Origin of the sequence: Candidatus Uabimicrobium helgolandensis, from assembly GCF_041508025.1 — a bacterium.
GTDB lineage: Bacteria > Planctomycetota > Uabimicrobiia > Uabimicrobiales > Uabimicrobiaceae > Uabimicrobium > Uabimicrobium helgolandensis.
On record NZ_CP165719.1, the window covers coordinates 1,032,916 to 1,263,601 of the forward strand.

The 230,686-nt window shown below is 35.2% G+C and carries 152 protein-coding genes and 2 pseudogenes (1 of these 154 cut by a window edge); 83 read left to right on the plus strand and 71 right to left on the minus strand.

From position 1 onward, the window contains the following. The 6 genes from UABHE_RS03800 to UABHE_RS03825 all read left to right on the plus strand — a co-directional run. A protein-coding gene (locus UABHE_RS03800) for a hypothetical protein (protein WP_372368898.1) crosses the window boundary here: on the plus strand, positions 1–1,569 show its 3' portion. Its footprint begins 1,269 nt before the window's first position; 1,569 of the gene's 2,838 nt are visible here — the last part of the coding sequence; its start codon lies off the left edge, out of view; it ends in the stop codon at positions 1,567–1,569. A gap of 132 nt (positions 1,570–1,701) precedes the next feature. Further along, entirely contained in the window at positions 1,702–3,267 is a 1,566-nt protein-coding gene (locus UABHE_RS03805; RefSeq protein WP_372368899.1) for a serine/threonine-protein kinase, read from the plus strand. A gap of 11 nt (positions 3,268–3,278) precedes the next feature. Next, complete coding sequence (locus UABHE_RS03810) at positions 3,279–4,070, plus strand: serine/threonine-protein kinase (protein WP_372368900.1); 792 nt, start codon at positions 3,279–3,281, stop codon at positions 4,068–4,070. 9 nt (positions 4,071–4,079) lie between these two features. Continuing rightward, on the plus strand, positions 4,080–5,168 hold the full coding sequence (locus UABHE_RS03815) for a 12-oxophytodienoate reductase (RefSeq protein ID WP_372368901.1): 1,089 nt from the start codon (positions 4,080–4,082) through the stop codon (positions 5,166–5,168). 10 nt (positions 5,169–5,178) lie between these two features. Continuing rightward, the gene (locus UABHE_RS03820) at positions 5,179–6,219 is read left to right on the plus strand and encodes a trans-acting enoyl reductase family protein (RefSeq protein WP_372368902.1); all 1,041 of its coding nucleotides are present in this window, start codon (positions 5,179–5,181) and stop codon (positions 6,217–6,219) included. Further along, entirely contained in the window at positions 6,219–7,463 is a 1,245-nt protein-coding gene (locus UABHE_RS03825; RefSeq protein WP_372368903.1) for a hypothetical protein, read from the plus strand. Before UABHE_RS03820 ends, UABHE_RS03825 begins: the two co-directional genes overlap by 1 nt. Here UABHE_RS03825 and UABHE_RS03830 read toward each other — a convergent pair. From UABHE_RS03830 to UABHE_RS03840, 3 genes are all read right to left on the minus strand, one after another. Next, positions 7,460–7,843 carry a hypothetical protein gene (locus UABHE_RS03830; protein WP_372368904.1) on the minus strand — a complete coding sequence of 128 codons (384 nt, stop codon included), beginning with the start codon at positions 7,841–7,843 and terminating at the stop codon, positions 7,460–7,462. The two genes, UABHE_RS03825 and UABHE_RS03830, sit on opposite strands and share 4 nt — an antisense overlap. A 20-nt stretch (positions 7,844–7,863) precedes the next feature. Next, positions 7,864–8,826, minus strand: a complete 963-nt coding sequence (locus UABHE_RS03835; RefSeq protein ID WP_372368905.1) for a PEGA domain-containing protein — start codon at positions 8,824–8,826, stop codon at positions 7,864–7,866. 143 nt (positions 8,827–8,969) lie between these two features. Continuing rightward, entirely contained in the window at positions 8,970–9,380 is a 411-nt protein-coding gene (locus UABHE_RS03840) for a hypothetical protein (RefSeq protein ID WP_372368906.1), read from the minus strand. 518 nt (positions 9,381–9,898) lie between these two features. Between UABHE_RS03840 and UABHE_RS03845 the strand changes: the two genes are divergently transcribed. Together UABHE_RS03845 and UABHE_RS03850 are read left to right on the plus strand one after the other, a co-directional pair. After that, complete coding sequence (locus tag UABHE_RS03845) at positions 9,899–10,750, plus strand: hypothetical protein (protein ID WP_372368908.1); 852 nt, start codon at positions 9,899–9,901, stop codon at positions 10,748–10,750. 68 nt (positions 10,751–10,818) lie between these two features. After that, complete coding sequence (locus UABHE_RS03850) at positions 10,819–12,276, plus strand: FG-GAP repeat domain-containing protein (protein ID WP_372368909.1); 1,458 nt, start codon at positions 10,819–10,821, stop codon at positions 12,274–12,276. A 57-nt stretch (positions 12,277–12,333) separates the two neighbouring features. Here UABHE_RS03850 and UABHE_RS03855 read toward each other — a convergent pair whose 3' ends face one another. Next, positions 12,334–12,945: a metallophosphatase domain-containing protein gene (locus UABHE_RS03855; RefSeq protein ID WP_372371565.1), complete on the minus strand. Its 612-nt coding sequence runs from the start codon at positions 12,943–12,945 to the stop codon at positions 12,334–12,336. Between the two features lie 355 nt (positions 12,946–13,300). Here UABHE_RS03855 and UABHE_RS03860 point away from each other — a divergent pair, with 355 nt between their 5' ends. Both UABHE_RS03860 and UABHE_RS03865 read left to right on the plus strand, forming a co-directional pair. Continuing rightward, positions 13,301–15,574, plus strand: coding sequence for a protein kinase (locus UABHE_RS03860; RefSeq protein ID WP_372368910.1), 2,274 nt, complete (start codon positions 13,301–13,303; stop codon positions 15,572–15,574). A 214-nt stretch (positions 15,575–15,788) separates the two neighbouring features. Beyond that, positions 15,789–17,126, plus strand: coding sequence for a sodium:solute symporter family protein (locus UABHE_RS03865; protein WP_372368911.1), 1,338 nt, complete (start codon positions 15,789–15,791; stop codon positions 17,124–17,126). Positions 17,127–17,227: 101 nt separating this feature from the next. Here UABHE_RS03865 and UABHE_RS03870 read toward each other — a convergent pair whose 3' ends face one another. Beyond that, positions 17,228–17,635, minus strand: coding sequence for a VOC family protein (locus tag UABHE_RS03870; protein ID WP_372368912.1), 408 nt, complete (start codon positions 17,633–17,635; stop codon positions 17,228–17,230). A 254-nt stretch (positions 17,636–17,889) separates the two neighbouring features. Between UABHE_RS03870 and UABHE_RS03875 the strand changes: the two genes are divergently transcribed. Next, positions 17,890–19,659: a sigma 54-interacting transcriptional regulator gene (locus tag UABHE_RS03875; protein ID WP_372368913.1), complete on the plus strand. Its 1,770-nt coding sequence runs from the start codon at positions 17,890–17,892 to the stop codon at positions 19,657–19,659. Between the two features lie 85 nt (positions 19,660–19,744). Here UABHE_RS03875 and UABHE_RS03880 read toward each other — a convergent pair whose 3' ends face one another. Beyond that, on the minus strand, positions 19,745–26,707 hold the full coding sequence (locus UABHE_RS03880) for an SDR family NAD(P)-dependent oxidoreductase (protein ID WP_372368914.1): 6,963 nt from the start codon (positions 26,705–26,707) through the stop codon (positions 19,745–19,747). A gap of 142 nt (positions 26,708–26,849) precedes the next feature. Between UABHE_RS03880 and UABHE_RS03885 the strand changes: the two genes are divergently transcribed. The 4 genes from UABHE_RS03885 to UABHE_RS03900 are packed head-to-tail and all read left to right on the plus strand — an operon-like array spanning position 26,850 to position 32,290. Further along, positions 26,850–28,196: a coproporphyrinogen-III oxidase family protein gene (locus tag UABHE_RS03885; RefSeq protein WP_372368915.1), complete on the plus strand. Its 1,347-nt coding sequence runs from the start codon at positions 26,850–26,852 to the stop codon at positions 28,194–28,196. 23 nt (positions 28,197–28,219) lie between these two features. Further along, positions 28,220–29,221, plus strand: coding sequence for a hypothetical protein (locus UABHE_RS03890; RefSeq protein ID WP_372368916.1), 1,002 nt, complete (start codon positions 28,220–28,222; stop codon positions 29,219–29,221). Positions 29,222–29,231: 10 nt separating this feature from the next. Continuing rightward, on the plus strand, positions 29,232–30,338 hold the full coding sequence (locus UABHE_RS03895) for an isocitrate/isopropylmalate family dehydrogenase (protein ID WP_372368917.1): 1,107 nt from the start codon (positions 29,232–29,234) through the stop codon (positions 30,336–30,338). Next, complete coding sequence (locus tag UABHE_RS03900) at positions 30,335–32,290, plus strand: aldehyde dehydrogenase family protein (protein WP_372368918.1); 1,956 nt, start codon at positions 30,335–30,337, stop codon at positions 32,288–32,290. The genes UABHE_RS03895 and UABHE_RS03900 overlap by 4 nt, the downstream gene beginning before the upstream one ends. A gap of 27 nt (positions 32,291–32,317) precedes the next feature. Here UABHE_RS03900 and UABHE_RS03905 read toward each other — a convergent pair whose 3' ends face one another. From UABHE_RS03905 to UABHE_RS03920, 4 genes are all read right to left on the minus strand, one after another. Next, positions 32,318–32,623, minus strand: coding sequence for a hypothetical protein (locus tag UABHE_RS03905; RefSeq protein WP_372368919.1), 306 nt, complete (start codon positions 32,621–32,623; stop codon positions 32,318–32,320). 54 nt (positions 32,624–32,677) lie between these two features. After that, positions 32,678–34,039, minus strand: a complete 1,362-nt coding sequence (locus UABHE_RS03910; protein WP_372368920.1) for an ELWxxDGT repeat protein — start codon at positions 34,037–34,039, stop codon at positions 32,678–32,680. Between the two features lie 76 nt (positions 34,040–34,115). Beyond that, positions 34,116–37,421, minus strand: a complete 3,306-nt coding sequence (locus UABHE_RS03915; RefSeq protein WP_372368921.1) for an MFS transporter — start codon at positions 37,419–37,421, stop codon at positions 34,116–34,118. A 214-nt stretch (positions 37,422–37,635) separates the two neighbouring features. Beyond that, positions 37,636–38,064, minus strand: a complete 429-nt coding sequence (locus UABHE_RS03920) for a hypothetical protein (protein ID WP_372368922.1) — start codon at positions 38,062–38,064, stop codon at positions 37,636–37,638. 234 nt (positions 38,065–38,298) lie between these two features. Between UABHE_RS03920 and UABHE_RS03925 the strand changes: the two genes are divergently transcribed. The 3 genes from UABHE_RS03925 (at position 38,299) to UABHE_RS03935 (ending at position 41,487) form a co-directional block, all read left to right on the plus strand. Next, on the plus strand, positions 38,299–38,922 hold the full coding sequence (locus tag UABHE_RS03925) for an OmpH family outer membrane protein (RefSeq protein ID WP_372368923.1): 624 nt from the start codon (positions 38,299–38,301) through the stop codon (positions 38,920–38,922). A 371-nt stretch (positions 38,923–39,293) separates the two neighbouring features. Continuing rightward, positions 39,294–39,926 (plus strand): IS607 family transposase, encoded by a 633-nt coding sequence (locus UABHE_RS03930; RefSeq protein WP_372367410.1) that lies wholly within the window; start codon positions 39,294–39,296, stop codon positions 39,924–39,926. Next, positions 39,856–41,487 carry a zinc ribbon domain-containing protein gene (locus tag UABHE_RS03935; RefSeq protein ID WP_372368924.1) on the plus strand — a complete coding sequence of 544 codons (1,632 nt, stop codon included), beginning with the start codon at positions 39,856–39,858 and terminating at the stop codon, positions 41,485–41,487. Before UABHE_RS03930 ends, UABHE_RS03935 begins: the two co-directional genes overlap by 71 nt. Positions 41,488–41,769: 282 nt before the next feature. Here the strand turns inward: UABHE_RS03935 and UABHE_RS03940 are convergent, their stop codons facing one another. Continuing rightward, positions 41,770–42,777: a hypothetical protein gene (locus tag UABHE_RS03940; protein WP_372368925.1), complete on the minus strand. Its 1,008-nt coding sequence runs from the start codon at positions 42,775–42,777 to the stop codon at positions 41,770–41,772. Positions 42,778–43,076: 299 nt separating this feature from the next. Beyond that, complete coding sequence (locus UABHE_RS03945) at positions 43,077–44,084, minus strand: transglutaminase-like domain-containing protein (RefSeq protein WP_372368926.1); 1,008 nt, start codon at positions 44,082–44,084, stop codon at positions 43,077–43,079. Positions 44,085–44,400: 316 nt separating this feature from the next. Between UABHE_RS03945 and UABHE_RS03950 the strand changes: the two genes are divergently transcribed. Both UABHE_RS03950 and UABHE_RS03955 read left to right on the plus strand, forming a co-directional pair. Then, positions 44,401–45,576 (plus strand): hypothetical protein, encoded by a 1,176-nt coding sequence (locus UABHE_RS03950; RefSeq protein ID WP_372368927.1) that lies wholly within the window; start codon positions 44,401–44,403, stop codon positions 45,574–45,576. Beyond that, positions 45,573–45,842: a hypothetical protein gene (locus UABHE_RS03955; RefSeq protein ID WP_372368928.1), complete on the plus strand. Its 270-nt coding sequence runs from the start codon at positions 45,573–45,575 to the stop codon at positions 45,840–45,842. Before UABHE_RS03950 ends, UABHE_RS03955 begins: the two co-directional genes overlap by 4 nt. Positions 45,843–46,054: 212 nt before the next feature. Here UABHE_RS03955 and UABHE_RS03960 read toward each other — a convergent pair whose 3' ends face one another. From UABHE_RS03960 to UABHE_RS03990, 7 genes are read right to left on the minus strand one after another with little or no spacing between them, the layout of a single operon-like run. Next, entirely contained in the window at positions 46,055–47,116 is a 1,062-nt protein-coding gene (locus UABHE_RS03960; RefSeq protein WP_372368929.1) for an XdhC family protein, read from the minus strand. Then, positions 47,113–48,210, minus strand: coding sequence for a VWA domain-containing protein (locus UABHE_RS03965; protein ID WP_372368930.1), 1,098 nt, complete (start codon positions 48,208–48,210; stop codon positions 47,113–47,115). The genes UABHE_RS03960 and UABHE_RS03965 overlap by 4 nt, the downstream gene beginning before the upstream one ends. A 27-nt stretch (positions 48,211–48,237) precedes the next feature. Then, a complete protein-coding gene (locus UABHE_RS03970; RefSeq protein WP_372368931.1) occupies positions 48,238–49,161 on the minus strand; it encodes an AAA family ATPase in 924 nt (307 codons plus the stop codon). After that, positions 49,158–49,895, minus strand: coding sequence for a metallophosphoesterase (locus UABHE_RS03975; RefSeq protein WP_372368932.1), 738 nt, complete (start codon positions 49,893–49,895; stop codon positions 49,158–49,160). Before UABHE_RS03975 ends, UABHE_RS03970 begins: the two co-directional genes overlap by 4 nt. Next, positions 49,861–52,866 (minus strand): serine/threonine-protein kinase, encoded by a 3,006-nt coding sequence (locus tag UABHE_RS03980; RefSeq protein WP_372368933.1) that lies wholly within the window; start codon positions 52,864–52,866, stop codon positions 49,861–49,863. The genes UABHE_RS03975 and UABHE_RS03980 overlap by 35 nt, the downstream gene beginning before the upstream one ends. A gap of 9 nt (positions 52,867–52,875) precedes the next feature. Next, positions 52,876–55,905 (minus strand): serine/threonine-protein kinase, encoded by a 3,030-nt coding sequence (locus UABHE_RS03985; RefSeq protein WP_372368934.1) that lies wholly within the window; start codon positions 55,903–55,905, stop codon positions 52,876–52,878. Between the two features lie 42 nt (positions 55,906–55,947). Continuing rightward, positions 55,948–59,403, minus strand: a complete 3,456-nt coding sequence (locus UABHE_RS03990) for a PQQ-binding-like beta-propeller repeat protein (RefSeq protein ID WP_372368935.1) — start codon at positions 59,401–59,403, stop codon at positions 55,948–55,950. 407 nt (positions 59,404–59,810) lie between these two features. Here UABHE_RS03990 and UABHE_RS03995 point away from each other — a divergent pair, with 407 nt between their 5' ends. The 3 genes and pseudogenes from UABHE_RS03995 to UABHE_RS04005 form a co-directional block, all read left to right on the plus strand. After that, entirely contained in the window at positions 59,811–62,744 is a 2,934-nt protein-coding gene (locus UABHE_RS03995) for a HEAT repeat domain-containing protein (RefSeq protein ID WP_372368936.1), read from the plus strand. A gap of 2 nt (positions 62,745–62,746) precedes the next feature. Beyond that, positions 62,747–63,409 (plus strand): CoA pyrophosphatase, encoded by a 663-nt coding sequence (locus tag UABHE_RS04000; RefSeq protein WP_372368937.1) that lies wholly within the window; start codon positions 62,747–62,749, stop codon positions 63,407–63,409. A 177-nt stretch (positions 63,410–63,586) separates the two neighbouring features. Next, a pseudogene (locus UABHE_RS04005) lies at positions 63,587–64,165 on the plus strand (IS5 family transposase); the annotation flags it as partial. 34 nt (positions 64,166–64,199) lie between these two features. Here UABHE_RS04005 and UABHE_RS04010 read toward each other — a convergent pair. The 17 genes from UABHE_RS04010 to ggt form a co-directional block, all read right to left on the minus strand. Then, positions 64,200–64,883: a hypothetical protein gene (locus tag UABHE_RS04010; RefSeq protein WP_372368938.1), complete on the minus strand. Its 684-nt coding sequence runs from the start codon at positions 64,881–64,883 to the stop codon at positions 64,200–64,202. A gap of 2 nt (positions 64,884–64,885) precedes the next feature. Beyond that, complete coding sequence (locus tag UABHE_RS04015) at positions 64,886–66,115, minus strand: hypothetical protein (protein ID WP_372368939.1); 1,230 nt, start codon at positions 66,113–66,115, stop codon at positions 64,886–64,888. A gap of 65 nt (positions 66,116–66,180) precedes the next feature. Then, positions 66,181–69,228: a WD40 repeat domain-containing serine/threonine protein kinase gene (locus tag UABHE_RS04020; protein WP_372368940.1), complete on the minus strand. Its 3,048-nt coding sequence runs from the start codon at positions 69,226–69,228 to the stop codon at positions 66,181–66,183. A 139-nt stretch (positions 69,229–69,367) separates the two neighbouring features. Then, complete coding sequence (locus UABHE_RS04025) at positions 69,368–70,261, minus strand: alpha/beta hydrolase fold domain-containing protein (RefSeq protein ID WP_372368941.1); 894 nt, start codon at positions 70,259–70,261, stop codon at positions 69,368–69,370. A gap of 12 nt (positions 70,262–70,273) precedes the next feature. After that, on the minus strand, positions 70,274–70,912 hold the full coding sequence (locus UABHE_RS04030) for a hypothetical protein (protein ID WP_372368942.1): 639 nt from the start codon (positions 70,910–70,912) through the stop codon (positions 70,274–70,276). Positions 70,913–71,147: 235 nt separating this feature from the next. Beyond that, positions 71,148–72,791 (minus strand): radical SAM protein, encoded by a 1,644-nt coding sequence (locus tag UABHE_RS04035; RefSeq protein ID WP_372368943.1) that lies wholly within the window; start codon positions 72,789–72,791, stop codon positions 71,148–71,150. Continuing rightward, positions 72,788–73,174, minus strand: coding sequence for a rhodanese-like domain-containing protein (locus UABHE_RS04040; RefSeq protein WP_372368944.1), 387 nt, complete (start codon positions 73,172–73,174; stop codon positions 72,788–72,790). The genes UABHE_RS04035 and UABHE_RS04040 overlap by 4 nt, the downstream gene beginning before the upstream one ends. A 36-nt stretch (positions 73,175–73,210) precedes the next feature. Continuing rightward, entirely contained in the window at positions 73,211–75,268 is a 2,058-nt protein-coding gene (locus UABHE_RS04045) for a GumC family protein (protein WP_372368945.1), read from the minus strand. A gap of 68 nt (positions 75,269–75,336) precedes the next feature. Next, positions 75,337–76,644 (minus strand): SLBB domain-containing protein, encoded by a 1,308-nt coding sequence (locus UABHE_RS04050; RefSeq protein ID WP_372368946.1) that lies wholly within the window; start codon positions 76,642–76,644, stop codon positions 75,337–75,339. Continuing rightward, on the minus strand, positions 76,631–77,842 hold the full coding sequence (locus UABHE_RS04055) for a hypothetical protein (RefSeq protein WP_372368947.1): 1,212 nt from the start codon (positions 77,840–77,842) through the stop codon (positions 76,631–76,633). The genes UABHE_RS04050 and UABHE_RS04055 overlap by 14 nt, the downstream gene beginning before the upstream one ends. Positions 77,843–77,919: 77 nt before the next feature. Continuing rightward, complete coding sequence (locus UABHE_RS04060) at positions 77,920–80,700, minus strand: O-antigen ligase family protein (RefSeq protein WP_372368948.1); 2,781 nt, start codon at positions 80,698–80,700, stop codon at positions 77,920–77,922. An 18-nt stretch (positions 80,701–80,718) separates the two neighbouring features. Continuing rightward, on the minus strand, positions 80,719–83,157 hold the full coding sequence (locus UABHE_RS04065; RefSeq protein ID WP_372368949.1) for a FecR domain-containing protein: 2,439 nt from the start codon (positions 83,155–83,157) through the stop codon (positions 80,719–80,721). A 197-nt stretch (positions 83,158–83,354) separates the two neighbouring features. After that, complete coding sequence (locus tag UABHE_RS04070) at positions 83,355–86,405, minus strand: CHASE2 domain-containing protein (protein ID WP_372368950.1); 3,051 nt, start codon at positions 86,403–86,405, stop codon at positions 83,355–83,357. A 302-nt stretch (positions 86,406–86,707) separates the two neighbouring features. Next, positions 86,708–87,310: a hypothetical protein gene (locus tag UABHE_RS04075; protein ID WP_372368951.1), complete on the minus strand. Its 603-nt coding sequence runs from the start codon at positions 87,308–87,310 to the stop codon at positions 86,708–86,710. Between the two features lie 57 nt (positions 87,311–87,367). Further along, positions 87,368–87,586: a hypothetical protein gene (locus UABHE_RS04080; protein ID WP_372368952.1), complete on the minus strand. Its 219-nt coding sequence runs from the start codon at positions 87,584–87,586 to the stop codon at positions 87,368–87,370. A gap of 45 nt (positions 87,587–87,631) precedes the next feature. Beyond that, the gene (locus UABHE_RS04085) at positions 87,632–89,167 is read right to left on the minus strand and encodes an FHA domain-containing protein (RefSeq protein ID WP_372368953.1); all 1,536 of its coding nucleotides are present in this window, start codon (positions 89,165–89,167) and stop codon (positions 87,632–87,634) included. 275 nt (positions 89,168–89,442) lie between these two features. Next, positions 89,443–91,167 carry a gamma-glutamyltransferase gene (gene ggt / locus UABHE_RS04090; protein WP_372368954.1) on the minus strand — a complete coding sequence of 575 codons (1,725 nt, stop codon included), beginning with the start codon at positions 91,165–91,167 and terminating at the stop codon, positions 89,443–89,445. A gap of 290 nt (positions 91,168–91,457) precedes the next feature. Between ggt and UABHE_RS04095 the strand changes: the two genes are divergently transcribed. From UABHE_RS04095 to UABHE_RS04135, 9 genes are all read left to right on the plus strand, one after another. Further along, positions 91,458–92,078 carry an ATP cone domain-containing protein gene (locus tag UABHE_RS04095; RefSeq protein ID WP_372368955.1) on the plus strand — a complete coding sequence of 207 codons (621 nt, stop codon included), beginning with the start codon at positions 91,458–91,460 and terminating at the stop codon, positions 92,076–92,078. A gap of 457 nt (positions 92,079–92,535) precedes the next feature. Then, positions 92,536–93,729 (plus strand): serine/threonine-protein kinase, encoded by a 1,194-nt coding sequence (locus tag UABHE_RS04100; protein WP_372368956.1) that lies wholly within the window; start codon positions 92,536–92,538, stop codon positions 93,727–93,729. A 173-nt stretch (positions 93,730–93,902) separates the two neighbouring features. Further along, entirely contained in the window at positions 93,903–94,703 is an 801-nt protein-coding gene (locus UABHE_RS04105) for a hypothetical protein (RefSeq protein WP_372368957.1), read from the plus strand. 2 nt (positions 94,704–94,705) lie between these two features. Continuing rightward, positions 94,706–97,186, plus strand: coding sequence for a tetratricopeptide repeat protein (locus UABHE_RS04110; RefSeq protein WP_372368958.1), 2,481 nt, complete (start codon positions 94,706–94,708; stop codon positions 97,184–97,186). Further along, positions 97,183–99,477 (plus strand): VWA domain-containing protein, encoded by a 2,295-nt coding sequence (locus UABHE_RS04115; protein WP_372368959.1) that lies wholly within the window; start codon positions 97,183–97,185, stop codon positions 99,475–99,477. Before UABHE_RS04110 ends, UABHE_RS04115 begins: the two co-directional genes overlap by 4 nt. Before the next feature lies 1 nt (position 99,478). Further along, complete coding sequence (locus UABHE_RS04120) at positions 99,479–100,108, plus strand: hypothetical protein (RefSeq protein WP_372368960.1); 630 nt, start codon at positions 99,479–99,481, stop codon at positions 100,106–100,108. A 426-nt stretch (positions 100,109–100,534) separates the two neighbouring features. After that, a complete protein-coding gene (locus UABHE_RS04125) occupies positions 100,535–101,518 on the plus strand; it encodes a calcium/sodium antiporter (RefSeq protein ID WP_372368961.1) in 984 nt (327 codons plus the stop codon). Positions 101,519–101,529: 11 nt separating this feature from the next. Continuing rightward, positions 101,530–103,602, plus strand: a complete 2,073-nt coding sequence (locus tag UABHE_RS04130; RefSeq protein WP_372368962.1) for a methyl-accepting chemotaxis protein — start codon at positions 101,530–101,532, stop codon at positions 103,600–103,602. 83 nt (positions 103,603–103,685) lie between these two features. Then, a complete protein-coding gene (locus UABHE_RS04135; protein ID WP_372368963.1) occupies positions 103,686–104,144 on the plus strand; it encodes a CBS domain-containing protein in 459 nt (152 codons plus the stop codon). Positions 104,145–104,351: 207 nt separating this feature from the next. On the opposite strand, the gene UABHE_RS04140 is transcribed toward UABHE_RS04135, so the two are convergent. Together UABHE_RS04140 and murJ are read right to left on the minus strand one after the other, a co-directional pair. Continuing rightward, positions 104,352–106,259 carry a TM2 domain-containing protein gene (locus UABHE_RS04140; protein WP_372368964.1) on the minus strand — a complete coding sequence of 636 codons (1,908 nt, stop codon included), beginning with the start codon at positions 106,257–106,259 and terminating at the stop codon, positions 104,352–104,354. Between the two features lies 1 nt (position 106,260). Then, complete coding sequence (gene murJ / locus UABHE_RS04145; RefSeq protein ID WP_372368966.1) at positions 106,261–107,814, minus strand: murein biosynthesis integral membrane protein MurJ; 1,554 nt, start codon at positions 107,812–107,814, stop codon at positions 106,261–106,263. A gap of 632 nt (positions 107,815–108,446) precedes the next feature. Between murJ and UABHE_RS04150 the strand changes: the two genes are divergently transcribed. The 8 genes from UABHE_RS04150 to UABHE_RS04185 all read left to right on the plus strand — a co-directional run bounded on the left by UABHE_RS04150 (position 108,447) and on the right by UABHE_RS04185 (position 121,368). After that, positions 108,447–109,367: a hypothetical protein gene (locus tag UABHE_RS04150; protein WP_372368967.1), complete on the plus strand. Its 921-nt coding sequence runs from the start codon at positions 108,447–108,449 to the stop codon at positions 109,365–109,367. Positions 109,368–109,731: 364 nt separating this feature from the next. Continuing rightward, on the plus strand, positions 109,732–111,477 hold the full coding sequence (locus tag UABHE_RS04155; RefSeq protein ID WP_372368968.1) for a hypothetical protein: 1,746 nt from the start codon (positions 109,732–109,734) through the stop codon (positions 111,475–111,477). Between the two features lie 145 nt (positions 111,478–111,622). Next, positions 111,623–114,325 (plus strand): hypothetical protein, encoded by a 2,703-nt coding sequence (locus UABHE_RS04160; protein WP_372368969.1) that lies wholly within the window; start codon positions 111,623–111,625, stop codon positions 114,323–114,325. Between the two features lie 71 nt (positions 114,326–114,396). Next, positions 114,397–117,792, plus strand: a complete 3,396-nt coding sequence (locus UABHE_RS04165) for a hypothetical protein (RefSeq protein ID WP_372368970.1) — start codon at positions 114,397–114,399, stop codon at positions 117,790–117,792. A gap of 84 nt (positions 117,793–117,876) precedes the next feature. After that, a complete protein-coding gene (locus tag UABHE_RS04170) occupies positions 117,877–119,181 on the plus strand; it encodes a hypothetical protein (protein ID WP_372368971.1) in 1,305 nt (434 codons plus the stop codon). 33 nt (positions 119,182–119,214) lie between these two features. Continuing rightward, the gene (locus UABHE_RS04175) at positions 119,215–120,255 is read left to right on the plus strand and encodes a Gfo/Idh/MocA family oxidoreductase (protein ID WP_372368972.1); all 1,041 of its coding nucleotides are present in this window, start codon (positions 119,215–119,217) and stop codon (positions 120,253–120,255) included. Between the two features lie 107 nt (positions 120,256–120,362). After that, positions 120,363–120,881 carry a bifunctional pyr operon transcriptional regulator/uracil phosphoribosyltransferase PyrR gene (gene pyrR, locus UABHE_RS04180; RefSeq protein WP_372368973.1) on the plus strand — a complete coding sequence of 173 codons (519 nt, stop codon included), beginning with the start codon at positions 120,363–120,365 and terminating at the stop codon, positions 120,879–120,881. After that, positions 120,835–121,368, plus strand: coding sequence for a hypothetical protein (locus UABHE_RS04185; protein ID WP_372368974.1), 534 nt, complete (start codon positions 120,835–120,837; stop codon positions 121,366–121,368). Before pyrR ends, UABHE_RS04185 begins: the two co-directional genes overlap by 47 nt. A gap of 287 nt (positions 121,369–121,655) precedes the next feature. On the opposite strand, the gene UABHE_RS04190 is transcribed toward UABHE_RS04185, so the two are convergent. Both UABHE_RS04190 and UABHE_RS04195 read right to left on the minus strand, forming a co-directional pair. Further along, the gene (locus UABHE_RS04190) at positions 121,656–122,597 is read right to left on the minus strand and encodes a S8 family peptidase (protein ID WP_372368975.1); all 942 of its coding nucleotides are present in this window, start codon (positions 122,595–122,597) and stop codon (positions 121,656–121,658) included. Between the two features lie 249 nt (positions 122,598–122,846). Then, the gene (locus UABHE_RS04195; RefSeq protein ID WP_372368976.1) at positions 122,847–123,518 is read right to left on the minus strand and encodes a hypothetical protein; all 672 of its coding nucleotides are present in this window, start codon (positions 123,516–123,518) and stop codon (positions 122,847–122,849) included. A gap of 246 nt (positions 123,519–123,764) precedes the next feature. Between UABHE_RS04195 and uvrA the strand changes: the two genes are divergently transcribed. From uvrA to UABHE_RS04210, 3 genes are all read left to right on the plus strand, one after another. Next, entirely contained in the window at positions 123,765–129,083 is a 5,319-nt protein-coding gene (gene uvrA / locus UABHE_RS04200; RefSeq protein ID WP_372368977.1) for an excinuclease ABC subunit UvrA, read from the plus strand. 157 nt (positions 129,084–129,240) lie between these two features. Then, positions 129,241–130,248: a serine/threonine protein kinase gene (locus tag UABHE_RS04205; RefSeq protein WP_372368978.1), complete on the plus strand. Its 1,008-nt coding sequence runs from the start codon at positions 129,241–129,243 to the stop codon at positions 130,246–130,248. Between the two features lie 68 nt (positions 130,249–130,316). Continuing rightward, a complete protein-coding gene (locus UABHE_RS04210; protein WP_372368979.1) occupies positions 130,317–131,189 on the plus strand; it encodes an alpha/beta fold hydrolase in 873 nt (290 codons plus the stop codon). Between the two features lie 44 nt (positions 131,190–131,233). Here UABHE_RS04210 and hutF read toward each other — a convergent pair whose 3' ends face one another. From hutF to dprA, 3 genes are all read right to left on the minus strand, one after another. Then, the gene (hutF, locus tag UABHE_RS04215) at positions 131,234–132,595 is read right to left on the minus strand and encodes a formimidoylglutamate deiminase (RefSeq protein WP_372368980.1); all 1,362 of its coding nucleotides are present in this window, start codon (positions 132,593–132,595) and stop codon (positions 131,234–131,236) included. Then, complete coding sequence (locus UABHE_RS04220; protein ID WP_372368981.1) at positions 132,592–133,389, minus strand: N-formylglutamate amidohydrolase; 798 nt, start codon at positions 133,387–133,389, stop codon at positions 132,592–132,594. Before UABHE_RS04220 ends, hutF begins: the two co-directional genes overlap by 4 nt. 123 nt (positions 133,390–133,512) lie before the next feature. Then, a complete protein-coding gene (gene dprA, locus UABHE_RS04225) occupies positions 133,513–134,589 on the minus strand; it encodes a DNA-processing protein DprA (protein ID WP_372368982.1) in 1,077 nt (358 codons plus the stop codon). Between the two features lie 164 nt (positions 134,590–134,753). Here dprA and UABHE_RS04230 point away from each other — a divergent pair, with 164 nt between their 5' ends. The 6 genes from UABHE_RS04230 to UABHE_RS04255 all read left to right on the plus strand — a co-directional run bounded on the left by UABHE_RS04230 (position 134,754) and on the right by UABHE_RS04255 (position 142,800). Beyond that, positions 134,754–136,988: a neutral/alkaline ceramidase gene (locus UABHE_RS04230; protein WP_372368983.1), complete on the plus strand. Its 2,235-nt coding sequence runs from the start codon at positions 134,754–134,756 to the stop codon at positions 136,986–136,988. Positions 136,989–136,993: 5 nt separating this feature from the next. Then, positions 136,994–138,172, plus strand: coding sequence for a M20 family metallopeptidase (locus UABHE_RS04235; RefSeq protein WP_372368984.1), 1,179 nt, complete (start codon positions 136,994–136,996; stop codon positions 138,170–138,172). 8 nt (positions 138,173–138,180) lie between these two features. Next, a complete protein-coding gene (locus UABHE_RS04240) occupies positions 138,181–140,268 on the plus strand; it encodes a DUF547 domain-containing protein (RefSeq protein WP_372368985.1) in 2,088 nt (695 codons plus the stop codon). A 163-nt stretch (positions 140,269–140,431) separates the two neighbouring features. Continuing rightward, a complete protein-coding gene (locus tag UABHE_RS04245) occupies positions 140,432–141,337 on the plus strand; it encodes a leucine-rich repeat domain-containing protein (RefSeq protein WP_372368986.1) in 906 nt (301 codons plus the stop codon). Between the two features lie 456 nt (positions 141,338–141,793). Continuing rightward, on the plus strand, positions 141,794–142,246 hold the full coding sequence (locus tag UABHE_RS04250) for a GNAT family N-acetyltransferase (RefSeq protein ID WP_372368987.1): 453 nt from the start codon (positions 141,794–141,796) through the stop codon (positions 142,244–142,246). 38 nt (positions 142,247–142,284) lie between these two features. Beyond that, positions 142,285–142,800, plus strand: a complete 516-nt coding sequence (locus UABHE_RS04255; protein ID WP_372368988.1) for a hypothetical protein — start codon at positions 142,285–142,287, stop codon at positions 142,798–142,800. 116 nt (positions 142,801–142,916) lie between these two features. Here the strand turns inward: UABHE_RS04255 and UABHE_RS04260 are convergent, their stop codons facing one another. The 5 genes from UABHE_RS04260 to UABHE_RS04280 form a co-directional block, all read right to left on the minus strand. Further along, positions 142,917–143,954 carry a methyltransferase domain-containing protein gene (locus UABHE_RS04260; protein ID WP_372368989.1) on the minus strand — a complete coding sequence of 346 codons (1,038 nt, stop codon included), beginning with the start codon at positions 143,952–143,954 and terminating at the stop codon, positions 142,917–142,919. A gap of 12 nt (positions 143,955–143,966) precedes the next feature. Beyond that, complete coding sequence (gene arsS, locus UABHE_RS04265) at positions 143,967–144,938, minus strand: arsenosugar biosynthesis radical SAM (seleno)protein ArsS (RefSeq protein ID WP_372368990.1); 972 nt, start codon at positions 144,936–144,938, stop codon at positions 143,967–143,969. A gap of 348 nt (positions 144,939–145,286) precedes the next feature. Further along, positions 145,287–146,381, minus strand: coding sequence for a YncE family protein (locus tag UABHE_RS04270; protein ID WP_372368991.1), 1,095 nt, complete (start codon positions 146,379–146,381; stop codon positions 145,287–145,289). Positions 146,382–146,443: 62 nt separating this feature from the next. Continuing rightward, positions 146,444–148,732, minus strand: a complete 2,289-nt coding sequence (locus UABHE_RS04275) for an FdhF/YdeP family oxidoreductase (RefSeq protein ID WP_372368992.1) — start codon at positions 148,730–148,732, stop codon at positions 146,444–146,446. Between the two features lie 244 nt (positions 148,733–148,976). Continuing rightward, positions 148,977–149,231, minus strand: a complete 255-nt coding sequence (locus tag UABHE_RS04280) for a hypothetical protein (protein WP_372368993.1) — start codon at positions 149,229–149,231, stop codon at positions 148,977–148,979. 292 nt (positions 149,232–149,523) lie between these two features. Here UABHE_RS04280 and UABHE_RS04285 point away from each other — a divergent pair, with 292 nt between their 5' ends. Continuing rightward, positions 149,524–150,258 carry a hypothetical protein gene (locus UABHE_RS04285; protein WP_372368994.1) on the plus strand — a complete coding sequence of 245 codons (735 nt, stop codon included), beginning with the start codon at positions 149,524–149,526 and terminating at the stop codon, positions 150,256–150,258. Positions 150,259–150,304: 46 nt separating this feature from the next. Then, positions 150,305–151,801: a c-type cytochrome gene (locus UABHE_RS04290; protein ID WP_372368995.1), complete on the plus strand. Its 1,497-nt coding sequence runs from the start codon at positions 150,305–150,307 to the stop codon at positions 151,799–151,801. Between the two features lie 94 nt (positions 151,802–151,895). Here the strand turns inward: UABHE_RS04290 and UABHE_RS04295 are convergent, their stop codons facing one another. From UABHE_RS04295 to UABHE_RS04310, 4 genes are all read right to left on the minus strand, one after another. After that, positions 151,896–153,524, minus strand: coding sequence for a Na/Pi cotransporter family protein (locus UABHE_RS04295; RefSeq protein WP_372368996.1), 1,629 nt, complete (start codon positions 153,522–153,524; stop codon positions 151,896–151,898). Then, positions 153,514–155,181 (minus strand): hypothetical protein, encoded by a 1,668-nt coding sequence (locus tag UABHE_RS04300; RefSeq protein ID WP_372368997.1) that lies wholly within the window; start codon positions 155,179–155,181, stop codon positions 153,514–153,516. Before UABHE_RS04300 ends, UABHE_RS04295 begins: the two co-directional genes overlap by 11 nt. A 293-nt stretch (positions 155,182–155,474) precedes the next feature. After that, positions 155,475–155,993, minus strand: a complete 519-nt coding sequence (locus UABHE_RS04305) for a DUF6702 family protein (RefSeq protein WP_372368998.1) — start codon at positions 155,991–155,993, stop codon at positions 155,475–155,477. Continuing rightward, entirely contained in the window at positions 155,990–158,338 is a 2,349-nt protein-coding gene (locus UABHE_RS04310) for a M1 family metallopeptidase (RefSeq protein WP_372368999.1), read from the minus strand. The genes UABHE_RS04305 and UABHE_RS04310 overlap by 4 nt, the downstream gene beginning before the upstream one ends. Before the next feature lie 279 nt (positions 158,339–158,617). Here UABHE_RS04310 and UABHE_RS04315 point away from each other — a divergent pair, with 279 nt between their 5' ends. The 6 genes from UABHE_RS04315 (at position 158,618) to tatC (ending at position 166,567) form a co-directional block, all read left to right on the plus strand. After that, positions 158,618–160,363, plus strand: a complete 1,746-nt coding sequence (locus UABHE_RS04315; protein WP_372369000.1) for a hypothetical protein — start codon at positions 158,618–158,620, stop codon at positions 160,361–160,363. A 48-nt stretch (positions 160,364–160,411) separates the two neighbouring features. After that, complete coding sequence (locus UABHE_RS04320) at positions 160,412–162,385, plus strand: response regulator (RefSeq protein WP_372369001.1); 1,974 nt, start codon at positions 160,412–160,414, stop codon at positions 162,383–162,385. Between the two features lie 517 nt (positions 162,386–162,902). Continuing rightward, on the plus strand, positions 162,903–163,943 hold the full coding sequence (locus UABHE_RS04325; protein WP_372369002.1) for a PIN/TRAM domain-containing protein: 1,041 nt from the start codon (positions 162,903–162,905) through the stop codon (positions 163,941–163,943). Between the two features lie 2 nt (positions 163,944–163,945). Then, positions 163,946–164,749: a lysostaphin resistance A-like protein gene (locus UABHE_RS04330; RefSeq protein ID WP_372369003.1), complete on the plus strand. Its 804-nt coding sequence runs from the start codon at positions 163,946–163,948 to the stop codon at positions 164,747–164,749. A gap of 3 nt (positions 164,750–164,752) precedes the next feature. Continuing rightward, positions 164,753–165,769 (plus strand): HEAT repeat domain-containing protein, encoded by a 1,017-nt coding sequence (locus UABHE_RS04335; RefSeq protein ID WP_372369004.1) that lies wholly within the window; start codon positions 164,753–164,755, stop codon positions 165,767–165,769. 24 nt (positions 165,770–165,793) lie between these two features. Beyond that, on the plus strand, positions 165,794–166,567 hold the full coding sequence (gene tatC, locus UABHE_RS04340) for a twin-arginine translocase subunit TatC (protein WP_372369005.1): 774 nt from the start codon (positions 165,794–165,796) through the stop codon (positions 166,565–166,567). A gap of 469 nt (positions 166,568–167,036) precedes the next feature. Here tatC and UABHE_RS04345 read toward each other — a convergent pair whose 3' ends face one another. Then, complete coding sequence (locus UABHE_RS04345; protein WP_372369006.1) at positions 167,037–167,747, minus strand: SDR family oxidoreductase; 711 nt, start codon at positions 167,745–167,747, stop codon at positions 167,037–167,039. A gap of 190 nt (positions 167,748–167,937) precedes the next feature. Here UABHE_RS04345 and UABHE_RS04350 point away from each other — a divergent pair, with 190 nt between their 5' ends. The 6 genes from UABHE_RS04350 to UABHE_RS04375 all read left to right on the plus strand — a co-directional run bounded on the left by UABHE_RS04350 (position 167,938) and on the right by UABHE_RS04375 (position 176,884). Beyond that, the gene (locus tag UABHE_RS04350; RefSeq protein WP_372369007.1) at positions 167,938–169,575 is read left to right on the plus strand and encodes a sigma 54-interacting transcriptional regulator; all 1,638 of its coding nucleotides are present in this window, start codon (positions 167,938–167,940) and stop codon (positions 169,573–169,575) included. Between the two features lie 10 nt (positions 169,576–169,585). Beyond that, positions 169,586–170,554: a hypothetical protein gene (locus UABHE_RS04355; protein WP_372369008.1), complete on the plus strand. Its 969-nt coding sequence runs from the start codon at positions 169,586–169,588 to the stop codon at positions 170,552–170,554. A gap of 77 nt (positions 170,555–170,631) precedes the next feature. Further along, a complete protein-coding gene (locus tag UABHE_RS04360) occupies positions 170,632–172,608 on the plus strand; it encodes a S8 family serine peptidase (protein ID WP_372369009.1) in 1,977 nt (658 codons plus the stop codon). Positions 172,609–172,812: 204 nt separating this feature from the next. Beyond that, positions 172,813–173,406, plus strand: coding sequence for an IS607 family transposase (locus tag UABHE_RS04365; protein WP_372365194.1), 594 nt, complete (start codon positions 172,813–172,815; stop codon positions 173,404–173,406). An 18-nt stretch (positions 173,407–173,424) separates the two neighbouring features. Next, positions 173,425–174,969, plus strand: a complete 1,545-nt coding sequence (locus UABHE_RS04370) for an RNA-guided endonuclease InsQ/TnpB family protein (RefSeq protein ID WP_372369010.1) — start codon at positions 173,425–173,427, stop codon at positions 174,967–174,969. Positions 174,970–176,155: 1,186 nt separating this feature from the next. Continuing rightward, positions 176,156–176,884 (plus strand): transposase, encoded by a 729-nt coding sequence (locus UABHE_RS04375; RefSeq protein WP_372369011.1) that lies wholly within the window; start codon positions 176,156–176,158, stop codon positions 176,882–176,884. A gap of 239 nt (positions 176,885–177,123) precedes the next feature. Here the strand turns inward: UABHE_RS04375 and UABHE_RS04380 are convergent, their stop codons facing one another. After that, positions 177,124–177,351 carry a hypothetical protein gene (locus UABHE_RS04380; RefSeq protein WP_372369012.1) on the minus strand — a complete coding sequence of 76 codons (228 nt, stop codon included), beginning with the start codon at positions 177,349–177,351 and terminating at the stop codon, positions 177,124–177,126. Between the two features lie 323 nt (positions 177,352–177,674). Between UABHE_RS04380 and UABHE_RS04385 the strand changes: the two genes are divergently transcribed. Further along, positions 177,675–178,037 (plus strand): hypothetical protein, encoded by a 363-nt coding sequence (locus tag UABHE_RS04385; protein WP_372369013.1) that lies wholly within the window; start codon positions 177,675–177,677, stop codon positions 178,035–178,037. Between the two features lie 245 nt (positions 178,038–178,282). Here UABHE_RS04385 and UABHE_RS04390 read toward each other — a convergent pair whose 3' ends face one another. The 4 genes from UABHE_RS04390 to UABHE_RS04405 form a co-directional block, all read right to left on the minus strand. Then, positions 178,283–179,140, minus strand: a complete 858-nt coding sequence (locus UABHE_RS04390) for a hypothetical protein (RefSeq protein ID WP_372369014.1) — start codon at positions 179,138–179,140, stop codon at positions 178,283–178,285. A gap of 487 nt (positions 179,141–179,627) precedes the next feature. Then, a complete protein-coding gene (locus UABHE_RS04395) occupies positions 179,628–187,412 on the minus strand; it encodes an RHS repeat-associated core domain-containing protein (RefSeq protein ID WP_372369015.1) in 7,785 nt (2,594 codons plus the stop codon). 22 nt (positions 187,413–187,434) lie between these two features. Next, a complete protein-coding gene (locus UABHE_RS04400) occupies positions 187,435–187,953 on the minus strand; it encodes a hypothetical protein (RefSeq protein WP_372369016.1) in 519 nt (172 codons plus the stop codon). A 10-nt stretch (positions 187,954–187,963) separates the two neighbouring features. Further along, positions 187,964–188,089 (minus strand): hypothetical protein, encoded by a 126-nt coding sequence (locus tag UABHE_RS04405; protein ID WP_372369017.1) that lies wholly within the window; start codon positions 188,087–188,089, stop codon positions 187,964–187,966. A gap of 631 nt (positions 188,090–188,720) precedes the next feature. Between UABHE_RS04405 and UABHE_RS04410 the strand changes: the two are divergent. Beyond that, positions 188,721–189,201 (plus strand): annotated as a pseudogene (locus UABHE_RS04410) (Tn3 family transposase). 336 nt (positions 189,202–189,537) lie between these two features. Here the strand turns inward: UABHE_RS04410 and UABHE_RS04415 are convergent. The 4 genes from UABHE_RS04415 to UABHE_RS04430 all read right to left on the minus strand — a co-directional run bounded on the left by UABHE_RS04415 (position 189,538) and on the right by UABHE_RS04430 (position 194,343). Beyond that, positions 189,538–190,599, minus strand: a complete 1,062-nt coding sequence (locus tag UABHE_RS04415; protein ID WP_372369018.1) for a tetratricopeptide repeat protein — start codon at positions 190,597–190,599, stop codon at positions 189,538–189,540. Positions 190,600–190,683: 84 nt separating this feature from the next. Then, the gene (locus UABHE_RS04420) at positions 190,684–191,193 is read right to left on the minus strand and encodes a hypothetical protein (protein WP_372369019.1); all 510 of its coding nucleotides are present in this window, start codon (positions 191,191–191,193) and stop codon (positions 190,684–190,686) included. Positions 191,194–191,302: 109 nt separating this feature from the next. Beyond that, entirely contained in the window at positions 191,303–192,322 is a 1,020-nt protein-coding gene (locus UABHE_RS04425; RefSeq protein ID WP_372369020.1) for a metal ABC transporter substrate-binding protein, read from the minus strand. Positions 192,323–192,435: 113 nt separating this feature from the next. After that, on the minus strand, positions 192,436–194,343 hold the full coding sequence (locus tag UABHE_RS04430; protein WP_372369021.1) for an AAA domain-containing protein: 1,908 nt from the start codon (positions 194,341–194,343) through the stop codon (positions 192,436–192,438). 322 nt (positions 194,344–194,665) lie between these two features. On the opposite strand from UABHE_RS04430, the gene UABHE_RS04435 reads away from it, so the two are divergent. Further along, entirely contained in the window at positions 194,666–195,118 is a 453-nt protein-coding gene (locus UABHE_RS04435) for a GFA family protein (RefSeq protein ID WP_372369022.1), read from the plus strand. Between the two features lie 870 nt (positions 195,119–195,988). Here the strand turns inward: UABHE_RS04435 and leuS are convergent. From leuS to tal, 4 genes are all read right to left on the minus strand, one after another. Beyond that, a complete protein-coding gene (leuS, locus tag UABHE_RS04440; RefSeq protein WP_372369023.1) occupies positions 195,989–198,565 on the minus strand; it encodes a leucine--tRNA ligase in 2,577 nt (858 codons plus the stop codon). A 140-nt stretch (positions 198,566–198,705) separates the two neighbouring features. After that, positions 198,706–200,712, minus strand: coding sequence for a TIGR04283 family arsenosugar biosynthesis glycosyltransferase (locus UABHE_RS04445; protein WP_372369024.1), 2,007 nt, complete (start codon positions 200,710–200,712; stop codon positions 198,706–198,708). Further along, positions 200,705–202,258 carry a hypothetical protein gene (locus UABHE_RS04450; RefSeq protein WP_372369025.1) on the minus strand — a complete coding sequence of 518 codons (1,554 nt, stop codon included), beginning with the start codon at positions 202,256–202,258 and terminating at the stop codon, positions 200,705–200,707. The genes UABHE_RS04445 and UABHE_RS04450 overlap by 8 nt, the downstream gene beginning before the upstream one ends. Positions 202,259–202,266: 8 nt before the next feature. Next, positions 202,267–203,367, minus strand: a complete 1,101-nt coding sequence (gene tal / locus UABHE_RS04455; protein ID WP_372369026.1) for a transaldolase — start codon at positions 203,365–203,367, stop codon at positions 202,267–202,269. Between the two features lie 251 nt (positions 203,368–203,618). Here tal and UABHE_RS04460 point away from each other — a divergent pair, with 251 nt between their 5' ends. Next, positions 203,619–204,260, plus strand: coding sequence for a hypothetical protein (locus tag UABHE_RS04460; RefSeq protein WP_372369027.1), 642 nt, complete (start codon positions 203,619–203,621; stop codon positions 204,258–204,260). A 136-nt stretch (positions 204,261–204,396) separates the two neighbouring features. Here the strand turns inward: UABHE_RS04460 and UABHE_RS04465 are convergent, their stop codons facing one another. Next, positions 204,397–206,526 carry a thioredoxin domain-containing protein gene (locus UABHE_RS04465; protein ID WP_372369028.1) on the minus strand — a complete coding sequence of 710 codons (2,130 nt, stop codon included), beginning with the start codon at positions 206,524–206,526 and terminating at the stop codon, positions 204,397–204,399. A 404-nt stretch (positions 206,527–206,930) separates the two neighbouring features. On the opposite strand from UABHE_RS04465, the gene UABHE_RS04470 reads away from it, so the two are divergent. The 9 genes from UABHE_RS04470 (at position 206,931) to UABHE_RS04510 (ending at position 214,823) form a co-directional block, all read left to right on the plus strand. Then, positions 206,931–208,595, plus strand: a complete 1,665-nt coding sequence (locus UABHE_RS04470) for a tetratricopeptide repeat protein (protein ID WP_372369029.1) — start codon at positions 206,931–206,933, stop codon at positions 208,593–208,595. Between the two features lie 237 nt (positions 208,596–208,832). Next, positions 208,833–209,699, plus strand: coding sequence for a hypothetical protein (locus tag UABHE_RS04475; protein WP_372369030.1), 867 nt, complete (start codon positions 208,833–208,835; stop codon positions 209,697–209,699). After that, a complete protein-coding gene (locus UABHE_RS04480) occupies positions 209,700–209,933 on the plus strand; it encodes a hypothetical protein (protein WP_372369031.1) in 234 nt (77 codons plus the stop codon). A gap of 357 nt (positions 209,934–210,290) precedes the next feature. Next, a complete protein-coding gene (locus tag UABHE_RS04485) occupies positions 210,291–211,334 on the plus strand; it encodes a rod shape-determining protein (protein WP_372369032.1) in 1,044 nt (347 codons plus the stop codon). A gap of 52 nt (positions 211,335–211,386) precedes the next feature. Continuing rightward, on the plus strand, positions 211,387–212,157 hold the full coding sequence (mreC, locus tag UABHE_RS04490) for a rod shape-determining protein MreC (protein ID WP_372369033.1): 771 nt from the start codon (positions 211,387–211,389) through the stop codon (positions 212,155–212,157). Then, on the plus strand, positions 212,154–212,645 hold the full coding sequence (gene mreD, locus UABHE_RS04495) for a rod shape-determining protein MreD (protein WP_372369034.1): 492 nt from the start codon (positions 212,154–212,156) through the stop codon (positions 212,643–212,645). Before mreC ends, mreD begins: the two co-directional genes overlap by 4 nt. 1 nt (position 212,646) lies before the next feature. Next, positions 212,647–213,240: a hypothetical protein gene (locus UABHE_RS04500; RefSeq protein WP_372369036.1), complete on the plus strand. Its 594-nt coding sequence runs from the start codon at positions 212,647–212,649 to the stop codon at positions 213,238–213,240. After that, entirely contained in the window at positions 213,240–214,358 is a 1,119-nt protein-coding gene (rodA, locus tag UABHE_RS04505; protein WP_372369037.1) for a rod shape-determining protein RodA, read from the plus strand. The genes UABHE_RS04500 and rodA overlap by 1 nt, the downstream gene beginning before the upstream one ends. Before the next feature lie 123 nt (positions 214,359–214,481). Continuing rightward, positions 214,482–214,823 carry a hypothetical protein gene (locus UABHE_RS04510; protein ID WP_372369038.1) on the plus strand — a complete coding sequence of 114 codons (342 nt, stop codon included), beginning with the start codon at positions 214,482–214,484 and terminating at the stop codon, positions 214,821–214,823. 141 nt (positions 214,824–214,964) lie between these two features. Here the strand turns inward: UABHE_RS04510 and UABHE_RS04515 are convergent, their stop codons facing one another. From UABHE_RS04515 to UABHE_RS04525, 3 genes are all read right to left on the minus strand, one after another. Continuing rightward, positions 214,965–217,292, minus strand: a complete 2,328-nt coding sequence (locus UABHE_RS04515) for a tetratricopeptide repeat protein (RefSeq protein WP_372369039.1) — start codon at positions 217,290–217,292, stop codon at positions 214,965–214,967. Positions 217,293–217,469: 177 nt separating this feature from the next. Then, complete coding sequence (gene rpiA / locus UABHE_RS04520) at positions 217,470–218,153, minus strand: ribose-5-phosphate isomerase RpiA (protein ID WP_372369040.1); 684 nt, start codon at positions 218,151–218,153, stop codon at positions 217,470–217,472. 2 nt (positions 218,154–218,155) lie between these two features. Then, the gene (locus tag UABHE_RS04525; protein WP_372369041.1) at positions 218,156–219,541 is read right to left on the minus strand and encodes a sigma-54-dependent transcriptional regulator; all 1,386 of its coding nucleotides are present in this window, start codon (positions 219,539–219,541) and stop codon (positions 218,156–218,158) included. Between the two features lie 226 nt (positions 219,542–219,767). Here UABHE_RS04525 and UABHE_RS04530 point away from each other — a divergent pair, with 226 nt between their 5' ends. Beyond that, complete coding sequence (locus UABHE_RS04530; protein ID WP_372369043.1) at positions 219,768–220,607, plus strand: EboA domain-containing protein; 840 nt, start codon at positions 219,768–219,770, stop codon at positions 220,605–220,607. Continuing rightward, positions 220,604–221,485 (plus strand): TatD family hydrolase, encoded by an 882-nt coding sequence (locus UABHE_RS04535; RefSeq protein ID WP_372369044.1) that lies wholly within the window; start codon positions 220,604–220,606, stop codon positions 221,483–221,485. The genes UABHE_RS04530 and UABHE_RS04535 overlap by 4 nt, the downstream gene beginning before the upstream one ends. A 68-nt stretch (positions 221,486–221,553) precedes the next feature. Here the strand turns inward: UABHE_RS04535 and UABHE_RS04540 are convergent, their stop codons facing one another. Then, positions 221,554–222,483: a hypothetical protein gene (locus UABHE_RS04540; protein ID WP_372369046.1), complete on the minus strand. Its 930-nt coding sequence runs from the start codon at positions 222,481–222,483 to the stop codon at positions 221,554–221,556. Between the two features lie 185 nt (positions 222,484–222,668). Here UABHE_RS04540 and UABHE_RS04545 point away from each other — a divergent pair, with 185 nt between their 5' ends. The 5 genes from UABHE_RS04545 (at position 222,669) to UABHE_RS04565 (ending at position 230,518) form a co-directional block, all read left to right on the plus strand. After that, positions 222,669–223,823, plus strand: coding sequence for a class I SAM-dependent RNA methyltransferase (locus tag UABHE_RS04545; protein ID WP_372369047.1), 1,155 nt, complete (start codon positions 222,669–222,671; stop codon positions 223,821–223,823). A gap of 40 nt (positions 223,824–223,863) precedes the next feature. Beyond that, positions 223,864–224,760 carry an esterase-like activity of phytase family protein gene (locus UABHE_RS04550; protein ID WP_372369048.1) on the plus strand — a complete coding sequence of 299 codons (897 nt, stop codon included), beginning with the start codon at positions 223,864–223,866 and terminating at the stop codon, positions 224,758–224,760. Between the two features lie 818 nt (positions 224,761–225,578). Continuing rightward, positions 225,579–226,103 carry a single-stranded DNA-binding protein gene (locus UABHE_RS04555; protein WP_372369050.1) on the plus strand — a complete coding sequence of 175 codons (525 nt, stop codon included), beginning with the start codon at positions 225,579–225,581 and terminating at the stop codon, positions 226,101–226,103. A gap of 202 nt (positions 226,104–226,305) precedes the next feature. Further along, positions 226,306–227,025, plus strand: a complete 720-nt coding sequence (locus UABHE_RS04560; RefSeq protein ID WP_372369051.1) for an NTP transferase domain-containing protein — start codon at positions 226,306–226,308, stop codon at positions 227,023–227,025. Between the two features lie 16 nt (positions 227,026–227,041). Then, entirely contained in the window at positions 227,042–230,518 is a 3,477-nt protein-coding gene (locus UABHE_RS04565) for a WD40 repeat domain-containing serine/threonine-protein kinase (RefSeq protein WP_372369052.1), read from the plus strand. Positions 230,519–230,686: the final 168 nt, after the last annotated feature.

Genomic DNA, 230,686 nt, shown 5'->3' on the forward strand with positions numbered 1-230,686 from the left:
GAAGATTTAAACAGTGGCATTTCCCTCGACAATAATGATTTTGCAGATTTAAGTGAAAACAACCCAGAAAGTGGTTTGTCTGATTTAAATAGCGATTCTGCTGATAGCCTAGAGGGGGACTTTGCAAATTTAAGTGATAGCATTCCAGTTAATCGCGATTCAGAAAGTAATTTGGCCGAGGCTTCCAGCGAACTAAACAATTTTGGCGATGGTTCTGAAAATTTAGGTGAAGGTTTTTCTATTGATTCTGAGGATTCGGACGCAGATATAGAAGATTCTTCTAGTTCTAATGTCGTTGATGAAAATAACATTTCAAATTCCGATTCAGACAACGAATTTTCGATTGATAGCTTTGATACTAACAACGAAGCGGAAGCAGAAGCAGAGGCAGAAGCAGAGGCAGAAGCAGAAGCAGAAGCAGAAGTGGAAGTGGAAACAGCTTTAGAGAATGAAAACGAGAGTGGAGATGATTCCGATACAGAGCAACCTTCGGCAGAAGAAAACGAAGGTGATAACCTAAGTATAGGGGAAGAAATACCTCTTTATGGAGGAATCAATCCTGAAGAACTAGAGCAAGATTCAAAAGAAGAAATCGCTATCAAATCAGAAGCTAATATCGAAGTAACTGAAGCAGAAGCAGAGACAGAGACTCCAGCAAAACCTGAAGACCCAGAAATGAATCTAACTCACGAGGAAGAAGAATTAGAACAAAGCATACGCAGTGAGTTTTTAGAATCAAGACAAGCGGAAAGCGTTGAAGATGAAGATCGCTCAGCTTTGGAAGCAGATGAACCTGTTCAGGAACAACAAAACGAACAGCATGTAATTCATAGTGAAGATTCTGGACTTCCAAAGGCACAGACAATAGAACCACAGGAAATCGAAGCCGCACCATCACAACCAGTAATGAAAAAAGTATCTGCGCCGAAGAAAACAACAACGATTAAGCGCAATATACATATAAGTCATTACAAAAAAGTTTCTCTTATGAATACGTATCCAATTAATGTTGTATTTTCAAAAGAGAAAATCACGAAAGAGATTGCTAAAAATGTTCAGCAATTACAAGGTAAAATTAGTATTTCAGCAAACAATCCTATCGTAAAGATTGTCCCTCATATTCCAGGATGTATTGTTTCAGCACAAGAGATATACGTTGATTTAAGTGGTAAAGTAAAAGCGCAAGTATGGATTACTCCAATATCTGTAGGAAAAATCCAAGATGCGTATGTACAGTTTTGGCATGAAAATAAGTGTATATCACAAATGAATCTTGACTTTAAAGTCGTAAAGCAATCAACGGCAAAATTTTCTGTAGCTTGTGCCTTTATCTTTCCTGTTTTATCTTTTATTTATTCCATTTTCGGTCAACAAATATTAGAAAAATCTCCGGGAGTGATGCGTTTTGCTTTACAAAAAATAGATGAATTTGCACAACAAACAAACGGCATCTTTAACCTCGGATTGATTGTGGGACTGTCGTTTCTTGGTCTCTCCAGCTTGTTTTATCTGATTAATAGACATAAGCGAGCTCTACCAGTAAACGAAAAACTTGAGCTGACTTACTAAGATAGAAAGAAATAATTTACCTAGTGGAAAGTTGGGTAAATTATTTTTTCCGTCCAAGTTTATAAACAAAAAGGAACACAAAAAATATCGTAAGAAAGATTGTCCATCAAATTAAAATCTAGGAATTTGCTGATGAATCACGAATTAATTGGTTCATATCTCGGAAAATACAAAATTATTTCAATCTCTGAAACCAATAATTCCAGCATTACTTTTCATGCTTTTGATACCGAATCAGATGTTAAGAAATTGGTAGTTATTTTTAAAGAGAGTTATGCACAAACAGAAAAGCAAAAGCAAAAACTGTATAAAATACTCTTAGATACTACAAAATGGTCACACCCTAATATTATAACGCCTGAAGAGATTAGCTATGAAAAAAATACTTTCTACGCTGGTTTTCCATTTTACGAACAATCTTTAGCGGATATTTGTCAAAAATCTGGTGTAATTACCACGATGAGAGCTTTAGGAATTGCAAAACAAATTGGGCAAGCTCTTTCTTATGCTCATGAGAAAAATGTTCTCCATACAAATATAAATCCTTTTTCTATATTTGCAGCTCCAAATGGTAGTGTCAAAATATTAGGTTTTGGCTTTATTCCCGAAATAGATTTCTGGATCCACAGTGATATTATCGACTGCCCTTTCTATAGCGCACCTGAATTAGTTATTGAAAATAAGATATCGCCAGCTAGTGATTTGTATTCGTTAGGAACAACTCTTTTTCATCTACTTAGCGGTCTTATGCCTTTTGAAGGTGAAACAACGGAAGCTATTTTTCAGCAAATAGCTTTTTCTTCAACACCTTCTATACAAAAACACCGTCCAAATATTTCATCTTCTATTAATAATTTGATACTTCGGTTAATGGCTAAAAAACCAAAAGATCGTTTTTCTTCTGTAAATGAATTTTTAAGAGCTTTGCATGATGTATCGACAGAAAATAAAAAAACAGGTAATAAAAAAGTTGAAGATGTATTTCTTTCGATGATAAAAAAAAGTAAAGTTCCTATAGAACAAGTTGTCAATATTCTAGAAACAATATCAAATCAAAGAAATGTTAAGTCTCAGGCTAAATCGCTAATGGAAAGAATTGCGATTCAAGAATTATCAGAAAAACTAAATTGCAATCCAAAAATTATAGAAGCGATAAAAAATAATAAAACAATAATCGATAATCCAAAAGAGTGGTTGCAAAGTAATATAGGTGAAGAGCAGGCACTACAAGAAACAGTAAATAATAAAGCACCTTCAAAGCCAGCTCAAGAAAAACGTATTATAAAATCAGGGAGAAGCAGTGAGTATTTGAATTTATTTACAAATACCAGTAAATCTTCTACACCAATTAACACTCATCGTAATAAAATGAAAGCTACAAGTACGCGAGTTATGGATTTTGAAGCATTTAAAGAGGCAAGACAAACTCCCATAAGAAACACACAACCTCTTATAAGAAACACGCAGCCTCCGAAAACACCTATTTCACAAAATATCAATAGAAAATCTATGCAGCAAAAACCTTCTACGGAAACACATAAAGTTCCAGAAGTTAAAAAACGCTCACTAACAGAAATATTAATGCAAATTTTAAAACTAGGTTCCTTAGCACTTTTTGGCATAATAATTGTGGCAGGCATTTATATATTTCTATCTCCTTACTTACAACAAGAATTAAAAAATTGGTTTTTAAAATAATTGGGTAAGCTATGCAAAACGTAAAAGGGTTTCAAATATTAGGGAAAATAGGACAAGGTGCTACAAGCATTGTCTTTAAGGCTGTACAGACGAGTATGCAAAGAAATGTAGCCGTGAAAATACTTCGTCCTGAGTTAGCAAAAAACGTTGATATACAACAGCGTTTTATTTCGGAAGCTAAATCTGTAGCAAAGCTATCACATCGCAACATAATAAAAGGCATTAATGTTGGACGTACTCAAAATAATTTGATTTATTTTGTGATGGAGTATGTGGATGGTCTTACAGGTTTGCAGATGATTCAAAAAAATAAAAAACTGTCGGAACAAGAAGTTATCTCTATTACAAGACAAATGGGATTAGCTTTAGAGCATGCTCACAAACACCAAATGATACATAAAGATATAAAACCAGAAAATATAATGGTTACTAAAACAGGTTGCGCTAAACTCTGCGATTTAGGGTTGGCAACAGCACAATTAAATAGCTCTCAAATTACAGGAACTCCTTATTATATATCGCCAGAACAAGCTCGCGGCGAACAAAATATTGATATTAGAAGTGATATTTACTCTCTAGGGATTACTGCCTACCATTTTGCCACGGGTAAGGTACCTTTTGGAGGTACACCCACTGTTGTAATGTCAAAGCATCTAACGCAGCCCGTTCGCCACCCCAAGCAAATTATACCGGAATTATCAGATGCTTTTTGTAATGTTATTATGAAAATGATACAAAAAGATCCTGATGAGCGTTACGAGTCTCCCACGCAACTTGTTACAGCATTAACTAAATTACAGTAAGGAACTCTCATGCAACAAATATTTACTCCTATTTCTTTTGGTCGTTTACAACTTCGTAATCGCATTGTTATGGCTCCTATGACAAGACGTAAAGCAAAAAAAGATGGTATTCCAACTCCTGAAATTGTCGAGTATTACAAACGTCGTGCTCAAGGAGAAGTAGGTCTTATTATAAGTGAGGGAACGGGTATTGATAGTTTTCATGCTTATGATACGCTTACTGTTCCGCGTTTTGAAAATGACGACCAGTTAGCTGGTTGGGAACAAGTTGTAAATGCTATTCACGCAGAAGGTAGTGCTTTTGCACCGCAACTATGGCATACTGGTCGATTTGCCGATAATCCTATCGGACCAAGTGCGTGTAAAATGCCTGAGAGAGGTGATGGTACGCTGCGGCCAGAAGTACAAGAAATGAGCGAGCATCATTTTGCACAAGTTTTAGAAGCATATATAAATGCAGCAAAAAATGCGGAGGATATTGGTTGTGATGCTATCGAGATACACGGTGCGCATGGTTATTTACTTGATTCCTTTCTTAGTCCTGTAACTAATCAACGTCAAGATCAATATGGTGGTTCTTTAGAAAATCGTTTGCGCTTTCCCATCGAAGTAGTAAAAGCAATTCGTAGTGCAGTGGCAAAAGATTTTCCTATAATCTACCGTTTTAGTCAATGGCAACTAGATGATTACAATCAGCTTAAGTTTCAAAACCCACAAGAATTACAAGTATGGACCGATGCTTTGAAGAATGCAGGTGTTGATATATTACATGTTAGTACATATGATGCAACTGCTCCTGGTTTTCCAAGTGTTAATGACAAAACTCTATGCGGCTGGACAAAAGAATTATCGGGACTGTCTTGTATTGCTGTAGGGAAAGTTGCTGTTAGTTTAACTTTTAATAATGCTTACGGCGAAGAACAAGATGAAATTTCTTCTCCACAGCCGGCTTTTGATTTAGTGAAAAATGGTGAAGCCGATCTCATTGCTGTAGGACGTTCTCTTATTGCGAATCCCGATTGGGTAAAGATAGTAAAGCGTGGTGACTGGAAACAATTGCGTTCTTTTAATAAAGACTTACTCAAAGATTTAATATAAGGAATTTTCTATGTGGATGATTTATGGTGCAAATGGATATTCAGGGCATTTAATTGTGCGTATGGCAGTAGACCAAGGAATGAAACCTATTATAGCTGGACGTAATCAAGAACAAATAAGTGAGATAGCAAGTAATTTTTCTTTAGAAAAACGCATTTTTTCACTAGACAATCCAGATGATATAAGTAAAAACTTAGAAGACATTGATGTTGTTCTTCATTGTGCTGGCCCTTTTTCTCGTACGGCTTTACCTATGGTAAATGCCTGTCTTAAAAGTAAAACTCACTACCTAGATATTACTGGTGAAATGGGTGTATTCGCAAGTATACAAAAGTTGGATTCTTCTGCGAAAGATAAGGAAGTTATGCTTATGCCAGGTGTTGGTTTTGATGTTGTCCCTACTGATTGTTTGGCTGCGCACTTAAAAAGTCGTTTGCCAAGTGCCACACAACTATCTCTTGCTTTCCAAGGAGCAGGAGGTATCTCGCATGGAACAGCAACAACGATGGTTGAAAATGCTGGCGGTGGTGGATGTATTCGCCGCGATGGTAATCTCGTTAAAGTAAAATCAGCGTGGAGAACTCGAAGTATTGATTTTGGTTACGGTAAAACCAAAGCTATTACTATTCCGTGGGGAGATGTTTTTACAGCTTATTATAGTACAAATATTCCGAACATAGAAGTATATATGGCTGCCCCTTTTGCAATGCGCTTTGGTGCAAAAGTAACAAGACGTTTGGGCTTTCTTCTCGGTAGTTCTCCTGTACAAAATTATCTTAAAAAACGCATCAAGTCGAAACCAGCAGGGCCTAGTGATGAACAACGTATGCGTGGAAAGAGCTTAGTGTGGGGTGAAGTCAAAGATGGAAATGAAATAAGAACTTCTATTTTGGAAGGGCCAGAAGGATACACCTTCACTGCAATCGCGTCACTCAAAATAGTTGAAAAAGTTTTAAATAACGACATAAAAGTCGGTTTTCAGACACCTTCACTTACTTATGGCAGCGATTTGGTAAAAAGTTGCGAAGGCGTTTCCATAAAGGACCTCTAATGGTTGACTACACTCAGAATTTCAAAAATCAAAATAACAATCTCGAAAAAGAACAGCAAAGTTCAATCAAAGAAAAAAATCTAGTAAATGAAAACACAAATGAAGAATATGAACAAATTATAAGAGAACATGAGATTGAGTGGAAAATCAAAAGTAAAATTTGGTTTTATTTTGAACTACTTCTGTTTCGCATTCCTTATCTAGCAGCGTATCTTTGTATTGTCGTTTTCATGGGAGCTTTTCTTGACTGTTATGAACTTATTTTTATTATAGCACTGACCCTTGTTGTTACTGCAAATATGCGATTACTAACCTACATGATGAATAATCACACAATTTTAGATTCTATACCTTTGATTGGACATTCATTAAAAATTCTACGCAAACTTTATATTTTTTATTACGCTCATAAACCTCCGGTATTCTTATACTACATGTTTTTTATTCCCTTTGGTTTTATTGCCACTATTTTTTCATTTCGCGCTCGAGAAGAATTCAAATTATATTGCCAAATGGTATACAGTTTCGCGGTATTATTTATTTTAAAAGTTGTTATTTTCTATTTTGCTATTTTCCCTCCTTATTTATCGGGAGAGGATGCTTTTACTTTTGTTTTTGTACAAATTTTTATGACAACGTTGGTAATTTTTGCTTTTGCTTCTCCGGTGATATCCACCGCCTTTGTTCTACACTTTACAAAGCACCGTGGTATTTTAAAATTCATTAATGGTGGACTTCTTATTCTTCTCATAATACTTACTATGGCAGCTCTTGATTTGGCAGATGAAGAATATAGCGCTTCCTTTTTGGCAGAACAAACGCTTAAAATGCGTTTAGAAAAATCTCAATTTTGCAAAGATTTAACTCAAAAAACCCAAGGCTTTTTTCGCAGCGATTTACCAAAAACAGATGCAATAGGTCTAATGTTCACTGATTTGAAGTTGACAAAATTATATAGAGAAGCGATTAAAGGAATGTTAGCCACTAACGAGGACCGCGCTTTTTCTACTATCTTGATAGGCGAAGAAGAAAACATATGGATTTTGATATGTTGCAGATTGGAAAGTAAAGCATACTTGTTGTATGCATGTAACAATGAAAGAAATATATATACTTCTTGGAAGTTACTCCCTGAAAATATTCGAAAAAAATTCTCTCTTAATAGAATAAATAATTCCCCATCATTTCCATCGGAAATATCCCATTTTTCATTGATGGCGGAGTCGCCTTTGCGAAAAGACTAAAAATTAATAATAAACTCCTTGCGAGCTTTTTCTAAAATTTTTATTAATCTTTGGCGTTTTCTCCAAGGCTTTATTTTTCCTGGGAGTCGACTAAGCCAGTGTTTATTAGGTCCATAAGATGCTCCTCTAATCTTGGAAAGTTGCATAGATGTTGGCATATTCTTTTGAGAAATAACTTCTAAAAAATGATCAACTTCATTAACAGAAGAAAAAAATAGCTCTATTTCTGCTATTTCGACAATAAGAACTGCAAATCCTTTTCCTGCTACAGGCTTTGGCAGTGGTGGTTCATATTTTGAATTGCCAATAGCTTTATGTACCCAATAAGTTAGAGGACTTCCAGTATATTTTTCCTGAAACTGTATAGACCACTTTTTCACAAAACCCTCCCCTTAAGATATCACTGCAATTGAAGTTTTTGCTTTAAAACAAGAGTCTTCTCGCTAGCGAAAATTGCGATTTGTTTGTGGATAGTTAAATAGCCTTCTTTTTTAATAATAAGAGAATAGTTTCCTGGCTTAACTTTGAAGTTTCCATGTACGAACTCGTCGTTTAAAGTTATTTTAGCTGTAGTAAAATTGTCAAACTCATCCGTAACATTTATGATAACATTGCGCTGTAACGAAATCAAGCAATGTTTAACCACATAAGGACGTTCACGTGGCATCACGAGCATGCGATCTGCGATTATTTTATAACCGAGACTTTCAATAGTGTATAAATAGCTTTCTGGTACAATCTTGTATCCACTTCTCAAACAAAGAGTCATTATTGACATTTCGCTTTTTAATCTAAAGATGTAATGAAAATCGTCTTCTGGTGGTACATCGTAGGATAATTTTAATTGCAACTCTATGAGCTTAGGATATAAAGTACAAGTTATTTCATAAGGTTCATGTGAAGGTGCTATTTCAATAGTTTTATTAATTGGTACATAACCACTACGTTGTATTCTTAGTTTGTATTTTCCTGGTTTAAAACTCTGTCCATTGACCTTTTCTCCATCAAGAGTACACAAGTCTGGATGAATACGCATTTTCGGAAAAGAAGCGCGAATTTTAGTTAAAACCTTTCTTCGCGAAGAAGTCAGAGTTCTTCTATAAACATAAGGTTTACTAGAAATAGGAATTGCAATATACTCAAACATTGGTTTATATCCGCGTTTTTTAACAACAACGCGGTATTCTCCCGCTCGTATTTTTTCACCATTTTTCACAGGATTACTATTGAGTAAAAGCTCATCAAGAGCGATTGTTTTTTGGGAATTATAATCGCTAGTAAAATACAGTTCGATTTTACGTAGTTGACCATCAGCAAAAACGCAAATATACAAAAAGATAAAACACAAATAGTTTTTTACCATAGCATACTCCTATCTTATCTACAAAGCTTGTAATGCAAACCATTTTTATTGTAGACAAAATAAAATGCTTGTTATTCATATTGAGATATAACGTAGTTACTTTGAAGTGGCTAAATTCGTTTAATAAAAACAATGAAAAGCTGTTAAACAAATAATTTATTTTTTGCGAGGCGCGCGCTAGTAACGAGAATTATGTACAAAACAAAAAATAGTGATAAGCCAACTCCTCCTATTCTCAAAGAGAGTTCGATATAATCATTATTAGTAAACATTTGACCAAAATAATCGCAAAGGAAAGCGATTGTTACAAGGAATGTTACTGTAAAAACTCCGAAAAGAAAATTGCCTTGTTTAGAAAGAGGGAGGTTGGCGATAAAAAGAGTAATAGCATTTAATTTTTGTGGCCCTAATATAGAACCAATGCTGAAAATTCCTCCGATTGTTAATACTAATACGCAAATATCAATAGCACGCGGAGAATTTTCGATGAAAATCAAAGAAATCGTTGCACTAACCATTAATAAAACACTAGCATAAAAAATATGAATACGCATAATGATTTCCTTTTAAAAGTAAGTTTTTGCTGCTAAAAATTTATTTTGTAAATTTATTCTAAGTGACCCGCCAAAAGTATTTACCCATTGGCATTTTGTTCTTTTATTTACTAGTTTTGTTGCTCCTTGTTTACGCAGCTACAGCTGCGCGCTCTCGTCGCGCCGCGCTAGAAAATAAAAGCCCTGCATTCAATGGGGAACTATTTTTGTCAGGTCACTTACATTAGCAAAGTTGATATAAAACTCAAGAAATAAATAAGTTGTTGGCAGTTCTGTCTTTCCAGATTGGGTACCCGTATTTTTTATTTAGGTAATTTTAGAATGAAACTTCGGGTTATTACTTTTTAAGAAAGACAAATAGGTTGAAAATTTCTCGGTCAGAAGTTTGTATGCCATCAGAAATACCTTGCGATTACTTATAGGTGACTGTCTATCTTTGGTTCAGTTATATTGACATAGAGAGAATATCTCTGTATAATTATAGCAATTATTATTGTCAGTTTGTATAGGGGAGAAATATGAAAAAAATTTTATTTTTTATTGTGATTTTAGGTGTGTTAGCTGCGGATTATTCAACAAAACAACTGAAACAAAAGCATGAACAGATGATACATTTTTTTGGTGATAGTCTATTACTTGAAGGAACGCATTCTTTTTTAATGCAGACCAATAAGAAAGCGCAAAAATATTCTGTTTATCGTAAAGGGAATGTTCTTTCGCGTTTTTGGAAGGAAAGTGATTGGGAGCTTTATCACAGTGTTTCTGTTATGGTCGAAAATAACAGTACAACAGTTCAAAACACCTACAAACTTACTCAAAATTTCCAAACACAAACGCTACAGTATTATACTTTTTTTGAAAAGCAGAAAAATGCCATTGTTTCAAAAGTCGTTATTGATCACAATGCTTCTACTTTTGAAAAAAAGCACTACGATACGATTTTAAAATGTACTACTCGGCAGGGACTAGCACTTGTACCAAAAATTATGGAATGTCCAGCGACAAATAAGATTAATTGCATTCTCGATGTTGTCCAAGGACAAGCTTCAGATCAAGTTGTTTCATGTATATTAAAAACTAACAGTACGGCACAAACAAGTGGAGTATATTGGCGTATTTTTTTAAAACCCCAAGGTATGGGATTTATGTCAGCGAAGCCTTTTGGAGCAAAAGATGAATGTACTACTAAAACAGGGTGCGTGCAATTTGTTATTCCTAGTGGATATAAAATTACTATAAAAGCAGCTGCTGCTCCTGGACATAAATTTGAATATTGGCAATATAAAGGAAATTTATTGAGTTTAGATGCAGAGTATTCTTTTGTTCCAAGCGCTGGAGGTGATTTAGTTGCTCATTTTAACAAAGAATAGATATTTACTAAATAATCGAAGTTAAATGGTCGGAGTCTGAGTAGAACAATTCCATAAAGGGGAGCAGTATGTTTCAAAAATTTGTATTGTTTATCGTTGTAATTAATTTTGTTGTTTCTCAAGTAAATATTTCTCCTTCTATTGATGTAATGGGCGTAGAAAACAAAAAGCATTTGTCTAAGGAAGAGCAACCAGTAATTAAGTCGTTCAATATGCCTGTTTTTGAGGGTTACCCCAAAAAAGCGGTAGGTGTCTCGGTCGAAGGCGGAATTGTTTGCAATATGGATGAAGATAGTTCATTAGAAATTATATACAATGTCGGAAACGGTATTTATGTTTGGAATTCAGACGGATCAGAAGTTAGTGGTTGGCCTCATATTTTTGATGATCCGATTGAGATTGCTCATGCAGCACCGGCTTTAGGAGATATAGATGGTGATGGAGAAGATGAAATTGTCGTTGCAACTATCTATGGCAAACTTGGCTCTCAAAACTCTAACATCTATGCTTTCGAAAAAGATGGTACTGTAATAGATAATTTTCCCATCGACAACCGCGGTCTTTCAATGCGTACGCCTGTACTTGGCGATGTAGATAATGATGGTGCGCTTGATATTATTGTCAATAAGAGATTGCGTTCCGTAGGAGAAATATGGGTATACAAAGGAAATGGTTCTGTGTGCAGCGGATGGCCGCAAGCCATGGGAAGTGTACCAGCTTCTAGTGCAACATGTGGTGATATTGACGGGGATGGCAAAAACGAAGTGGTTGTAGAGTCTTATCGTTCTTTATATGTATGGAAAGGAACAGGGAAATTGCTACCTAATTTTCCGTTTCGTTTGCGGGCAGGGATTACTAATTCATATTCTTCAGCGGTTTTGGCTGATTTAGATAATGATGGTAAGAAAGAGATTATTTTTGGTACTCATGAAACTGTTGGCGAACATGCTGGCTATGTCTATGTTGTAAGAAGCAACGGCTCTTTGTTTCCTAACTGGCCACAAAAAACTGCAATGTGGATTTTTAGTGCGCCTGCGATTGCAGATATCGATGGAGATGGACAGCTGGATATTGCGGTGGGTGATTTGGTTATGAGTTCTACTCCTGTGAATCAAGTATATGCCTGGGGAACAAACGGTAAAATGTTATCTGGTTTTCCTGTAGGTCCAACGAATGCCGTCCACAGTCAAATAATGATTGGAGATATTGATAACGACCAAAAAATGGAACTAGTTATTGATGATAATAGCACAGGTCTATATCACGCCTATAATCATGATGGATCTCCTGTAAAAGGTTGGCCAATCACTGCAGGAACAGGTCAAACATTTTTTCATACCCCAAGTCTTGTCGATATAGACCAGAATGGTACTTTGGATATTGTTGGGGCCGCAACAAACCACACGATCAATCCTCCGATAACAGAGATTTATATTTGGGATACACAAGTTCCTGTAGGGAAAACCGCAGTGTCGATGTTTCAATATAACACCAAACACAACGGAGTTATTCCTGACGCACCATAATGAAAAGCTTACAAGGTTATTATGGCGTATATAAAGTATGAGGCATTTAAAATTTGCCTAAATAGAAAAACAAATAGGCAAATTTTTTGCGCTATAATTTTCATCGCAAATACACGCATTTATAAATGTAGTGTTGCGATCTGTTTTTTGTCCAGCTTGATGGACATGTCCAAATATATGATATTTTGGACGAATTAACTGAACCCTTTTTAATAAATCTTTACATCCATCGTTTTTTTGGCTATTTTTGTCAAAATCTAAAATACCATAAGGCGGCATGTGAGTAATAAGAACATCTGTGTCCGTAGGAATTTTCATCCATTTTTCAACCAACAAATTTTTGTGTGTATGATAAGCCCAGTGGCAAGGGGTCCAAGGAGTACCATAAAATTTTATTCCTTCAATTGTAATGCTTTCGTCTAGTAAATAGACCGAGTTGTTGAAGAAGTCACCTAGTTGGTTGTGGTATTTTTCATAGCAAGGGTCATGGTTGCCAGCAATAACAATTTTATACTTGTGGGGAGCAGCATTCATGAATACGCTAAATTTTTCTAATTCATGTAGTCGACCAATACCTGTTGCGTCTCCTGCATGAATAAGCATATCCCCTTCAGGTAGTGTTATCTCATCGTGTTTGTTGTGAGTGTCAGACAAAGCTATAATTTTCATCACAATCCTATCTTTGTTTGATGGTCAATAAATAAAAGATAACCTGTAATCTGCAAAATTAGGTTTTTATCTTAAATGGCTCAATAGGCATGTAAATCCCCAGGTATTACCTTGAATATTCGCATACTAGAGAAGACCTTAAATTTCTATAAGTTGAGCTAAATACATTCAGTGGTCCACTAAATGTTCTTGAATAGGGCTTTACTTTACTAGTTGTATGACAATTGCGAAAGATTGCTGGTTATTTTTTTACGAAAGCCTAAATGTCGATATGAAAGTATAAGTTTTGAAAAGATGTTTTCGCAAGTGCGAAAACCGAGTATTTTTTACTGGACTTTAAAGCATCGAGAAATAAATGAATTACCGTGAACAATGTTTGCAAAACTGCGCACAGGCTTTAGGTTACATTGACAATAGCGAAATATTAAACATATCTTCTTCTAATGCCAATATTCAAGAGTATTTTCGAAACCAAAAACTTCTTTCACAGTCGCAGTTAAATTATCTGAAGTTATTTTTTATAAAATATGTTTTTTTGTCGGAAGCAAAAAATTTATGCGCTTTTCAACAATTTCAAATTGATACGATTTTAAGTAATGACATTCAAAATATAAGAAATAATCAACACCCGCAATTTGGATCCTTTGAAAAAAAAATCACGCAGCATCCTTCTTTTTCTCAAGTAATTCCCAAATTACAACAAACTCTAACCACTGAGGAAGTGAAAATTTTGAAGTTCATGCTTGGGAAACTTCAAGGTGCACCTCAGCAATCAGTTTCTTCTAGTGACACACAGAAGGGAAGATCTACAAGTAGTGAACCGGCGTCGCAAAAAATAGAAGGTATTCCTGCGATCTTAGGAGATTACAGAATACTAGAGACTATTGGTGTTGGAGGAATGGGAAAGGTCTTTAAAGCGTATCATCAAAATTTGGAAAGAGCTGTTGCTATCAAGGTTATGTTGAACCAAACTGAAACGGCCCGCAAGCGCTTCTTAGTAGAAGCAAAACTCACTGCGAAAATGCAACACCCAAATATTATTCCTATTCACGATATTAAAAGTGAAGGGCAGCTTGATTACATTGTAATGGATTTTATACAGGGGAAAACTTTGTCCGCTGTATTGGAACAAGAAAATTTATCGTTTGCAAAAACAATTGAAATTATAAAACCTATTATTTCTGCTGTAGCTTATGCTCATCGCTATCAAGTAATTCATCGCGATTTAAAACCAGCAAATATACTTTTAGAAGAAGAAACGTTTCGCCCAATTGTCATGGATTTTGGTTTAGCAAAACAACTAGAAGAAAAAGTAGACGATCAACTTACAACAGCAGGACAGATTCTCGGAAGTCCGCGCTATATGGCTCCTGAGCAAGCAGAAGCAGAAGAAGTAGATCACCGCGCAGATATTTATGCTTTGGGAACCATTTTTTATGAGATGCTAACAGGCAAAAGTGCTATTGAAGGTGGTAGTTTAGCCCAAGTTATATATAAAATTACTCAGAAAAAATATTTGCCACCAAGAAAAATCAATCCCGAAATTTCGATAGAAATAGAGAAAATATGCCTAAAATCGATGGCTTTGGATCGAGAAAAACGTTATCAAAGCGCAGATGAATTTTTAAAAGCAGTAGAGTTATTTGTGGATCACGGAAAGTCAACAATTCCATCTTCAGTTGACAATGAAAATAAAAAATTAGCAAAAAGAAAGAGACGCCCTTTACAAAGTACTGTTAGCAGATCTCGCGAAAGCGTTATTTCCAATCGAAAAACAGCTTCTACGCGCATAACACAGCATCAGAAAAAAACACAGAAAAACAGCGCAATGATTGTAATTTTAACATGCACGACAATACTTTTACTCACCACCTTATTTTTCTCTCAAAGTAGACAATCGACAGGTGAATCTAAATTACAAATAGAAAAAGAGCTAGCCCAAAAGAGACTCAAAGAAGAAAAACAAAAGTTTGAACAAGAATTACAAAAACAAAAAGAAAAAGCAGAAAAAGAAAAGCAAAAACTGAAGGAAGAATTGACAAAAAAAGAACAGCGACAACGCAAACCTGAAAGCCTTGAAGATCTAGTAGAATACAACGATAAAGGAGATTATCTAAAAGTAATAGTAAAAAAAATCTCACCTGCTTTACAAAATCTTCGCGGAAAAAAAAGACTAATTTTTTTAAGTTTCCGCAATACACGTGTTCGAGATGAAGACTTGCGTTATATACAGAACATTTCGCAAATAATAGCACTAGACTTACAAGAGACTAGCGTTGGAAATACGGCAATAAAATATGCTGCTACTCTAAAAAGGTTACAACATCTAGATTTAGAAGGCACTAATATAACAGGACAGTGTTTGAAGTATCTAACTAACTTCCAACTAAGAACAATAGATTTAGACGAGACCGAAATAGGTGACGATGGTATTTCTCATTTCAAAAATATCAAAAGTAAATTAAAGCAAATTAGTTTAGAAGGAACCAATATTTCTGATAGAAGTATACCTGTATTATCGTCTTTGACATCTTTAGCAAAATTAAAAATTGGACGGACGAAAATTACGCGATCAGGTTTTTTAAAATTGAAACGTTTGATGCCAAGATGCCAGGTGGTATATCGGTAACTTATGTGATTGTGAAATATTGTAGTATATCATCATCCCACAATCACAAATCCAGTGCGCTCCTTTGTCGATTTCTTTAAATAGCAGAAGGAACTCAGATTCGCAAGTAAAATCTGGCTTGAAACAATAGGTAGTGCTTTGAATGATGGCAGGCCCTAGTTAAAAAAATACACTTTCACTTTTATTCTATATCTAAAATTGGAGAGGCAGTTACTTGACAACAATTATTGTTATTTATTTAGTATTTTTGTTTGTTATCGTTTCATATACAAAAAAATACACAAAAACAAGCGAAGACTTTTTTCTGGCAGGAAGAAATTTAAATTGGTTGGTTGCAGGTGGTAGTATTGTTGCTACAGGTATTGGTGGCACTGCAATATTAGGATATGCTGGAGCGTATTACCACTATGGTATAGTATGGCATACTATGTTCAGTACGGCATTTATCAGTGCTTTATTCTTCGCTTTTTTCGTAGCGGAAAGAGTTAGGTCGATTGGAGCACAAACTCTTCCTGAAATATTAGGCAAATTCTATGGTGGGAAAACTTCATTGATTGGAGCGATTATGATTATCGCTTCTGATACTATCATTATAGCTCTTCAAATTAAAGCTATGTCTCATCTATTTGTCGCATTTTTAGATATACCAGAAGTATGGTCAACAATATTGTGCGCCATATTATTCACTTCTATATCTCTTATTGGTGGATTTTTAGGGGTCGCCATTACTGATGCGATAGGTACGTTATTTATTACAATAGGTATATTATGGGTTGCGGTAGTAAGTATGAATCTTGCAGGAGGTTTTCAAGTAGAAAAATACTTACAAAATTTCTCTGCTATATCATGGCAAAAAATGCTAGGTAATAATCTCTCTCTTTTCGGTTTACTCTTTGCTAGTCAGTCTATCATTTTTCAACGTTTGCATTCTGTAAGTACACCAAAAGACGCCAAGAAATCTTTATTTGTTTGGGCAGTTGGTCTTGTTTTAATAATGGGAATTTCTGTACCTCTTATCGGTTTTTCAGCTAGAGAAATTCTAGGAGAAAATCTAAAACCAGATCAAGTGATTCCAACTATGATTAAACAAGTGTTATCTCCACAATCAGGTGCTATTTTAGTTGCGGTGTTAATTGGAGCAATCATGACTTCCGCAAATTCCATGCTTTTAAGCGTATCTATGAATATAACTAAGGATATAGCAGAAACTGGATTTAATAAAAAATATGATGATAAGACTGTACTAAAAATGGGGAGAGTTTTTACTGTGATTCTCGGTTTTATTACTTATATTATCGCAACTTATATTACAAGTTTAATTGGAACTATTATTTTTGTATATACTGCAATTTCTGCCTTAGTTATTCCTCTTTATTCTGGAATTTTTGGGTTATCAAAACCATTGGGAGGATTCTTAAGTCTTCTATTTGGAATTGTCAGTGGTATTGGATGGTATTTGATTGGTCAACCGTGGGAAATTCACCCTGTAGTAGCATGTTACGTGTGCGGGTTGATTGGATTAATTATCGGAAATACTTTTGATTCAAAATAGCTAAACCATTGTTTTTGGGAGCCCCCGTGAAATAGTTAATTTAGTTGACATGGGGGCATCGCAAACCATAGAATTTCTAAATTGCACAGCGCTGAATGCATTTATTGATCTTTATAGAAATTTCTTTTTTGAGGATCTTCAGAGAGATATTCTACAAATTCATATTCGTTACCTGATGGATCATTATAATATATTCGCGTACGATACTTTTCTTCTGTTCTTGGATAACTAGATTGGTAGCCTTTTCCTTCCAACCTTTCTTGTACACTGTTCACATCTTGTACCACAAAGCCAATGTGATTAATACCTATTCCATTATAAGCATTACTAGTAGCTTTGCCATATGCTGCATTTAAGGCAATATAAGTTTTGTCGGTACCAATATGCAGCCATCTTTCATTTCCTGTTCCTCCTCCACCCCGCACTTGAAAATTAGGAAATGCTGTTTGCAAAAAAATAATTGCTTGGTCAATGTCTTCCACTGTTATATTTGCGTGTTCTAAATACATTTTTTTCTCTTTAAAAAGGATTATTGTGAGCACTTAAATTAGCGTAATAAGTTGTCTTTTCTTTAATCAAAAAATGTGCCAAATGTGTAAAAGAATCTCTTTGACTTGTAAAATAAGGAGTTTATTTATTTCTCTTAATTTAATTGTTACAATATGAATTGTTGCAAATTTGCAACAGAATGTCGTTGTTTTGTCTTGGTTATTGATTTTATTAACTATTTTATTGTTGCATAAAAGAAACAGGTGTTACAAGTATGAAACAGCAGCTTATTGAAAGTATACAAACTAAGAATAGTCTTGAAGATATTTTTGAGTGTATCTACGAAAGATTACAATCCGTAGTTCCTCATAGCCGTTTAGGTTTGGCTTTGTTTGATGATAAAACAGGAAAATTGGTACAAGTAAAAACGCGCTCTCGTTGTGGTATTTACCTTGACGACGGTTACGCTGCCGATATTTCTGGCTCTACGTTAGAAAAAATATTATATTCAGGTGAAGTACGCATTATTGGTGATTTAGAAAAGCATTTTGTTAAGCGTCCAAGTCACTGGACAGGGCTAATTCTAAAAGAAAGTTTAAATTCAAGTTTGACATTACCTTTAAAGCTAAATGACAGACCTATTGGAATTATTTTTTTTACCCACAAACGCAAAAATGCGTTTACTGAAAAACACATTGAATTTTTGACCGAGATTGTCGGGCAACTTGCTATTGCTATTGAAAAAGGAAAATGGATTAGTGATTTAGCTGAAAGCCAAGAACGCTATCGTCTTTTATTTGAAATGTCACACGATGGTATTTTTATCTGCGCTAGCATTGATAATGAATTTTTATCGTTTAATAATAATTTTCGTCAATGGCTCGGTTATGAATACGAAGAATTATTTTCGATGAGTTTACAGAGTCTTACTGATTGCAATTTACAAAAAGTACTATTCAATTCAACGTCTAATTTAGAGTTAAAAAACAAAAGCAGTGGTATTATCTATTTGGAAGTATACTTCACCAAAATAAAATATAAAGGTAGAGATTTAATTCAAGGTGTGGCTAAAAACGTCACCGAAGTTATTACCCTACAAAAACAGCTACAACAAAGAGATAATTTTTTCAATATTATCGGCAAAAACTACCAAATGCAGCAAATTTTTCAAACAATCGATCAGCTGCGGAATATGTCAACAACTGTACTTATAGGTGGAGAAAATGGGACAGGAAAAGAATTGGTCGCAAAGGCAATTCATGCCAGCAGTGGGCGTAATAAAAGCGCTTTTGTCGCAATAAACTGTGGTGCTATCTCAGAAAATTTAATAGAAAGTGAACTGTTTGGTCATGTAAAAGGAGCGTTTACTGGAGCAACACACCTACGCCAGGGACGATTTGAAATTGCTGATGGAGGGACTTTGTTTCTAGATGAAGTAGGTGAATTAGCACTAAATTTGCAAGTCAAATTACTAAGAGTTTTACAAGAAGGCGAGTTTCAAAAGTTGGGTAGTTCACAAACCCAAAAAGTAGATGTGCGTTTAATCGCTGCTACGAATCAAAACTTAGAAGAGTTGATTTCTGTAGGAAAGTTTCGCCAAGACTTGTATTATCGTCTAAATGTTATCGGCGTTTATGTTCCTCCTTTGCGCGAAAGAAGAGATGATATCCCTCTATTAGTTAAACACTTTATTAACAAATATCGCCAAAAAACGGGTAAAGATATTATATCGATAACAACAGAAGCTTTAAATATGCTTTTAGATTACCATTTTCCGGGAAATATTCGCGAGCTAGAAAATATTATAGAACATGCATTTGTAAAATGCAGCGCTGATAGTATTGAGCGCCATCACCTACCTAGTTACTTATTGAGTGTAGAAATGGATATTATTACTACTGCACTTCGAGATGATGCGCCACTTCAAAGGCTAGAAAAAGAACTTATTCAACATCTCATGGCAAAATACAATGGCAAAACATCTATAGTTGCAAAAAAGCTAGGAGTGAGTCGTACGACTTTGTGGCGAAAACTCAATAAATAAAACATTTTTTGAAACGAAATTTGCAAAGTCTATTTAGCTAGTTCTACTTTTAAAGATATGGAACTCGAGCGTGATCACTTAGCTATTATCTTTTATCCAAATATTTTTGGACAATCTGACTTGTCTTTTGCGCAAAGTGGGGACGACTTACATCACTATGTATTGTTCCTGTTAGTTTGTAACACTTTACTTTTTGTGCAAGTTCTCGAAATCGTTTTTCGGCATCATTTCCTTTTTCTTTTTCGGAACGAATATAAATAATCTCCCCTTCGTAGTTTTGTGGATCGTACTTGTCGCGAATAATGCGCATTTGATTGCGCATTTTTTTACGTAAAACCCTATTTGGATCTATTAACTTTTTAATTTTACGTTTAAGACTCATCGAGTGTTGCATTTTTTTGAGTTTGCGTATCACAAATACAGTATCTAAAGAAATCAAACGTTTTAAGAAGACAATACTCTTTTGTATTCGTTTTTTAGGAGTACGTTTTTTAGCTTCGTGCTGCTGGCGTGATTTGTAATTTTTCATACCTGGAATATTAATAGAATCCATAATAAAAACTAGCTGTACTTGTTCTCCATTTTGCTTAATTTGTCTTGCGAGTTCATATGCGACAAGGCCTCCCATACACATACCCCCTATAATATATGGACCATTTGCCTGGACACTTTTAATCTTGCTGTAGTGATAATAAGCTGTTTGTTCGATACTTGTCTCTGAAGATAATTCATCTGTACGAATAGTGTACACAGTTCTCTTGCCTTCAAAATACTTGGCCAAATAATTATAACAAATAGGATCGGCCTTCGCAGCGTGAACCATAAAAATTGGATTCCCCGAAACCTCAGTGTTCATAGGAATGACTTGCTGTTGTAAAGAAAAATCGACAGATATTATCGCTTTAGTAAGCTGCGCAATTGTTGGATGTGTTAGTAAAACGGAAAGTGGTAAATCTTGATGGCTTTTATTCCTTACACGTTCAAGATTACGAATTTTTTCCATCAGAGTAATAGCTAATAACGAATGACCACCAATATTGAAAAAATTATCATTTACAGACACGCTTTTTAGTTGTAAAACTTCGCACCAGATTGTTGCCAATTGTTTTTCTAGTAATGAAGACGGCGCGACAAACTGTGAATTGGTCATTAACTCTTTTATATAATACCCAGTGATGTCAGGTCTCTTTGATACAATTACTTGCGGATGATTGAGCTGAGGCAGCGTGAATATAGCTTTGATACCTTGCTCATTAGAAATTCCATTCTTCGCGTCGCGACAAATAAGCTCGACAATGTCTTGCGTTATATTATTTGCAATAGGAGTAGGTAATTCTCGCCAGACATCCCAGTTAATCGAGGTTACACACAAATTATTTGTAGAGTATTTGCAAGAAACTGTGTCAAGGTAGGCATTTGTGGCAGCATAACCAGCTTGACAATAACGACCTAAAATAGAACTTAGTGAAGAAAACAAGAAAACGAAAGAAGGTGTTCTTGTCTGAAAAATATCAATAAGAAGTTGAGAACTTTCCGTTTTAAAGATACTGATGTCTTCGATAATATTTTTCGAATTTAGTAAATTAAAACGTTGTCTAGTCCCCGCACAGTGCATAACACCGTGAATATCACCTAATTGACGTTCGATTTTTTCTATAGTTTCTTGTACTTGCTCCGGTTCGCTGAGAGAAGTTTCAAAAATAGCAACTTGGGCTCCGAGTTGTTTTATTTTGTCAAATGTTTGCTGAGTTTGTTCGGAGATATTATTTTTAGATCTTGTGGTGATGGCAATTTTGACTTTAGCTTTTTTGGCTAGAGAAAGTGCAAGATGAGAACCAATGTTACCAGAACCACCAGTGATGAGATAAACTTGATCATCTTTTATGGAAATCTCATTAGCTGGTAGATGTTGATACACACAAATGTAACGCTGATTATCAATATAGGTAACATTTGTCTCTGGTAAATTATGCTGCAGCTCGCGCAAAATATTTTCACAAAATGCTTTGTCTTGGAGATCAATACAAGCATAGCGTACTCCTGGATATTCGTGTGGTAAAACGCGAGAAGCTCCCACAATAAGTGCATTTTCGGGTACTAAATTTTTTCTGTCATTTGCAGGAAAAACGTTGCGACAAAGAATGGCTATTTGCATTGTTGGTAAGTACGTTTCAAAGGCTTTAACAAATTTTGCAAAAAATTCAAAACTTTGATGTCCATAGATAATGTTCTTAAAATCAAATTGTTCTTTTTCAAGATAACTAATCAGTTTTTGATAGTGGTCGTGAGAGTCAAAGTCTATAGAAATATTATTTTTATTGATAGAAAAATCTGTAGCTTCGCGAACTATAATAATCGAAGGTTTTTTTAAAACCGTGTTATTGTCAGCAAAAAGTAAGTATGTGCTATTATTATTTAGTGGAGCTAGTTTTTCAGAGACTTTCCATTTTGGTATATAAAGAAAACGCTGGTCTTTGTCTAGCTCTTCAAGAGCAAGGTAATCTATTTTTCCGCTATTTGTCGTTGGCAGTTTCGAGATGGTGAATGTTTTTTGAGGAATCATATATTCAGGCAACAAAGGCTGCAAATGTTCTAGAATATTTTCGTGCTCAAGATTAGTATCACTAACAAGATATGCTTTGAGCATATCATCTAAAAAGATAACCGCAGCATCGCAAACTTGTGGATGCTTGCGCAAAGCAGTTTCGATTTCGAGTGTATCGACGCGATAACCGCGAATTTTAACAACTGCATCTGCCCGCGAAACTATTTCAAGTTGTTGTTCACTATTATAGCGCCCGCGATCTCCTGCTTTGTATAAATTTCCTCTGTTAAATGGATTCGGAACAAACTTTAAAGCCGTATTTATTGGGTCCATATAGTAGTTACGAGCGATTTCTGGGCTTTCAATATATATGTCACCAACAACTCCCTGAGGAACAGGTTGCAAATAAACATCAAGAACATATATTTTACTTGCTCCTACCGCGCGTCCCACAGGAATGCTTTGAGGATAACCATCAATTTGTGGAGGCACTTCATATAATGTAACTCCAGCAGTGGTTTCCGTTTGGCCATAAATATTCAAAAACCGTACTCGCGGTATCAATTCTCGCCAAGTTTTGACCGTGTCTAAGGAAAGTTTTTCTCCGGAAGTAGCAATTTGACGAATATTGCGAAAGTTATATTTACTAGTAGATGAAAGTAAAACTTGTGCACATGTTTTACAATACGAAGGTACAAGATCTACTACGGATACTTTGTGCTTGGCAATTTCGTCGAATAAAACCAAAGGATCACCCATTGTGCTTGTCTCAACAACTAATAGTTTTGCACCTTGAATTAGAGGTGTAAATATTTGCCGCAAAGCAGCAATAAATGAAAAAGAAGCTGTTAGTATACAAACATCTTTACTCGTAATGCAGAGTGATGCTGCTGTCGTTTGCACTTTCGATGCAATATTACGGTGAGTAATAACAACGCCATTCGCCGCGCCTGTTGAACCAGAGGTGTAAATGATAAATGCTGCTTGAGTATTTTGTATTTGCCGCTTCTGCATTTTAGTTTCTTGATAATTGATACAATCTTGAATTGCTATAGTTTGTTTATGATTAAATTGTTGCCGAATTTTTTTATTGCAAAGAATAACTTGGGCTTGTTCAATAACTTTTTGGGCTTTTTCTGTAAGAAAATCTGGATTGAGGGGTATACATGTTCCGCCACTTCTCAATATACCATACATCGCAACAATCGTATCAACAGAGTAGTCATTTAGAATAACTACAAGACTTTCACTCTCTACTCCTATATTTTGTAGCGCTGAGCATACATTACTAGATAATACATCTAGCTGCGAGTAGGTGTATTGTTTGTTTTTACTTGAAAGTGCTATTTTTTTGGGTACTTTTGACACGACTTTTTGTAACAAGGTATTGATATTTTCCTGCTTGTATTGCAAATTTTTAAAAATGTTAGGAGAAATAAGTTCATTTTCTTCTAACATTTTTAGCCGCCGCACTTTTTGACGAGGGTTAACTATAATTGTTTTTAACAACTGTATAAAGTGTTTGGTCATACGCTCAATAGTTGCTTTACTAAATAAATCTGTACTGTAATCAAAGCGAAAATGCATTTTTTCTTGTAAGTGTACGTACAGACTTATGTCAAATTTAGTGGTGTCTTCATTTTGTGGTAGTCTTGTGGTGACTAAATCGCAAAATTGCTCTTCATTGTTGGTGGTATTATGATTTTCAACTAAGTTAAACATAGTTTGGAAAATTGGGTGACGACTCATATCGCGCATAGGGTTCACTTCTTCGACTAGCTTTTCAAAAGGATAATCTTGGTGGGCGTATGCTTCAAGACACTTTTGTTTTACTTCTTGTAGAAATTCAATCCATGACATAGATGATACTTGAATACGTACAGGCAAAATATTAACAAAAAAACCAATGAGGTTTTCTGTTTGCAACTGCGAACGATTTGATATGGGAATACCAATTACTATATGTTGTTGATTACTATAACGATGGAGTAAAATGCTATATGCTGCGAATAGCAACATAAAAAGCGTAGTGTTTTGCTCTAGAGCTAAGGACTTTAGTTGACTAGTTATCTGCGTAGTAACAGTGACTTTATAACTAGCTCCGCAGTGGTTTTGGTATTTGGGGCGTCTGTAGTCTGTAGTTAACTGCAAAGGCGGAGGGCATGTAGAAAACTGGCGGCTCCAATATTCTTTCTGAGGTTGCATATCTTGTTGCCGTTGCCACAAACAAAAGTCTCCATACTGGATCTTTAACGGTAAAAGGCCGTGCGGCTTCTGATGTTTATAACTGTTGTATAGTTTAGCCAATTCTTGCCATAGAACAATCTTTGACCAGTGGTCACTAATAATGTGGTGCATAGCTAAACAAAATATAAATTTTTCTTGAGCGATGCGTATTAACTTGATGCGTACTAAAGGAAACTCGGTGAGGATGAAAGGCGTTTTTAAAGTTTTATTCATTTCCTGAGCTAGCTGCGCTTTATTCTCTGCATTAATCTCAACAAATACCAAAGGAATAGTTTTGTCTTTTATCTTTTGATAAATATTTCCGCTAATGTCTTTATCCAAATAGATGCGCAGCGCCGACTGCCTCTTAATCAGTGAGGCCACTGCTTTCTCAAAACAGTGAATATCTAAATTGCCGCATATGTCGATAACAAAAGATGTATTGTAAAATAAACTTTGCGGCTCTAAACAGTGTAAAAACCATAAGCGTTGTTGAGAACATGATAGAGGATATATTGTTTTGTTTGCTGCAATGATGGGTGACAAACGCGTGTGGTGTTCGTTAATATATCCAGCAAAACCTTTTAAGGTTGGTGCTTCAAAAATACTGCGTACAGAAATATCAAGACCCAGTATTTCTTTTATTTGGCTGATGATGCGTAACGCGAGTAACGAATTTCCCCCTAATAAAAAGAAATCATCTTCCCTCATTACATTTTCGATAACTAGAACTTTTTGCCAAATATCAGCAATAATTTCTTCTAATTTTCCTAATGGTTTTGTTGTATCTTGAGGAGAGTTTTTGACTTCAGGGAGTGCGCGGCGATTTATTTTCCCATTCGATGCTAAAGGAATTTCAACTAACTTAACAAAAAAATTGGGAATCATCACTATTGGAATTTTGTCACTGAGATAATCGCGAATTGCTTGCATGGTTCCTTCAAAAACAACATAGGCAACTAAATACGTTTTGAGTTGTTGCTTTTTAGCAATAACAACACAATCTTTTACTTTGGGATACAAGCGAATAGCATTCGCGACATATGTCGTCGATACTTTTTGCCCAAGAATTTTAACAATGCTATCTTTGCGTCCTATTGAATAGAGACAACCATCTTTATCAAAATAACCGTGGTCTCCTGTATAATAGATTCTCTGGTTTCCCTTAACAACAAAACATTTGTCTGTTAATTTTGAATTTTGCCAATATCCCATCGACATAGATTTATTGACAACGGCAATTTCTCCCTCAACACCTGGCGCAACAGGCTGGCGATTTTCATCGACGATTTGTATGGAAACCCCTCGTAATGGAAATCCTAAAGGCTGTTGATAATTGTGAAAAGAACTTTCTTCTTTAGCAAAGAAAAATGCCATTCCTGGCGTTTCTGTAGCGCTATATGAAATAATAAACTGACTTTGCGGTGTAAAATGTTTTTTGTATGCGGTAAAGTGGTGAAAGTGTACACCTTCTCCACCAAGACGCACCAAACGAATTTTGTTAAAAATCTTATTTGTTGTTAGCGACTGCGTAAAATGCAAAAATACCGTAGGAACACAGTGTAAAATAGTAATCTGTTGTTGCTCTAGCCAACCATTGAGTTCTTCTAAGCTACGATTTGCAATATCAAAAAGATGAACGCTAGCACCATTGAGTAGAAAAACCAAACTATTAGTTATTCCCGACGCATATGAAAAGTGCGAAAAAACTGTTCCGCGATCCTGTCCTGTTATCTTCATGGTGTCGCCGTATTTTTTTATGTGGTATAGAATATTGGCGTGGCTGTCAACAACACCTTTGGCATTCCCTGTTGAACCAGATGTGTATGTGATATAACAACAATCGGCTTCTTTTATTTTTACTTTAAGAACTTCAGAACAATTTGTATTCGCCAATTCTACGTCAATAAAGTCAATATTTTTTTCTAAAAAGTAGTTGTTGTATTTACTTTGCGTCAAGATGATTTTTATGTTTGTAGAATGTAAAATTTTTCGATGTTTTTGTTCTTTATCACTAGGATTTAAAACAACGCATGCTTTGCCACTTTTAAAAATAGCGATGACAGCAACAAGGCTATAAACGCAGTGATCAAGATAAGTGGCAACAAACGAACCACTTGTTTTACATAGTTCGTGAGCAATACTATTTGCTAAACTATTTACTTGGGTATAAGTCAAGTTGAGTTTCGCATCTTGAACAGCTATTTTTTGCGGATATTTTTGAACTTGCTCTTCAAAAAGTGCGACAAGATTCTTGGATTCTTTAACAAAATTCATATTTTCGTTCGTTTCTTGCAGTATCAATATATCTCAAAGTTGAGTAGGGCTCCATCAATATTCGTTCCATGTGAATTATTTTATTTAATAAAAAAAAATTTGCTATATAATATTTTTTTTATAGCTTGTAAAGGAGTCAAAATTGCAATTACACACATCTAAAAAAACGGTAGACCTTAATTTTCCACTACTAGTAAAAACATTACAACCAGCAGCACACGCACCATACGCACCACCACACGTGTTTCCAATGTCTGCTCCTACATTTTCCAAAGCAGTACAAGCACCAAGGCCAAAAATATTGGGTTTAACAGGTGTCTATATCCACATACCTTTTTGTCGGTATGCCTGCAATTTTTGTTTTTACGTGAAGCAAATTGGTGCCACTCGTGCAAAGATGGAAAACTATGTTCAGGCTCTAAAACGAGAAATCGAAGATCACCTGCCAATAGACACTCTACTAAACCAAGTTTTTATTGGAGGAGGAACACCAACAGCTCTCCCTCCTGATTTACTAGATGAAGTTTTAACTGCTATTTTTTCGCGCACCGATCGCAGCCAAGAGTCTTCTCACACTGTAGAGTGTTCTCCTGAAACTCTTACTGATGAACATATCAATATTTTCAAAAAACATGGCATTCATCGCGTCAGTATGGGAATTCAAACTTTTCAAGACAAAGTTCTTGATAATGTTCATCGTCGCCACAGTGGTGAACAAGCATTGTTAGCATGTAAAAAATTAACAAGTAGTGGCCTTATGGTTAACATAGACTTGATTTATGGTTTACCAGGACAAACTCATGAAGATTTTCGTAATGACTTTGAGTTACTTGCACAATTAAAAGTGAATTGTGTAAATGCATATAGCTTAAGAGTCAACGAATCGACACCTGTATTGGCAGTTTTAGAACAACAAGAACGACTAGAATTAGAGCAACTTCTCAAATGGCGCGCATTTGTAGAACGCACGGCGGTAGAGCTTGGCTATGAACAGCGCCATTGGCAACGCTTTATGTTACCATCTACAAATTTTGAGCTTAACCTTACTAGTAACAATTTAATTGGTTTTGGAGCTAGTGCTCGTTCTTTTATTGATAATACTGTATACCGTAATCATCCACAAATAAAAGAGTACATGTCTCGCGCTGAGAATCATATTAGTGCCGTAGAAGAAATTTTTGAGTTAGGTGTTGAACATCAAAAAACATATTTTATTACACGTAGCCTTGGAGCAGGTAAACCTCTAAACTATAAAGAATACCACCAGAGTTTTGACAGAATATTCAAAGAAGACTACGAAGATGTTTGTCAGAGGCTCCTAAAAGCAGACTTAATTTTCGAAAATAACAATACACTTGAAATGACAGATGCAGGAAAATTAGTTTATGATCTCGTCACTTTGGCATTTTATCCACCGCAATTGCAAAAGTGGTTGGAACAAAAACACGCAGAAGCACTTGTTCGCCGCCAGCCTATTAATAAAAAATAATACTAAATAGTAAAGGATCTATAGTGATAAGAAGAACAATTGATCGATTATTTACTCCTATTGCTAGACAACTAGAGCACGAACCTAAGAAACCTGGAAAAATGTCAAAACTAGGTATTAACAACACCATGCGTTTGGCAAAATGGTACAACACTAGATTATATGGAAAATACCTAAAGCATCGTCGAAAACAATATCAACACAACTTCATGGAACTTCTAAATGAAAATGGAAAAATAAAAGAGCCTGCTCTAAAAATGAACGATGGATGGGTTATTGACACATCGTTATCTCTACCTTATTTGCAAGATCTACTAGACGAAGCAGATAAAATTATTAAAGAGCGTGGACGTAAAATAGAACGCAATAATAGTTACCGTGCTTTTTTTCGTAATATTATTAGTGTCGAGGATCTATCAACATACCCTTCATTTTTAAATTTTATTCTGTCGTCGCAAGTGTTAGCTACGGCGTGTAATTATCTAGGTTTTATTCCATGTATGCCAAAAGATCGCCCTATTGGCGTCCGTTTTGCCGCTTCGAGCACATCGTTCGACGAATCGGCACATCTTCCTCCACGTGATAGTCAATTATTTCACATCGATCCTTATTGCACGCGAGAAGTCTATGTTATCGTACTTTTACACGATATTCGCGCAGACCAAGGACCATTTTGCTTTTTTCCCGAAAGCTTATCGCAAAAAGCAGCGAAAAAATTAGGTTACTGGACACGAAGACTTCCTTACCGTTTGAGCGATGAATTAGTATATTCTATTCTTGATAAAAAAGATCGCCAGGATTTTGTATATCCTAAGGGAAGTGTATTGTTCATTGATCCAAGTAAGTGTTTTCACTACGGTAGTCGCAATACTCAAGAGACTCGTTACCAACTTATGTATGCTTTGGCAAATCCTTGCCGCACTGATTTTAGCGAAACAGTAGGCCCCAAAGATTTTGATTTTCCAATAAAAGATAGCGATTCGCGTCTGAGAAAAATGGTTTTAGATAAAAATTTTATGATCTAGGAGTATTATTTTGCAACCACAGCGTTTTTCACAAAGTATCTACACCGATAATAAATCTCCTGAAAATTATTCAATAGGTGTTTTAAAAGGCGAAGGTGTCGGTTCTCATATTATCGATTGTTCATTAAAGTTGCTTTTGTATTTACCGCAAAATTTTGATATTAGTTATGGTGGAGCAATTGGCAAACTTTCTGAAAAAGAATGTGGAGAATCACTAACCAAAGAGGTTATTGATTTTTGCCAGAATGTATTCTCCAAGGAAGGTGCAATTCTCGCAGGTCCAGGAGGAAGTCGATTTGTTTATGAACTGCGACGCGAATTTGATTTATTTTGTAAAGTCGTTCCGCTAAAGTTTTACCCTGAAATATACCATGCCAATCGCTTAAAAGAAAATTTTGCAGCAGGAACATCAATTACTTTATTGCGCGAAAATGCTTCGGGAATCTATCAAGGACAAGAAAGCTTAGATCGATCTAAAAAAGACGAAGTCTGGCAAATGACTTTTTCTTACAAAAAAAGCGAAGTGGAGAAAATTTTAACCGTTGCAGCTAAAATTGCCCAGAATTCACGCAAAAAAATGCTAGTTATTGTTAAAGATGGTGGACTATGCGAGTTTAGCAAATTTTGGCGAAAAATAGCACAACAAACTGCGGAAGAATACCACGTCGAATGCGAATTTGCCAATATAGACTATGCCACATACTACATGATTCACTATGCTCAAAGCTTAGATGTGATTGTTGCTTCCAATTTATTTGGAGATATTCTTGCTGATTTAGGCAGTGTAATTATGGGCGGACGAGGAATTTCATTTTCGGGAAACTTTTCGCAACACAAAGCAGCTGTTTATCAAACAAATCATGGGTCTGCATATGACTTACAAGGGCAAAATAAAGCCAACCCTGTAGGACAGTTTTATTCACTTGCAATGTTACTACGCGAAAGTTTTCATTTAGATAAAGAAGCTTTCTTTATAGAGGAAGCAGTTCGTCGTTCTTGGGAACAAGGTACTTGGACTTTTGATGTTGCCCCGCATGATAGTTCTTTTGTTACCACAGATAAAATGACTGAAAGTGTATCTAGGAATCTACAAAAAATTGTAGAGGAACATAAATGAATGTAGCGCTATGTATTATTGATATGCAGCACGATTTTTTGCATAACACTTTCCCTCACAAACAACAAATAGTCGATAATATAGAAAACCTATTAAAATTATTTCGTGACACTTCGCATCCAATTATTCACGTAAGAACATCTGTTTCGCGAGATAAAGATCAACGCATGCCACATTGGAAAGAACAACAAAAATGGATGTGCGAAATAGAAACCCCAGGACACACATTCGCTATTTCTACAAGGCCGCAAGAACAGGTTGTCGACAAAGTTTTTTTTAGCGCTTTTAGTGCGCCATTGTTTTGCGATAAACTAAAAATTTATGACACAGTTGTCATCGCTGGTGTTCACACGCACAGCTGCATTCGCGCAACAGCTATCGAAGCCTATGAACGTGGCTATAATACTTATATTGCCGAAGAGGCCATCGCGAGCTACGACCCTGTCCATGCCGCAATTACTCATGAATATTTAAATACGAGATCCATGCGTTTTGTTTCGCACCAAGAAATAGCAAGTATTTTGCAAAAAAATTCCAATGTAAACCACAATACAGATCATGTGCCTGTCGCTTACATTGGACAACAAAAAATAGAGTGCGAAACACATACCAAGTACATTCATTACTCTCCTACAGAAAGCGATCAAAAACTTTACGCTGTACCTATTGCGATTAATGAGGTCAAACTTGCAACTCAACAATGCAAAGATGCACAATATTCATGGAGAACTAATCGTTTGAGGGTAGAAGCTTTGCGCAACTTTGTCGATTTATATACTAAAGAGATCGATACTCTAACGCGAATGATGGTTGACGATGTAGGCAAGCCTATTTCTTCGGCAAAAGTTGAGGCGAAGCGAAGTGTAGACCTGATGCTTGCTGCTCTAGAAAACGACACATCATATAAAGAGTGTAGTAATAGAACCAAGATCCGCTATTGCCCACTTGGAACAGTGGCAATTATCACTCCGTGGAATAATCCGGTGGGAATTCCTCTAGGCAAAATTATACCTGCTCTTTTCTACGGAAATACTGTCGTGTGGAAACCATCTCCTCAAGGAACACGTATTGCTTATCACATTATGGATATTTTTCGCCGTAGTAAGATTCCTAACAATGTTATTAATATAATCTCAGGTGACCACACAACTTCGCGCGAAATTATATTAGATGAAAATATTGATGCACTAACGATTTCAGGATCTGTTGCTACAGGTCATACAGTACGTGCACTTTGCGCAATGCGTGGTATTCCTCTGCAAGCAGAACTCGGGGGCAATAACGCTACAATTGTATGGCAAGACTCATGCAACGAAGAAATTGCGGCGAAAATCGTCGCCGCAGCTTTTGATTTTGCTGGGCAACGATGTACTGCAACAAGTCGCGTTATTGTTTTGGAAAACAACTATGAGCACTTTTATTCTTTATTGAAATCGCAAACGAAAAAATTAAATTTCGGTTTACCACATCAACAAAATACACAAATCGGACCAATGATTTCGCAAAAAGCGCAAAAAGCAATTGAGAGTGTTATTAAAAGAGCAGAAACTAAGGAAATATGGCAACTACCTTACAACAAACAACAACTAAAAAGTGGTGCCTACTTCCCACCAACAATCGTATGTTGCGAAAATTCTCAATGTGAAATTGTACAACAAGAAAATTTTGCTCCAGTACTTGTTGTACAAAAAGCCCAAGATTGGAAACATGCGATTCAGTTGTGTAACGAGGTACCACAAGGGCTTGCCGCCGCTCTATTTTGTTCGCAACAAAACTTGCAACAACAATTTTTAGAATCTGTTCAAGCAGGCATGCTAAAAATAAATTGTCCGACGACAGATGTTGAGTGCCATACACCATTCGCTGGTTGGAAAAGCTCGGCAATTGGTCCTCCTGAACATGGAGAAGGCAATCGCGAGTTTTATACTAAACGCCAATCCATTTATTATTGAATAGTTTTCTGGAAAGATTCAACTTATTTAAAATTGAGTTGAATCTTTCCTTCTTGTGTTATCAAATAAATTTTCTTCTCTTTCTTCAATAACATCGTCTTCAATGAAAGTGCGTTTTTTTGTTGACGTTTTTTCGGTACTTATTTCGCTAAAAAAATATCCAACTGATACCAATGTAAAAACAATCATGTAAGGCAAACTATAACCAATCGAAATTTTTCCGAGAAGAAGTAATAACGAGAGAGCCATAACAATAACAATATATTTTTTTTGGTCTTTTTGCGATTTTTCTTTGTAATTTGCAATAGCACTTTTTCTTCTACTATTTTTCACTTTGTTTCTTTCTTAAAATAAATTGTTTGCCACACCCTTGTTCATTTCACCTTCCTAAGAAGGCCCAGCTCCAGGGCAAATATCTTTCACTAATACCGTTCCTTCGGCAGTACCATCACTTTTGTACAATTCCCAACCTAGTTTTTTTGTCCAAGCTTTAAATAAAAGCGTTCCGCCAACATTAAACATATTTTTTGGATTTGAATTATTGAATTGTCCTTCAAATATATCTTTGAGAAAAATAGTCCCTTGTTTTGTTCCTGAGCTTTTATGAATTTCTGATCCGTGTATGCCGTCATTTGCGCGAAAAAACACATCGCCATTTACATTTGTAAGTGAATAAGGTCGTGCGCTTTCTATGCCTGGATAGATATCTTTGACCATCCTTGTTCCTTTGGCTGTTCCATCTGTGCGATACAATTCCGTACCATGAACACCGTCGCGCGCGGTAAAATACAATGTATTTCCAATTAGTTTAAAATAATTAGGATAGGAATTTTTACTTCCAGGATAAATATCAACAACAGTATATGTGCCTTGCGCTGTTCCATCGCTAGTATAGAGCTCTGCACCGCTAATGAGATCATTGGCGCGAAAGAATAGTTTACCGTTCATATTCGTCAATTGATCAGGATATACATCCCAGTTATTCCCAGGAGTAATATCTTTGACCATCACTGTTCCTTCAGCAGTGCCATCACTTTTATACAATTCTCTTCCACGAATACCATCTCGCGCTGTAAAATAAAGCGTACCATTCACATTAGTAAGTGATCTCGGTTCCGCGTGATCTTGTCCAGTAAAAATATCTTTCACCAAAACCGTTCCTTCCGCAGTTCCATCACTTTTAAAAAGTTCTGTACCGTGTAAACCATCTTGGGCGCGAAAAAACAGCGTACCATTGACATTTGTTAGCATAGAAGGAGAAGCATGTCCACTGTGAAAGATATCTTTCACTATATAAGTGCCTTCTGTTGTTCCATCGCTACGGTATAATTCAGTGCCATATTCACCATCAGCCGAAAAATACAAAAGGCCATTAACGCTGGCAAAAGAACGTGGAAGAGATCTCTTTTCACCAGGGAAAATATCTTTCACCATATAAGTGCCTTCTGTTGTTCCGTCGCTACGATATAATTCATAGCCATGAATTCCATCGTCGGCTCGAAAAAACAAAATGTCCTTTATGTTGATAAAAAGTTCTGGTTTTGAGCTAGTGCCTTCGCCAATATTTTTTACAAGTACAGTTCCTTCTGTGGTTCCGTCACTTTTATACAGCTCATAACCATGAACTCCATCGTTCGCTGAAAAATACAATGTACTGCCAATAGTCGCTCCATAAAATTGTTCGTAACCGCGCTCATTTTCTTGAGATGTAGCAAAAGAAAGAATGAGTAAAAAAAAACATAGTCTCATAGTAGCCTCAAATCGTTTGGTATTTACAATTGTTATAGAACCTGTTCATCTTTCCGATAATTCAGTGCTTTTAAAACTATACTTTTTGCGATGAAAAATCAAGTGGTTTTGTTGGATAAATCTTCCACAGCGGAATCAAAGTCAGTGACACAAGAAGCATCACAACTGCAAACACTGAAAGCATTTCTTGTGGTTTAAAATACAACAAGAAAAATGACCCTGCGGCATAACCCATATAACCAAATCCATCGAGGACACCTGCTGTTGTAGCCGGAGCTTTGTTTCCTGCAATGTCAATAGCGGCAACTCCACCGAGTATGGAATACGCGGCGTACATCAAAAATCCGCTGATAATGAGGAAGCCTTGTAACAGCATCAACGAATTCAGGAAAAAACTACTTGCAAATAATACAAATGCTAAAATAAGTGACGGCACCACTAAAACAGGCCCGCGGTTCCCGTTCATCTTGTCGGAAGCCCAACCAGCGATAAATGTACCGACCATTCCAGCAATAGGAAAAAGTGTTGAAAGATATCCCGCTTCTTCTTTGGCTAATCCTTGGTCAGAAAGAAGTTGTGGGCCATAACTTTGGAAAAATCCACGCACCATCGTTAAAGCAAATCCTCCGCACAACATTAATAAAAATGCTTTGCTGGAAAAAAGAGTACGCAAAATGGCTTTTGTTGTAGGAGCTTCTTGGGTTGTCGAGCGATTTGCTGGTTGTTCTTTTAGAAAAACAAATACAATTAGTGCAGCAACAGCTAGTAATGCCGCTGGCACAAAAAAGAGTCCTTCCCAAATAAGAAGAGAAAATGAAGCGAGGAGTGTTGTAATTGTTTTTGCAACAGCATCTCCCATTTGGTAACTAAAAGACATAATTCCCATAATGGTCCCGCGTTGATTATGCCCTCCGTACCAATGCGAACAAATTTTAATTAAGCCACTCCATCCCATAGATAGAAAATAAAAGTTGCAACACCACCACCCTAAAAACCACGCATAGGTCTCTCCTGTGGCAAACATACAAGTTGAGAATGTCGAACCAATCATTCCAAGGACAAAAATGCTTTTGCCGCCTATTTTATCAGCAATAATACCGTTAACAAATTTTCCTACAGCATAAAATACAATTCCCCAGCTAGTGATTGCAGCAAGGTTTTTTGCAGTTAATACCGTAGCATCCATGCTAAGACTAGCAATAGACATGTTTCCGCGCGTTAAGTAGTAAGCGCAGTAACCGAAAAATAGTAAGAAAAATGTCAAAAAACCACCAGAAACTTTTTGTTCTGAATTGTTGAGATCAACTATTCCCTCATCTTCGGCAACGTTAAAACTTCTTACTTTGAAGTATATTCCGATAGACATCAGGCTTGTTAGCCATAAAAATCCGAAGATTTCAAGGCCGTAGTTGTAAGCTGCGGCCATGGCAATTCCACCGATAAAAAACAATCCCGCCGGAATAAATAGCCAGCGTTTTATATCGAGAGCCATATTGGCAATACCAATACCAATGAGAAGAGAAGCAACACCAATCATACGAAATGGTGGCAAACCTAATAAGTGATTTATAACACCTGCTAAAAGGCAAGCAATACCAACAACTATCCACATACCAATGATGTCTTCAGATACCAAACTACGAATGGAAACATCACGTGATTGATAGTAGGTAATAATTGCAAGAACCATTGGAATCATGGTCCAAATAGGAAGAACCATCCAGTAAGAAAAGTCGGGTTTGCGTAGAATTGATCCTGTTAAAAAGAATCCCAGGGCACCAAGAATAGCGGCAAATAAAAAAACCGTTCCTAAAGGCGCTGCAACTTCTTCCCAATCGTGAGAACGCACTGTTTCGCGCAAGTGAACAAGCTCTTCTTTTTGGTCTTTTAAATATTTTTGTAATGTGGCAATTTTTTGGTGATACTCGGGTATTTCGCGCCGCGACATCAAATATTGTGCAAATTTCAAATCTTCTGCTTCTAGAGCATACTGCAACATCAAGCGATTTTCTTCGATTAGTCCTGAATATGCTTCTTCTGCATCTGGCCAAATTTTAAGCGCTTGTTCTAAAGCAAATACAATTTCGCCATCAAAGTGGTGTATTTCTCGTTCAAGAACATCTTTTTCCACTTTACCAGCGCGCGCAAATCGTTCAACATTTTTTTTGAGTTTACGGAGCTTTAGTAATCCTTCTTTTATAAGAATCCCTGCTTGTTCATGTTCAAGGTATTCTTCTATGAGATGTTGAAATTTTTGTACAGAATCTAAGCGATATTGTGGATCACGCGCCATAGAACGGTTACATATAGTTGCCAATGCTCGCGGAGCGCTATTAGGATAAAAATACGGTTGCGAAGAGATAGCACTTTCTAAAGCTTTACGTATATTTTCTGCGTGGTGACGTGGTTTTTTTAATAGAATGTGATGTAGGCATGCTCCAAGTAAATATACATCCGTCCATGGGCCTTGCTTTTCACCTTCACCGTTCGCTAATTCGGGGGCCATGTATACGGGAGTTCCTGCTGGCGATTGCACTTGCGATGTGTGCATTATGTGATCGTGTTTATTTTCGCCAAAGTTAACTGCAAGCCCCCAATCCATAACAAAGATTTCCCCAAACTCTCCGATCATGATATTTTCAAGTTTCAAATCTCGGTGAATAATTTTGTTTTTATGTGCATACGCTACAGCATTACAAACAGCAAGTAATATGCGTAGGTGTTCTTTTAAAGAACGGTTTTCTTGTTCGAGAATTTCTAACCACGATTTTCCCTTGACTAGCCTCATTGCTAGATGAGGTACTCCATTTTCAGTACAACCAAAATGATGTATAGGAACAATATTACTGTGCTGTAATCCTCCAGTAATACGCGCTTCGGAAGAAAAAAGTCCCATTTGATTAGCACCACCGTGGAGAATCTTAATAGCAACATCACGACCAAGGCAACGCTGTTCACCTTTAAAAATACTACCCATTCCTCCTTCGCCGATAACTTCACCAAGGATAAAGTCGTTATTTAGACGATTTTCCAATTTGCGAAATCGTCCAGTAACAGATTTTTTATGTAAATCATCATCTGGCTTATGGTTAGTATGCAAATTGATGGTTTCATCTGCTGGAAGAACATTATTTTCTATATCGGTGTTTGCCTTACCAACAACAGTAAAGTCTTTAAGATCTTTACCTCCGACACTGCTAACAGGTAAATCAATGTCACTGGTAAATTGAAATGAATCTGATGATCGAAAACTGTAATTTAGAGCTTTATTTCCCATTTTTCCTTCGTTTTCAAAAAGCTCTTTCCAAATTTTATCACGCTCCATATCATTTCCTAAAAAAGCTATCGTTTTTTGGTTACCAACAACATGCACTGTATCCATACTAAAATTTATATATATATAAAGTAAAAAATATTTTAAAATAGTGCAAGATTTTTACTAGCGAGATCTTATGGCCTGCTATAAGGTATTCTGTTGTCTACCCACTTATCAATACCGTTTAGAAATTACTTCAACTTTAAAAAATAAATTACATTTTATTTTTTAGAGTTGTCTTTTTTGAGCTTCGCTTCCTTAGACAGAAAAATGAAATGCCTTATGTTCTTTCTCCTCGTGTATCTTCTTTCTCTTCATGTGCATCATCATCTTCTTCTCCCTCATGTGCATTGATATATATATGTGAAGCATCCATTTGTATTGCATCGAAAATAATACGAAGTAAAAGTCGTGCAATTCCCCCGTCTATATCCTGTATGTCTTCCATGTCTTCTACATTTTTTATGTTGAAATTCTTACACACTTCTATAATTGCATTTTCTTGTTGTTGACTTGATATAACAAGTTTTAGTTTTATTGATAGATTCTTGGATAAGGATGCTTCTCCTTCTAGAGGTGCTTTTTTCCAATAGTATATATTTGCCTTAGTTTTTAGAAGCGATATTATCGGGTTATGAAGGTCATGAGGAATATCATTATATACAATGGTATCTTTCTTAACTTTAAATAAAATACGTGTTTCTTTCATTTGTACCTCGGAAAGTAGCAAGTTATAATGTAACTGTTGAAGAGTATTTTACTAAATACTTGCTGGCGAATGTTTCGAATAATTACTTTTTTTCTATTTTATAACAGCTTTTAAAAGAACATCGAAAATTGGAAAAAAGAAAAATACGATTTATAACTTTATTACGAAACTTGTTGATAAGTTATCGATCAATATAAAAGTTTTTCTACTGTGCATTCAATAGGAGAGAGTTCGATGAAATTACTGGTTCTTACATTGCTAAGCTTGGTTATTGTTATAGCACAACAAAATCAACAGGACGCCCTACAAGAACTTAGGCGCGCAAAAAAAGAAATCGCAAGATTAAAAATACAAAATCAGCTGCTTAAGCAAAATCGTTTTAAAATTGGATTTGTAAATATTACAAAGGTTTTTAAAAAATACACGAAAGCGCAACAGCAAATAAGTAAGATTAAAACTCTATACCAAGAAAAAACGCTAAAAATTAAAGAACTAATAGATAGAGCAAACGAAATAAAAACAAGAGTTTTATTACGCCCTAGAGGAAGAAGAATAAGGCAAGAGCAGGAGCTTGCTCAAGTTGCTTATGAATCAAAAATACAGTATGAAAAAGCCAAACACTTTTTGAAATTGGAACTATTTGAAGTAATGAAGAGTGTACATAGAGATATTTCAAAAGTGACAAACAAATATGGAAAAGATAATGATTTTTCTGCAATTTTTAAGAGAGAGTCCGTTGATTTTTCTAAAATAGACAGCTTCGATCAATTACAAGAAAAAATGGCAAGTGTTCTTTTTTGGGAAAATTCACTTGATATAACAGATGCTATAGTAGAACTACTAAACAGTAATGAATAATATAAGTCCATTGTTTTACTGTTGCAAGTTGAAATGGGCTTCGTTGTTACTACTGTTGAATTAATAAATTAAAATCTGCCCTGAAGTTATTGTGGAATAAGGGCACACTGCAGTAACGATTTAACTTGTAAAAATCTAAAGTAAGCAGCCATGCAAAAGTTTTCGGATATCATCCGAAAAAGTAATAGAATAGGTAGAGACGGTATTCTTTATCATAAGTTTTATTTTTATACCCGAAAATTTATACTGAGTACTTAGTAATGCTGAAAACCTGACTTACGGAAAACATACTTTTTTTTATTTGAACTTTGTTTTATTATACGTTATAATAGTGTAAAACAAATAAAATTACTGTGTCAGGAAGAAATAAAATGACATGGATAAGTATTGGGAAAGTAGCAGAGTTTTTTGGTGTAACAACACAGTCAATTCGCGATTGGACAAAACAGGGGAGATTAGAAGCAATACGGACATTAGGTGGACATAGAAGATACAACCTGGAAGGCATAGAAAAAAAGCTTGGTTTTGAAAACGAAAATAAAAAAACAATACTATATTCAAGAGTAAGTGCGCATGATCAAAAAGAAGACTTAGTGAGGCAAAAACAAGAGCTAAAGAATTATAGTGAAAAACACAAAACATCAAATGTAGTAGAAATATCAGAAATAGGATCTGGATTAAATTATGAAAAACGAGGTCTAAAAAAGTTACTAAGTTTAATACTAAATGATAATGTAAAGCAAGTGGTGGTATCTTATAAAGATAGGTTAATGCGCTTTGCAACACAAATATTAGAACAAGTTTGTACAGCGAAAAATGTAGAACTAGTAGTGCTAAATGAAAGACCAGAGAAAAAATTTGAAGAAGTAGTTGTAGAAGATGTTTTGTCAGTGTTAACGGTATATTGCGCAAAAATCTATGGACGGCGTTCGCATGAGCGAAGAAAAAAAAGACAAAATAAAAAACGGACAAGTACTGGCGTTTCCAATTCCAATAAAGAATAAGGAAGTAGCCGAAAAATTACGCGAAACATTGGCTTATGTACAAGAAAAAGCGAATGAGTACTTGGAGTTTGCGCACAAAAACAAGTTGTATAGTGTATTTGATGGAAATAACAGCAAGTATTCATACAAGGTGTTAGAGCCGATATTTGTAAAGTTATACAAAAAAAGTAAAATGCCAAGTCGAATCAATCGTGGGGTGCTGGAGATTGTTGGTCGAACGATGCGCCAAGTACGAGATCGCATGCGAGTATTTAATCTGCTGATGAAGGAAACAAATGATCCGAAGAAGTGGACAAACAAACTACTCATTAAAAACGAAATATTCGAAAAAGCACATTATGTCAAAAACATCAGAGAGCAAGTAATCAATTATAAACGTAAACATCGAAATATTCCTGAAGATTTTTACGCTTTACAGAAACCGCCGAAAGTAAAGAAGAAAATACTGACTTATGCGCCTGATGATGGACAAGCGATAAAACTAACTAAAAACGAAGACAAAATAAAACTCAGTTTCAAAGTGATAGATCGCTGTGGTAAACAAATAAAATGGCGTTGGTTAGAAACAAATATAAAACTTCCCTCTTTTCTCGAAGACAAACAAATAACATCTCCCGATCTTCGCTTTGATTGTGTTCATGGTGATTATTTGCCAATTCTTGACTTTAAAATCACTGTCGAAAAACCTAAAAAACAAAAAAGCGAAAATTTTATTACCATTGATTGGGGAGTACGTAAACTTCTTACTCTTTGTGTTTTTAATAACAAAGGCGAACAACTTTCGCAGCCATATTTTGCTAATTTTTGTGGGATACAAAGTAAATTACAACGAATTTACAAAGATATTGATCACTGGAAAAGCAAGCGCGATAAGCTTCTCCACAAAGATTCGTTATTCAAAAAATGTAATAGAGAAATTGCCAAAAGATGGAATAAAATTTCATTGATTAACAAAGAAATCTCACACACAGCCGCGAACATCATTGTCTTTTTTGCCAAACACTACAATTGCTCAAAAATCTATTATGAAAACCTAAAATCACTTAAATCTCGTGGTTACTCTCGTAATAAAAATCATCAAATAAACACCACTGTCCGCCAAAAAATTATTGCTCTGACTGATTATAAAGTCAGTCTGTGTGGTTATTCTTTACAAAAGCCTATTCATCCAGCAGGTACCAGCTCCATTTGCCCAAAATGTTCGCACAAAGGGCAACACTTTTCATCTTCTGATAACCACAAAAAACAACACAAATCTCTTCCTTGGTTTTATTGTCCAAATTGCACATTCTCCGCTGATCGTGATTATGTCGCGTGCTTGAATATTACTCGGAAAGCCATTTTTAAAAAGAATCTCAAAAAATGTACAAAAACAGTCGTCTATAAGAAGACTCGTTTGCCTGATTCACTGTTCCGTCAGGACGCCTTTGCTACAACCCATTGCAAAGGTCACATTTATTGTTTGTTGGGCTGGATACATTCTGTTTCCCTCTCTTCCAAAGTCGTACAAAAGAGTTTTAATTCTTTTAAAGGTACTATCTTTGGAATCCTTCGCGTATGAATGTTATCCACTACTTTGGATTTTTTAGTTTAAAGAGGAACGGTTGTGAGGGAATTAAAGTAATATGAATTTTGCGGAAAATATTTTTATGAACGGCTTTAGTAGGTCAGCAGTTGTACGTTTAACAACCGTAGGTGTTAACCTACGGTTATTGATGTTAACTCTCTTTGGAGTTAGGTCTTTAGAATAGACCAATCTTCATAAATTGAAAATTTAATATTTGCTTCGATCGAAATTCATCGATAAAATTTCGCGATAATGAATGATGCTGTAGGAAAGGTATTATTTTTCTTGAAATACCCTGATTTCATTTTGCTTATCGTCTAGATAAATAATTGCTGCAGAGTAAGACATTTTCTTTTTTGTGGGAAATTTATCTTGAGAATATTTTTTTTCTTTTGCAGTTACTTTTTGTTGGTGAATTACTTTGAGTAGTTTCCAGCCGGGACTAAAGTCTATCCTTTTTTGTTGCATATAGAGATTTTTGGCTTCAATTTGCGTTCCTTGACGGATATTACACACCGTTTCGATGTATTTTCCGTTATGATATTTCTTGAGCTTAATCATTGCAAAATCGTCAGAAACACCTATAAGTTCTAGTTTGTATGGAGAAATAATGCGTATAGGTCGGCTGCTTGCAAAAGGACTAACCATAACTCTTTTAGACTTGATCACACTTTCTACACCACCAGTAACATTAAGATCGTAACTAAATGCTCTTACTTTGTAAGAATAGTAAATATTTTTTTGGATTTTATTGTCAACAAACTTTTTTTGATATTTTCCAATATATATTGTTTTTTGTTGTTTTTTGCCGCTTTTATTTTTCCATTGTTTAACGAGCTCATATCCACTTACATAGCTTTCGCCCATCTTTTTCAATGTTCTCCAACTTACAACAACACCTTGGTCAGTTTTTTTTGCAACACATTTGCGGGTTTGTTTAATTGATACACGAAAAACTAACTTTTTCATAATTTTTTTAATATCAGATATATACAGAGGATAAATATCTTTGTCAGTTGGGGCTGGAGAAACTTTCGTTGTTGGATTCCAATTTTTTTGGACTTTTAGAGATAGTATATCTTCTGTTTTCTTATCAATTGGAGTTTTACGGCTGAGGATTTTCGTTAAACAACGTTCAACAGAATGTTCTACTTTCTCTACAAAATCGTGTGATACTTCATTGTGATTGTTTAAATACCAAGAAATGTTAAAAATAATACAAAAACTAAACGCTAGAAGATGTCCGTATACAGATAGAATTTGTTTATAGTTATTTTTTTCCATAAATAGCGCTCCCAAAAGAGATTATTAGAATGTTATTACAAATAACGAAAAGATATCTAAGAATACAAATATTTTGAATAAGAAAATTAACCACAGTAGAGATTAAAGAATTAACATAAAACGGTCACTATTTGGTATATACGAAAATTTGTTAAAAAAGTTCTCAAAAAAATATACGACAATGTGGTAAAGAAGTGTTCAGAAGTTCTTTTGTTGCTCTGTCTAACTTGTTTTTAGTTACATTTAGTTCGCGAAGCAGTGGATTGGTAGAGTCAGACATAACGGTTCTCTATAAAGTTTTATTTATCAATGTAAGAAAAAGAAGCGTTTGTAGCAATGACGTTTCCATCGACTTCGCAGTAAGGATAGATAAAATAATTGAGAGCTTTTTGTTGTTGTTTGGGGGATAAATTGAGGTCTCGACCAACAGTGAATTGAATTCTGTTGACACAAAGATTGCCAAAGTAATAATCAGTTAAATGCTCTTTATTTTTTAAATGCTTGCTTTTCCAAGCTTCGCTTATATCAACTGGAAACCATTGTTTTAACTGCGAATTCCATGAAAAAGCCCAACAATGATATCCTACTTTTCCTTGAGGTTTATCCGCGTGGAGCCATGCGCCAATTTCAAATCGCGAAGGAATATTGATAGCGCGTAATAGAGAAATATAGTAAGAATGAAAATCCGTACAATTTCCAAAACACTTGTTCATCGCCCACTTAGTGGAACCATCTCCCCAACCAGTTCCTAAGCCGTTTCCTTTATGTTCTAAAGGTTTTGAATATTTCATTTGGCCAAGAACTTCGTTATACACTGCGTGTAATTTTTGTAAATCACTTTGCTTTTCCATTGTTAACTCAGCGGCTAGTTTTTTTATATTGTTATCAATAACGAGTAAATTTGTAGGTGTAAGAAAACAAGGATTGAGATGAGATACATTATTATCAAAATTATCGCGTGCATTTTGGTAACGAGTGCAATCTAGTTTGACGGTAATTGTAATAGTTTTGCGAGGATCTATTATTTCGAAATAAGCTATTTTATTGCCATAAATTTTGTCATGGTGAAAAGAGAAAGGGAGATTACCGGAGGAGTGAACAACGACATTTGTAACATCTTGATAAGCGTTAGTTTGCGGAATAGGTAACCAAATTTTTTGCACTTCACTTTTATTTTTGGGAGCACTAATGTTAGCAGTGTAGACAAAATGAAAACTACGTTTTTTGCTAGTGTGGTTAAAATTGCTTTCACTGTAGAGTACGGTGAAAAACAAAGTGCATATAATAGTTATTTTAGCTTTTAGCATTTAGAATATCCTTAGTTCTGTAGAAATTTTCTATTCACGAAACTAAGTTATAAAACAATTGTAGTTCGCTAAGTTTTGTGTAAGAAAATTATCTGTCTCTGTTTATAACAAAACCGCCTGGTTTTTGATGGTGGATTTCAATAAAGAAATGAAATGATCATGATAACTCCTAGCCGTTTCTTTTATACATATAAAGCCTGTAAATATCGATTTACAGAGTATAATATACATAAAAGTTGATAATAGTGCAAAAAACATAATTGTATGCATCGGGTTCGGAATCTATTAATTTTTATTACTGTAGGATGTTTTCAAAATGAAAGAAAGAGTACAGGTATTAACAAGTAAACAGAAAATACTACGGTTGTTGCTTTGTATTGTATTATTTACAGTTGTCACTAGTTTTGTTCCTGCTTGGTGGTGTGGTATTGGTGCGCACAACTGGTTTGATGGTAGTAAAGAGATGCAAACTGCTTTCGCACGATCAATAGAAGATCATATTCAAGTTAAATTATCAATGGACGACTTTGGTACAGGTGACGAATTGTTTGACAGGGAGTGGTTATTTTGTACTTATATTTTAAGCGCAAGCGGTTTTGCGCAAATGGCAAAACAACATCCTCAACGACAAGATCACTACATCAAGCAAATGGAAATTTGTATAGAAAAATTATTAAGTGATGAACTGCAAGAATTTGATGAGGAACAATGGAATAGTAAGGCAATGGAAACGCTTGATAGCGATGCTTTACATCATGGGGCATATTTGGCATATTTAAACTTTGTGCTGAGTTTACATCGCACATTAAAGTTAAAATCTCCGTATGCAAAAACTAACGATCTCATCACCAAAGCGTTGGTTCGCCGTATACGAAAAAATAAAATCAAACTCATAGAAACATATCCAAATGAAGTCTATCCTCCTGATAATTGTTTAGCATTTGCTTCTATTGGTTTGCATGCCCAGGCAACGCAAAAAAAACAGCCGCTTCTAAAAGAATTTTTAGTTAATTTTCATCAACGGTATATAGATCCGAAGTCAGGACTTATTTTTCAGGCCGTTGACTCTTCCAGTGGTTTACCTATAGATGAACCGCGCGGCTCGGGAACAACTTTTGGCTTGTATTTTTTAAGTTTTATTGATTTAAAACTTTCAAAACAGCTTTATCAGGCAACGAAAGATAAACTAGCGGAGTCTATTTTGGGATTTGGAGTGGTGCGTGAATATCTAGCTTCTACCTATGAAGCTACAGGCGATGTAGATTCGGGTCCTGTGGTCGTGGGTTATGGTGTTTCTGCTACAGGTTTTATGATGGCAGGAGCTCGAATTCATGGTGACCGAGATTATTTTAACAAAATATATCGCACCTCTGTGCTTTTTGGCACATCTTTATCTTCTGGAGGAAAGTGGCAATATGTTACCGGAGGACCTCTTGGGAATGCGATCATGTTCGCGATGATCACAGCAATTTCAGAGAAAGTAAAAAAATGAATGATCACAAACAAAAGAATAGGTGGTATCTAATACTAGCGGTATTTGTGATAGTTTATACAACACTGCTATATTGGTTGAATGGCAGTAGTGTATTTGCTGTATTGACTGCTTCTGGCCAAAATACTCCTTACTCTATTTTGCTAGTAGCAATCATCTTTATTGGTTTAAGATTGTTTTTATACTTAATTGTTCCTGGTATAGTGGTAGCAAAAATTAGTTATGTTAGTTTCAACTGGTATATAAAAACAAAATACAAAAACTAGCGTGTTGTTCCGTATAAGTAAGTAAAGTGATATTCGGGCCTGTCATCATTCAAAGTATTATTTGTTTTTTCGGGCCCGAACCCGATATCGCTTAGGAGCTTGAATCTTAAGTTTTTACTTGATTTGTAAACGGACATAGCGAGAATTTCTTTGGCAAAGAGTGCCTGATCGATCGGAATCGATTTTAATATTTTCAAGTGTTAGATACGATTTTAATGTATGGAGCCAGCATACAATTTTAAATACCCTCCACCACGCTTATTTTTTACAGCTAGTATCTCTGAAATAATAGCGACGGCAATTTCTTCGGGGGTTTCACTACCAATATCGAGGCCAATAGGGCCAAAAATATTTTTTTCATTTACTTGCTGGTGTGTTTGTTCCTCTATCTCATTGAGAATTCTCTTTGTTCTACTTTTTGGACCTAACATACCAATATATGCTACCATTACTTTTTGTAGCTGTTTAACCACTTCTAGATCGTTGTAGTAGTTATGAGTCATAACTATTACAAAATGATGTGGTTTTAATTCGAAGCTAATTTTCTTGGGGTGGGTAATAATTCGTAAATCTGCTTGTGGAAATCGTTCCTCTGTCAAATAAGTTTCGCGAGGATCGCAAACAATCACTTTCCATCCTAAATTTTTGCAGAAATTAACGACCGGCACGGCATCAAAACCTGCACCGAAAATAACAATGGTTGTCGGAAAGATATTTTCGACGAGAATTTTGCATTCATATTGTTCTATTTCCATTTCAACAACTCGATTTTTGTTATTTTGTAAAACATTTGGATTGGCTCGCGCAATTTGGTCCCAAATATCACCGTTTTTCTCTCCGCAATATTTTTTACCAACGAGCTGTTCATTTTTTGATTCGAATATTGTAGCAATAAAACCGTTCTTTTCTTCGATATAACAATTCTCAGCAAATTGCAATTCTTTTGGAATTTCTCCTGCAATTACAGGCTCTAACAATACTTGGATGATACCATTACATCCTAGACCAAGCCCCCAGACGATATCGTCATCGGACATCATGTCATAAGTGACAAGTCTTTTTTTATTGTGTTGCAAAATAGTTGTTGATTTTTCTCGAACGTCTTCTTCAAGGCAACCGCCGCTGATTGCTCCAACTAATTCCCCTGACTCGGTAATCAACATACGTGCGCCTGGTCTACGATATGTTGATCCCTTAATATGCACAACAGTCGCTAATACCGCACGTTCTTTTGTTTTTCGCATTTTTTCGATAATATCTTGGATTTCTTTCATGTATTTTTTCTTTCAACTAACAAGTGTGCGAATTTTTCAAGGCTAGAAATATCGTGTACTGAGGAAAGTATTTTAATATACGGTTTTGCTATTTTCATACATCGCGAGGTTGGTTCGAAACCCGATGTCGCGCTCCATGGATTTAACCATATAATACCTTTACTGTAATAGTCGATTTGTTGTAATGCATTTTCAATAGTATTGATATTACCTCGATCCCAACCATCACTTACTATAATAACATATGTTGATTTGTTGATTAAATGTAAATATTTTTGTAAAAACTCAGCCAGCGATTCGCCGATGCGTGTTCCGCTCTGGGGAGTTAATCTCGAAAAAGTGTGGTAAGAATTGTCTATTTGCGCATTTATTTGATAGAGCTTGGTGTTGAATAAAAATGGCGTTATATGTGGATAGTACTTTGCGAATGCAAAAATAAACTGTAAAAAAAAGTTGTTATAGTTTTTCATCGAGTAACTAGTGTCACAAAGAATTACTAATTTTAATCGTTGTTTCTTTTTATCACGAAAATATAATCGCAGTATATCAGGATGATATTTACGGTTTTTGTATATGGTGTTTCGCATGTTAATGCGATTCTTCTTGGCGCGTTTATAATTGCGATTTAAACTTTGTGCTAGCTGTCTTGCTATTTCATCAATTGTATCTTTTAATCTTTGACTAATTTTTGAAACAAATTGTTGTTGTTTGTTTTGATGAAGAGGACTATATGTAAACATTGCCTGTAGAGAAGATGATTTATTTCCTTGTGAATTTACGCTTGGGAGGTTTTGCATTTTTTTGCTATTATTTTTTTTATTTTCCTCACAACTATTCGCATCTTGATTAGCTTTTTGTTTAATAACACCTGCATACCAATATTCATAAAAAGCACGATGAAAAATTTGTTGTTGAGAGCGAGTTTTTGCTAAACATGTTTGTAGAGCAAAATAAAAGGATGGGCGGTCGAGAATATCAATGTGCATTATCGCTTGTGTAGCACAAATTTCTTCGGCAATTGAGATAATTAGGCCTTGTGCTTTTATATAGGCGTAGAATTGCGTTAGATGCTCACTGAAACTAGGACTTGTCACTATTTGCCTTCCTTTGTTATATTAAATCTACTCATAAACACCTATTGTAATAAGGTTTTTAAGTCGTTGCAGAGGTTCTTTGTGTTCTCTTGTTTTTGCAATTTCTTCTACGAATTTAGGTAATAGAGTTTTTATTTGCTTTATATCACGTTCATTTTTGAAAACAACTCCCAATAAAATTTCAATGGTATCTATTTTAAGGTGAGCGGCATTAAGTAGGGCTAAAGATAAGGCCCAATCAATTGTTTCTGCGATACCTGGCTTTTTATTTAAAGTTAAATTTCGTGCTAGGTGCACAAATCCGCAAATTTCAGCACTTAGTTGTTGATCTATTTGTGGTACATGAGCTTGTAATATAGTAAGTTCTTTTTCGAAGGAAGGGTAGTCTATCCATAAATACAAGCATCTTCTTCGCAAAGCTTGGGATAGTGGACGTTTACGATTACTAGTTAAGATTGTGTAAGGAATGTTTTTCGCTGCTATTGTTCCTATTTCAGGGACAGAAATTTGCCAATCGGATAAAATTTCAAGTAGAAAGCTTTCAAATTCTTCATCGGCGCGATCAACTTCGTCTATAAGTAAAACAGCTTTTTTAGAACTAGTGATTGCTTCTAAGAGGGGTCTTTTAAGCAGAAATTTTTCACTAAAAATATGGCGCTCTTTGGTATCTAAATTTTCATTTTCATTCGCTTTTAAATACAGAAGCTGTTTTTGATAGTTCCAGTCATAAAGAGCAGAATGGCTATCTAAACCTTCGTAGCATTGTAAACGTATTAGTTCACAACTATGAATTTTAGCGAGTATCTTTGCAATCTCAGTTTTACCTACTCCTGGAGGTCCTTCAATAAGGAGAGGTTTTTCGAGTTTCTGCGCCAAAAATAGAGACATATAGATATTGGAATCACCAATGTATCCATTTTGTTCAAACTGTTGCTGAATTTCTACTTTCATGAATTTCTCATACAAATGACTCTACTATCAACATTGATAAATGTAGTGTTGTTTATGGTGCCGTAAAAATTTTTGAAACTGTGATGTCCAAAAACATGGAAACGCACCCCTGAATTAATCACAAGTTCGCGCAAATCAAAATCACCAGAAGATTTGTTTGTAATCTCTGGTATCTCTGGTATTTCATGTGTAATAAGCCACTGCGGTGAACTAGCAACTACGCGGTGTAAAGTGTCGATGTAGTTTTGTTTTGGTATGCGGTGCAAAAGTTTTTTACGCGATATAATACCATCAACTCCTGCAATCGTACCAAAGGAGTCTATTGACTGTACACGATTGTGTAAATGACAATTGCTTTTATCAGCGTTGCGTTTTCCTTGTAGTATAGAGGATGTCTGGTCGTGATTTCCATTGACAAAAAATACTTTTTTAAAATAGGAGCTAGCTTTTTCTATCGCCATAGTGGGGTCACCATTACTACCAATAATACCTGTCCCTGCCATGTCTCCAGCACTTATAAAAATAAATTCGCGCGGAGTTTGTACTTTTTCAGCAATTAGATCCATCAGTTCGAGAGCGTTGTGGTGTAAATCGCTAGTTAAAATTACCGGAGCAGCTATATCGGTGATAACCTCTACATATTCAATTGAGTCTTTACCTTTTATGGGATCCATTTGTGCATTTAGAACGCAAGGAACTTTAATTTTTTCGCGTTTTTCTATGTGAAACTTCATTTAAACCCTCTAAGTAGTTATTAAGTTTTTTTATTTCTTGTGGCGATGGTCTTTCCAAGGTGGATAAATATTTAATGTAATGTGCTAGTTTTTGTGCTTTTCCAAATTGTTGCTGCTCTATATATTTTCCCAGTAGTATATTTCCTTGGTTAACATACAAAGCATTTACAGGAGATTTTCTTTCAAGCTTGCTTTCTATTTCTTGATGACGAGTTAATCGTTGTGCGTTAGCAATATAGTAAATATTGTTGTTATACGACAATACTTCTCTTGCTTTTTTATACACTTTTTTATTGATAAGGCGCAACACTAAATTATAAACTTCAAGATAAAACAACACTCCGTGTTTTTTACTAGGGTTGTTTTCATTATAAGTTTTTAATAAATCAGCGCAATGTAGTAAATTCTTTTTAGTTGAGAATTCTGTACGGCGTATAAGTAGGATGCACTTGAGTAGAGGAAAATGATTTTTTTCAGTTAGAAGTTGACTACATGTGTCAAATTGTTGGACCATGATCATATGACGAAACACATTTTCTTCTATGTTAGGAACTGCCTGATATTGTCTCAAAATATTTCTGTAATCGCTTTGCGTTGCTTTTTTATTTCTGAGTAATAACTGTAATAGTGCATTGTACTCAGTATTATACAGTCTTTCTCTCTGCAACAATGAAATTAATCTTTGCTGTTGGTTTTGTAACTGATTTAGAAATTTAATATATCTGACACCAGGCTGAGACTTATAAAAATCCAACATATGTATAAACCACTTAAGCTCAAAAACAACACTCAATTTTTCTTGGGTTTTTAGGTATTTCCACAAAAATTCTATTTTGTTGCGCCTGCGAGCGTACACACTATGATCAATTTGTACTCCTCGTAAAAATGACATTATTGAATCAAAAAGACGTTTGTTTTGTTGCTCAGCGTCAGATTTATAAATGTGACTAAAATGCCAATTAGGAATATATGAAACCAAACTATCTGCGCACTTTTGGAATTTTTTTATGTTTTGTTGCTGGGAGTATGCAAGAATACATTGGTAAAGAGTGCCTTTTATTTCGTCTAGGGTTCCGCGATCGCGAGAAATACTTTGAAAATCGTTCGGGGAAAATTCGCCTATTGCTATTTTAGATGGCAAAAAATCTGGATATTTATCTATAAAAGGTTGTAATTTTTCTCTTACACCTGAAAAGTTTTTCTGTAATTCAATTTGTAAAGTGTAAAGTCGGTGATTTATACTGTGCATTTTTTCATAGCCGGGGACAGAAAATGCACTTTTTTGTACACTGGGCCACCTTCTGGGATTTTTTGCATTGTCATAAAAGTCTGTTTTAATGAAGTGAAATAAAGCGGAGAAAAAAGAATTTCTTATTGCCTGTGGAAGTTTATAGTCGCTCCATTTATTTGGGCTGTTTGTTCCTGTATAAAGTTTTAACAGAATGATATCGAGAAAAAATTGGCAACAATGTTTTTCATAAATAAGTTGCGGTGCTGTTTTCCATTCCTGTAATAATTCGAACGCCTCAAAATGTCGGTGAGTAAATATGCATAGCGCTGGATGTTTTGCTGTTTTAAAAAACACTGGATATTTGTTATATAATACGCCGCTATACCATGTTGCTAACGTGTATTCACCCTTTAACACAAATAAACGCACATTAAAGAACAAGCTTAATGCACTGTGATGATCGCGTAAAATTTTTGCTCCCAAATCCAAAGTATCTTGCGTCCGATTTCGCAAGTAAAATTCTTGTATAAATTTTTCTTTGTTATTTTTAGCTTGGTGTGCGTGAAAAAATTCGCCGCGCTTATTATCAAGCTTTGCAATTATATGGTGCATTTGTTTATAGTTTTGTTGTTTATCTAGTTGTTGTAAGTGTGTTAACAAAGAAGAAAACGTTTCCTTTGAGGCTACGCTGTTTGGCAAAAATTTCCATAAACCAATGAATAAAATAAAGGTTGCTATAAGCAAAATAGGATACAGAGTAGAATGTTTACTAACTTTTCTGTTATTCTTATAACGATTTGTGCGGCGAGGAATTTGCTCTATGTTGGGGAATTTTTCTTTTATTTCTTTCAAAGCAACTAACGATTTACTATCTAGTTGGCTGGAGGGTTTCCAAGCGCTTTTTCCACTTCCACGTATTTTCAAATATGCTTTATTTAGAGCTTGCGCTAAATCGCAACAACTTTTTGTTCGTTTTAGTGAATCTTTTTCTACAGCTTGTTTAAGTATTTTATAAATTTCTTTATAAATTCCCATTTCATGGCGTTTTATCTCTTCCTTTGGAAAAGGAGGAAGTTTTTTCTTGGCAACATTATTCATCGTATGTAGGATACCATCGCAAGCAAATACCGACTCTTGTTCCCAACGAAATAGTTGATATAAAGTAATTCCAACAGAAAAGACATCACTGTTATCATACAGTTTGCCGTTCATTTGCTCAGGACTCATATAATCAACAGTCCCAACAACAGCACCCGTTTTTGTTAACTTACGACTTTCTTGAAAATTATCAAGATGTTTGCCCATTCCCAAATCGAGAATTTTTATAATATGATTCTTGTTATCAACCATTATGTTACCTGGTTTGATATCGCGATGGATAATGCCTGTAGAATTTACTACTTCTACAGCTCTGGAAATTTGGATAGCAATAGCTAGTAACGCCTTTGTTGAAAGCTTAGAATTTTGCCTTATAAACTCTCCTAACGAGAGGCCTTCTACATACTCCATCACCATAAACCATTTATCATTCATAGAGAAAAAATCATATGCTTTTACTATGTTTGGGTGATCTATTGCAGATAGCAAATTGTATTCGCGACGAAACCGTAAATTTCCTTCGTCGTTGTACACTTCTTTTATAGCGTAAAGTTTCTGATTTTGTTGATGTTGAGCTAAGAAAACGCGTCCAACTCCACCTTGCCCAATAGTTTTGAGTAGTTTATACTTGCCAAGTAGCATGTGTGACACCTATTTTTGTTTTTCTAGAAACTCTAGTGATTGCTTTATACCATTCTCTTCTTGGGAATGATAGTGAAATAGAGGATATATGAAACGTGCAATTTCAAAATCTCGTTGCATTTTATCGTGTTGATTTATTTGTAAATATTGCGTCGCTCGTTTAAGGTAAGATCTAGTTTTTTCCAAATCGGGTTGTAGTTTTAAATCAAAAGTTGCCTTCTCTCTAAGAACATAGAGATTATGTAAGTGATTATGTACATATGTAAACCACATGTTTTTTAGTATTTGGGCTTTAGGTTGTTGAAATTCAAGGAGATGATTTTTTTTATAGTATGTAATGAGGGGATTTATATATTCAAGTAAAAATAGTCCATGATTGCGCCATTTACTTTTTTGTAGCTGGGTTTTAGAAAATAAGTTCTCTATCGTTTGTAGCTGTACTAAGTTGCTGTGCTCTTTTTTAGCGATTGAATGTTTATAATATAATCGCTCTGTTTGATAAACAGCTTTATAAAAATAATACTCCTCTGCTGAATGTTGTTTTATTTTTTTTAAAACTTTTTCTAAGGCTTTCCAATTTTGAGACAATAACAAGGAGTAAAACATTTTTGTTTTTTCGGTGCTCTTTAATTTTTTAGTCAATATAGACTGTAGTTCCTCTATTTTTTCTATTCTAACAGACAAGCTACTATTTATTATTGATGCTGTACGTTGGTGAATAACTTTTATTCTTTCTAAATTCCAGTATAGAGAACGAATATTTCGGGGTTTTGCTTTTTCTATGTGGTTTATAAAATATTTTTTATGCTGGCTGTGGAAATTACCGAGATTTGAGTTGAGAAATCCATAAAGTATTTTTAGTGATATAGACGAACGTGTAAGTTTCAATGTATAGCCTTGTAGTGCTTCAGGATAGTACTGAATTAGACTATCAATTTTATCATAGTGATTATATTTTATTACAGCGCAACATAACGCTCTTTTAAGCATTTCTGAATTGGCATTTAATTTATATTTATCAGTACTTACATTTTTGATGTTTGTCTTAAGTAGTAAATCTATTGGATAAAAACCTTTGTAATGAGGTATTTTTTTGCGTATAGCGAGTTGATCATTCTGATTATTAGATATTAGTAATAGATTGTAAAAAGGATAGTGTAAGTTAGGTAATTTTTGCGCGATATGCTTTAATTTTTGGTAACGCTCATTGAAAGGAATTTCAAGATGTCTGCTACTATAATATAAAAAATCACATATGTGTTTGAAAGATTCTTCCGTTATTCTTTTTCGTATTTCTTTCCAATCAATTTTTTTTGGTAGAGAGCTTAAAAAAGCTAAAATCATATATTGTTTATAAAGGCTTTTTTCTGGCTTTGGTCCTTCCCATATTTTCCATTTATTGTAAGCTTCAATAGAACTTAAAGAAAGGTCTATTGCTGGATTTTTTATTTCGTTATAAAAATCAGAATAGTTTTCAACGAAAACTCCACTATACCACTTAGCTAAGGACATATCTCCGTTTAAGGCAAATGTCTGGATACTTAAATACAAACCCAATCCATGATAATCGTTTTTTAACGTCTCTCGAGTATGTTTATGAGCTTGTGAATAGTTCTTACTATAAAGTGCTACAATGAGATGTGTAAGAGGGTCAGAAGTTGATGAATCGTATTTTTGTGGAGACTTTTCTTGTATATTTGATAAAAGCTTTAGTACATTTGTGTAACGATGGTCCTTGGTTAAGCTAACAAGTTTTTTTACATCGTCATCTATAAAATAACTTGGATTTTTTTTTACCTTTTCTATTTTCTCAGGGCTATCCACTTTTGTTGAACTTAAGTTGAATCTATAGAAAAAGACTGACGCAGAAATAATTAATCCAACAAATATTAACGAATAAATTATCTTTGCCTGTTGCTTTTCTTTTTGCGAGAGAGCTTTTTGTTTCGCTATTCTTTGGGTAGAGGTTATTTTAGCTGATAAACGTCTATTGGCATTTATTCTTGCTGTATTTGGTCTATGTTGATTTACAGGCACTTTCGGTTTAGTTGTTTGTTTTCTTTTACGTATGCCTTGATCTTCACCATATTTTTCGCGCAGATTTTTTAGTTTTTCTCTTTCCTGATTGCTGAGAGCTTGCCCTGGTTCCCAGGTATGCCCGTGAACTCCTGATGCTAGCATTCTTAGCATGTTATATTTCTCAAGTGCTTCTTGGATTTGCTTAGCAAAATTACTAATGCCTATTCTTTGCTCAGGATCTTTTATTAAACCAAGAGACAGTGTTTCTCCTAAAAGAAGATAGATTTGTCTTTCTTCGTTGTTTGTTGTATGAATAACTTCATTTAGAGGAGGTAATTTTTCGTTGGCAATGGCGTTTAAAGTTGCGAGTAAATTTTTACGTTCAAAAGGTGATTGTTCTGACCATGAAAAAAATTGATAAAGAGTAATTGCACATGAAAATACATCTGTATTTTCATATATCTCCGACTTTATTTGTTCAGGACTCATGTAAGAGGGCGTACCAACAACTGTTCCTGCTTTTGTAACTCTTGCGTTTTCTTCTTCTGAATTGAGCTTTTTTCCTGTTCCTAAGTCTAAGATTTTTACTAAACGATTTACTGAGTCAAGCATTATATTAGGAGGTTTTATATCACGATGAACAATTCCTAAGGTATTAATAACTTCTACTGAACGAGCTAACTGAATGGCAACAACCAATCGATCATAAAATGACAAAGAATGTTTGTACTTTTCAATTAGCTCTTCTAAAGTACATCCTTTAATGTACTCTGTGATCATAAAAAAGCAATCTTTTTCAATAAAGTAGTCATAGGCGCACAATATATTGGGGTGGCGAATTTGAGACAAAAGAGAATATTCTCTTTGTAGTCTCATTAATATGACTTCTTTATTGTCTCTTAAGATTATTTTCTTTATAGCTACAGGTCGCTGAGAAACTGTATCACGTGCTAAGAATACTTCACTAGAAGCTCCTGCTCCTAGCTTCTGAATAATCTCATATCTATCTTTTATTAACATACTTCATTTACGCCCACGAATTGAAAAAGGCAAAACCTTTTCTTATTTAAAGATAAAAATGTGTCCCTTTGCCGATGCGACAAACAAATAGCCATTACTAATAGTAGGCGACGCATAAAGAATTACTTGTGGTTTATTTTTTCGAACATCAAGGTACTTGAATTTTTTTAGATTGTTTGTATTTAAAATTAAAATTTTTCCATCATTTGTAGTGCAGTAGACAATCTTGTTTTTAGTATAAATTGGTGAACTGTAGATTCTGTCTTTTGTACGTATAAAATGTATTCTCTTGCCAGACCTTGTATTTACAATATGTAAACCATTAAAACTACCACAAAATAGTAAGTCATCTACTATTGTTGGCGAAGCAAATAAAATAGGATTCTTACCATCATAAGTCCACTCTGTTATGCCTGTTTTTGTTTGTTTTGCATAGATAGTTCCGCTATTATTTGTAAAATAAACACGGTTGGCTATAACAGTTGGTGTCGACATTATTTTTCCAGAGGCTTTATCTTTCCAAATTTGATGACCAAATTTAGCATCGATAGCATAAAAATAAGATTTTAAGTCTCCAAAATAAATTACTTCATCTTGGTATGCTGGAGAGCAAAAAATAGAACCTTGAGCTACAAAAGACCAAATTAATTCACCGCTAAATCTATTCAAACAATACAGTTTACTATCACTACTACCAAAATAACAAAGATGTTCATTTACAAGAGGTGAAGAACTAATAAAACCTCCGGTTGAAAATTTCCAAATTTCTTCGCCGGTATTTTTATCTAACGCGTAAAAATTGCCATTTTCACTACCAAAATATAAAAATTTACCTGCGATTGTTGGAGAGGAGTAAATATTGAGTTTGTTTTTATTATTTTTAGATACTTTAGTTTTTTCTACTTGAAATGACCATAATTTTGTTCGGTTGATATAATTATAGGCATGCACAGCTCCTTGAGCTGTTGCAATATACAGTACGCCATTTTCTTCGATTGGTGCAGCCCACACCCCATAAGGAATTTTAAATTGAGAATGTACTTTAAATTCGCGGTCATAGGAAATTTCTTTTTTTATGGCACCTGTTCGTTGTAAATCATTACGAAACATTACCACTTGTTTCTTGATAGGAATATCTAAAGGTTTGATAGTAAAAGACAAAACTTTTTCTTTTTGCAATTTACCAATGCTTATCTTTGATACAAGTTGGTACTGCCCTGGTGTTTCTAGTAAAAGTTTTACATTTGTAAGTAGCTCGTTTATAGATTGTTGTTGTGTATAATTTGATTGATAAGATTCGAGTTTTTTACCGTAGAATTCAAGATAAACTTTATTTTTTTGTATTTGTTTTTTTGAATTCCAGTTGATCATCAAATAGATATTTTCTCCGACCGAAAATGTATTTTGTTTTGATTTTTTGCTATTTACAAGAGAAAATTTAATATCTTGTGAGGTAAGGTTTTTTTGCTTACTTCGCAAAACAGAAATAGTCAAAAATATACATATTGTAAATAACGTAATAAAAGAAGCGATATATTTTATTTTTCGACTACGCAAGCTTTTTTTGGTACTGCGAATAATTTTTGGCCAAAAAGGACTTTTGATATTGATTTTTTGGCCACGTGAAAAAGAAGTAAGGTCTGCTGCTAAGTCTTCAGCTGATTGATAACGATCTTCCTTTTCCTTTTCGATTGCTTTTAAACATATTTTTTCAAGGTCTCGAGGAACTCTTTTTGCTACTTTTGAAGGCGGAGGTGGATCTTGATATAAAATTTGATCAATGACTTCAGAGAATGAAGATCCAGTAAAAGGAGTACGGTGAGTAATGAGTTCGTAGAGTATTGCGCCAAGTGCATAAGTATCACTTCGTTCATCGAGCTCTTTTACTAAACCATCTGCTTGCTCAGGTGGCATGTAGTGTACAGTACCTATGATCATACCACTCTTCGAGAGTTTGCTATCTTCATTTACAATTTTTGCCAAACCAAAATCCATGACCATTGGCTCTTTATTTTTGTCAAGTATAATGTTCTCAGGTTTTAAGTCACGGTGTATTATTTTTTTACCATGAGCATGAGCAACAGCTTGGGTAACTTTAATCATTAGTTCGACAAGTTGTCTTCTTGTTAAACTACGCTCTTTGATCAATTGATCAAGAGTTCGTCCTTCGATAAAATCCATAGTAAAGAATATATTGCCGTCTTCGTTGCCAATATCGTGAACAGCGACAATGTTAGGATGATCAAATTTTGAGGAAAGAAAAGCTTCTCTGAGAAAGCGGCCCATTTTTTCAGTTTCTCGTTCTCCTGTAGAAAGGAGAACTTTTAATGCAATGATTTTTTCTGTTGTTGGATCATAAACTTTGTAAACTTTTCCCATTCCACCTCGACCAATTTCGCCAATAATATCATAGCGACCTAATTTTTTTCCCGGTTTTATAGTCGAAGATATTGTTTCTGAAGCAAATTCAGCGTGCACAAGTTCAGCCTGCGCTTCATCAATATTATTGTTGGAGCCAGCTACCTGAGTTGCTGGAACCATATTTTTTGGCAAAGAAAAAGGGTTATCAAAAAAATGGTCATGTTGAACTTTAGGCATACTAGGATCGTTATCATACAATGTTTGTGGAATATTTTGTAAAGGCGCATTTCCTTCAAAAAGTGTCTGTGGAATATTTTCCTGTAAAGGAGAATTGCCTTCAAAAAGTGTCTGTGGAATATTTTGTAAAGGCGCATTTCCTTCAAAAAGTGTCTGTGGAATATTTCCCTTAGATATGCCTTCTCCTGTATTCGGAGCATTTCCTTCAAAAAATGTGTGCGGAATATCTTTTTGTAAAGGAGAATTTCCTTCGAAAAGTGTCTGTGGAATATTTCCCTTAGATATGCCTTCTCCTGTATTCGGAGCATTTCCTTCAAAAAATGTGTGCGGAATATCTTTTTGTAAAGGAGAATTTCCTTCGAAAAGTGTATGCGGAATATTTCCTTTAGATATATTTTCGTTACTGTTAGGAGCGTTACCCTCAAAAAGCGTTTGTGGAATATCTGGTAAATTATTATTTACCTTTGTTTCAGGTATTTTTTGATTTTTTGTATCGGTATTTTCGAATAGTCTTTGCTGTGAAATGCTTTCATCATCGTAAACCGTACTTACCACAGAAGGTATCTCCCCAAAATCTACATCATTTATTACTTGCATTCTATCTTTGCTTGGTGCGTAATATTCTTCATCTTCAAGAGCAGACTTTATTTGTTGATCAAGATCACTTCCAAAATCAGAAGTATCAGACAAGCTCGCTTTATTAATGATTTGATGCTCTATAGTTGCTACTTGAGCCAAGGACAAAAATTTATTTTGAACCAACCATTGTGCAAACGAGAGAGTTTTTTGGTAGTAATTCTGTTTTTCGTATTGTTTCCATAAATTTTGGAGAAGTGGTTGTTTTATAAAACCAAGTGTTATTGTTACCCTTGCAAATTCTTTATCCTTTGCGGTAGCCATAATTTTTCCCACATAATTATTGTTCAAAAGGCAGTAAAAAAATGATTTTGCGAGGCTTGGTCTTCAAAATGGTGGATGGTTATTTTTGAAGTTGCCAATTAAACGACCTGATAAAAAGTAGGCGTGTCCTTCGATTTTTACAAAATTCGAATTACTTTGGACAATAGCGCGGCATTTTGGAGGTGCATAATACTGTTACGTGCCTGAAAAGTAACAAGCTTTTTATTCACTTAGGTCGTTTAAGTGTAAGAATCTTAGATTTTAGCAAATTTTAGTTTTTTTGTAAATGGAAAACCGATTACTGTGCAAAAAATTTATTGCACATTCTCTATTTTATTTCATAATAAGACATGTTCGCACTGGGTTCACTATTTATTTCTACATCTAAGATATAAAGAGGCCAAAAAATGAAAAAGAACTGGTTGCTTTTTTTGATAGTTATAACCAATATATTTTGCCAAAATGAGCTTGATAAACACGTTCGCAAGCTGATATCGCAATTGAAATCACCAGATAGTGCAGTAAAAATATCGGCCTTACATTCACTGAGTCACTTAGGAAAAAAAGCATCTCCTGCAATTCCGATGATGATTAGTTTGCTTAAGGAACCACAAAGTAAAGTAGCCTTAAAAACGTTAGAAGCTTTCATTCAATTGGGCGATGTAGCGCAGCCAACTTGCTACGAGTTGATTAAACTATTGTCTGTAAAAAATAAAAAAACGGTTATACTAACACGCAAAGCTTTTATTGCAATGAAAGACAAGGCTCTTCCTGAACTGTTAAAAAACATAAACCACTTTTCATTTGTTGTACGTAGTCACATTTTGTATATCTTAGGTGAAATAAAGTCACCTGACTCTCGTACTTTTGTAATCGGCAAACTCGATGATGAAAGTTGGCAAGTACGCTATGCTGCTATAGAAGCTCTTGTGAAAATAGGGGTAAAAAGTGCATCATCACAACTTTCCCAAAGGTTGTTTGATAGCAATCTTCAAGTTCAAGTTTTAGCTGTCAAAGCTTGTGGCAAAATTCAACCAGCAAACAGAACATTCTTGGAGCCAATGGCAAAAGTTTTTCGTGAAAAGAACTCATTAGTACTTCGTAGAGCTGTTTTACAGAGTTTGATCAATATGAAAGTAACTTCTCGCGAGATAGATAAACTGTTAGCGAAAAGTTTACGTATAAAAAAATTACAAAAACTAGCAATAACTGCCATTGGTAAAATGGAAGATATGCGAATGGTAAAGAAAACGATTCCATTTTTGCAAAGTGACGATTCTGATTTGAAAATAGCAACTATTGACAGCATTGGCAACTTAGAAGAAAGAGCAACCCCTTTTATTAATAAGTTAATTGTTATGACCACTGATGGAAACAAGAAAGTAAGAATGCATACGGCGAATGCTATAGGAAAAATAGGTCCGCAAATAGCTGCATTTGCAATGCCAAGTTTACTATCTTTACTAGAGGACACTGAAAGTGAAGTGCAAACATATGCAGCTATTGCTCTGGGGAAAATGGGGAAAAATGTCATCGTCATTTTAGAGGACATAGTAGTGAAAAAACCTCGTTTGCGGTCTCATGCTTCTTATGCCTTAGCGCAGATAGGAAAAAATAGTATTCCAGCACTTATTCGTTTGCTTGAGAAACATGACAAGTCTGTAAAGTTTTACGCAGCAGAAGCCCTAGGACGCATTGAAGATAATAGTGTAGAACTTGCGATTCCTGCTTTAATAAAAGCGTTACAACAGCAAAAAAACAAAAAGCAATTTGTAGATGTTTTGGGAAAAATAGGAGGTAATGCCACAAAAGAACTGATTCCTCTTCTTGCGCATAAAAAATGGCAAGTCCGTAAGGCCGCAGCAGATGCACTTGTCTTGATTGGCCCAGCTGTGATTCCTCTTCTGTCTCAAACAATTAATCATTCAAATAAATACATCGCTCTCTATTCCATTTCGATTGTCGGGCGATTAGAAGAAGACGCGAAGTCGTTAGTGCCTGTTTTAGCAAATGCATATGAAAATACTGATATAGAAATAAAAAAAAATGTAGTCATTGCATTAGGACAAATTCAAGACTCTCGCGGAATGATCGTTATTAACGATGCACTTTCGCGGCCAAATTTATGTAAGGAAGCCTTGCTATCTGCAGAGAAAATGGCTGATAAGGCAACAGAAAAAACAATTGATCATTTGAATACGATTGTTAAAACACAGGACTTATACATGCGTAAAATTGCGGCGCGTACTTTAAGCAAAATAGGAAAAAATGCTGTCGAGACACTTATCGAAACATTAAAAACAGGAGATCGAGCAGCTAAGGCATTTGCAGTAATTGCTTTGGGTAATATTGGTCACCATGCAGAGCAAGCAGCGACTCCATTACTAAATGTATTAAATACAACAAAAGATATTGCATTGAAAGAAAATATAATGCATGCCCTTGTAAGTATTAAAGCGCAGATCAAATTAACGATGATGACTTTACAAACGTTTCTAACTGCAAAAGAACCAAGACTCAAACGCACTGCGATAGTTGCGATAGGAAAAATGGGGGAAGTTGGTGCTGTGTATATCCCCAAATTTCTTTACGAAGCAGAGCAATCGCCTAAAGAGTTGCGTAACACGGTAATAATAGCAATAGCGGAAATGGGAGAGAAAGCATTGCCGTATATTATTCCATTTCTAAAAAATAAAAAAATGTTTCATCGCGAAGTTATCGCCGCTGCAATAGGTAATATGGGAGAAGAAGCTTATAAGGCTTTGCCTTTTCTTGTTTCAGCACTTGAAAAAAGTACAGGAGGGGCTCAAAAAGAAATCATTCGTGCTATTAAAAATATTGGCAAAAAAGGAGCTTTTACCATACCGACATTGTCTGTTTTTTTAAGACATAAAGACTGGCAAGTACGTGAACTATCAGCTGAAGCTATAGGAGTAATGGGAAAAAATGCAGAAATAGCAATACCAGTATTGCTACCTCTTCTTGGAGATGTATCCTGGCCAGTAAGAAATATGGTAAGTGAAACCCTGGCTAAAATAGGAGGACAAACAACTGTATTTGGTTTGATAACTACCTTGAAGAAACCTTTTACGGAGATGCGTGTCCACGCTCTTATTACTTTAAAAGATTTAGGAAAAGAAGCTCATAGCGCTGTTGACGAGATACTCGAAGTGTTACAGAATGATACTTCTATACGTGTGCGTAGCAATGCGATATATGCGTTAGGTGAAATAGCGCCTAGAGAAACTAAAGTAAGGCAAGTTTTAGTCAAATTACTTAATGATAAAAACTGGCAAGTTCGTCAAGCGATTTCCTTTGTATTAAAAAAAGAAAGAGATTGATTGTGTTACAAGAATTCTTAGTACAGTTAAAAAAACAGTTAACTTCAGAACTGCCTGGCGTAGAAGCTCATCGTAAAATGGCATCATATTTAAGAATTACAGCCGAACAAGCTTTAAATCGCAAAAAAAATGTTCGCTTAAGTGCAGTACTACTTTTGCTCTATGCGAAAAAAGAAAGTATTCACACTTTGTTAATTCAACGTCCAACATACAAAGGTGTCCACAGCGCCCAAATGGCTTTTCCTGGCGGAAGAAAAGAGCCAGAAGATAAAAATTTACAGCAAACGGCTCTAAGAGAAACAGAAGAAGAGCTAGGAATTTCTCGCAATAAAATAAACATTGTGGGACAAATGACAAAAGTATACATTCCACCAAGTCGTTATATCGTTGCTCCATATATTGGTTATATGGACGAACCACCTACATTAATCCCTGACCCTAAAGAAGTTGCGGAAGTTGTGAGTGTGTCACTAAATGAACTACTAGCCCCTGAAACTATAAAAAAAGCGAAAGTAGCGGTTGGTAAATATAAGATGAAATTAAAAGTTCCTTGTTTTGATGTGCAACAAAGAATTGTATGGGGAGCAACTGCGATGATGATTAGTGAATTTCGCGATATTGTTTATCACAATGATTTAATATATAAAAATTTGGATATATGTTAGGGCCTGTCATCATTCAAAGTATTGTCTATTTTTTCGAGCCCGAGCCCGCTTGCGAGCCCGATCTCGTCTAGCAATTTAAGTCTTACGTTTTTACTTGAACTTTGACCAAACGAGTAAGCATTGCTACAACTCGCAAAAGAAGTTCTCGTCCGTTGGCCAGAAGATTTTGTTTTACTAGATTTTAGAGTAATCCACACCTACCGGTGGGCAAAAAACGGAGTATGGGCAAAAATATTCAAAGCATTATCAGAAGATTCGGATAACGAGCATGCGATGATTGATTCAACTGTAATCAGGGCACATCAACATAGTGCAGGTGCAATAAAAAAAAAGATCAAAGCCAAGCAATAGGAAAAAGTAGCGGAGGATTTAGCACAAAAATACATGCTATATGTGATGCGTTAGGGAACCCTACAGATTTCTCTTTGACGGCAGGGCAAGTACATGATTTAGTGGGAGCAGATATTATTACCTTCTATCAAAGCTAAAGCGCTACTTGCTGACAAAGCTTACTATGTAGAAGAACGCGTTATTCAAAAATTAGAACAAAGAGATATTATTGTTGTGATTCCTCCGAAATCTAATATTAAAAAGCCAAAAGAATGCGATAGCCACCTTTATAAATCTCGCCATCTGATAGAAAATCTATTCTGCAAACTCAAGCAATATCGAGCTATTGCTACGCGGTACGACAAAACTGCTCAGAATTTTTTAGCGGCTGTATACTTAGTTTCTTGCATTATTTGGCTTCATTAGCTTGAATGATGACAGGCCCTAATGTAATTTAAGTTTAAATAGTTGATTTTCGCCAATGAAATATAACAGAAAAAATCCCCCAAAGTAAACATATAATACCTAAAGTAAGAGTTGAGTTGTAATGACTAGCAAGATGTGTCATGCTTTCATAATTCATAAAAGCAGTAAACCACGCTTCATCGCGGTAGTAAATTAATTTACGTAGAGCAAGTGCAGAAGCAAAAGTAATTGTTGTGCCAATGAAAATTGTGACCCAACTGATAAGCTTACTAGTAAAACTTACCTTGAAGACGATTTTCATTTGCGAATTACACTGGCGTATTTCTGTCCATGAACTACGCCAGGTTTTCGCAAAAATGAGAATTGCAAAAAAAGCGATAACAACCGATAGCAATCCACATAAAAAAGCAGCAATGTAATGTATCTTTTGATCGCGCATTAAATGAGCGCTATCCATTTCTTCCACTAGGCGTTCTAGTGAAAATTCTTCCTGAAAGCTATTTATTGTTTTTTGAACCTGCTGTTGAAGTATTTCAAATTCTTGTGGATCAGCGTTTTTAAATTCGTTGTTTGCTAATTTACCCACTTTTGTATAAGCAAGATTAAAACTACTTTGCGCAATTAAAAAAATCCCAAATTGTAGTAAATTAAAAGCTAAAAAAATTCCAAGAATTGTTGGACGTACTACATATTTAGTATTTTTTTTACGTGCAAACATGCTTAGTTGCGTTTCTTGAAAAACCTGCGTGGGTGATGAATTTCATTTAAAGATTCGCGAATTGCTGGAATAATAGAACTGCGAATACTTTGACGTTTAATACGAAATTGGCGTAGATGAAAACCAAAAGCACTACGAAAACGAATAACTCCTCCACCAGCAGCGATTATTGCTGCGCACTTTGTGGCCAAGCGATAAGATAAGTACTGTGGTAACCCTAATCCCGTTCGTTTGTTAAATTTAAAAAATAAAAAGCTATATGCGCTATTAAAGTCGCCGTCAGCTGTACTTCCTCCGCTAGCAACTTTAGTGGCAAATCGCATTGCGAACAAAAACAATTTTTTATTTGTTATGTCTTGAAAGCGATTGGTCGCAGACCTTGGCCTTTTTGGATTTCTATCTCTATCAAGGCGTATAATAGTGAAAAATGTGCGATGAAATACATCAAAAGCACGATCTCCACCTACGGCAGCAATGTTTTTATATTTGTTTGCTAAATCTCGCGCTTGACTTCTAGAAAACCCTGCTTTTTGCGCTTTACGAAAAATAAAACTAAATAGTAAATTGAGGCCACCACGATTAGCAAATTTATTTACCGGAAAAAAATGTTGTTTGTGGTACAGTTCATCGATAAAATCTTCAAATTCGACAAATTTTTTAATGTTATAGCGAATTTCTGCTGGTAGAAGTCCAAATTGAAGGCGTTCTTTTTCTTCTCTTATTTTTCTTTTTTCTTCCAATTGTTTTTGCAGAACTTCTTGTTTTAAACGCTGCTCTTCAGCAAGTTTTTTTTCTTTTTGTTCTCTCTTTTGTCTTTCCTGTTCGCGGATTTTTTCGCGCTCTTCATCAATAGTAAGTAGGTGTAGTATTTCGTTTTTTGCGTCCTCATGTGCAGGATCTGCTTGTACTGATTTATCTAAAATAAGCAGAAGATCTTCACGTGGCAAGCGTTGTTTTTTTGCCCATAGGTATAAATTAAACCATCCTTCTGCATCTTCTTCTGTTAAATTTGATTTTCGTTCTTCAAAAATTTCTAAAACGGTTTTGCTATTTTCAATATCACTGATTTGATCTTTGGGTATTTCTAAATAACCGTTTGGAGTTTCTAGTATAATGCTGTCTGTTTTATTTACCACATTACCTTCAAGTGATCGGCCATTTTTCAAATACACGATATCAGCATAGCAATAATTAACACAAAAAATAATCATTAACAATTTTATTTTATTCATAGTAACTCCCAACAAATAATAAGCGTTGCATGAATTACAAGTATACAGTGTTACTAAAAAAAACGCTACCTAAAAGTAAGCGGAGCAAGAATTACTTGTCCCTTTGTAGAAGGAAGCGCAAGCCATTTCCAATCTTTAGACATAGATGCTAATCCTCCTTTATAATATCCTGGAAGGAGCTCTACGCGAAATAGGTTTTTGAGGTTGTAAATATATAAGCGATTTGTTTCAAATATCGCTAAATCTTTGTTATCGTTTGAAAACTGAGCAAAGCGTATTTTCGTAGCCACCGGTATTTTTTTTTCTAATACATAGCTATCCCTCATCAATAAAAATACAAATGCATATTGTTCATCTTCAACACAAACAAATATTTTTCGATTATCAGACCAAGAAATATATCTAATAGCATTGTTTATTTTTGTATCGATAGTAACTCTTGGTTTCTTGGACAAATTGCCTTGAGAAAAAATATGAATACGCCCCCGCATATCGCCAACAGCAAGATCTCCTTGTGTATTAAATTCAGCGTAATTCGCTTTTCCTTCAAAAGGAGAAATTTGCAACACCTTTTTTTGCGTATTACTATATTTTAGTATACGAAAATCGCGGTCTTGCAATTTGACTAAAAAAAATAAATCCCCATTAGCTGCAAATGTAAGGAAACCATCTTGGTAGAATCTATTTTTTCTTCCTGTTGTTTTTTTGTCGACAAGAACTTCCATATCTTTTGTAGAAAGAATAATCAATCGCCCATTACTGTATAAAATGGCAAGTCTTTTCGAGTCAGAGCTAAATCTATATCTACAAATTTCAGAATGTAACCAGTTTTCGTCCACTAAAAATATGTGATGCGAACTTTGCTCAATATTCCACATTGAAATAGCACTACGGTACACAAACGCAACGTACTTACTATTAGGACTAATAAGCACAGGATTATAAAATAGAGCGCCTGAGTCGACTCCTACAGTCTTTAGTACCGACTGTATCGTTGTTTTGCGATCCCTTAATTGCAAGCTTTTTATTCCTCTTTCCACATTCCAATATTCAGAAGTGGCCTGATCGTTTTTTCTCGATACAACAGCCAAATACTGATTTTTTCCAAAATGCAAGTGTTCAATAGGAGTAGAAATTTTATGCGCTTTGATGGGCTTTTGGGACAATGCATCCCATATTACAAAATAACCATTGTTATCTGCAGATGCGAACAAACGTCCATCTTCATTAAAAACAATATCTGTAATCATCGCGCTATGTTTGCGAAAAACAGAAGTAATCTTTTCTTGCATATCGATCATATGAATATTACCGCTACGATCACCATATACAACTTGATTTCCCGCCGGAGAAACCTCGTATGCTGCTACATGCTTTCCTAAGAAAGAAAAGCTTGCATGAAGCTGCCATTTTTTATTGTTTACAAGCCGCCATACACCAATAGAACTCTCTATTCCAGCGGCAAGGTATTTTCCGTTATTAAAAAATTGCGGAGGTACCTGGATAGAAATACTTCTTTCGCTATTAAATAATTGTTTTTTCTTGTTATTTAAATTAAACAAAATTAGTTGTTCTTTTCTTTGCATTGCAATCCACTCACCAAAATATGCAATAGAAGAGAAATGCGCTTTACTTGCGAAAGAAAATCGTTTTGTTTTTTTTGTACGTAAATCAGTAATAGAAACTTCTTTGCCATTATAGTAAACAAAATTATGGTCTTTTAATGTACAGAGTTGATGTTGAATTTTAAAGATAATATTGTTAGCACTTAGGTTGATGTAGTCCTTTTTTTTCCATACATAAACTCCTCCACTATGAGTCATGCAAATGTAATCTTTCGTGTATTTATAATTAGCAAAAACATTTTTTATTTTTGGGAAGGTATGTGATTTTTCTTTGCTCATTATTAGTGGCTTTATTGAATATTTTGTAAAATATTCAACGTATTTATCTAGTGGTAAAATACTGCTTTTTTGAATAGCTTTAGCTTTTTGTAATTCATTGTACGCGTTTTTCATATTTCGCTGGTAGTATTGGTATTGCGCCATCTTGACATGAGCATTCATTAATTGCTGTTGTGATTTTACTAAAGCGTCTTCTTTGGCTTTTTGTTGCAGTATTAGTTGCGAATTTAGTTTTTGGAGTTGTTTACTGGTGTGCCATTTTTCGTAAGAAAAAAAGCTAATCGTTGCTAACAAAAATACAAAAAAAATTGCCGAAAGACTTAAAATCTTATGGCGATAGCACCATTTTTTAAATCGATATAATCGTTCTGATTTAATTGATATTGGCTTGTGCTGTAGATAGTTCTCTAGGTCTGATAATAAACTTTCGATATTTGGGTAACGTCTAAAAGGCGATTTTTCTAAGCATTTAAGACATATTAGTTCTAGATCAGAAGGGATCTCATTATTTAACAAGCGAGGAGCAATAGGATCATTATTTACGACGTTATAAGCTACTTGCACATACAGCTTGCCCAAAAAAGGAGGACGTGCTGTTAGCATTTCGTACAATGTAGCACCTAAGGAATATATATCTGTGCGTGCATCGGTGTTTGCGCTGAGTGCTTGTTCTGGTGACATATAAAAGGGCGTACCTATAATATCTCCCTGTTGTGATAGACTATTGAAGTCCATCATGTGTTTTGCTAACCCAAAATCCATAAGTTTTGGTTCATTTTCAGCAGTAAGCATTATATTATCAGGTTTAATGTCGCGATGGATAATTTTTCTGTGGTGCATTTGCTGTAGTGCATAACAAATTTTTATAAAAATAAGCGCAAGTTCTTCGAATTGGAATTGCAATGTCTTTATTTTATCTCGTAAAGGTAATCCGTCAATATATTCCATAGTAAAATAGATCTGAGGGCTTGTTCCACTTTCGTAGAGTTGTACAATGTTAGGGTGTTGTAAGGCGGCGACAGTTTTAATTTCACGTAAAAAACGTTTTACAGCATCGTTTTTAATGTTGCTTTCATGAATAACTTTGAGTGCAACAAAACGCTGAAGGTTTTGATCAAAAGCTTTGTATACAACCCCCATACCACCACGACCTAACTCGCTAATGATTTTATACTGCGTGAAAGCATTTACTGTTTTTATAGACGACATAGACTAAGTGACCTGCCAAGTATTTACCATTAAAATTGTTTTTATTTTCTAGCTTTGTTGCCCTCAGTTGCTTAGCTTAGCTGTGCGCTAGAAAATAAAATTTCTGCATTCAACTGGGTAACTACTTTTGTTAGATCAATTAATCTTTACCAAAAACTTCTTTGAAAAAAGAAATAATTGTTTTTTTATTACCAGCGTTTCGATAATAGATGTAATTTTGCAATCCTAAAGCATCCATTTTTTGTTTTAGCAATATACCAAACTGAGGATGGTGAATAGAAGTATCCATTGGTGTGTTTTTTGGCAAAGGAGTTGAGGTTAAATTTCCATGATAATACATAATAACAAGAGGATCATCCATACTTACAAAATTGATAGGTGATGATTCATAGGCTATTTGGCGAATTTCAGGTTTGTACAGTTCATCAAAAGATTTTACATTGTAGAAATGGAAAAGCGATGGATATACTCGTTCGTCTCCTCCAATGTTTTGCAAAATCCAGATGGGGTCCGTAGAAGTTGGTGCTTGCTTTGGCACGACAATCTGCACGCGTGTTGATTCTCGTAAGATAGGATCTTTGCTCATTGGCTCACACATTTCATTTTTTAAACCTAACCACAACCCCATAAGCGCTCCGGCTGAATATCCGAGTAAAGCTACTTTTTGCTTATTGATATTCCATTTTTTTGCATTGTGTCTGACGAATTGTAAAGCTCTTTTTCCATCGAGCATAGGAGCTGGGTAAGGATCTGTTGTTACAAAACGATAATTAATAGAAATAACCGCTATATTGTTCTCTAAACATTTACGTAAAATAGGATCTGTGCGTACATATTTTTTATCCCCCTTAATAAACCCACCACCATGCATATAAATAAGTACAGGTGTTGGTGTTGGAGAATCTACTCGCCATACATCCATTACATTTCTTTGGTGTACCCCGTAAGAAATATTTTCGAGTGTAGGGGGATATTTTTCTGCAATTAGGAAAGATAAACAACAAAGCAGTAGTAAATATTTTTTATTTTTCATTTTTAACCTCATTTATCCATATATGTAGCACCACGGCATTTTATTACGAAGAGATTCAATTCCTTCGGGTGACATTTTCGAAGAATAAACATTTAAAGTTTTCAAATTAAGCATTTGAGTAAAAAAATTAATACTCTCGTCACAAAGATTTGTATGTGGCATTTCTAATTTTTGTAGTTGAGAACATTCTTGTAATTTTTCAACGCCAGAGCTGCTTATTGATGTGTAGCCTAAATATAAATGTGTTAGTTTAGACATATTTGCCGCAAAATCTAAATCGTGATTGTAAATATTTGTATAGCCTAAATTTAGCTCTTGTAAACTATTTAGATCAACTAGGCACTGCCACTCTGATGATAGAAAAGAATTATAACTCAGGTTAAGTTTAGCTAAGTTTTTAATCTTATGCAAAGGATCTATTTTTTTAATTCCTGTTGCACTTAAATTTAAATCATAGAGATTTGGAAACTCTATTAAATCATTAATGTTGCTTAAATTCAAAAGATGTGCGCTCAAATCTAAAATCTGTACGTCTGAAATTTTATCTAAATTTCGCGAGTCAATATCACAAACTGCTAGGCGTAATTTCTTTGCTTGAGTTTTTTTAGTTATGCTGTGTAGGGAGCCTTGGCAAAGAATTAGATTTTCCATACACCCACCTTCGATTTGTAAACCTTGACAGTAATAGAATTCTACGCTATGGAAGTTACATTGTGAAAAAATACAATTGTTACAGCGGATTATTTCTATTTCTCGTTCGCGAAAACTACAATTGTAAAAAGAGCTGTTGTCTACAGAGCTGAACTTGGAAATGTAAACGGCACAGCAATCATATACTGTATTGCTTTTAACGCTTTGAATATTTTGACGTTTTATTCGCTCCATCTTATGAAACAACTTGCTTATGCGAAACAGAAATATTTATTTGGGCGTTATTTTGTGTTGCGATATAACCAAGATTTTGCCATATATCAAAGAACAAGGTTGCCTTGAACTTGGTCAATTCTTTATAACCTTGTTTAGTGTATGCATATAGTTTTTTTTCACTAAATAGTCTATTTAAAATTTCATAGCCTATTTTTTCGCGTCTTCCTATTTGCGATGCTTGGCGGAGAGCTTGTTCAAGCGAACAATTTTTAATAGGTAAACCTTTAAAAAAATTAATAATACGCGTGGTAACAAACAACGTATATATATCTTCTCTTTGAAAATCTTCTGTTTCTATTGCCATTGCTGTCAACCGCGAAGTAAACATTTGCTTTTCAGATAATGGCGGAAAGTTTTTCGCAATTGGAGAGTTGGGAGTGAGATAAAACATTGAAGCCCCCAGTAATATGGGAAGTCTAGCGCCAAAACTCAATGTTTGAATCATGGAGGCTAAGGTTTCAGAAGGTAGTCCAAGTATTTGATAGGAAACAATTTGAAACCCTAACGAGGTCGATTCTTTGACAACTTCAAGATACTTTTCCACTGTGTGGGGTCTTTTTGTAGTTTCGCGAACTGTCTTATCTGAGCTAACAAGTGCTAAATTCAAATGAGAAAAACCTGCTCGCTTCATTAATTGTAATAGTTCAGAATCCAAACTGAGATACGAGATTCCATTCATTGCGAGAAACTGAACATCTTTTTCAGGAAATGCACTAATGAGCTCATTACAGAGTACTTTCATTTCTTTGATGTAAAATGTTAAATTGTCATCTTCAAAATCAAAAACGCGGTACCCTTCGGCGTAACGCTTCTTTATTTCGCTAACAACATTATGAGGACATCTACGGCGATAACGATTACCAAAAGTTAAATGTACGGAACAGAATGTACATTTGTGGGGGCAACTACGGGAAGTAATAACAAAGGATAAAGGTCGCTTTTCAAACAAATACTTGTCGTTTTGTAAATCTTCTAAATCAGGAAGAGGTAAATCATCAATATCATAGTTTGTCCCTACGGAATTTAAGTACATTTTTCCATCTATCTTATACCCTAGTCCGCCCACCTGCTCATAATTCTTGTTCTCTTGCCAGGCTTTCAATAAATCGACAATTCCCTTTTCACCTTCACCACAAATAACAAAATCGACATTGTGGTCCTGTAAAATAGATCGCGGAACAGCAGATACGTGTGATCCACCTACTACTACAGGACAGCCAACTTGTTCTTTTGCGATTTGCGCAACTTTAAGTACTTCGCGATAATAAGGAGTAAACAACGAAGATATACCAACAAAATCAGGAGAGTAGTCTTTTATTTCTTGTGCAATTTGTGCGAAAGAAGCCCCAAAATGGTAGTAATGATAAAATGAGCAAAATGGGCTTTTATCTGGCCAAGGATAGTATTCACGTAGATAGCTGAGCTCTTTTGGAATAGGAAGAGTCTTTCGTCCCCATCCTTGATGGAAATCACGCACTACAACTTCTATATTAGGGAAATGCTTTTTTATCGTTGCTTTAAGATAACAAAGGCCAATAGGTTGTAGGCGAATATCGGTGTCATAAAAATCTTGTATGGGTGGTTGTATGAGTAGTAATTTCATTTTTCGATAGGTAGTTTATTGTTAGCCCATTCGTTCATTCCACCATTCATATGATATATTGTGGAAAAACCAAGTTCTTTCATTTTATTTATTGCAAAAGTACTGCGTCCACCACTTTTACAATGAAGTACGTATGTTGTACTCTTGTCGAGATTTTGAATTTTGTCCATAAAATCTGATGATTGGCAATTTATGTTGATTGCATTTTTAATATGTCCATCTCTAAATTCATTTTCCGTTCTTACATCAAGTACAACTACCGAGCTCTCATCAATTATAGCTTGAGCTTTTTTGGCTGAAACGTTTTCCAAAATATTTTTCCTTCCGTTATCTGCACAAGATAATAAAAAAATACACCCAATCACGTACAATATTTGTTTCATAAAAAAATTCGCCTTTCAGTATATAAGGAAATCTCTTTATTTTCCATAGTAGTACTCATAAATTCCTCCTGCGTCCGTTGCATCTTTTGATTTATGATTAAAAATAACTCCCTGTAGAGACATTTGTAATACTTCAAAGCGTTTGAGAACAGATTGTAGTAGCTTTTTCTTACATTTATTAATTGTTACTACGAGAAATATTTTAACTCCACAATTAGCCAGTAACATTACATCTGAAATAAGTCCAGCAGGTGGCGTATCAAATATTATGTAATCGAACTGATTTTCTAAGCTACTTATCATGTGTTTTAATGGACTATTGTATATAGTTTGATGTGGATCTTGGGGTAGATTTCCAGCAGGCATGCACCATAAATTGTCATTCAGTTTTACAGTTGCACTTTCAAGATCAGCTTTATTTAGAATGAAATCCGAAAAGCCTATTTCATGTGTTATATTCAAGCTGCTGGCGACTCTAGGTTTATAAAGGTCGGCATCTATAAGTAAAACTTTTTTTCCCGATTTTGCAATGGTTTGACACATATTGGTTGCGATCACCGTTTTTCCATCGCCAGCCCACGGACTTGTGATCGCAAATGTCTTTTGCTGATTTTCTAACAAAAGAACGCTTAATGATAATGAACGAAATGCTTCAGCAACGGGAGATTTTGCGTGATTGGTTACCGCAAATTCAATATCTTTTCCATAGTGCCGTTTAGAAATAAAAGGTATTTGGCCAAAAACAGCAACATCAACTAATTCGCGAATATCTTTTTCGTTTTGTATAGTGTCATCTAGACTTTCAAGAGCAAGTACTGACATTATTCCAAAGAAAATACCCAAAAGCCCGCTCATTATGTAATTTAATAGTGGACGTGGCCTGTAAATATCCTGTGAATTGGGAGGCAGTGCTTCATGAACACGCCTGATGTTGTTTACTTGATATTCACTAATAGCTTTTATTTCACCAACTTTATCCATGAAACTATTGTAAGTTTTTAATTGTAGACTATATTCACGTTTTGCGTGTTGGTAATCGATGTATATTTGTCTTTCTTTTAAAATTTTGTTTTTTTCTATTTTAAGTAGCTTTTCTAGTTGCTGTTTCTTAAAAACAAGCCCTAGATACTCTTGTTCTTCGCGATGTATAAATAATTTTGCTTCTTGCTCTATTTTGGAACGCGTATTTTCAATACTTTTTTTCAACCATACCATTTTGCGATGTTCAGGTTGATAGCGAAGACTGTTTTCTTCGTATTGCTGACGCAATTCAAATTCACGTTGACGCAAATCGCTTAGCAAATCACTTTCGCGAAAGAATTCTAAACGAAGAATCGCTTTTACTGTACCTTTTTCCCTGGCAAGGGCGCACTTATCATAATGATTCTTTTTAGTTAGGAGCTGGACATTCACATCTTGAATTTTGTCTACGAGTTTTTCAACTTGTGTTGTATTAAAATTATTATCGCTGTTAGTGAAAAATAGTACGTTTCTATTGCGTTCTTCAAAATCTTTGATACGCTCTTCCGCTTCTGTAAGTTTCTTTTTTCTTTGTGGAAGACCCCTGCTTAAAAAACCTAACAATTGGTTCTGTGATGATTTTTCATTGTGATTGTATTCTTCTATGAATATATCAATAAGAAGATTAGCTACAAGAGCGCAATTTTTAGGTTGTTTACCAATAACCCCGACTTCAAAAATATAGGTATTACGCCTATGAGTTACAGTAATTTGCTTTAGAACGCTTTTAATGGAGACTTGTTCTTTTGATTTACCAAAAAACTCTTTACATACATCATTATCCAAGCGTTTGACAAGTGAACGTGCGGTTCCTTCTCCTTGCAAAATTTGTTTTTGAGTGTTGACAAAATATTGCATATGAGAGCTGATTTTTTCTTGAATCTCTATACCTCCAATACTACGGTCTTGAGGAGGTGTTATAGACAAAACAGCGCTTGTCTTATAAAATTTACTTTGCTTAGATGTATAAAGTACACCACCTATAACAAATAGTACAAAAATAATTGCAATGAACCATTTTCTTCTATAAAAAAGCTCTAGGTAGTAGCGAAGATTAAAATTTAGATTTTCCATTTTTATAAAGTTTATCCTAATTACTAGTCTTATCCCTTGAAAGCAGAAGCTTTCTACTAGCCTCTACTTTACCATAAACCGTAGTCACAATAAACTACATCGCCTGATTCCATCTCTATATCTTGAGTACTATCTCCAGAAGTAATTGCATCAAAATCAATCGAAAACTTTTTAGTTTTGCCATTCTCAAAATAGCGAAATACACGTATAGAATGCGAAGCGTACTGCGTTAAGCCACCAGCATTAGCTATAACAGTTGATAAACGAACAGAGCGACCAACAATTCTTACAGTACCTGGTTTTTCTACTTCTCCATATACAGTCACAATGTTCTCGTTTTGAGATGGTACAACAATTATATCGTCTGGCTCTAATGAAATCATTTCGCTTTGCGTTGAAGAAGAAACGACGATAACCTTATGACCGTTTTCTTCTTGGCGTATGATTTTTATATTGTCGACATCAGCATCTTCAGTGGTTCCTTCAGCTAATGATAGAGCGTACAATAGATTCATTTTTTGATTTTTTTGCAGAGGAAATGATCCCGGAGATCTCACATTTCCTTGTACATGAATTTTCGGCGCTTCTTTTACAAGAATGAGATCGTTAGGCTGTAGTACAACGTCTTTTCTTATGTCGTATTTTTCTAAAAGTTCTTGGAGTGGAATTGCGATTATTTTTTGTTTGCCATTCACTCTTCTTGTTAGTGAGATGCGATTAAAATCAGCTCTCTTAGGAGATACCCCTGCTGAAATGAGAAGTTGACTAGCTGTCATTCCTTTTGTAGGTGTTAACAGAACACTATTTTTGCCTTCATCAACCCCATAAAGGTAGACACGTCTTTCTGCCCAATTCAAAACCGAAATATTTATCACTGGACGTTTATAGTATTTTTTGAGTTTACGAACAAGTTCATCTTCAAGTTCAGAAACAGTTCTATCTACTACTTCTATTTTTTCCACGTATGGATATGAAATAACACCTTTATTCGAAATAGTAAATTCGCGAACCATCTCGTCTTCTTCTGATAACTCAATTTTAATTTTGTCTCCTGGAATGAACCTTGCTTCGACATTTAAATTAAGATCTGGTATGCGCATAGCTCTGATTGGTTCTGAGATCTTATCAGTATTTTCTGTAGGTTCCTGTTGTTTTTTTTTCGCTTTTGCTAGTCTCTCAGCTTCTTGTCTCTCAGCTTCTAGCCTCTCTTTTTCTCGTCTCTCAGCTTCTAGCCTCTTAACTTCTTCTTCTTTCTTTTGTTCTGCAATCTTTTGGAGAGTTGATTTGTCAGCAACAATTGTAGAATTTTCACATCCATTTGTTAAAAAAATTAGCAAACAAAACAACAAACATAGTTTACTGTTAAAAAACAACATTGATACCTCCTCCGGTTTTTAGCCATGTAAAGTCAGCATTACTATCATCTTTCACCGCTAAATTGCAAAAAGCTTCGAATTCTACACCATCAAATAAACGGTATACAAAAATTACTCCTGCATCATAACGAGGACTAGTAGCTCCATTTTCAGGATTTCCGTGTAAAATACTAAAGTTGGTTTTGATAACAATATTTTCGGAAAGTAGATATTCTGATCCCAAACCAAAAACAGTGATCAATTGGAAATCCCCAGCAAAAGTAGGCAGTGTTTGACGTAAGGCTGAAATAGTAAAACGTAGATTTTCAGTCGGTTGCCAAACAAAAAATGCCTTTAATCCTACGTAATTAAAAGAAGTTCTATGGTCAAGACCCGCTTGCAGTAACAAATACAAACTTTTTGTAAAAGCAATTTCTACACCGGGTAATATTTTTACACCTAAAGTATCACTTTGTGGATCTCCAGCAACTATTTGTGCTTCTCGATAGTTGATGAAATCCCAGTCCACCTCAAAAATAAAGGTTACATTTTGGCGAGCCATATACTTCATGGTGTATGCTTGACCATAGTTTTCGTAATCTCCCTCAATATCCTCAAAATCTAAATAAGAGTGGAAAGTTGAAACTTCAAAAGTCAACTGTTTATATTGAAAACCCATTATCATATCTGCGCGATTTTGAAGCCATGGTGAACGATCATTTAAGTCGACGGTATTGGGTGTAGTGTTACGAGAAATACTATCTTTAAAAGAAAAGTAAAACGATTTTCCTTTGTAAGTAAAATCGACAGAGGCCTGAGGCAAAAATTGATCTAGAGAATTTTCATCGTAGTAATCTTCATAACGAAATACGCCAGTTAGACCTAGTTGCCAATTTTCTTGAACATAACGTACATCAGATTGGAGCTGTACTGCCGACACAAAATCGTCTTGGCGATCAGCACCGTCATTTAGAAATATATTACTATCGTAATAAAAGCTGGTAGATACTTTATTTGTCCATTGTAATGCCTGGGTTTTTGGAGTTAGGTCAAAACCGCGGTTTGCATAAAACAAATCAATTCCAGTAGGTCCTTGTGCTTGTTTTTGTTCTTCCTCTGGTACTGATTGCTCCTGCTCTTGTTCAGAGTTATTATTTTCTAATTCTTGCCCTACAATAAAGCTTAAAAAAAAGAATATTAGGCATATGTATTTCATCATTTTATTTTCCATTAAACTTCAGATTCATAACATTGTTCGAAAATATATGTTATTTATTACAAAAAAACATTTGAATGTTATTCGTAGTCTTCCTTTTCCTTTTTGCCTTCCTTTTTAAGGTGAGCAATTAATGAGTTTATTTCAAAATCATTGTTGTTAGTTTGTTGTGCTTTTTTAGCCCAATACAAAGATTTTTTATTTAACTTATAACGATAAAAAGAATAGGAAATGCGCTTGTACAAAGGAAAGGGATTTGCATAGTAAGGAGCATATTTTTTTGCTTTTTCTTCTGCGTCTGTCCACATTTTCCTTTTGTATAAAGATTGCAATAAATACATTAGATAATCAAAATTTTTGCGTTCGTATTCTACAGCTTTTTCAGCATATGTAATATGCTCATTTAACTGTTGCTTTCTTTCTGAAATAACTGCTCGCAAGTAAAAAAAATCGGCATTTTTGCCGTATTTTGTACCACATTGAACTAAAAATTGCTCGATTTTAAGTAATGGTATATTTGTATCTAGGCTTTTCTTTACCATAGCTAAACATAAGGAAAGATTTTCTAATTTGCTTAATTTTGCAATACTAACAGCCTCATTCCAATGTTTTTTCGTTATAAGAATCTGAGTAATTTCTTGAACAGATTGTTCATCTATATCAACTTTAGAATAGTTATCAAGAGCTATTGATAACTGATTTTTATGAACAGCAATGTGCCCTTGGAGTAAAGATTTCGTGGAAAAATCATCTTTTATGTGTTTTACCATTTGTTCGGCTATATTAACTTTATTGTTGTTTAGAAAATATTTAGCTGCGCGGATAGCGAAGTCGTTTTTTTTGGGAAAAATAACGCCATACCAACGCTCTTCTTTACTATAATGCTGTGCTACTTTACTCCAGGCTTTGAGTATACGTTCTAATTTTTCGGGATCTTTTCTTGAAAGTGCTAAAAATCGATCAGCAATTAGATTTATGTACAACTTTTCTTTTGTTTGTTGCCAACGTTTTAGCCAGTATTTGGCTATTTCAGAAGCATATCCTTTGTAGTATGGAGCGAGAAAAACGGCAGTAATCATCGACTTGTCGGCATCTTCATAACGTTTTTGTTCAAAGTAAATTTTTGCTAAATATATATGTACTTTGTAGTTACTAGGCATTGTTTTTCGCGTTTTTTGCAAGTAAATTTCAGCTTGTTTTAAAAGTTCGATTTTTTTTGCAAAATGTAAACGCGAAGCCTCGTAGTATAAAAAACCTATTTTATAGCAAAGATGAGGGTCTTGTTTATTCCACTCGTGGGCTATTTTTAATTGCTCAACTGTGTGGAGCATCCACTTACGTTGTTTAATAACACTAAGCTTTCGGTTTTCGTAGAAAGTATCAAATACTTTTGGAGGTTGTAGATATTCACCGCATACAAAAGTAAAGCATTGTATTGATACGAATACTGTGCATAAAGCAAAGAGTACCAGTATTAGGTAAGAGCTTTTGGTCGCTGCTTCAAAAACAACTTTTTTTCGAGTGATTAGTAAACCCATAACGGCAGCAAGTAGCAAACGATGACTATTTATTTGAAAGCTAAAGTCGACTACCGCGTGACAAAAAAGCACAACGCAACTAGCCATAGCACCTGCCCATAGGCTACGGGATAAAACACATTCGTCGCGAATAGCCCATGCATACTTTAACCACACCATTACAATTATTAAAAACAATAACACTCCTACAAAACCATACTCCACAAGAAATTGTAAGTAATCATTATGTGGATAATGATAATGATTCAAGTAGGGTTTACTATAGACAGGGAGTATATAATAAAAATTATTTCCACCTACTCCCAAAGGATAGTCCAAAGAAATATTAGCACTTACTTCCCACAACTGAGAACGAACGTCTCCTTTTTCTGCAAACAGTGAAAAACGTTCGTATATGTTATGAAAAGTTGACAGATACAAATATAAAAGAAATATTAAAATTAAAGGAATAAATATCTTTGCACTGTATATTATCTGTTTTCGAGTTATTTTTTGTAGATGAAGATAAAGTAAAAAAAAGCAAAGACTTGCGACCAGAAAGCTGAGAACTACTCCTTTTGACACACTAAGAAATATAGAAAGTGTGATAGTCATTGTTGATATAAAAAGTATTGAAATTTTGTGGAAATTTCGACTTTGCCAAATACAAATAACTATATTTTTTTTATTTGATTTTTTTACAGTTTGGACTACTAGTTTTGTTAACCACGCAGTAGAAATTACTCCAATCATGGAAATAAAGCAGGCATATGTATTGCGATTAATAAATGTTCCGTGTACACGTCCTTCAATACTAGGAAGGTATGTTATAGGATCTATCCCTAAAAATTGTACAATTCCTAAACAAGCCTGAATAAATCCTATCGCTATAATCGCAGCTAAAAAAAAGTGAGTTTGTTTTTTTGTATAAGTAATTTGTGGTATTAAAAAAAACATAAGTATTGGCAAAAGCCAATTGTAGATAGCAAGATGCATTTCATATTGATTTGTTGTTGTACTTGAAATATCCCATGGTAAAGGTATGTCTTGCATAACAAAAGGTATTTTTAAAACTTGTTCTTGTAATAAAAATGATTGCAAAATCATATAAGAAAACATCATTAGTACAACAATGAGTAGCCACTTAGGTATTTGCAATATATTTTGTTTTGTATTTTTAAATAATACAAAAAACCAACATATTACAATCGTAGCTAACAAACTATTCCACACTACAATATCCACACCGCCATAGAATAGCGATGCTACAAATAAAATGCTTACTACAATAAACAATAAAAATCTATCAACTACCTGACTTATGTTTTTTAGAATCACTTTCACTTACTTTCTATCTTGAATTTAATTTCCAGATTCCTTAGAATCACCCACTTGACCATTCGTATCGTTTTCACTTGCTCCATCGCCTATATCATCGAAAACATCAGAAGGGCTACTACCACCGCCTCCAGCATCGCCACCGCCATCGCCTCCAGCATCGCCACCGCCATCGCCTCCAGCATCGCCACCGCCATCGCCACCAGCATCACCATCGCCTCCAGCATCGCCATCGCCTCCAGCATCGCCATCGCCACCAGCATCGCCATCGCCTCCAGCATCGCCATCGCCTTCACCGTCGCCTCCAGCATCGCCATCACCTTCACCGTCGCCTCCAGTATCGCCGTCACCTTCGCCTTCAGCATCACCTTCGCCGTCGCCTTCAGAATCACCTTCACCGTCGCCTTCGGAATCACCTTCGCCGTCGTCTTCAGAGTCGCCTTCGCCGTCGTCTTCAGAGTCGCCTTCGTCGTCACCTTCGTCGTCGCCTTCGTCGTCACCTTCGTCGTCACCTTCGTCGTCACCTTCGTCGTCACCTTCACCATCGTCCTCAGAATCGCCACCATCATCGTCACCACCGTCATCGTCACCACCCGAAGATTCTTCAGCTAAACTATCTTGGTTGGTGCTATCGCTAGCAGTTTGATCGATCATATCGCCCATAGCATCAGCAAATTCTGGGTTTTCATCAGCAAGGTTAATCATTGTACCTACTCCACTTTGTTCTAAATTCTCAGGAGTTGATTCTGGTACGCTTGCTACAACTTCAAAACTACCTTCAGAATCGACGTTTCCTTCAGTAATAGCAACACTACCTTTGTTTACAATGTTTTGTGGTTCTTGCCCAATTTCCTGCCCAGCAACAGCACTTACTTCAGAATTTGGATTATCTTCCATAACGGCAGCATCCGACTGGAAACTATTGGTAGCGCCGCTTTCTCCTGATGTAGCAAGACTATTATCACTTGATTGTTCTATGACACTGTCTGGTGCGGTACCTTCAAGGGGTTTTCCATCTAATTCGTCATAAGTACCTTCTTCAAAAGCCATGTAAGACTCGTGTTTTTGGGAGCTTACATTAGTTAATTCTGTCACAGAGCTTGAGGCCTCAGAACTTGGATTTAAAGCCAAAGAATCTACAGAAGAATTGATAGCTCCTTGAATGTTGTTAAAACTTTGTTGTTGAAAAGCAGAACTATAACTACCATAAACGCTACTAGACATTGCAGAAGCTTCGCCAGGATTCATTACTTGAGCATTTGAATAACTTCCTGCTATATCGGTATTTCCTTGAAGAGTTGTTACTCCTGACTGGTTACTTTGCGCATCAAAAGCGGTTTCTACTACTGTACCGCGAAGTCCACATACCATATTTGGGGTTTGTAGAAAGTTTTTAACTTTCGATTTCTTACCACTTTTAAACCAAAGTTTTCCAGTAAAGCAAGTGATACGACGCTCTTTGCCTTTTCCTGAAGATTTTTTCTTTTGTTGAACAAGTGTACTGGTAAAAGGACGTACTTTTAAAAGTCCACCATCAGCAAATTTAATTTGCGCTTTGCCGCGTTTGGTTTGTACATGGTCTCCAGCATAAAGTATTCTTCCTGGTCTTTTCACGCGTTGAATCTTGCGCCCAGAACGAACAATCACAAAACCCTTTACTTTTGTTATACGACCAAGTTGTGGTTTTGTCGGTACTGCGGCAATTTCAACAACTGTTCCACGAAGTCCACATACCATATTTGGTGTTTGTACATAGTTTTTGATTTTTTTGTTAAAACCACTCTTCATCCACAGTTTACCAGAAAAACAAGTAACGCGACGTTTGGTTTTGCCTTGCTTTTTTTTCTGTTGTATACGAATGCGCGAAAATGGTCTAACTTTGATGACAGCACCGTCATTTAGGGTGATAACTGCCTTACCGCGTCTTGTTTGAACACGGTCATCAGCGTAAACCAAAACACCTTTTTTACGTATCCGTAGTATTTTTTTCCCCGATTGTAGTATTACTCTACCTTTTACGGCAGTAATTCTACCAATTTCTTTTTTCTTTGGGAAAGCACCTATTTCAACTTCTGTACCGCGAAGTCCACATACCATGTTTGGTGTTTGTAGGAAGTTTTTAATTTTTGATTTTTTACCACTTTTAAACCATAACTTTCCTGCGAAACACGTAACTCTGCGTGTCTTTTTTCCGTTTTCCATTTTACTACCAATACGCGTACTGGAAAATGGACGAACAGTCATACGAGCACCATCGTTAAATAAAATTTTAGCGTGTCCTCTTTTTGCTTGTATGAAGTCTCCATTTTTTAATGGATACCCCTTTTTTTTAACTCGCAAGATCTTTCTACCACTTTTTATGATCACATATCCCTTATAATACTCGACTTTAGCTATGGATTCAGCAAAACTAAATGGAATTATTAAGGTAATAGAGAAAAGTATAATGAGGTTGCGTAACATATTTTCTCCTATCTAGATTTCATATTAATTTAGGGCGTTAATGTGTATCGATGCCCTACAAAAAAACTGAAAGTTTTAATTTTAATACATAGTATTTCAGTAAAACGGCATGAATAAATTTAATATTGAGAATAAATATTTGAGATGTAGTGATGTTACAACTATATTACTAACACCACTACATTTCAAATGGAAATTTATTTAGATGCTAAGCGGAACACTCCATCCCATTCTTCGCCTTCGGCTACAGGAGGGTTTTCCTTGTAAATTTTACAACGTTCGATAAAAACTTCAGAAGGAGTTGTTTTTCCATCAGGAACACGTTCTTGTTCGAGAGCTTCCTCAAACTTTGCAAGAGCTTTATCCCATTTCATGTCTTGGTAAAGTTTCATCGCTTCATCGAATAAAGGCAGCAGCAATTTTTCGCGAGGTGATAAATCTCCTTTTAAAGAAATTACTTCGTAAACTTTTATTGGTTCCGATTTACCAACTACGGTAATTTTATCGATAAAACGCAATTCAATCATCTCATCCATGCGTACTTTGCGTTGTAAGGACTCGCTTTCATATTCATGTTCAGCAGTAAAGTGGCTAACTAAAGTGTATACGCCGTACTGTTTTGCACCAGACTCTAATCGCGCTGCCAAGTTAACTGGGTCACCCATCATTGTATAGTTCATACGAGTTTTTGATCCCATATTTCCAACAACAATTTCACCAACGTTAATTCCAATACGCATGCGCATTTCGTGAACAATTATAGGCCACTTGTCTCCTGGTACCCACTCTCCATCAGGAAGACCTTTTACATTACGATTTTCTTCGGTACGCTCTTGTCGCCACTTTGCTTTTAAATCTTCGAGTTTGTCTTGCATACGTATAGACGCTCTACAAGCATAAAATACGTGTTCTGCTGTTTTTAGAGGTGCGCCAAAGAAAGCAATAATCGCATCACCTTCATACTTGTCTAAAGTACCTTGTTCTTCTAGAAGTATGTCGGTCATTGCGGTTAAGTACTCGTTGAGAAGCTCTACTACCTGGGTTGCAGTTAGCTTTTCGGAAAATGTTGAGAAGCCTTGAATATCAGTGAAGTAAGCTGTAAATATACCACTTTCTCCTCCCAACTGCGGCTGGACTTTTGAATCGTACATGATCTCTATGAGCTCAGGAGAAATATATTGAGAAAATGTGTTTTGCAAAAATTTACGATTTCTCTCCTCTGTCAACAATCGTAGTGATACAATCCCTGAAAACAATAGAGTGTTTACCGTAATGAGAGGCATAACGTTTATGCATAGATTGTCGTTGGAAAAAATATGATAACCCACATACGCAGAACCCAAAGAAGCAATAACAAACAATCCCAAACAGTAACTTATGTTTGACCATCTATAAACCAGAGCCAAAACAAATGCGAAAATGAAAAATACAATGCTCTGTCTTGTTTGCGAAACATTTATAAGTTGGTTACCAGTCGCAATAGTATTAAAAGCATTCGCCATAATACCTATTCCAAACATATCACCAAAAGGCGTTGTCTTCACATCATCGGCCATTCCTGTAGAATATGCACCTACAAATAGATATTTTCCGTAATAATTGAATGTTCCTTCAGCATATATATCATAAAGGGCGTCAACTAACTGTCTTTTTGACATGAGAGGGATTTGTTCTTTTGGTAATCCCATTTGCTCAGCCCAGTTTCTGTAGTACTGTGAATATTCGCGAAAACTTAAACTTTCATTTGCTTCTGTTTGTTCTGCCATTTGTTCGAAAAACAAACCATAAAAAAAGTAGTATCCGAATGCTTGATTCTCTTCAAAGATGTATGTTTGAAACTCCTCTTCTCCACCTTCAGGGTATGATTCTGTAAATTCTGTCATAACTTCTTGGCGTTTTTGGTGACAGTGATTAATGAACCAATCGGTTGTTTCTTGAGGAATTTTTTGTCCTTTACCTGGAAAATCAGGAACAAAGCCTATCTTATAACCATCTAAAAAACTCTTCGTCGGAATTGTCTTGTATTTTATCCCTTCTCCGGTATCTTCATCGATGAAAGATTTTTCGAGCTTAGCAGGATAATTGATTGGCGATAAATAGTTCTGAAATTCTGTTGATGGCGTATGAATAACTAAATCTTGTTTTTTGTAAAAAACGCAGAAAATTTTCTTAGATTTTGCTGCAATAGCAGCATCGTAAACCTCTCTGCCATCTATCAAGTGATAATTTTCACCTTCTTGCAGCAAGTGCACAGGATATGTAGGAGCTCCATCTTCGTCTATTTGCTTGACTTTCGTTTCATAGAATAAGTAGTTGAAAACATTTTTATTGTATGATTTTTTTTCTTCAGAAAGCTTTATTTTTTCTTTTAGCTCAGCAAAATCGCGTTTTTCTGGTTCTGTAGTGTTACTAATTGCAATATGTGCGTCTTTTAGTGTAACTTTCTCTTCGCTAACAACAACATTCTCTCGTGCCACGCGATAACGAGTAAGAAGCATGTTTAAAACACTAGAGTAAAAATAAAATTTTTCACCTTTGTCATTTTCGTATACGTGGACAATTGGAAATCGTCGCACAATTTGATCTCTGTCGGGTACCGTATTGACAGAAGAAAGCATCGAAGTGGTTGCAAATTTATCTAGAACAGGTTCTAGCGAACGGTAATTAGGATTTTCTTCTGGCGGTGCTTTTTGCGAATAATCTTGAACTATTTTTTCTGTGGCTTTTATATTTTTAAGATATGAAATGTCTGGACGCGGCTGCGCAACGAGAAATAAGTCAGTGTACACATTGTCGTATTTGGATAGCACTTTGGCAAACTTATCATCGCTTTTGTTAAAGATAGTACTTACTTTGTCTAAAAGCTCTGGATCATTTTGCAATTCGTTAACTACAGTCCTTGGCACCTGCTCAGGTAAAACAAAAGTTATATCAATCTGCATTTGTTTTGGTCCGAACTTATTGACAGCATCAACATACTGTCCATATACATCGCGATACCAAGGCCACTTTCCAACAGCTCCAAGCGATTGATCATCCATGGTAATGATCATCGTGTCTTTGTCTGTATACGGGTTTAATTCCTCATCATTGTCAACATACTTGCTCAAACTACTGGAACGCATCGAAAAATAAAAATCTCGCAAAAGGTTTTCAGCCCGATCTAGGAGGGTAAAATCGATGAGTACATAATGTAGGCCAGTAATGACAAAACTAATAAAAAGCACATAAATGACTTTTTTATTCACAACATTCTCCATAAAATAATTTGGTAGTTAGAACGCATTCGTATTCAAGTTTTTTAATATGATGTGGTGTACATTTGGTCAATAATGAAGTACTTTGAAAGTGCGCGATGCCGTTTTGCAATTGAAAAATAATGTAGTTTAGTGTCTGGTACTTGGAAAATGCAGAGGCTTCTGTAATCTTTAAAACAACTAAAAATGCGAATAGAAACGTATCTAAATGTAAAAATGCGAAAATTATGTACAATTTTCGCATTTTTGTTGCTTTTTTACCAGTATAAAATTAATCGTTGTGTTAAGAGTGTTTAACGGCGCTTACGTTTACGCTTTTTGGCCATTTTTTTGTCGTGCTCAGGAACTCCTTTGTTGTATTTGTATTTTTTACGCCCCATATCAATATATTGCGCAGTATCAAACATTTCAAAAGGTAAGAATGGACGCTCAGCCATGCGTTCGTGAAGTACTTGGTCTGAACTTTTTAAGCCCGTATCGACAAAAACACTGTCGCGTTTAAAATCAGACTCACTACGTTTTTCAATATTTTTGACATCAAAGCCTTGTAATTTACTTTGCTTATGCAGCTTTTTGTCGGATAAAAAAGCTTTTTCTAAGTGTGCATCGAGAAATAATTCATTGCGCTTTGAAATAGAAACTCTTGAACTATGATAAAGTTTATTCAAAGAAGTGGCTAATTTCACTTCAGAAAGAAATGCATCAGGATTCCAAAAGCCAGGTAAGCAATTCACTACTCGTGCGTCTTTGGTCATAAAAAACATTTGAACGTTATGATGACCAGAACAGTTAGTAACAGTTACTGCCTCGTAAGAAGGAAGGTGTTTATTTGAAGTTCCTGCGTATGTTGTTTTATTTGCAATATTGCGTAAACCACATACAAAGTTTTTTTTCATAAATCTCATTACGCGTTTATCAGAGAGCGTCACGGCTCTCAAAGAATGGCCCGCGCTTCACAAACCACCGTCGAGTTCACCAACAACTTGCAACCAAAAAATCATTTTGTTTTTTTGTTGAGCTTGTTTTTGTAGATCTTCAAAGGAATCACTCCAATTGTAAACCTTCATTACTTTGGCAACGTTTTTTTCAACTTGGTTAGCTGAAATAGTTTGTTTTAGAGTGTCAGCGTATAAAGCGCTTAAAACAAATAATAATATCAATATTTTGTTCATAAAATCTCCTCTAGAAGAGGACTAGCACTGCAAAATTGACAGAGGCTAGTCTGATTGTTTTTTTAGCCACGATTTCCACTGGCCTTCTTCAGAAAATGGCAAATTAGTTATTGCTGATAGAGTAGTGAAAATTTTGTTTCGGATTCTATCATTTTTTATTGGCAATATTTTAATTAAATCTTTTATAGCATGTTTCGCTTTTGTAGTAGAAAGAGCAGTAAGTATAGCTAGGCACTGCACCTCATTGCGACGATCCAGTTTTTTGACTAAATATTTAGTAACGGTTTGACTTTGCAATTGAGCGAATGACTGCACAATTTTTTGTTGTAGAGAAATCAATTTTTTTTGTTGTTTACTCTGTATTTCTAACTTTTTTTTGGATAGTTCAAAAAAACGTTGGTGTTTTTCCAGTTCTTCTTCAGAAAGTTTTTTATTTTTATTAGCTAGCTTAAATAGTTTATCAATACGTTTTTTTAAGAACACAATATTTTTTTCTAATTCTTCATCTAACTCTTGTGTGTAATCAACTAGCTGTAGCATAACCTGTGCAGCATGTTGTGACGGAATATTTGCAAGTTGAGAAAGCATAGGCTGTAAATTATCAGGTGAAATACTTGGAAAAGCATAGTTTTCAAGTACTTTGATTAATTTTTTCTTGAGAAGCTCTACATCGTACTCTTGTACCTCTGCTGATTTTTCCCGTTTTGCACGTTTTGGAATTTCTGGTTTAACTACCTTCGAAATTTGGGTATCTTTTTTAGGCGCTTTTTCTTGCTTTTTTGCTTTCGAGGAAGAGTCTTCTTTTTGAGGTTGATCATTTGCTTGGGACTGTTTCTTGTTAGCCAAATTATCTAAATTATCAAGTAAGCGATCTCTTTGTTTACGAACTAAGCGTAATTGTTCTTGAGTAAGTTGAAGTAAATTATTTTTTTTATCAATAGTTTTTTTTTGGTTCTCTAAACGAATTTTTGATTTTTTTAGGAGATCTTCATGTTCTTGTAGAACAGAATTGGTTTTTTCTAGGTTTCTTATTTTTTTTGCAGATGTTGTAAGTTCTTTCTCTGAGGATTCTAATTTACTTTTTAAATCCTCAGAGATTTGTTGATAATCTTCACTAAAGAAGAGTATAACCGAACAAATAGCCGCAATTGCCGCGACACTCCACGGAAGTATTGAGGAACTTTGTTCTTTTTGCTCAACGGCAGATAAAATATCTGGTGGAGTTTCAACAAGATTCGCATGTGAGCTTTCATCTGAGGATAATGCTTTTTTAGATGGGTTTATGTCTGCGTACATTAAACGCCAGTGTTCTCCAAGTATAATCTCGTCTCCGTCTTTGAGTGTTTGTCCGCATGCTTTTTCTTTACCAACAAAAGTACCGTTACGCGAAGAAAAATCATATATACAAACGTTACTCTCAGCATCGCGAATAAGAATACAATGTGCTTTAGAAACATTCGCATCGTTTATTTGTATCTCATTAGAAGACGAACGTCCTATACGCGTTAGTCCGTAAGATATAACTTTATCTTCGCGTTCAGGATTACTGACAAATACAATTAGCGGAGCGTGTTTTTCCATTTCCATTTTTTTCTCAGCTTAAATTATTTTTGGCTAGGGGCCTGTTATAAAATTAACGTTGGCTACAAAATTGGATGCATCTTCAGATTCGTCGTAAAAAGCATAAAAATCCTCTTAACTTAACTACTGCTAGGTTTACGAGAATTTTGATACTTTTTCCTACTCAAAAGCGCCTACAATTTTTCGCTTCAACGCAATTTTGTAACAGGCTCTTAGGCGTGTTAGTACGCCATGGTCACTATTATAGTGTAGGTTTACCGGAAAAATCAGTGATTTTATTTTACTCCAACGGTTAAAGCATCTACTCTTCTAGGATCTGAAGCACCAAAAAAGAATTTACTACTACGCATAATACTTTGCGTACTACCCATCACACTTTTCTGTATAACACGGTGTCCTTTTTTACGTAATAAACGAATAGTGTCGATACTAAGCCCTTTTTCTATTCTTATCTCGTCAGGATACCACTGATGATGAATTCTTGGTAAACTGCTTGCCTCTGCGATATTGAGGTTATGATCAATTACATTGAGAATAATTTGCAAAGTAGTTGTTATAATTCTACTTCCACCTGGACTGCCTGTCACTAAAAATGGTTTATCATCTTTAATAACAATTGTTGGGGTCATTGAACTAAGCATTCTTTTTTGTGGTTCTATAGCATTTGCTTTTCCACCTAAAAGACCAAAAGCATTTGGAACACCTGGTTTGGCAACAAAATCATCCATTTCATTGTTTAGCAAAATGCCTGTACCTGGTACAGTAATTCCTGAACCGTAACTAAAGTTTAATGTATATGTATTTGATACGGCATTCCCATACTGGTCCATGACTGAGAAATGGGTTGTGTCATTGCTTTCGTGCTTCCATGGATCATCAGCAAATATTTTCTCACTCGGTGTAGTATTTCCTAGTTTAATTTTCGATAATAGATGTTTTGCATACGATTTCGAAATAATTCCATCGATAGGTACCTTTACAAAATCAGGGTCCCCTAGGTGCTTGGCTCGATCTGCATAGGCAAGTTTCATCGCTTCCGCCATAACATGCAAAGTTTGTGCGCTGTTTTGCCCCCAATTGCCAAGAGGATAGTGTTCTAATATATTCAACATTTGTACAAGATGAACTCCTCCAGAACTTGGTGGGGGCATAGAGTAAATATCATATCCACGGTATTTACCATGAATAGGAGTTCGTAGACTCGGACGGTAAAGTTTTAAGTCTTCTAAAGTAATGAGTCCGCCATTCTTGTGCATTTCGCTGGCAATTTTTTTCGCGATTTGTCCTTCGTAAAAAGCCTTCACTCCTTGTACGGCAATCTCTTTTAAAGACGTGGCCAGATCTTTTTGTTTTATAATATCGCCAGGCTCGTAGTTTTTGTCGCCTTTGAAAAATATTTTGGCGCTTGCAGGGCTCTTGGTAAAACGCCCTCTCAATGCTTTCAATGAGTCAGCCAGACCTGGACTAACTTTAAATCCCTTTTCAGCGTAGTGAATTGCTGGTTGTAGTGCTTTTTCTAATGAATAAGTTCCATATTTTTGTAGTGCTAACGCTAATCCAGCGACTGTTCCTGGAACTCCAGAAGATAAGAGACTAAAGCGTGCTTTCTCATTATCTACATTACCTTTTTTGTCTAAAAACATATCTGCGGTTGCTTTGACAGGAGCTTTTTCTCGGTAATCAATAGTAATTGCTTTTTGGGTTTTGGCGTCATAAACAACCATAAAACCACCGCCTCCAATATTGCCTGCTCGTGGAAGTGTAACCGCTAAAACAAAGCCAACTGTCACCGCTGCATCAATAGCATTTCCTCCATCTGCTAGAACTTTAGCCCCTGCTAAAGTAGCCAGAGATTCTTGAGAAGCCACCATTCCTTTCTTCCCATACACAGGATGAAAAATATCATTGCCGCTAAAGATAGGAGCATCTTGCGATAAGATAGTTATACTTGAAATAGACACACACAAAAACGCTAAGATAAGTTTGCTCCGAAAATACATTTTTTTCTCACTTTCGCAAAGAGTTGCTCTAAAACAGAGGAAACGACTGTTGTATAAAACCGTACAAATAATGGATGTGGAAATAAATAATATATCCAATTTTGCTGTCGGAATTTTATTCGTCAGCTAGACATTTCGATACGGAATGAATTTGCAAAGATGGCGATTTCTGTTATATAATAAAAACTAAACATATATGCCCTAAAAGCGCAAACACATCCTAGTACCTTATAAAATTAGTTTGATTGATAATTACTTTATAGGGTAGTGTTTAATTCGAGGAGATTCTTTTGTCCCATATAAAATATATCATAAAAAGGGATGGCTCAAAAGAAAGTTTTGAACCTAAAAAAATAATCGATGCTATTGAGAAAGCAACAGAGTCTGTTGGAAGAGATGGAGAGGGAATTGCCAATAAAGTGCAAGAGCAGGTTATTAAGGAAATTGAAAAAATATTTGATTGCAATATACCTAAAGTCGAAAAAATCCAAGATCTTATCGAAAATACTTTGATTCAGATGCAGTACGCAGATATTGCAAAAGCTTACATAATATATCGACATGAAAGAGAAAAAGAGCGCGAACAAAATTTTTTCACCGTGTATAGAGAAAACTTATTAAAGAATATAAAAAAGCGCGATGGACAAGTAACAACTTTTGAAGCGAACAAGATATACCAAGCAATAGAAAGTGCAGCAGAAGTTGTTTGTGCTGTTGATTCCGTGGTAATTACAAAATTGACAAATCAAGTTATTTGGTCTTTGAATGAACGTTTTCCTCCTTGGGGAATACCTGAAGTAGAAGATATACAAGATATTGTAGAAAAAGTACTCATGAAAAATGATTTAGATAAAGTTGCAAAAGCATATATCCTTTATCGTAACAATCGCGCAGACAAAAGAAAACACTAGAGTATAAGTTATATGTCTTACTTCAACTGTTGATTGAAATTACAAAACAAATACAACAAAAATTTAGTGAAAATACCACTTAGTTGTTCGCGATTAAAATTTTGTTGTATTTGTTTTTTTACATGGTAAAATTACGGATAACTACGCTTTAAAAGTAATCTACTGGCTATTTGATTTATATACACCTAAAAACAGTCTTGTTGACAAGCAGATGTGTACGTTGTACAATAAGACTTAGAGCTTATTATTAGTGGGTAATCTTGAGATGTTTTATCAAACATCTATAAATTTAAAATAACACTAGGGTTTACAGTCAGTTTTGCGATAGGCTTTCAAAAAGCAAATAGTACATATCGTTCTTTTCACTGTTATTGATAAGTTAAAACTTGAGCTTAATAACCAAGTTACCATTCTCTAACAAGTAATACATTCTAAATAATCTTAAAACGAGATAAATATGTCTATTGAGGAAAAACGCCCCTTTTCTCCAGATGAAATAATCGACGAAGAAGTAAGTGGTTATAAAATAGTTCAGCGTATTGAGGATAGTTTAGTATATTTAGCTTTTTGCAAAGATATAAAAAAGCAAGTGGCTATCAAGATTTTTTACCCTAATCCCTATGCTGACAACCAACAACTTGTCGTGGATCGCCTTAACACAATATGTCAATTAAATCACCCAAATATTGTAAAAACATACGAAGTAGGTGAAATACGAGGAGCTGTTTATTGTGTTATGGAGTATATTCCTGGGGAAAATCTATACGACCTCATGAAGAGAAACCCGAGACTTCATTGGGGAGCTGCGGCTGAAATTGGACGCGAATTAACCCAAGGTTTGGTTGCCGCTCACAAACTAAATATATTACATCTAAGCTTACATCCCGATAGAGTACTTTTAGGTAAAGATGGACAAATCAAGGTGAACTTCTGTAACGAAGGCTTGATTACACCAAGCAATGAAATAGTCCATTATGTAGCTCCGGAATTATTTCTTGGGCAAGATATTCAAAAAAGTAGTGATATATATTCGCTCGGAGCTGTTATTTATCATATTGTAACAGGTAATCCGCCTCTTGCAGGTAAAGAACCAAAAGAAATTGCTTTGATTCACAGACAGTTGTCGCCTGTAATCCCATCTTATGGAGTTGCTGATGTTCCGCACCCTCTTTCTCTCCTTTTAGAAAGAACGATGACTAAAAAATTAGAACAACGATACAACAACTCTTTTGAGCTTCTTGGTGCCCTCAACAACTTTTTACTTAACGAAGCTTGTGTTCACTATTACGATCACAAAGGAAGAAAGCTAAAGATAACGCCTAAAAGATATCATTTAGGCTCATACAAAGATCTTGTTACTCAGGTCGTTAAAGCTGATCGTGATGAGTCGTTTGTAGAAGAAATGCGCCGTTTAGAAAATGAATCGATAAAAAACAGAGTACCTAACGTTCAAGATCTATTTAATGATTCAATGATGAATGATGATAACCAGGCAAAACCATTACTTTCAAGTAAAGATACTTCTATTGTACAAAAAGCAACTCATTATTTGAGAATACGGTTAGGAAAAAAATATACACATGTTTTATTTTCTTGTTTTTGTAGTTTTGCTTTGAGTATATTTTTGATGTTTGTTTTTATGTTCATTTAGGTTTAATTAGCATTGTTGCAAGTCTTTCTCTTTTGCTAAAATTCACCTAAGCCAAGATAACTATCAGATTTGGAGTGTTGTAGTACAGAGTATTGGCATTCCATTTCTGCATATCCTAGAATTTATTGTTCCTTACCGTTTTATTTCATTTAAAGTTTCTAACGGATACCCTAATGCAAGATAAAAAATTCTGGAGTGTTTCTGCGGGAATTGTTTTTGTTCTGTTTATTAGTTGGAATTTTATTATTTCACCAACACAACAGCAAATTAAACAATACAAAAAAAAATGTAAAAATCTTCATAGTTTAACAAACAAAATTCACTCACAAGAATACCCTCCATACGATCATGTACTCTCATATATAAATAACCATAAAGCAACATTTCAAAAAAATATTCAACGTTTAAATAGCAAAGTAACGATCAAACCTTCTTCATCTGACATATTGGAGCCGACTAACTTTAGGAAAATCCTGGGAGAGAAGCTGTCTTCTATACAAGATAAAACAAATCGTTTGGGAATAAAATTTGATAGTAAACTGGGGTTTTCTCAAGAAATTAAGCAAGTATATCAAAGGCACTATACTCATTTAAAAATCGTTCATTATGCATTGTTGAAGCTTACTGAGGTTGTAGAACAAAAATCAGAAGAGTTAGAAATTGAAAATATTGAACATTTGACATTAGGTAATTCGAAACCGCAGCTCATTAATAGATACACTTTAAAAATAACTATAAATGCTGAATTGCACACTATTATGAAGTGGCTTCATACATTATCTCAACCAATACAAGAGCAAGAAATTTTTTTTCATATAGATAATGTTTCTTTTAAGAACCATAAGCAAAAATTAGTGGGTGCTAGTATTTTTATATCAGCAATACACGTTGATCTAGAAAAGAAAGATATTTCGCCGGATAAGCAGCAAGAAGATAAAAACACCTCTGATCCATTGTGGGAAAGGTACAGATAAATATGCATAAAATAAATAAACAACAGTTACTATTCTTATGTAGTACAACAGTTGGATTTTTTTTGTTTTATTCTTCTTATACTTCAAAGCAAATACAATCATTTATAACTCAGACAGCATCTAATAATTTTTCTCGAAAAAGTATTTCTGTGGTTTCGCCATTTCCAGAGAAAAATTTTTATAGTTATTGGTCTGGAGAAAAACGCGATATTTTTCGTAAAGTTGATAATTACAAAAAACTTCCTCCAGGAAGTATGAACTTTCCTAAAGTTGAAATATCAGAGAATTTTTACTTACCGCCTTTACCAATAACTAATACAATTAAGATAATAGACAAAGAGTCTTTTTCTGCTATATCTGAACAAACAATTGTTCCTGAAATATCAAAACCAAAAACACTAAGACCTAAATATGGGCGTCTAGCAAAAATACTTCAAAGAAAAGTTCTAAGCGAAGATTTGATACTCATGAATAATGGTAAGAAGTTTTCGGGAAAGATTATCAACCAAAACAATAAAGAATTTATTATTCATGTTATCAAAAACAAAAAAGCAACGAATTATAATCTTCCTAAAAAGCAAATCCAAAAAATTTATCGAAAAATTGATGTCGAAAACGTGTGTAAGCGCGAAGTGAAAAAAGCAGATTCTTTATCATTGGAACGACGAATTTTATTGGCCGAAGCCTGTGCACAGTTACAGCAACATTCTTTAGCAAAAAAGTTATTTGAAGATACTATTCGCAAGTTTTCAAATAACAAAAAACCTATACTAAGTTTTGTTGATTATTGGCTTGATAATTTGGAATACAATAATGCATCTTATTGGATACAAAAAGCGTATTCTTTTGTTGTGAAAGATATAGAAGTAGAACGAAAATATGCTCATTTACTTATGACATTAGACCTAAACATAGATTTTCTTACTACTTTTCAAAAATCGCAAAACCCTCAGGATGTGCTAGAAAAAATTGCATTTGCTGTTAAAAATAAAAAATATAAATATGCACAGCAACAATTACAAATAATTTCGAGTGAAACTTCATCGAAGTATGCGGAAGGTTATTTTTATTGGAAAGCATATTTCGAATATATAGATGGCCAGTTTGAGTTAGCTCTTAAAACCATAGAAAACATAAAAGAGTCTTCGCTGTGGCAAGAAAAAATTTCAGGTATTCACGGTGCTATTCTTTATTTACAAGGTAATCTGCCTGCTGCAAGAGAAGCACTTCTTAAAAGTTCTACACCAACAACACTTTACAACCTAGCGTTGGTTTATATTGCGAGTAATGCAAAAGAAGATGCACAAAAAATATTGGATAATTTAGAAAAAGAAAGTATTGCCCTTACCCATGAAATTGCATGTGCTAAAGCTTATCTGTCTTACATAAATGGTGATAGTAGTGCTGCTTTAGATCTTTTAGAAAAAACGTTGAAAGAAAATCCTGACAGTTTTTTGAGCCACTACGTAGCGGCAGAAATTTTTTATAAACAAAAAAATATATCTAAGGCTTATGAACATTACTCGACAGCACTAAATTTTCGTTTCAGTTATACCCCTATATTAGTTCGATTAGCGGAAATCACTTATCGTAGCAATAATTTTCATGATAGTTTTGTTTACATAAAAGAATTGCTAAAACGTAAAGACGCTTTATTCACTCAAGATACTATTCGTATATATAACCTATTATCGCAAATTTACATACAGCAAAAAAAATATACGCAAGCTAAAGAAGTGCTTTTGAAATCGATACGAATATCAGCGACTAACATTGATACACTAAAACTCTTTGCAATTTTGGCGAACCAGAGTGGTGATTACAATGCAGCAGTCGCATATTTAAAGAAAGTAGTGCAAGTAAACCCTAAAGATGCATATGCAAGAAAGTATGCTTACGAAATATTGTTAAATCAAAAAAGTGTATATTGGGAAGATACTTTTAGCCGTAAAGACAATAGCGATATTCGGCGTGGATGGTTTGAGGAAGAAAATAATGGTATTGTAATACAGCTTCGTGGTAGCCAGGTATTTTTTTCAGGAACTCAAAGAAACAACAATGTTACTCAAATTTCGAGAAAAATACCAGCAAAGCACTTTTTAGCTATTTCAGGTGAGATAACAACTATTGCAAAAGCATATATTGGAATTGTTATTTCAAGTGGTCGCTCTAGGTTCTTTTTTGGAAAAGATCCTGATGGTAACATTGGCTACGGTTTACAAAAATCAGAAACTGTATGGGAATGGAAAAAAGTAGAGAATCAAATATGGCCAAAAGATCCAGTTGTAAAGATAGAACTAAAGAGATTTCCAGGAACTAGAACTAAGGATAACTACGAACTCTATATAAATGATATTCTTGTAAAAAAATTACAAATGAAATTAAGCCGAGATTTACAAACAGGTTTTTTTGGTAAAGCAGAGTTTGGAATCCCTTGGAGCATGCATGCCGATAATGCTCGGATAGTAGAAATAAAAGAGTGAAGTCCTTTATTCGAAAAATAGTAAAGCGCAAAAATACAGTGTTATTTTTGCGCTTTACTATTTTATGTTTACTTATTTTCCCTGCAAAATTATATACAGCAATTTACTCTTCGCAAGAAATTGTTGTGTGTCTTGATTTTTCTAGAAGTAATGAATGGCTACACGCACAAAAAAAGATATCTCTTCAAGATCTCTATATTGACAAAATCCAAAAAATAATGGACACCCTTTCTTCTCGTGATAGATTGGGAATAATTGGTTTTGCGACAGAATGTTACGTTATTAAGAAACTTAACGATGATCGAATTTTTACACTACCTCGTTATACAGGGAATATAGATTCTTCCCAGATAAATTTAGCATTAGCAAAAGCAATAACGATGTTTAGTTCTCATCAAACACACAAAACAATTGCTGTATATAGTGATGGCTTATTTGATGATATAAACCCTAATTTTGGTAAACAGCTCGCCAACAAAAGCATTTCGATGAAGTTTGAATATTTAGAGACGCCCACCATAAAAAACTTGCAAGACATTGCAATTGAAAGTATGCGTTTGCCATACTTTGCGAAACAAGGACAAACTATTCATGGAGAACTCGTTGTTAGGACATCGCACAAAACAGATGCAATTCTTCAAATCCAAAGTGGTGAAAAAATAATAGAAAAGCGTCGCGTTTTTTTTAGCGAAAAAGGAAAATATTCTCTTTATTTCTTTTTAAACATTCTTGAGCAGAAAAATGTAAATATCTCTGTAAAGATTCGCACATCAGAATTTATAGAAAAATGTTTAGAAAATAACACCTATCAACAAGAAATCAAAGTTAATCAAAAAATAAAAATTTTAGAATTCGGTAAACAATTACAGCAAATGAACTTACCTTTTTTTATCGTCGATTCATTTCAAATACCTCCTCAAGATCTTGATCTTGAACAGTATGATATTATTGTTGTAAGCGATGTACACATTGACAAAATCAAGCACTTAGATAAATTTATCTCTAAACATACAGGAAATGGTCGTGGGCTTATGATGATAGCGAGCCCAAAAACATTTGCCTCAGGAGGATATTATTCAAGTGATATAGAAAAAGCATTACCAGTGTGGACAGCTCCTCGCCAAAAAAATAATATGACTATTATGATTCTTCTCGATATTTCTGGCAGTATGAATGAAAAATATGGTAACACTATAAAAATTGAAGCCGCCAAAAAAGCAATATTAAAAATTAGCAAGTATTTAGATGGTGACTCTTTGGAGTTAGTTGCTTTTAATAGCCGTGTTGAGGACATTTTTAAAACAGGAGACTTTTACGAAAAAATTTCGCAGATAAAAGCAAATGGTGAAACAAAAATAGTTCCTGCAATACAATATGTTTTGCAAAAAAAGTCGAATAAAAAACATATAATTGTAATATCTGATGGCGAGATACAGAAAAATGTACCTGGCCAATTAGGAATTCTTCCAAAGAAAACGTCATTGTCAGTTATTAGTACAGGGAAAAACAATAATAGTTTGCGAGAAATTTCAGCGTGGGGAAAAGGTAGTTTTTATGAAGTGCAAAATCAAAATTTACACGAAATTATTGAGCATGATTTGCTAAAAACAAAAGGAAAACTATTTATAAGTAAAACAACAAAAACGGTAAAAAAGTCAAAGCTGTTGTGGGATGGACAAGACTATGAAAATAAGTATATAAACAAGTATGTTCTCACTAAAAAGAAACCTCTTGCAAAAAATCTTTTACAAACGGAAACAGGAGATGCTCTATTAAGTGTACAGGATTATAAACTGGGAAAAAGCGCTGCACTAATGACAAATAGAGAATGGACATCAAACCTACCCGTAGAGAATTTAGTATCAGAAACATTGTTGTGGTTGGCACCTAATTACAATAATTTATCTAATTTATTTATTAGCTATCGTGGTAATCAGCTGCAAATACGCAAAGATTATCCAAAGCACAATCAAAAGTTTGTAATTCATCCTTTGTGGTTGAATAAACGTTTTACAATGCAAGAGCAACAAAGTGGGGTTTACACTTTAGATTTATTTGGGCAAAAATCGCCATTTTATTTGAAATTAGAGCACCAAAAAAATCCATTAGAACAATCTTTAGTAAAATTCCAATTACCGTATTCTCCAGAATACGCAAACTTAACGCAAATTATGCCATACACAAAAAATTCAAATAAAAATTCAAATACCCAAAAAAATATGGATAATATACTTATGAGTATTGCTATTATATGCTTTTTAATTGAAAGATTTATTACAAAGGGAATGTGAAATGGATTTTGATGTTGAAGATTATCAAAGAAGACAAGAGGTTCGTCGTAAAAAAGATGTAGCGATTAGGCGCAAAAAAACGCGCAATCAAATAATTGGTGCATCTATTATTTTTACGATTTTAGCACTTATTTTATCTGTGACGGAAATGGGCTGTGATTTTCTACAAAATTATATAGACGACCAAGTAAAACCTTATATTGAACAGGCAAAAAAAATTGATAGCCTTCCTCAAGGAAGTATTTTTTATCCAGAAGATAGCAAGACATTCAATGGTCTGATGGAGAAAAATTTTAAAGGTTCATGGTTAATCGGTATACAAGACTATGTTTGCGATATGAATTTATTTTGGTCTAGATCATACAAAGCATACCGGTCATACAATAAATATCGTATTTACTTTGGTACTTTTTTTCCAGAAAAAATACCAGAATTTATGTTTACAGAAATATCAATGTCAAAAGATTCTGGACAGTTTAAGACTTGTGGAGAATTGATTGAATATTTTTACTACAAATATGGAAATAAACTCAAAGAAGTTGAACCATGGTCAACTAAAATACAGGATGTTGAAGTTCACTGGAAACAGATAAATGCCTCTAAGCGCCTAACAAATGAATTTGTCTACTAGGGATAAAAATATGTTTCTATATTTTGTAAAATTCGAATAACGATGCGCTTTGAAAATAGATGATGTTGTGTTTAGAAAATGACAAAACTAATTCTTAAGCAAGCCGCAAAAAGTTTTTAAAAGCAGCTTGCCTTTGAGTATCATAGCGGCATCAGGCCTTCGGTTGCATAGTTACAACTATGTACCTCTTAGGCTGTCTTTGCTCTGACACTCAAATTCTACACTCAAATTCTCAGACTTGTGGAGAATTGATTACACTCAAATTCTCAAATTCTACACTGATTTGAAATGTGCTCAAAAAATTTTTGCGACTCGCTTAAAAGAACTGAATTATGGAAATATAAATAAAGACACGTCCAAACCAGAACTTTCGTTAGAAGTTATTCTTTATAATTTACTAAGTCACTTAGTCTTCAGGAACAGAAAATGGATTTACTTTTACTTACTCTTGGCCTCATTATTTCACTTTACATACTTATAAAATCTTCAGACGTGTTCATTGGATCAGCTGAAGAACTGGGGAAATGGCTATCGATACCTCCATTTGTTATTGGTGTCACCATTGTTGCGTTAGGCACAAGTCTACCAGAGCTCATTACTTCGCTTATTGCGGTATACCAAAATTCTTCAGAAATTGTGTTGGGAGGAGTTATTGGTTCTAATATTGCCAATATATTATTGATATTAGGAGTTGCTTCTTTATTTACAAACAACATGAATATTAGTTGGAATATTTTTTACAGTGATCTTCCTATTTTTTTTGTGTCAGGTGGTATGCTGTGTTTTGTTGTTATTGCTGGAAATTCTACAGGAGCCTCTTATGTAACGGTTGGTGAGTCACTACTACTTCTATGTGGTTATGCTATTTATTTATGGTTTTTTATCACTGATCGCCAAACTACAGGTGGCGAAAATCCAACAGAAGGCAAAGGCAAAAAGAAAAAAGGAAAAGCGTCTTTGTCACCAAAGGTACCTATATTTTTAGGTGTTGGCTGTCTTGGAATATTTTTAGGGGCGAAGTATACTGTCGAATGTGTAATCAAAATATCAGAAATTTTAGAAATAGCTAAAGATATTATTGCAAGTAGCGCCGTTGCTATTGGAACAAGTTTACCTGAATTGATGGTTTCTATTGCAGCTGTTCGTAAAAAACAATTCGATATTGCTTTTGGTAATGTAGCAGGTTCCAATGTTTTTAACATATTTGCAGTTATTGGTATACCAGGACTTTTCGCCGGAGGTAAACTAATTGTTCCAGCATCTGTTCTTGCTCTTGGTCTACCATATTTGATATTTTCTTACATTTTGTTTTTAGTTATTATGATGGATAATAAAATAACGCGAATGGAAGGTGCTGTTTTACTACTTTGTTATGCACTTTTTATGGGGAAGTTATTTAATGTCATGTAGAGGGGTAAAGCGTGCCAAATAAAAAATTAAGCCAACCAATTATATTGATATGTCTGTTTGTCTTTATAGCTATTACCATATATATTAGTATCGCAGGTATGCGTTCTTTGCTAAAGGAGCAGTCTTTTAATCAATTAATTACGATAAGAGATTTGCAAAATACACGGTTGGAAAGCGCTATAAAAACAATGCGTGGACAAGTACAGAATTTAGCCGATACACCTTTTGCAATTAAGGCAATGAAGGACTTCTCTCAAAATTTTTACAATGTAAAAAAGCAAAATGATATTAAAAACATTGATAATTCGCGTACTGTGTCTCAAAATTTTTATCAAAATATTTTTGCGCCATTATTCAAAAAAACAACATTGTATTCCCCAAGTAAAAACACATTATCTCAGTTGGTTAATCTTCCAGAGAATAGCTTGTTATTGCAAAAATACTACATAATGGAAAACCCAAATCCTACGGATGAAAAATCTAAATTATCTTTTGCAAAGGATAATTCTAATTGGTCTAAATCGCATGAAAAGTATCACCGTTTATTTAAGAACTACTTAGAAAGAAATAGTATTGATGATTTACTTTTAGTAGATTTAAAAAAGCAAAACGTTGTGTATAGTGTTGCAAAACAAGTTGATTTTGCAACATCATTGGCTATAGGACCTTTTCAAAATTCACCTTTAGCATATGCTTACGAAGATGCGAGATCTTCTTTGGAACCTAGTTTTACAAAAATGACAGATCTCACCGCGTATTTTCCCGCTTTTGGGAAACCAACAAGTTTTATTTCGTGCCCAATTTATGAAGATGATAAAAAAATAGGGGTAATTATCGCTAAAATATATCATCACAACATCAATAAAATAATGGCTGATGAAAAACTATGGAAAAGACTAGGGTGGGGCGAAACAACAGAGACATATGTTATTGGACGTGATAACAAGATGCGTAGTGATTCGCGAATGTTTGTTGAAAAGCAGCAAAACTACGTTTCTTTGTTGGAAAGAGAAAAAAGCACTTTGCCTAGTATACTCGCTAGTAATACAACAGTACTTCTTCAAAATACTGATTATTATTTCGCAGAAAAAACTGGCTGTGAGATAAGCACAAATTATTTTGGGAAAAGAGCAATTGTTGCGCATGCAAGTGTTTCTGACCTAGATTTACAGTGGATTGTCATAGCCGAGCAAAATTTAGATGAAAGTTTTTTACTTCTAAACGAATTAGAAAATGCTTTGATGATTCTCTTTGGTATGATTTTAATATTACTAATTGTATTTACTTATATAACAAAACAGAATAAACAACAAGATATCTTAAATGCTACTCAAAAAATTACTAATGAATTAAGTTCTATACATCAAAATATCAATCAAGTAGGAAAAAGAGGTAACAAGCTTCTTAAAAAATGCGAAACGAATATTGAACTAACTACGAACTTTCATTACAAAGTACAATCTTTTGGCAAAGATTTTAATCAAGATGAAGAGCAAATACAATCCATCAAGAGCTCTTTTTCTGATATAAATCAAAAGCTCAATGATAGTCGACAACAAATGCAAAATTTTAATAAGAATCTAAGTAACATTGACAATGCACTAAAACAAATAAAGAATATGATTCTTATTATGGAAAATGTTGCGAAAGAAACACATATTGTATCCCTTAATGCGTCTATTCGGGCAGCAAGAGAAGGTAATTCTTCTTTTTCGTCTGTGGCAGATGAAATTCGAAAATTGGCATTAAAAAATGCGCGCGTCTTAGAAAAAACAAGTACAAAAATTGATACTGCGCAGAAAGTAGTGCAAAAAAACGATAATGACTTTCAATACATTGAAAAAAATACACAAACTATTGATCAACAATTACAAAAAGCCAGCGAAATTTTGCAAAAGATATCAGATTTAAAGCAAAGACTATCTATTTACTTAGAAAGTCTGACTAATCAAACACAAGACGCAAAATTTTCTTGTGCTTATTTACAACAAGACTTAAGACAAATAGCATCTGAAAGTTCTAACTTAACTAATCAAATAGAGGATGTTACTTATAATTTAAGAAACATGGGGAGTGCTCCTTAGAGCTTGAAAATTTTGTTCCAAAATAATTTTATAATAACTCTTGGAGTACACTTGCATAATATTTATTTTACTGGGAGAGAAACATGAATTATATACCAAAAACAAAAGAATTTATGGATAAAAAAATATTTACTCTCGATCCGGATATGGATGTATATAACGCTATTGATGTTCTTATTGCTAGAGGAGTGAATAGTGCTGCGGTGATTGATAAGAAAGGTACTCTTGTAGGTATTCTATCTGAAAAAGACTGTTTATTAACTCTAATTGGCGAAGTTTATGACAATCTTCCTGGCAGTACAGTGAAAGCATATATGACTGAAAATGTAAAAACAATATCTCCAGAAACAGATATATTTGTTGCAGCAGACATCTTTCTAAAAAATAGTTTTCGTCGTTTATTAGTTGTAGATCAAGAGCAACTTGTTGGACAGATTACTCGAAAAGATTTATTACGTGCTATTAGTAAACTTAAAAGCCGGAAAGTTTACAATCCTATTCGTGGGGGCTATGAAGAAGAAGGTGGCATTCACTTACTGTAGAATGAATTGTTCCGTGGATGCACCTCTTAAGCAACAGTAGTGGAGTTTCACCGACTACCGTTGACTTAATGAATTCATAATAGTACCGAATGTAGATGTTAACCCAAAGGCAAATCGCATAGTTGTTAATTCTAAATATAATCGTAATCTAACAACTATGCGATTTCTTGTACTATTGTAAATCTTGAATTCAACAGTACATTTATGTTATTTTTCTTTGGTATCAGCAATTAAACCTTGTTGCTTTTTGAATTCAGGGTAGATTTTATCGTGAATATTTTTTAGGTAACTTTCTTCATTTTTTGGATGATCGCTGATTTTATCGCGATATACAGAACTAAGTAAATTAATTTTATTTATAAGTACTCTGTCTTGATCAATTGCAACTACTGCTTTTACTGAACTATCTACCCAAATAAGTTTTGATAAATCACTTACAGAATGGGAACGAACCGAAAAAAGTTTCAATTCTTTTGGTGACAAAATTCCTCCTAGAAAACGATGTAAGGCCTGCGATTTATGTTGGTCCGACATTTGAGGGTGTGCAGTTATATAGCGCAGGTAACTACGGCAAATTTGCTCTATCTCTGAACGAAATTCTTTTGTCTCTAAACGAATTTGTAATTTCTCTTTTTCTTTGTGGTAAAAACAGTATTTATCTTTGTATAAAACGCCTGCAAAAATAAGTAGAGCAATTATAGAAACAATCATTCCCCATACCGAGCCGATTTGAGCTACTTTCTGTTTTCCTTGAATTTGCCAGCGACAAATAGTTGTGATAAACGTTGTTAATAAACCTACTGTAATAACAAACGCCATCAAGGACATAAAAATTTGAGATGTTAAAAATGTTTGCAATTGCTCAATAGATAAACCTCGTATTTGATAGAGTGAATATCCAACAAAAACAGCAAGATTAAGAGCAATAATTCCTGAAAACAAAATTAATTCCTCTTTTTTCTTAATGCTCTTGATCATTGAGAACGGTGCCCAAATTGGATATAAAATGTAAGCGATTGTTGGTAGAGGTTTTTTATTGAAATATAGTGATTTTAGTTTTAAACAGACATTATTAATAAAGGAAAACAATGGAATATATGTAAATATAGAAGAAGATAGAATGTCATCGTAGTAAGCATGTAGTAATAGACAGCTTATAATACCAGCCATGACAACAACGATCCATGCTTCTGCAGTAATAATCGCTACCATTGTCAATACTAAAGGAACAGTAATTACGGCGATTAACTGAATGTTATATTCTATAAAAGATTTAAATTTATCCATACCACTTTCAAAAGTATTCCAGTGAGGATTATCTACTTCTTCTCGATAAGTATATTTGTTTATTTTCTCTAAACTACTATCACTTATACCTTCTTTACGTATACCCATTACGATCCATGGTAAAATAAATAGATCAATAATAACGCCTACAAAAAAGAATCCAAAGGTTAAACTATATAAAATAGCAGAACGATCTTTTCGCAAATAGTAACGGTGTATTCCTAAAAAACCTAAGAAAATTAGCAGCAAATACGCTGTTGTCATTTTAACTTCTGTACTTTCCGCTAGAACTGCTTGTGGAATTTCTTCTTGAACTTGTGGTTCTGGTTGTTTTGGTTTTTGCGGAGGTTTGACTACTGGTTTCAAAGGTCCTTTGGGTTCCGTTGATATTTGCTTTTCTTGATTCACAGCAAAAAGAGATGTTGGTTTACTTTTTTTAGGCGTTGCTTCTGGTTTTGGCGCCTCTACATTATTTGTTACTTCGGCAATTTCCTGACGAATTGTAAATTTTTTGCTTTTTTTCGCTCCAGACAATGCTGCGGGTGCAATTCTCGGACGATCCATCTCTTCTATGTCAACTTTTCCTTCGGATGTAAATACAGGAGTTGTATCTCGTACCGAACTACTTTCTAACGCTCTTATGAAACTATCTAGTTTTGAAGCAGGTAAAATATCCAATTTTTTTAAGGTATCAGTAAGGGAAACTTGTGCGCCTCTTTGTTTTAAATGTCTTTCTTGATAGCTTTTGCACGCCTCCGCTTCTTCTGGTTCAATTACGCCTTCCTTCAGTAAAACTTTTAATAGTTTGTCATCATCTATCTTTGCCATCTCATACCTTTCTATCAGAATTCTTGTCCACAGGAAAGTCAGAAAAAACTTTCATACTCCAAATACAAAAAAAATAAAGTGCAACAGCGCCTAATACAGTAATAATTATATCTACGCTGTGCCACATCCCAAGGTTTTCTATGTTTACTTCCCTCTGAATATAAACAAAAATTCCCATAATACCAGTCGCCAAAATAACTTTTATGAAAAATAACTTGTCAGGAATAATAGAAAATTGTAATTTCACTTTCAAATAATAAAAAGACGAAAGGAGGGCAACTGCTGCGCTTATTACAGTTGCAATCGCTAATCCTAACTCAGAAAAAGAATGGACTAATAAAAAATTTAATACTACATTTACTGTGACCGAAATACAAGAAATTTTCATAGGAGTTTTAGTATCTCTTATCGAGTAAAAAACTTTATTTAAAATCTGTTGTGTACAAAAAATCCAGACAGCTAGACTATAGATGCAAAGTACCTGCGCTATACGAAGAACATCTTTTGTTGCAAAAGAGCCATAAAAAAGAGCCATAAGTTCCGGGGAAAGTAAAAAAAGTCCTACAGTTGCAGGAAAAGAAAATAGTAATGTTATTGACAGAGTTTTTGATATTAAACGTTGCAGGCCTTGCATGTTTCCATTGATAATTTCCTTTGAAAAGTTTGGAAAGGCAACGGTCGCTATAGAAATACCAATGAGTGCTAATGGAAATTGAACAAAGCGATTTGCCATGTAAAGTACTGTTACAGCTCCTGCTTCAGTGATAAAAAACCAAGCAATGACACGATCAAGTAACACATTTATTTGAACGATCATTATTCCAACACTACCTTCAGAAAAACTTTTCAAAAATGGCTGCATATTTTTTTTGTTATAACGACAAGTAAATGTAGGTAGAACATTTAGGTACTTCATTATAGGGATATATGGAATAACTTGTAAAATACCAGCAAGTACTACGCAAACAGAGACTATATATACCCCCAAATAAATGTTTGTTTCGCAGTACACTAAAAGCGCTAAAACGGTAACCCATACAATGTTAAGGATGATTGGCGATAGAGCAGGTATAATGAAATGGTTAACTGCGTGTAAAATAGAAGAGAAAAAAGCGATACTACAAATAAATATTGAATATGGCAACATTATAGATGTTAGTGAAAGAACTAATTTATTTTCGTCGGATACAAAAAACATACACGCTAAACAAAAAAGTATTCCTAGCAAGCAGTATAAAATAACTAAAAATAGTAAATAACAAAAAATTTCACCTGAAAATTTCTGTGCTTCACCATTGTTAGATTTGATTTCTTTACTTTGAAATATTGGTGTAAATATAGCAGAGAAAAGCCCTTCTCCCAAAAGCCGCCGTAAAAAATTAGGAATGGTAAAACCCAAGACAAAAGCATCTAGAACAAAGCTCGCTCCAAATACAGTCGCTAACAAAATATCGCGTAATAGCCCTAAAATACGAGATATCAAGGTAAGTACACTGACAAAACTTGCATTTTTGACTTCGGTGTTTTTATTATGCTTTTCGCGGTGTTTTTTCATAAATTTTTTTGGTCTGAACAATGCTTTGTGAATTGTTTCTCTGTTATCGACTCTTGAGATATAAAATTTGGCATTGGCAGAATTAACTTGAGTTGCTTTATTTTGGTTTTGAGTAAAGTGTAGAGCACGTCGACATGCCCAAACATTGTAAAACTTTTCAAAGAATAAATGATATTACAAAAAAAGATAAAGAATATTATCGAAGATTTCATTGAAAAAATCAATGAAGTAACAGTAGCATTTATTAGAAATGCTTGAAGAAAGAAGTTTGCTGAGCATAGACATAACGTTTTAACATATGGTTTATAGCATATACGAAAGTACATAAAAAACTTTGGCTGAAGAACCTTGTTCTTGACCCAAATAACTTAAATTTTGTAAAAATCTGAATGGAGATAGCCCCTTGTTTGTAAAGGTTTTTATATAGAAAAATTCCCTTATTGTCCGAACTTAAGTGTTGACAGCAAAAGGCGAATTCTATATCATACAATAAATTTATTTTTCTAATTATTTTGTTATAAACAACTGAAAAATAAACTGCAAATTATAAAATGCAAATTTTGTCATTTGCTATTTATTTTTGAGGGGTTATTGTAAAATCTAAAAATCGTTTTATATATAGTGAGTGATTCATGAAGAATCTCCTTCTGTTGATAACTTTAAGTGTGTCTATAATTGTTGGTTGTAAATCAAAACCAAAAAATACACAACCCAAAATAGTCTATAAAAAGGTAGAAAAAGGACCTAAAGTTTCTTCCGAGAATCTAATGCGTATAGCTTTTGAACGTCCAGTGATTGCTGTTGATGAAATAAGAGCAAAAAAATTAGATGATCCCTTTGCTGTAGATCAAGAAAAAATTATCAAAGAGTATGCAAAAAATTCAACAAACGACATATCGATAACATTTATGTCTTCTAATGGCGAAGAACGCGTAATTCATGGTACTATAAAAGTACTTGATTACGATGCAAGCAAGCCTGAACTTAACGAACGAGGAAAAACTATCCTAATTAGCCCTCAAGAAGACCTAGTCTACGAAGAAATATGGGCGAATGGTTATGGGCGAATTGTTGCCTCGGAAATTCCAAACGAAGATAGTGAAGAACCAGGAGCTGAATTAGTTCATCTTGTATTGGGAAGTAGAAAAAAAAAAAGTAATGGAGTAGAATTTCATTTTCGCGAAGGAAGTATCTCTAGCGTAAATGATAAGTACACTCCTTTCAATCTTACCTTTCCTGAAAATAGCAAACAAAATATTACTTTATCTCTAGATGAAGGCCTTGTGAATGTACAAGGGCAACTTGAAATATTTAAAAGCACTGAATACACGAATCTGGCTCCTGTATGGGTGGATTTAGACAACAATACCCAAGAGATTCTAAAGAGGAATGGCGGACAAGCAAACATAGCCATTAGTGTTCCTGATGAAAAGCACCTAGGAAAACGTAATGTAATTGTTCCTATCCAAACAGAACAGGATCCTATTACAGAAGGAAGCAAATTTGGTACAGTTATTGCTGTACTAAAATTAAAGCAATCCTCTGATAATTAGAGTCGACTTTAAATTTTGTGTAATGTGTTATTTTAGGGAGTAGTGATACTTTGCAAGAAGTAATAAAGCTAATCCCTGAAATAGCGAAGTTCTAATAAATGTCGACGTGCTCTAAGGTGCATCCAGTAAAGTGTGAGTTATTTTGGGCAAAGGCAAAATACTAAAAAAATTCAACCGAATTCTACTGTTGAAAAGTAAAAACTAATGTCCAAAACAAATACGGAAGTGGACATGCCTGAAGATGTTATAAGTGACCTGGCTGGTCACTTACTCCAGTACAACGTGTTGTTTACGTTGTAGATACCTATTCTCAAATAGAATTACTTTACTAAAATAATAAAGTATTCATTCATGAGGAGTAAATATGAATAAACTTGCCATATTCCTCGTTTTATTTGCAATTATAATTTCTGGTTGTAATCAACAACAAGCCGAGATTTCTGTTCTTCCTGAAAGGGTTGAGGGCTCAGAAGAGTTTGTTGAAAATGGTGGTCCTGGTATTACAGAAGCGACCTATACCGATGAACAAGGCAAAGCGTGGAACATAGCTTCAAACAAAGTAAGTGTTCCTATTCAGGAAGATTGCGAGGAACCTGATGTCGCTTTAGAACAAGATGTACCACTGTTACTACCACAAGAAAATTTGGTAGCAACAACTGTAGCAGTAACTACTTATCAAAATCAATTGTTTGTCGCTACAACAGAAAAACCAGATGTACGTTTTAAAACCGAAGTATTTATCCCTAAAAATCCTCCTAAAATTCGTTTAGAAAAATCAACGGATCAGGATGTTCTTTGTTGTAATGATCAACTTACCTTCCGTATAAAATACATTAACGAAGGTGGTGATGATGCTTACAACATTAAGATAACAGATTTAGTGCCAAGTAACGTAGAGTACTTAGAAGATTCTGTAGGTACAGAGCCGTTTATTGGTGATATCTATATTGATCGTGATTTTGAAGATCGAGCAAAGAAAATTACATGGCTTATCGAAGGACCTGTACCTCCTGGAGGTGAAGGTGAAGTTCACTTTACAGTTACTTGTAAACGTAAACGTCCAAAGCTTACATGTGTGGTTTGCTTAGATCCTGAAACTATAGTTGTTGGTGATGAAGCCTTTGTGGTTTGTAACATACTAAACCAAGGTGATGGAGTTGCGACAGGAGCAAAATTAATTCTTTCGCTACCACCTGAGTTTGAATATGTAGAAAATCCAGCTCAAAGAGAATTAGAGTTTGATCTTGGCGACATAGGCCCTCAAGAAACTGCCACAAAACAATTCAAAGTAAAAATGATTAGTGACGGTAAGTTGGAAGAAATCATTTCAACTGTAGTTATTGATAATGGTGAAGGATGTCAATGCGCATTACCACCAACAGCTTCTCTAACTATACAAAAAACAGGTCCTTATCAACTAACTAATAGTAAACCAATGGAACACACCATTGTTGTAAGAAACACAAGTTCTACTGTTTCAGCAACAGAGTGTATTTTAGTTGATACTTTACCGCAAGGTATAAAGTTTGAAGAAGCAAGTAATAACGGGCAATATGATGCTACGAGTAATACTGTTACTTGGAACTTAGGTACTTTAGCTCCAGGAACCGCAGAAACTCGTACAGTTACTGTTATTCCACTTCGTTCAGGAAATTTTACTGACAATGCTCAGGTGAGTTGTGCAGAAGGCATTACCGTTAAAGATGATGCTACCACTATCGTAAAAGGTCACGCGGCGATGCACATCTCTAAATACGACTCTGACGATCCTGTTGCTGTTGGCGAAACTACCACTTATACTATAGAAGTACGCAACGAGGGTTTTGAGGATGCAACAGGTATTATTCTTGAAAACGAGATACCTGAGCTTACAGAATTTGTAAGCGCAAGTGCAGAAGATCCGTACAACAAACAAGAAATTCCTTACAACATTGAAGGTCAAAAAGTTATATTTAACAAGTTGCCTTTATTATCTTCAGGTGACAAAGTTATTTTTAATGTAACAGTGCGTGTTTCAACAAAAGGTCAGTTACTAAATCGCACAAGTTTACGTTATGATCAATTTGACAGAACTCTTATCGTTGAAGAACCAACCTCAACTTACGAATAATATAGTTTGATGGAGAATTTTCTCCATCAAATTTCAAGGTCTTCGACATCTTAGATTTGCTACTTTGTTTGTCGTTTCTAAACATAGTTTAGAATAAAAACTCCATTGAGAGAAAGGAGTAGGGCTGTTTTAGCCTAAAACTATTATGAAAGCCAGTCTTGCTGAAATAAAAGAAATTGCTCAGCGCTTGGATACCGCTGCAGTACAGTGGATGAACGCTGGTCCTCCTGAAAGTATTCAAAGCAAGTTGAATGAAGCAAGAGAATCGCTTAAAAGGGGAGAAGAATTAGCTGATGCTCCTTTGCGTATTGCGGTTGTAGGAGAATTTAACAGTGGGAAAACATTGTTACTTAACTCCTTACTAGATGCCACTGATTTATTTCCTTGTTTGTTAAAACCAACGACAGGAAATGTATTAGAAGCTCGCGTTCACTTAATTCGCGAAGAAAGAGCACCATCTATTCGCAGTGCATCTGTGAATTTCTTCAATCAATTTGAAATAGAAAAAGTACTTAATTACTTTGTCAAAAACCTGCGATCTCATAGTTTAGAAGGTGTCCCTGCTGAAGTCACCATGCGCAACTTAGATGAGCTTGAACAATTTATTTTGCGAAAATACGGAGAAGTTCGTTCTGTGACTCCAAAATATGCAATGATATCTGCACTTGAATTTATTGTTGCAGTAAAATCATGGCGCGAAATTGTTGATCGCGAAGAACGCATGAATGTAAATCTGCCAATGGATTTGATCAACAAAGTTTTGACTTTAGATTCTCGACCTGATTTAAACAAGGGAATTCAAGCTATTCATCAAGAACTAAAGCAAAGTCAAGAAAAAGCTAAAGGTGGCGGAGGCATTGATAAAATTACTTCTACTAATGTTAGAGCAGTATTTCCAGTAATACGTCGTGTAGAAGTAGACGTTGACGCATGGTGTGCTCCTTTTGGCGTATCAAACCCTGAAGACCACAATACCATTGCTTTCCTAGACTTCCCAGGTTTAGGAGCTGAAAGCAGTAATGCTCGTGATGAATATCTTTGTGTATCAGAAATTGAACACGCGCACGCTGTACTTTTGGTATTCAACGGTTCTAACCCTGGTACTTCTGGTGCTTCTGTTATGGCGACTCTTTTTCAGAGAGTTGGAAAACTAACTAGTGAAAGAACTCTTATTGCTGTGAATCGTTTTGATGAGTTCCATCCACTTCCAACAGGAAAAACAGCCTCTGAGTACTATTCAGCCGCCGAACAAGGAACAACAGTGGGTTTTCAAAGTGTTTTAATGCCTGCTAAAAACGCATTGAGTACCGCAGGGGGTAAACCAAATCTTTATGTTTGCTCAGCACTTTGTTATTTGTTTGATGAAAAATCAAAAAGACCAAGTTGGAATTTTGGTACTAGCAAATGGTTTAATGATAATAAACGTCAAGCAGCATATACATTATACAAAAGGTCACAAGAAGACTTTAACACTATTATTGGTCAAGTAAACAAATCGAGAAGTAATACCAATGACATGAATATCATGAAAGCTGGTTTAGAGCGTTATCTTGACGGTGCTGGTGTACCATCTCTAAGAAGCGATTTAGTTAAATTCACTATGGATCGTGGAGAAAAATTAATAAGAGAAGATGCAATGCGCGAAATCCGTGCTGCGCAAAAAATTCTTGATGAAATTGCTCCGTCTGGCTCTGGTACAGATAAAGGTGTTAATGCAGAAGTAAGTTTTTCAGCGCAAGAATTTTATCGTGTGCTTGAACTTGCTGTAGCTGATACTCTACCAAGTGGTCCGAGTGACTATAAAAAATTAAAAATGCGTGTAAAAGAAGAAGATGTAACTCTTTGGGATTTAATTGAGTCAGAAATAGCGGCAAGTGTAACTTGTTGGCCAGAATGGTTTGCTATTTTAAATCAAAGTTCTGCAAATAAGCCGAATAGATCTTCTAAACCTCAGAGAAGTTTTGGACGTTATAAACACTTAAAGAAAAGTGGTGCAGAAGTTCCAACAGAGTTTAGTGCTTTCGACGAACGTTTCCAAAACACTGCAGAAGAACTAACCAATTATACTCTTGAGTGTATAGATGAAGCCATTCGTTATAGCTTGCAAAGATTTGAAAACCATCCTGACTACAGAGCAGCAATTGACCACTTACAAGGAATGGTAGATTGTTCGCGTCTTCCACAAATGGAAGAAGCACTTCCACTTCTTGATGTGTGGAATCCTTCAGAATTAGCAGAAGGAGAAGATGGGCTTATTTCATTGACTCGCGAGAGAATAGAAGATGAGGTAGAAGCTTTAAGAACGATGTCATATCCTTACGATGGTAGTAAACCATGTCATTGGAATTTAGCTTTGATTATTCGTATTCAAGTACAGTTGATGAAGACATATCGCGACAGACTTTCAAGACTTGTCGCTGCTTCAGAGAATAACTTTCAAGACTTCTTCTGTAATGAAGTTCTACGTGCTGAAATCTTACCATTGGTACGCAGCAGCTTAAACAATCCAGATTTCTTAGGAGACGTGGCCACAATGGAACCAGGAAGTACTTGGGAAAATGTTGGTCAAGTTGTAAGAAGCGCAGTGGATGATTATAAAACTAAGCACTCTGCTCCTGTTAAAGGTTTTGTTCCTGCAAAACAACAAGACATTCCTGATGAGCCACCTGGCGAATCTAGATCAGGCACAACAGCGGCAGCAGCAACCGTTGCAACAGCAGCGGCGGCAACAGCAGCAGCAGCAACAATGGATGAACCACAAGATGAGCCTCTAGAAGATACAGCAATGGAAGAACCAACGCAAGACGCGGGTGAAATCATTGATGAGGAAGAATTCGAAGAGTGGTAAAATACTTTTCTCTTTAATACATTCATAGAATAAGGCTTCCAAAAGGAAGCCTTATTTTGTTAGGTATAAAAATGTCCAAACAAATTACATTTCACCCTCTTCAAGAATATGTCGCGATAGATCCGCTTAAGCATGAGGGATATCTTAGGTATGTTCTACTATCACCTGAACATATCAAGAAAAGTGAAATAACTATTAAATTTGCTTTCCCTAGTAGTTGGCACCGCGAAACGCCTCACATAAGGCACATAGCTAAAGACGTACTTATCCAGGTTCTTGATATAGCTAATTTTGATATTGAGTACAAAGATAATCATCTGGAAATAGTTGTACCAATCCGTCGATTAAAAAATGACTCTGTCCTACAGGGGTACAATCCTTTTGAAATCCAATTAGCTGTAAAAATCCAAAGAGCAAACGAAACTCATAGTTTTCAAATAAAAGCAAGGCAAGTACTTATTTTAGAAGTACTGCCTGATGATTTACAATTAGAAAACAGTAACAATTTTCTCGTAGAAGAAGATTTTTCTGACGATCCTTTTTATAGTGGATTAGAAGAAGAAAGCCCAGAAATTAAAGAAAATATACCTTATTCGGGAATAATTTCTGTTGATTTTGGAACAACAAACTCTGTTATCGTAGTACGAGATCCTCATTTTGCAGCAGAAGAAATAGGCAAGGATTTAAGCCGTGATCAATGGTCAGCACTTAGTAAATGGGTGAACAATTGGCTAATCGAGCATCTTTCGATGATCACACCAAGTGAAACAGATTTATTTTTAGAAAAGCTTTCACAACAAACAGCAAATATGGAGCTTCCTCCTTGCGGAAGTTTATCAATTGATATATGGGAAGAGCTAGAAAAAACAAATCTTGAAACCTACCAAGAATATATAAGCAATGTGATTATTGAACTAGCAAATTGCGATATTGATTCGCAACTTTTACAAAATGCGTCTTATGAATTACTATGTGGCTTAGAGAAGGTTATTTATTCGAAAACTTTACAGTCGCAGCGTTATTTTATTCTTGAATTGGACGCAAATGCTGGTGCAAAACCGATTCCAAGTACAATACAAATTATTTCTGCTCCACAAAACCCAGACAAAATTAATAGTGATACAGAAATTGAAATGGGTGTGCGTGTTAGTTTACTTATGCGTAGTGCTACACTAGGAGACGCTGATATACGTCAGTTTGCTCTATCAGTGAAAAGATATTTTGGGCGAGATGAATACATTGATCTTTTTCCAAGCGAAGCTGCTTCTACGGCAACAAGTTTTAATGCTGACACACTCTGCCTTTTAGCCTATAGAAAGTTACTAGAAAGAGCAATAAACGATATTCAAAAAAAATCCCAAAAAAATCAATTTTCTCACGCAGATATACCCCACACTATAGTTGCAACTTTTCCAACAACATACCCTGCTTCATTGCGGCGTAAGTTAAGAGATTTATTGTACGAGCTAGATATTCACGATGTTGATACCCGTTTCGATGAAGGCTCTGCTTCACTTCTCTACTATATCTGGCACGAAGTTTGTGCAGATCCAGTTTGTGGGATGGAAGGACTTATGTCACGGTGCCGTGTAGATAGGCACAACCGTCCTTACCAAAATATTTTACTGTATGATCTTGGAGGCGGTACAACAGATATTGCTCTTATTCAGTTGATATATGAAGAATTACCTATTTTTGAGCCTATGGATAAGACGGCTACTAGTGGCGGAAGCTATTTTCGGATAACTCCAAGGCTACTTGGTTCTACCGGGCATTCGTTTATTGGCGGTGATTTGATAACACTATGGTTATTTCGACTACTGAAAACAAAAGTAGCGGATAAGGTCTTGTCGGTAATAACAGATAAAAAAATTGACCCTCCTCCTGGCACAAAAATGTCGTCGTTGCTCGCCGATTTAGATGAACGTTTTCTAGAAGAAGATGATCGCAATCTTTATCGTAAAGAAAGTTTACTCGAATGGACATATGCACCTCAGGAGAATATAAAACAGTACGAGGTTCTTAACGATACAATTATTGATGTTGTGGTTCCTACGCGTTACAAAAGTGAACCAGAAAAAACATCTACGTTTTTTACTTTATGGCATATGACAGAGGAAGCAAAAAAGAATTTAGGAATGCCAAGTTCTACTCATCCAGGAAGTAGTTTAGGGCATGAATGGCCGCAAAAAATAATGTTAGATAGTTTACAGTTATATAACATGGTTATATTTCTCCATCCGTGGCTTGAAAATTGTGATGTAGAAGCTAGCGATTTTAATTTAGAAGTAACACAGGAAGAATTATGCAAATTTGCAAAAGGTCCAGTAAGTGACTCTTTACATTTAGCAATGAATTTAGCAAAGGCGCGTTTAAAAGTTGAAAATATAAACGATAAAGTCGATCGTTTAATTCTTTCGGGATTGTCGTGTAACCTAAAAATAGTTCAAGAAGAAACAAAGAGCATTTTTAGACAATCAGAAGGCGTATTTAACTTTAATATTGCTAATGTTTTTTTTGACCAGGAATTAGCAAAAACTTCTGTGGCGATGGGTGCTTGTGTTGGTCGCTATCTTGAATCTATGCGTTTGGATCCTACAAGTGAAAAAACAAGACAAATGTTGCGTTCGGGATATGATCAAATAGAGTTGGTTGTTGAAAATTTATTTACGCATCTTGCGTGTCGTCTTGTTTATGATTCCCTTGTAGCAATGGTTGTTATGTTTGATTATGGTCAAGAGCTTAACAAACGTTCTTATATTGATAACAAACCCGTTGCACGGACAGATATGGATAGTTTACGTCCTGTCCAAGAAAAACTTTGGATATACCGTGTTGATTTTGATGGTGCTAATCCTTTATTTTTGGGTTTGATTAACGCTGAAGCAATTGCAATGAATCACGACTTCTCCGATTTTCGCAAATTTCGCGAGCACTATCTCGTTGGTTTCGAAGCAGATGCAGAATTATTCGTACGTGGTTTTTTTATCCCTCGTGGACCAAAAAACATTGTTGCGCAAAATTATATTGTTCCTGAACCAGAGAGCAAAGAGACAAGTAGAATCATAGCTATTGACAATAACGCAACTATCCATTTAACACACAGCGTTAGCAGCCAAGAGTTATTTAAACGCAAAGCAGTCCTTGAAAAAGGACAAAAAATGATAGATACTATAGAATATCCAAACGGTGAAAAGAAGAAATGCGTAATTAGCAAACCACTTGCCGTTCGCGAAATGTATGATTTTTATATAGAAGGCTTGGATCTAGAAAATAAAGAACCACAATTAATGGCACATTTTCATCTACCAAATCGCGATGTAGATGAAGTACACCTTTGTTGTGATGAAACAGGGAGAGTTATACTGCTCTATTCGTTTAAATACGATATACGAATTTGGGGAGACATCGATTATGTTCCGCAAAAAATAGATTCTCAGTATGATCCTTTTTGTGGGCAACACTAGAACGTGTCCTGTAGGTAATTCGTTTTGTTAGGAACTGTTAGCAAAGTAGCCACAGCTACTGGCATTCACTTTGAGGAGTTATCCGTGACATCTAAATCATCTTTACAAAATCTTTTGAACATATTAGTCAATACTCCTGAGGCTGAAAAAGGAGCCTTGGTATACGCAATATTAAAGTCTTTAAGGGAAGCATGTAACATGTTTGATCAAAGTGCTCTGAAAGAAAAGCAGGCCGCGAAGGAGCTGCGTGATGGGCTTGATAAAATGTTATCTGCTAATGCGTCTTTGGACGCTGATGAAGAATGGGAAGAAGAATTTGCCGATAGCAGCATGGATGTAAATCTCGATGATGAAAAATCTACTACTTTTGTTTCATCTGAGTCAAAAATATCAATACCTGAAGAAGATTTAGACACTCCACGAGGAAAAATTCGCGCAAATATTAATAACTGGAATAGAACAAATGCTGCTTGGCTAAAATTACCAAATATTGATCCTAATAAGTCTGATCAAGTTGTACATTTTGTTAAGGCAGTGGCAGCAATACGCGCTAACATAAAATGTAATCCTGGCGATAGCACAGAGTATATTGAAAAACTCGATAATTTTTGGTCGACAGCGAAAGATTTATTTGCGCAAATAGATTACTTTATCACATCTGAGTTTGGAACTATTTCAGATCCAATAGGTGAAATAATCTACACCTGTCGCAATCGCATAACAGAGAGAACCGCAGAATTGTTATGCCCAGGTATCGATTACAAAGGAGAAACATTACTAAAACCAACATGTTTGTGCATTTTACCTGTCGACGCTGAATATCCAATGGGACACGTAAACCAAGACTTGGCTAGTCATTGGCGAGGTATTTTTGGTGAAATTGATTTGTTAATAAAGCATGTACAAATGCAGCGCGATGTTTCCGCCGCAATTGAAGGTGTTAATAAAAATAAGGTTGAAAGTATTCGTGATTCTCGAAGTGCTGTCCTTGCAGAGTTAAAAAGACGAGCAGATGTTCTACGCGCAACTATAAACAAGAAAGATGAAACTATCTACCGATTAGCTACTGACTATTGGCGAGTAGAGGAATGTTTTTGGTCTATTTTCCACGATGATGATCGCCCAAGTGGCTATTCTTATTTTGATCGATTACGTAATCGCATTCAGGCATGGAGGACAACTTTACGCCGCATAGTGAAGTTTAATATACGTGATTTTTCTTGTGGAAGTGATACTTTAGCATCAGTAAACAAGTACATTGGTAATATGATTCTTTCACCTCAAAAAAACATAGCTCCAGGAACAGTAATTAGAGAATTGCGTCCAGCAATTATCGTGAACGTTCAGTCAACTTCACGTATGTTAAAAGGTAGAGTCATTGCAACATAGATTGTATAAATGTAATAAAGCAGGAGTGAAAAATTGTTAAAAGTAGCTGTAATTGGCGTTGGACATCTTGGCAAAGCGCACGCGCGAATCTATCATGAGTTGCCAGAAGTTGAATTAATTGCTGTAGTGGATACGAATGAAGAAAACCGTACGGCAATTGCTAAAAAATATAATACGCAAGCGTTTGAGAATTACCATGATATACTTGGCAAAGTAGATGCTGTTTCTGTTGTTACACCAACAACTTCTCATTATGACGTTTGTCGTAGTTTTTTAGAAAACAACGTCCACGTTTTAGTTGAAAAACCAATAACTACAGATATAGATAAAGCAGAAAAGCTAGTTGAACTGTCTTGCGAAAAAAATATTAAATTACAGGTAGGTCACATCGAGAGATTTAACCCTATAGTAATGGAAATTGCAAAGAGAAAATTAAAACCTATTTACATTGAAACAGTTCGTTCTAGCCCTTTTCGATTTCGTTCTGGAGACATAGGAGTTACTCTTGATCTCATGATACATGATATCGATATTATTCGTTCTTTAGTTGATGCGAAAGTAAAAAAAGTAGATGCTGTTGGTATAAATTTGTTAGGTGAAAAAGAAGATATCGCCAATGCAAGAATTCAATTTGAAAATGGCTGTGTTGCTAATATAAATGTTAGTAGAGCGTCTTTCAAGCCTATGCGAAAAATGCAGATGTTTTGCTCTGATAGTTATGTATCTATAGACTATCAGTTAATGAAAGGAACTATTTATCGCAAACCAAAAGAAGTAGATTTAGTAAAGCTAAACTATCAACAAACACCACCAAAAGATTTCTTAGGAGTTCCTTTTGAAGAATTCTTTTTTGATAAGGTATTACAAACAGAACAAGTTTCTACAACAAAACATGAACCATTGTATAAAGAGTTAGAAAGTTTTGTTGAGTGTATACGCGAAAACAAAAAACCACAAGTTAGTGGTGAAGATGGGGTTGAAGCTTTACGGATAGCTAAAATAGTGTGCGATGATATCAACGAAAATTTACAGTTAATACGAGAGAATTTGAATAAGGAGTGTGGCGAAAAATAATTTACCATCTTATGTATGAATTTGGTATATTTTTTACGGCACTCTCATTAAGGAAAGTAGAATTTCTACTTTAGTAGCCTATGCAATTAATAGAAAAAACTAAGATAATGAACGATGTTGAAATTAACCAGGTACTCAATAGACTGGCAGCAGAAATAATAGAACAGTCTCAACAAGATATAATACTTGTTGGAATTCATCGTAGAGGAGTTCCCTTAGCCGCGCGTCTTTTGCAAAAAATACAAAACCTTGGCGGTACAAGCACGCAAATGGCAACTATCGACATTTCTTTTTACCAAGACGATCTAACTCAAGTAGCAGAACAACCTATATTTAAAGAATTTCAAGGCCCCGAATTTAGCAATAAAGATATTGTTTTAATTGACGATGTTATTTATTCTGGTAGAACAGTTTTAACTGCTATTAATGAAATAATGAACAAAGGATTACCCAATAAAATTAGGTTAGCAGTCCTGGTGGATCGCGGACATCATCGCTTCCCAATACAAGCAGATTATGCGGGAAAGTTAGTTCCTACGAGAAAAAGTGAACATATAAAAGTTATGTTAAAGGAAATTGATGGTGAAGATAAAGTCCTTATTATGGAAGTGGAAAACGATGAATAAAGTTACTGTGTGCGTTGTATGTTCAGGTAATATTTGTAGATCTCCTTTTGTAGAATACGTTCTTAGAAAAGAAGTCGGTAATAGTTATGCTATCTTTTCTGCAGGTTTACTTGGAATTTATGATCAACCAGCATATGAAGTTTGTGTTGCCCTTGCGCCTAGATTTGGTATACATTTAGAATCTCACAAATCGCAAGGTGTTACTGGGGAAAATACACAGAAGTGTGACTATATAATTGCAATGACCAAAATGCATCTAAAGGGATTAAGCGTTTATTTACCAAAAAGAAGACCATATTTACTAAGTGAATTTTTGGATGCAGATAAAACTTACGATCTTGGAAGTTTAGGTAAGGTGAGACAAGGAGATGATATTCCTGATCCAATGGGGCAAAATGCAGCAGTAGTTGAGCCTGTTCTCAAATTATTAAAAGAAGCGACTACGAGGTTTATTGAGCAACTACAAAATGATACACTACCCGAATAAAAATTAGCTCAGCAGGAACTTCACCCTCCTAATTCTAAATACAATTCCTTAAGTCAAATTCAAAATAGAGAATTATTGTCGTTCGCGATAAATACGAAGCAAGGTATTCTATCGATAGAAATAAAGACTAGGAGGGCTCAGGCTCAGCCCTCCTAATTCTAAATACAGTAGTAATTTAACAACTATGCGATTTCTCTTTGGGCTAGTATATTTAATACTTTTAGCGCTATTATGAATTTTTTAAGCCAATAGTAGTTGAACTTCGCCCTCCTTGTTGAACTTTAAGGTTAGATATAAAGTTGCGAAACATTTACTTTCTCTAGTAACTTTTTAGGATTGACAATTCCATACCCGTAAAATCTATCGCGACCAACAACGCCAGCGTCATCAGCAGTACGAAGTAAGTGCTCACGAATACGATCTGGAGTATCAATAGGTGTGTTGTTACTATCGCTATTTTTGTGTTTAGAAATGAGCAAAGCAAGTACGCCTGTAATAAAAGGTGTTGCCATACTTGTTCCTGAAAGAATAGCATACTGATTGTTTAAGTGGGTGGAGTAAATATCTTGTCCTGGTGCTGCAATATCTAGTTCATCTCCATCAGATGAAAACCAACTTCTTTCAAGGTGCTTATCAATAGCACCTACACAAATCACCTCTTCATACCGCCCAGGATAATCAATGTCATTATCATCATAGGTGTCGCCATCGTTACCGGCAGCAGCAACAATGGTGATATTTTTAGCGTGTGCCTTTTTTATAGCATCATGAAGTACTGGACTATCGTAATTACTTCCCAAAGACATAGAAATAATGTCCATTTCATTTTCAATTGCCCAGTCAATTCCTTTCGCGATCATTTCGTAGCTACCTGATCCATTATCACCTAATACTTTTACAGCATAAACACTTGCTTTAGGTGCTACGCCGACGACTCCGTAAGCATTGTCTGTTGCAGCAACAATTCCAGCAACATGTGTTCCATGTCCGGCACGGTCCTCATAATCACCTTCATCATCTGAAGTAAAATTTGCACCGCCTTTTAAATTTTCGGTTAAATCGGGATGCTTTATACAACCGGTGTCTAAAATGGCAACTTTAACACCTTCTCCTTTAGTTTCTTTCCAGACATCGTAAACGTTTAGAGTTTTTAAACCCCAGTCGATTACTTGTTCTTTCTTATCTCCAGACCATTTTACTTCATTTACTTTTAATTTTAATGTTGTCATTTTATACCTTCCTGCTTAAGAAGAAGCACCCATAGATTATTGGATGCAATATTAGCCACATTATTTGTTGATTCTCAGAGTGTCCCTAAGGTTTTATGGCTTTAAAAGTCTATTAAAATTCGCGAAATCGTATGAAATTCTTGTTTCTATTAGTAAGTGAGGGTAATTTGCGAATAAAGGATTTTGGGATAGGTTGTTCAAAACTTGATGAGGGTTTCGTAGTCGAAACTCCTCATCAATTTTAAGTGACTATTTACGCACAATAGTCTGTATTTTTTTCTCTACACGATTGATAAAAGGTACGTTTTCCAAGCGTATAGTTGGTGCATTTGGAACAGAGAATGTAAGTGTTCCAGATAGCAGCAGTGCATATTCAAAAATATCATCAATGGACTTTTGTACTTGTAAGTCAATTACAGGATATTCTCTTACATCACCAAATAAACCGTGTTTATGATAAATACGGCTGGATTCTATTACCCAACGATTCCACAAGAAATTTGCTAATATTCCCATAACAACCATTAGAAAAAGAATTGCTGATATCATGCAATAGAACATTGTTGATGCATTTACCTTGTCAAAAAGGACATCAAAGAAATCCTTCATTGGCGCAATGATTCCCCATTTACTATTTGCCCATAAGAGACCAAATATCGTTGCGATAATTACCATCGCTAGTGCCATCGCTTTTACCCCAGGAAAATCAAAGGCAATAATAAGGATGTTTACTAGAAATACAATTATAAACATTGTACCAGCAACTTTATTAGGATCACTACCGTTAGAGGCTTCCATAATTGCGCATATAATACACACAATCATTAGTGGGTAGAAAAAAACAATTTTAGGTAAGGGAACTACTGTATGACGTAATTTTCGTGCCGGTGTTGAACCAGCACTGCCTTTTGTGTCAGCCATATTCCTTATCACCTTTCTAATATATAGATAAAGATTAATCGTTAAAACTTCAAAATATTTTTAAAAATAAATATCTTCACTTTTAAAAACACTCTGAGCAAATGTTTAGTATTCTATTATTTTTTGCTACTAATGTCAATTTTTGTTCATTTTATACATTTTATACTGGAAGTTTTGTCTAAAATTTCGTACAAAATCCGTATGAAAGTACTAGGCCGTATATAAAACCGTAGTGGAGTGCATAAAATGCAAGAAAACATAGAAATTACAGGTGCTAGAGAACATAATTTACAAAATGTAAGCGTTTCATTTCCACGATATACAATGACCGTTGTTACAGGTGTTTCTGGCTCAGGAAAATCATCTTTAGTTCACGATACTTTATTCAAAGAAGGGCAGCGGCGGTTTATTGAGTCACTTTCGCCGTATGCAAGGCAATTTTTAGGGCAAATGCAAAAACCGAAAGTTGACCAAATAGAAGGACTTTCACCAACTATCTGTATCGACCAAAAGCGTCGTGGACGAAGTGCACGTTCTACGGTTGGAACCATTACTGAAATATACGATCATTTGCGATTATTGTTTGCTCGTTTAGGAATTCCTCATTGTCCTTCTTGTAATTCTAAGATCGTTACGCAAACGCCAGATCAGATAGCTCGCTACCTCTTAGCTAATTTCTCTGAAAAAAAGATAAATGTTCTTGCGCCAATGTTTATTGATCGTAAGGGAGAATATCGCAAAGAATTAGAAAAATGGCGCATCGACGGATTTGTTCGTATCCGTATAGATGGAAAAATATTTCGACTAGACGAAGAAATTCAATTGCAACGTTATGAAAAACATACATTGGAATTGGTGATTGATCGTTTGAAAGTAGAAGAAAAAGAACGTGGTCGAATTCATGAAAGCATTGAACAAGCAATCAATATAACTGGTGGTTTAGTCGCTGTCGATAGTGAAGATGAAGTATACCAAATGCATTCTGTACATCTTTCTTGTCCGAGTTGTGGTATTAGTATTCCCGAGATGGAGCCACGTTTATTTTCTTTTAATAACGCTCAGGGGGCTTGCTCCGATTGCAATGGAAAAGGAATTAAGGAATCTTTTGAATTAAATCTTCTTGTTCCAGATGAAGATCTTTCCATTGAAGATGGGGCTATTAAATGTATAAAAAAAGATGGACAAATATTGTTTTCTAATTATGGTTTAGATGAAATAAAAACTCTTGCCAAAATTCGTAAAATTTCTTTGAAGAAAAAATGGAAAAAACTTCCTAAAAATTTTATAGAAGAGCTACTTTACGGAGTACGTATTAAAAAGAAATTACATTTCCCTGGCATTATTCCTATATTACAAAAAATCTACAGTAAATGGAATCTTTATCAATTGCGTCGTTTTATAAGCGCAAAGACTTGTGAAGATTGTTCAGGAAGTCGCTTGCGCAAAGAAGCGCTATCTATTTTCTTTCGCGATAGAAATATTTTTGATTTAGTGACAATGACAGTTAATGACTTACAAAGTTTTTTACAAGGTATAAAACTTCGAAAGGCGGAAACTCTCATTGGCAAGGAAATCTTTAAAGAACTCAAACTTCGTCTAGCTTTTTTAAATCAAGTAGGTTTAGGTTACTTAACTTTGCAGCGTACGGCAAATACTCTCTCTGGTGGAGAAATGCAGAGAATAAGGCTTGCGCGTCAATTAGGCTCTGGTCTTCAAGGTGTCTTGTATATATTAGATGAACCATCTATTGGTCTTCATCCTCGCGATAATGTTCAACTACTGCAAGCCTTAAAGCAACTTCGAAATGCAGGAAATTCGCTTGTGGTGATAGAGCACGATGAAGAGACAATGAATTATAGTGATCATATAATTGATATAGGCCCTGGCGCAGGTAGTGAAGGTGGAAGGTTAGTAGCGCAAGGACGTGTAAAAGATATAAAAGCAAATAAAGAGTCGATTACGGGCCAATATTTAACAAAAGCACAGTGTATCCCTGTTCCAAAAAAGCGAAGAGCAACAACTGAAAAATGGCTAAAAATAATTGGGGCAACGGAGCATAATCTAAAAAATATCGATGTCGAAATTCCTTTGGAAATTTTAGCTATTGTAACAGGTGTTTCTGGGAGTGGTAAATCAACATTGATTGACGATATTCTTAAAAAATCTCTCTCTTATCATCTAAACGGTAGTAGTAAAGCTCCAGGAAAACATAAAAAAATCGAAGGTATTGAGCACATTGACAAGGTGATTGAAGTAGATCAGTCGCCTATTGGTAGAACTCCGCGTAGTAATCCAGCAACATACACCAAAGTATTTGATGAAATTCGCAACCTATTTAGTATGCTTCCTGAATCCAAGACACGCGGATATCAGTCAGGGCGTTTTTCATTTAATGTTAGTGGCGGGAGATGCGAAGAATGTAAAGGAGCTGGTGTTAAAGAGATCGAAATGCAATTTTTGTCTAATGTTTTCATAGAATGCGAATTTTGTGAAGGTCGTCGTTTTAATACTGAAACTTTGCAAGTAAAGTATAGAGAAAAAAATATATATGAAGTTTTAGAAATGCCTATATCCACAGCGGCAGATTTTTTTGCTAACCAACCTAAAATTTCGAAAACACTCAATATTTTGCGTGATGTTGGTCTTGGTTATCTCAAATTAGGACAGCCCTCACCAACGTTATCGGGAGGGGAAGCTCAACGTATAAAACTGGTACGCGAATTACGCCGGACTGACACTGGAAAAACTCTATATATTCTCGATGAACCAACAACAGGGCTACATTTTTTTGATATCGAAAATCTTCTATCTGCTATACAAAAATTGGTAGATAAGGGAAATTCAGTGGTAGTCATTGAACATAACCTTGATATTATTAAAGTTGCTGATTATATCATTGATTTAGGACCTGAAGGAGGTGAAGGAGGAGGTGAAGTTGTATGTTGCGGAACGCCTGAAAAAATAATGCGAAGTAAAAAATCGTATACAGGACAAGCTCTTAAAGGATTTCTCCAGCCACAACCACAAAAACAAAAACCGCGCACAAAAGTAAAACCTCGCGATATAAAAATATTTGGCGCTATGAAAAATAACTTAAAAAATATTGATGTGTGTTTTCCTAAAGATAAAATGACGGTTGTTACCGGTGTTTCTGGAAGTGGCAAAACATCTTTAGTTTTTGATACGTTGTTTGCAGAAGGGCAACGAGCTTTTTTAGAATCACTATCTACATACGCAAGACGCTTTTTAGGTCGCCTTGATCACGGGTTTGTCGACTCTATTGAAGGTTTAGCTCCTGCTATTGCCATTGATCAAAAAAATGCTTCGCGTAACCCACGATCTACAGTCGCGACGATGACGGAGATCTACGATTATTTGCGAATTCTTTATTCGCGAGTGGGAATAGCTCATTGTCCCGAATGCGATACAAAACTTGAATCATATACTTCTAGTACTGGCGCCGCGCATGTGGTCAAAAATTGGTTGAACCACAAAGGAATGATACTTGCTCCTTTATATATACCCAGTGCAAATAAATACTATAAACTCAGCAGCCCTGCTCATTTGAAAAACTACAAAAAAAATCTTATTGAGAAAGGCTTTTCTCGTATTGTTATCGGTGGAAAAATTTATCGCTTAGATGAAAAATTTCCTGCAAATAAACGCACGCCTATCCATTTAGTTATAGATCGCGTTCACGTAAAGAAAAATGCGCAAAATCGTATTGCTGAAGCAATGGAGACAGCATTTGATATTGGTGAAAGTGTTGCTTTTTTCTATAGCGAAGATGAGTCGTTACAAGCTTACAGTACAATGCCAGCTTGTATTTCATGTGATTATTATCAACTCGATGAACTACATCCTCGCTATTTCTCGTTTAATCATTATCTTGGAGGATGTGCAGAGTGCGATGGATTAGGCTATTACGATAGTATTGAAGAAGAATGTGTGGAATGCGACGGTAAGAGACTCAGTCCGCGTAGTTTAGCTGTTTATGTTGATAAAAAATCAATATATGATTTTTGCGAACTTAAAATATCAGAAGCCCAACAATTTATTCGCAACATAAATCTCAATAAAACGCAGTTGGTTATTGCAAGGGATGTACTAAAAGAAATTCAAAATCGCTTAAAATTTCTCATTGACGTTGGTTTAGAATACTTAAATCTTAGTCGTAGAGCAAATACGCTGTCTGGTGGTGAAGCCCAAAGAATAAGACTTGCGTCGCAAATTGGTAATTCTCTAGTAGGGGTTCTTTACATACTAGACGAACCAACGATAGGTTTACATCCAAGAGACACAGCAAGACTACTCTCCACTCTGAAAAAAATAGTTACTTTGGGAAATACTGTTGTGATGGTTGAACATGACAAACAATGTATGCAAAGCGCTAACCATATTATTGATATGGGGCCTGGAGCTGGTCATCTTGGTGGCGAAGTTGTGGCAACTGGAACTGTCAAAAAATTAATGAATAATAGTGACTCTCTAACAGGTAAATATTTACAAAATGCCATTACAATAGAATCACAAAAACGCAAGAAGCCGAAAAAGCACATCAATATAAAGAAAGCTTGTTTGCATAATCTGAAAAACATTGATGTCAAGTTACCAGTAGAGAGATTTTCAGTTATCACTGGTGTTTCTGGAAGCGGTAAATCAACTTTAGTGATTGATCTATTACAAAAAGCTTTACAAAAAGATTGGACCCAGGATACTGTCAAAGGCGGAAAAAACAAAGGGTTTACATCAATATCTGGTTTGAAAGATATTGATGCGCTTACTGTAATTGATCAGTCCCCTATTGGACGTTCTCCGAAGTCGAACCCAGCGACATATTCTGGTATATTTAACCATATACGAAAATTTTATGCACAATTAGCAGGATCAAAAACCAGAGGATTTACTCCTTCGCGTTTTTCTTTTAATCGCCCCGGAGGAAGATGTGAGGCTTGCGAAGGTAAGGGATCTATTCTGATACATATGCATTTCTTGTCTGATGTGTGGATTACTTGTGAATCCTGCAAAGGACAACGTTATACGGAAGAAACTCTTAGTGTTCTCTACCAAGGAAAAAATATCTCTCAAGTTTTAGAGATGGATGTTAAACTTGCTCTCGATTTTTTTAAAGCGCATCGCCTTATTGCAAAAAAATTACAAGTTTTGTATGATGTAGGCTTGGGGTATATGAAACTGGGACAACCAGTAACGACTCTTTCTGGTGGGGAAGCACAAAGAATGAAGCTTGCTGCTGAGTTATCTACCAGTAGCAAAATGCGTACCCTGTATTTACTAGATGAGCCAACAACAGGACTACACTTTGCCGATGTTGAAAAATTAATAGGCGTATTACAAAATCTTGTAGATGTTGGTAACACTGTTGTTGTTATTGAGCATAATTTGGACGTAATTGCCGCTGCTGATTGGATTGTAGATTTAGGTCCAGAAGGTGGAGAACACGGTGGTGAAATAGTTTTTAGCGGTTTACCTACAGATATTGTAAAGCAAAAAAACAGTCATACCGGTCGGTGTTTGAAAGAGCATTTGCAAAACCTTACAAAATAAAGGATCAAAAATGTCGAGTGAAATGTTGACTTTTCAGTGTACGAATTGCCCTAACAGAGTGCATGTGAAAAAAAGCGCTAATCCAATAGGAAAGGCGCTGAAATGTAAACAATGTAAGAATGTAATACATCTTCGTAGGGATAATCTTTGCACTAAAGTGTCAATATTACAGTTCATTTGTCCTAAATGCAAGCGCACAATACCGGTTCGCGGTGGTAAGGAAGTTTATGGAAAAAAACTTCCTTGTCGCGGTTGTAATCATGTTTTTGTTTTAAGAGATCCTAATCGTAAGGAACTTCCTAAGGAACCAAAAGCAAAGACCCAAAAATTGCAACGTCAACAAAAAAAAGACAAAAAAAGCTTCGGCCCTTATGCACATCTTGAATTTGTGGGACGTGGCGGAATGGGTGAAGTGTATAAAGTTCGCGAACCAGAGTTAGGCACTGATGTGGCATTAAAAATTCTTCCTAAAGCTTTTGATGATATGGAAGAAAAACAACAACGTTTTCTACGTGAAGCTCACCTGGCGATGAAACTAAAACATCCAAACATAGTACAAGTCCATAAAGTAGGCAATATAGAAGACCAACATTATTTCACTATGGAGTTTATTGATGGTGCAGAATTAAATACGGTTATAAAAGACAAAAAGATTGCCTTAGCCACAATGTTACAAATTTTTATAAAAGTATGTTACGCTATCGAACATGCTCACGAACAAAATTTGATACACCGTGATTTAAAATCTGAGAATATAATGTTAACAAAGCAGGGTGAGCCAAAAGTAATGGACTTCGGCTTAGCAAAACCAACTGAAGATAATCAACGCTTGACGGCGGCAGGAGTTATCCTCGGGACAATTACTCACATGTCACCAGAGCAAGCAATGGGTCGTACAGATGAATTAGACCGTCGTACCGATGTTTATTCATTAGGGGTAATTTTATACAATATTTTAGCCGGACAACTCCCTTTTCAACCAGGTCCAATCTATAAGATGTTGGAACAGATAATGAAAATCCCTCCTATTGCTCCTCACGAAATTAACCCTGAAATTTCAAAAAAGCTTTCTGGGGTTTGCTTGAAAGCATTAGAGAAAGAAAAAGAACAGCGTTTTCAAAAGGCAGAAGAGCTAGGTAAAGCTGTAGAAAAAATTACTTTGTAGGTGGTTTGGGAATTTCATCTAAATTGTAATTTGGATAATTTAGGTTGTTGTTAAGTGAGAGGATTTTCATGTTAAATTACTTAGCCGATAGTGTTCTTTGTGGTTTCAAAAAATGCCAACTTTCTGACAGTACTAAGTTTATTTCTACTATATCAGGGAAGATAAGAGTATATGACACAGAGTCACCTAAGAAAGTTATTATTATTGTTCCTGATGGTCCTTGCGTTGTCGAGCACTATTTTGAATTAATCGAATTGCTAAAGCCTTATTTTCGAGTAGTTTGTTTTGATATGCCTGGCTTTGGTTTTTCATACCCATCTTGGAAATATAATTTTAGTTTTGCAAAGACAACGAAAGTTTTAGCTTCTTTATTTGATGCTTTACGCATCGAAAAAGCAAGCTTAGCTTTTTCTTGTGCGAACGGTTTCTTTGCTATGGATTTTGCAGAAAAATACCCTAAGAAGGTGTCTCACTTGATTTTAAGTCAGACACCTTCGTTAAGTGCGATGGGACATTGGACTCAAAGAATTATACCGCGCTCCATTCAAACACCTATAGTCGGGCAAATGATTTTAGCTGCAAAAACGAAAAAAATTGCTCAGCGCTGGTTTGACATAGCTCTTCCTCGTGAAAATGTCGATAAAGCTTTTTTTGTTGATCGAGCAAACAAAGCCTTTACTAAAGGAGCTTGTTTTTGTTTAGCTAGCATTGTTCAAGGATTAAATAAAGAAAAAGGTAATATTTTCAATATAGAGATACCAAGTATTGCATTTTATGGAACAAAAGACTTTTCCCATAAGCACACAGATTTTACTTCTATTCGTCAGCATATTCCTTCGTGCGAATTAATTTCCGTAGAATGTGGGCATTTTCCAGATTTGGAAAAACCTGACTTTTTTGGTGAACATATTCTTGAGTTTGTGAATAAATCAGGTATATAACTTGACATTGTTAATGTTGGCACGCCCTATAGAAAATAATACTCTTAACGATTTTTGAGTTCTTTAATTGTCTTGAAAAAGTCAACTTTACATTTTTGTAATGAGTTCTCGGAAATCAAGTTACCATTTACCATTGTTGCGAAAATAGCACTAACATCACAAGAGTATATAATGGTTGATAATAAACGTTCTTTTGATGTAGGTGCTATTAATGGATGAGAACTATCGATAATCACTGCATCTAGAGGTTGCCCAATGGCAAAAAAATCTTTTACGTCGTTACCCATTGCTTTGCGTCCACTGATAATACTTTCTTTAAAAGCTAGTTCTCCACTATCCTCACCTTCTTTATTACACAAAATATTGCGTTTTTGCCAGTGCAATCGTTGTCCGTAGTCAAGTATACGCAGCTCTTCCATTGGATTTAAACCAATATGACTATCGGTGCCAATACTCCAGCGCCCACCTTGTTTCCAAAAGTCGCGGAGTGAAAATAAACCATCACCAAGATTACCTTCTGTAGAAGGACACAAGACTACTTGGGCCTTCGATTTACAAATACCGGAGATTTCTTGCGAATTTAAATGCGTTGCGTGAACAAGGTGATAGTTTTCGTTTATATCGGTGTTGTTTAACAGCCACTCTACTGGTCGTTGGCCGAAATAGGCTATACACGAATCCACTTCTTTTTGTTGCTCGGAGACGTGAATATGTCGAGGAATATTTTTGGGTATTTGCGATAACATTGAGATAATATCTTTATCGCAAACAGCACGCAAAGAATGAATACCTGCACCAATGTTTGCTCCGCAGTAAGACTTACATGCTTCTTGGCTTTTTTCATAGAGAGCGAGATAATCTTCTACCGTTTTTGATAAAAAGCGGCGCTGACGCTTGCTAGCTGGTTTTCCAAAATCTCCCATTTGATAAAAAATAGGCACCAATGTTATTTTTATTCCTACCTCTTTGGCTGCTGTTATTAACTGTGTACCCATCTCGGCAAGATTAGTATATGGTTCACCATTTGTATCATGGTGGACATAATGAAACTCTGTTACCGAAGTATAACCATGTCGTAGCATTTCGCTATACAACATAGTAGCAATGGCACGAACGTTCTCAGGGGTCACATTCAAAGCCAAATTATACATTGCCTCGCGCCAACTCCAGAAATCATCAGTCAGTGCCCCTTTTGGTAGATGTTCTGCTGTGCCAGCCATTGCATATTGAAAAGCATGTGAGTGGGCATTTTGGTATCCTGGAAGTGCTATACCTTTAATTGTGTGAAATTCACCTTGATGTTGAGAATCAATGCTTTTTATTACTCCATTGTTGTCAACAGAGACAAAAGCGGGTGTTATCCAAGTGTTGTTCTGTAACAGTGCATCAAATTTCCACGTTTTCATGAGGACACCATTTCTATTAAAGTACTAAACATTTTTTGTAATAGACCACGCATATTATTGGCTCGTTGTTCATCGTAGTTGATTTCAGCATCATCCATATAGTTTACCTTGGTCATTTCTAACTGCAAAGCGTGGACGCCATTCTTTGGGTCTCCAAAACTTCGTGTAAGCGCTCCTCCTTTAAAAGGACTATTGTGTTGCACTGTGTAATTGGAACTCTGTAAAACGTTTAGCGTAGCGGCTATAAAACGCGCATCTGCGGTTTTACCATCTTGGTTACCAAGTATAAGGTCAGGGAATGCATCTTTACGAATAGTTGGAACTAGACGGCGAATGGAATGTGCATCGAAAAAAATGACATTGTGTTGCTGTTGACGTAATTCACCTAAAAGTTGGCGAATTTTGTTGTGATATGGCAAGTAATATTGATGTAGACGTCGTTCGATTTCTTGGTGATCAGGGCCACTACCAGTGTACAATTTCTCTCCAAGAAAATTCTTGGTTGGTGTTAGTTCGGTGATAATACGACCATCATTGTAGAGAGCTGTATTTTTAGGATCGCGATTGAGATCAATAACCCAACGACTATATTTTGCACATATCATGGTAATTCCGATTTGTGGAGCAAAATCATAGAGTTTGTCTACAAACCAGTCTGTATCATCAAGAAGCTGTAATTGTTTCGGAACATAGAGACCTCGCAGCTCATCTGGTATTGAAGTTCCGCTATGGGGAACACTAACAACAATTGGAACAGGTTTTACTTTGGGTTTTATGATGATAAAAGGCTCCATAGAGACTCCTGGGTAATTGAAATTTGAGTAGAGTGAAAGCTAAAGGTTGCGATTAATTAGATTAATATCTTTATACAGAATTGCTAAAAGCTCTAAACATCGTAGCAATTCTGTATAAAGATGTCAATCATCACTGCGGCAAACTATTCCTCTGCAACGATAGTAATTATAATGGCTACATACTACGAGATTTTCTATTCTCATTTCCATTAACTCTGACATAATCACTTCTATGGCAAGCTCTGTTTTATCAACTATCTTGTCTATGTTTTGTGGAATTTCAGTCAAGACATCCCATATTTGCTGTTGTGTTTTATTTAACTGTACTTCTTTTGTTTTATTATTGATTTGTAACTGTGGCAACTCTTCTATAACGTCGTTGATACAAGTCACAAGTTTTGCTCCGTTTTGGATAAGTTTGTGCCCTCCTAAGTGATTTGATTCATCTATATTCCCAGGAACAACAAATATATCGCGGCCATTGTCTAAACCTATGTGCGCAGTAATGAGAGATCCACTTTTTTCAGGAGCCTCAATAACAATGATTCCCGCTACTAAACCTGCAACAATACGGTTGCGTTGGGGGAAATGGTGTGCTAATCCTGGCATTTGGGGAGCATATTCCGAAATGCATGCACCATTTTGACCAATTAGTTCTGCTAATCGTTGGTGACAACTAGGATAAATTCTATCGAGGCCACTACCAAGTACTGCAATCGTGCGACCTCCTGCAGTAAGCGCACCTTGATGTGCTGCTGCATCAATACCTTTTGCAAGGCCCGAAACGACAGTGATATCGCGAATAGCTAACTCTTCTGCAAGTAAACGCGCTTGTTTTTGACCATATCTTGAAGCCTTTCGCGTACCCACAATCGCAACTGCGTTGCTGTCTTTTTCATTTATTTGTCCACGAGTGTATAGCAGTAGTGGCGGATTAAATGTTTTGCGCAATCGCTGTGGATAGTCTTTGTCATTTAATGTTGTAATGCGATAGGAAGAGTTGTGGTAAATTTCGTTGAAATATCCCCAGTTTAGTTGTCTAATTGCAGCAATTTGTTCATCGTTTACTATTGTTTTTAATATGCGGTTATCCAGAGATGTGAGTTGCTTAATATTCTTTGCTAAGCGTTGTAAACGCATAATTTTTTTAGCCCCAATTCCGCGAATACTCGACAAACCCATAATCATAATAGCATTCATAGCTGCCTCCTTAAAATATTCTTGCGAAAAACCTTCTGACCACTTATCATACAATAACAAACGACAAAACGCGTTAGGAGGTGTTAATATTTAGGTTTTATAATATGGAGTTTTAACAAGTAGCGCGTTTTTCATAAAACTTGTTTTGCATTGGGGAGGTAAACATGGCAAAACTATTTACAATTTTTTGTGTTGTCTTGATGGCAGCACAAACGATAAGTGCAGATAATTTTGAAGTTGGTGTAGGCATACATGATGTTACAGGTCCTGCAGCCGAAGTAGGCATGATGGGATACGCCAACGTAGATCAACAAACAAGTGGTATTCATCATCGTTTATGGGCAAGAGCATTTGTTATTAAAGATGTTAATGGTAAACGGGTTGTATTTGTTAATGTCGACGTTGCCATGATCATGCAAGCGGTGAAAATGAAAGTTGTGGAAAGATTGCAGAAAACTTATGGAGATACTTACACAAATGATAATGTTATGTTGGTGGCAACGCATACTCATAGTGGACCCGGAGGCTTTTCTCACTACGCACTTTTTAATATTACTATTCTTGGTTTTTCAAAAAAGAATTTCGATTCTGTAGTCCACGGTATATGTGAAGCGATAATAAAAGCCCATGACAATGTGGCACCAGCCAAAATTAAAATTGCGCGCGGTCAATTGGAAAACACTGTAATTAACCGGTCTCTAGAAGCATACAATGCAAATATTGATGCTAATCTACATGAACCGTATGACAAGTCAATGACACTACTGCGTTTCGAACGTTCTAATGGCGAAGAAATTGGTTTACTTAGTTGGTTTGCTGTTCATGCAACTTCCATGGGGAATCAAAACAAGTTAATCAATGGTGATAATAAAGGGTGGGCGCAAAGAAAATTTGATACTCAGAAAAATAGTGACTATCGTGCGAAAGAAACCTTTGTTTCTGTTTTTGCCAATTCAACTTTGGGAGATGTTAGTCCTAACATTTATGGAGGAGAAAATGGTGGTGGAATTAACGATTTTGCCAGCACAAATATCTCTGGCGAAAAGCAGTTTAAAGCAGCTTGGAATCTTTATCACAATGCTACAGAAGAGTTAGCACCCAATACTCTTACGTATAGTCACACATTCGCCAATTTTTCCAAGATGAAAATAGACCCAGAATTTACAAATGGTAAACAACAAAAAACTGGTTATGCCGCTTTAGGTATTGCTTTTGCAGCAGGCGCAGAAGATGGCCCGAGTAATATTCCTTATATCAAAGAAGGAGATATGAAAGGTCATTATGATAAGGTTCATGGTTTAAAACCAATTTTCTTGGAAACAGGGAAAATGAAACCATACCCTTGGACTCCTGAGGTTTTACCTGTACAAATGTTTGTCGTGGGTAAAATAGCTATTCTAGCCGTTCCAGGAGAATTCACTACTCACGCTGGTCGTCGCGTTCGCGAAACAGTGCAACCGCTCTTAGAACAAATTGGCGTAGAGCATGTTATTTTAACGGGACCAGCCAATACTTATGCTGGTTACGTAACTACTCGTGAAGAGTATAACGAACAACACTACGAAGGTGCATCTACGCACTTTGGGCAATGGACTTTAGCTGCTTTTCGTCAACAATTTAAAATACTTAGTGAAGCTATTATTTCTGGTAAAAAAGCTCCAAAAGGACCTTCTCCACGAGATTTATCTGGAAAGCAAACCGAAATTCAGCCAGGGGTTGTTTTTGATACGCCGCCTCTTTTTGGTGAATTTGGTGATGTAAAAGAAGATGCGCCTGAAGAAGTAGAGCGTTTGTCTATTTTAAAGGTACAGTTTTGGGGAGCACATCCCAAAAACGCTCCGCAAGATTTTCCAACATTTTTAACGATCCAAAGAAAATCAGAAGATAGTTGGAAAGATGTGCGTTATGACTACGATCTTGACACTGCTTTTATATGGAAAAGATCGGGTATTTCTGCTTCAGAGATAACCGTGATGTGGGATATTCCTGGAGACGTACCACAAGGTACTTACCGCATTATCCACAATGGTTATTACAAAAATGGTATTAGTGGTAAAATTAAAAAATACTCAGGACAAAGCAGTGAATTTGAAGTTATTGCCAATACTAAATTGCGTATTAGTAATTGTAAAGTAACTGGTACAAACGTCGCTTTTCAAATGCAATACCCACCAGCAACAGAAGATGATTTACATCATCGTCAAAAATTTGTTCATAGCGGCCAAATTAAATTTGCAGTAAATGGTGCGAAAAAACTTTATATTGCCGAAGCTGTAAAAGGGCAAAGTGGTGTATTTCGCGCAACAGTTAACGAGAAGATCAAAGCTCTTACTGTTGATACGAGAATGGCAACGGACTCATTTGGTAATGGTAATCAAAGATTTCAGTGGAGTAAGTAATTATTATGACTCAAAAAGTATGGGATTTGTGTGAAAAAAACTTCCAAGATATTGTTAATGTTCGCCGCCAAATTCATATGTACCCTGAAATAGAATTTGATTTGCCGCAAACGGCAAAAACAATTTTTAATGAGTTAAAAAATCTACCTCTTGAAATACGCACGAATGTAGCAAAACATGGTATTGTTGCCGATCTAAAAGTGGACGGCGCCAAACACTGTGTTGCGCTACGCGCAGATATGGACGCTTTACCGATGCAAGAAACGAGCGATGTGCCTTACAAATCAAAAATAGATGGTAAAGCACATATGTGTGGTCACGATGTACACTCGGCGATACTTGTAGGAGCGGCGCGTATTTTATGCGAAATGCGCGAACACCTGCAAACCAATGTTCGGTTTATTTTTCAACCTTGCGAAGAAAAGTATCCTGGTGGGGCACAACAAATGATTGCAGAAGGGGCGATTGAAGATGTAGATGAAATATACGGACTTCATGTTTGGCCTCTTGTTGAAGTTGGTTCTATTGCGATAACTCCTGGCGTTTTTATGGGGCAACCCGATAGTTTTTCTATTGAAATTTGCGGAACAGGTAGCCACGCGGCTATGCCGCATTATTCAATAGACCCGGTAATGATCGCTTGCCAATATGTGACAATGTTACAATCTATTGTTTCGCGTAATATCAATCCCTTTGATTGTGCTGTGTTAAGTGTCACGCAAATTTCAGCGGGAACAGCAACCAATGTTATTCCGCAAAGTGCTACCATTAAAGGTACAGTTCGCACACTAGATAAGAAAGTGCAACAAACAATTCGCACTCAAATAGAAAAAATACTGCGCGGCATCACCGAATCGCATGGGGCAACTTACAAGTTTAGCTATGAAGAGGGATATCCACTTACTTATAATAGTGAACAGTGCGTTGAAAAAGCTTTGCAGGCATCTCAAAGTATAATCGATAAGGATAAAATTGTCTACCCATACACAGCGTTCCTTGGCGGAGAGGATTTTTCTTATTATGCGCAAAAAATACCAGGTTGCTTTGTTGCGCTCGGTTCAGCAAATACCGATAAAAAAATTGGCCTAAAAATGTGCCATCATCCTCAATTTGATATAGATGAGGAATGTATCAAGTACGGCATGGCTTTACATGCTAATTTAGCTTTAAACTTCAAAGGTTAGGAATTTTTATGAAGATTTTGGTGTTTATTCTCAGTTTTTTTATATTATCGTGTTGTTCATCTCACAAAACAAACGAAGTTTTAAAACAGCAAGTCGATGATGTTCAGTCAGAGGATGTTCCGTCGAAGGATGTTGCCCAAAATGATACCCAGAGTACAATTAGCAACAACCAACAAACAAGTGTAAATAACGAGCAACATAAAGATCTTTCTTCTAATAAAACAACTGATAATAACACCACTTCATTAAACAATTCTACTAGCTCAGAAACTTCGCATCGCGATTTTCAAAAAGACCAAAGCTCTATTGCTGATAGCTCTAGTAGTACTACTCAAGCAAAAGAGCACGAATTTTCTACTGATCCCGAGAAAAATACCGAGAATAATCCTGTAGACGACACAAATAACGAACACACGAACAATACTGAAAGTAAATTAGAGGCTAATAACGAAGTCAAAAGTAACAATCAAAATGAGCAACAAGTCGATAATATTATTGATGATGTTGATGATAATATTATTGATGATGTTGATGATAATATTATTGATGATGTTGATGATAATATTGTTGATGATGATGTTGATATTGATGATGTTGATGATGTTGATGATGAAGTTGATATTGATGATGATATAGATGAAGTTGAAAATGACTTTGATATTGATAACTCTAAACCAGAGCAAAACGATTTTACTAACTCAAAAGAGCGGGAAAACAATGATACTCAGCCAGAAAATAGCAATTCAGATGTTGCTCAAAAAGAAAAAGTAGAAGATGTTCCGCAAGATCCTCCTCTTTTAAAGTGGAATAAAAAATACGCTTCATTATTAAAAGAAAATGTCAAAAGCGGTTCAGTACAAGGTATTTCGACAACGCTAGTAGATTACAAAAATATAAGTACTCTTCCTATTTTGGAAGAGTTAAAAGAACAACTAGTAACATTAGACTTCTCTCAAGAAGATAAAAAAACACAACTAGCGATGTGGATCAATGCCTACAACTTTTTGACTATTTACCGCGTATCAAAAAACTTGCCCCTGCAAACATTTAACGACCTGCAACAAGGTTCAAAAAATGTATGGCAACAGCCAGCAGGTACTATTTTTAATAAATCTTACACCTTAGATGAAATTGAGCACCAAGTAATTCGCAAACAATTTTCAGAACCTCGCATTCACTTTGCTCTTGTTTGCGCTGCCGTAGGATGTCCAGACTTGCGCGATGAGCCTTTCAATGCCGAAAATTTAGATTCACAATTACAACAACAACTTCGTGCATATTTGCAAAATGAGAAAAAAGGTATGCGTGTTGAGAATAATAAACTCTATCTTTCTCAAATCTTCTCGTGGTTCAAAGAAGATTTTTCAGGTAATGCTCAAAACTGGTTACAACGACAAGGGTTTCTAAAGAGAAAATACCAAGAAGAATCTATTCATTATAACTGGTCACTCAATAACAGTTTATTTGGTGACAACTACGTCAAGAATTACAAATTAAATGATAAAAAATCCTTGTTATCTATCGTCACTCACAAAGCAGGTGTTGCTGCAAGCTTAGCTCATGATCACATGATATACGCGACTTCATTTTCTACAGAACTAAGTGCCAATCCCAATTTCGCCAAAAGTGTACAGTTTTCTACTTCAATTCCTACTAAAAAATTGTACAACGATCTTTACAGTCTACAGAAAATGTGGTATCCACGTTTAAAGAAATTGCAAATCCAAACATCCGCTTTCTCGCAAGTCTCGGAATCTGACCGTAAAAAAATACGCGATAATATGTTATCGAGTTATCAATTGGACGCTGATAATTTTCCCAACATAGCCGCCAAACTCCACCAAACAATCCTAAAAGAAAACATTCTAGGAGAAGTAAAATTTCCTTTCCTAGCAACGGTATCGGTAACCATAAAAGGAAAAACTATTACTAGTGACATTCCTGCAAATGTTTATTTTGAAAAAGATATCTTACGCATAGAAGCAGTTGGTCAATTTAAGTTTACTCAATTTGGTATTACTCCTTATTCTGCATTTCTAGGGGCAATTAAAAATAGCGATGATTTTTATTTATATGTAAATGTTCGTAGTCAATAACAACCACATGAAGAGAATTTCTAAAATAGCTGAGCCGTCAACAAGATAATACTTTGGACGGAGTAAATGGCAACTAACCTAACATTAGACAAACAAAATACTGAATTGTGAAAAATTTCCTGAGTATGCTGTTGAGTTGGGATTAAAAAAGTAAGTGAACGAAATGAAAACAGTAAAAAACAAATCGCTACAAGACATACAAGAAAATACAACTTATGCATACTGTGCTTTTTATCTAGACGAAGAAAGTTACTACTCTGTCGAAAATTGTAATTTTATCGATTGTAGTTTTCGGTCTAGTGTTCTACTTAATAAAGTAGAAGGCTGTAAGTTTCAAAATTGTGGGTTTTCTAGTAAATTAGTGATCTCTTTAAACAATAATTGGCTAAGAGAGATACCAAGAGACATTGGACAACTTCAAAATCTCACTCACCTCAATTTAGGTTATAATCAGCTAACAGAGATATCAAAAGAGATAGGACAACTTCAAAATCTTACTTACATCGATTTAAACAATAATTGGCTAACAGAGATATCAAAAGAGATAGGACAACTTCAAAATCTTACTCACCTCGATTTAAACAATAACCGACTAATAGAGATATCAAAAGACATTGGACAACTTCAAAATCTTACTCACTTCAATTTGTGGAATAACGAGCTAACAGAGATACCAAAAGACATTGGACAACTTCAAAATCTCACTCACCTCAATTTAGGTTACAATCAGCTAACAAAGATACCAAAAGAGATAGGACAACTTCAAAATCTTACTCACCTCGATTTACAGGAAAATAAACTGACAGAGATACCAAAGGACATTGGACAACTACAAAATCTTACTTACCTCATTTTAAACAATAATCGACTAAGAGAGATACCAAAAGAGATGGGACAACTTCAAAATTTGACTTACCTCAATTTGTGGAGTAACAAGTTAACAGAGATACCAAAAAACATAGGACAACTTCAAAATCTTACTGAACTCTATTTGCGTGAAAATGATTTTTCAGGTCGTTACAAGTCAGAATTGTTAAAATTATTGCCAAATTGTAAAATTGACTTCTAGAGATGTTATCTATATAACATTTCAAAGGAGGTGTTGGTAAAATAGTGCCACAGTAGTACTTCGTAGGGATCAGGTATTTCTTCAGTATTAGCAAATATTTACCTTCATGAATTCGACATATATATGAGGAAAAACTCGAGAATTTAATAAAGGCAAACAAAGAAAATCTAATCCAGAATATAAACGTGTGTTAATTTTTCTCTTCTTATGAAAACCGCGATGATATATTCCTGCAAATATTTGATAAAATATTAAAGTGGATAGATTTCTATCCAGATTTTCCCGCAGAACTACTTACACTTGTCGCACTTCTGCAAATAAGTGTTATTTACTATGAATTTCCTAATAACACTTGCGTGTCTAATTTCTACGCGCGTAAAAAAAGTTTATGGATGAATCACGCTATCAATAGTTCCTTTAATTAAGGACAAAAAAATCGTTTTACAAAATAAACTCTTGTTAAGAAATGTACACATAGACGATTTATATATATTCTTTGAGCAGCAATTGGATCCTAAAGCAAGATGGATGTGTGCTTTTGGTAATGACCCTGATAAGAAAGACCTGTTTGTTACCAAATGGAAAAAAATGCTAGTTGACCCAACAGTTCTCATCAAAACGATTATCTTAAATGACGAAATAATTGGTAATATAATGAGCTATAAAAGTGAAATTAGCTACTGGATTGGCAAAGAATTTTGGGGAAAAGGCCTTGCAACAAAAGCTGTTGTGTATTTTTTAACTAATGTAGAAAAAAAACGCCCAATTTATGCTCGTGTTGCCGAGGACAACTTAGGCTCACGTCGCGTTTTAACTAAGTGCAATTTTGAGGTGGTTGGTGAAGAAAAAGGATTTTCTAGTACGCGAGTTTGTGAACTATCAGAACTAGTTTTTATGAGAAATAGCTAATCCATAAATCTTTAATCAATACATTTGGAATTCTGTAAATGATACAAGTGATACAATTTTTTGTAGGTATAATCGCTTTTTTGAAAGCTCTTTTTTGGTCGTATGCTGCTTCTGCTGCCTTGGCGCAACTTTGGGCTGATTATTTAGGTTTGCAAAATGAAGTGCGCATTGCTTTTTTTATAGTTTTTGGCTGTATCGTCGTATTTTGTTTGTATGGTTTTTTTGAAAGAGACTTTCGATTTTCAAAAATATGCACATTTGGTACGATCGCAATTACCGGAAGCTGCATAGGAGCTTTTTTTTACTTTAACCAACCGATCGAATTGACTATTTCGACGAGTATACATGGCGCTGGCTTATTTCTTTCAATCTATTTATTTGTAAAAAAAATAGATTACCTACACCGCTACATCGTATTGTTCCTCTCTATGTGTTTCGGGGCTGCTATTGGAAGTAGTTTGTACTATTTTTTCAATCTCTTCGGGTTTATTTTTATTGGCGGTGGTATGGGTTTTGTCGTAGCAGTCGTTTACTTCTTTGAAGAAGAAGATTAATTTTGTTGGATTCAATAGCTGTTATTTTTAGACTTCTTGAGTAGAGGAAACTTGTTTTCCACATAATAGATTTTTTTGTAGTTAATAGAAGGGCGCGCTTAACGCCCTAAAAGAAATTAGCAGCAGTTCATCTCATTTAATGAATTAGTACTCTCTGAGAAACAATCGAAAGATCCGTAGTGAATTGAAAAATCACCTTCTATACGAAAGTGTTTACTAAACCTCGTTTGCTGCAGCATATTTGCTGTATTTCCGCAAATAGGATAAGGCAAACCTGTTTTAAATAGATGATGGTCGTCTAGCATATAATAATGACGCGCTTGCGGAATAGTTCCTTGGTAATAAGCGACATGTCCATAATTTTCGCACATATCTTCTAAATTCACTTTAAAAGCTCTCACAGTTTTCGAAGTAAAGTCAATCATACCTATTTTTTTCTCCAGTTCGGTATTGTTAACTTTAAATTCGCTACTCTTTACAACTCTATAATCTAGCCAACCTGACTTTTGCATAATTCTACGAAAATCTTCTGTATATAAAGCACCTGACAAACACTCGCCAGATAGTACCGGATCGCTCTGTAATTTTTTAGGGATACGTCGATTAGCGAAAACATCTGAAAAATAAAGTTCTCCTCCTGGTTTCAAAACACGAAATATTTCAGAAAATACACTCTCTTTTTGTGGTGATAAGTTAATTACGCAGTTTGAAATGACTATATCAACAGAGTTGTCTTCGATACCACTTGCTTTTAAGTCTTCGATGTATCCTTTGCGAAAATCGACATTTGGCTTAGCATAATTATACAGTTGAGTGTGATAATCTATATGTTTGCGTGCCACTTCGAGTTGTTCATCTGTCATATCTATACCAATGACGTTTCCGCTTTCTCCAACAAGTTTAGAGAACAAGTAACTATCTCGGCCAGAACCAGATCCTAAGTCTAAAACGGTACAGCTTTCCAAATTTAGAGGGATCGGCGAACCACAACCATAAAATTTGTCTTGTACTTGCGGATGAATATTACGTACTAGTGGACGTAAATATTCAGGCATAACATCAGCTGTACAACATGCGTTTGTCTTTAAATCGTCTTTGGTATTTAATATTTGACCGTAATATTGTTGAATATTGTTTAATATCTCATTTGACATGTTTAAATTCCTTTATTTATCTAAACTACCACTACAAGAGCTCCCAGCACCAGCTGTGCAGCCATAGCAGTGATCAGCTATCGCGATAGATTTTTGTTTAAATTGCTTGAAATCGCTAACATCCCAAATGGTAGCTTTCTTTCCACCAACTGGAATTTCGAGCATTTGGTTAAAATCGCAATCGAAAATTTCACCATCCCAACTAACTGACACAAGGTGACGACACATAACGCTTGCAGCAGCTTGGATGTTGAAACTATTAACTAGGAGTTCCATATAATCAGCGAGTTGACCTTCTCGCTCTAAAAAGTGTAGATAGCGCTTAATAGGCATATTTGTTATGGTAAATAGATGGTTAAAAGTGATTCCTAAATCTTGCCATAGACGTTTTTTATAGTCTCGTTCTAGTTGTGCTTGGTCAGGAGGAAGGTGAGCTTCAACAGGATTATAAACTAGATTGAGTACTAAATCAGAATCATCACGTCCATATCCTAGTTTATTTAAAAGGTGAAGTGCCTTTATTGATTGATTAAAAGCACCTTTGCCTCTTTGCTCATCAACATTGTCCTGTGAGTAACAAGGTAGTGACGCTGTAATTTGAACACCATGATCTGCCAAAAATTGTGCTGTTTGTTCTTGCCCTTCAACAAACAATACCGTCAAATTACAACGATCCATTACTTGTCGATTCATACTTCGTATTTTGCTAACAAAATATTTGAAATGTGGGTTTAGTTCGGGAGCTCCTCCGGTTATATCCACTAATTTTATAGTAGGAGTTTTTTCAATTAATTTTAAAAGTTGATCAACAGTTCTTAGCTCCATTATCTCTGTTCGCTTTGGTCCTGCTTCGACATGGCAGTGCAAACAAGCCATATTACAATATTTGCCTATGTTGACTTGCAAAGTTGTTATGTCCTCGCGCTCTAAAGCAATTTTATTCTTTGCAAGCATTTCAGAAAACGGTTGAGAAGCTATCTTCATAAGTTTTATTCCTAGTATAATTTGACATTAATTAATAGCATTAGTCGTTAAAATAAAGTAGTCCATACAAATATTTTGACGGAAAATTTCATATGGCGATTTATGGAAGTAGGGAACAGGAGGTATTATATTTAATAAATGTAAACTTAATCTAAATACTTTTATCTTGAGAATGAATTTAGGATAAAAAGTTAGATTAAAATTTGAACTGACGATGAGTTGTATATCGAGGCAAGACTTGCAATGTTTTGAGTAGCCCTACAAATATTTTGTGGGTTATTGCAATAGGGCTACCGATTTTTCTAGTGGCTATATGTTTGGCTTGTACTGTTATTTGATCTAAAGGTTCTAATTATGCGTGTCTGCAGAAAAAGCAATGGCAGTTTTTTTCTTAGTTTTCCAGTCGCTAATGTTTTTAATACCTTTTCCAGTCGATGGTATTAAGGATATGTTATCGGTTTCGTTATTTAAAACAATAAACATTCCACCCCCAAAAGCAATGTTACTTGGATCTGAAGCATAAAAGTCGCTCATGAATTTTGGATTATTAATATTATTTGGATAAATAAAAACGGTGTGTTGTTCATGAGCACACTCTACAGCAAAGATACCATCGCCAAATGTTGCATTGTTTGGAAAGTTCATCTGATCACTAGGTTCACTTATTTGATAATTAGAAGGATTTTTTGTGTCTATTAAAGTGACATTATTGCTCCAATAGTTCGCTACTAAAAATTGTCCATTGCCATAGCCTACTCCTATGGGTCTCTGCGCTCTACCGTCTTCAATAACAATTTCATTTTCAATATCGTCAGGCTTAAAGAGAACTACCCGACCTGAATGATTTGAACTACCTTGATATAGAACAGCGAAATATCCACCGCCAAATATAACATCACTAGGTATTCCATGTCCATTAAGGACCTCTGTTTGTTCTTTGGGTTTATTGATATCAATTAACACAATATTTTCATAATCAAAATTAGTAATTGCAAAAAGACCTGCTCCATAAGCAACATGGCTACGAGCATCTATTTTGCTTTTGTCAGGAAGTTGCACAGTTGTTATTTTTTGCGGACTATCTGAGCGAAAAAAAGATAAGTTATTCCCTTGATTACTAACCACGAAGTAACCTCCGCCAAAAAATATAGGACCTGGGTCACCGCCGTTTTCATTTATAGTAGTCACTACTTTTTGTGGATCTTGAGGATCAATAAGAACAATATGGTTATTGAATAAACTAACTACGCCGAATTTTCCGCCTCCATAAGCAATTCGGTGCGGGTAATTGAAGTTTTCATTTTTTATGGTAATGTGCTTGTTAGCATTTTTCGTATCAATAATGGTAACATCGTTACTCTTTGCATTTACTATCGCAAAAAAAGAATTGTCATCTGCTAGTAAAGGCAAAAGCAGGAAAACACATACAAGTACTTTTTTCATTGGATTTCCTTAGATTATGCAGGTTATAAAACTTATAATTCAACAAAGATTACAAATCAGAACTACTCAATGCGTTCTAACGTCACAACAATCGATTTAGAAGCGGGAGTATTGCTACCATCAGCTTTGTGATGTAAAGGTACGAGAACGTTCGCTTCCGGAAAGTAAGTGGCAACGCACTGTTCAGGAATATTGTATTCAATAACCATAAATTTGAGTGCCACGCGCTTTTCATTTTCAAAATGACTTGTTATGTTTACAAACGCTTTTTGAGACAAATCCATTTTTTGCATATCTTTTTTATTCATCAAAATAACACGCCGTACGTTATGAATTCCACGATAACGATCAGAGAGACCATAAATTGTTGTATTGTATTGGTCGTGACTGCGTATGGTCATCATCAAAAATTGATCTTGTTGCAATGAGCTTTTTGGTACAGGGTGAATAGTAAAATGAGCTTTGCCACTTGTCGTAGCAAAATTGCATTTGTCGCGCACAGGGTTAGGTAAATAGAAACCTTGGTGAACGCGTTTGTTGTACTCATCAAAACCAGGTATTGTTTTCTCAATACAATCGCGAATAGTGTTGTAGTTATTCATTGTTGCCCAATCGAATTTATCGGGGAACATTTTTTGGGCAAGTGAAGTCATGATCCAAACTTCGCTTCGTAGAAATTTGGATGCAGGTGTTAACAACCCTTGGGTTTTGTGAACAATTCCCATCGAGTTTTCAACACTACAGAATTGCAATTTGTCGTTTTGTTTATCTTGCTCCGTGCGACCTAGGCACGGCAAAATAATCGATTCTTTACCCGTAACTAAGTGAGCACGATTTAGTTTAGTCGAAACATGAACGGTAAGTTCGCAATTACTAAGCGCGGTAGCTGTGTAATTAGTGTCGGGAGTGGCTGAGAGGAAATTTCCTCCCATAGAGAAAAACAATTTTATCTTTTTTGCATGCATTGCTTCTATTGCATCAACAGTATCGTAGCCTTTTTCCTGCGGCGATGAAAAGTTGAAAACTTTTGTAAGATTATCTAAGAATTTAGGCGCAGGATTACTGGTAATACCAACGGTGCGGTCTCCTTGAACATTACTGTGTCCTCTTACAGGACAAGCGCCTGCGCCTTCGCGACCAAAGTGTCCTCCCATTAGTAGTAGGTTAACAACTTGTTGGATATTGGCAATGGCATTTTTGTGCTGTGTAAGTCCCATTGCCCAACAACAAATCATTTTTTTCGCGCGCGCGATAATTTCCGTTGCTTGTTCTATCTTCTCTTGAGATATTCCACTTTCTTTGACGATTGTGTCCCATGATTCACTGTCAATATCACTACGGAATTCATCAAATCCTTTTGTGTATTTTTCTATAAAATCGTAAGCTATAAGCTCATTATTATTTTGCTTATCAAGAGCAAACCACGCTTTTAGAATACCTTTGAAAAGAGCTACATCGCCATTTATTTTTACTTGTAAAAAAAGCGAAGTTAATGGTGTAGCACTTACTCCAGCAAGACCTCCTACTTCTTGTGGATGTGCAAAACGATTGTTGCCTACTTCAGAGAGTGGATTGATAGTAATAATTTGGCACCCGCCGCGCGCAGCTTTTTGTAAAGCTGTTAACATACGAGGGTGATTAGTTCCAGGATTTTGGCCTACAACAACAATACAGTCTGCATGCGAAAAATCTTCAAGAGTAACAGTACCTTTACCAATACCTATTACCTGCTTGAGACCCATACCACTTGACTCATGGCACATATTCGAGCAATCTGGTAAATTATTAGTACCAAGTATTCGCGCAAAAAGTTGTAATAAAAAAGCTGCCTCATTGCTTGTACGTCCAGAGGTGTAAAAAGCAGCTTCGTTTGCGTTTTCGAGGTTATGGAGTTTAGAGGCAATTTTTTCAAAGGCGTCATTCCAAGATATTTGCTCATAATAATCAGCGCCCGCTGCTAAATACATAGGATGAATAATACGCCCTTGCTTTCCCAGCCAGTAGTCGCTTTGCTGCGACATTTTTTCTATAGTCCATTTTTGAAAAAATTTTGGAGTAACACGTTTTAATGTTGCTTCTTCGGCAACAGCTTTTGCACCATTTTCACAGAATTCGGCCGCGCTGCGTTTATCTTCTGGATCAGGCCACGCGCATCCAGGACAATCAAATCCATTTTTTTGATTTACCTTCATCAACGTTTTGATCGCGCGTCCAGCTCCCATTTCTTTCCAAGCATGTTGGGTACTCGACAATACAGCTTTGCTACCACCAGCAACGCTAGGAATTTTTTTAATTTTTACATCTTTAAAATCTTCAATGGGAGTTTCTGCTTCTACATTTTTTCTTTTCATAAAAACCTCAAATAGCAATCTAAGCATCTTACAAATCTATTATATTATAATATCTATTATATAATTATATTGATATTGGTCAATGGCAAGTACTTTGAATGCGTACAATCTTGGTTTGTAATTGAAAAATAGTGTAGGTGTTTTTGTGGTAGAGTTTATAAAGAAGATGAATGCAACCTAGATTTGTTTTGATAGTTTAAGATGATATTTTATGAAAAAGGAAGATCTCTATCTGTGATTTTTGTTACGAGGAATTTGAAGTAGAACAAAACCAACAATATTGTTGGTTTTGAACTTTGGAAATCGCTAATTTAGAAGTCAACGCCGCCAGAGTCAGTTTGACCACCGTCACCATTGTCATCGCCAGTATCGCCACCGGTGTCTCCGCCAGTATCGCCACCAGTGTCACCACCGCAGCTGGTTCCACAACAACCTGTATTATAGCTTTGTGTGTAACCACCGCATGAACGACGTCTACGCCTAGTTCTACGACGTCCACCGCAACCACCAACAACTTCGTCTAAACTAATTTCTGCGATCTCTAAATAAGTAATTTTTTAATTTATTTAAAAAATTACTTATTTAGTATCGCCTTATGCTTTTTTTTTATATTAGTACTTTCCAAACATCTTCGAAAGTAGTATCCAAAAATATAGCGGCTGTGGCTTTTTATTTCAAGAACATTAGGAGTGTTAACAGTAGAAAGCATACCTTGTTAGAAGGTAGTCGAATTTTTTAAAATTATTTGATTCTTTGTTAGCACTTGAAAATTCTTCTTTGCATCAAAAAATATGCAACAGATTGCGAATACATTAAGTTTTAAGGGATATGATGTTAGTTCGCGAACAGTAAATAGGTTATTGAAACGTATAGGGTATAAAGTTTGCCGAAAACAGCAAAATTTTGCTGAGCAGTGTGACTATTTAAACAAAAAAATCGAAAGTGCAAAACAAAGCCAAACTCCGATTGTTTATATATCTTTTATGAAAAAAACGAAAAATCGAACGACTACTTCCTCAGAGTTGCGCTCAAATACCAAAAGGTTACTATTAAACACTATTCTGTCAACCAAATTAAAACAGCATTTAATGATTAATAGTCTTTTTATTTGGAAAAAGCATTTTGCAAATAGTTTGTCAGAAGCAAATAATATTCTTATACTTACAGAATATTTAGAACCCAAAAACGCACAGTTTTGGTTACAAGCACTGTTGCATTTTTCGAAGAAATATAATGTAAACATTTCTGTATATCATATTCCACAAGGTATTACAAAATGGGTTTTGCCAATGAATAAATTTTCTGTTATCTATCCTTATAAAAACTCTCAAAATAAGAGAGAAACTTACGAAGTTAATGTTTGTTTTAATACAAAAACTTCAGATACAGCAAAAAAAACCATAATAAATAATACACCTCTTGTTGAATTTGAGCTACCGAAAGTAACAGTAAAAAGACAGCGTTTTTTAGGTGATTTTAATTATCAAATAAAAGATTGCGAATCAAAGCATTTGCAGTTACCTTAAAACTAAATATTTAAATTTCTCAGTTCTAAAAATGAGGGAGGCTGATATGAAATATTTTTTATTGTTGGGTTTTTTGTTGGCTCTTTGTAGTTGTGGTAGTCAAAATCAAGAGACGAAAAAAGAACAAATATCAGGGGTTGATATTAGTTATTATCAGGGGCAAGTAGAACCCAAAATCACTGATTATCCTAAAGGAACACCTCTTGTCGCTGAATACATAAATGCTCAATTTCCAGAAAGCACTTACTGCGATGAAGAACTTGCTTTATTATTTGTCGCGAATACAAATGGTCCAGCTATGCAAAAAGATGGAAATGGTTGGATAAGCAAGATGTCTTTAACAGAGTTGCCAAAGAAAATGACTCCGTGGGTGACAGGACTAAACGCTCCAAAAAGTATGTGTTCGTTCAAGAGTACTCTGTGGGTAACAGATATTGACGCTGTTGTGGCCATCGATATAAACTCAGGAAAAATCATTAACAGAATAGAACTTGACGATAGTGGTTTACTTAGTGGCATTGCTATTGATTCTCAAGGAATATTATATGTTTCTGATACTCTGAAAAGTCGCATATGGAAAATAGCAAATGGCGAAGCAGTTATTTGGGATGAAGGAGAGCATTTAGAATCTCCTAATGGTTTAATTATAGACAATGATAAACTAGTTGTCGCTGCTTTTGGTTATCGAGAAAATTTAGAAATAATGGATGTGTCAGGGAGCTTATATTCTCTAGAATTAGAGACAAAAACAAAAAAGTTAATTACCACAAAATCTTTTGGTAATCTAAATGGTTTAATAAAATACGATGAAGAGCATTATATTTTTTCTGAGTGGTCGTTAGGTAGAATTTACGCGGTTAATCGCAATGGCGATAGCAAAGTCGTTGCTTATGGTATTCTAGGTGCAGGAGGTATTGCTTTTTATCCGCAAGAAAAGTGGTTAACAATATCGCGTACAGGAGAAGATATTGTTACCATTCTGCAAATAGAGTCTCTAGAAAAGCTTGATACTCAAGAAAAACAACAAGTAAAAGTAATGTCAATATGGAATGAAGGGCGCGTCCGTTCTTCTGCGTGTAATGCTTGCCATGGTCGTGAAGGGGAGAGCAGTAATAAATTGTGGCCTAATTTGCGTAATCAACACCAAAATTATTTATCAAAAGCTATGCGTGATTTTAAAAATGGTGACCGTACACATCCGCTTATGACACCTATTGCTAAAAAACTACAAGATGATGATATTCTTTATTTATCTTTTTATTATTCCGCTTATCAAGACAAACCAAGTGGTGTACTCTCAACAGACAAAAAATGGCAAAAAGGTAAGGAAAGAGCTCAGGTTTGTTTTACTTGTCACGGGAGAAATGGTACCAGTCCAGCTTCTATGTGGCCTAGTTTGATAAAACAAAAGCAGGCTTACATGGTAAAAGCAATGAAAGATTTTCGCGATAAAAAAAGGGATGACCCGCAAATGAATTATGTTCTAAAAGGTTTTAACGATGAAGATATTGAAAATATGGCCTATTATTTTAATGATCAGTAGACACAAAAAAGAGTACTTTAATTATTCCAGTACTCTTTATTTGGCTTAACTTAGGCGCGAGCATTTAGATTACAAACTCTGGTTAAGACACTAACTATCTCGAATGTAATTTTGTTGCGGTTTCGTATAATTTGAAAAAGAGTAGGACTGCGTGATTTTGGTAGCGTATAGTTTCATACAGCCAGTATAGCTCATGAGAATTAGTATTCTCTTTTTTCGTTAAATAAAAAGCATATAGGTTTTCTAAGTCTTGTAGTGTTTCGTTAAGGTTTGTTCCAAAATTTGTTGCAATGTTACCTAAAAAAAGTTTTAACCAAATTTCGTTGAAGCCTTTTTGATATTCCTGAAATAAATTGCGTATTTCAGAAGGAACTTGGTACCCATTTAGAATAAGACCTTTTTCTACATGATCTTTAAATGAAAGATTTAATATATAAAAATTACTGATATCTGCAAGAATGTTAAGTTGTGTTTGGATGTGTTTAGTGTCCTCTTTATTCAGAGGATTTTGTTTTAAACGCACTAGTAAATCATAAATGACTTCTTTAAAACTTTCAAAACGGCGTTGTAACAACATTGAATTGGTCATTCTTTGTCCATTTACACCATCAGTAAGAAGCTCTAAACTATAATCCGCTAAACGTTTTGTCATGTCTTTTAAACGTGAGATTTGCTTATCTACCTCTCGAAAAGCGTGTTGCGGATGACGCGCAAGCATACGCCTTACTCTTGTGGGTAACAATGATTGTGACTCTTTGTCATAGGATTCACTTGGAATTAGGTAAAACAAAAATTTTACAACTAAAGTTGAAAAACATCCCCAAAAAATAACATTAATAACATTAAAAATGGTATGTACTGCTGCAAGATGAAGCAAGGGAGCGTTTTCTACATTTCCTGGAACAACAGCATCGACAAAAAGTAAAAATGAAGAAAAGAATGATAGCGTAAAACACACACCAATTATTTTGATTACAATATGAGAAACAGCTAAACGTTTAACATTCCGGCTGTACTCTAAGGAAGCGATAAACGGTGTTATTGTTGTACCAATATTTGCGCCTAGAATAATCGCTGCTCCCATGGGGTAGTTAATAAAGCCTTGTCTTGAGAGTTCTAAAACCAAAAAGATAATAGTACTACTTGATTGTACTAACATTGTCGTAAAACATCCAATGCCAACAACTGTAAGTAGCGAAGAGATAGAAGAATTTTGTGCGTATTCTTTTAATAGTGCTTGGATCCACTGCTGTTTTACTATAGGTTCTAGGCCTTGGTATAAAAAATGCAAAGCTAAGAACGCAAGGCCTATTGCGAGAAGTGCTTCTATTAACTCGCGTGCGACTGGGCGACGTACAATAATAAGAGTTATACTGCTAAAGCCGACAATTGCTAAACCGTATTCGTGAATAGCAACAGCAAAAAACCAACTCTTGATGGTTGTTCCGACGGTTGCACCTAACATAACTAAAAAACTTTGTTCTAAAGTGATAAGAGATGTTCCAAGTAATCCCATGGAAGCGATGATAGTAATGCTACTTGCCTGAACAAAAATAGTTGATGTACAGCCAATAACAATAGAAAAAAAACGATTTGACAACACTTTTTTTAACAGTGGTTTGATAGAATTTGCAATAGAAGTTTCTAGTATTCTATTTAGCAAACGAAGCGAAAGCAAAAACAAACCAAATCCACCAACAATCTGCATCCAATCAGTATTCACTTTGTGTCTCCTGGTAGTTCATCTCGCCGCGCGGAATTACTTCTTCTACTCGCAAGATTCCTTTTTTGTTCAGTACAATGCGGATACGCTCTAACTCTATATTGCGCTTAAATTTTACTTGTTTGGCTTTTTTCTCGCATACAGCATAACGAAATACAACATTGATATGATAAACTTTAGGGGCTTCAATAGAAACAATACCTTTGTTGCGATCAAAGTAACTCAAAGATTTGCTTGGATTGTCTAGTTTTGATAGAAATTTGCTAAAGTTGAAGCGCACCACATCTTTAATAGAAGGAACATCTTCTAAATTTTTACGCTGTAATTTTAGATTTTTGCAATAATGAATGATCATTTCGTTGCGTTGCGGTTCTATTTCGCTGTCGTGTCCCATTTCTCTGACATACAAGACATCTGGAGAAACGGCTTTTTTTTTCAAGTAACGCATATACTCAGTAGACGTTCCGAGAAAATACTGTTGCTTTTCGCCATTTTTATCATAGCGTGTATAAAACATATGACGGTCAAAATCTGGTAGGCGGTGCTTTAACTGCTCGTTGAAATAATTTTTACTCCAATCTTTGATACGATCTTTAAAAACGTAGGCAATAACACCAATAATAATAATGGTTATCAATTGAAAATTTGCCATTTGTCCTATCTGTCCTGCTTGCGCTGCTTGCCAATAGTGGACATTGGCTAAACTCGCCCACAATGCCGCTAGAGCAGCACCCACTCCAGCAACAATATTGCGGTATTTTTTATCGTTTTTTACGTGCTGAACTTTTAAATACAAAACAGAAGACACGTATTTTTTTAACAATCCCATGCGATAATGGTAATACTCACGTACTGCGTTATCTCCTGTGTCTATGTTTGTTATATTTACAGAGCTACGATAATCAATTTCATTGCGCAAAATTTTTTCGATCGTATTTTTTACTTCAGCGAAATGTTGGGTATGAGGTTGGATAAGACGAAATACACTAATAAGAGTTGTCTCTAATCGATATGAGTTGTACTCATCTACTAGAAGTAGAGCCTGTTTTACTTCTGGGTCAACGACCACCATTTGTTTACGACATTTTTCTACGTATTTTTCTCGATATGCTTGTAACATGGTTTGAAAACCGAGTAATAACCTTAATAAAACATTAGCTCGCGCAACATCTCCGATAAACTCATATGATTTTTTGTTGAATACTTGAAATAGTCCATAGTGCAAGTTTTTAAGTTTGCTATTAAATGAGCAACTAAAAAGTTTAATATCTTGTATTACAAGTGGTATTAGATTTTGACGCTTACGTGTCGTTAAATGTACCGCGAAATATTTTTTTAAATTAGGGAGGAGATTATCAATATCATTTTGCACTTCGGAGCCAGATATGCGTAGGTAGTTTACTATGTCACTATAAAAATCTTCGCGGCTATATGTATCACTATTTATACCTATACTTTTTGGAATAAAAAAATAAATGTCAACTTCATAATGTTTTTCAGTATTCGCTTCGCTATTGAGCTCGTAATTGAACTTTGATTCAAACTGATAACGATCATGAACAGTACTTAGGCTGCTAATGTCACTTAAAGTAAGATCAAAATCTTCAATTAAATCTTCATATATAAATTGTTGGTGGTCATTGTAATGCTCGTTCATGAATCTCTTTTGCACTAAGAAAGGTATTAGATAAGGATTCCTACTCCTATAGATTTTGTGGTGGCCATAAAGTCACGTAGATCAGGAGATAGGTATAAGAATATAGGTATGTCTAAATGAGTTTTGTAGTTCGCAAAGAACAGAATGTTTCGTAATCGATGCAATAGCCCAAAACAAACGTTTCACTTGCTATTTTTACGGACCTATGAAGGTAAATGTTACTGACTTAATTGTGTTATTTAAATAGCAGTGTACTATAGATAGATAAAAAATTGCCCCAAATGGGGCAATTTTTAGTTTTCGCGAAATGTCAAAACTTCTTGAGGTTTGTTTTTCGTGAAGTATAAAGATTTTTTGGAGCTGGTAAAACGTATATTAACTATGTTGATTGGAGTATGTATTGTGTCAGCTTCGAAAGTCGCTGATTCAAAAAAAATTTGATTGCTAATAATCAAATTTTTAACTTTTTCTTTTACTGGCACTTCAAAAAATAACCACATTTGACTACCGGATATTTCTTTGCCTATCCATACAACAGGACATAATTTTCCTTTGGGAGTTTTTACAACAAACCTCTTTTTTACATAAGAATAAATCAAATTATCTATATCTTTTGTTTTATCGAGATTTACTTTTTTGCGGTAAATTTTAGAAAGTATATTTTCTAATTCAAAGGAATCTACACGCAGTCCAACTTCAAAACATTTATTTTTAGAGTTCCACTCAACTTCAGAAATTGTAAAGTGGTATCTATGAGCAAAGGTGAATGTCGTCGCGCACATTAATAAAATCATGGCTACGGTTTTTTTCATTCATCACCTTCTTTTTTGGAATCTTTTTTCTTTTTTTCTTCTTCTTGCTTTTTGACTTGCATTGGATTTTTTGGTTTTTTTCTCTTGAAGAGTTTAAAACGCGATTCACGAATTTTACGTGGGTAATGATTATTATGCAAATCGGTATCTGCTGTTTCTAGATGCGGATCAAGAACTAAATTTGCAATTTTTTTCTCAGTGATGATCATTTTCATAACTGATTTACTATTGTAACGCCAAATTTCAGCAGGGATTCTTAACTCATCACTAGAACCATCATCATAATTGATTTGAAGAATCACTGGCATAACTAGTCCGCCAACGTTTTTAAAACTAACCGAATAAAAATTGTATTTAGTTTCGATAAGTTTACGTTCTTCTTCTGTCAAACCACCAAAGAATTTTTCAAAGCTCTTGAGTTCGCCAGAGGTTACATCCAGACGATCATAAGTGTTATAAAAGTCTTTTAACTCTGGATAAAGATTTGCACGCTTTGTCAAATTCTTATTACGTTTCTTAGATAATGTTTCTGGAGATGCATCGCGTTTTTCGCGAAGCAATTGTTTTTCTATTTCAGGATTGCGTGTATCGACATTGTAAAGACGTACATCTTCTATTGAAATATCGGTATGATCTGTAGAATAAAACCATCCACGCCAGAACCAGTCAAGATCTACGCCAGAAGCATCTTCCATAGTACGGAAAAAATCCTCAGGTGTTGGGTGCTTGAACATCCAACGTTGTGAGTATTCTTTGAATGCTTTGTCGAAAAGCTTTCTGCCCATAACTGTTTCGCGAAGTACGTTAAGTGCTGTCGCAGGTTTGCCATAAGCATTTGGCCCGAACTGCAAAGCCGAGTCTGAATGTGTCATTATTGGGACCTGTCCAGAACTCGCCATATACGAAGTGATGTTCTTTGGCTCTCCACGTCTAGAAGGATAATTTTCTTCCCATTCTTGCTCTGAAAGATATTGCAAGAATGTATTGAGACCTTCATCCATCCAGGTCCAGCGTCTTTCATCACTATTGACGATCATTGGGAAATAGTTGTGTCCCACTTCGTGAATAATTACTGAAATAAGAGCATATTTAATACGCTTTGAGTATGTTCCATCTTTTTCTGGACGCGGTCCATTGAAACAAATCATTGGGTATTCCATACCAAATACTGGACCATTTACCGAAATGGCAACAGGGTACGGGTATTTGAAAGTATAACGCGAATAAACATCGAGTGTATGGATAATAGAGTGAGTCGAGTATTTACTCCATAGCGGTTCGCCTTCATTTGGATAAAAACTCATTGCCATCACATGGTTACCACTAACATTGTGACCTTGAGCATCCCAAATAAATTTACGTGAATTTGCGAAGGCGAAATCACGTACGTTTTCAGCTTTGAAAACCCATGTTTTTTTACCTTTAGGTTTTTTCTTTTCGTTGAGCTTTGCTTCTTCTGGAGTTACAATAAATATTGGAGTTTTTGCTGTTTTTGCTTCTTCTAGACGTTGGCGTTGTTTTTCACTGAGAACTTCTTTCGCATTTTGTAAAACCCCAGTAGCTGACACAATGTGATCATCAGGAGCAGTAATGCGTACTAAAAAATCACCAAATTCTAAGGTAAATTCGCCGCGCCCTAAAAATTGTTTGTGTTGCCAACCATGTACGTCTGTATAAGCTGCCATACGTGGATACCAGTGTGCAATTTCGTATATGTAGTTTCCGTCTTCTTTGAAATATTCGTAAGAAGTTCTTCCACCAACAAGACGCGAATCGTTGATTTGGTAATTCCAAGAAATAGAGAAACTAACTGTTTCTCCTGATTTTAGAGGTGATTCCAAATCAATGCGCATCATTGTTTTGACAATATGATATTCCATTGGTAAATCAAAAGCATCTTTTACAGAAGTGATTTTTACACTACCATCAAATTTTTTACGTGCAAGTGTTCGACGTAGAACTGCAAAAGGAATTTCTTCCGAAAGAGGATTCGATGTCTGAGTTAATACCGCATCAGAATCAGGAGCAAAAATATTATTATCCAGTTGTACCCATAAGTATTTTAAAGTATCTGGAGAATGGTTAGTGTAGGCAATTTTTTCAGAACCGATTAGGCGCTGTTTTTCATCATCAATTTCGACATTGATAACGTAATCTGCCCTTTGTTGCCAGTATTCATGACCTGGAGCACCAGAAGCAGTGCGGTAGGCATTAGGTGTACGCAAGTGTTCATCTAGTTGACGAAACTTATCTGCTTGATTGTATTTGTCATTTACAACCTGTGCTGATATACTCAGCAAACATAAAAATAAAGTGCTGAGACAAAAAAATTGCATTTTTTTCATAAACAACTTTCAATAAAATGTAATTTAGAGATGTGGCCAATAAAATGTCTCGCTGAAAATTTTGTATTCTAGCTAGGCATTATATATAGCATAGCCGTAGTTCTGTTAGTTTATAATAACAACGCTATAATACAAAAGAGTATGAGATGATTATTTTAGCTATATCTCTTAGTAACTAAAAAGATTCTCATCAATACCTTGTTCTGTTTTGGAACCAAAAGAATCTTGAAATTGTTTTGATCATATGGAAAGTAAGGTTTTTTTTCAAGGAAAAACTACATGCATACTTTGAAAGCTTACATGTGTCTGAGTTTTGTTCTACTTTTCTTTACATGCTTATATGCAGATTTTTACAAAAAGGATGTGCAAGAAGTTCCTGAAATATGGAAGAAGGTTATGCAGAAAAAGGCACGATTATTTTTACATCCAGGTGGAGAACTACCAGGATACTTCGATCGAAGAATGAATTGGTATACAACGAATTCACTCCTTTCGAAAAGCGAAATTAAAGCGAAAAAAGCCTTTATTGTTTTTCGAACAACAGGACCAAAAGTTTCCTTTATTGACTTGAAGCATGTTCAGCATATTTTTAGAAAAAATAAAAAATGGGATACTTATGATCTTTCCAAAATGCTCAAACTTAGCGGCGGGGAAATTAAATTTAATAGGAAATATCAACCGATTTTATATATTGGCCCAAAAAAAATCAGGTACTCATTGCCACACTGGCAAGTTTCAAAGTTAAATTTAATATTAAAAAATTTACTCAATGACTCCGCTTTTACAAAAAATAATAGAAAATTTGCTCAATATATTAGAAAAGCTGCAGCAGAACAATTTAGTTATCAAAATCCAATCATGGACGAAGAAAAATTCTTTTTTGTCTTGCGTAGCATTAATCAAGCTTACCGTGTTTTTAATCGGAAAAAAATTACAACAGAATTTACAGAAGAAGTTTCTCAACAACAAATTGACATTAATTGTGCATATAGTTTTTCTCTAATCCCTTTTAAAAAAGGAGATTTAGATAAACACGCTAATTATATTTTAGAAAAGGGTGTCAAAAAAGGTTTTAGTAAAGTAGCTTTATTTTTACCTATATATTATTCGGGAGCTAGTACTCGTAAAAGCAAAGTTCAACGCTCTCGAAGAAAAATAATTTATGGTAATCATTACTTTTATGAAGATAACTTTGCTATTGATGAACACGAACTTGAAAGATGTTTACAAAAAATATGGAGTAGTGGATTATCTCTGAGTTTTGTGCCACATTTAGAAAGTATCATCACTTTGAATAGAGTATGGGAATCTAATTGGCGTATTCATAGTGAAATTCCACTTGATAAACACTATTTTATGCGTGCATATGGTACATTGTTTAAGTCTATAGAAAAAAACCAACATAGAATAAAATCACATCAAAAAATTCGCATTACCGTGGCTTCTGAAGTTGATCCGGCGTTTATCACAGAAACGACATCATCGTACAATACCATAAAAAAATTACGCGAAAAAATTTCAAATTTAAATTTGAAAAACCAAATAAAAATTGTATGGAACCCCAATGGAGATTTTTTGCATGGATGGCACAAGAAGCAAAACAAACCTGATCATAAACTACTATTGAAAATATTTCAGAATATAGACTCTATCGCGCCGTCAATGTACGAACAGCATAAACATATTATAAACGGTAGCTATGTTGAAAGCCGTCGTATTTTTGTAAAAGCGCTCGAAAGTAAATTGCGCAAGATGTTCATTGGAAGGAATATTCAAAGGCTTATTCTCAGGATACGCAAAATAGTTAATGATGATTTTTCTCTAGGGGAATTTGGGTTACGCGACAAAAAATCAAAAGGAAATTACAGTAATTTTCATCGTGAATTCCGTAAACACAATAAAAATGGAAATATTATCTTGTGGAGTTCTGGGCGTTGGGATCATGCAAATATAACAAACAGTACTTCAGGAAAATATGAAGCTGAAATAAAAAACGTTTTGCAAAATGCCCAAAAAATTAAATAAATATTAAATAGTGTCGTCATGCCCTACAGCAGTTCCTAGGAGAATGAATTGAATCGGGAAAAAGAGCTAGAAAAAAAAATTGCTGAACTGGAGCAAGAAATTGCTCAATTAAAAAGAAAAACATTAGGGAAAGTAGAAGAAAATACTATCCAGGTGCCTGATAAAATGAAGGGATTATTTCAGGTGGCTCAAAATACTGTAGGTGAGTATTTTAGAAAAATAGAGTTTGATCCGCGGCGCGCTCTTATTACAGTTGAAGATGAGCGTTATCTTTTGGTACGTGCATCTTCATTATCGTTTGGATTTTTAGAAAGTATACAACGGTTGTATGAGGACCGTGGACAGGAAAAAGCTCTGCAAATAGGTCTTGATTTTTTATTTGATATTTCACATGTTATAGGTATAGAAGACGCGAAGAATTTCCACGAAAAAATGTGCGTAGAAGACCCTCTATCTAAGTTGTCAGCAGGCCCTATACATTTTGCCTACACAGGCTGGGCATTTGTTGAGATTCTAAAAGAGAGTAATCCTGTGCCAAATGATGGTTTTTACTTAAAGTACCGCCATCCATACTCTTTTGAAGCTTCTTCGTGGATTCGCGCAGAAAAAAAAGCTCAAAAACCTATATGTATTATGAATGCTGGCTATTCTTCGGGCTGGTGCGAGCAAAGCTTTGGAATACCTTTGACAGCAGTAGAGATTTCGTGCCGTGCGCAGGGAGATGAACATTGTACATTTGTTATGGCTCCTCCGCACAAAATTAGCGAATATATTCATGAGAAGCAGTCAAGTCATTCGTATCACATTCCTGTTTTTCTAGATCGTAAAGTTGCGGAAGAAAAACTCAAAAATGCGAAAAAAAAACTTGAACAAGCCAATGAAATGAAAAGTTTATTTTTAGCGAATATGAGCCATGAGATTCGTACACCGATGAATGCTATTGTTGGCTTTTGTGATTTATTAGAAGATACAAAGCTTAACACCGAGCAGCAAAATTATATTCGAATTATCAAAAACAGTAGTGACTTGCTTATATCTCTTATTGATGATTTACTTGATATGTCCGTTATTGAATTTGGGAAAGTAAAATTACGCGAAGTCAAAGTAGATATTAATACCGTTGTAAATCAACTCGTTCAGCTCTTACAACCGCAGTTTCAAAAGAAAAGCCTTCATTTTACTTACAATTTTCTCAACGAAGCTCCTTGTGTATTATTAGGTGATCATGTACGCATTCAACAAATATTTTTAAATTTGTTGAATAACGCTATTAAATTTACACCGAAGAATGGAAAAATTTCTCTCGAAATTTTCTTTGTCGATAAAGATGATTTTGTAGTGCTAAATGCTGTTGTTGAAGATAATGGAATTGGGATTCCCACAAATAAATATAAACAAATATTCGAACGATTTTCACGCGTTGATATGTCTTTTAATCGTTCTTTTGATGGTGCTGGTCTTGGGCTAGCGATAGTTAAACACCTTGTTGAATATATGGAAGGATCTATAAAAGTAGAATCTCAAGAAAAAAAAGGTAGTAGGTTCATTTTTCATATAAAATTACCAAAGATTTCTTCAAGAGAAGAAGAATTTGTAAACGAGATAAAACAAGAGCTAGAAGTGCCTGAGAATACAAGTGTTTTAATAGTTGAAGATGATAGTACAAATCAAAAAATACTTGAATTAATTTTACACTACCACCACTATAAAATTGATATTGCAAACAACGGAAAAGAAGCTGTTGCTAAAATTCAACAAAAAAATTACGATATTGTATTAATGGATATTTCTATGCCAAAAATGAATGGTCTAGATGCTACGCGCGAAATTCGTAGGTTAGGGTTTTCTATGCCTATTATTGCTTTAACTGCACATGTAATGATGAAAGAACGCGAAAAAGGTTTGTCAGCAGGAATGAATGACTATATCTCTAAACCAGTAGATAAAAAACTATTACTTGAGAAAGTAATTTACTACACAAACGTACATAAAACGAGAGATAAGGAATGCGGCAAAAAATAACATACGCAAATAAATAAAAACTGTTATTAAAAAAGTCGCTCACTTGTAAACTTGTATAGAAACCATGAGTAAGCTACTCACGTGTTTAATAGAATATTATCTCGTTAAATTCATTTTTACAAGTGCTTGGTGTAAAAGTATTTAATCCTCACTTTAATACTGATTAAAGTGAATACACATTCGAAATTAGAGACAACTTTGCTATGTTTTTCGGCAGATCAAGTCACTAACTTTTCTGAAAACACTTAGTATAGAGCCTGTATTTTTATTGACAAATTTATTTTAAATGGCGTATACTTCACGCATAAAACACAACAGGAGTACACTGTACTAATTATAGCGTTTATCTATGTGCATACTATTTCATTATAGAGTGGAGCTAGTGTTTACTTTATTTTAGCTTTCACAATAATGGGTATTAGGGATGGAGAAGCGCTGCAACAAAGTACGGCGTTATTAAATCACCTAGATCACTATTGCTGTGTACTAGGTAAACACATGTAATGAGGTAGAACCAGTGCCAGGAATATTATTAGTTTTAAGAACTGTATTTGTAATCACAACGGCCAGTGTATTTTACCAGCTTGCAAAACTTGTATTCGATCAACCCAATTTCCATATCGCTAATATTTCAGCTATTATCGCTGGTTCTATAGTAGGTATATATATCATTTGGGTAGAAATTAAATATTCCACACGCTTTTTAGTCGGTATTTTTACTGTTATACTTGGTTTGCTAGTTGGGTTTATTGCTTCGTATTTATTTGTTCAAGCGTTATTTTTGATTCCGCATGTAAATATGTTAAAAGATATTTTACCTGCTCAGTATCAGGAAATTCGCGATTTGGTAAATGTAGCAATTACTTTCTTATTCTGTTATTTATCAGTAGCAGTGTTGTATCGCACGAAAAATCGGTTTAAATTGTTAATACCTTTTGTCGACTTTACAAAAGAAGTTGGAGATCGACGTTTAATTTTAGACTCAAGTATTATTATTGACGGGCGTATTTCTAACATATGTGAAACTGGTATAATGAAGGGAAACCTTGTTATTCCCAAATTCATCTTAGATGAAGTGCAAAGTTTGGCCGATTGTTCTGATAAACAAAAACGAATTAGAGGTCGCCGCGGATTAGAAATCCTTGCGGAATTACAGAAAAATAAAAGACTAGATGTTACTATAGAACCACAAACATTTCCCAATATAAAAGAAGTGGATAATAAATTAATCGCTTTAGCTCAAGAAATAAACGGGATTGTTATCACCAACGATTACAACTTAAAAAAGATTGCGCAACTACAAGATGTTGAAGTGATAAACCTAAATTCACTTGCGAATGCACTGAAACCAACTGTGTTTCCCGGAGAACTTATAGATATTCGCATAGTAAAACAAGGAGAAGAAGCAGAACAAGGTATTGGGTATCTTGAAGATGGTACAGTTGTTATTGTTGAAAATACACGCCGAATGATAGGTAAAAATGTTTCAGTGGTTGTTACAAACGTTTTGCAAAATAACATAGGTCGTATGGTTTTTGCTAAATTAAATGAAGGCTAATTGTGGAAAAACAAATTATCGATTCACTAAAAGCTCCGCAAACTATTATTTTTTTTGCGGGGCTTGTGGCCTTTTCAGTGTGGTTAGTTCCGCTAATTTTTCGCAAGGTCACAACAAATACAACTTTCGAAAAAGCCTCATGGGACATTAGTGACTTTTTTGTTAGCATTTGTATATTTTTTACAATCATTGGTATTGCGCAATTTTTTATTGATGCAGAGACCACAAAAAATAAATTTGTGCTTATTGTACTAAATGCTATTTTCCAGCTTTGTACATGTTGCTTACTTTGTCTTTGGCTACGTAAGATAAAAAAAAGTACATGGAGCTCTTTAGGTATTGCCAAAATTTCCTTAAAGAGAGCTCTTTATTCAATAACTGCGTATATTGTATTTCTTCCTAGTTTTTTGGTGATATCGGTTCTGTCATTTATCATCATAACAAAGTTGGGGTACACACCGGAAAAACAAGAAATTGTAAAATTCTTTACTGAAACTCATGGTACTAAATTATTGATAAGTGCTGGCTTAGCGATTATTTTCATTCCTATATTTGAAGAATTTTTCTTTCGTGCTTTTCTTTATTCATGGTTGCGTTCTGTTGTTGGTGTTCCTACTGCAATTATAATTTCAGCTCTTTGTTTCTCTGCTGTTCATGGATCTTTGGCAGGCTTTATACCAATTGCTACTCTTGGAGCATTGTTTGCCTTGTTATACGAAAAAACACAAATTATTTGGATCCCTATTTTAATTCATTCTTTGCATAATTTTTTTACTATTTTGTTAGTTGTTCAGGGAATTGGATAAAGCATGGAAAAAGTTTTGCACAATTGGTGGGGATGGCTATTATGCATTATTGTTATACGTCTTGTTTTTATTGGATTTGGAGATGGGACTCTTCAGCCTGATGAAACTGCGATTCAAATTTTAATTGAAAAGACCTACAATGATAGCGAACCAAGTATACGTGATGCTTCTGCCAAAGCTTTGTATGAAAGCGTTCTTGTTTTTCCACAACATCGCGATCTTATCATGAATAAACTAGCTGAATTATCTAAAAAGTCGGCTAACAATTCTGAAGTAATACAACTGGTGAAAAAAATTGAATCTGACCCTCTATATCAACTTACTCTTGCAGTAGAAAAACCAAACCTACCTCTTACATTTTATTTAGAGCCACTACTCTATGCAGTTCCTATAATATGCGGTATTATTTTTGTTTTGTTTTTCCCATTTTTTATTGCTTATGTAGTAGGGCATCGTGCAACAATAAAATTATATGGACGTAGAGGTAAACCTCTGATGTACTTTATGTTTGTTGTTTCGTGGTGCACTTTATTTACAACTTCAATTTTTTATCCACAGTGGTTTATCATCAGTCATATTACTTTGATTACTTTGTCAATGGTTGTATTGTTTTTAGTTGTTTACAAAAAAATGTTAACATTATTTTTAGATATCAGGCAGCAAAAATGTTGGGGAATTTTTGGACTATTTCTTTGTCTATCGCTTATCTCTTTTTTACCGTATACCAACGCAGTATCTAATCTACCACAAGTAAAAGTTAGTCAAGATAAAGTGCTTAAAGCGATAGAATCTTTAGAGGAAAAGCACTATACAAAAGCAAAGCCACTGCTAGTAAAAATATTATACAACAAAATATATAATCAACCCTTGATTCTACAAAAGTCGCTATATGTATTGGGGCAAATTGGCGATTCAAATAGCTTGCGCGTTGTCAATGGTTATCTAAGACACATTAATGCCGAAGTGCGCAAGACGGCTATAGAAGCTACCTCTAAAATAATAAAAAAAATGTCCAAATAGCGGCACTTAGTAAAGGTATAAATAATGGATATTCACCACGTTTCCATGTCAATTGGAGACCATTTAGAAGAATTACGCAAGCGAATTATTACCTGCCTATTTGTACTCTTTGGGGCATTTGTTGTTACAATAGCAGATCAAAATTTTTATATGGCCTTGATCTTACAACCACATAAAGAAGCAATGCTTGCTTTAAATCAACCGACAACAATACAAGTACTTCGTTATGAAGAAACTTTTTTCTGTTACCTGAAAGTTTCTATTATTGCGGCTCTAATTATTACGATGCCTTTTACTTTATATCAATTTTGGGAATTTATAGCTTCGGGTTTATACAAGCACGAAAAACGATATGTAATGACTTTTTTTCCTTTTGCAATTATTTTCTTTGCTTTGGGAATTGTGTTTGGGTATATGGTACTCATTCCTCTAGGTCTTAGATTTCTGGGAGGATATGGTGGGGAAAATACTATTCAAATGGGTTTTACCTTGTCGTCATATGTCTCCTTGTTTTTCGTGTTGACATTTGTATGTGGTATTATCTTTGAATTACCTCTGGTGATGCTCGTTTTGGTAAAGGCAGGCATTCTCAAGACGCGATTTTTTGTTGAAAATTGGCGGCACTCTTTTTTAGCTGCGTTTGTGGTCGCAGCGCTCTTAACTCCTCCAGATGTCGTTACCCAACTACTAATGGCATTTCCGATCGTCTCATTGTATTTCTCTGGGGTATTTCTCTGTGGCTTTTCTGATCGCTTACAAGATATTCGCCGCGAAATAAATACTGAGATCGTTGAGTAAAATAGAAAATCCTGTTTTTTGGTGCAACATATGGACCTCAGAAAATTTGGTCCATATGCTTCATTGTTTCTTTTGCAAAGCAAAATTGATTTGAGTATAAACCCAACGATATTATTTTGATGAAACCAAAATAATCCTTCCCCACTTTTACCAATAATTTTTTTGTTACGACCTACAGTAGAACCACCATAAAATACATTGTACTTTTGTCCATCAATCACGAAATAGTACGATCCGCCGCTTTTATACATGTCGGTATATGCGCATTTTTTAGGCTGTAACGAAGTTGGTGGAATTTCATCCCAAACAAAATAAATCAATACCGAAAAAGCAATAGAACATCCTAAAAAAAACAACGATTGAATCCTCTCACTACGTTTTAATACTTCGTATAGTTTTTTTGCATTCTTTTTTCCTTTATCGACATTTGCAAAGAATGCCAAGGCTTCTAAAGTTATTATCAAAATTTTTAACTTAAACTCCGTCCTCCATCGACGTTGAGGCAAGATCCAGTTATAAAACTGTTATTCATAATTGCTTGTACTCCCTGAAATACGCTTTCAACTCCGCCTTCTTTTTGTAGTAGAGTTTTTTCAAGAATAGCTTTTCTTTGTTCTTCTGATTCTCTTTTAGAAAATACAATTGGGCCTGGAGCTATCGAATTAACTTTAATTTGTGGTGCAAAATTTTTGGCAAAAGATTTGGTCAAATTAGCTAAGCCTGCTTTTGCTGAGGAGTAAATATCAAAGCGAGGGTCTGGGTTTTCGGCGTTGGTATCTGTGATATGAATTATGTCGCGCATTCCTTCTCCTCTTGTGAGTAACTTATGAAGTTTTTGATTGAGTAAAAAGGGTGCTAACATATGAACTTGAAAAAACATTTGATATTGCTTTGCTGCTTCTTTCAAGTCAGAACTTGTGCTTTCGTAAAAAGAGGCATTGTGAATAACCGCTCTTAAGGATTTTGTAAAAATACCTATTTGTTTCACCATGTTATCTATATCTTTTGTTGATGTTAAATCGGCGCGAACAAAAACAGCATTTTTATTTTTGTAAATTTCAAGTTCAGGGGTCATTTTTCGATAATGAGCAATGACGTAATATCCTTCTTCAAGGAAACGTTTTGTTAAATGTAAACCAATTCTTCTGTTGCATCCGGTAATAAAAATGGCATTTTCCATTTTTCAATCCTACTATTTGCTGATAGAATAATAATAAGTGACAGGTGTATATTTTGTTATAATTTTTTTGTATATTGTAAAGAATATAGTTGAAATACACCTCATACAAATAACGTTGGATGGCGTTTTACTAAATAAAACAAGTTATTGCAATTTGTAAACGTCCTATTAAATTTAATTCTTCTATATTATGAACGCAAAAGAAAAATTACAAATTTTATTAGATAATTATGAAAATAATGTCCATAACGAAAAGTATTGGAATGAATTTTGTCATTCTTACGAGCAGCATGGACTAAGTTATCTTCGAAAACTATTATCAGTTGAAAAACAACTGTTATATCTGTTAAACAATCTTCATGAGATCAATTGTGGATTTGAACTGCCCAACCTTTTACAGTCGGTTCTTGATCACGCAATTGAATTAACAAATGCTGAGCGCGGTGTATTGATATTAAACGACTATGAAATAGCGCGGAACTTTGCGCAAGAACACATTGATGGAGATTTAAAAATTAGCCGCAAATTGGCTCTTAAGGTGATGGAGTCAGGAAAAGCAATTTTGACGGATAATGCTCAAGGAGATCAACGTTTTTCTCCTTATACCTCAGTCCAAGAACATCGATTGGTTTCGATTGTGTGTGTTCCTCTGCGTGTTCGCCAAAAAAATCTAGGTGCTATTTATCTTGATAATCGTTTGGTAATGGCAAACTTTGAAGACTATGAACTTACGTTGTTATGCGCTTTTGCACAGCAGGTCTCTTTAGCTATCGAAAATGTTTGTTTACATTCAAAGATGTCGCAACGTGCACAACAAGCAGAAGAAATGAATATTGCCTTACGCGATCGTGTAAAGTCGCAGACAGCAGAGTTAACAAAAGAAATTTTGCCTATCACAGGAGACTACTGGAAAATTTGTGCGCAAAGTGCTGAAATGAAAAATATATTTGCTATTATTGAAAAAGTAAAGAATAGTGAGTTGCCAGTTTTAATTTGTGGAGAAAGTGGAACAGGAAAAGAACTCATTGCTCAAGCTTTGCACTTTATGGGGGATCGCAAGCAAAATCCATTTATCAGCGAAAATTGTGCGGCAATACCAGAAAGTATATTTGAAAGTGAGCTGTTTGGCTACGAAGCTGGAGCTTTTACAGGTGCAAAGCGCGGAAAAAAAGGTTTGTTTGAAGAAAGTCACCTTGGAACACTATTTCTCGATGAAATCGGTGAGCTTCCTATAACACTACAAAAGAAATTATTACGTACTTTAGCAGAGAAAAAAATACGTCGCGTTGGAGGACATAAAAGTATTGATATTGATACGCGTATTGTTGCTGCAACAAATAGAGATTTACGTAAAATGATAGCGGATGGACTATTTCGAGAAGATCTCTTTTATCGGTTGAATGTTGTAGAAATTTATTTGCCTCCGTTAAGAAAGCGTGTAAATGATATACCCCTTTTGGTAAAATACTTCGTCCAAGAATACTCAAGAGCAACAAAAACAAGGCCGCGCAAGGTAAGTAGTGAATTAGTTGATCTTTTTGTAGGCTATCAGTGGCCAGGTAATATTAGACAGTTACGCAATGAATTACATCGCTTGATAACATTATGTGATGAAGATTTAACATTAGAAAACGTATCGCAGGAAATAAAGGGCACTGTAAAAAATGAAACAGCAGTAGTCAATTTACCAGAATTATTACGGCAAGTAGAAAAAAATGAAATTTTAAAAGCGATGAAAATGTGCCAAAACAATAAATCTAAAGCATCACAAGTGTTGGGTATTAGCCGTTTTAGCCTACAGCGAAAACTTGAGAAATATCAAATGTAGGGGAGGAAATATGAAATCGCAAGAAAATATATTACAAGAACTCCGACTACGAAGACGACAACTAATAAAAGATAAAAATTGGTCTGGAGCTTTAGAAGTAATTAATACAGCAATAACTATAGAGCCAACCTTTGATCGTTATTATAATCAAGGAGTTGTTCTACTTCAATTGCAAAGAACCAAAGAAGCAATACAGAGCTTTCAAATGAGTTTGAAATTAAACCAGGGATTTGAAAAAGGTGTAAAAGCTCTAGAAAAAGCCAAGCAAATATTACAAAATCATTCCATTGAGCAAATTCCGAAGTTAAAAAATAGTACTACGCCTAACTCTCATGAAAACCAAAAAACAGAAAATATATCACGAGAAACTATAGGCGTTGGGAGAAATGAAACTCCGCCAAAGCAGCTAGTAATCAAGAATTATAAAGAAAGTAAAATACCTCCTCTTCCAGAATACGAAAACGTTTCGCGAAACACATCGACAGAAAGACGCGAAAAACATATTCTCGAAGGAGATCCACAGATGACAATTGACCTAGACGCAAATAAAGTTGTTGAGTCTAAGAAGGAAGAAGATCAGTACAAAAACAGTGAAATTCCTCCCCTTCCTCAAGATAGTAAAAAAGATGAGGTAGTAAGTGATGTTCAATTACCTAATACCAATAAAGAACAACTACTTAAAACAATTGATTTTGATATGGATATTTATGTAAAAGGTCAATCTGAAACAACTATTTGCGAAAATGCTCTTCCTCCACAAGTTATCAATCCACAACAAATTGATCAAAGAGTAATAGTGACAAAGAAATATGAAAATGACAAAGCGGACTTTACTATTTCTATAGAGCAACCACTACAAGACAATCTCGACAAGGTTACCAATGATGTTCACGAAGAACCACACGATCCAGAGGCCAAAGAAAAAACGCATACATATTTTAATGATAACTTTATAAATCCAGATAAACTAGACTCTTAGAGGACTATTTGTTATAATTGTGGGCTGGCAGTATTGCAACTATCAGATTAATTTGTAATGTAATTTTAGGAGTTAACATGACTAAAAAAATGATTCTACTTATTGTTGCTATCGCTTTTTCTTTTACATTTGCAGGAACACTAGGTCCTGATTTGCAAAAAGCTATGCAAAGTGATAAAAGTGAATTCTCAGTGATGATATCGTTTACGGAAGATGTAAAATTAAGTGATATCATGGAATACTATAGTGACATGTCTAAAAAAGAAATCTTTGATATTTTAAAGACAGAATGCGAACAAAAGCAAATGTTTATCAAGGATTTATGCCAACGAATGAAACTAGAAGGTTACGTTCGTGACATAAATATTTTTTGGATCGCTAATGCTGTTTCTCTAACAGCTAAAAGAGAAGCCATTGAAGAATTAGCTATGCAACCTGAAATCGATATGATTTCTTTGGACGCTATTCAAAGTATGATTAAGCCATTTGGATCGATTGAACAAGAAGAGAAACCTTGGGGTTTAGATTACATTAAATCTCGCGAAGTAAACGCTAAAGGGTTTACAGGAAAAGGTGTAATTGTTGCTGTTGTTGATACTGGCATTGATACAGATCATCCTGATTTTGCTCCAGGACAAATTCGTACCGATTTATGCAAGTCATTTATAAGTACGGAACCAACGGTAGAAGATGCTAATGGACATGGTACACATTGCGCTGGAACAATTGCAGGCCAAAACTATGGTGTAGCACCAGATGCCGAAATTATCGGTGTTAAGGTTCTTAGTGGATCAGGAAGTGGATCTTGGACAGGTGTTATGCAAGGTGTTGAATACGCCGCTTTACACGCTGACGTTATTAGTATGAGTTTGGGAGGTCGTGCAAATCCAAACGGAAATGTTGTTGAAGACGCAGTAGAAAATGCGATAGACAACGGTGTCACCATTGTAATCGCAGCAGGTAACGAAGGGCCATTTGCACAAACAATTGGTACTCCTGGTACAGTAAACAAAGCTATTACTGTAGGAGCTATTGATAAAAATGGTGAGCTTGCGTACTTTAGTAGCCGTGGTGTAAGTGTATACCTAGAAGAAAAACCTGATATTGTTGCTCCAGGAGTAGACGTTTTATCTGCGTGGAAAAATGGTGGAACAAATACTATATCTGGAACATCAATGGCGACCCCTCACGTAGCAGGACTAGTTGCGCTTATGCTTAGCAAGGCAAAAGGCATCAAACCACAAGGTATTAAGAATATATTAATGTCTACATCTAATGGCACAAAAAAACCTAACTGGTATGGTGAAGGTACTATACAATGTGATCATGCGATGAGCAAAGTGGGCAAAGAATTGGGTACTTTAGAATATGTATCTAGCCGCGCAAATGCAAGTACATTAAAAATAGAAACTACAACTGACGAAAACGGAAAACTCGATTTTTCTCAAGATATTTTTGTTGCAAAACGAGCTCTGATTCAGAGAATCTATTGCAATGCTTCTTATACTGATGTGCAATTTTCTGCAAACAACAAAAATGCATGGGAAGAAGCACTTGGCGAAGTAAAATCGCGTACACATTACGATGTAGAGGAAGAACTTGTCGTTGAAAAAGGAAAAACAACTTTTAAGCTTCAAGCTGAGAATGGTCCTAAAAATGGTAATGTACGTATTCTTATTTCTTGTCGCCACGTAAAAGTTCCTACTCAGGAATCGTTGGTTAGTGCAAGTAGAGACATTTCGACTTCAGCACGCGCTAGTACAATTTATTTCTCTGGAAATACCGATCGCGTAGGAAACTTGTCTGTTAGCAAAAGTGTTTTTGTAGAAAATAATGGCCGCATACTTGATATGCAGTGTAATGCTTCTTACGAAGACTACCAAATCACTATTAACGGTGAAACAGTATGGGAAAAACCAGTTGAGAAAATAAATGCGCGTACTTTTTATCCAGTACAAAAAAATATTAGTTCTGGTAATATTACTATTAAAGTAGAAGGTAAAGATGGACCTCTTAATAATGGTAAAGTAAAATTTTGGTTTCGCGTTCAATAAACTCGTTCCAATAAAATACTGATTACAAAAAAAGGCACCTTAATACTAGGGTGCCTTTTTCTTTTAACTCGGTTTATTTCCGAATTTAGAATTAGAGTGTCATCATTCGAAGTATAGTAAAGTTTAACATAAATCAATATCAAATATTATTAAATAATATCAAATTGTTCTTGTCGAAAAGAAAAACTAAAGTATAATAAAGTAATGAAACTATCAGAATATGCAAAAAAGAATTCAATAACTTATTTAACAGCTTATCGTCATTGGCAAAAAGGCTATATAAAAGGAAAACAACTCCCGTCAGGAACAATAGTTGTTTTCGACGAAAAGGAAAAAAAAGCTAAGGAAGAAAAGCCAAGCGTGATCATTTATGCACGAGTATCATCATCAGAAAATAAAAAAAATCTAGAGTCTCAGTGCAACCGCCTAAGAGATTATGCAAGTGCTAGAGGCTATCAAATAGCAAAAGAAGTCAAAGAAATAGGATCTGGATTAAATGATAAGAGAGCAAAATTAAAGAAAATTTTAGAATCAGATGATTGGGAAATTTTAATAGTAGAGCACAAAGATCGTTTGGCAAGATTTGGATTAAATTACATTGAAATATTATTAGCAAAAGAAAATAAAAAAATAGAAGTAATAAACAAAACAAGTGGTGATAAAGAGGACTTGATGCAAGATTTCGTAAATATAATTACTTCTTTTTGTGCTAGATTATATGGGTTGAGAAGAAACAAGAGGCGAACAGAGAAAATTATAAAAGAGTTAGAAGAAGAAATGAGTAAAACTGAAAAATAAGTGAGTTTAAGCAAAATTATGAAGCTCGTAGAAAAACATAATATAACAAAAAATAATAAAAAATACTCTGAACTGGACGACTTAAGTTTCCGTTCAAAAAATCTATATAATGCTGGATTGTATGTAGTGCGTCAAAATTTTTTCGCAGGAAAAGGTTTTATAGGTTACGAAAATCTTCAAAAAGAGCTACAACAAAGTAAGCAGCCAGACTATTACGCACTACCAACAAAAGTAAGTCAGCAGATATTAAGAGTATTGTGCAAAAACTTCGAATCATTTTTTAGAGGGTTAGAAGGATACAAGATCAATCCAAATAAATTCAAGGCAAAACCAAAATTGCCAAAGTATAAACATAAGAGTAACGGGCGGAATATAGTTTTATACCCAATAGATGCAATAAACAAAAAAGAATTAACAAAGAACAAAATCAAGCTATCAATGTGTAACATAACATTGTCATGTCAACAAAAACACATCAAACAGGTAAGAATAGTTCCTCGATATGGAATGTACAAAATAGAGATTGTTTACGAGAAATCAGTGTATCTACTCAAAGAAAAAGATATCACGTCGGAATTTCTCTTAGAACTACAAAAAGATACACCAATATCATTGTATTTGAGAAAAAAGTGTTCAAAAATATTGCAAGAAAAAATAGAAAACTACAAATGCGATAAACCAGCAAAGTTATTAAAAAAAGCAATAGCAGATAAATTGAATTCTTTGATCAAAACAAAAATTTATAACAAAGATATTTTTGATTCTGTAACACTATCAAAAGTAACAAAACAAATATTAAGTCAAAAGCCAAAAGAAGAAAAGTTACTTGAGTTCAATAGATTATTATTAGAAGATTGTTACAAACAATTAGGAAAACATAAAGTTCTTAATCCTAACCTTGATAAAAACAAAATCGCTGGAATAGACATTGGGTTAAACAACTTAGCGGCTATAACTTCAAATCAAAAAGACTTCACTCCTGTCTTGATTAACGGTAGACCTCTAAAATCGATTAACCAATTTTTTAACAAAAAGCGTTCTTGTTTAATGTCTTATATCGGTAACAAAGGAACTAGTAGAAGAATTGAAAAACTTACATACAAAAGAAATTGCGTTGTTAGCAACTACCTTCATCAATCTAGTCGCTATATCATTAAATTGCTAGTTGAGAAAAGTATTGGAACATTAGTTATTGGCAAAAACGATAATTGGAAGCAACAGATTAACATTGGCAAAAGGAATAATCAAAATTTTGTTTCTATTCCCCATTCTCAGTTTGTTAACCAACTTACCTACAAAGCCCAACTTGCTGGTATTGAAGTTCTTATTCAAGAAGAAAGTTACACTTCTAAATGTTCTTTCTTAGACAGTGAACCGATTAAGAAACATCAAAATTATTTGGGACACCGTGTTAAACGAGGTCTATTTAGGTCTAAACAAAATATTTTGCTTAATGCTGATATCAACGGGGCAGCAAATATTATTCGAAAAGCAATCCCGAATGCTTTTGCTAACGGGATAGAGGGCATAGTAGTATTCCCCAAAAGGATCACTCCTTTTTAAATGAAAATTCATTAAATGTAATATTTGATAATGTTTTCGTGAACTATAGGACCTTTCATCAATTAAAACATTTACGATTACGATAGTTATTAATATCGAATTGATTACACCTAGTTAGCTTCTTGCATTATTTGGTTTTATTAGTTTGAATGATGACACACTTTAATTCTAAATTTGGAAATAAGCCGAGTTAAAAGAAAAACGAGTTGTTGGCCCAACCCTCGTAAGTAACGACTGCTCTACATGCATTGTAATATAATAAACACAGGTCGATTTGCTATATTATGTCTGTATTTAGCTAGTTATATGTCCATTTTTTCTATATCAATTAAAGAGCTTTCTTCAACAAAATCAACCTTCCAAAGAAATTGATATGCTGCCGATCTCAAAGAAAATCTATTGATAAATTGGATTTCGGTAAGAAGAAGTGAAATAACATAAGCATTATAGAAAATAATGCAGTTGGCAATAAATCGAGAGCAAAATTGTGTCAGAGCAAAATTGTGTCAGAGCAAAAAAACTAATGCTTCAATAAATCGAGAGCAAAATTGTGTCAGAGCAAAATTGTGTCAGAGCAAAATTGTGTCAGAGCAAAAAAACTAATGCTTTATTGGCTACCGCTGGCATGAATGTCATTCAGTTGTGTCAGAGCTAATTGATTCGACAAAGATCTCAAAAGCATAAATCTAAATATATGCTTTATTGAAATAACTTTGCCGTTTTGTTGTTCTTCTACAGCAAAATTGTGTCAGAGCAAAATTGTGTCAGAGCAAAAAAACTAATGCTTTATTGGCTACCGCTGGCATGAATGTCATTCAGTTGTGTCAGAGCTAATTGATTCGACAAAGATCTCAAAAGCATAAATCTAAATATATGCTTTATTGAAATAACTTTGCCGTTTTGTTGTTCTTCTACAGCAAAATTGTGTCAGAGCAAAATTGTGTCAGAGCAAAAAAACTAATGCTTTATTGGCTACCGCTGGCATGAATGTCATTCAGTTGTGTCAGAGCTAATTGATTCGACAAAGATCTCAAAAGCATAAATCTAAATATATGCTTTTGAGGTCTTTCAATCATCTTTTCCGAATGTTTTCTAACGTTTAAAATCTACGCTACGCTATCTAAAGTTGTCGAACAATGCAATATAATAAGAATTAATTTTCGATAACTTAAGAATAGGAGAAAAGATGCGTGCTCCAAGATTAATTTATGTTGGCGGAGTCTACCATGTTGTGGCACGATGTAATAATCGCCAGTATTTTTTTAACGACAATGAAGACTTTGATCTTTACCTCACAATACTAGACAAAGCGCGAGATAAGTACGATGTAAGTATTCATGGATTCTGTATTACAAGTAACCATATTCATTTGATTCTAGGTACACCGCGAAACAAGAACTTATCTCTATTTATGCAGTATAGCCAAGGTCATTTTGCAAAAGCATACAATAAGAAACATCGAAAAACAGGGCATTTTTGGACAGGAAGATACCATTCAACTATCATAGAATCAGAAGAATACTACATGAACTGCCTGTTTTACGTTGAATTAAATATGACGAGAAATGGCGTAACTAAACATCCTAAAGATTGGAAATACTCTAGTTATAGACAACATGCATATGGAAAAGGTATTTTAAAAATAGATTACCATGAGCAATATTTACAGCTAGGTTCTTCATCTAAACAAAGACAAAAAAAATACCGCCAAATAATGCAATCAGCAATGGAGGAAAAAGGCTTACTAAAAAAACAACAGCCTCTTACTTATGGCATCATATATGGCTCAAAGCAATTCGTACAAAATATTATTCAAGAACATGCCAATCATAAATACTATGAAAAACGAAAAAATTACAAGATGGAAGAAAAGGAAATATATACTCTCAGAAAAATGAATATCGATACTAGTTAGTAAGCTGTTCTACTGTAATCCCAGAGCAAAATGATTGCGAACATCGACAATACTCAAAGTCTGTCAATAACTCCTTAATGTTACATTTCTTGCACACAATTTCCTCATAATTGAATTTTTATTCAACTACTATTTTCGCTGCTTTTCTTTTTTTCTTAAATTCCATTGATTATCCAATCAACAAAGTCTTTATTTGTATATATAAGCTTGCCTCCGTGAAAAAGGTCTGACACCCTTATCTATAGCGCTGCCAGCTCTCCGTTTTGTCGCCAGTTCATCGAGACTATTTTACCATTTTGCCGTTCTTCTACCAATCTCGACAGCTGATCGTAGACTTTGATTACTTCGCTGTCGTCGTTTGGATCGGATGGATCGTTATTGTCTGTCGCGCGGATTAGACGTGACAGCCCATCGTATTGAAATGTTTGTTGCGTTGTTCCTACTATGTTGTTTGTCGCTGATGGCACTATATCTTTTTAGAAAATAATGCAGTTGGCAATAAATCGAGAGCAAAATTGTGTCAGAGCAAAAAAACTAATGCTTTATTGGCCACCGCTGGCATGAATGTCATTCAGTTGTGTCAGAGCTAATTGATTCGACAAAGATCTCAAAAGCATAAATCTAAATATATGCTTTTGAGGTCTTTCAATAGTTTCATTTACTCCATTCCATTTATGTTAGAATGCGTAAAGCTAAGATTTTTGATACTTCTGTTAGCTCAGCCGTAGGCAGGATCTTTCAAACTCTGTATAAAAGAACTGTTTATCGACGAATCAAAAAAGTAAAGAGTTTGCTCGATGTTTCTCAGATTGAACCTGTGCTCTCTGGATTGTTTCGGAAGTTACCTCAAACAATAAAAGCTGTTGGAAGCAACAGGCGACCGCGGACAGCAAATTGTGTTGAACATTTTTTTGGAAAATTCGATCGCTTTTATCGGCTAAAACACTCTTTTTGCGATGTGAACTCAGCTGAAAAACATATTAGATTATTTATGCTTGGATATATCTTTGCTATTAAAGCTAATGGTAAACCTTCTCCACTTGAAAATGCTGGCTGCGATGTTAAAAATATAATTTTTTATCACTTATTTAATCAGCCAAATCTTATGGCTTTAAAGCAACGAATTGCCCTGCAGTACAATATGCCTGCGTAGTTGCGAACAAATTACTAACTTTATTTCGATTTATTTGAATTACAGGGATGGTATGCACACATTTAATCAAAAAGCCAGAAAAAGGGGAATAGCACACAATATTTGTAGTGTAAAAATAGAGAGGCTTGATCTATAAGGGCTCTATTCGAGTTCTTTTTCTATTATGTGCAACGCCTACCCCCTTTTTTTCATTATAAAGTGTCTCATTTTTCTTGACACATTCCGGCGTAAAGATTGGAAACCGGTCATTTTAAACTACCAATATAAGAACTTATAATTTTTTGATATTTCTTTTTTAAATTAAGTAATTTTCTATGGTTGTTTCGTTTTAGCTTATTTAAAAAAGATCGAGCTATTGTTGGTGACATGCTATCAATTTTATCAATTAACAATTTTCCATCGATATAACGCAAATCTTCAAATACTAAATTATGTTTAAAAACTCTAATGTCATAATAAAAATCAGAAATAACTTTTATTGATTTAGGATTTTCTAAAAAAATTTCATACACAAAAGATCCAAAAATTTCCGTTTTAAATATTTGATGAGAACATATTTTATCCTTGTTTACGTAAAAATAAACACACTTATACTTTTTGTCTATTATAATTCTATAACTTTTTAAATAAACAAAATCTATTTTATTTGTTGCGAAGAAAGGTCCTTCACCAACAGGTAGAAGAAAATGCTTGTTTATAGTTTTTAGACCTTGGTATTTTATTACTAGGTGATATTTTTTTTCTGGAACAAACAATTGATTATAACTTAATTGTTTGCCATTTATTGTTGACATTACACAACTTCGTGAAGGGTCTTCTATTAAAATAAGTCTTTCTTTGGGTAGCAAAAATTCTTCAATTTTAGTCTTCGTTTTTTCTTTAATAATGACTGTTGTTTCTATAGCGTAATATCCAGGTGAATATATCACGATATTATATACTCCAGGAGAGTAATTCTTGTTAGGATTAAATGCTTGACCGTCTATTCTTACAATAGTATTGTCAATTGATTTTTTTGTAATTTTTGAAAAAACATTTATATCTAAGTTTGAATTTTCGCAAACCAAAATTGAAACTAATAAATAAAAGAATAACATTTTCATTTTTAGGTATCCCTAGGTACGTTAAATTTATATTCATAGTTGAAAATTACTGATCTTAAGTTTTGTTTTATTTATTCGTAAATCAGAAATAAGACCTATGTGCCTATAAAATCGAGATACTTTTTTTTGAAAGTAAGCAAAGAAAATCGTTTAAAAAAATACTTCAAATTGTTCGCACTATAGATATTATAAGTTCTATCATTTAAAAATTTAGAACTCAATACTTGATAGACAAAATCGAAAAACAATTAGAAACTTACCTTGCCAGATATATGAGCTTATTGCAGTTATGCCTGCTTCTCCAACCGTGATCCTTAGCAGAAAGGATAATTGGAAAAGCAGAAAGAGAGAAATTTAAATTATTGCTATTATAACTTGTCCGATTAGTATTATTTCATCGTGCGTAAATGTCGGATCACATTCTGACTTTGTCAATAATTATAAAACATATTCAGCTTATATAAAAATTGATTTTTAGACTCACTATTTACTTTGTATAAGAACTAGGTTTTGGCCATCTTTTATTTATATATTCCTTAATAAAATCTACTTGACTTGGAGGTATTGTCTTATCAGAAATTGTAAATCCAGGGAGACCTGTATCACGTACAATATGGTTATTCATTATACTTCCATCAACGAAGTAAAAAGCATAATGATAACCAGATCTCGTTAATAAATGAAAGAGTTCATGACTCATTGTTTTTATGACGCTATCAACGTATCCTCTCCCATACATCAAACCGCAGGGATATTTTTTATTTATTCTATCTTGTTCTTTTTTCTCTTCTATAGTCTCAGGAATATCTCTTTTCACTGGTTTATAAGGATGATCATTCATTCTTTCATATGATATTGTAAATCCTCCTCCACTGGCCTCAGCCTTAACTATTATAAAAAGAGGGATATTTGTATTTTGACCATTATAAAAATTATTGTATATCTCCTCCCAAAAACTGTGATCACAAGGAAATCCATCAGATTTTCTTATTGGTAGAAAGCTAGAAAATGTATAATTTACAGTTTTTTGATCAGCCGAGATAAACTCCAGCGTGTCACTATTTCTTTCAAAAAATTCATGAATGTCTAAGTCACTTGCAGTTCCTCTAGGTAGTGATATTTCGTGTTTAACTGTGTTAGGACTGTCTTTGGTCTTCACTAAAATTTTACCAATTATTTCTATTTCGATTCCAAAATTTCCGTAAAATGATTTTAGTCCACTCGATATTTCGCTAAATTCTTCTTCTGTAAAACCAACAGAATAAACATTTAGTGGTACAGTTGGTTTATCTTCTTTTCCAAATGGATCTATGTAATTATAAGGATTCCCACCAAAAGCCTCATAAAGCCCATAACTATCGATATACCCCAAAGGATCACGCTGAACAAATCGACCAAGTTTCTGATTGTAATACCTATGACGGTAATACATAAGCGAAGTCTCTTCGTCGAGTCGACGTCCTTGGAACCCATAAACGATCTCTTCAAAATCGGCAAATTCTTCCAAATCGTTATCAGAGTTCACCACAAACATCTCACCGTAGGTCGTCAACTCAAAACGAAATACAACATTACCAGCAATATCGGTAACCGCAGTAGTATCACCACGATGGTTTGAATGAAAATACCTCTCTTCAGCAATAGTACTGCCAGTTTCGTCGTATATAGCCATCTGTAAATGCTCGTCGATCCCGAGGCCATCTACAAACTGCCGTGTTATGACTTCGTCTCCAAACGCTTGCGCAGCTTCACGTTCTTGCTCGCGTTCTTCAACAACACGCCAACCACTATAAAAAAACGAGCGACGCACGTCTTTGTTAATTATACCACCTGGAGCGCATCCGACACGGGCAATATTTGAAATTCTTGTTTCTTCTAGGTTGCCTACGAAGTTATTTGCGCCTAAAAAAGTTCTTACTGTTGGGTCGATTACGACGTTTCCAGTGAGGGGTTTTTCGGCTAATAGGTTGCCGTTTACAAAGATTTTTACGCTTTGTCCGTCGTAGACTCCAGCAATATGAATCCATGTAGATAACGGTATGGCGACGTTTCCTCTTACTCTGGTGGTAACTGGCTGATTTGCGCCGTCTAGGGTATGGATGGCGAACACAGGTTTTAGTCTGTTACCGTTTATTTTAAGGTTGAAGCTGCCTTTTCTTTTTACTAGCGAACTGTCTAGGTTTTCGATGTCATTTGCGTCTACGAACACAAATGTTTCTACGGTCAACTGGTCCTGGATGTTGTCTAAGGTTGTTGACAGTGGCATTTTTAAACGTTGTCCGTTGAAGCTTAGAGAGCGGGTGTTGAACAGTCCGTCTTCTCTGGTTGTGTTCTTCGGATTCGCTATGTCATTGCCGTTGCCGGAGCTATCTATTATTGGACCATTTTCGTTGTTGTAGCGGTAAAGTGCTAGAGTGTTAGCGTCTGCTACGGCTTCGCCTTGCGAGGTGTCGCAGGTGTCAAGTTGTTGACGTTCAAACTCTTTTGATGTGCGGCGATTGGCGAAGTCGTATTTGTAGGTGGCTATTACTTCGTTGTTCGCTTTGTTGTTGATTTGAATGATGCGATTTAGTGCGTCGTAGGTGAACAGCCTTTCGCCATCGTCGGTTAGGTTTCCGTTGTCATCGTGAACAAAGACTACGCCGCCGAATGCGTCGTATTCGTTAACTTCGTTTACGGTTTGGGTTTTTTCTTCGCCGTCGATAGTGGTTTTTGCCCAGTTGCCTACACCGTCTAGTTGCCAACTTTGGCTTTGTGAGGTGTTGCCTAGGGTGTTGTTGTCTTTTATCTTGGCGCGTTTGAAGTCTACTACGCGATACAGTGAGTCTAGTGCGTATGTTTCGCTAAACTTGTTCTTGCGTAGGTTCTTCTTTTGGGTTTTGAAGTTGACTCTGTTGTACTGATATTCGTACTCTTGGATGCGTTTTCCGTTTGGGCGGAGGTGACGCATTTGTGTTACACGTGGCAAATCGTCGTAGCCAATGTTACTATCACCTTCGTCATTTAGAGTAGTGAATTTGGTACCGTTTTTGTAGAGTCTTTCGATTACGCGTGCTCCGATGTAGTCGTAGCTTGCGATGGCGGTGGTTGCTCCGGCGTCTTTGATTTCGCCTACACGGTTTATTTTGTCGTAGGTATACTCAATTACGCGTTCGTTTGGATAGGTGCAGTTTGCTAGATCTGCGCCTTCACGCCAGTTCATCGAAATCACTTTGCCGTTTTGTTGTTCTTCTACTAGGCGGCTTAACGAATCGTAATTTCTTGTTACTGTAGTGTTATCTTGCGCGTCGTTTGGATTGTTGTTGTCGGTGGCTTTGGTTAAACGCGACAGCCCATCGTATTCGTAGGTTTGCTGGGTTGTGCCTTCGATGTTCGCAGCACGGGTTATGTTCTTCGTTGTGGTGCGGTGAATACCGTCAAATACATAGTCGCAGACACTACCGTTATTGTCGGTGGTGCGAATTACGTTGCTGTCTTTGTCATATTCTACGGTAGTTTCGCGGGTATCGGCGTAGACGGTTTTTGTGAGGCGATTTAGGTTATCGTACTCATAAATAGTGGCATTGCCGTTGTCGTCAGAGACGTTTATTACGCGCGAATTTTGATCGTAGGTGGTGAATTCAGTTATCTTGCCATCGGTGTTTGATGGGTTTGATAAATCTAGTGGATTGCCTCCTTCGCCGTCTACGCGCAGTTCGCGAGTGCTTTCGAATGATCGCGACAGACCATCGTATTTGGTTTCGGAGATGTTGCCTTCGCTGTTTATATTACCTGCAAATAGTCCTAGTGGGTCGACTATTTCTGGGCCTTGAGCATCGGCAGTGCGAATTAAGAGATCGCGGCTAGAATAAGTAAAATAACTAGTTTGTCCGATGTTGTTGGTGGTTCTTTGTACGCGATTTAGCGCATCGAAAACGTTGATTGTCTCGAAGGTTTCGCTGACTATTCTACCAGCAGAGTTTACATCGGTTCTCGTTATACGAATTGGGTTACTGTTATTGTCGTATACTATATTTTGTTCGTTGTTTTCAGCGTCGACCACTCGGATTCGTCTTTGGGCACCATCGTATTCGAATGAGCTTGTTTCTCTAGCACCTTGTGGACTTGGACTGGTGGTGAACGTTACTCTTGAGTTGCGATCGTAGTCCACGAGAGCGGTTACTTTGCCATCATTTGGATTAGCATCGTTGTCGTCTAGGACTACTGGCCTTACGGTGTTTACGCCGTTTGCTACGAACAAGTGAGTATCGGTTTGAAATACGCGGCCGATTTCGTCGTACAGCATTTCACTTTTGGCTAGTAGAACGTTGCCTGCGGTGCTGTTACTGCTGCGACTTGCTCCGCCTACTGGGCCAAACGTTTCAGCTAAAATTGCGTTACTATCTGGATCATAAGTTACTATCGACTCATTTCCAACAGCATCAATGGTGCGTTTTACGCGGTCAAAACCATCAAAAATTATCGTAGTCACTTCTCCTGAGCCGTCACCGTTATTATCTTCAGCATCCACAGTTGTTGTTATGTTTCCGTTGTTGTCGATGTTGAAAGTAAAGGTACGCTCGTCAGCTGATCCAGCACCAGAAGTTTTTGTAAATACGAGATCTCTTTCATCTAAAACACAGGACATTGTGTTGTTTTCCTGGTTGCCGTTTACCGACTCTGGAGATTTAGTTAGTATTACGTTCTCGTTTGCATCGTAGGAAATTTGGGTTATTGTGACTTCCGAGTTACTTATCGTTTGTTGCATTTCGATCGGATTATCTAGGATGTCATATTTTATTATTGACGGTAGGAAGTTGGGTAGATCGGGGTTGTTGTCGTCGCGAATTTCTACTTGCGTTTCTACTACATTGTTATTTGCGTCGTAGAATATTCTTGACTTGTACGCGAAAGCTACGAGATTTGCTTCTGTTGAACCTGAAACATCAGCGGCTCTGGTGGCTTCTACTAATTGATTTAACTGGTTGAATACCATGGTGTGCTTGATACCGCGACCGTCTATTATCTCGGTGCGATTTCCTACACTGTCGTAGCCGAACTGTGTTTTTATCTGCGTCGGAGCTGAGTTTCCGCGATAGCGCGTGCTGTGCGAATCGTCGGTTATCATTTCCTTTAGATATCCACCTGTTTGGGTGTCGAAAGGCTTGTTGTCGTTGTTGTTTCCGGTTAGGATATTTGCTCCATCACCATCGGGATCTCCTTCAGTAAAATAACTAAACGTCGTTACTTCACCTTCAGGTGTTTCCGTGAATACATATTGACCAAATTTATTGTAGGCCATACGCGATTCGATTATTTGAATTGTGCTGCCTTCTACTCCAGATTGCAGTGATCCACTTAAAAGATTTACATTTGGTTGGCGTACAACTATAGTGTTCCCACATATGTTATCTACGCGACCATCGCCATTTAAATCGCCAGAATTGATTCGATCTTGTACCGAACTAATATCTACTCCGAATTTATCTATAAGGTCTTGTAGAGTGAATCCACATGCACAGCCCGTAGTATCAAGGTCTGCTTCAAAGTAATCTGGAATTGATTCTGTTGTGTATCGTCCTTCAGCGTTTGCTCCACCATTTTGTGGTTGGTACTGCGGATCTAATTCCCTTGGAGATTTTACGCGTAAGATTTTGTTGTAAACCGGTTCGTATTCGTAATCTATACGAATAAATTGTTGGTCACCACCTCTTGCTGCGTCGGGTGTTTTTATTACTGTTAATAGATTTCCTTTTTGGAATTGGTCTTGGGCTCCGTCGTTGTATACAAATTGAACTGAGTTACCTTCTGGCATTGTTATTTTCGTATTTAACTGTATATCATTGTATTCGTAAAGAGTGATAAAAGACGCAGGATCTCCAGGACGAATTCCTCTCGTTTTTTCTTCTTTCTTTAAAAGTAACCCTTCGTTGTTGTATGAAAACACAGTTTCATTGCCATTACGATCAATTACTGTTGTTTGTTCTTTGATCTCAGTATTGTCTTGTGGGTTTGGGTTTATTATTTGTTTTGCGTAGGTAATTGTTCCACCGACTGCCACACCACTATCGTTTGTTCCGCCCCACTGCTGTGTTAGAATTTCATCGTTTGCGTTAAAAGTATTGATAACTCTTGCAGGACCGTTGTTTGCTACTTCGTTTGGAAAAGTTGCTGTTAACATGTTGTTGTTTAACTTCTCGTCATTAAAACCTTCAGAGTAAGTAAATTCACATGTTTTGCCATTCGGAAAATCATTAAAACCTGTTCCTGTGACGGCTGGAGTTGTAATACTAATTAAATTATTGTTGTCATCGTATACAAAATTAACTTCTCTTTGGATAAAGTCCTTGATCTGAGTTATGTGGCCCCTGTCATCTGTTGTATAATCGATTCTACGCGAGAGACTGTCTAGTGAAAATTCGATTACTCCTTCGTTACTATAGGAGTGAGTAATTTTATTACCACAAGGTGTTGTTATTGATTCGAGTAAACCCTCTTTCGCTGATCCATCTATTGGGAAGAAACGATAAATCATACCGTCTCTTTCGCGCAACAATACAAAACTGTCGTCGTCCTCTATCATTCTCTTAAAATGGAAATCAGGAGATACAAACTCGCTGTTTACAACTTCATATTGATCTCCGCGCAACCGACCACTGTAGAGTACAACTGAACCATCTTGTTGTGGTACTATTCTTCGCGAATGGTTGTCCGACCAGTTGTTTCCAAAACGTCCTTCAAATTGAACGCGTGAACGATATGTTAATTGAAATTCAAAGTCTAAACCTCTACCTGCTATGTCAAGAACACTCATACCCATAATGTAATCGAGCGAATTCAGAATAATTGGGTCTCCAGCGTTTGCATCTGTGCCACTTGTGATTACGCCGGAAGAGGTGCTTGCGTTAAAGCATTTACAAGTACTGCATCCACAGTTTGCTGAATTTCCTGTCTTGTTCATTGCTACTGTTACGCAACTTGGGTTATTCACTGCTGGATTGTGGTATGGATGTTCTGTTGTCACAACACTGCCATCGTTTTCTTTTACTTCGCGGTCAAGTCCACCGCCTTGATTTTGATTTTCTCTATAGCAATTAAAAGTTGGGTTTGTTGTTGTTTGACCAAACATCGCAATAATGTTACCAATATCATTGATATCTATTGCTATTCCACCTGTTGTTGCTTCTTGTGGATTTGCAATTGTTTCTACTGGTAAGAATGCGTCGTTTTCAAAGTTTCTGGCGTTAATCACTTCTACACCGTTATTAACCGCCACTGAGACCGCGACACCTTCATTTTGTTCGTTTATTGTGAAACTTTCGATAAACTCATTATTTCCACCAGGAACTAATATTTCTTCCGAAACCCTTTGTCCGCTTTGGATAGTAATTGCGTTAAAATCTCCTGTCGCAATATCAAAGTTTATTGCAAGATATCTTTCTGTTCCTATGTTTTGTAATTCCGCACCTACAGTGCTTGATCCATTGTTGGCATCTACGATAATTGGTGTCGTGAAAATAGTAAGTTTTGAGCTAAAAAATGTATGAAAAAGTCCATCTGTTCCTTGTTGACCAAAAATAATCGCTTGCCCATCTTGTGATAAACGGTAAGTTAGTACTGATCCGACTCCTGTATCAATCGGAAAACCAACCCACGTTGCTCCACCATCAAAAGAAACTTGCGCTTGCAAACGATCATTACCACTTGCGTCCTTTTGCTTGAACACAGCTGATATTGATCCATCACCACTATCCTCAAAGTTGACATTAAAGGAAGAAAGGAGGTCAAGGTTTACATCTCCAATAGGAGACGACTCTTGCCAATTCGCAGGATCGCCAATTGGACCAAATGCTGCAAACAATTGATCTTTACCTGAATTACTGTCAAACTTTTTATATATCGCAACACCGTTGCCAGCGTCAGTTACCAAGAAATTCTTTACTTCTATGTCACCACTCATCGCTGGAATGTCACCTTGAGGAACAAAGCTGCCATTTTGAAATTGGAATAACGAAGCGATATTTGAACCTTGAACGACAGCGGTTATTTCTCCTGAGCTGCTTTTATTTGAGAATACACTAGCATTTGTTATTGGTGACAAAAGGTTAAAATTACCAAAGTTTGTTCCGTCAAAAATAACAAAGCCAGCACTACCACTTTGCTCGACTGTTGCAACTGCGGTAGTGTCTCCAGTAAAGAGCACTTGTTTTTTCTGGATATCTGGTGTTGCAAAGGCTTGCGTTTCGCCTTTCCACTCTTTTTGTGCAAATGCTGGTGCCGTAAACAGCAACATTACCCAAAATAATTTTAAATATTTATTTACTATTGTTCCTCTCTAATTGCGTTTTTATTATCTCTATTTGCTTTTTCTTTAAGCCTACAGAATAATGTTGAGGATTTTCTTTTATAAATTTGGTCAAGTTTTGTAAATTTGTCAAGAGTTGTAATTGATTTCTCTTATAGCGCTTTTTTAAAGTAATCAACCATTTCTTTATATTGCTTTTGTTTTTATTATTTGGATTTATTTGTAGTAATTTTTCAAAATAGCCAATCGCTTTTTTTTCGCTTCCTGTTTTGCTTAGATAATGAACACCTAATTTGAAAAGCGTATCTTTATTTTGATTATCTTCTTGTTTTATATTACCTAAATTATTTGACACTGCATCATTTGAACGCTTAGTTTTTTGAGAATTGCTGTTATCTGTTACCTGTTGTTTTTTTAGTGAGATAATTTTCTTATGGCTCACGAATATCGCTGTTGTTAAACAAATGTAAACCACAAAACCAATACCAATTGCAATATCAAATATGAGTTTTTTCCTTTTGTCCTCCAAATTATCTTCCTTATTCTGTATGTTGCTCTTTTTTCATCTCTAATGATTTTAGTTCCTGTTGTTGTTGATAAAAATACACTGTTTCTACGCATATTAATAACAAAAGTATTCCTAATATAATTTTTCTTAACAACATCTTTTCCTCTTTATTTAAGGTTTTTCTATTTCCTTTTCGTATTGTTGTTTATTGTATTTGGTTTGTTTGCAGTGTTTGGATATTTTACTTCCTCTTCTATAATTAATTGTTGATAAAACTACATGGATTAATAAAAGAATTGCAAGAAGTAATTTCCGTAAATTTTGTTATCGTTTTCCATATCGCTGATGTTGGGTTAGTAATAAAAACGTTTCGTAGAATGAGTATCTATAAATAGATACTCTTCAGAGCAAAAAAGCGGCAATAAATAATTAGACAATTTTTACTCTAATACATTCAAATTCTAATTTTAGTGAAAAATGTAGGTCAAATTTTTTTGTATAACACTTATATTTATTTTATAAAGTAAGCTTTTGGAACTCACTTCTTTCTCCTTGCTTTAACTATTTTTACCGCTGCTTTTTTACGAATTTCAAACATATACTTTTCATAACGACACCTTCTCAACACTATCAGTATTATTCAACACAGTGCGAAACAACAATAATTTTGAAAACTTGTAGACAAAACCATGAAAATATTATGGTTAAATATCTGGTAAATCATTTTGATAAATTCAAATCTTGTTATTGATGAATGGGATAACATGCAACGCATAGTAGCTTCTCTAATGCTCAAAGAAACAACCCAAAATATCATTGTCAAAAAACTCTGTTCCTATACTCGCCAAAATAAGACGAAAGAGGCTTTCTGGGAGTATGATAATATTTTTCGTACTATTTATATTTTGAATTTTATTGACAGTATTTCTCTCAGACAATGTTCAAAAAGCTTTAAATAGAGGAGAAGCTTATCATCAACTTAGACGAGCTGTTGCTATTACTAATGGAGGAAAATTCAGAGGAAACAATGACAGAGAAATTGAAATGTGGAATAATTGCTCTCGATTTATCGCCAACGGCATTATTTTCTATAATGCTTATATTATTTCACTTCTTCTTACCGAAAACCAAAAAAACATATCCAATTTATCAATAAATTCTCTTCGAGATCTATCTCCTGTAGCTTGGCAGCATATCAATTTCTTTGGAAGGTATGATTTTGTTGAAGAAAGCTCTTTAATTGATATAAAAAAATGGTCAAAAATTTAAATACAGACATAATATAGCAAATCGACCTGTGTTTATTATATTACAATGCCTGTAGAGCAGTCATTACTTACAAGGGGTTGGGCCAACAACTCGTTTTTCTTTTAACTCGGTTTATTTCCAAATTTAGAATTAAAGTGTGTCATCATTCGAACTATAGGCCTTTCATCAATTAAAACATTTACGATTACGATAGTTATTAATATCGAATTGATTACACCTAGTTAGGTTTTCTTAGTTTGAATGATGTGACGCGCTCTACTTGATGGATTGAAATAATGGTAAAAAATAGTCATAAACATATAGTCTTATAAAGGATTGACTTAGCGATTGATTTAATCACTTAGTTTTAGAATTTTCAAGCTCTTCGAATACGCCAGCAAGAAAACTCAAAACCTCTTCTTTAGCATCTTCATCTTCTAACGACAAAGCCATGGAGTGGGCTGTCTCATGACAAGACATTGCTTCATCGTAATTTTGTAATTCAATATGCACTTTTGCAATTTTACCTAGTACATCAGCAATACTATGGTCATCGTCTTCCTTTTGGTAAATGTCAAGCGCCTTTTGGTAAGCTTGAAGAGCCTGAGCAAAGTCTTTTTGATATTCAAAGACAACAGCTCTGTAACAAGTTCCTTCTCCTATTTGATATGTGTTGCCTAGTTCTCTATAAATAGATAGATACTGATCAATGCATAAGTGAGCATCTTTATAATCTTCGTTACGACAATATGCTAATGCTAGGTTGGATAATGTATCTGCTGCATCTTCCAAGTTATTCGATAGTTTATCAAACGTTAATGATTTTTGATAACAAGAGATCGCTTCAGAATAGTTTTGAAGCTCTTGATGTACATAACCTAATTCACTTAGTACAATAGAAGTTTGCCTATCATTTTTTAATTCTAAACAACTCTCATGAGCTAATTCGTAGTATTGTAGTGCTTTTGTTAACTGTTTTCCTTCTTCATGTATAGATCCTATACGTCTAAAAGCTATTATTTTAAAATCAGGAGTTTGTAATTTTTTGCTAAAAAGTATCCATTTGTCTACATAATCGATCATTTCTTGGTAACTCTTGGTTTCTCTGTGCAGGTCAGTTAAATAACCAAGGGACAGCATCTCTATTCCTTCATTTTTTGTTTCTTGCGCTAGTGTATGCGCATATTCAAAAAAGTTGCAAGCAACAGCATATTGATCTTCTTGAGACATTTGCATTCCCATTGCATAAAGAAAAGCTAGATCTTCTTGCACATTTTTGTTTTGGTCGCGGTATTTAGAAATCGCTTTTTCAAAAATAGATTTTCCATATGTGTCTATTTTGGCAAAATTTTTGTTTACAATACATATACCTATCTTTATAGAGCGGTAATATTTAAAGATATTTGTGATAATTTTCATATTGTCTTTCTGGTGTAAATCCAAGCGATATTCGTTCTTTGCTACTTTTAAATAAGCAGCAAAGAACAACATTATTAGCAAAATCTAGTGATCGTGATCATGTCCGTGGTCATCATGATCATGGTCTTCTGACGATGGAGCAAATGTAAAAGATATATTTTCAAATTTTTGCCCTTTAATCATCAATGAAGTAACTGTTGCAGTAAAGTCGTCCATGCCCTTTAGTTTTTCATGGCTTGCGCGAAAATGCGATGTGTTTTTTTCTGTTTCACCTGTTAATTCACTTGCTACGCCTTCCAAGCTCAACTCAAAACTCACTTCATTTGCCTTTACTTTTACTTGGATTTTGTCTTGTTCTAAGCGAACATTATTTTCTGCTTCAGCATCAAGTATGTGTAAGCTTAAATTTCCTTCTTTAACTACCATTTCAGCATGAGCAAAATGGTCGCCAATTTCTATAAGAACTCCGCCGTATTGTGGAGTATGACTATGGTGGTGAGATTTATCGTTGTTTGTTGTATTTTGCTCCGTTTTTTTTGGATCACAACCTAGTGAAATAAAGATACATATTAAAACTATAGTTAAATTTTTCATAGTGAGTTCCGTTAAATTTGAATTAAAAATTAGAAGTTGTGTTACGCAAGCCTTTTTTCATAAAATAGCTTAATATTTAAATAATGTAGGGCTTTCGCCCTACATTATACTAGCGAGTGCTTTGGATATTTTGCAATATTTGTTCTACGTTGTAGGTGATCGTTTCTATATAGGTCTTGACATTATCAAGGGATGCCACTTGGTGCGCCATACGCAAAACTTTTGCACCACTATTTTGCGAAACGAATTTGACGTGGCGTTTGTCAAAATAAGTACTGGCTAAGACAATTTTGACATTTTGTTCTTTCATTTGTGCAACAAGTTTACTTAAATGTGAAGTTGTTGGTGGTACGCCAGGTTTTGGTTCTAAGTAACCGATAATTTCAAAACCAAAAATACGAGTCATATGTGGCCATAGGTCGTGGTCGCCTACAAGTTTAGCATTACGGTGAGGTTGTAAGGCTTTGATCCAACCACCTAAATCATTTACTGCGTTGTTTTTTTGTAAAAACTTTTGTAACTCACCCTTGGAATACATAACCGCAATTTTCTCTGCCCCAAATTTTGAATGCAGTTTTTCACCTACTAGCAAATTTCCAAGAGTATTACGAAATTTTTGATAGTTCGCAGTAAAATCTTCTCTATACTGTGGTTGTAGTTTACTAAGTGTCTCACAAATAAGTTTTGCTGCTTTGATTCCCTCTACAGGATCTAATAAATAATGAGGATTACCTTCTTCGTGTAAACTACCTTCATCGTTTTCTTGAGTGTTTTGTAGTGGCCAGATACCTTTTGATATATCAATATATTTTTCTTTGGCCATTTCTGGTCTTTTTGCCGATTTAACCAATTCTGGTAACCACGAAGCAGCAATTCCCATTCCGGCATCAATTAGAATATCAGCGCCATTAAGTTTCCGTACAAATTCAGGTGTGATATGTACATCGTGAGGATCACCGTGACAACAAGTGTGAGTAAAACAATATATATCGACATGTTTACCACCCACTGTTTTTACCAAATCTTGTAAATCTGTTGTTGTTACGCATACCTTCAGTAGGCTGCTTGTACTTGTTTTTGAGTCACACCCACATACTGCTATTAATATAAGTATAATAAAATATTTCATTTAGATAACCTTAAAAGTGCTATTAAAAATATTGAACTCTTTCCAAAAGAGTTATAAAAATTATTAAACACAATTAATTTTATGAATCTCTGTGTAAATTGTAAATAAAAAACCTACATATCCATAAATTCCCAGGCACTTGTGTAAGACTCTATTTCTTCTATATACTCTAAAAAATCACAATAAAAACTCTCGCTACTAATAGTTGCGCTATCTCCTATTACAACAAGTTTCTTCTTTGCACGCGTCATAGCAACATTCATACGTCTTATGTCTTTAAGAAAACCGATTTCCCCATTGTTATTACTGCGAACTAAACTAATATAAATAATATCGCGCTCTTGTCCTTGAAAGCTATCAATAGTATTAATAGATAAACGAGATCCTATACTGTCGCGAATTTTTACTTGTTCAAGTAATCTATCTCTGAGGTACAATACTTGTTCTTTGTAGGGCGAAATAATACCTACACTTAGCTCATGATAATCTATTTCTGTTAACAAACGATTGAAGTGTTGGAAAAGAACTTTTGCTTCCCCTGGATTATAACGACTTTTATTTTTTTGATTGCATTCTTCTTCAAAGCCACAACCTGCGGTGTCAACAAAATCTACCACTGAAATTTTTTTGCCAAGAGAACGCTCTTTTACACTAAGGTCTGCTTCGAGTTTGTTATCGTAAAATACACGATTAGAGTAGTCCATAATTTGCTGATGCATTCGATACTGTACTTTGAGTAATGTGGCTATTTCTTGTCGTTGTGCGCATTTTTCCATTAAGCTGACTCCCAAACCTTCTTTACTTGCTTGTCTTGATTTTACTGTTGGTGGAAGTTGACAATGGTCACCTGCCATAACAACTTTCCGCGCTTTGGTAATAGGAATCCAACAAGCGCCCTCAAGTGCTTGAGCCGCCTCATCAATAAAGACCACTGGAAACTCAATATTTTGTAGTATTTTGCTATTAGCTACAGTTAAAGTACAAATAATAGCTTGCGATTTATGAAGAACATCATTGCACATTGCCTTTTCTAAACGCTCTATTTCCTTTAGAAGTAAACGCGACTCCTGAAATTTTTCTTTGCGCTCTTGACGCTTTTGACGGTCAAAGTGCTTGTGAAATTTTAAAGCTTGGGCGCGTAAATCTAAAACTTCTTTACGCCATTTTTTTAATATTTTGTGATCGCGATGTTTTAATATTTTTGCGTCTAATGTACTTTCGAGTATATGAGGTTGAATACGTGCTGGATGGCCTAAACGTATAACATCTACATCACATTCAATTAGTTTTACGGTGAGTAAATCAACAGCAGCATTGCTAGGGGCACACACTAGAACTTGGTTTTCTGTTTTAAGTGTTTCACAGATACTAGCGATAAGAGTGGTTGTTTTGCCAGTACCAGGTGGTCCATGAATGATTGCAATATCTTGAGCGTATAACGTTTTGTCCACAGCCTCTTTTTGCGACACGTTGAGATGATCTAAATTTATAGTATTGTTTTTAGTATAAAATTTTGGCGATGAAACACCAAAAATAGCATCGCGCAATTCTTGTAAGCGACAGTTTTTTGCTGAGATGACTTTGTCGATGGCTTCTTCCATCTGTATAAATGTTTTTTCATCATTGCCAAGATCTATTCCCAATGAACTACTATCTGCCCACTCAGGTAATTCATCTTCGTGTAAACAAATAACGATATTGTTATTCTCTACACTAGCAACAATAGCACCTATAAATGGATTTTTTTTACCACGGCCTTTTTCTGCAAAAAGAGAAATGACTGCTCCGCTGGTAAACAAATGATTAGTTTTTGGTTGGGATGAAATTTCTAAAACTAATTTTCCTCCTAGTCCTAGATATTCTTTGTTTATAACAATGGGATAACAAGTAACACCGCGTGCTTTCTTTTCCTCGATAGGAGTATCGAGTACCATCTGCGTGAATATTTTTTGATCTTCCAAACGTTCCATTTGTATTAGCTTTTTGAGTTGCTGCAATTGGTTTTCAACATCGGATGTCATTTTTATCTTCTTTAATGTAGGGCGTCGACATTTAGTTTTTTATACAATGTCAGTTATTTTAAGGAGTAGTTAAGTACTTTGAAAGCCTAAAATTGTGCTCCCTAAAAAGAAAAGTAATAACCAAAATTTTTAAAAGAACTAAATCATAAAAAAGTTAAATCTCAGTACATCTTAAACAAAAAGTAATACAATTTTGTAAATTTTTATAGTATTTCCTATACTATTGTGAGTGTAAGTATACATTCAAGCAAGTCGCAAAAAATTTTTATAACGCAGGAAAAATGCGATGAAATTAAATATCTAGACATCTTAAGGAAATAGAATGATTACAGGCTCGTGTCTTTGCGGACAAATTCGATATGAACTAAACTCTCCTCCACAACTCATTAACAATTGTTATTGTTCTATCTGTCAAAAGGCACATGGAGCTGCATTTGGCAGCTTTTTACATGCAGATGTAAGTGGATTTAAATGGAAATCAGGAGAGAATTTGATAACTACTTATTCTTCATCTCAAGAGAATAGCAGAAATTTTTGTAGTGTTTGCGGATCTAATGTGCCAGTACCAGAAATTGAAGAAAATAGTGTTGTAATTCCAGCTGGTACACTTGACTGTGATCCAGGAATAAAACCCGTAGTTCACATATTCACAGGTTCGAAACCTTCTTGGTATGACATCTCCGACTCACTGCCTAAATTCGACGAGTTTCCCTCTGAGCAGTGGTATACTGAGGTTTTAAATAGCCAAAAAAAGGAAATTCCTGGCGAAAAATAAAAAAATATATTGCAAAAATAAAAATTACACAGTATAGTATCATTACTATTAAGACTGGCTACCTAGTTCACTCTGTGAACGATCTCCGTGACAGTTTCGGCTGTTGTAGTTATTGGTTTCCAATAAGGAGGGGAAAGGTTTCTTATGGATATATACCTAGTATAGCGGTAGTGCGTAGTTATTTTATTCCCACTAGTTGGGGGGACGTACTGTGGTAAATGGGAGTGGCAACGTCGGTGAAGTTAGCCGTTCCATGTGACCTAGCGCCTAAAGTGTGGGTATCTGTAAGTACAGATGAGACAAGGACTTAAGTATTTACTTAGCGCTTCGACAGGGATCATTATTCCACAAGTAGTGCTGGTAGTAATTCCTATCTTTGTAAATTTGACTCTTCTGACTATTTTGCGCAGTCGAAATAAAAGCTCCATCTAATAAAATTAGATGGAGCTTTGTTTTTATATTCAAAACAAATTCATACAACACCTAACACCTCATCCGCAAATCTAAAAACAACCTCTCTTAAAAAAAATACTTACATTTGTAAATATCTTGTCAATTAGTTTGTGTTTGCCCAAATTAGATATTTGTATGTAGAGGGTTGATTGTGTCGAATTCTTCTTTGTCTTTGGTTTTAGGCCATACATGGTATCTTTGAAATCGGGCTCGAAAAAATATTTTGTATAATAATAGGCCTAGTAATATCTATAAAATCAAAGTGTCACTTTAATAGATCAGGCTTCGGAATATAAAAAATCTGAATCAATTGAGGTTGTACTACGCCAACCTTTTCTTGCAACAACGCTCTTTAAGGTCTTTTATTAATTAGGTTTGAGAAACTTCACCTATTTCATTAGGTGAAGCTTTACTTACTTATAGAACAAAATTAACCAATTTGTTCGGAACAACAATTACACGTCGTACTTCTTTTTGCAGATGCGATTGTACTTTTTCATCTTCGCGAGCAATCTTCTCCAGCTCGTCTTTTGAAAGTCCTTTCGCTACTTTTAACGAAGCGCGAAATTTACCATTCACTTGTACGACAAGAGTAATTTCTTCGTCGACAACGAGTTTTGGATCATACTTTGGCCAAGATTGTTGACATACACACGAATCATTGCCAATAAGTGACCACAGTTCTTCGGTAATATGTGGCGCAAGTGGCGAAATCAACTTTAGCAATATTTCTGCGCATTCCTTGTTGATATCCTTACCACCAAGTTCATTTACTAAGATCATAAGTTGCGAAATAGCTGTGTTGAAACGTAGTTTTTCTAAGTCGTTCGTTACTTTTTCGATGGTTTTGTGAAGTAACTTTTCAATATCTTTATCTAGTTTTCCTTGTGATGTAACTGACTCGTTTAGATTACCATCGCGATCAAGAAATAACGACCATACTTTACGCAAGAAGCGATAAGTGCCTTCAATTCCGTTATCATTCCATGGCTTTTCTTGTTCTAAGGGGCCCATAAACATTTCATACAAACGCAGTGAGTCAGCACCATAGTCGCGGATAATATCATCGGGATTTACAGTATTGCCTATAGATTTTGACATCTTTTCCGCTTTTACTTCTAATTCATGATCTCCACGATAAGCTTTTCCTTCTCTCCATTCTACATCATCTGTAGAAACAAAGACTTCTAATTTTTCACCGCTGTCTTTATCGTAAGCAACTTGACCACTATCTTCTACTTGCCATTTTACATTTTTGTGAGAGACAAATGCGCCTTTTTCATTTTTATAATAGCGGTATGTGTAGCCTAGAATCATACCTTGGTTAAACAATTTTTGAAAAGGCTCTTTGGTGGTAACATATCCTAAATCATAGAGAACTTTATGCCAAAAACGCGCATATATTAAGTGAAGAACAGCGTGCTCTGCACCACCTATATACAAGTCCACTGGCATCCAGTAATTTTCTTTTTTCGCATCGCAGAAAATTTCTTCATTGTCTGGATCAAGAAAACGCAAGTAATACCAACAAGATCCTGCCCATTGCGGCATAGTATTAGTTTCGCGTAGATACTTATTGCCATCTTTGTCTTGGTATTCTAACCATTCTTGCGCTTTTGATAGTGGAGCTTCTGGCGTTCCAGTTGGCTTAAAGTCAGACATTTCAGGTAAAACTACTGGCAATTCTTTTTCACTAAGAGGCTGCGGCTCGCCTTCTTTATTATAAACAATTGGAAAAGGTTCTCCCCAATAACGCTGTCTAGAAAATAACCAATCGCGTATTTTATAATTGGTTTTTGCCTCGCCAACAGCTTTTTCTTCTAGCCACTTTATCGTCGCAGCTATACCAGCTTCTTTTTCAAGACCATTAATATCAAGGCCATCATTATTTTCTGAGTTAATATAACGCTCTTCATCGTTAGTGATGGCAACAATCGGCAAATCATACACTTCTGCAAATTCATGATCGCGCTCATCACCATGAGGAACGCACATAATCGCTCCCGTACCATAAGTGGCAAGTACATAATCGGCAATCCAAATAGGAACCTCTTCTCCGCTCGCAGGATTAATAGCATAAGCTCCTGTAAAAGTACCCGTTTTTTTCTTGCTAAGCTCGGTCCGCTCTAAATCTGACTTTAAAGACGATTGTTCTTTGTATTTTTCTACAGTTTCTTTACAATCTTTTGTTGTGATTTTGGCAACAAGAGTATGCTCGGGAGCAAGAACCATAAAAGTTGCTCCGAAAATGGTATCGGGACGCGTTGTATATACACGCAATTTTTCATCGCATCCTTTGATGGCAAAGTCAATTTCTGCACCTTGTGATTTCCCTATCCAATTGCGCTGCATCTCTTTTAGACTCTCAGGCCAATCTAAATCGTCTAAATCCTGTAGTAACTGCTCTGCATATTTAGTTATTTTTAACATCCACTGTTTTAGCGGACGACGTTCTACTTTATAGCCTTTGTTCACTTGTTCTGGCACTTCTTCATTTGCAAGAACGGTGCCAAGTTCAGAACACCAGTTGACAGGTACTTCTGCAACATAAGCAAGGCCTTTTTTGTGTAGTTGTAAGAAAATCCACTGTGTCCATTTGTAATATTTTTGGTCGGTTGTGTTTATTTCGCGATTCCAATCGTAGGATAAACCAAGTGATTGGATTTGGCGTTTGAAATTAGCAACATTATTCGCCGTTGTTTCGCGAGGGTGTTGCCCCGTTTTAACAGCGTACTGTTCTGCAGGAAGCCCAAAAGCATCCCAGCCCATTGGATGCATAACACTAAAGCCAGCCATTCGTTTATAACGTGCTACAATATCAGTAGCCGTATATCCTTCAACATGTCCAACGTGTAAACCGGCCCCTGAAGGGTAAGGAAACATATCTAATACATAGTACTTTGGTTTTCCTTCTTCTATTTCACTTTTAAATACATCGTTTTTTAACCAATGTTGTTGCCACTTTGGTTCAATTTTTTGAAAATCATATCGCATATTATATCCTTTACTCAGATCGTTAGCTGTATGTTCTAAAACTAACAATATACTGATCTGTTGTTGAGTCTCTCTTTATTAAACTATATAGATTTGTTATTTCTTTGCTAAAAATTTTTTTATTTAGAGCGTGCAACACTCTATTCATCATACCATCGCCGTAATAATTGATGAGGAAGCCCGAAATAAAAACAAACGACAATACACTGGTTTATAAGCCAAGTACGCCAAGGTCCTGATCGTTCCCATTTGCGTGCTGAAGTTAGCATTTTTAGTGGGGAAATTTCTATTTTTCCCAATTTGCGCAAACGCATGACAAAAACAAAATCTTCTAAGATAATAATGGATGGAAATCCCATAGTTTTTTCAAAAACACTGCGATTTACAAAAATACCTTGGTCGCCGTAAGGTATGTTCAAATAACGAGAACGGCGATTTATTCCTGTTTCCATTTTTTTTATTTGAATATCATCTGAGTCGAGTTCAATCGTAAAAGCGCCTGCCGAAATATTTTTATTATTCATAATTCTACGCACTTCAGAACTAAAGTTTTTTGGAAGTTGACTATCGGCATGTAAAAAAAGCAAATGGTTACCCTTCGCATGTTGAGCGCCATAATTCAATTGTTTATATCTTCCTTTTTCACAAGATAATACTTGCACATTTTTAAATGTTCTGGCAATGGTTACTGTTTGATCTGTGCTTCCACCGTCAACGACAATACATTCTATATTTTTACCAACAACGCTTTGTAAACATCTTTTTATGTGTTGTTCTTCGTCAAGGCATGGAATAATAACTGAAATTTTAGATGCAATGTTTTCTGCGCTATTGTTTTTGACATTTTTCCATACATATAAATCTTCTGGTAAGTCAACATCATTTAAAATAGGAAGAAGTTTATATGGCATTTTTTGCTGTTTGGCTGCGGCCAAAGTAGCTTCAAGAACGGAAGAACTTCCCCACGAAATATTAGCAAAAATTTGCGGAAAACGTTTTGTCATAGCGATGAGATAATAACCACCATCAACGGCAGGACCAATCACTAAGGGGTATGATTTTAAGTGCAAAAAAGTTAATCGCAAAGTTTCCTCGTTTACTTCAGGACAATCAGCGCCAGTAATTACGCAATACTTTACTCCCTCAGTAAAGCTTTGAGAAAAAGCTTGGTACATTTTTTGTCCTAAGTCTTGTCCAACTTGCTCCCTCAATAATACATCATCGCCAAGCCAGTCGATCATTTCCTGTTTACTTCCGCCGAAGAATCTTACCTCTAAAGAGCTATCATTTTTTTGAGAAAATGTGTGTAAGTGATTGACTATAAACTCTGTCATTTCGCGTTGTAAATTTGCCGCCCCTTCTTTTCCTAGCGCTGGAATCATGCGCGTTTTTGATTTCCCAGGTAACGGATACTTACTAAACAAAATAACGCGCTTTTTTTGCTCACGCTGTTTGTGTTGTGAGTCAGAAATTGCATACTTAAATATAGTAGTGAGTATTTTATAACCTGCACCAATTACTCCAGATACTGTTCCTGATATCTTAGAAATTCCAATGCGTTTGTGGTAGTCGACAGCTACATCCGTGACCGGTATTTTTCGTATGGCAGCTTTGATTTGCATTTCTACTGTCCAGCCATAGTTTAAATCTTGCATTGAAAATGCAGTAAGAGTTGTGTAAGAAATCGCGCGAAAAGGGCCTAAATCAGTATAGCGAACGCGCCACAATGCAAATATTAAGTGGCAGGATAGCCAATTACCAAAACGCGCTTGCGGAGTAAGAGCGCCACGCTCCCTTTTTCCTAAAACGCGTGATCCAATCACCATTTCTACTTCGCCTGCAATAATCGGTTCAACTAAACGGTTCATTTGTTGAGGGCGATCACTATAATCACCGTCGACAAACACCACAATGTCAGGATTATCTAAAACAGACATACCCTTTAAACAAGCAGCACCATAACCTCGAAGTGGTTCGTGAACAACGATCGCTCCATTTTTTTTGGCAACTGCGGCTGTATTGTCAGTGCAACCATTATCAACAACAATGACATTGCGTACCCAGTTAGGCATATCCTGAAGTACTTTGCCTATGGATAGTTCTTCGTTTAGAACAGGAATAATTACATCTATATTATGTTTATACATCGTTTTCAATGGTAAAAAATAAGTTTTTTAATCCCACCAGTAAATCTCCATTAATGTGATAACGAAGAACGCGACGTTTCTTTTCTTTAAGTGCTTGGTAGTCACCAGCGGCTTGTGCTTCTATTAGAGTATTAAAGTCATAGTTTTCACCTGGTACACCTATTTTTTTGTCTGTAGTGTGGGTTATTTGCAAAAATACTCCACTGTTATTGTCACCTTTGTGTAATTGGCCTGTTGAATGCAAAAATCGCGGCCCAAAACCAACTGTTGTCGCTATATTGTTTTTATCTTGTACATAGCATCGTATTTTCTGTAAAACATGGGTAATTTCTTCATCATAAGGAAGATATGCCATGACGTTGAAGTAATCACCTGGACGAATACTTGAAAACAAAGAATTCAGAAAGCCGTCGACGTTATTTTCTTCAGAGATATTTGTTGCGTATAACTCAAAGCTGTCATTGATAATTTTTGGCGCTTCGGATGAAGTTTCTTTATTTTGTTGCATTAGCTCGCGTGCTTTTATTTTCGCCAACTCCACATCTGGTTGATCAAAAGGATTAATTTCAAGTATACTTCCGCAAACAGCTGTTGCTACTTGCCAGCGTAAAAACTCGCCTCCAATGTCGGTAGTATCCTCAATTGGAATGTGAAATACTGGATGACCACTTGGAATCTGTGGAATATTTCCAGTTGTTAGACAAATAAATACGCGATCATTACTATAGTCTGAGGTGAGAGGTTCGCCAATAACAGGTAGTACTCCCTTTTCTAATTTTCCTGTGCTTTCAGCGACAAGCTGTTCTACCCAGTCTCCAAAAGAAACTAAATTTTCAGGAAGTACAAATGTGAGTTTGTTTTTTCCTTGTAGTGCTAATGTTCCTAACGAGATACCTAAAGATACAGGAGAAATGCTACTTGAAGTATCTGTACAAGAGGCTTGCATATTACAGGCACTATTTAACATTTTTTCTAGGGGAGCGCCTATGAGAGCTGCAGGAACCATTCCAAAAACAGTAAATACTGAATAACGACCACCAACATCTGAAGGTGCAAAAAATGTCTTTAAAAACTGTTTTTCTTTAGCAATGTTTTCTAATTTTGACCCTGGATCAGTAATGGCAATGAAATGTTTTCCTGGAGTAGGAGAAATTTTTTCAACTTCGGAAAAGAAAAACTTATACAAGCTGAGAGTTTCTATTGTTCCACCTGACTTACTCGATACAACAAAAACTGTTTTGGACACATCTATCTTTTCCAAATACTTAGATATTATTTCGGGGTTTGTTGTGTCTACAATAAGTAGAGATGGATAGCCTTCTTTGTTCCCAAATATTTTCATGAACACTTCGGGAGCTAGACTGCTACCTCCCATACCCAAAAGAACTACTTGCGAAAACTTCTGACGTACTTCATTTGCAAAAGCACAGAGTTCTTCTAAACTTTGTTGAGTAAAAGAGATGCTATCTAGCCACCCTAAACGTTCACTTACTTCTTCCAAGTTCACTTGATCAAATTTCCATAAACTAGGATCTTTTTTGAGCAATTTAGTTACTATTTTTTTTTTTCGTTTAGATTGTGTTTTTTGTCTTCTAATGTTTTCATCAAAGAAGCAAATGATTTACTAAAAGATGCGATTCCATCTTCTTTTAATTTGCTCGCAATATCTTCTAAATTAATATTGAGTTTTTTTACTTTTGCTAAAACACTACCGATTTCTTCTATATTTTTGTCAACCCTCGCTCCTGGATTACCATGGTCGCGAAAAGCGTCTAAAGTATGTGGTGGAACAGTATTAACTGTGTTTGCTCCCATTAATTCTTCCATATAAAGAACATCCCGGTACGCTGGGTTTTTTACTCCAGTACTCGCCCATAACAAACGTTGTATACGTGCACCTTTGTTTTGCAGTTTTACAAAACGGTCACTACTATAAAACTCAAGAGATTTTTGATATACATCTTTAGCGTAACTTATGGCAACTTTGCCACCAAGTTCTGAGTTCTCAGGAAGCAATTTGTCAACAGCTGCATCCATGCGACTAATAAAAAACGAAGCAACAGAAGCAACAGAACCTAGATCGCCACCTCCTTGATCTAGCTGCTCTAATCCCTTAACATAAGCTTCTGCAACATCAAAAAAGTCCTGGGTTGCAAACATAAGAGTTACATTTACATTGATACCAAGTGCTATAATTTGTGTAATAGCGGAAAGCCCTGCTGTCGTTGCAGGTACTTTGATCATCACGTTCTTACGATCTACAGCTTGATACAAGTGTTTTGCTTCTTCAACCGTTTTTTGAGTGTCATGTGCTAAATCAGGGGATACTTCGATGGAAACATAACCATCTTCTCCATTTGTTTTGTCATAGACACCTTTTAACAAATCAGCTGCATCACGTATATCTTCAATAACCAGAGCTTCGTATAGCTCGTGTGTTGACATTTGTGGATTCTTTTGCAGATGCTCATTTATCATATGATCGTAGTCGTTGCTACCGCCAATAGCTTTATCAAATATTGTTGGGTTTGATGTAATACCTACAATTTCTCCTGTATCAATCATCTGTTTTATTTTATCTAACAAAGAACGTTGTATGTTGTCGTACCAAATGCTTTGTGAAAAATCTTGCACTTGTAAAAGAGGGTTTGCCATGACGTATTCCTTTAGCCCTGTATAAAAAAAGTGGCATTAGCTTATTATTCTTAAGCTAATGCCTCACATTTAAGATTGCTTTAAATCTAAAATCTCACGAGGAGGTAATATTATAAACAATCATTATTTTTTGCAATTACTTTTCGCAATTTTCTTTATCGCAATTTTCTTTATCGCAATTTTCTTTATCGCAATTCTCTGGATCACAATTCTCTGGATCACTGCAATCTAGTTTTTCTACTTTAGCTGTTGTGTTAGCTACTGTAGTAGCAGTTTCACCTTTAGACTTGCAGCAAGACTTAGCTGTTGTGTTAGCTACTGTAGCAGTAGCTTCGCCTTTAGATTTACAGCAAGACTTAGCTGTTGTGTTAGCTACTGTAGCAGTAGCTTCGCCTTTAGATTTACAGCAAGACTTAGCTGTTGTGTTAGCCACTGTAGCAGTAGCTTCGCCTTTAGACTTACAGCAAGACTTAGCTGTTGTGTTAGCTACTGTGTTAGCAGCAACTTCGCCTTTAGATTCGCAAGACTTAGCTGTTGTGTTAGCCACTGTAGCAGTAGCTTCGCCTTTAGACTTACAGCAAGACTTAGCTGTTGTGTTAGCTACTGTGTTAGCAGCAACTTCGCCTTTAGATTCGCAAGACTTAGCTGTTGTGTTAGCCACTGTAGCAGTAGCTTCGCCTTTAGACTTACAGCAAGACTTAGCTGTTGTGTTAGCTACTGTGTTAGCAGCAACTTCATCTTTAGACTTACAGCAAGACTTAGCTGTTGTGTTTGCTACTGTAGTAGCAACTTCACCTTTAGATGCACAACATCCTTCGGTAGTCTTTGCAACTGTAGCTTTGTTTTTAGAAGCACAGCAGCCAGATTTGGCTGCGACATTTGTTGTATTTTGAGCTGATTTAGAACATTTAGGAGTTGACTGAGAAAAATAGCCATCTTCCATATGAGTGTAATAACCTACGGTAAAAAGTGAAACAACCAAAACGGCTGTTAATAACGCTGCGGTTTTCATTTTGAAACCTTTCTATACTAGTGAGAGAAAAATTTACTATACTCAGTAAACAATTTACTTACTTCATCTTCTGTGTGTGCTGGCTGTAAACATGTCTTACCAACACAAAATAACGCAGATACTTCTTTTATCTCTTTTCTCGTTTCCAAGATAGGCCAGTTTTTATCTTTTACTTTTTTCAGATCTACGACTGTGGCAAGAAAATGATTTTTACGACATGCGGCTAACAAACCACTATTTTCTTTTCCTGTAACTATTATAGTCATTTCTCCACGCTGCCTTGCGAGATGAGCTGTTAAAAGTGTCCCAAGCGAAATACTAATTCTACTAGCAACATCACCAAGAATCTCTATTGACTTTTCAGCTGTAGATAAATAATTTCGTTTACCAGTTACATTCCACAACCGTGTAAGTCCCAAAGCCATAGTTGAATTTCCGGAAGGATAAGCATTATCATATAAAATACGAGAGCGCAAAATCAGATCATCGCGACCAGCAGTAGTAGAATAAAACCCACCTTCTTCATGCGAAAGTTTTTGTATGGCTTCGTCCGCAATTTTTATTGCTCCATCGATTAAATCAGGATCACCTAGTGCATCAAATGCGTCCATTAACCCGCAAAGTAAAAATCCATAATCATTGATAAATGCTGGTATTCCAGCTAAACGTATTAGTCCATTCTTTTTATGTCTGGCCAACAATAATGAAGCAAGTTCGCGTGTAGCTGTAATGTATTCTTGCTTTTGAGTTAACCGGGCTCCGTGTGCAAATGCAGATAAAGCAAGTCCATTCCACGAAGTCAGTACTTTATTATCAAGGTGAGGACGAGGTCTTGTCTCGCGTTCTTTTAGTAAGGCAGGGTAGTATTTTTCCCAGGATAATCGTTTTTCTATGGATTTTGTACTATGAATATCTTTTGCAAGAGAAGTTCCACGAGGAAAAGGTATATGTGTTGTTACTGGTTCCTTGTGCCCAAACCTATTTTTATGTACTTCAGCTTTTTTTAAATTCCAATCTTCGGCCAATTTTTTTGCTTCCTCAGGAGAAACTACTTTTGTAAGTAGTTCTTCGTTCCAAGCATAAAAACTACCTTCGCCACCAGGGTCATCAGCATCTTCTGCACAAGCATAACCTGAAAAATCACCATTGTTAACTATACGTAAATCGCGTAACATATATTCAAGGGTTCTTTCCGCCGTACGTGTCAAGTCAGAACGCTTATACTGATCGCCTGCAATGAAGTAAGCAGTAGCGAGTAGTGCGTTGTCGTATAGCATTTTTTCAAAATGAGGTACACGCCATATTTCATCTGTACTATAACGATGAAAGCCACCACCAACCAAATCGTGTAAACCCGAATCTTGCATAGTTGTTAATATATTTAATGCTTGTTTTTTTGCAGCTTCTGCATCTTTAAGTAACAAAACTAAACGCAATGTTTGCGAGCTAGGGAACTTAGGTGCTTTTCCCCAAGCAGGATTTTTTTCATCGTAATATGCATTCAAGTTTTCTTGTAGCTCTTGCCAAATTTTAGGAGAAATCTCACTTTTGGGGTGTTGTTCATTTTCTTGCAAAAACTTAGTTAATTCACTGGCAATGTTGGTCACTTTTTTACGTTCTTTATTCCAAGCATCACTTATTGCTTTAAGTAACTTCATCCATTGTTCTTTAGGAAAAAACGTTCCGCCAAAAAAAGGTTTACCTTGTGGAGTGACAATGACGTTTAAAGGCCATCCACCTCGTTGGTTCATGGCATGCAAAGCACTCATATAAATATCATCAACTTCTGGTCTCTCTTCGCGATCTACTTTTATACAAACAAACTGCTTATTCATTAATGAAGCCGCTTCTTCATCTTCAAAAACTTCATGTTCCATAACGTGACACCAGTGGCAAGTAGAATAGCCAATAGAAATGATAATAGGCACATCGCGCTCTTTAGCAAGAGCAAAAGCTTTTTCTCCCCAGGGCAACCAATGTACAGGGTTGTTTTTGTGTTGCAAAAGATAGGGGCTACTCTCCTGTGCTAATTCGTTTTTATACATTTTTTGCTTTTTCTTCTCTTTATCGTTATCATTGTTGTTTTGCGCGCTACAATTGGTGAGCAAACATAACAAAAACACTATCAAGGATTTCTTGCAATACATTTTAAGAACTCTCTACAAAATGGAGATTTTATTTCTCTTTGGCAACCACAAATTTGATCTGTTAATCAGTTTTAATCTTTCTATTTCGATTAAAGGTTCAAAAAATTTATCTTAATAAATCTTTTTTTGTGACTGTGTGGTTTGTTTCTTTATTTTCAGTTAGTAATGCATCAATTGATTGGCTCTTTTGAGTTTTAGTTGCGTTGTTTCTTTAGTTACAAAATACTCACTTTGCGCCCTTAAAACGTCTTACTAAATTTTCAAAATAATCAAATTTAATTACAAAGATACTTAGTTGATGTACTACTAGGGCATGTCGACATTTAGGTTTTATTTACAAAATACACCTATAAAATGTTCTCGGTAATTATACTGTAAAACCCAAATCAAATCGAGGTTAAACCGTGCGAAAAGTCATTCTTTCAATATTTCTTTTTTTGTTTATAGGTATCTGTGTTTTTTATTCCTATAGTTCAAATTTGTATGGACCTTTTGTTTATGATGATATTTGGCAAATTGTTGATAGCCAAGATATAGATAGTTCGAGGTATCTAACATCTAACAATTGGCGCATAATTACAAACTTAAGTTTTTGGCTCAATTACAATTTAGGTTCTACATTAGAAGAGCGCAATGCTATAACTACTATTGGAAGCCACTCTACTTTTTGTTGGCATAGCACTAATATTATTTTACATTTTTTATGTGGTATTGTGGTGCTTTTATTTTGTAGACATTTAGGCTTTTCTTGGCAAATTTCTCTTGTTTTTAGCGGCTTTTTTGTTGTTCACCCTCTTGCAAGTGAAGCAGTCAATTACATTCAAGCTCGTTCCGTTATTTTACTCACGATATTTTTGATTTTATCTATAATTTATCACAAAAATACTAAATTATTTGTTCTATTTTCATTATGCACTATCTTTAGTAAAGAAGTTGGTTGTTTCTACGTTTTAGCAATGACTATTCTTTTTCATAGGAGAGCTATTTCTCGCCGTGTATATTTTCTTGTGTTCTGGTTTATTTTATTGACATTGTTATTGTTTCCGATGATCTTAGAGCGACTCACAAGTCTCAATCTATTCGACAACTCAGCACAACAAATTTTTGCTTTTTGGTACTATGTAAAGTTATTTGTTTATCCTTTAGCGCAAACATTTTCTTTTGATCATGCTGCGACTAATTTTTCAGTATTTAAATTACTTAGTGGTTTTGTAACCATAATCCTTACAGGGTTTTTTCTATACAAATGTACAGAAAAAAACGCATTCAATCTGTTTTTGGCTTCGTTAATCATTTTGATTCCATACTTATTAATTCCCACCAAATTTGCGATTGTAGAATACCGAGCTTATCCTTTGCTAGCTTTTTTCATTATGATTTTAGGGGCATTGTCGCAAATGTTCTGCTCATGGGTTACTTTAAAAATACATACTTTTTACAAAAAACCAGGAGTGGTACAGCAAAAGTTTCACGTGCACAAAAAAAAGTTTATGTATATTCTCGCGTATGCTGCCCTTACAAGCATTATTGTTTTATCTCTTTTATTTCTAAGTCAAGAAACTCGTAAACGATCAATGAAGTGGCAGTCAGCCGTATCGATATATGCTGATGCTGTTAACAAAGGTAGTGCACGCAAGAGTATTCATATTAACTTATGTGTGTCTTATGTGGCGACAGGTCAATTATTTTGGAGGAATGAACAGCAAAAAATAGCAATGAGTTATTTTTTACTAGGAGAACACACTATAAATAATTATATGAGACAAGTAAAAGAGATATCGCGTGAACATATGTTTAATCTTTATTTACAACTTCTTAAAATTTACGAAGTTAGAAAAGACTTTACAAAAATAATTTCAGTCATCACTCGTCTTAAAAAAGAAATTCCGGTAATGTCAAAAAAACATTCTATTTTAATGTTATTAGAAGCTGAAACATATTTCTACCAGCAAAAATATGCACAAAGTCAAGTTATTTTAACTAAATTAGATTCTTTCAAATTTACTAAAAACTTACAACAGCGTTATAATAATTTAGTAAGGAAAATACAACAAATACAAAAGAAATAAAGCACACAATCAAATAGAATATTTTGATATGTTCTAATTTGATAACGAACTTAACAGCGTGAGTAAAATATAAATTGTTCAAGTTACTTATGAAATAGTTATGCTTGCAATAATTACTCTTGACTTTTTATTTTGATACTTTACAATAGCTACAACTATCTCTTTTTACGACTCTAAGAGCTATAATTATATTAATATTTTGACTTCCACCGCAGATTTTCAGGGAGAGTAAAAATCATGAGCAGTATTGCTAAAATTTTTATTTTCATCAATTTCATTCTTAGCATTGCTTATATGGTAATTGCTGGAACATTGTTAGCCCAGAAATGGGACTATAAACAAATGCTGATCGATCAAGCTCAAACAAGCACTCGTGAGAAACAAGTACAAGAAGAAAAGCTAAAAGATGCCGAAGGAAAAGTTGCAAACTTGCAAGAAAGTTTGAACAACGTCACAGGTAGAGCTATTCAACTAAATGTTGAACTTAACAAAGTAAAAGATATCTACGACGAGGCAAAAAGAACTAATGATAGTCTAAATGAAAAAATAGCAAATTTAGATGCAAGCTATAATGACATCAATAGTAAAATAGGCGAAAAAGATGCTCGTATCAACGAACTAGAAACAGCTAGAGATCAGGCAAAAGAAGAAAAAGAAGATGCTATTCGTGCAAGAGAAAGTTCTGAAGAAGAACAACTCGTTGTACAAACAGAACTAAACAACATCAAAGGCGAAATCGCCGAAAAAGAAAAACTGATTCAAAGACAACAACGTGAGCTACTCGAAGCTAAACAAATTATTAGCGCAGCTGAAAAGCAAGGCGTACGTCTTGATCTTCTATATACTAGAGAAAAACCTCTAGATGGTTTCATTACAGCCGTTAGTAAAAAGCTACCGCTTGTAATGATTTCTCTTGGAAGTGATGACAAAGTGCTAAAGGGCTATCAATTTACGGTCTTCCGAGGCAGCAACTACATTGGAACTATTGTTATTGAGGATGTTTATAAAGACGCTAGTGCCGCTCGTATCATCAAAGACAAAACTCGCCAAAAAATTCAAAAAGGCGATTCTGTAACAACGCGCTTTGGAGGCACAAGAGGCTAAATGGCAGAAGATTACGAAGACTATCAAGGAGAACTAGAAGTTATTGATGAAGCAGAGGAATATAGCGGTTCTGTCGCTCCTTCCGATTCAATAACACCTGTGATCATAATATTAACTACTATTTTCACAATTATAGGTATGTTACTCATCGGTTGGGAACTATTTACTGTTTATGATGGTAAAGGCGATCCTGGACGAGCAGATAGTGCTCTCATTCAAATGAAGCTTAAATAAATTTATTAATAGCACATCATCTCTACAAATTAATTTGTAAAACTGGTGTACTATTTAAATTGTTTTTGCTAAATATTCAAACTTCTATTTCTAAAGGCTATTCACTATGGCTGTAAAACTACAGCCAAAAGCCTTTATTTTATAGGATGTGTCGACATTTATTTTCTATAATTTGGTTCTTTTAGATTAGTTTCCTACTTTTCTTGTTGCAGAGTATAACTCTGCAATTCCAAAGTACCTTGCTACTTGTAAATGTCAGCACACCCTAACAACAGTTTCTTCCCTAATTTAGAGACTTCCTAAAACCTTTTACTTCCCAAACCCCTCTCTTTCTCTCTCTCTCTGGTAAATTATATTATGCTAGGTTTATCAAATAAAATATTAGGTGCAGTATCACTTGATCTTGGAATTGATCTTGGTACAGCAAATACGTTAGTAAGTGTTCAAAACCAAGGTATTATAAGTGAACCATCAGTCGTTGCTATCAACACGGATACCAATGAAGTATTGATGGATGGTAATGCTGTTGGCAATGAAGCTAAAAAAATGATAGGCAAAACACCACCAAACATTCAAGCTGTTCGCCCTTTAAAGCACGGAGTCATTTCTGACTTTGCTGTTACAGAAGCAATGCTACGTTACTTTATTCGTAAAGCACTTAACTTTAAGTGGGGTATTCGAGTACGTGTTGTCATTGCAATTCCGTCAGGGATTAATAGTGTTGAAAAACAAGCTGTTATCGATTCAACCCGCCGAGCAGGAGCAAAAGAAGTTTATTTGATTGATGAGCCAATGGCAGCAGCAATAGGCTCAGGATTACCTATTAGCGAAGCAAAAGGAAGTATGATTGTCGATATTGGTGGTGGAACAAGTGAAGTAGCCATTATATCTCTAGCATCACCGGTTGTTATGCGCAGTATAAAAATAGCAGGTGATGCGATGGATTTCGCTATCGTTGAGTATTTAAAACAACAGAAAAAAATACTTATTGGCGAATCAACAGCTGAAATTATCAAAAAAAATCTAGGTTCAGCTTGTGAGTTAGAACAAGAATTGCAAATGGAAATTAAAGGGCAACATGCTAGCTCTTCACTACCAAGAACAGCAACTATCCGTTCTGAAGAGGTTCGTGAAGCCTTGCAAAGTTGTGTTCGGGATATTGTGCATATGATCAAGGCATCTTTAGAAGCCACTTCTCCTGAAATATCGGCAGATTTAATTGAACGCGGAATAGTTCTTGCCGGTGGTGGTGCCTTACTTAAAGGTTTAGACCAAGTAATTGCAAATGAGACGCAGCTCAAAGTTACAATCGCTGAATCGCCACTCGAATGTGTAGTCAAAGGTACAGGAGCTGTTTTAGGAAAATTAGATTTATTACAACATATACTTAGTACTCCTTAGGATATATCGACAACCTAGAACCGGACACAGCATAATTGTAAGGATTGAAAAATTGAAGTACTATCAGCATATTTTACTAGTCTGTTTAGCACTACTATCTTGTGCGTTTATGCTTTACAGTCGTTATTTTTCATCGTTGAGTTTGTCGTCATTTACTTTTTTACTTTCTTCTCCACAGATTAGTGACGAGAAAGTAAACAAAGATGAAAATGTTACTCTACTAAAACAACAATTGGCCAGCAAACAACTAGAGATCATACATCTAAAACAAACTTTGAAAAATATACAAATTCTCCAAAAAGAAATATCCCTACAAAATACCCAAAAATCAATCAATGCAAAAATTTTGCTTAGAAGAGATAGCTCGGATCATCGTAGTTCTTTTATTATTAATAAAGGTAAAAAAGATGGTGTAGCATTAAAATCCTATGTTACATTTAAAAAAAACCTACTAGGTATTGTCTATAAATTATCTACCCATTCGAGTATGGTACTGCGAGTTTCAGACCCTTATATGCGAATTCCTATATTTCTAATGATAAAAGAAAACGATATTTTTACAATATACGATGAAGGAATATGTGTAGGGCAAAGCAGACAAAAATGTAAAATCAAGTTTTTACAGTGGCATCCAGAGAAAGTATTACCGCAAACAGCAATTGTACTTACCTCAGGTTTTGGAAATTACCCTCAAGGTTTAATTGTAGGTAATGCCATTATAAAAAAGTCAGAAGAAAAACATTATCTGCTAGACGTCGAGCCTATTTCGCTAAGTGGCATATACAATGTTCTAGTTGTTGTGAATCAGGATTTACATAAATGAAATTGTATATAACGCTTATATTTGGGATTCTTTTTTTGTTTACAGGTATAGTTATTTGCCCCTTACTAGGATTTCATGATGAGCGGCCAGAATTTTTAATCATTCTTTGCGTTTACATTATAGTTTATAATAATAACAAGCAGTCTATACTACTACAAACTTGGCTAGTTGGTTTACTGAAAGATTGTATGACTCTTGATTTATTTGGTTTACATTCTCTATTATTTATATTTCTGAGTTATACTTTATTAAAATTAAAACAAACGATGCATTTAACAAACACACTTGTACTTCTCGTTCTCGTTTTCTTTTATACATTTCAATATCATTTGCTACACTCTATGATTATTTATGTAACGTGCTATGTTGATTTAGCAGATACAGCTTTTACAGGAGCGATATATACAACTATTGTTGCACCAATAGTAATAATAATACTCAAAATATTTACTCATGAACCCCCAGAGGGTTATCTTTACGAGGCATAGTATGGAAAGCATCCACAATAAAGTTACACAACTTGTGTTTTTCGCCTTTGCTCTCTCATTTATTCTTGGAATGAGGTTGTTTGCACTGCAAATTGCACAACACGACTACTATCTACAAAAAACCTTAAAGCAAAAAAAACAAAATAAAAACCCTCTCTACAGTCGTAAATATAAAATATTTGTAGAAAAATCTGTTTTTGACATTGAAATTATCCCTAAACAACTTCTCAATAATGAAAAACAAATGGTGAAGAACGATTCTGTGGGTAGATTAGCAAATCTAATGGGATATAGCGAAGAATATGTTTGGAAAGAATGTTTAAAAAAATACGATTTTTTACGTAAAAAAATAGACAAAAAAGTCCAAGAAGAATACTCTAAAGGTACTGCTAATAAAGAAAGCATTATTAAAGAAAAAGAAGAGATGTATCTTAGTCGACCATATCCTTTATTTTATCGAGTAGACAAAAAGGTTGTTATGCAACTTGAAATAGCAAAATATGTATGGGCGATCAACAATAATACCCTATATTTACAAGATTTTTATCAAGGTTTTGTCATTCGCAGGCGAACCAAGGCACATGGCGGAAAATAATGTCGCACTCTATTTTCAACAATTTAAATTGGAACAAAATTTTTTATAGTTTTGTCGTGCCAATTATTATTCTATTACTGATCTTGTCTACTATCGGTTTACTTTTTGTTTATAGCACAACTAACGATAACGAAAGGACTTTTGACAAACAGCAAAAATGGTTTTTTCTGTCGATAGTGGTTTTTTTCATAACAATGCGAATAAATTACAAGTGGTTGCTGGAGTACTCTTTTATATTTTATATTCTCGGTGTTGTTGTTTTAGCCTTACTGTTTGCCGTTGATCCCTTTGTTGGAAGTACACGACGCTGGATTCGCATTTCTCAATACTCAATCCAACCGTCTGAATTTATGAAATACGCTTTAGTTTTGGTTTTGGCGAAATTATTTTCGCAATTTGTGAAAAACAAAGATAAAACTCATTTTGATATTATCCCCGCTTTTCTTATTACTTGTGTACCGGCCTCATTAGTTTTTTTACAACCAGATCTAGGAACATCGCTAGTTTTTTTCGGAACGCTTTTTGTAATGTCGTTTGTAGTAGGAATTCCCATTCGCCACATTATCTTGTTGTCACTATTAGCATTTTCTTTAATATATTCATATGGCTTAAAACCCTACCAAAAGAAAAGATTGACAAATTTTTTCCAACCACTTATTCATCAGGAATTACCAAGACATTTAGAAGAAGGTGAAATGTATCAATTAATACAATCACTAAATGCATATGGTTCAGGTGGTTGGTTTGGGTCAGGTTTAAAAAAGGGATACCAAAACACTAATAACTTTTTACCAGCCAAAAAAACAGACTTTATTTTTGCGATCATCGGTGAGGAATGGGGGTTTGCCGGAACTTTCTTCGTTATTGTCTTATATTTTGCACTATTTTCTTTTTTACTTTTTACCGCATCTTCTTTACCCGACCTACAAGCACAACTTATTGTTGTTGGTATTACTGCGATTTTAGCCATACAAACGTTTATCAATATATTTATGACGGTTGGGCTTGCTCCTATTACCGGAATTCCTTTGCCATTTATATCTTACGGCGGAAGCTCTCTGATTTCGTCTTTCTTGGGAATTGGAATAGTTGTTTCTTTACAAGTTAGCGAACAATAATACTTAGAAGAAAGCAAGTTGATAGAGGAAATACATATAATCTATATTTTTTTATTCTTGTCTGATGAATTCTAACGAGTAATTACTGATTTTATTAAGGAGAATAAAATCAAAGCAATAGGGATGACTGCCGAAAAATTAATTAGCATATACGGATCTTGCGATGAAGAAGAAATAAACTGCTCTGTAGGAGAATATCATCTCTGCGATGTCGTAATTGGAGAAAGCGGAGTAATAGATTTGGAAATAATTAGAGACAACGACACAACAATTTTTATAAAATCTCTGGTAAAAGAACTGAAAAAACAAAAACAATTACCGTTAAAAATAACGGGAGAGTTACTTCGCAATGTCAAACCCAATAACTCAAACTACATTACTGCTGTAAAGCAACACTTGATAAAAAACACGGCATTAAAATGCGATATAGTTTGGATAGTTCCTTTCAAACCACTCTGCCTATGATTTCAGTTGTTTTGGCTATTTTTGGAAAATGCCTTTGCTTCTCAATCGAATCTTTCTGCTCTGGCCACATATTTGCGGTTTCTTTTCCCGACATACTTTAAAATTTGGAGTGAATTTCTTTTATGGAATTGTACAAAGAAGTTATCGGCGTGCATCCAAGGCATAGTCTAGCCTTCTTTGAAATTGTGTATCTCTAGGAAATGTACGCACCGCACGTTTGCAAAAATTTATGGCTTTGTACCAATTTTTTTCGTTTATGAGTTGTATGCCTCGATTTGTACACAATTTGTGCATGTAAGCGGCTACTTGTTCTGTTGCTGAGAAATTTTGTGTTATTTGTGTGTATATTTTCCACAGAGCAGCGTCGTCTTTTTGTGCATAGCATACTCGTAAAGCTTCCATCATAATTGAGTCGCTAGTATTTTGTTGCGATGGTAAATAACGTAGACATTTTGCAATTGTGTATATTTCCAAAGGATCTTGGTTATTTTGTGCCTGACGCATTAGTTGCGCGCTTGCAATTTTTATTATTAGCGGTTCATTTGGTAGTTTTTTACGCAGTAGAGCTATTAGTTTACTTAGTTGCTTATATTTTTTTTGCTGTATGAAGGATTTAATTCCTTCTTGTAAGAGATAGTGAAAGTTATTTTGTATTTGCCTATCTTCGGGTAAATTTTTTCTGAGTCCGCTGTAAATAGCAAGAGCGTGTGAGTAAGAATTTTTCTGCGCGTAATTCATTGCGACTTCGTTTGAAATCGCGGTGTATATTGAGCGGATTTTGTTTTCTTTGGGAAATTGTTTTTGTACTGATTGAAATATGTTGTGCGCTTTTTTGTATTGCTTTGTTTCGAGTAAGTGTTTGTGCCACTGTTGATAAACGTACCATAAATTATTCTTTACTGCTTGCTGTTGAGGGAAAGAGCTGTAGAGTCGGCTCATCCATGAAAATGCACGTTTGTATTGTTTTTTTTGCAATTCGGAGCTATATATTTGCTGGTAAAGTAGCATTAATCGCGATTGAAAATGCTTTTGCTGTGGCGATTTTTGTAAAGCTTCTTCGTAAATAACAATTGCTTTTACTTGATCAGTTGCTTGTGTAAATTCTCCCCAGTCTACATAAGTTTTTACCCAGTTATTTCTAAGAGTTTCTCCTCCTTTGAGCTTTAATCCCCACTCGTAAATGGCAATGGCTTTTTGCCATTGTCTCTTGCTTGCTTGGTATTGTGCGTGTTCGTCTATTACGTACCAGCGCGAATTGTATACTTCTTCGCGTATTTGGAATGGGGACTCTTTTATTGTTTTATCTAAAAGCTGCATTGCATAGGTAAAATTTTGCTTGTGGTTTAGCGCTTCTTGTAATTGTGCGCTTGCGATAAGAAAGGCAAAGTCTTCTTCTTTCGGAAAATAAGTACGCGCTTTTGTTAAGAGCTTTGTCGCAGTATCGTATTTCTTTTTTTGTATAAGATCTATTGCAGAGTTGCGAAACAAGACGTTTAAATCGTTGAGTAAGTTTTTATCGTTTGGGGCTAACTCTAAACCTAAATATAACATTTGTAAAGCACGATCAATTTTACCAGCTTTGTTAAGCTTGCGAGAGTAGTATGCAAAATTTACAATTGTGTTTTGGCATGCCGTATAAAAGTTATTATCGATAAGCAAAGCTTTAAAATACTCTACTGTTGAAGCAATATATTTTTTTTTCTTAGCTAAGGCAACACCACGATTGTAGTAGATCATCGCTACTTGTTTATCTACGGTCATTTCGCGGCGTAAGGTTTTATTTACGACGTAACCATTGGTGTGAACTTGGACTTGGGAAAGATTTTTAGTGTGGGCAGCGTCAAAACCCGCCGGTGATGTGGTCTCTATATCCCAGGGGTCTTCTTCTTTATTGTAGACTATAGAGAAACAATGCTCAGGAGCTTCAACTCCTCTTACATTAAGACCGAGTTTTTTGGCCATGATATTGTAAAGCAGCGATGAAGAAACACAGTTGTAAATACCGCGGTCTAATAAAGCGATCAAGTTTGAAGAAGCTATATCGTAATGCTTTAAGTGGTATTTGTGTAAATACAAAAGCAAATAGCGCGCTTTGTTTTTTTCAGAGCTTTGTCTAGATAAGTGCTTGCGAATACTTCTGTATATTGATTCTAATTTGTTGACGTATTTGCGAGCTAGGTTTTTATCGGTAATACCCGAAGCAATAATCACCGCTTCTTCAATAGAAAATGAATCAAACTGTCCGTCTAGTATATCTTGTAGAAGTGGTTTTTCTACTGCTGATATTGCTAGAGGAACTTGCGTTGTTTTTTTTAGTTTGTTTATTATTTGTTGAGCAGAGACTGGGGAAAAACGAAAAGGATACTTTTTAAAAGAGTGTGTATAATTTTTTGCATTAGGTGTTTCCAGCAGATTTGCTTGACTGTGTACCGGAATCAAAATCAACACAAGTATTATGATATACTTCACAACAAGCTCCTTTTGATTTTAAGTGATTGGCAAAAGTAGAAGGTGTCCTCTAAAATTGCATTGTAAAGGCAATATGTTTTTGGATTCCTGTTTTCGTGAGAATGACAACAAAACAAATACAAGTCCTTTACAAGTGCATTTGTATATCATTGAAAATTAACTAAATTGATAGTTGCTCTATTTGCGATGCAATTTCCGTACTGTCTCTTCGCTGCCGATAATAATTGTTTCAGTCATTGCAATAAATAGTCCGTGTTCAACAACTCCAGCAATCTTTGAAAGAGCATTTGCTAAGTGTTGAACATCACTTATTGTTCCAAAATCGCAATCTAAAATATAATTGCCTTCGTCGCTGACAAACGGTTTGCTCTTTACCATTCGCAATTTAGGTGTTGCCGCCAGTTCTTTGATTTTTTTTGCGACGACAACATGAGCATAAGGAATTACTTCTACAGGTAAATGAAAACTACTTCCCAAGGGGCGCGCTGTTTTTCGAGAATCAACAATAATGATGAGTTTGTCACTTGCGCTTGCTACTATTTTTTCGTGTAGCAAAGCACCGCCTCCACCTTTGATCAAATTTAGGTTTTCATCAAATTCATCTGCACCATCAATAGTGATATCTATTCTTTCGGGAACTGTGTCTGTGATCATTGGAATGTTTAGTGACTCTGCCAGTTTTTTGGTGGATATAGAGCTAGGAACACCTGTTATTTTCGCGCCGCTCTTTATTTTTTTAGCAATTAATTTTACTGCAATTTCAGCGGTAGATCCGCTTCCTAGGCCGATAACCATACCAGAAGTTATTTGTGAAACTGCAGAAGACGCGGCTAAAGTTTTTTCATGAAGTACTTGGTCCATGTCTATAAAACCTCAATCAAATTATAACGAATAAGTTTATCTCGCAAAGTTGTTCTTGGTAGATTTAATACTTTAGCCATTTTTGTTTGGTGTCCTTCTGCTTTATCAGAAGCCCAAATAAGTAATTTTTTTTCAAAGTCAGTGACCATCTTATTGAAGTCAACTTTATCATCGCCACCAATGTCTAGAGATATACTTTCTGTTTTGACAATGCGTTGGATTTCTTCCGGAAAGTGAGCAATTTGCAACTGACCTTCTTTACAAAAAGTAACGGCATGTTCGACTGCATTTTCTAATTCGCGAACATTTCCTGGCCACTCATAGTCACGAGTAAGTTTCGCGACTTCTGAAGAAAGCTCACTGGCGATCTTTTTTTTGCGTTGAAATTTTTTAATGAAAAAAGAGATAAGCAGAGGAATATCTTCTTTTCTTTCTAAGAGTGGAGGCAAAACAATAGGGATTACATTTAAACGGTAGTATAAATCTTCGCGAAACTTACCTTCAGCAACAAGTAGTTTTAGATCTTTTTTTGTTGCAGCAATGACACGAACATCAACTTTTAATGTTTTTTCACCGCCGACACGTTCAAACTCCCTTTCTTGTAAAACTCTCAGTAATTTTACTTGCGTTGCTAGAGGAATGTCGTCCACATCATCTAAGAAAATAGTTCCTTGGTCTGCAAGTTCAAAGCGCCCTGTTTTTTGCCGGAGAGCTCCTGTAAATGAACCTTTTTCATGCCCAAATAGTTCGCTTTCTAAAATTTCAGTGTTAAAAATACCACAACTGACTTTAATAAAAGCTTTATCGCGTCGCTCACTATTATAATGAAGGGCATTTGCGATTAACTCTTTCCCCGTGCCGCTTGGTCCTTGAACAATAATAGTACTGACACTGTCTGCAACCATCTGTATTTTTTCGAAGACCATTTGCATTGGTTTGCTTTTGCCAATAATATTACCAAAACGATATTGGGATTCTAAGCGTAAACGCAAGGCATTTGTTTCTTGTGCTTGTTTTTTTAAAGTATGTAGATATTCTATTCGTAAAAGTAAGAGCTCTGGTGAAATAGGCTTAAGTAGATAGTCATACGCTCCTTCTTCCATGGCTGTTAATGAGTGGCTCACATCATTAGAAGCTGTCATCATAATAACATTTGTACTTTGTGAAATTTGCTTGACCTCTTTGAGCATTTCTAACCCAGACATTTTAGGCATGTAGAGATCTGTAATTACGATATCAAAAAAACTTTTTTTAATTAGTGATAGCGCTTCATGTTCATCTGTTGTTACTTCGAGTTCATAGCCTTGTCTGAGAAGTTGTGCTTTAATATAACGTAATATTGTTTCATCGTCATCAACAGCTAATATTTTAAAATTCGTTTTTAACATGGGTTTCCATTCCAGCAAAACCGTTAATGTAAAATGTAAGGATTATTTGTGTTAAGTAAACAAGTCGCTTTATATGTTAACTCTAAAACACGCAAAAATTTTGTGAAGATATGTTTTCTTATTCAAAAGTTAGAAAATTAGTTTATCTTTTATGGTCCATATTCTATTATATACAAAATATTTTCGCAAATTGATTTTCGAGGTCATCAGCTCAGAAAGCAGTATTATGTTCCAAGATATTCTTAAAAAACACATTCCTAACGAAAAATACGTTCATTTCGAAAATGCTCTTTCTCAACTAATAAATTCTTACTCAACAAATAAATTGTTAGAAATATTCTCGCGTGTGTACCAATGGAATTATGATACAAAAATTAGAGAAGAAGATATAAAAAAGTTAAAAAGTACTACGCCTTACATTGAATTTAGTTACTGGTCACTAGAAGATTTTCTCCGCGCTGCCATTTTCGAAAAGATTAGTAATGTAGAGCAATATCAATATGTAGAAGCATTTAGGAAAAGTTATCGTATTGCTGACACCAAAGAACAGTGTTCTCTTCTTAAGATATTAGCCACTACAAAATATAAAGTAAATTTTTTACCTCTTGCTCTTGATGCTATTCGAACAAATATTCCCGATGTTCTTGCTGCGTTAGCATGTGGGAATCCGTATCCTTGTGAATTTTTTACTTTGCAAGAATTTAATAATATGGTGTTGAAGGCTGTATTTATGAACATTTCTGTGGCGACAATATATGGGATAAAGCAAAAAAATAATAGTGAATTAAGTAGAATGGTTAACCAGTATATAGACGAGCGCGAAGCGGCAAATAGAGATTTTCCTCATGAACTATGGTTAATTGTTACGCCTTTTTCAAATGAAAAAGAAAAACAACGAATTTACAAATACTTACAGCATTCATCTGCTGATCATCGTTACTGGGTAGCGCGTGCTTTGCTACTCGAAAAACAACCGCAATATTCACTAATAAAACAACAAATAGAAATAGAAAAAAACCAAGAAATCAAAGATGTTCTGCAACAAGTTATTGGAGATAACAAATGAAATTTTTTGATCCACACATTCATATGAGTGCGCGAACAACAGATGATTACCAAAGAATGGCAGAAATGGGAATTCGTGCAGTATGCGAACCATCTTTTTGGTTAGGGCAACCACGAACACATGCTGGTACCTATGAAGACTATCTGAAAACAATTATTGGTTGGGAAAGATTTCGCGCGTCGCAATTTGGTATTCACCACTTTTGCGTAATAGCTCTTAATCCACGAGAAGCTAACTCTAGTATTGCTGCTGAGGTAATGGAATTATTACCAATGTATATTCATAAAGAGAGTGTTCTTGGTATTGGAGAAATAGGTCTTGATGATATGACAAGTGTCGAAGAAAAATATTTTATAGAACAACTACAATTAGCAAAAGACCATAATTTACCTGTGATTATACATACTCCTCATCGCAATAAAAAAGGAGGAACTCAGCGTTCTATTGATATTGTAAAAGAAGTTGGGATAAATCAAAAACATGTTGTTATCGATCACAATATGGAAGAAACATTACCGATGGTTTTAGAACAAACTGATTGTTGGGCTGGGCACACAATTTATCCGCAAACCAAAATGAGTAAAGATCGTATGGTCACACTTGTACAAAAATATGGTATTGATAGAATATTAGTCAATAGTTCTGCTGACTGGGGAATTAGCGATCCCTTGAATATTCCTAAGACGGCGAAATTGATGAGCGACGCAGGTTTTTCTGATGAAGATATAACTAAATTATTTTGGAAAAATCCCATTGCTTTTTATGCAAATAGTGGAAAAATTTCTGAAGAAATGATTTCAGAGCCTATAAAGATAGACCAAACAAAATTCTGGCAAGACAATAGCATTTTACGTGGGCAATCTCCTATTGTGGAGTAGGTTCGCGATACGCTACAGTGACTTGAAAGAGAAAACTGATTATTGTTTTCTCTTTCGATAGAAAAATGCTATTCTATTTTTCTAATCATGCGGTAAACCTCTCGCCAAATTCGTTTTCCCAAAGTATAGCGAGCTTGTCTTTTGTGATGTTTTTTAACTGGACGAAAACGCGAGACAACTCCGGCGGCATTTGTAACGTGAATAAAGCCGACTATGTATTTTTTCTCAATAGAACTTGTAAGAATTTGGCTATTTTTGCAAGCTGATTCTTGCATTTTATTTTTTAACCACAATGGCGAAAACCACTCTTGAAAATGGGGATGCCCCTGAGAATAACGTTGATAAAATTGCTGCCAAAAATCAGCATTGTGTCGTGGAGATCTTTGTTTAATTTTTTTGTAAGTGTCATCACTAAAAGTGCTAAAATGAAAATGTAAGAAGTCGTAAAAGCAATTCCATCCCCCTATAAATTTAATAAATTGATATAAATGCTCACTAAGTATAATATTTTCTATTTTGTAAGAGAGCTCTCTTTCTGAGTAAGGAAGTTTTTTGTAGTAAGTTCTTTGGTCCTGAGATGGAACAATGAGTCGTTGTTCTATTTTTTGGATAGGAATGGAATCTAAATTTTTCGCATTTATTTTTGTTAAAGTTTTGTATAATTCAAAACCTTTTTGGCGAAACTCTTCGCGTAAAAAAAAATGATATTGGGCATAATCATCGATTATTTTATTGTCAAAAATAGCAATGCGTTTCTCAATAAAAGTTTCAACAGGGAGTGAAATAACGACAAGATAGCCATTTTGGTTATTGCTTCGAGAATGGCGCCCTGCAAAATAAATAGGACTGCCACCTTCGCCAGAGGTAGGTTCATTAGATAGGCAACAAACGTTTTCCTTGGTTACTTCCATAATCCACTGGTCCTGAGTAGAGGCAAGTAAACCATTTCGTTTGATGTTTTTTATATTGTCTTCAGTTGTACCATGAAATAATATCATATGGTCCTCATTTTAGAATGTATTGTAAAAAATACGCTCTAGGGTATGTATTTTATCTAAAAGGTGTTACATTATATCCCTTAGTAGTAAAATACAGTAGCAAAGCCCGAACAGGGTTGCGCTTATTATATATAACCGTTAGATAGCCTTATGGTTGTTTTTTTATTTTTTTATAAGGAAAAATATTGGAAAATTTTCAAATGCATGCTACCACGCTCAGTGGTTTAGAGGAATTACTTGCAAAAGAGTTGACGGAGTTAGGTGCTAAAAAAGTTGAAACTCAAAAGCGTTTAGTTACTTTTGAAGGTGATAAGGAATTACTTTATAGGGCTAATTTGTGGTGCCGTACAGCCATTCGCATATTAAAACCCATCGATTTATTTTCAGCCTACAGTGAAAAAGAATTGTACAGTGAAATACAAAAAACAAACTGGTCTAAATATATAGATAATAAGAATTCTATCGCTGTTGATGTGATTCTTACTAAATCCACTTTTCAACATTCGCTTTATACAGCACAATTAACAAAAGATGCCATCGTGGATCAATTTCGTGAGCGAACAGGGGAACGACCATCTGTAGATTTAAAATCACCTGATTTGCGAGTTGTTCTTTATATAAACAAAAACAAGGTAAGTGTGTCTTTAGACACTTCGGGACAATCTCTACACAAGCGTGGTTACCGCACACAAACTCATACAGTTCCTCTCAATGAAGTTTTAGCTGCATCAATTGTGTTATTTAGTAAATGGGATCGTAGTAGTGCTTTTGTCGATGGAATGTGTGGTAGCGGAACTATTCTTATTGAAGCTGCCATGATTGCGCTTGATATAGCTCCTAGTTTCTTTCGTAAAAAATTTGGATTTATGACCTGGAAAGATTATGACAAAGTTTTATATACAAAACTGCGTTCTGAGGTAGAACGTCGACGTAGAACAACGTCTCTTTCTCTAATGGGATGCGAAGTAAATAAAAAAACTTGTATGATGGCACGCGATAATATTGAAAATGCGGGTCTAAGTAAATTCATTCATGTGTATAACAAACCATTTGAATTTTTTGAACCGCGTCGTTCTTCGGGAACAATCGTGATGAATCCGCCTTATAATTCGCGACAAAAAATACAAGATGATCCTAATGAAAAATATAAAATGATTGGTGACACACTCAAAAAAAACTATGCAGGTTTCGATGCTTATATTTTTACGGGAAATTTGGAAGCAGCTAAAAAAATAGGGCTCCGCGCTTCGCGACGCATACCTCTACACAATGGATCATTAGACTGCCGATTATTGTATTTTGAAATGTACTCTGGTAGTAAAGAGGTTAGAGAAAAGTAATCGGGTTTGTGCCCTAAAGCCTAAATCTAGAAGGTGTAATATGTTAAAAGTATTATTGTTATTATTAGTAGTTTTTACTTTAGAATTAGAAAATAAGTGGTTCGTCGTATCAACAAACGGTGTTGAAAATTTTGATCCTTCGGGTTTAACATTTTGGAAAAATAATTTACTCACGGTTAGTGATAAATCGGAAAATTGCGATAAAATTTATAAATTGTCTTATGATAAGGAAAATTATGCGCCGGCTAAGCCGTTTATCTTACTAAACAAAAAAAACATGGATAACTATCGTAGCCAACAAAAATTTCGCGTTGATCTCGAAGGAATTACTACAGATGGACAGTTTTTATACGTTTGCGATGAGCGCAATCGAAATATATTGAAAATAAATGACGATGGACAAATGCAAAAATTAGCCTTCGATTTCCAAAAGTATAACAAAGATCAGAACTGGAATCCTTTTTCTGGAATGAGTAATGCCGGTTTTGAAGGTATTTCTTACGATAAGACTACTCGGAAAATGTACGTTATCAACGAAAGAATGTATCGACACATCTATGAAATATCTCAACAGAACATTGTAGGTAGTTTTGATGTTCCCGGAGGTAAAGATCTTCCACGTTATGATGGAAAATATGCTATTTATCCTGATTTTTCCGGCGCATACTGCGATAAGTATTTGTACGTTATTTACCGCAATGAGTATAAAATTTTATGTATAGACCCACAAAAAAAATGTATAGTTTCTAGTGCCTACTATGGACACATAACAAAAAAAATTTACAATAGAGAAGATCCGTTTGGTTTAGTCGAAGGCATTGCCATGACACCTGAAAAAATATTTCTAATTATGGATAACAACGGTACTCATTTAAAAAATAGTACAACAGTAACAAATGCTACCTTACTACAGCTTAAAAGACCTAAAGGCTTTTAATGAAAGGGTTACATTACACTGCTCTTGTCATTACCTCTGTGTGGATGGTATTTTGTGCTTACTGTTTGTTCTTTGTAAGTGACCTGTCAACGCGCCAAATTATTATGTTTATGCGCTCATTTTCATTGGGAGGTTTGTTTGTCGCGGTTATAATACCAGTGGCTTTTTATTCGCAGTTAACGCATAAAAAAAATTACTTAATTACTCTCTCGTATGCACTTTTCTGGTGTTTTGTTTTGATAGCTACAGTTTATTTATTAGAGTTGTGTTTGCCTGTTAGTTTGCGTGGAAGGTTTTCACCACAGTATCTGGAATTATTTTTGATATATTTTAGTTTATTCTTTGCCATTTTGAGCATTGGACGTTTGTTACAGACAACAGGTATATTGTGCAGTACACTTCTACTCTTTTTGATAACAAATGTACTATGGACAAATTTTTTTGTAAAAAATTGGGCAATTGACAAAGATTTTATAATAAACTGTATTCTGTATAGCAATCCTATAATCGGTGTGAGCAGGTGTTATACCAATTTTGATATACTAAGAACACAAAATTTGTATGAGTTGTGTGTCATCGGAGCAAATTATCCCTTCAACTACCCAAAAGTTTATGAATATATATTTATGTACTTAGGGATAGGTATATTTTGTATTGTTACAAGCGTTTGTTGGAATTCTTGTCGTAAAATGTAGTAAAATGTTAGGGAATGTCGGCAATTCGACCTCCTAGTACTTTTAGAGTAAAATTTATTCGTGACCTAAAAATCCAAAATCACTTTTGCGGTCACTCAATTATGTATTTTGAATGGAAAAAATATGGCTCATTTAAATGAAGTTCGTTTAATTGGTAGACTAACAAGAGATCCTGAGATAAGACAAATTCCTTCAGGGCAGAACGTTACAAATTTTTCTTTGGCAACAAGTCGTAAATATAAAGATAGTAGTGGTATGCTACGCGAAGAAACAGCGTTTGTTGATATTAGTTGTTGGGCGCGTCTTGCAGAGATTGTGTATAACAATTTACGCAAGGGTCGTCAAGTTTTTGTCGGTGGAAGACTTCGTTTTGAAAGTTGGGATGATCGCGAGACCGGAAAAAAACGTTCAAAACTAACGGTTGTTGCTGACAATGTACAATTTCTAGATCCAAAAGACCCACAAGCAGGTGGCGGAGGAGCTGGAGCCGGAGGAAACTATGGTGGTCAGTCTTCGGGTTACAATGATTACCAAGGTGGGGGTGGAGGTGGAGATCAGTGGAGTCCTCCAGCTCCTGAAAATTCAGGTGGTGCAAGTGGTGGAAGCCCTGATTGGAACCAACCACCGATGGATGAACCACCGTTCTAAATTAATATTTGCGTTTTGGGCAAAAAATAATTCACTATTTTTAGTGACCTTGTTTATCAGTGTAGTTCTTTTTCACTTACAGAGTACTTAAAATTTGGTAAACTATTTTTTGCTACATGCTTTAAACAAAGCTCAGCATTGCTGAGCTTTGTTTATTTTTAGCTAACCACAAAATTTTTGCAACTCACTTAAGGAATTTTCGATGAAAGCTCTTATTCTTGCCGCAGGGCGTGGAAGTAGGTTAAAAGAATACACCAAAGACAAGCCAAAAAGCCTACTTGAAATAAATAAAACAACACTTATAGAACGCAGTCTTAATAATTTAAAAAAAGTGGGTTTTTCCGAGGTAGTCGTGGTTACAGGTTATCTCAATACACTACTCGAAGACTTTATTACAAATAAGTTTTCCGACTTTTGTACTATTGTTCACAATATTGATTATACAAGAGGAAGTGGATCTTCTTTTATTTGTTCTACACCACACCTTGAAGGAGAAATGGTTATCATAGAGTCCGATCTTCTTTATGATTATCGGATTTTGGAGCGTCTTATAGCGCAAAAAGAAAAGAATGCCATGACTTTAGGGTGTTTTGATCATGGCCGTGAGGAAGTAAAAATTATTGTTGAGCAAGGAAAAATAAGTAAAGCATTCTGGGGAGATGCAGAAACAAAAGCAGATGGTGATTGGGTAGGATTTACAAAATTATCAAGTGCAACAACAAAAGAATTACGTAAAAATTTAGAAAATACCGATCCAGACCAAGGAAAAGAGATTAATTACGAAGATTTTTTATTTGCGTTAATGACTGAACATCCTTTTTATCCAGTGAATGTAAACGATCTACCGTGGCTAGAAGTTGACAATGAACAAGATTATTTGAGTGCCGCGAAAGTCGCAGAAAAAATAGACGAAAATCTATAGTAAAGGCTTGTTTGTTGTGAAAACTAAAAATCAGGTACTACCTACGTACATAAAAAGCTATGTTCCGCGTATGGTAAATTCTCACCAAGGTATTACGAGTGAAAATGTAGCACAATTTCTTTCTGTATCTGAGATAGAAAAGTGGCATGTATTTTTTGTGAGTTATACGCTTATGGAAATTGCTATTCAGCAAAAAAAAATAACACAACAACAATATCAAAATTTACAACAACATATCTTAAAAAATTGTGATGTTAAGTGGGTAGGAAGTATTTATTCGAGCAATGAATTGCAACAAATATCAACAACCCTGGGCCAACAAAGAGTTTGGGATTTCCATCATATACAGTTATGTACTGCGTTATTGAAAACACAATCGAAAGCGCCGACCCAACCAGAAAATCCTCAAAAAGTGAGCTTGCAACAAATGTTTCATCACTACTATATCGAAGGAGAACTTGGTCGTGGTGGAATGGGGGTTGTATATAAAGCTCGTGATGTAAAACTCAATCGCTATGTTGCAATTAAGGTTATTACTGATACAAGTAGCATGAGTAATAAGGTGTTGCAGCGTTTTGTGCGCGAAATCAAAAGTATGGCGCAGATTAATCATGAAAATGTTGTGCGCCTCTTTGAAGTAGGGGAAACACCTTTTCCTTACTTTACAATGGAATATATTTCAGGTGTTCCACTAGGCACATATATAAAAAAATATCGTCCTGATGCTCAAAAAATAGCAGAAATCATGTATAAAATTTCAGTGGCAATTGAGCATGCACATAGTTTAGGAATACTACATCGCGATATTAAACCAGATAACATAATGGTAGACGATAACACGATACCAAAAGTAATGGATTTTGGTCTTGCTAAAACGTCTGAATCAAATGTTTCTGTTGAAGGAGAGGTAATAGGGACTCCTTATTACATGTCCCCTGAACAAGCAAATGGTGATGTTGTAGAGGAAAGATCAGATATATATTCCTTAGGAGCTACGTTGTATGAAGTTCTGTGCGGACGGCCTCCTTTTCAAGGGCAATACTTTATTAATGTTGCTCAACAAATTTTTCACGATGATCCCATAGCACCATCAATATTAATTCCCGATGTTTCTCGTGGTTTACAATCTATTTGTCTTAAATGCTTAGAGAAAGACAAAGATAAAAGATATCGTAGCGCTAAAAACCTAGCACAAGATTTACAAAACTTCTTAGAAAACAAACCTCTTATAGCGAAACCTCCAGGTACTATTGGCAAGCTGAATAAATGGATATATCGAAATCGCATTAAAACAGTTGTGCTTTGTACTTTGGTTTCTGTTATTGGTGTAGTGGTAATGTTCTCATATCAAAAATGGCTTGCAAGTATTCAAATTGCGGAAATGAATAACTCTTTGCAGAAAGCATATAATGACCTGCAAGAGGCCAAAAAAGAAAAAGAACAAGCTCTCGATAATTCGCAAAAAAAATTAGCGCAATCACATATCAATATGGGACGTTATCAGACAGCAAACAGAAATTTTGATGCCGCAGAAAGTGAATTTCGGCAGGCCCAAAAAATTTTAGGTCTTTCATCTGATAATTCAACTAAAAAAACAAAACAAAAGATTGAACTAGATATTCGTTTAGCACATAGTAATAAACTTATTTTTGAAAAAGAATTTGCTATTAAAGCTACACAGCCTCTTAAGATAAGCCGTTATGGAGATGCATTTGTATCACATTTGAACGGTGCTCTTTATCTCCACAATGTTCGCAGTCAGGATTTTTCTGAAGAATATTTGTACCCCAACCAAAAAATCACTACGTTTTCTGAGAGCGGAGATTTTAATATAGCTCCAATAAATAAATCTGTAATTTCTTACGACAAAAAACTTATTTTACATAGAAAACAGCAAAAAAAACAATTGCAATTAAGGCAAAATTCAGGTGTAGTTAGCTATCTTGCTTTGGACACAACTGGCGAATGGTGTGTTGTGAAACGCAGTTTTGATATTACTATTATCCATATTCCTTCAGGAAAAGAGCAAAGTATAAGAGGCACATATCGAAATTCTTATCGTACAAAACTTGTGTTTTCATTAGATAGCAAATATCTTGCTGGACCACTTGGAGGGCTTTTGTATGTGTGGAAAAAAAAGAATTTACAATTTATAGAAAAGTCTTCTTTTGTGATTATGGGACTAAAAACAATGACCAGTTTGAGTTTTAGTCCTGACAATAAATTTTTGGTATATGGAAATAGTGATGGCAGTGTATATTTAACAAATATAGCGACTAAAAATACAGCAGTCGCTAAATTTCATAGTTATATAGTACAGGATATTTGTTTTCAAAAATCTGGACGTATTTTTGCAACAGCAAGTAATGATGGTAAGGTATGTTTGTGGGATACAAAAACATTTAGTGTTATTTCACAGATTATTACTGGCGAAAAAAATTACCGCGTACGTTTTTCTAAGAATGGTAAAAAGCTGATTACTATTTCTGAGAAAAATGGCGTTCATAAATATAAAGTCTGGAAAATTGAAAGTAGTCTTGCTGGCACGTGGTCAATAAACAAAAAAACCTTACCTGTTTTAAGCGCTTTACAAAAAAGTTTACCAAGTATAGAATCTCTGTTTTCACAACCTTTTCAGATGAGCATGAATGATCAATTTTTTGTTGGTATTTATTCTATGGTTGTTTCGTTGTGGGATATAAAAAGTAACAACAACTCTGTTTTCTACATAAATAATAGTATTCTTCAGCAAAAATTTATTACCAATTTCTCTATGAGTTACGATAGTAAATGGCTTGGTGTGGTGTATAAGGAAGCTCAATTAGATTTAATCAATTTAACGAACCAAAAAATTTATTGGAAATTACAAGACAAAACGATTAATAATGTCGCTTTTCTGGCTAATAAGTATGTTGTTGTTAGCCGTAATAACGGAATTCATTTTCTAAATATAAATAATAAAAAAGAAATAGCTTACTATCGAACTGGTTTTCGAACGATAAGTTTCAGTACTCATAATAAAGACCAAGAAATGGTGATAGGCTCTAAAAAAGGAACAATTGCTATATTGGAATTACGAAATCGTAAAATACATTTAGTTAAATTATGGCAAACCTCACACGAAGAAAGCGTTCGCTTTTTAAATTATTCTCCGAAAAAACAACACATTACATTTTTTAGTGCAAAAGAACAATGTATTGTTATTTATAATCCAAAAGCAGAAATTGTAAAAAAAATTCCAACAGCAGAAAAGATATACTCAATGTCTTTTTCTCCAAATGGACGTTATTTGGCTATTATGTTGTTTTCAAAAATAATTATTCACGATTTACAATTAGATTATTCTGTAGAGACAATGAGCGGCTATTTTAAAAACGGTGTAGCTGCGGTAAGTTCTTCGTGGAATTATTTTATATTGCCAACAATTAACGCCGGAGCAGCGGTATTTGAAAATCCTCTTTATCCAACACTTGATTTTTCCAAAGAGAAATAAATAGATTTTTTGGTAGTCCATATCATGTAGTGATTAGGTGCTGTTGACGAATTGCTGTTATTAAGATAAAGTGTATCTTCCAAAGAGTGTATTGAGGGAGATATAGAAATGTCAAAGGCAAAAGCGAAAAGAAATACAAGAAGAAGTCGCGTATTTTTTGTTCACATA

Bases quoted from the DNA above. Each gene is read 5' to 3' on its own strand.
- UABHE_RS04015 (WP_372368939.1), bottom strand. From the start codon at position 66,115: ATGAATAAAATAAAATTGTTAATGATTATTTTTTGTGTTAATTATTGC.
- UABHE_RS04195 (WP_372368976.1), bottom strand. From the start codon at position 123,518: ATGGCTGACACAAAAGGCAGTGCTGGTTCAACACCGGCACGAAAATTA.
- UABHE_RS04140 (WP_372368964.1), bottom strand. From the start codon at position 106,259: ATGGCAAAGATAGATGATGACAAACTATTAAAAGTTTTACTGAAGGAA.
- UABHE_RS04415 (WP_372369018.1), bottom strand. From the start codon at position 190,599: ATGAAAATTATCACAAATATCTTTAAATATTACCGCTCTATAAAGATA.
- rodA (WP_372369037.1), top strand. From the start codon at position 213,240: ATGTCGCACTCTATTTTCAACAATTTAAATTGGAACAAAATTTTTTAT.
- UABHE_RS04230 (WP_372368983.1), top strand. From the start codon at position 134,754: ATGGCAAAACTATTTACAATTTTTTGTGTTGTCTTGATGGCAGCACAA.
- UABHE_RS03960 (WP_372368929.1), bottom strand. From the start codon at position 47,116: ATGAAAGAAATCCAAGATATTATCGAAAAAATGCGAAAAACAAAAGAA.
- UABHE_RS04165 (WP_372368970.1), top strand. From the start codon at position 114,397: ATGTCCAAACAAATTACATTTCACCCTCTTCAAGAATATGTCGCGATA.
- UABHE_RS03815 (WP_372368901.1), top strand. From the start codon at position 4,080: ATGCAACAAATATTTACTCCTATTTCTTTTGGTCGTTTACAACTTCGT.
- UABHE_RS04045 (WP_372368945.1), bottom strand. From the start codon at position 75,268: ATGGAAAATCTAAATTTTAATCTTCGCTACTACCTAGAGCTTTTTTAT.
- murJ (WP_372368966.1), bottom strand. From the start codon at position 107,814: ATGAAAAAACACCGCGAAAAGCATAATAAAAACACCGAAGTCAAAAAT.
- UABHE_RS04245 (WP_372368986.1), top strand. From the start codon at position 140,432: ATGAAAACAGTAAAAAACAAATCGCTACAAGACATACAAGAAAATACA.
- UABHE_RS04010 (WP_372368938.1), bottom strand. From the start codon at position 64,883: ATGTTTGCACGTAAAAAAAATACTAAATATGTAGTACGTCCAACAATT.
- UABHE_RS03935 (WP_372368924.1), top strand. From the start codon at position 39,856: ATGAGCGAAGAAAAAAAAGACAAAATAAAAAACGGACAAGTACTGGCG.
- UABHE_RS04100 (WP_372368956.1), top strand. From the start codon at position 92,536: ATGTCTATTGAGGAAAAACGCCCCTTTTCTCCAGATGAAATAATCGAC.
- UABHE_RS03980 (WP_372368933.1), bottom strand. From the start codon at position 52,866: ATGCTACTTGGCAAGTATAAACTACTCAAAACTATTGGGCAAGGTGGA.
- UABHE_RS04080 (WP_372368952.1), bottom strand. From the start codon at position 87,586: ATGAACAAAATATTGATATTATTATTTGTTTTAAGCGCTTTATACGCT.
- UABHE_RS04535 (WP_372369044.1), top strand. From the start codon at position 220,604: ATGAAATTTTTTGATCCACACATTCATATGAGTGCGCGAACAACAGAT.
- UABHE_RS04020 (WP_372368940.1), bottom strand. From the start codon at position 69,228: ATGTCGTCTATAAAAACAGTAAATGCTTTCACGCAGTATAAAATCATT.
- UABHE_RS04500 (WP_372369036.1), top strand. From the start codon at position 212,647: ATGGAAAGCATCCACAATAAAGTTACACAACTTGTGTTTTTCGCCTTT.
- UABHE_RS03995 (WP_372368936.1), top strand. From the start codon at position 59,811: ATGAAAAAGAACTGGTTGCTTTTTTTGATAGTTATAACCAATATATTT.
- UABHE_RS04480 (WP_372369031.1), top strand. From the start codon at position 209,700: ATGGCAGAAGATTACGAAGACTATCAAGGAGAACTAGAAGTTATTGAT.
- mreD (WP_372369034.1), top strand. From the start codon at position 212,154: ATGAAATTGTATATAACGCTTATATTTGGGATTCTTTTTTTGTTTACA.
- UABHE_RS04150 (WP_372368967.1), top strand. From the start codon at position 108,447: ATGAAGAATCTCCTTCTGTTGATAACTTTAAGTGTGTCTATAATTGTT.
- UABHE_RS04275 (WP_372368992.1), bottom strand. From the start codon at position 148,732: ATGAAAAGAAAAAATGTAGAAGCAGAAACTCCCATTGAAGATTTTAAA.
- UABHE_RS04235 (WP_372368984.1), top strand. From the start codon at position 136,994: ATGACTCAAAAAGTATGGGATTTGTGTGAAAAAAACTTCCAAGATATT.
- UABHE_RS04105 (WP_372368957.1), top strand. From the start codon at position 93,903: ATGCAAGATAAAAAATTCTGGAGTGTTTCTGCGGGAATTGTTTTTGTT.
- UABHE_RS03840 (WP_372368906.1), bottom strand. From the start codon at position 9,380: ATGCGTATTCATATTTTTTATGCTAGTGTTTTATTAATGGTTAGTGCA.
- UABHE_RS04255 (WP_372368988.1), top strand. From the start codon at position 142,285: ATGATACAAGTGATACAATTTTTTGTAGGTATAATCGCTTTTTTGAAA.
- UABHE_RS04190 (WP_372368975.1), bottom strand. From the start codon at position 122,597: ATGACAACATTAAAATTAAAAGTAAATGAAGTAAAATGGTCTGGAGAT.
- tal (WP_372369026.1), bottom strand. From the start codon at position 203,367: ATGGCAAACCCTCTTTTACAAGTGCAAGATTTTTCACAAAGCATTTGG.
- UABHE_RS04260 (WP_372368989.1), bottom strand. From the start codon at position 143,954: ATGTCAAATGAGATATTAAACAATATTCAACAATATTACGGTCAAATA.
- UABHE_RS03915 (WP_372368921.1), bottom strand. From the start codon at position 37,421: ATGGATACAGTGCATGTTGTTGGTAACCAAAAAACGATAGCTTTTTTA.
- dprA (WP_372368982.1), bottom strand. From the start codon at position 134,589: ATGAATGCTATTATGATTATGGGTTTGTCGAGTATTCGCGGAATTGGG.
- UABHE_RS04290 (WP_372368995.1), top strand. From the start codon at position 150,305: ATGAAATATTTTTTATTGTTGGGTTTTTTGTTGGCTCTTTGTAGTTGT.
- UABHE_RS04530 (WP_372369043.1), top strand. From the start codon at position 219,768: ATGTTCCAAGATATTCTTAAAAAACACATTCCTAACGAAAAATACGTT.
- uvrA (WP_372368977.1), top strand. From the start codon at position 123,765: ATGCAAGAAAACATAGAAATTACAGGTGCTAGAGAACATAATTTACAA.
- UABHE_RS04220 (WP_372368981.1), bottom strand. From the start codon at position 133,389: ATGGAGCCTTTTATCATCATAAAACCCAAAGTAAAACCTGTTCCAATT.
- pyrR (WP_372368973.1), top strand. From the start codon at position 120,363: ATGAACGATGTTGAAATTAACCAGGTACTCAATAGACTGGCAGCAGAA.
- UABHE_RS03945 (WP_372368926.1), bottom strand. From the start codon at position 44,084: ATGCTAAAAGCTAAAATAACTATTATATGCACTTTGTTTTTCACCGTA.
- UABHE_RS04390 (WP_372369014.1), bottom strand. From the start codon at position 179,140: ATGAAAATGTTATTCTTTTATTTATTAGTTTCAATTTTGGTTTGCGAA.
- UABHE_RS04525 (WP_372369041.1), bottom strand. From the start codon at position 219,541: ATGTTAAAAACGAATTTTAAAATATTAGCTGTTGATGACGATGAAACA.
- UABHE_RS04350 (WP_372369007.1), top strand. From the start codon at position 167,938: ATGAACGCAAAAGAAAAATTACAAATTTTATTAGATAATTATGAAAAT.
- UABHE_RS04430 (WP_372369021.1), bottom strand. From the start codon at position 194,343: ATGACATCCGATGTTGAAAACCAATTGCAGCAACTCAAAAAGCTAATA.
- UABHE_RS03810 (WP_372368900.1), top strand. From the start codon at position 3,279: ATGCAAAACGTAAAAGGGTTTCAAATATTAGGGAAAATAGGACAAGGT.
- UABHE_RS04310 (WP_372368999.1), bottom strand. From the start codon at position 158,338: ATGAAAAAAATGCAATTTTTTTGTCTCAGCACTTTATTTTTATGTTTG.
- UABHE_RS04040 (WP_372368944.1), bottom strand. From the start codon at position 73,174: ATGAAACAAATATTGTACGTGATTGGGTGTATTTTTTTATTATCTTGT.
- UABHE_RS04305 (WP_372368998.1), bottom strand. From the start codon at position 155,993: ATGAAAAAAACCGTAGCCATGATTTTATTAATGTGCGCGACGACATTC.
- UABHE_RS03930 (WP_372367410.1), top strand. From the start codon at position 39,294: ATGACATGGATAAGTATTGGGAAAGTAGCAGAGTTTTTTGGTGTAACA.
- rpiA (WP_372369040.1), bottom strand. From the start codon at position 218,153: ATGGACCAAGTACTTCATGAAAAAACTTTAGCCGCGTCTTCTGCAGTT.
- arsS (WP_372368990.1), bottom strand. From the start codon at position 144,938: ATGAAGATAGCTTCTCAACCGTTTTCTGAAATGCTTGCAAAGAATAAA.
- UABHE_RS04355 (WP_372369008.1), top strand. From the start codon at position 169,586: ATGAAATCGCAAGAAAATATATTACAAGAACTCCGACTACGAAGACGA.
- UABHE_RS04475 (WP_372369030.1), top strand. From the start codon at position 208,833: ATGAGCAGTATTGCTAAAATTTTTATTTTCATCAATTTCATTCTTAGC.
- UABHE_RS04155 (WP_372368968.1), top strand. From the start codon at position 109,732: ATGAATAAACTTGCCATATTCCTCGTTTTATTTGCAATTATAATTTCT.
- UABHE_RS04160 (WP_372368969.1), top strand. From the start codon at position 111,623: ATGAAAGCCAGTCTTGCTGAAATAAAAGAAATTGCTCAGCGCTTGGAT.
- UABHE_RS04375 (WP_372369011.1), top strand. From the start codon at position 176,156: ATGCGTGCTCCAAGATTAATTTATGTTGGCGGAGTCTACCATGTTGTG.
- UABHE_RS04065 (WP_372368949.1), bottom strand. From the start codon at position 83,157: ATGTTACGCAACCTCATTATACTTTTCTCTATTACCTTAATAATTCCA.
- UABHE_RS04030 (WP_372368942.1), bottom strand. From the start codon at position 70,912: ATGGAAAATCTAATTCTTTGCCAAGGCTCCCTACACAGCATAACTAAA.
- UABHE_RS04540 (WP_372369046.1), bottom strand. From the start codon at position 222,483: ATGATATTATTTCATGGTACAACTGAAGACAATATAAAAAACATCAAA.
- UABHE_RS04050 (WP_372368946.1), bottom strand. From the start codon at position 76,644: ATGTTGTTTTTTAACAGTAAACTATGTTTGTTGTTTTGTTTGCTAATT.
- UABHE_RS04485 (WP_372369032.1), top strand. From the start codon at position 210,291: ATGCTAGGTTTATCAAATAAAATATTAGGTGCAGTATCACTTGATCTT.
- UABHE_RS04550 (WP_372369048.1), top strand. From the start codon at position 223,864: ATGTTAAAAGTATTATTGTTATTATTAGTAGTTTTTACTTTAGAATTA.
- UABHE_RS04425 (WP_372369020.1), bottom strand. From the start codon at position 192,322: ATGAAATATTTTATTATACTTATATTAATAGCAGTATGTGGGTGTGAC.
- UABHE_RS04085 (WP_372368953.1), bottom strand. From the start codon at position 89,167: ATGGAAAAACACGCTCCGCTAATTGTATTTGTCAGTAATCCTGAACGC.
- UABHE_RS04445 (WP_372369024.1), bottom strand. From the start codon at position 200,712: ATGTATAAACATAATATAGATGTAATTATTCCTGTTCTAAACGAAGAA.
- UABHE_RS04300 (WP_372368997.1), bottom strand. From the start codon at position 155,181: ATGAACGAGCATTACAATGACCACCAACAATTTATATATGAAGATTTA.
- UABHE_RS03850 (WP_372368909.1), top strand. From the start codon at position 10,819: ATGTTTCAAAAATTTGTATTGTTTATCGTTGTAATTAATTTTGTTGTT.
- UABHE_RS04370 (WP_372369010.1), top strand. From the start codon at position 173,425: ATGAAGCTCGTAGAAAAACATAATATAACAAAAAATAATAAAAAATAC.
- UABHE_RS04345 (WP_372369006.1), bottom strand. From the start codon at position 167,747: ATGGAAAATGCCATTTTTATTACCGGATGCAACAGAAGAATTGGTTTA.
- UABHE_RS03920 (WP_372368922.1), bottom strand. From the start codon at position 38,064: ATGAAAGAAACACGTATTTTATTTAAAGTTAAGAAAGATACCATTGTA.
- UABHE_RS04435 (WP_372369022.1), top strand. From the start codon at position 194,666: ATGATTACAGGCTCGTGTCTTTGCGGACAAATTCGATATGAACTAAAC.
- UABHE_RS03970 (WP_372368931.1), bottom strand. From the start codon at position 49,161: ATGAAAGTAGAAATTCAGCAACAGTTTGAACAAAATGGATACATTGGT.
- UABHE_RS04365 (WP_372365194.1), top strand. From the start codon at position 172,813: ATGAAACTATCAGAATATGCAAAAAAGAATTCAATAACTTATTTAACA.
- UABHE_RS03845 (WP_372368908.1), top strand. From the start codon at position 9,899: ATGAAAAAAATTTTATTTTTTATTGTGATTTTAGGTGTGTTAGCTGCG.
- UABHE_RS03870 (WP_372368912.1), bottom strand. From the start codon at position 17,635: ATGTATTTAGAACACGCAAATATAACAGTGGAAGACATTGACCAAGCA.
- UABHE_RS04560 (WP_372369051.1), top strand. From the start codon at position 226,306: ATGAAAGCTCTTATTCTTGCCGCAGGGCGTGGAAGTAGGTTAAAAGAA.
- UABHE_RS03860 (WP_372368910.1), top strand. From the start codon at position 13,301: ATGAATTACCGTGAACAATGTTTGCAAAACTGCGCACAGGCTTTAGGT.
- UABHE_RS04510 (WP_372369038.1), top strand. From the start codon at position 214,482: ATGACTGCCGAAAAATTAATTAGCATATACGGATCTTGCGATGAAGAA.
- UABHE_RS03880 (WP_372368914.1), bottom strand. From the start codon at position 26,707: ATGAATTTTGTTAAAGAATCCAAGAATCTTGTCGCACTTTTTGAAGAG.
- UABHE_RS04335 (WP_372369004.1), top strand. From the start codon at position 164,753: ATGGAAAAAGTTTTGCACAATTGGTGGGGATGGCTATTATGCATTATT.
- tatC (WP_372369005.1), top strand. From the start codon at position 165,794: ATGGATATTCACCACGTTTCCATGTCAATTGGAGACCATTTAGAAGAA.
- UABHE_RS04210 (WP_372368979.1), top strand. From the start codon at position 130,317: ATGTTAAATTACTTAGCCGATAGTGTTCTTTGTGGTTTCAAAAAATGC.
- UABHE_RS03825 (WP_372368903.1), top strand. From the start codon at position 6,219: ATGGTTGACTACACTCAGAATTTCAAAAATCAAAATAACAATCTCGAA.
- hutF (WP_372368980.1), bottom strand. From the start codon at position 132,595: ATGAAAACGTGGAAATTTGATGCACTGTTACAGAACAACACTTGGATA.
- UABHE_RS04240 (WP_372368985.1), top strand. From the start codon at position 138,181: ATGAAGATTTTGGTGTTTATTCTCAGTTTTTTTATATTATCGTGTTGT.
- UABHE_RS04185 (WP_372368974.1), top strand. From the start codon at position 120,835: ATGGTGAAGATAAAGTCCTTATTATGGAAGTGGAAAACGATGAATAAA.
- UABHE_RS04395 (WP_372369015.1), bottom strand. From the start codon at position 187,412: ATGTTGCTGTTTACGGCACCAGCATTTGCACAAAAAGAGTGGAAAGGC.
- UABHE_RS03925 (WP_372368923.1), top strand. From the start codon at position 38,299: ATGAAATTACTGGTTCTTACATTGCTAAGCTTGGTTATTGTTATAGCA.
- UABHE_RS03805 (WP_372368899.1), top strand. From the start codon at position 1,702: ATGAATCACGAATTAATTGGTTCATATCTCGGAAAATACAAAATTATT.
- UABHE_RS04555 (WP_372369050.1), top strand. From the start codon at position 225,579: ATGGCTCATTTAAATGAAGTTCGTTTAATTGGTAGACTAACAAGAGAT.
- UABHE_RS04120 (WP_372368960.1), top strand. From the start codon at position 99,479: ATGGATTTTGATGTTGAAGATTATCAAAGAAGACAAGAGGTTCGTCGT.
- UABHE_RS04360 (WP_372369009.1), top strand. From the start codon at position 170,632: ATGACTAAAAAAATGATTCTACTTATTGTTGCTATCGCTTTTTCTTTT.
- UABHE_RS04035 (WP_372368943.1), bottom strand. From the start codon at position 72,791: ATGAAATTACTACTCATACAACCACCCATACAAGATTTTTATGACACC.
- UABHE_RS03990 (WP_372368935.1), bottom strand. From the start codon at position 59,403: ATGGCTACCGCAAAGGATAAAGAATTTGCAAGGGTAACAATAACACTT.
- UABHE_RS03985 (WP_372368934.1), bottom strand. From the start codon at position 55,905: ATGTTAATAAAAGATAGATATGAGATTATTCAGAAGCTAGGAGCAGGA.
- ggt (WP_372368954.1), bottom strand. From the start codon at position 91,167: ATGTATTTTCGGAGCAAACTTATCTTAGCGTTTTTGTGTGTGTCTATT.
- UABHE_RS04270 (WP_372368991.1), bottom strand. From the start codon at position 146,381: ATGAAAAAAGTACTTGTATGTGTTTTCCTGCTTTTGCCTTTACTAGCA.
- UABHE_RS03820 (WP_372368902.1), top strand. From the start codon at position 5,179: ATGTGGATGATTTATGGTGCAAATGGATATTCAGGGCATTTAATTGTG.
- UABHE_RS04285 (WP_372368994.1), top strand. From the start codon at position 149,524: ATGCAACAGATTGCGAATACATTAAGTTTTAAGGGATATGATGTTAGT.
- UABHE_RS03910 (WP_372368920.1), bottom strand. From the start codon at position 34,039: ATGAGACTATGTTTTTTTTTACTCATTCTTTCTTTTGCTACATCTCAA.
- UABHE_RS03940 (WP_372368925.1), bottom strand. From the start codon at position 42,777: ATGGAAAAAAATAACTATAAACAAATTCTATCTGTATACGGACATCTT.
- UABHE_RS04405 (WP_372369017.1), bottom strand. From the start codon at position 188,089: ATGTTGTTAAGAAAAATTATATTAGGAATACTTTTGTTATTAATATGC.
- UABHE_RS03975 (WP_372368932.1), bottom strand. From the start codon at position 49,895: ATGAAGTTTCACATAGAAAAACGCGAAAAAATTAAAGTTCCTTGCGTT.
- UABHE_RS04420 (WP_372369019.1), bottom strand. From the start codon at position 191,193: ATGAAAAATTTAACTATAGTTTTAATATGTATCTTTATTTCACTAGGT.
- UABHE_RS03875 (WP_372368913.1), top strand. From the start codon at position 17,890: ATGAAACAGCAGCTTATTGAAAGTATACAAACTAAGAATAGTCTTGAA.
- UABHE_RS03950 (WP_372368927.1), top strand. From the start codon at position 44,401: ATGAAAGAAAGAGTACAGGTATTAACAAGTAAACAGAAAATACTACGG.
- UABHE_RS04465 (WP_372369028.1), bottom strand. From the start codon at position 206,526: ATGTATTGCAAGAAATCCTTGATAGTGTTTTTGTTATGTTTGCTCACC.
- leuS (WP_372369023.1), bottom strand. From the start codon at position 198,565: ATGCGATATGATTTTCAAAAAATTGAACCAAAGTGGCAACAACATTGG.
- UABHE_RS04075 (WP_372368951.1), bottom strand. From the start codon at position 87,310: ATGAAAAAAAACTTTGTATGTGGTTTACGCAATATTGCAAATAAAACA.
- UABHE_RS04135 (WP_372368963.1), top strand. From the start codon at position 103,686: ATGAATTATATACCAAAAACAAAAGAATTTATGGATAAAAAAATATTT.
- UABHE_RS04315 (WP_372369000.1), top strand. From the start codon at position 158,618: ATGCATACTTTGAAAGCTTACATGTGTCTGAGTTTTGTTCTACTTTTC.
- UABHE_RS03835 (WP_372368905.1), bottom strand. From the start codon at position 8,826: ATGGTAAAAAACTATTTGTGTTTTATCTTTTTGTATATTTGCGTTTTT.
- UABHE_RS04025 (WP_372368941.1), bottom strand. From the start codon at position 70,261: ATGAAAAATAAAAAATATTTACTACTGCTTTGTTGTTTATCTTTCCTA.
- UABHE_RS04110 (WP_372368958.1), top strand. From the start codon at position 94,706: ATGCATAAAATAAATAAACAACAGTTACTATTCTTATGTAGTACAACA.
- UABHE_RS03900 (WP_372368918.1), top strand. From the start codon at position 30,335: ATGAATGTAGCGCTATGTATTATTGATATGCAGCACGATTTTTTGCAT.
- UABHE_RS03855 (WP_372371565.1), bottom strand. From the start codon at position 12,945: ATGAAAATTATAGCTTTGTCTGACACTCACAACAAACACGATGAGATA.
- UABHE_RS04125 (WP_372368961.1), top strand. From the start codon at position 100,535: ATGGATTTACTTTTACTTACTCTTGGCCTCATTATTTCACTTTACATA.
- UABHE_RS03955 (WP_372368928.1), top strand. From the start codon at position 45,573: ATGAATGATCACAAACAAAAGAATAGGTGGTATCTAATACTAGCGGTA.
- UABHE_RS04055 (WP_372368947.1), bottom strand. From the start codon at position 77,842: ATGATGAAATACATATGCCTAATATTCTTTTTTTTAAGCTTTATTGTA.